The sequence below is a fragment of the Embleya sp. NBC_00888 genome, assembly GCF_045207655.1.
GTDB lineage: Bacteria > Actinomycetota > Actinomycetes > Streptomycetales > Streptomycetaceae > Embleya.
Genome location: NZ_CP108784.1, coordinates 1,207,364 through 1,438,049 on the forward strand (window position 1 = coordinate 1,207,364; position 230,686 = coordinate 1,438,049).

At 72.3% G+C, this 230,686-nt stretch carries 191 protein-coding genes, 1 pseudogene and 1 riboswitch (1 of these 193 only partly in view); of the genes and pseudogenes, 56 read left to right on the forward strand and 136 right to left on the reverse strand.

The window, feature by feature from the left end; translation table 11 throughout:
• Positions 1-443: the 5' end (the start) of a LysR family transcriptional regulator gene (locus OG948_RS04685; protein ID WP_406294058.1), read on the reverse strand. 478 nt of this gene lie to the left of the window's left edge; only the first 443 of its 921 coding nucleotides appear in the window; its start codon is at positions 441-443; its stop codon lies beyond the left edge, outside the window.
• 88 nt (positions 444-531) lie between these two features.
• On the opposite strand from OG948_RS04685, the gene OG948_RS04690 reads away from it, so the two are divergent.
• The 3 genes from OG948_RS04690 to OG948_RS04700 are packed head-to-tail and all read left to right on the forward strand — an operon-like array spanning position 532 to position 4,006.
• Positions 532-1,245, forward strand: coding sequence for a succinate dehydrogenase cytochrome b subunit (locus OG948_RS04690; protein WP_406294059.1), 714 nt, complete (start codon positions 532-534; stop codon positions 1,243-1,245).
• 5 nt (positions 1,246-1,250) lie between these two features.
• On the forward strand, positions 1,251-3,263 hold the full coding sequence (locus tag OG948_RS04695) for a fumarate reductase/succinate dehydrogenase flavoprotein subunit (RefSeq protein WP_406294061.1): 2,013 nt from the start codon (positions 1,251-1,253) through the stop codon (positions 3,261-3,263).
• Complete coding sequence (locus OG948_RS04700) at positions 3,260-4,006, forward strand: succinate dehydrogenase/fumarate reductase iron-sulfur subunit (protein ID WP_395868427.1); 747 nt, start codon at positions 3,260-3,262, stop codon at positions 4,004-4,006. The genes OG948_RS04695 and OG948_RS04700 overlap by 4 nt, the downstream gene beginning before the upstream one ends.
• A gap of 442 nt (positions 4,007-4,448) precedes the next feature.
• Here the strand turns inward: OG948_RS04700 and OG948_RS04705 are convergent, their stop codons facing one another.
• Both OG948_RS04705 and OG948_RS04710 read right to left on the reverse strand, forming a co-directional pair.
• Entirely contained in the window at positions 4,449-5,225 is a 777-nt protein-coding gene (locus tag OG948_RS04705; RefSeq protein ID WP_406294063.1) for a FadR/GntR family transcriptional regulator, read from the reverse strand.
• Positions 5,222-6,157 (reverse strand): aldo/keto reductase, encoded by a 936-nt coding sequence (locus tag OG948_RS04710; RefSeq protein WP_406294065.1) that lies wholly within the window; start codon positions 6,155-6,157, stop codon positions 5,222-5,224. Before OG948_RS04710 ends, OG948_RS04705 begins: the two co-directional genes overlap by 4 nt.
• A 114-nt stretch (positions 6,158-6,271) precedes the next feature.
• Between OG948_RS04710 and OG948_RS04715 the strand changes: the two genes are divergently transcribed.
• Entirely contained in the window at positions 6,272-7,471 is a 1,200-nt protein-coding gene (locus tag OG948_RS04715) for a DegT/DnrJ/EryC1/StrS family aminotransferase (RefSeq protein ID WP_395874228.1), read from the forward strand.
• A gap of 168 nt (positions 7,472-7,639) precedes the next feature.
• Here OG948_RS04715 and OG948_RS04720 read toward each other — a convergent pair whose 3' ends face one another.
• Positions 7,640-8,218 (reverse strand): YceI family protein, encoded by a 579-nt coding sequence (locus OG948_RS04720; protein ID WP_406294067.1) that lies wholly within the window; start codon positions 8,216-8,218, stop codon positions 7,640-7,642.
• A gap of 177 nt (positions 8,219-8,395) precedes the next feature.
• Here OG948_RS04720 and OG948_RS04725 point away from each other — a divergent pair, with 177 nt between their 5' ends.
• Positions 8,396-8,830 carry a MarR family winged helix-turn-helix transcriptional regulator gene (locus tag OG948_RS04725; RefSeq protein ID WP_395874232.1) on the forward strand — a complete coding sequence of 145 codons (435 nt, stop codon included), beginning with the start codon at positions 8,396-8,398 and terminating at the stop codon, positions 8,828-8,830.
• A gap of 223 nt (positions 8,831-9,053) precedes the next feature.
• Here OG948_RS04725 and OG948_RS04730 read toward each other — a convergent pair whose 3' ends face one another.
• A complete protein-coding gene (locus tag OG948_RS04730) occupies positions 9,054-9,800 on the reverse strand; it encodes an NDP-sugar synthase (RefSeq protein WP_395874234.1) in 747 nt (248 codons plus the stop codon).
• Between the two features lie 126 nt (positions 9,801-9,926).
• On the opposite strand from OG948_RS04730, the gene OG948_RS04735 reads away from it, so the two are divergent.
• The 3 genes from OG948_RS04735 to OG948_RS04745 all read left to right on the forward strand — a co-directional run bounded on the left by OG948_RS04735 (position 9,927) and on the right by OG948_RS04745 (position 11,812).
• Positions 9,927-10,649 (forward strand): hypothetical protein, encoded by a 723-nt coding sequence (locus tag OG948_RS04735; RefSeq protein ID WP_406294069.1) that lies wholly within the window; start codon positions 9,927-9,929, stop codon positions 10,647-10,649.
• The gene (locus tag OG948_RS04740; protein WP_406294071.1) at positions 10,646-11,236 is read left to right on the forward strand and encodes a hypothetical protein; all 591 of its coding nucleotides are present in this window, start codon (positions 10,646-10,648) and stop codon (positions 11,234-11,236) included. Before OG948_RS04735 ends, OG948_RS04740 begins: the two co-directional genes overlap by 4 nt.
• A 111-nt stretch (positions 11,237-11,347) precedes the next feature.
• Positions 11,348-11,812 carry a hypothetical protein gene (locus OG948_RS04745; protein ID WP_406294073.1) on the forward strand — a complete coding sequence of 155 codons (465 nt, stop codon included), beginning with the start codon at positions 11,348-11,350 and terminating at the stop codon, positions 11,810-11,812.
• 28 nt (positions 11,813-11,840) lie between these two features.
• On the opposite strand, the gene OG948_RS04750 is transcribed toward OG948_RS04745, so the two are convergent.
• Entirely contained in the window at positions 11,841-14,102 is a 2,262-nt protein-coding gene (locus OG948_RS04750) for a hypothetical protein (RefSeq protein WP_406294075.1), read from the reverse strand.
• Positions 14,103-14,236: 134 nt separating this feature from the next.
• Positions 14,237-14,701 carry a DUF4442 domain-containing protein gene (locus OG948_RS04755; RefSeq protein ID WP_406294076.1) on the reverse strand — a complete coding sequence of 155 codons (465 nt, stop codon included), beginning with the start codon at positions 14,699-14,701 and terminating at the stop codon, positions 14,237-14,239.
• An 88-nt stretch (positions 14,702-14,789) separates the two neighbouring features.
• Here OG948_RS04755 and OG948_RS04760 point away from each other — a divergent pair, with 88 nt between their 5' ends.
• Positions 14,790-15,596, forward strand: a complete 807-nt coding sequence (locus OG948_RS04760) for an enoyl-CoA hydratase/isomerase family protein (protein ID WP_406294078.1) — start codon at positions 14,790-14,792, stop codon at positions 15,594-15,596.
• An 11-nt stretch (positions 15,597-15,607) separates the two neighbouring features.
• Here OG948_RS04760 and OG948_RS04765 read toward each other — a convergent pair whose 3' ends face one another.
• Positions 15,608-15,961 (reverse strand): hypothetical protein, encoded by a 354-nt coding sequence (locus OG948_RS04765; RefSeq protein ID WP_406294079.1) that lies wholly within the window; start codon positions 15,959-15,961, stop codon positions 15,608-15,610.
• A 200-nt stretch (positions 15,962-16,161) separates the two neighbouring features.
• On the opposite strand from OG948_RS04765, the gene OG948_RS04770 reads away from it, so the two are divergent.
• Positions 16,162-17,535, forward strand: a complete 1,374-nt coding sequence (locus OG948_RS04770; RefSeq protein WP_406294081.1) for a CoA transferase — start codon at positions 16,162-16,164, stop codon at positions 17,533-17,535.
• 223 nt (positions 17,536-17,758) lie between these two features.
• Positions 17,759-18,265, forward strand: coding sequence for a hypothetical protein (locus OG948_RS04775; RefSeq protein ID WP_406294083.1), 507 nt, complete (start codon positions 17,759-17,761; stop codon positions 18,263-18,265).
• Positions 18,266-18,368: 103 nt separating this feature from the next.
• On the opposite strand, the gene OG948_RS04780 is transcribed toward OG948_RS04775, so the two are convergent.
• Positions 18,369-19,184, reverse strand: a complete 816-nt coding sequence (locus OG948_RS04780; protein ID WP_406294085.1) for an SAM-dependent methyltransferase — start codon at positions 19,182-19,184, stop codon at positions 18,369-18,371.
• Between the two features lie 189 nt (positions 19,185-19,373).
• On the opposite strand from OG948_RS04780, the gene OG948_RS04785 reads away from it, so the two are divergent.
• Positions 19,374-19,787, forward strand: a complete 414-nt coding sequence (locus tag OG948_RS04785) for an STAS domain-containing protein (protein ID WP_406294087.1) — start codon at positions 19,374-19,376, stop codon at positions 19,785-19,787.
• On the opposite strand, the gene OG948_RS04790 is transcribed toward OG948_RS04785, so the two are convergent.
• Together OG948_RS04790 and OG948_RS04795 are read right to left on the reverse strand one after the other, a co-directional pair.
• Positions 19,698-20,687, reverse strand: a complete 990-nt coding sequence (locus tag OG948_RS04790; protein WP_406294089.1) for a sigma-70 family RNA polymerase sigma factor — start codon at positions 20,685-20,687, stop codon at positions 19,698-19,700. The genes OG948_RS04785 and OG948_RS04790 overlap by 90 nt on opposite strands.
• Positions 20,688-20,769: 82 nt before the next feature.
• The gene (locus OG948_RS04795; protein WP_406294091.1) at positions 20,770-21,093 is read right to left on the reverse strand and encodes a ubiquitin carboxyl-terminal hydrolase 14; all 324 of its coding nucleotides are present in this window, start codon (positions 21,091-21,093) and stop codon (positions 20,770-20,772) included.
• Positions 21,094-21,357: 264 nt separating this feature from the next.
• On the opposite strand from OG948_RS04795, the gene OG948_RS04800 reads away from it, so the two are divergent.
• The 3 genes from OG948_RS04800 (at position 21,358) to OG948_RS04810 (ending at position 24,886) form a co-directional block, all read left to right on the forward strand.
• Entirely contained in the window at positions 21,358-22,842 is a 1,485-nt protein-coding gene (locus OG948_RS04800) for a flavin-containing monooxygenase (RefSeq protein ID WP_406294092.1), read from the forward strand.
• A gap of 153 nt (positions 22,843-22,995) precedes the next feature.
• On the forward strand, positions 22,996-23,919 hold the full coding sequence (locus OG948_RS04805; protein ID WP_406294094.1) for an SDR family NAD(P)-dependent oxidoreductase: 924 nt from the start codon (positions 22,996-22,998) through the stop codon (positions 23,917-23,919).
• 31 nt (positions 23,920-23,950) lie between these two features.
• Complete coding sequence (locus OG948_RS04810) at positions 23,951-24,886, forward strand: alpha/beta fold hydrolase (RefSeq protein WP_406294096.1); 936 nt, start codon at positions 23,951-23,953, stop codon at positions 24,884-24,886.
• Between the two features lie 90 nt (positions 24,887-24,976).
• Here the strand turns inward: OG948_RS04810 and OG948_RS04815 are convergent, their stop codons facing one another.
• The 6 genes from OG948_RS04815 to OG948_RS04840 all read right to left on the reverse strand — a co-directional run bounded on the left by OG948_RS04815 (position 24,977) and on the right by OG948_RS04840 (position 33,703).
• Positions 24,977-27,205, reverse strand: a complete 2,229-nt coding sequence (locus OG948_RS04815; protein WP_406294097.1) for a HelD family protein — start codon at positions 27,203-27,205, stop codon at positions 24,977-24,979.
• 245 nt (positions 27,206-27,450) lie between these two features.
• Entirely contained in the window at positions 27,451-29,025 is a 1,575-nt protein-coding gene (locus OG948_RS04820) for a putative Ig domain-containing protein (RefSeq protein ID WP_406294099.1), read from the reverse strand.
• 786 nt (positions 29,026-29,811) lie between these two features.
• The gene (locus OG948_RS04825) at positions 29,812-30,828 is read right to left on the reverse strand and encodes a TIGR03617 family F420-dependent LLM class oxidoreductase (RefSeq protein ID WP_406294101.1); all 1,017 of its coding nucleotides are present in this window, start codon (positions 30,826-30,828) and stop codon (positions 29,812-29,814) included.
• Positions 30,825-31,730: an SDR family NAD(P)-dependent oxidoreductase gene (locus tag OG948_RS04830; protein WP_406294103.1), complete on the reverse strand. Its 906-nt coding sequence runs from the start codon at positions 31,728-31,730 to the stop codon at positions 30,825-30,827. Before OG948_RS04830 ends, OG948_RS04825 begins: the two co-directional genes overlap by 4 nt.
• Before the next feature lie 96 nt (positions 31,731-31,826).
• On the reverse strand, positions 31,827-32,459 hold the full coding sequence (locus OG948_RS04835; protein ID WP_406294104.1) for a response regulator: 633 nt from the start codon (positions 32,457-32,459) through the stop codon (positions 31,827-31,829).
• On the reverse strand, positions 32,456-33,703 hold the full coding sequence (locus tag OG948_RS04840) for a sensor histidine kinase (RefSeq protein WP_406294106.1): 1,248 nt from the start codon (positions 33,701-33,703) through the stop codon (positions 32,456-32,458). Before OG948_RS04840 ends, OG948_RS04835 begins: the two co-directional genes overlap by 4 nt.
• 272 nt (positions 33,704-33,975) lie before the next feature.
• On the opposite strand from OG948_RS04840, the gene OG948_RS04845 reads away from it, so the two are divergent.
• Positions 33,976-34,533, forward strand: coding sequence for a heme-binding protein (locus OG948_RS04845; RefSeq protein WP_395874280.1), 558 nt, complete (start codon positions 33,976-33,978; stop codon positions 34,531-34,533).
• 290 nt (positions 34,534-34,823) lie between these two features.
• On the opposite strand, the gene OG948_RS04850 is transcribed toward OG948_RS04845, so the two are convergent.
• The 3 genes and pseudogenes from OG948_RS04850 to OG948_RS04860 all read right to left on the reverse strand — a co-directional run.
• Complete coding sequence (locus tag OG948_RS04850; protein ID WP_395874282.1) at positions 34,824-35,027, reverse strand: hypothetical protein; 204 nt, start codon at positions 35,025-35,027, stop codon at positions 34,824-34,826.
• A gap of 265 nt (positions 35,028-35,292) precedes the next feature.
• The gene (locus OG948_RS04855) at positions 35,293-35,487 is read right to left on the reverse strand and encodes a family 1 glycosylhydrolase (protein WP_406300185.1); all 195 of its coding nucleotides are present in this window, start codon (positions 35,485-35,487) and stop codon (positions 35,293-35,295) included.
• A gap of 223 nt (positions 35,488-35,710) precedes the next feature.
• Positions 35,711-35,809: pseudogene (locus tag OG948_RS04860) on the reverse strand (family 1 glycosylhydrolase); the annotation flags it as partial.
• A gap of 50 nt (positions 35,810-35,859) precedes the next feature.
• Between OG948_RS04860 and OG948_RS04865 the strand changes: the two are divergent.
• Positions 35,860-39,675 (forward strand): ABC transporter ATP-binding protein, encoded by a 3,816-nt coding sequence (locus OG948_RS04865; protein WP_406294109.1) that lies wholly within the window; start codon positions 35,860-35,862, stop codon positions 39,673-39,675.
• Between the two features lie 234 nt (positions 39,676-39,909).
• On the opposite strand, the gene OG948_RS04870 is transcribed toward OG948_RS04865, so the two are convergent.
• From OG948_RS04870 to OG948_RS04880, 3 genes are all read right to left on the reverse strand, one after another.
• Positions 39,910-42,450 carry an FtsX-like permease family protein gene (locus OG948_RS04870; RefSeq protein ID WP_406294111.1) on the reverse strand — a complete coding sequence of 847 codons (2,541 nt, stop codon included), beginning with the start codon at positions 42,448-42,450 and terminating at the stop codon, positions 39,910-39,912.
• A 6-nt stretch (positions 42,451-42,456) separates the two neighbouring features.
• A complete protein-coding gene (locus tag OG948_RS04875) occupies positions 42,457-43,236 on the reverse strand; it encodes an ABC transporter ATP-binding protein (RefSeq protein ID WP_406294113.1) in 780 nt (259 codons plus the stop codon).
• A 171-nt stretch (positions 43,237-43,407) separates the two neighbouring features.
• Positions 43,408-44,079 (reverse strand): DUF2269 family protein, encoded by a 672-nt coding sequence (locus OG948_RS04880; RefSeq protein WP_406294115.1) that lies wholly within the window; start codon positions 44,077-44,079, stop codon positions 43,408-43,410.
• 317 nt (positions 44,080-44,396) lie between these two features.
• Here OG948_RS04880 and OG948_RS04885 point away from each other — a divergent pair, with 317 nt between their 5' ends.
• Both OG948_RS04885 and OG948_RS04890 read left to right on the forward strand, forming a co-directional pair.
• A complete protein-coding gene (locus OG948_RS04885; RefSeq protein WP_406294117.1) occupies positions 44,397-45,782 on the forward strand; it encodes a sensor histidine kinase in 1,386 nt (461 codons plus the stop codon).
• Positions 45,779-46,453: a response regulator gene (locus tag OG948_RS04890; protein ID WP_395872295.1), complete on the forward strand. Its 675-nt coding sequence runs from the start codon at positions 45,779-45,781 to the stop codon at positions 46,451-46,453. Before OG948_RS04885 ends, OG948_RS04890 begins: the two co-directional genes overlap by 4 nt.
• 108 nt (positions 46,454-46,561) lie before the next feature.
• Here the strand turns inward: OG948_RS04890 and OG948_RS04895 are convergent, their stop codons facing one another.
• The 3 genes from OG948_RS04895 to OG948_RS04905 form a co-directional block, all read right to left on the reverse strand.
• The gene (locus OG948_RS04895; protein ID WP_406294119.1) at positions 46,562-49,096 is read right to left on the reverse strand and encodes an ABC transporter permease; all 2,535 of its coding nucleotides are present in this window, start codon (positions 49,094-49,096) and stop codon (positions 46,562-46,564) included.
• On the reverse strand, positions 49,096-49,929 hold the full coding sequence (locus OG948_RS04900) for an ABC transporter ATP-binding protein (RefSeq protein WP_395872291.1): 834 nt from the start codon (positions 49,927-49,929) through the stop codon (positions 49,096-49,098). The genes OG948_RS04895 and OG948_RS04900 overlap by 1 nt, the downstream gene beginning before the upstream one ends.
• A 125-nt stretch (positions 49,930-50,054) precedes the next feature.
• Positions 50,055-51,521, reverse strand: coding sequence for an MFS transporter (locus tag OG948_RS04905; protein ID WP_406294121.1), 1,467 nt, complete (start codon positions 51,519-51,521; stop codon positions 50,055-50,057).
• A 257-nt stretch (positions 51,522-51,778) separates the two neighbouring features.
• Between OG948_RS04905 and OG948_RS04910 the strand changes: the two genes are divergently transcribed.
• Both OG948_RS04910 and OG948_RS04915 read left to right on the forward strand, forming a co-directional pair.
• Positions 51,779-52,270: a hypothetical protein gene (locus OG948_RS04910; protein ID WP_406294122.1), complete on the forward strand. Its 492-nt coding sequence runs from the start codon at positions 51,779-51,781 to the stop codon at positions 52,268-52,270.
• Between the two features lie 288 nt (positions 52,271-52,558).
• Positions 52,559-53,641, forward strand: coding sequence for an aminotransferase class V-fold PLP-dependent enzyme (locus tag OG948_RS04915; RefSeq protein ID WP_406294123.1), 1,083 nt, complete (start codon positions 52,559-52,561; stop codon positions 53,639-53,641).
• 140 nt (positions 53,642-53,781) lie between these two features.
• Here the strand turns inward: OG948_RS04915 and OG948_RS04920 are convergent, their stop codons facing one another.
• Positions 53,782-54,723 (reverse strand): TIGR03620 family F420-dependent LLM class oxidoreductase, encoded by a 942-nt coding sequence (locus tag OG948_RS04920; protein ID WP_406294125.1) that lies wholly within the window; start codon positions 54,721-54,723, stop codon positions 53,782-53,784.
• A gap of 174 nt (positions 54,724-54,897) precedes the next feature.
• Between OG948_RS04920 and OG948_RS04925 the strand changes: the two genes are divergently transcribed.
• The gene (locus OG948_RS04925) at positions 54,898-55,773 is read left to right on the forward strand and encodes an AIM24 family protein (RefSeq protein WP_406294127.1); all 876 of its coding nucleotides are present in this window, start codon (positions 54,898-54,900) and stop codon (positions 55,771-55,773) included.
• Positions 55,774-55,821: 48 nt separating this feature from the next.
• Here the strand turns inward: OG948_RS04925 and OG948_RS04930 are convergent, their stop codons facing one another.
• From OG948_RS04930 to OG948_RS04940, 3 genes are all read right to left on the reverse strand, one after another.
• Positions 55,822-56,682: a thioesterase family protein gene (locus tag OG948_RS04930; RefSeq protein ID WP_406294129.1), complete on the reverse strand. Its 861-nt coding sequence runs from the start codon at positions 56,680-56,682 to the stop codon at positions 55,822-55,824.
• A gap of 120 nt (positions 56,683-56,802) precedes the next feature.
• Positions 56,803-57,237: a proteasome activator gene (locus OG948_RS04935; protein ID WP_406294130.1), complete on the reverse strand. Its 435-nt coding sequence runs from the start codon at positions 57,235-57,237 to the stop codon at positions 56,803-56,805.
• A gap of 45 nt (positions 57,238-57,282) precedes the next feature.
• Positions 57,283-57,600 carry a hypothetical protein gene (locus OG948_RS04940; protein WP_406294131.1) on the reverse strand — a complete coding sequence of 106 codons (318 nt, stop codon included), beginning with the start codon at positions 57,598-57,600 and terminating at the stop codon, positions 57,283-57,285.
• A 416-nt stretch (positions 57,601-58,016) separates the two neighbouring features.
• Here OG948_RS04940 and OG948_RS04945 point away from each other — a divergent pair, with 416 nt between their 5' ends.
• Positions 58,017-58,622, forward strand: a complete 606-nt coding sequence (locus OG948_RS04945; protein WP_395872274.1) for a PadR family transcriptional regulator — start codon at positions 58,017-58,019, stop codon at positions 58,620-58,622.
• 147 nt (positions 58,623-58,769) lie between these two features.
• Here OG948_RS04945 and OG948_RS04950 read toward each other — a convergent pair whose 3' ends face one another.
• From OG948_RS04950 to OG948_RS04960, 3 genes are all read right to left on the reverse strand, one after another.
• The gene (locus tag OG948_RS04950) at positions 58,770-60,125 is read right to left on the reverse strand and encodes an SDR family NAD(P)-dependent oxidoreductase (RefSeq protein WP_406294133.1); all 1,356 of its coding nucleotides are present in this window, start codon (positions 60,123-60,125) and stop codon (positions 58,770-58,772) included.
• A 296-nt stretch (positions 60,126-60,421) separates the two neighbouring features.
• The gene (locus OG948_RS04955) at positions 60,422-61,396 is read right to left on the reverse strand and encodes a ketopantoate reductase family protein (protein ID WP_406294135.1); all 975 of its coding nucleotides are present in this window, start codon (positions 61,394-61,396) and stop codon (positions 60,422-60,424) included.
• Positions 61,397-61,676: 280 nt separating this feature from the next.
• Complete coding sequence (locus OG948_RS04960) at positions 61,677-62,201, reverse strand: GNAT family N-acetyltransferase (RefSeq protein WP_406294137.1); 525 nt, start codon at positions 62,199-62,201, stop codon at positions 61,677-61,679.
• A 300-nt stretch (positions 62,202-62,501) separates the two neighbouring features.
• On the opposite strand from OG948_RS04960, the gene OG948_RS04965 reads away from it, so the two are divergent.
• Positions 62,502-63,716, forward strand: a complete 1,215-nt coding sequence (locus OG948_RS04965) for a pyridoxal phosphate-dependent aminotransferase (protein WP_406300186.1) — start codon at positions 62,502-62,504, stop codon at positions 63,714-63,716.
• A 65-nt stretch (positions 63,717-63,781) separates the two neighbouring features.
• Here OG948_RS04965 and OG948_RS04970 read toward each other — a convergent pair whose 3' ends face one another.
• Both OG948_RS04970 and OG948_RS04975 read right to left on the reverse strand, forming a co-directional pair.
• Positions 63,782-64,699 carry an LLM class F420-dependent oxidoreductase gene (locus tag OG948_RS04970; protein ID WP_406294138.1) on the reverse strand — a complete coding sequence of 306 codons (918 nt, stop codon included), beginning with the start codon at positions 64,697-64,699 and terminating at the stop codon, positions 63,782-63,784.
• 53 nt (positions 64,700-64,752) lie between these two features.
• Positions 64,753-65,706 (reverse strand): glutamate ABC transporter substrate-binding protein, encoded by a 954-nt coding sequence (locus tag OG948_RS04975; protein ID WP_406294140.1) that lies wholly within the window; start codon positions 65,704-65,706, stop codon positions 64,753-64,755.
• 192 nt (positions 65,707-65,898) lie between these two features.
• Between OG948_RS04975 and gdhA the strand changes: the two genes are divergently transcribed.
• The gene (gdhA, locus tag OG948_RS04980) at positions 65,899-67,260 is read left to right on the forward strand and encodes an NADP-specific glutamate dehydrogenase (protein WP_406294142.1); all 1,362 of its coding nucleotides are present in this window, start codon (positions 65,899-65,901) and stop codon (positions 67,258-67,260) included.
• A gap of 73 nt (positions 67,261-67,333) precedes the next feature.
• Here the strand turns inward: gdhA and OG948_RS04985 are convergent, their stop codons facing one another.
• Complete coding sequence (locus OG948_RS04985) at positions 67,334-67,801, reverse strand: GNAT family N-acetyltransferase (RefSeq protein ID WP_406294144.1); 468 nt, start codon at positions 67,799-67,801, stop codon at positions 67,334-67,336.
• Between the two features lie 384 nt (positions 67,802-68,185).
• Between OG948_RS04985 and OG948_RS04990 the strand changes: the two genes are divergently transcribed.
• Both OG948_RS04990 and OG948_RS04995 read left to right on the forward strand, forming a co-directional pair.
• Positions 68,186-68,569, forward strand: coding sequence for an RNHCP domain-containing protein (locus tag OG948_RS04990; RefSeq protein WP_406294146.1), 384 nt, complete (start codon positions 68,186-68,188; stop codon positions 68,567-68,569).
• Complete coding sequence (locus OG948_RS04995) at positions 68,563-68,979, forward strand: RNHCP domain-containing protein (protein WP_406294147.1); 417 nt, start codon at positions 68,563-68,565, stop codon at positions 68,977-68,979. The genes OG948_RS04990 and OG948_RS04995 overlap by 7 nt, the downstream gene beginning before the upstream one ends.
• Positions 68,980-69,069: 90 nt before the next feature.
• Here the strand turns inward: OG948_RS04995 and OG948_RS05000 are convergent, their stop codons facing one another.
• Both OG948_RS05000 and OG948_RS05005 read right to left on the reverse strand, forming a co-directional pair.
• On the reverse strand, positions 69,070-69,840 hold the full coding sequence (locus OG948_RS05000) for a siderophore-interacting protein (protein ID WP_406294149.1): 771 nt from the start codon (positions 69,838-69,840) through the stop codon (positions 69,070-69,072).
• A complete protein-coding gene (locus OG948_RS05005; RefSeq protein WP_406294150.1) occupies positions 69,837-71,345 on the reverse strand; it encodes an MFS transporter in 1,509 nt (502 codons plus the stop codon). The genes OG948_RS05000 and OG948_RS05005 overlap by 4 nt, the downstream gene beginning before the upstream one ends.
• A 119-nt stretch (positions 71,346-71,464) precedes the next feature.
• Between OG948_RS05005 and OG948_RS05010 the strand changes: the two genes are divergently transcribed.
• Entirely contained in the window at positions 71,465-72,376 is a 912-nt protein-coding gene (locus OG948_RS05010; protein ID WP_406294151.1) for a LysR family transcriptional regulator, read from the forward strand.
• Positions 72,377-72,416: 40 nt separating this feature from the next.
• Here the strand turns inward: OG948_RS05010 and OG948_RS05015 are convergent, their stop codons facing one another.
• From OG948_RS05015 to OG948_RS05075, 13 genes are all read right to left on the reverse strand, one after another.
• A complete protein-coding gene (locus tag OG948_RS05015) occupies positions 72,417-72,869 on the reverse strand; it encodes a VOC family protein (RefSeq protein WP_406294152.1) in 453 nt (150 codons plus the stop codon).
• 187 nt (positions 72,870-73,056) lie between these two features.
• Entirely contained in the window at positions 73,057-73,854 is a 798-nt protein-coding gene (locus OG948_RS05020) for a PhzF family phenazine biosynthesis protein (RefSeq protein ID WP_406294154.1), read from the reverse strand.
• Between the two features lie 5 nt (positions 73,855-73,859).
• Positions 73,860-77,612, reverse strand: coding sequence for a VWA domain-containing protein (locus OG948_RS05025; RefSeq protein ID WP_406294155.1), 3,753 nt, complete (start codon positions 77,610-77,612; stop codon positions 73,860-73,862).
• A 60-nt stretch (positions 77,613-77,672) separates the two neighbouring features.
• Positions 77,673-79,550 (reverse strand): VWA domain-containing protein, encoded by a 1,878-nt coding sequence (locus tag OG948_RS05030; protein WP_406294156.1) that lies wholly within the window; start codon positions 79,548-79,550, stop codon positions 77,673-77,675.
• 3 nt (positions 79,551-79,553) lie between these two features.
• Positions 79,554-80,555, reverse strand: coding sequence for a hypothetical protein (locus tag OG948_RS05035; RefSeq protein ID WP_406294158.1), 1,002 nt, complete (start codon positions 80,553-80,555; stop codon positions 79,554-79,556).
• On the reverse strand, positions 80,552-82,489 hold the full coding sequence (locus OG948_RS05040; RefSeq protein ID WP_406294160.1) for a hypothetical protein: 1,938 nt from the start codon (positions 82,487-82,489) through the stop codon (positions 80,552-80,554). Before OG948_RS05040 ends, OG948_RS05035 begins: the two co-directional genes overlap by 4 nt.
• 276 nt (positions 82,490-82,765) lie before the next feature.
• On the reverse strand, positions 82,766-85,477 hold the full coding sequence (locus tag OG948_RS05045; protein WP_406294161.1) for an SAV_2336 N-terminal domain-related protein: 2,712 nt from the start codon (positions 85,475-85,477) through the stop codon (positions 82,766-82,768).
• A 3-nt stretch (positions 85,478-85,480) separates the two neighbouring features.
• Positions 85,481-86,575: an AAA family ATPase gene (locus OG948_RS05050; RefSeq protein WP_406294162.1), complete on the reverse strand. Its 1,095-nt coding sequence runs from the start codon at positions 86,573-86,575 to the stop codon at positions 85,481-85,483.
• On the reverse strand, positions 86,568-88,583 hold the full coding sequence (locus OG948_RS05055) for a caspase family protein (RefSeq protein WP_406294163.1): 2,016 nt from the start codon (positions 88,581-88,583) through the stop codon (positions 86,568-86,570). Before OG948_RS05055 ends, OG948_RS05050 begins: the two co-directional genes overlap by 8 nt.
• Positions 88,580-89,806 carry a hypothetical protein gene (locus tag OG948_RS05060; RefSeq protein ID WP_406294164.1) on the reverse strand — a complete coding sequence of 409 codons (1,227 nt, stop codon included), beginning with the start codon at positions 89,804-89,806 and terminating at the stop codon, positions 88,580-88,582. Before OG948_RS05060 ends, OG948_RS05055 begins: the two co-directional genes overlap by 4 nt.
• A gap of 100 nt (positions 89,807-89,906) precedes the next feature.
• Positions 89,907-90,485 (reverse strand): hypothetical protein, encoded by a 579-nt coding sequence (locus OG948_RS05065; RefSeq protein WP_406294165.1) that lies wholly within the window; start codon positions 90,483-90,485, stop codon positions 89,907-89,909.
• Between the two features lie 196 nt (positions 90,486-90,681).
• Entirely contained in the window at positions 90,682-91,479 is a 798-nt protein-coding gene (locus OG948_RS05070) for a CPBP family intramembrane glutamic endopeptidase (RefSeq protein WP_406294167.1), read from the reverse strand.
• Positions 91,480-91,507: 28 nt separating this feature from the next.
• Entirely contained in the window at positions 91,508-92,986 is a 1,479-nt protein-coding gene (locus OG948_RS05075) for a glutamate--cysteine ligase (protein WP_406294169.1), read from the reverse strand.
• A 321-nt stretch (positions 92,987-93,307) separates the two neighbouring features.
• On the opposite strand from OG948_RS05075, the gene OG948_RS05080 reads away from it, so the two are divergent.
• From OG948_RS05080 to OG948_RS05105, 6 genes are all read left to right on the forward strand, one after another.
• Positions 93,308-94,126: a polysaccharide deacetylase family protein gene (locus OG948_RS05080; RefSeq protein WP_406294170.1), complete on the forward strand. Its 819-nt coding sequence runs from the start codon at positions 93,308-93,310 to the stop codon at positions 94,124-94,126.
• 341 nt (positions 94,127-94,467) lie between these two features.
• Positions 94,468-95,700 (forward strand): hemolysin family protein, encoded by a 1,233-nt coding sequence (locus tag OG948_RS05085; protein ID WP_406294172.1) that lies wholly within the window; start codon positions 94,468-94,470, stop codon positions 95,698-95,700.
• Positions 95,700-96,686 carry a hemolysin family protein gene (locus tag OG948_RS05090; RefSeq protein ID WP_406294174.1) on the forward strand — a complete coding sequence of 329 codons (987 nt, stop codon included), beginning with the start codon at positions 95,700-95,702 and terminating at the stop codon, positions 96,684-96,686. Before OG948_RS05085 ends, OG948_RS05090 begins: the two co-directional genes overlap by 1 nt.
• Positions 96,687-96,960: 274 nt before the next feature.
• Positions 96,961-97,530 carry a hypothetical protein gene (locus tag OG948_RS05095; RefSeq protein ID WP_395872220.1) on the forward strand — a complete coding sequence of 190 codons (570 nt, stop codon included), beginning with the start codon at positions 96,961-96,963 and terminating at the stop codon, positions 97,528-97,530.
• 156 nt (positions 97,531-97,686) lie between these two features.
• Positions 97,687-97,887: a DUF5999 family protein gene (locus tag OG948_RS05100; RefSeq protein ID WP_026217855.1), complete on the forward strand. Its 201-nt coding sequence runs from the start codon at positions 97,687-97,689 to the stop codon at positions 97,885-97,887.
• A gap of 152 nt (positions 97,888-98,039) precedes the next feature.
• Complete coding sequence (locus OG948_RS05105; RefSeq protein ID WP_406294176.1) at positions 98,040-98,630, forward strand: TetR/AcrR family transcriptional regulator; 591 nt, start codon at positions 98,040-98,042, stop codon at positions 98,628-98,630.
• A 40-nt stretch (positions 98,631-98,670) separates the two neighbouring features.
• On the opposite strand, the gene gcvP is transcribed toward OG948_RS05105, so the two are convergent.
• The 17 genes from gcvP to OG948_RS05190 all read right to left on the reverse strand — a co-directional run bounded on the left by gcvP (position 98,671) and on the right by OG948_RS05190 (position 119,985).
• Positions 98,671-101,589, reverse strand: a complete 2,919-nt coding sequence (gene gcvP, locus OG948_RS05110; protein ID WP_406294178.1) for an aminomethyl-transferring glycine dehydrogenase — start codon at positions 101,587-101,589, stop codon at positions 98,671-98,673.
• A 199-nt stretch (positions 101,590-101,788) separates the two neighbouring features.
• A riboswitch (glycine riboswitch) is annotated at positions 101,789-101,885 on the reverse strand.
• A 48-nt stretch (positions 101,886-101,933) separates the two neighbouring features.
• The gene (locus tag OG948_RS05115) at positions 101,934-102,626 is read right to left on the reverse strand and encodes a DUF4230 domain-containing protein (protein ID WP_406294179.1); all 693 of its coding nucleotides are present in this window, start codon (positions 102,624-102,626) and stop codon (positions 101,934-101,936) included.
• Positions 102,627-102,681: 55 nt separating this feature from the next.
• Entirely contained in the window at positions 102,682-104,031 is a 1,350-nt protein-coding gene (locus OG948_RS05120; RefSeq protein ID WP_406294181.1) for a DNA polymerase IV, read from the reverse strand.
• 40 nt (positions 104,032-104,071) lie between these two features.
• Positions 104,072-104,758 carry a vancomycin high temperature exclusion protein gene (locus OG948_RS05125; RefSeq protein ID WP_406294182.1) on the reverse strand — a complete coding sequence of 229 codons (687 nt, stop codon included), beginning with the start codon at positions 104,756-104,758 and terminating at the stop codon, positions 104,072-104,074.
• A gap of 47 nt (positions 104,759-104,805) precedes the next feature.
• Complete coding sequence (locus OG948_RS05130) at positions 104,806-105,420, reverse strand: MerR family transcriptional regulator (RefSeq protein WP_395872208.1); 615 nt, start codon at positions 105,418-105,420, stop codon at positions 104,806-104,808.
• 404 nt (positions 105,421-105,824) lie between these two features.
• Positions 105,825-106,298: a bifunctional nuclease family protein gene (locus tag OG948_RS05135; protein WP_020548711.1), complete on the reverse strand. Its 474-nt coding sequence runs from the start codon at positions 106,296-106,298 to the stop codon at positions 105,825-105,827.
• Between the two features lie 145 nt (positions 106,299-106,443).
• Positions 106,444-107,199: a MerR family transcriptional regulator gene (locus tag OG948_RS05140; RefSeq protein ID WP_406294183.1), complete on the reverse strand. Its 756-nt coding sequence runs from the start codon at positions 107,197-107,199 to the stop codon at positions 106,444-106,446.
• Positions 107,196-107,714: an FHA domain-containing protein gene (locus OG948_RS05145; protein ID WP_406294185.1), complete on the reverse strand. Its 519-nt coding sequence runs from the start codon at positions 107,712-107,714 to the stop codon at positions 107,196-107,198. The genes OG948_RS05140 and OG948_RS05145 overlap by 4 nt, the downstream gene beginning before the upstream one ends.
• Positions 107,715-108,087: 373 nt before the next feature.
• Positions 108,088-108,474, reverse strand: a complete 387-nt coding sequence (gcvH, locus tag OG948_RS05150) for a glycine cleavage system protein GcvH (protein ID WP_026217856.1) — start codon at positions 108,472-108,474, stop codon at positions 108,088-108,090.
• A gap of 73 nt (positions 108,475-108,547) precedes the next feature.
• The gene (locus OG948_RS05155) at positions 108,548-109,456 is read right to left on the reverse strand and encodes a DUF881 domain-containing protein (protein WP_406300187.1); all 909 of its coding nucleotides are present in this window, start codon (positions 109,454-109,456) and stop codon (positions 108,548-108,550) included.
• Between the two features lie 426 nt (positions 109,457-109,882).
• On the reverse strand, positions 109,883-110,215 hold the full coding sequence (locus OG948_RS05160) for a small basic family protein (RefSeq protein ID WP_020548716.1): 333 nt from the start codon (positions 110,213-110,215) through the stop codon (positions 109,883-109,885).
• Positions 110,212-111,207, reverse strand: a complete 996-nt coding sequence (locus OG948_RS05165) for a DUF881 domain-containing protein (RefSeq protein WP_406294187.1) — start codon at positions 111,205-111,207, stop codon at positions 110,212-110,214. Before OG948_RS05165 ends, OG948_RS05160 begins: the two co-directional genes overlap by 4 nt.
• A gap of 201 nt (positions 111,208-111,408) precedes the next feature.
• Positions 111,409-113,904 (reverse strand): sugar phosphate nucleotidyltransferase, encoded by a 2,496-nt coding sequence (locus OG948_RS05170; RefSeq protein ID WP_395872200.1) that lies wholly within the window; start codon positions 113,902-113,904, stop codon positions 111,409-111,411.
• A 112-nt stretch (positions 113,905-114,016) separates the two neighbouring features.
• Positions 114,017-114,673, reverse strand: a complete 657-nt coding sequence (locus OG948_RS05175; protein ID WP_406294189.1) for a CDP-alcohol phosphatidyltransferase family protein — start codon at positions 114,671-114,673, stop codon at positions 114,017-114,019.
• Between the two features lie 62 nt (positions 114,674-114,735).
• Positions 114,736-116,172: a glycosyltransferase 87 family protein gene (locus tag OG948_RS05180; protein ID WP_406294191.1), complete on the reverse strand. Its 1,437-nt coding sequence runs from the start codon at positions 116,170-116,172 to the stop codon at positions 114,736-114,738.
• A gap of 293 nt (positions 116,173-116,465) precedes the next feature.
• The gene (locus OG948_RS05185; RefSeq protein WP_406294193.1) at positions 116,466-117,827 is read right to left on the reverse strand and encodes a glycosyltransferase 87 family protein; all 1,362 of its coding nucleotides are present in this window, start codon (positions 117,825-117,827) and stop codon (positions 116,466-116,468) included.
• A gap of 136 nt (positions 117,828-117,963) precedes the next feature.
• Positions 117,964-119,985, reverse strand: a complete 2,022-nt coding sequence (locus OG948_RS05190) for an acetoacetate--CoA ligase (protein WP_406294195.1) — start codon at positions 119,983-119,985, stop codon at positions 117,964-117,966.
• A 166-nt stretch (positions 119,986-120,151) separates the two neighbouring features.
• Between OG948_RS05190 and OG948_RS05195 the strand changes: the two genes are divergently transcribed.
• The 4 genes from OG948_RS05195 (at position 120,152) to OG948_RS05210 (ending at position 123,816) form a co-directional block, all read left to right on the forward strand.
• Positions 120,152-121,075 carry a diiron oxygenase gene (locus tag OG948_RS05195; RefSeq protein ID WP_406294197.1) on the forward strand — a complete coding sequence of 308 codons (924 nt, stop codon included), beginning with the start codon at positions 120,152-120,154 and terminating at the stop codon, positions 121,073-121,075.
• Between the two features lie 136 nt (positions 121,076-121,211).
• Positions 121,212-121,658 (forward strand): Zn-ribbon domain-containing OB-fold protein, encoded by a 447-nt coding sequence (locus OG948_RS05200; RefSeq protein ID WP_391582043.1) that lies wholly within the window; start codon positions 121,212-121,214, stop codon positions 121,656-121,658.
• A complete protein-coding gene (locus OG948_RS05205; protein ID WP_406294199.1) occupies positions 121,655-122,848 on the forward strand; it encodes a lipid-transfer protein in 1,194 nt (397 codons plus the stop codon). The genes OG948_RS05200 and OG948_RS05205 overlap by 4 nt, the downstream gene beginning before the upstream one ends.
• Positions 122,849-122,949: 101 nt before the next feature.
• Positions 122,950-123,816 (forward strand): amidohydrolase family protein, encoded by an 867-nt coding sequence (locus OG948_RS05210; RefSeq protein WP_406294200.1) that lies wholly within the window; start codon positions 122,950-122,952, stop codon positions 123,814-123,816.
• Here OG948_RS05210 and OG948_RS05215 read toward each other — a convergent pair whose 3' ends face one another.
• Positions 123,817-124,785 carry an LLM class F420-dependent oxidoreductase gene (locus OG948_RS05215; RefSeq protein WP_406294202.1) on the reverse strand — a complete coding sequence of 323 codons (969 nt, stop codon included), beginning with the start codon at positions 124,783-124,785 and terminating at the stop codon, positions 123,817-123,819.
• A gap of 76 nt (positions 124,786-124,861) precedes the next feature.
• On the opposite strand from OG948_RS05215, the gene OG948_RS05220 reads away from it, so the two are divergent.
• A complete protein-coding gene (locus OG948_RS05220) occupies positions 124,862-125,665 on the forward strand; it encodes a sugar phosphate isomerase/epimerase family protein (RefSeq protein WP_406294203.1) in 804 nt (267 codons plus the stop codon).
• 163 nt (positions 125,666-125,828) lie between these two features.
• Here the strand turns inward: OG948_RS05220 and OG948_RS05225 are convergent, their stop codons facing one another.
• Positions 125,829-126,956 (reverse strand): serpin family protein, encoded by a 1,128-nt coding sequence (locus tag OG948_RS05225; protein WP_406294204.1) that lies wholly within the window; start codon positions 126,954-126,956, stop codon positions 125,829-125,831.
• A 98-nt stretch (positions 126,957-127,054) separates the two neighbouring features.
• Between OG948_RS05225 and OG948_RS05230 the strand changes: the two genes are divergently transcribed.
• On the forward strand, positions 127,055-127,660 hold the full coding sequence (locus OG948_RS05230; protein WP_406294206.1) for a nuclear transport factor 2 family protein: 606 nt from the start codon (positions 127,055-127,057) through the stop codon (positions 127,658-127,660).
• Here OG948_RS05230 and OG948_RS05235 read toward each other — a convergent pair.
• The 7 genes from OG948_RS05235 to OG948_RS05265 form a co-directional block, all read right to left on the reverse strand.
• The gene (locus OG948_RS05235; RefSeq protein WP_406294207.1) at positions 127,657-132,207 is read right to left on the reverse strand and encodes a hypothetical protein; all 4,551 of its coding nucleotides are present in this window, start codon (positions 132,205-132,207) and stop codon (positions 127,657-127,659) included. The genes OG948_RS05230 and OG948_RS05235 overlap by 4 nt on opposite strands.
• Before the next feature lie 221 nt (positions 132,208-132,428).
• Positions 132,429-133,280 (reverse strand): hypothetical protein, encoded by an 852-nt coding sequence (locus OG948_RS05240; protein WP_406294209.1) that lies wholly within the window; start codon positions 133,278-133,280, stop codon positions 132,429-132,431.
• The gene (locus OG948_RS05245; protein ID WP_406294211.1) at positions 133,277-134,824 is read right to left on the reverse strand and encodes a hypothetical protein; all 1,548 of its coding nucleotides are present in this window, start codon (positions 134,822-134,824) and stop codon (positions 133,277-133,279) included. Before OG948_RS05245 ends, OG948_RS05240 begins: the two co-directional genes overlap by 4 nt.
• Before the next feature lie 92 nt (positions 134,825-134,916).
• Complete coding sequence (locus OG948_RS05250) at positions 134,917-136,329, reverse strand: HEAT repeat domain-containing protein (protein WP_406294213.1); 1,413 nt, start codon at positions 136,327-136,329, stop codon at positions 134,917-134,919.
• A 302-nt stretch (positions 136,330-136,631) separates the two neighbouring features.
• Complete coding sequence (locus OG948_RS05255) at positions 136,632-137,033, reverse strand: hypothetical protein (protein ID WP_406294215.1); 402 nt, start codon at positions 137,031-137,033, stop codon at positions 136,632-136,634.
• Between the two features lie 120 nt (positions 137,034-137,153).
• On the reverse strand, positions 137,154-137,384 hold the full coding sequence (locus OG948_RS05260; protein ID WP_395872170.1) for a hypothetical protein: 231 nt from the start codon (positions 137,382-137,384) through the stop codon (positions 137,154-137,156).
• Positions 137,385-137,623: 239 nt separating this feature from the next.
• Positions 137,624-139,516 (reverse strand): penicillin-binding transpeptidase domain-containing protein, encoded by a 1,893-nt coding sequence (locus OG948_RS05265; protein ID WP_406294217.1) that lies wholly within the window; start codon positions 139,514-139,516, stop codon positions 137,624-137,626.
• A 262-nt stretch (positions 139,517-139,778) separates the two neighbouring features.
• Between OG948_RS05265 and OG948_RS05270 the strand changes: the two genes are divergently transcribed.
• Positions 139,779-140,147 (forward strand): WhiB family transcriptional regulator, encoded by a 369-nt coding sequence (locus OG948_RS05270; RefSeq protein ID WP_402229876.1) that lies wholly within the window; start codon positions 139,779-139,781, stop codon positions 140,145-140,147.
• A 45-nt stretch (positions 140,148-140,192) separates the two neighbouring features.
• On the opposite strand, the gene OG948_RS05275 is transcribed toward OG948_RS05270, so the two are convergent.
• Together OG948_RS05275 and OG948_RS05280 are read right to left on the reverse strand one after the other, a co-directional pair.
• On the reverse strand, positions 140,193-140,768 hold the full coding sequence (locus OG948_RS05275) for a phosphoribosyltransferase family protein (protein ID WP_395872164.1): 576 nt from the start codon (positions 140,766-140,768) through the stop codon (positions 140,193-140,195).
• A 129-nt stretch (positions 140,769-140,897) separates the two neighbouring features.
• Complete coding sequence (locus OG948_RS05280) at positions 140,898-141,125, reverse strand: hypothetical protein (RefSeq protein ID WP_395872162.1); 228 nt, start codon at positions 141,123-141,125, stop codon at positions 140,898-140,900.
• A gap of 197 nt (positions 141,126-141,322) precedes the next feature.
• On the opposite strand from OG948_RS05280, the gene OG948_RS05285 reads away from it, so the two are divergent.
• Entirely contained in the window at positions 141,323-143,380 is a 2,058-nt protein-coding gene (locus tag OG948_RS05285) for a protein kinase domain-containing protein (RefSeq protein WP_406294219.1), read from the forward strand.
• 306 nt (positions 143,381-143,686) lie between these two features.
• Here OG948_RS05285 and OG948_RS05290 read toward each other — a convergent pair whose 3' ends face one another.
• Positions 143,687-144,805 carry a DUF2637 domain-containing protein gene (locus tag OG948_RS05290; RefSeq protein ID WP_406294221.1) on the reverse strand — a complete coding sequence of 373 codons (1,119 nt, stop codon included), beginning with the start codon at positions 144,803-144,805 and terminating at the stop codon, positions 143,687-143,689.
• A 411-nt stretch (positions 144,806-145,216) separates the two neighbouring features.
• On the opposite strand from OG948_RS05290, the gene OG948_RS05295 reads away from it, so the two are divergent.
• On the forward strand, positions 145,217-146,110 hold the full coding sequence (locus OG948_RS05295) for a hypothetical protein (protein ID WP_406294222.1): 894 nt from the start codon (positions 145,217-145,219) through the stop codon (positions 146,108-146,110).
• A 34-nt stretch (positions 146,111-146,144) separates the two neighbouring features.
• Here the strand turns inward: OG948_RS05295 and OG948_RS05300 are convergent, their stop codons facing one another.
• From OG948_RS05300 to argC, 23 genes are all read right to left on the reverse strand, one after another.
• Positions 146,145-146,948 carry a TrmH family RNA methyltransferase gene (locus tag OG948_RS05300; RefSeq protein ID WP_406294224.1) on the reverse strand — a complete coding sequence of 268 codons (804 nt, stop codon included), beginning with the start codon at positions 146,946-146,948 and terminating at the stop codon, positions 146,145-146,147.
• A gap of 660 nt (positions 146,949-147,608) precedes the next feature.
• Complete coding sequence (gene cobA, locus OG948_RS05305) at positions 147,609-148,832, reverse strand: uroporphyrinogen-III C-methyltransferase (protein ID WP_406294226.1); 1,224 nt, start codon at positions 148,830-148,832, stop codon at positions 147,609-147,611.
• A gap of 145 nt (positions 148,833-148,977) precedes the next feature.
• Positions 148,978-154,395 carry a nicotinate-nucleotide--dimethylbenzimidazole phosphoribosyltransferase gene (gene cobT / locus OG948_RS05310; protein ID WP_406294227.1) on the reverse strand — a complete coding sequence of 1,806 codons (5,418 nt, stop codon included), beginning with the start codon at positions 154,393-154,395 and terminating at the stop codon, positions 148,978-148,980.
• Positions 154,392-155,495 (reverse strand): Rv2231c family pyridoxal phosphate-dependent protein CobC, encoded by a 1,104-nt coding sequence (cobC, locus tag OG948_RS05315; RefSeq protein WP_406294229.1) that lies wholly within the window; start codon positions 155,493-155,495, stop codon positions 154,392-154,394. Before cobC ends, cobT begins: the two co-directional genes overlap by 4 nt.
• Before the next feature lie 186 nt (positions 155,496-155,681).
• Positions 155,682-156,272 (reverse strand): cobalamin biosynthesis protein, encoded by a 591-nt coding sequence (locus OG948_RS05320; RefSeq protein WP_406294231.1) that lies wholly within the window; start codon positions 156,270-156,272, stop codon positions 155,682-155,684.
• A gap of 191 nt (positions 156,273-156,463) precedes the next feature.
• The gene (gene cbiE, locus OG948_RS05325) at positions 156,464-157,678 is read right to left on the reverse strand and encodes a precorrin-6y C5,15-methyltransferase (decarboxylating) subunit CbiE (protein WP_406294233.1); all 1,215 of its coding nucleotides are present in this window, start codon (positions 157,676-157,678) and stop codon (positions 156,464-156,466) included.
• 119 nt (positions 157,679-157,797) lie between these two features.
• The gene (locus tag OG948_RS05330; protein ID WP_406294235.1) at positions 157,798-159,258 is read right to left on the reverse strand and encodes a cobyrinate a,c-diamide synthase; all 1,461 of its coding nucleotides are present in this window, start codon (positions 159,256-159,258) and stop codon (positions 157,798-157,800) included.
• Complete coding sequence (cobO, locus tag OG948_RS05335) at positions 159,255-159,869, reverse strand: cob(I)yrinic acid a,c-diamide adenosyltransferase (protein ID WP_395872142.1); 615 nt, start codon at positions 159,867-159,869, stop codon at positions 159,255-159,257. Before cobO ends, OG948_RS05330 begins: the two co-directional genes overlap by 4 nt.
• A 110-nt stretch (positions 159,870-159,979) precedes the next feature.
• Entirely contained in the window at positions 159,980-162,025 is a 2,046-nt protein-coding gene (locus tag OG948_RS05340; RefSeq protein ID WP_406294236.1) for a putative cobaltochelatase, read from the reverse strand.
• Between the two features lie 405 nt (positions 162,026-162,430).
• Complete coding sequence (locus OG948_RS05345; protein ID WP_395872138.1) at positions 162,431-163,252, reverse strand: MetQ/NlpA family ABC transporter substrate-binding protein; 822 nt, start codon at positions 163,250-163,252, stop codon at positions 162,431-162,433.
• A gap of 80 nt (positions 163,253-163,332) precedes the next feature.
• Positions 163,333-163,989: a methionine ABC transporter permease gene (locus tag OG948_RS05350; protein WP_360306263.1), complete on the reverse strand. Its 657-nt coding sequence runs from the start codon at positions 163,987-163,989 to the stop codon at positions 163,333-163,335.
• 2 nt (positions 163,990-163,991) lie between these two features.
• Entirely contained in the window at positions 163,992-165,053 is a 1,062-nt protein-coding gene (locus OG948_RS05355) for a methionine ABC transporter ATP-binding protein (protein WP_406294238.1), read from the reverse strand.
• A gap of 373 nt (positions 165,054-165,426) precedes the next feature.
• Complete coding sequence (locus OG948_RS05360; protein ID WP_406294240.1) at positions 165,427-165,903, reverse strand: GNAT family N-acetyltransferase; 477 nt, start codon at positions 165,901-165,903, stop codon at positions 165,427-165,429.
• A gap of 249 nt (positions 165,904-166,152) precedes the next feature.
• Positions 166,153-166,983 carry an SDR family NAD(P)-dependent oxidoreductase gene (locus OG948_RS05365; protein WP_406294241.1) on the reverse strand — a complete coding sequence of 277 codons (831 nt, stop codon included), beginning with the start codon at positions 166,981-166,983 and terminating at the stop codon, positions 166,153-166,155.
• Positions 166,980-168,782 (reverse strand): wax ester/triacylglycerol synthase family O-acyltransferase, encoded by a 1,803-nt coding sequence (locus OG948_RS05370; protein WP_406294243.1) that lies wholly within the window; start codon positions 168,780-168,782, stop codon positions 166,980-166,982. The genes OG948_RS05365 and OG948_RS05370 overlap by 4 nt, the downstream gene beginning before the upstream one ends.
• Positions 168,779-170,017 carry an alpha/beta hydrolase family protein gene (locus tag OG948_RS05375; RefSeq protein WP_406294244.1) on the reverse strand — a complete coding sequence of 413 codons (1,239 nt, stop codon included), beginning with the start codon at positions 170,015-170,017 and terminating at the stop codon, positions 168,779-168,781. Before OG948_RS05375 ends, OG948_RS05370 begins: the two co-directional genes overlap by 4 nt.
• 240 nt (positions 170,018-170,257) lie before the next feature.
• Positions 170,258-171,676, reverse strand: coding sequence for an argininosuccinate lyase (gene argH, locus OG948_RS05380; RefSeq protein WP_406294246.1), 1,419 nt, complete (start codon positions 171,674-171,676; stop codon positions 170,258-170,260).
• Positions 171,673-172,872 carry an argininosuccinate synthase gene (locus OG948_RS05385; protein WP_406294248.1) on the reverse strand — a complete coding sequence of 400 codons (1,200 nt, stop codon included), beginning with the start codon at positions 172,870-172,872 and terminating at the stop codon, positions 171,673-171,675. Before OG948_RS05385 ends, argH begins: the two co-directional genes overlap by 4 nt.
• Before the next feature lie 116 nt (positions 172,873-172,988).
• Positions 172,989-173,537 (reverse strand): arginine repressor, encoded by a 549-nt coding sequence (locus OG948_RS05390; RefSeq protein ID WP_406294250.1) that lies wholly within the window; start codon positions 173,535-173,537, stop codon positions 172,989-172,991.
• Positions 173,538-173,582: 45 nt separating this feature from the next.
• On the reverse strand, positions 173,583-174,791 hold the full coding sequence (locus OG948_RS05395; protein ID WP_406294252.1) for an acetylornithine transaminase: 1,209 nt from the start codon (positions 174,789-174,791) through the stop codon (positions 173,583-173,585).
• Positions 174,788-175,747 carry an acetylglutamate kinase gene (gene argB, locus OG948_RS05400; RefSeq protein WP_406294254.1) on the reverse strand — a complete coding sequence of 320 codons (960 nt, stop codon included), beginning with the start codon at positions 175,745-175,747 and terminating at the stop codon, positions 174,788-174,790. Before argB ends, OG948_RS05395 begins: the two co-directional genes overlap by 4 nt.
• A gap of 32 nt (positions 175,748-175,779) precedes the next feature.
• Complete coding sequence (gene argJ, locus OG948_RS05405) at positions 175,780-176,934, reverse strand: bifunctional glutamate N-acetyltransferase/amino-acid acetyltransferase ArgJ (RefSeq protein ID WP_406294256.1); 1,155 nt, start codon at positions 176,932-176,934, stop codon at positions 175,780-175,782.
• The gene (gene argC, locus OG948_RS05410) at positions 176,931-177,959 is read right to left on the reverse strand and encodes an N-acetyl-gamma-glutamyl-phosphate reductase (RefSeq protein ID WP_406294257.1); all 1,029 of its coding nucleotides are present in this window, start codon (positions 177,957-177,959) and stop codon (positions 176,931-176,933) included. The genes argJ and argC overlap by 4 nt, the downstream gene beginning before the upstream one ends.
• A 256-nt stretch (positions 177,960-178,215) precedes the next feature.
• Between argC and OG948_RS05415 the strand changes: the two genes are divergently transcribed.
• Positions 178,216-180,102, forward strand: a complete 1,887-nt coding sequence (locus OG948_RS05415; protein ID WP_406294259.1) for a hypothetical protein — start codon at positions 178,216-178,218, stop codon at positions 180,100-180,102.
• A gap of 79 nt (positions 180,103-180,181) precedes the next feature.
• Positions 180,182-182,047: a hypothetical protein gene (locus OG948_RS05420; RefSeq protein WP_406294261.1), complete on the forward strand. Its 1,866-nt coding sequence runs from the start codon at positions 180,182-180,184 to the stop codon at positions 182,045-182,047.
• Positions 182,048-182,201: 154 nt separating this feature from the next.
• On the opposite strand, the gene OG948_RS05425 is transcribed toward OG948_RS05420, so the two are convergent.
• The gene (locus OG948_RS05425) at positions 182,202-182,876 is read right to left on the reverse strand and encodes an SDR family oxidoreductase (protein ID WP_406294263.1); all 675 of its coding nucleotides are present in this window, start codon (positions 182,874-182,876) and stop codon (positions 182,202-182,204) included.
• Between the two features lie 199 nt (positions 182,877-183,075).
• Here OG948_RS05425 and OG948_RS05430 point away from each other — a divergent pair, with 199 nt between their 5' ends.
• The gene (locus OG948_RS05430) at positions 183,076-184,977 is read left to right on the forward strand and encodes a hypothetical protein (RefSeq protein ID WP_406294264.1); all 1,902 of its coding nucleotides are present in this window, start codon (positions 183,076-183,078) and stop codon (positions 184,975-184,977) included.
• Between the two features lie 76 nt (positions 184,978-185,053).
• Here the strand turns inward: OG948_RS05430 and pheT are convergent, their stop codons facing one another.
• The 7 genes from pheT to infC form a co-directional block, all read right to left on the reverse strand.
• The gene (gene pheT, locus OG948_RS05435; RefSeq protein WP_406294266.1) at positions 185,054-187,561 is read right to left on the reverse strand and encodes a phenylalanine--tRNA ligase subunit beta; all 2,508 of its coding nucleotides are present in this window, start codon (positions 187,559-187,561) and stop codon (positions 185,054-185,056) included.
• Positions 187,561-188,682 carry a phenylalanine--tRNA ligase subunit alpha gene (gene pheS, locus OG948_RS05440; protein ID WP_406294267.1) on the reverse strand — a complete coding sequence of 374 codons (1,122 nt, stop codon included), beginning with the start codon at positions 188,680-188,682 and terminating at the stop codon, positions 187,561-187,563. Before pheS ends, pheT begins: the two co-directional genes overlap by 1 nt.
• Before the next feature lie 147 nt (positions 188,683-188,829).
• Complete coding sequence (locus tag OG948_RS05445) at positions 188,830-189,879, reverse strand: ATP-binding protein (RefSeq protein ID WP_406294268.1); 1,050 nt, start codon at positions 189,877-189,879, stop codon at positions 188,830-188,832.
• Positions 189,880-190,015: 136 nt separating this feature from the next.
• A complete protein-coding gene (locus OG948_RS05450; RefSeq protein ID WP_406294269.1) occupies positions 190,016-190,864 on the reverse strand; it encodes a TrmH family RNA methyltransferase in 849 nt (282 codons plus the stop codon).
• A gap of 73 nt (positions 190,865-190,937) precedes the next feature.
• Positions 190,938-191,330, reverse strand: a complete 393-nt coding sequence (rplT, locus tag OG948_RS05455; RefSeq protein WP_020552013.1) for a 50S ribosomal protein L20 — start codon at positions 191,328-191,330, stop codon at positions 190,938-190,940.
• A gap of 117 nt (positions 191,331-191,447) precedes the next feature.
• Complete coding sequence (gene rpmI / locus OG948_RS05460; RefSeq protein WP_020552014.1) at positions 191,448-191,642, reverse strand: 50S ribosomal protein L35; 195 nt, start codon at positions 191,640-191,642, stop codon at positions 191,448-191,450.
• A gap of 96 nt (positions 191,643-191,738) precedes the next feature.
• Positions 191,739-192,404: a translation initiation factor IF-3 gene (gene infC, locus OG948_RS05465; protein WP_406294270.1), complete on the reverse strand. Its 666-nt coding sequence runs from the start codon at positions 192,402-192,404 to the stop codon at positions 191,739-191,741.
• A gap of 418 nt (positions 192,405-192,822) precedes the next feature.
• Here infC and OG948_RS05470 point away from each other — a divergent pair, with 418 nt between their 5' ends.
• On the forward strand, positions 192,823-193,215 hold the full coding sequence (locus OG948_RS05470) for a DUF1844 domain-containing protein (protein WP_406294272.1): 393 nt from the start codon (positions 192,823-192,825) through the stop codon (positions 193,213-193,215).
• A 602-nt stretch (positions 193,216-193,817) separates the two neighbouring features.
• Here the strand turns inward: OG948_RS05470 and OG948_RS05475 are convergent.
• Complete coding sequence (locus tag OG948_RS05475) at positions 193,818-194,555, reverse strand: SseB family protein (protein WP_395872094.1); 738 nt, start codon at positions 194,553-194,555, stop codon at positions 193,818-193,820.
• A 569-nt stretch (positions 194,556-195,124) separates the two neighbouring features.
• Positions 195,125-196,642 (reverse strand): carboxyl transferase domain-containing protein, encoded by a 1,518-nt coding sequence (locus tag OG948_RS05480; RefSeq protein ID WP_406294274.1) that lies wholly within the window; start codon positions 196,640-196,642, stop codon positions 195,125-195,127.
• A 100-nt stretch (positions 196,643-196,742) separates the two neighbouring features.
• Between OG948_RS05480 and OG948_RS05485 the strand changes: the two genes are divergently transcribed.
• From OG948_RS05485 to OG948_RS05505, 5 genes are all read left to right on the forward strand, one after another.
• Positions 196,743-197,993, forward strand: coding sequence for an amino acid deaminase/aldolase (locus OG948_RS05485; RefSeq protein ID WP_406294275.1), 1,251 nt, complete (start codon positions 196,743-196,745; stop codon positions 197,991-197,993).
• Between the two features lie 218 nt (positions 197,994-198,211).
• Positions 198,212-198,586 (forward strand): STAS domain-containing protein, encoded by a 375-nt coding sequence (locus tag OG948_RS05490; protein ID WP_020552020.1) that lies wholly within the window; start codon positions 198,212-198,214, stop codon positions 198,584-198,586.
• Between the two features lie 40 nt (positions 198,587-198,626).
• Positions 198,627-199,568: a 5'-3' exonuclease H3TH domain-containing protein gene (locus OG948_RS05495; RefSeq protein ID WP_406294276.1), complete on the forward strand. Its 942-nt coding sequence runs from the start codon at positions 198,627-198,629 to the stop codon at positions 199,566-199,568.
• Positions 199,569-199,719: 151 nt separating this feature from the next.
• Positions 199,720-200,448, forward strand: a complete 729-nt coding sequence (locus tag OG948_RS05500; protein WP_406294277.1) for a hypothetical protein — start codon at positions 199,720-199,722, stop codon at positions 200,446-200,448.
• A 242-nt stretch (positions 200,449-200,690) separates the two neighbouring features.
• Positions 200,691-202,448, forward strand: a complete 1,758-nt coding sequence (locus OG948_RS05505; RefSeq protein ID WP_406294278.1) for a sigma-70 family RNA polymerase sigma factor — start codon at positions 200,691-200,693, stop codon at positions 202,446-202,448.
• A gap of 19 nt (positions 202,449-202,467) precedes the next feature.
• Here OG948_RS05505 and OG948_RS05510 read toward each other — a convergent pair whose 3' ends face one another.
• The 9 genes from OG948_RS05510 to OG948_RS05550 all read right to left on the reverse strand — a co-directional run bounded on the left by OG948_RS05510 (position 202,468) and on the right by OG948_RS05550 (position 211,916).
• Complete coding sequence (locus tag OG948_RS05510; protein WP_406294279.1) at positions 202,468-203,919, reverse strand: amidase; 1,452 nt, start codon at positions 203,917-203,919, stop codon at positions 202,468-202,470.
• A 154-nt stretch (positions 203,920-204,073) separates the two neighbouring features.
• The gene (locus tag OG948_RS05515) at positions 204,074-206,845 is read right to left on the reverse strand and encodes a DEAD/DEAH box helicase (RefSeq protein ID WP_406294281.1); all 2,772 of its coding nucleotides are present in this window, start codon (positions 206,843-206,845) and stop codon (positions 204,074-204,076) included.
• Between the two features lie 215 nt (positions 206,846-207,060).
• Positions 207,061-207,948, reverse strand: coding sequence for a YegS/Rv2252/BmrU family lipid kinase (locus OG948_RS05520; RefSeq protein WP_406294282.1), 888 nt, complete (start codon positions 207,946-207,948; stop codon positions 207,061-207,063).
• A 26-nt stretch (positions 207,949-207,974) separates the two neighbouring features.
• Positions 207,975-208,925 carry a twin-arginine translocase subunit TatC gene (gene tatC / locus OG948_RS05525; protein ID WP_406294283.1) on the reverse strand — a complete coding sequence of 317 codons (951 nt, stop codon included), beginning with the start codon at positions 208,923-208,925 and terminating at the stop codon, positions 207,975-207,977.
• A 36-nt stretch (positions 208,926-208,961) separates the two neighbouring features.
• The gene (tatA, locus tag OG948_RS05530; RefSeq protein ID WP_406294285.1) at positions 208,962-209,243 is read right to left on the reverse strand and encodes a Sec-independent protein translocase subunit TatA; all 282 of its coding nucleotides are present in this window, start codon (positions 209,241-209,243) and stop codon (positions 208,962-208,964) included.
• Positions 209,244-209,372: 129 nt separating this feature from the next.
• The gene (locus OG948_RS05535; protein WP_406294287.1) at positions 209,373-209,600 is read right to left on the reverse strand and encodes a hypothetical protein; all 228 of its coding nucleotides are present in this window, start codon (positions 209,598-209,600) and stop codon (positions 209,373-209,375) included.
• 45 nt (positions 209,601-209,645) lie between these two features.
• The gene (locus OG948_RS05540) at positions 209,646-209,849 is read right to left on the reverse strand and encodes a hypothetical protein (protein WP_078978606.1); all 204 of its coding nucleotides are present in this window, start codon (positions 209,847-209,849) and stop codon (positions 209,646-209,648) included.
• A gap of 112 nt (positions 209,850-209,961) precedes the next feature.
• A complete protein-coding gene (locus tag OG948_RS05545) occupies positions 209,962-210,936 on the reverse strand; it encodes a helix-turn-helix transcriptional regulator (RefSeq protein ID WP_395873025.1) in 975 nt (324 codons plus the stop codon).
• Positions 210,933-211,916, reverse strand: coding sequence for a helix-turn-helix transcriptional regulator (locus tag OG948_RS05550; protein WP_395873024.1), 984 nt, complete (start codon positions 211,914-211,916; stop codon positions 210,933-210,935). Before OG948_RS05550 ends, OG948_RS05545 begins: the two co-directional genes overlap by 4 nt.
• 128 nt (positions 211,917-212,044) lie before the next feature.
• Between OG948_RS05550 and OG948_RS05555 the strand changes: the two genes are divergently transcribed.
• The gene (locus tag OG948_RS05555; RefSeq protein WP_406294288.1) at positions 212,045-213,139 is read left to right on the forward strand and encodes a DUF3866 family protein; all 1,095 of its coding nucleotides are present in this window, start codon (positions 212,045-212,047) and stop codon (positions 213,137-213,139) included.
• A gap of 67 nt (positions 213,140-213,206) precedes the next feature.
• Here the strand turns inward: OG948_RS05555 and OG948_RS05560 are convergent, their stop codons facing one another.
• From OG948_RS05560 to OG948_RS05580, 5 genes are all read right to left on the reverse strand, one after another.
• Complete coding sequence (locus OG948_RS05560; RefSeq protein ID WP_406294289.1) at positions 213,207-213,584, reverse strand: FKBP-type peptidyl-prolyl cis-trans isomerase; 378 nt, start codon at positions 213,582-213,584, stop codon at positions 213,207-213,209.
• An 80-nt stretch (positions 213,585-213,664) separates the two neighbouring features.
• Positions 213,665-214,573, reverse strand: a complete 909-nt coding sequence (locus OG948_RS05565) for an FKBP-type peptidyl-prolyl cis-trans isomerase (RefSeq protein WP_406294291.1) — start codon at positions 214,571-214,573, stop codon at positions 213,665-213,667.
• A gap of 83 nt (positions 214,574-214,656) precedes the next feature.
• Positions 214,657-215,493, reverse strand: coding sequence for an ABC transporter ATP-binding protein (locus tag OG948_RS05570; RefSeq protein WP_406294293.1), 837 nt, complete (start codon positions 215,491-215,493; stop codon positions 214,657-214,659).
• 132 nt (positions 215,494-215,625) lie between these two features.
• On the reverse strand, positions 215,626-216,987 hold the full coding sequence (gene pafA / locus OG948_RS05575; RefSeq protein WP_355532574.1) for a Pup--protein ligase: 1,362 nt from the start codon (positions 216,985-216,987) through the stop codon (positions 215,626-215,628).
• A 9-nt stretch (positions 216,988-216,996) separates the two neighbouring features.
• On the reverse strand, positions 216,997-218,226 hold the full coding sequence (locus OG948_RS05580; RefSeq protein ID WP_406294294.1) for an MFS transporter: 1,230 nt from the start codon (positions 218,224-218,226) through the stop codon (positions 216,997-216,999).
• Positions 218,227-218,384: 158 nt separating this feature from the next.
• On the opposite strand from OG948_RS05580, the gene OG948_RS05585 reads away from it, so the two are divergent.
• Positions 218,385-219,407: a LacI family DNA-binding transcriptional regulator gene (locus OG948_RS05585; protein ID WP_406294296.1), complete on the forward strand. Its 1,023-nt coding sequence runs from the start codon at positions 218,385-218,387 to the stop codon at positions 219,405-219,407.
• A gap of 73 nt (positions 219,408-219,480) precedes the next feature.
• Here the strand turns inward: OG948_RS05585 and prcA are convergent, their stop codons facing one another.
• From prcA to arc, 6 genes are all read right to left on the reverse strand, one after another.
• Positions 219,481-220,257, reverse strand: coding sequence for a proteasome subunit alpha (gene prcA, locus OG948_RS05590; protein WP_406294298.1), 777 nt, complete (start codon positions 220,255-220,257; stop codon positions 219,481-219,483).
• A gap of 64 nt (positions 220,258-220,321) precedes the next feature.
• Entirely contained in the window at positions 220,322-221,167 is an 846-nt protein-coding gene (prcB, locus tag OG948_RS05595; RefSeq protein WP_395873016.1) for a proteasome subunit beta, read from the reverse strand.
• Positions 221,119-221,538, reverse strand: a complete 420-nt coding sequence (locus OG948_RS05600) for an endonuclease VII domain-containing protein (RefSeq protein ID WP_406294299.1) — start codon at positions 221,536-221,538, stop codon at positions 221,119-221,121. Before OG948_RS05600 ends, prcB begins: the two co-directional genes overlap by 49 nt.
• Positions 221,539-221,730: 192 nt before the next feature.
• A complete protein-coding gene (locus OG948_RS05605; protein WP_395873014.1) occupies positions 221,731-221,940 on the reverse strand; it encodes a ubiquitin-like protein Pup in 210 nt (69 codons plus the stop codon).
• A gap of 175 nt (positions 221,941-222,115) precedes the next feature.
• Positions 222,116-223,621 (reverse strand): depupylase/deamidase Dop, encoded by a 1,506-nt coding sequence (gene dop / locus OG948_RS05610; RefSeq protein ID WP_406294301.1) that lies wholly within the window; start codon positions 223,619-223,621, stop codon positions 222,116-222,118.
• A 220-nt stretch (positions 223,622-223,841) separates the two neighbouring features.
• Positions 223,842-225,608: a proteasome ATPase gene (gene arc / locus OG948_RS05615; protein ID WP_395873012.1), complete on the reverse strand. Its 1,767-nt coding sequence runs from the start codon at positions 225,606-225,608 to the stop codon at positions 223,842-223,844.
• Between the two features lie 224 nt (positions 225,609-225,832).
• On the opposite strand from arc, the gene OG948_RS05620 reads away from it, so the two are divergent.
• Positions 225,833-226,120, forward strand: coding sequence for a ferredoxin (locus OG948_RS05620; RefSeq protein WP_395873038.1), 288 nt, complete (start codon positions 225,833-225,835; stop codon positions 226,118-226,120).
• A 33-nt stretch (positions 226,121-226,153) separates the two neighbouring features.
• On the opposite strand, the gene OG948_RS05625 is transcribed toward OG948_RS05620, so the two are convergent.
• Together OG948_RS05625 and OG948_RS05630 are read right to left on the reverse strand one after the other, a co-directional pair.
• Positions 226,154-226,855 (reverse strand): hypothetical protein, encoded by a 702-nt coding sequence (locus OG948_RS05625; protein WP_406294303.1) that lies wholly within the window; start codon positions 226,853-226,855, stop codon positions 226,154-226,156.
• Positions 226,856-226,992: 137 nt separating this feature from the next.
• On the reverse strand, positions 226,993-227,901 hold the full coding sequence (locus OG948_RS05630) for a tRNA (adenine-N1)-methyltransferase (protein WP_395873010.1): 909 nt from the start codon (positions 227,899-227,901) through the stop codon (positions 226,993-226,995).
• A 95-nt stretch (positions 227,902-227,996) separates the two neighbouring features.
• On the opposite strand from OG948_RS05630, the gene OG948_RS05635 reads away from it, so the two are divergent.
• Positions 227,997-229,172: a M50 family metallopeptidase gene (locus tag OG948_RS05635; RefSeq protein WP_406294305.1), complete on the forward strand. Its 1,176-nt coding sequence runs from the start codon at positions 227,997-227,999 to the stop codon at positions 229,170-229,172.
• Positions 229,173-229,499: 327 nt separating this feature from the next.
• Here the strand turns inward: OG948_RS05635 and OG948_RS05640 are convergent, their stop codons facing one another.
• A complete protein-coding gene (locus OG948_RS05640) occupies positions 229,500-230,585 on the reverse strand; it encodes an IS110 family transposase (RefSeq protein WP_331770823.1) in 1,086 nt (361 codons plus the stop codon).
• Positions 230,586-230,686: the final 101 nt, after the last annotated feature.

Here is a 230,686-nt window from a genome sequence, read left to right on the forward strand (position 1 = left end):
ACCACGATCAGCGCCAGGTCCAGGTCGCCGCGCAGCAGAGCGCGGACCAGGTCCCGCGAGCCGTTCTCGTCGACCAGCAGCCGGATGCCCGCGTAGCGGGCCTGGAAGCTGCGCAACACCTCGGCCAGCAGGCTGGCGGACAACGACGGGGTCGCGCCGATCCGGACCCGGCCCGAGCGCAGCCCGACCAGCTCGGCCACCTCCAGGTGCGCGACGTCCACGTCCGCCAGGATCCGCCGCGCGATCGGCAGCAGCCGCTCCCCCGCCGGGGTCAGCGCGATGTTGCCGCGTACACGGGTGAACAGTTCGGCGCCCAACTCGTGCTCCAGGGCCCGGATCTGCTTGGACAACGACGGCTGGGCGACGTGCGTACGCGCCGCCGCGCGGGTGAAGTGCCGGGTCTCGGCGACCGCGACGAAGTAGACGAGCTGCCGGAACTGCATGCCTTCAGCCTTGCATAGCCGACGGCTATCGAAACGAGGCATTTCCGATCTTGGACGGCATGACCTTGGTCCGCCTACCGTCGAACCCATGGCGACCCTGACCCGCGCGCCCGGTTCCGCCGGGCAGCGCAGGCAGGGAGCGTCGCACCGCTCGACCGTCATGATGAAAGTCGCGATGGCGCTCAGCGGTGCCGTGCTCCTTGCCTATCTGACCGTCCACATGTTGGGCAATCTGAAGATCTTCTTCGGCGAGTCGAGCTTCGACCACTACGCACACTGGCTGCGCACCATCGGCGAGCCGCTGGTCCCGCACGAGGGCACCCTGTGGATCATCCGGGTGGGCCTGACCGCGGCCGTGCTCGTGCACATGGCGATGGCGATCCTGCTCACCCGACGCGCGCGCCGGGCGCGGCCGGTCAAGTACGTGCACCGCCCGCCGGTCCAGGGCTCGTACGCCGCGCGCACGATGCGCTGGGGCGGTGTGATCATCGCCCTGTTCGTGGTCTACCACCTGCTCGACCTCACCGTCGGGGTGGCCAATCCGGTCGGCGCCTCGGGCAAGCCGTACACCAACGTCACCGCCGACTTCGAGCACTGGTACATCACCGCGATCTACACGGTCGCGGTCGTGGCGGTCGGCTTCCACCTGCGTCACGGCGTGTGGAGCATGACCCGCTCGCTCGGCCGGCAACGCCCGGGCACCGAGCGGCTGATGGGTCGGATCGCGACCGGATACGCCGTGTTCATGACGGTCGGATTCCTCTCCGTGCCGTTCGCCGTGACCGTCGGAATCGTGGGGTGAACGTGATGGACCGACACACCGAGGCAACCCGAGACACCGGACACCTCGCATCCGGCGAGGACACCGGGCAACCCGGGCACACCGAGTACGCGCACTACACCGTCGGCGCCGAGATCGCCGATCACGCGGCCCCGGACGGCGAACTGGCCGAGCGCTGGGAACAGCGCCGACTGGCCGCCGGGTTGATCAACCCGGCCAACCGGCGCCGACTCCCGGTCATCGTCGTCGGCACCGGCCTCGCGGGCGCCTCCGCCGCCGCCACGCTGGCCGAACTGGGCCACCCCGTCACCTCGTTCTGCTACCAGGACTCGCCGCGCCGCGCGCACAGCATCGCCGCGCAGGGCGGCATCAACGCCGCCAAGAACTACCGCGGCGACGGGGACAGCGTGGCCCGACTGTTCAAGGACACCATCAAGGGCGGCGACTTCCGCGCCCGCGAGTCCAACGTGCACCGACTGGCCGAGGTGAGCACCCGGATCATCGACCAGTGCGTCGCGCAGGGCGTGCCGTTCGCCCGCGACTACGGGGGCCTGCTCGACACCCGCTCGTTCGGTGGCGCGCAGGTCTCCCGGACGTTCTACGCGCGGGGCCAGACCGGCCAGCAGCTCCTGCTCGGCGCCTACCAGGCGATGTCGCGCCAGGTCGCGGCCGGCAACGTCACCGTGCACGCGCGCACCGAGATGCTCGACCTGGTCGTGGTGGACGGCCGGGCCCGCGGCGTGGTGGTACGCGACCTGGTCACCGGCGAGGTCACCACGCACCTGGCCGAGGCGGTCGTACTGGCCACCGGCGGCTACGGCAACGCCTACTTCCTGTCCACGAACGCGATGGGCTGCAACGCGAGCGCGGTCTGGCGCGCGCACCGGCGCGGCGCGCTGTTCGCCAACCCGTGCTTCACCCAGATCCACCCGACCTGCGTCCCGGTCTCCGGCGAGCACCAGTCCAAGCTCACCCTGATGAGCGAGTCGCTGCGCAACGACGGCCGGGTGTGGGTGCCCACCACCGGCGGGGACACCCGCGCGCCCGGCGACATCCCGGCGGCGGAGCGGGACTACTTCCTGGAGCGGATGTACCCGGCCTTCGGCAACCTGGTCCCGCGCGACATCGCCTCGCGCGCGGCCAAGCGGGTCTGCGACGAGGGACGCGGCGTGGGACCCGGCGGGCTCGGCGTCTACCTCGACTTCGCGGACGCGATCGAGCGGCTGGGCGCGCCGGCCGTCGAGGAGAAGTACGGCAACCTCTTCGCGATGTACGAGCGGATCACCGGCGAGGACCCGTACGCCGTGCCGATGCGGATCTACCCGGCGGTGCACTACACGATGGGCGGGCTGTGGGTCGACTACGACCTCCAGTCCACCGTCCCGGGCCTGTTCGTGATCGGCGAGGCGAACTTCTCCGACCACGGCGCGAACCGGCTGGGCGCCTCGGCACTCATGCAGGGTCTGGCCGACGGCTACTTCGTGCTGCCGACCACGCTCACCCACTATCTGGCGGCCGGGCCGTTCGGGCCGGTGGACGCGGACGATCCGGAGGTGGTGGCCACCGAACAGGGCGTCCAGGATCGGGTCAAGCGCCTGCTCGCGATCGACGGCGACCTGTCCGCCGACCACTTCCACCGCGAGCTGGGTCTGCTGATGTGGGAGAAGTGCGGCATGGAGCGCGACGCGGCCGGGCTGCGCGAGGCGCTGGCGCGGATCCCGCGGTTGCGCGAGCAGTTCTGGTCGCGGCTGCGCGTACCGGGCACCGGCGCGGGGCTGAACCAGTCGCTGGAGAAGGCCGGTCGGGTCGCCGATTTCCTCGAACTCGCCGAGCTGATGTGCCTGGACGCGCTGCACCGCGAGGAGTCCTGCGGCGGCCACTTCCGCGCCGAACACCAGAGCACGGGCGGCGAGGCCGCCCGGGACGACGAGGCGTTCGCCTACGTCGCCGCGTGGGAGTACACGGACGGCCCGCCCGTACTGCACCGCGAACGGCTCACCTTCGACAACGTCACCCTGGCCACGAGGAATTACGCATGAAGCTCACCCTGCGCATCTGGCGGCAGAAGGGCCCGGCGGATCGGGGCGGCATGGTCGCCTACGACGTGCCGGACGCGTCGGCCGACATGTCGTTCCTGGAACTGCTGGACGTGCTCAACGAGCGGCTCACCGAGCGCGGCGACGAGCCCGTCGCCTTCGACCACGACTGCCGCGAGGGCATCTGCGGCGCGTGCAGCCTGGTCATCGACGGGGTGCCGCACGGGCCGCAGAAGGCCACCACGACCTGCCAGCTCCACCTGCGGCACTTCCGCGACGGGCAGACCATCGACGTCGAGCCGTGGCGCGCCGCGGCCTTCCCGGTGGTCAAGGACCTGGTGGTGGATCGCTCCGGCCTGGACCGGATCATCGAGGCCGGCGGGTACGTCACCGCGCCCACCGGCTCGGCCCCCGAGGCGCACGCGACGCCGATCCCCAAGGCCGACGCGGACGCCGCGTTCGAGGCCGCGACCTGCATCGGCTGCGGCGCGTGCGTGGCGGCGTGTCCGAACGGGTCGGCGATGTTGTTCACCGCCGCTAAGGCCACCCACCTGGGTTTGCTGCCGCAGGGTGCGGTGGAGCAGGACACGCGCGTCGAGGCGATGATCCACGCTCACGACGACGCGGACTTCGGTGGTTGCACCAACACCGGCGAGTGCACCGCGGTGTGCCCGAAGGGCATTCCGCTGGGGGTCATCGGGCGGTTCAACGGGGACGTGCTCTCTGCCGCGTGGCGGGGGCGCTGAGGGGTGCTGTGCTCGTCGCCGCATGGCGCTGCACCTGGCCGCGTTGCGGCCGGTTGGCCTCAAACGCCGGCCGGGCTGGGACTTGAGGCCGGCCGCCCGGACGGGCTGCGGGTCCTTGGCCTCAAACGCCGGCCGGGCTGGGATTTGAGACCCGTCACCGGGACGGGCTGCGGGTCCTTGGCCCCAGACGCCGGCCGGGCTGAATGGGGCTTGGTCGCCCGGGCGGCTGTGGTCGGGCTCCACGGTCCAGCCCGCGGCCGGTTGGCCTCGAACGCCGGCCGGGCTGGGATTTGAGGCAGGCCGCCGGGACGGGCTGCGGGTCCTTGGCCCCAGGCGCCGGCCGGGCTGAATGGGGCTTGGTCGCGCGGGCGGGCTGCGGTTGGGCGGGGGTGGACGCCGGCCGGCCGGGGTGGGGGTGGCCGGGCGGCGTTCGAGGTTGGGGTCAGGGGGAGGTGATGGGGGCGCCTCCCCTGCCGCGCAAGGGGTAGTCCTGGGCGGCTTCGAGGTGGCGTACCGATTCGCGGTAGACCTCGGATTCGTCGCCGGCCTCGATCAGGGCGATCAGGCGCTCGTGGTCACGCAGGCCGGCGCGGCGGACGCGTTCGCCCGTGTCGGCCAAAGCCTCCTGGGCCCATTCGCGTTCCTGTTGCGCCCACAACACCTCGACCGCGCCGAGCAGGATCTTCATCGTCTCGTTGCCGCACAGCAGCACCAGGGCCTCGTGGAAGTCGCGACCGGCGCGGATGTAGGCCGGTCCGTCCTCGACCGCGCGCTCCATCCGCGCGTGCACCTCGCGCAACCACGGCAGCACCTCGGTGGCCCGGTCCGGGCGCGCCGCGCACAACGCCGCGCAGACCGGTTCCAGCCGGCGCAGCGCCTGCGCGAGGTCGTCCAGGCGGACCTGGCGCGCGTGCATGACCATGCCGAACATGTGCGCCGCGTCCGCCGGTTGCGGGACGTGCACCACCGCGCCGCCGGTGTTGCCGCGCTTGACCGTGATCAGGCCCTCGGTCTCCAGGATCCGGAACGCCTGGCGCAGCGTGGTGCGGCCGACGCCGAACTCGGCGATCAGGTCGTCCTGTTTGGGCAGCATGTCGCCGTCCCGCAGCGGACCGTCCAGGATCCGGCGGCGCAGCCGGCGGGCGAGTTCGTCCGCGATGCCGGCGTTGCGCAGGGATCGCTCGGTGCCGGATCGGACCGGCTGCGCCGCCGGGTTCACGCCGGTACCGCCGCGGCGAGTTCGGCGATCTCGGCGACCTGGATCGCGGTGAGGTCCACGATCGCGGCCGCGTTGGCCGCGACCTGCTCGGGACGGGTCGCGCCGACCAGTACCGACGCCACCTCGGGTTGCGCGGCCAACCAGGACAGCGCGAGGGCGAGCAGGGTCAGGCCCTGGCTCTCGGCATAGGCGGTGAGCCGCTCGACGATCGCGAAGTTGTCGTCGGTGGCCACGGCCTGCGCGAAGCGCGGGATGGCCGCGAACCGGCTGTCCTGCGGGAACTCCTCGCCGCGCCGGTACTTGCCGCTGAGCAGGCCGGACGCGAGCGGGAAGTACGGGATGACGCCGACACCGAAGTGTCGGGCCGCGGGCACCATGTCCCGCTCGACGGTGCGCTCCAGCAGGCTCCACTCGATCTGCGCGGCCACGAAGCGCGTGGAGCCGGCGAGGTGTGCGGCGTCGGCGAGTTGCCACGCGGCGAGGTTGGAGGTGCCCGCGTAGCGCACCTTGCCCGCCCGGACCAGGTCGTCGAGCGCGCTGAGCGTCTCCTCGATCGGGGTCTCCGGGTCGGCGTAGTGCTGGTAGTACAGGTCGATGTGGTCGGTGCCCAGGCGCCGAAGGCTGTTCTCGCAGCTCCGCACGATGTGCCGGCGCGAGGACCCGCGGCCGTACGGGCCCTCGGCCACCTTCGCGCCGAACTTGGTGGCCACGACCACGTCCTCGCGGCGGCTCCCGAGTGCCTTGCCGAGCAGCACCTCGGATTTCCCGCCGCCGTACATGTCGGCGGTGTCGAACAGGGTCACCCCGGCGTCGAGCGCGGCGCCGACCACCTTGTCGGCACCGTCCTGGTCGATCCGCATCCCGAAGTTGTTGCAGCCGAGGCCGATCGCGGAGACCTTCAGACCCGACTTGCCCACGGTGGTGTAGCGCACGCTCAGCTCCCGTCGTCTTGTTCACCCATCATAGCCATGATAGCCATGACACATCGTCAGCTGACGCCTCGTCAGCCGTGCTGCGATCCGACACCACCACGAGGGTAGGCACTCATGCGCAAGATCCCGTACGCCGGCAGCGTGCACGACCAGAGCGAGATCGACGCGATGCTGGCGGTGCTGAACGGGCCGCCCTCGGCGATGGGCATCGGACGCAACGTCGCGGAACTGGAGACGCGCGTCGCCGAACTGTTCGGCAAGCGCAACGGCCTGATGTGCAACTCGGGTTCCTCCGCGCTGTATCTCGCGATCGAACTGCTGCGGCTGTCCCCCGGAGACGAGATCATCACCTCCACGCTGACCTTCTCCACGGACATCGCACCGATGGTCAAGGCCGGTCTGGTGCCCGTGCTCGCCGATGTCGAGCCGGACACCTACCAGATCGACCCGACCCGGATCGAGGCCCTGATCGGCCCGCGCACCAGGGCGATCCTGACCCCCAACCTCGCGGGCAACGCGCCGGACTGGGACGTGATCCGGGCAATCGCGGACCGGCACGGCCTCAAGGTGATCGAGGACTCCTGCGACGCGCTCGGGGCGACCCTGCGCGGGACGCCGACGGGCACCCGCGCGGACATCTCGGTGACCAGCTTCGCGATGTCGCACATCATCACCTGCGCGGGCAACGGCGGCATGGTGCTCACCGACGACGAGGACCTGCGCGACCGCGGTCTGATGTTGCGGCGCTGGGGCCGACGCAGCGAGCTGCAGCTCTTCGGCTCCAAGCGGGGCAACCGCGACTTCTTCGAGGAGATCGACGGCGTGTTGTACGACAACCTGTTCATCTTCGACGAGATCGGCTGGAACTTCGAGCCCTCGGAGCTGGGCGCCGCCTTCGGGCTGGCCCAACTCGCCAAGCTGCCCCGGTTCCTGGCCACCCGCCGGGAGCACTTCGCCGCGCATCACGCGTACTTCGACGCGCGCGCGGAGTTCACCGCACCGCGCCAGACCGAGGGCCTGGAGACGGGGTGGCTCAACTTCCCCATCCTGCTGAACGAGGGGCTGCCGTTCACGCGCGGCGAGATGCAGGCGTGGCTGGAGGAGCGCGGGGTGTCCACGCGGACCGTGTGGTCGGGCAACATCCTGCGCCAGCCCGGCTTCAAGGACATCGCGCACCGCGCCGACCCGGGCGGCTACCCCAATGCCGACCGGGTGATGGAGCACGCGCTGATCGTACCGATGAACCACCGCATGGACGCCGAGGACGTGGCCTACATCCACGAGCAGGTGGACGCCTTTCTGGCGACGCGCTGAGCACGACGGGCCGACCGCCTCCGCGCTCGCGCCCGTCGCACCGGAGGGGCCGCACACCGAAGAGCCCGCGCATCGGAAACGGGCAGCGCACCGAGAAAAGGGCATGCCGAAGGGGCCGGGCGCGTCACGCCCGGCCCTTCGCTCTCGCCCACGAACCGTCGGCGCCGATCAGCCGTCCTGGCGGATGGCCTCGCCCTCGATCTCGATCCTGACCTTCTTCGAGACCAGCACGCCGCCGCTCTCCAGCGCCTGGTTCCAGGTCATCCCGTAGTCCTCGCGGTTGATCTCGGTGGTCGCGGTGAACGCGAGCACCTCCTGCCCCCACGGGCTGGTCGCGAGGCCCTCCAGCTCGACCGCGAGCTCGACCTCGCGGGCGATGCCCTTGATGCTCAGTTCGCCGGCCAGGGTGAACCCGTTGCCGCCGTGGCCGCTCAGGCGCAGCGTACGGAAGGTCATCTGCGGATACTTCTCCACCTCCATGAAGTCCGCACTGGCCAGGTGGGCGTCGCGGTCCGGCTGACCGGTGGTCATGCTCGCGGTGGAGATCGTCGCCTCGACGGTGGAGTCCATCGGCTCCTCGGCGACGGTGATCGCACCGGTGAAGTCGGTGAACTGGCCACGCACCTTGCTCACCATCAAGTGCCGCGCCGTGAACCCGACGCGAGTGTGGGCCACATCGAGCGCGTAGGTGCCGGCCGTCGGGATCGTGAGCCCTTCCCAGTCGCGGCGGGGGGTGGTGGCGGTCATGTCGCACTCCTCGGGAGAGATGTCGTTGCCTTGCGGATATCGACCTCAGCAATATCTTGCTCGTAGATATTCCGCATGTCAACTACTTGCTATGATAGGGACATGCACACTCCCCCGAGAGCCGCATCCCCCGCCCCATCGACTACCACTCCCTTCGACGATCCACGCATCACCGCCATGGGACTGCTCGTGGAGGTCTACACCGGCCTGATGGACCGGCTCAGCCCGCAGTTGGCCGAGCACGGCCTGTCCACGGTGGACTTCAACGTGCTGGTCCGGTTGTCCCGCTCGGCCGAGCAACGCCTGCGGATGAGCGATCTCGCGGCGCAGACGTCGCTGTCCACCTCCGGGGTGACCCGCGTGGTGGACCGCCTGGAGAAGGAAGGGCTGGTCGCCCGAGAGAACTGCCCCACCGACCGCCGCGCGCTGTTCGCGGTGCTCACCCGCGACGGCGCGGACCGGATAGGCGGTGTCCTGCCCGGCCACGTCGACCTGCTCCAGACCTGGCTGATCGACCCGCTGACCGACGGTCAGCTCGCCGGGCTGCTGGACGGTCTGCGGGTGGTGCGCGACACCGCCAACCCCGGTGCCCGCGCGGGCATCTCGTCCTGACCGCGGCCACCGACAGCGAGTAGCCCGTCCGCTCGAACCCGTGGCCGCGGGGGTCACGGGAAGCGCGCGCAAGACCCCGAACGACTCGCCCATCGACGAAGGAAGCCGGCACCACCCGGGAGAACGATCCGCCCCCAGCCGCCGAGCGGCTGGGGGCGGATTCGTTGCGACCCGTTCGGCGACCGGGGACGGTGTGCCGCCGCGCGCCGAGGCGAAACCTCGCTCAGCCGTCCGCGCGCAGCTCCCGGGCCGCCTCGGACAGGTCCTTGGCGGTGTCGATCGCCCGCCAGTAGGCACCCTGCGGGATCGGGAAGCCGGCCAGCCGCTGGGCCCGGGCGAGCCCGGGGAAGGTGGTGCGCTCGTGGTCGCCGACGTCCGGCAGCAGCGCGGTGAACTCGGGCGCGAACACGTACACGCCGGCGTTGATCAGGTACGGCGAGGGCGGCGCCTCGATGAAGTCCAGGACATGGCCGTACTTGTCGGTCTCCACCACCCCCCAGGGAATCCGGGGTCGGGCCAGCGCGAGCGTGGCCAGCGCGGTGCGCTCGTGGTGGAAGGCGGCCATCTCGGTGAGCGAGAACCGGGTCCAGATGTCGCCGTTGGTGGCGTACCAGGGCTCGTCCGGACGCGGCAGCGCGGCGGCGGCGAACTTCAACCCGCCGCCCCGGCCCAGCGGTTCGGTCTCCACCACGGTCTCCACGCGCACCGGGAGATCGGCACTCTTGAGCCAGTCCTGGAGCACCTCGGCGAGGTGCCCGCAGGAGACCACGACGTCGCGCACGCCCTCCGCGGCCAGCCAGCGCAGTTGGTGTCCGATGATCGGGGTGCCGGTGCCGGGGATCTCCACCATCGGCTTGGGTCGATCGTCGGTATAGGGGCGCAGCCGTGAACCCTGCCCGCCGGCGAGGATCACGGCCTGCGTGACCGCGCGAGCCCCCGAGTGGGTGGTCGAATGTGGTGCGGAAGTCATGGGCGCATTATCGCGCCCTCGAATCCCCCTCGACTTCCAAGGGAGGTACCACTCGTTCGGGAACGCGCTGGGCCCTAGGTTCATCTCATGGACGACTGCACTTCGAACACCGGGGGGAACAGCAAAGTGCGCACCACGAATGTCCGCACGGGCGTGGCGGCGGTGCTCGTCGCGTTGGCCGTCGGCACCACGGTCGCCGGTTGCGGCAACAACGACAGGTCGCCGCTGGACACCGTTCGCGCCCTGGAGAGCGGCAACGACAAGCCGACGAGCGAGCCCACCGGCCGACCGACGAGCTCGGCCGCCACCACCCCGCCGCCGCGCCGCACCACCGCGCCGCCCACCGGCGGGACGTCGGCGTCGGCCACCGCCTCGCCGAGCACCTCCTCGACCGGTACCTCGGCGCCCGCGACCGGATCGACCGCGGCCTACATCAACGATCCCTGTCGCTTCTTCACCGCGGCCGAGGTGGCCACGCTGCTCGGCCTGCCGGTGGTCAAGGCGGAGGTGGACGAGAAGCTCAAGAGTTCGAGCAGCTCGTTCTGCGACTACCGGGACGCCCGGGGCCTGTCGATGATGACGGTGATGATGTCCAAGAGCGATCCCAAGTACAGCACCGCCGAGCAGGCCGCCAAGGGAACCATCGACTCGGGGGACAACCCCACCGCGCTGCCCGGGGTCGGCGACGCGGCCTTCACCTACCACGACTCGACCTCCAACGGGGTGGTCTGGACGAAGCTCGTCGGAGACACCTACCTGGACGCGGACATCTACATCGACCGCAGCGACAAGGACGTCTCGCCCGACACCCTCGCCAATATCGCCCGGACGATGATCGGCCGGCTGTGACCGGGCGCGTCGGGCCCGCCACCACCCTGGTGGGGGTGGTGGGTCTGGCGTGCCTGCTCGGCGGCTGCAACGATCCGGACACGCCGCCGCGGCACGTGGCGGTGTCCACCGCGGCGGCCGGCGACAGAGCGGGCGCGCCGCCTCGGCCCACCCCCTCCCCGCCCGCCGCCGACGCACCACCCGCCGACGGCTGCGAGCTGCTCTCGACCACCCGGGTCCAGGAGGTGCTCGCGATCGGCCCCGTGCACACCCGGTCGGCGGACGCCGGGCGCTCGTGCGAGTACCTCGACGCCGGCGACCGGCGGGTACTGACCGTCGTCGTCGGGCAGTTGCCCCAGGCGATGGTCGGCGGCCCGCTGGACACCGCGCGTTCGACCGCCACCGGCCCGGGCCCGCGCGAGACGCTGCCCGGCATCTCCGACGCCGCGGTGATCTACCGCGATCCCGCGCGCGGCGACGGCCTCGCCTTCGCCCGGGCGCGCGGCGACCTGGTCACCTCCGTGGACATCGTCATCCCGGCCGTCGATCGCGAGCGGCTGATCGCGCTGGCCCGCACCGCGGCCGCGGCCTTGGACGCACCGGGCTGAGCACGGCGGTCGGGGGTATACGCCGGCCACCTGGTGCCCGCGACGTCGTCCCCGACGCGTAGGGTCCGGGGTCAGGGCGGCGCCTGCCGCGGCCAGGAGGAGGGCTCACCCATGACGGATCGGGACCCGCACGCCGTCGTGCTGCTCACGAACCGCATCAGCTCGCGCATCAGCACGAGCGGCGGACCGGCCCTACCCCTGCGGGACGCGCTGCGCGTGTACACCGAACACGTCGACACCGGCGTCGCGGCCCGGTACGCGACCGTGGTGAGCGACGTCGCCGACGCCGACGTGGCCCTGCTGCGCCTGCCCGAGGAGCACGGCGACGCCGAACTCGACCGGATCGTGGACATCGCCGCGTCGGTGCCCACGGTCGCGGTGATCGACCTGTACCGGCCCGCCGCGGTGGCCGATCTGGTCGGCTATTGCGCCGCGTTGCTGGGCACCAGGGGCGCCGACGACGAGGGTGTGCTGGACGTCGTGTTCGGCCGCTACGCGCCCGCCGGCCGGCTTGCCGGCGACCTGCCCGCGGGCGCGGAGCCGCTCTTCGAAACCGGCCACGGACTGTCCTATTGACCCTCGCTGTCGATAAATTGACGGCCCGTCAGTGTGTTTTCCGGGTGATGTTCAACACGTCCACGGCACCCTTCGCGTCGCCGATGGTGGCGAAGTCGACCGCGACGAAGTTGACTTGCGCACCGCGTTCGCGTTCGCAGCGGCGGGCCCGATCCAGCAGGAACGGCCGCGAGTTGACCACTCCGGCGTCGATCCGACTGCCGCCGGCGGAGGTGATGAAGTTGTTCAGCAGGAACAGCCGCTTGCCCACGTCGCCGCGATAGGGCGCGCAGGTCATCTCGGTCGGACTCGTGTACGCGTACGGCGTCTCCATCCCGTACTTGTAGAAGTTGCGGTACCACGGGACGGGCCCGTCGGCGCGCTCGGCGAAGACCACCAGACGGCGGTTGTGCTCGATCATCGTGCCGAGCGTGGGCCACGGCTCGTCCGGGTCGGCGGCCGGCGTGTACAGCAGGCGCTCCAGGCCGGCCTCGCGGAACGCCCACTCGGTCTGCTGCGCGGTGATCGCGTCCTGCACGATCAGGGTGACCACCTCGTGCGGGTTGCGATCCATCCACTGGCCCACCGCGCGCAGCGTCTCCACCATCGGCAACGCGCCGCCCCGGCACACCGAGTGGCACAACCACAGCCCCGGCCGGGCCGGCGCGACGTCGTTGACCACGCCGGCGACGATCTTGCGCGACTCGGGATCCAGGTCCGACTCGGCGAGCCGGCCGGCCACCTCCTCGGGGGCCTCCCACGTGTACGAGTCCACCAGCAGGCCGCGCACGCCCGCGTCCAGTTGGGTGACGATGTCCGCGTCCTGGAGCGGGCTGAGGAAGCGGGTCGCGGTCGAGGACATCGAGTTGTGTGTGGCCAGGTAGGCGACCTGGTCGTAGCGCCGGTTGCACAACTCGGTCATCCCGTTGCAGCGCTTGGCGTCGGCGCCGGAACCGGAGGTGGGCACCGGCACGAAGATGGTCAGCGCGATCGCCCCGGCGGCGACCACCGCGGCGCCGGAGGTGAGCACCTGACGGGTGGTGTGCCGCACCGGCGCGGCCCGCCGGTGCTTGTGCTTGTCCCACAGCACGATCGCGCCGAAGGTGACCCCGCCGAACACCAGCGGCACCGCGGACGCGGCCAGCCACACCCCGACCACATCGCGCGCCGCGGCCTCCTGGAGGTCGCCGGCGAGCCGGACCACCGAGGGCGCCCAGCCGTCCCGGTTCTCCGAGACCACGTGCGGCAGCAGTCCCCACGCGACCAGGCAGCCCACGCCCGCGAGCAGCCCGCCGCCCGCCAGGGCCAGCGCGGGCAGTCGCAGCCGGGCCGCCCCGCGCGCGGACCCGGTGCGCCACAGCACCACCAGGCCCAGCAGCGCGGTCACACTCGCCACCGCGAGCAGCCGGCCCAGGCCGAACACCGTCATCGCGCGCAGTTGTTCGAGCTGGCCCAGTTTCAGCTTGGTGCTCTCGTTGGCCTGGCTCGCCCGCAGGTCCAGGGTCAGGTCCCAGGTGCCGCCGTGGGAGAGCCCGGTCAGTCCGAGCTGGGCCTGGCGAACCTTCTCGCCGAAGATCACCGGGACGATCGCCACCAGTACCCCGCCGAGGTCGTCGGCGCGCAGCGAGGCGACCACCTGGCCGCGGATCGGCTCGCGGGACTCCGCCGGCAGCCGGGCCAGGATCAGGTCGGCCACCTCCGGGGCCGCGGCCGGGTCCAGGCTCAGCGCCGGCAGCGACTCGGGCGGGCGACCCTGGGCGAGCGCGTCCAGGGCCTTGGACACGCCGTCCACCAGCGCCGGCGCGTTGTCCTCGGTCACCCGGGGCACGTTGCCGGTGAGGTCGCCGACGAAGACGTCGGCGACCTTGCCGAGGTTGTTGATCACCGGTTTGAGGTCGACGGTCAGCCGCAGTTCGCGCTCGTCGCCGCGCAGGTAGCCGACGGTGTGCCCGATCTGCTCGCGCACCATCCCGCGCAGTGTGGACGGCGGCAGTACCAGGCGCAGGTTGGCGGTGACCTGGTTGGGCGGTATCGGCAGCCGGCCCAGCAGGTCGTTGGTGACTCCCGCCATGCGGGGGTCGACCAGGACCTCGTCGTAGAGCCGGTCGTAGGCGTGCTCGCGCTCCAGCACACCGTCGTACCAGTCGGCGGAGAGCACGGTGGCCCGCGCGACCGCGAGCCCGGTGACCACGGTGATCGACAACGCCACCAACGCGGTCAACAGGGCCCGCGCCACGCGCCGCCACCGCCGCCACGCGTCGCGGAGCTTGAGCCGGCGGGAGACCTTGCCCACCACGATCTGCCCGGTCATCCCAGCAGGATAGGAAATCATCACCAACCCGAAGCAAAAACATGATCGGGACCTTCCCGACCGGCACGGGCCCTTGCCTGCCCTGGAGCCGGGACCGGAAACGTGTGCCGGTCACCCGCGCCAGTGTGCGCCGATCACGCGCGGTTGGGGCGCAGTGTCCAGGTGACGGTCATCTCCGCGGTTGTGGTGCCCGCTTCGTCACGGATGGTGATCTCGACCACGAACTCCGGGCGCTTGCCGGCGTCGAGTTCGGCGACCACCTCGGCGGCCGGACGGGTCAATCGGGCCTCGGCCAGCACCGGGCCGAGCGCGACCTTGCGGTAGCGGATCGCGGCATCCACCGCGAGCGGCGTCGCGCGGGCGAGCCGGTCCCCGAACGCGGCGATCACGATCGCCCCGGACGCGGACTCGGCCAGCGTGAACATCGCGCCCGCGTGCGGGCCGCCGATGTGGTTGTGGTGCGCGGGCTCGTCCGGCAGCCGCAGCACGGCGCGGTCGGCGGCCAGTTCCACGAACTCCAGGCCCAGCGTGCGCACGAAGGGCACCGAGGCGCGCAGGTCCTCGGCGACGGCGTCGAAGTCGGTCGTCGATTCAGTCATGGCCGCGATGCTACCGGCAGGTAACTTCTCCCGGGGCGGCGCCTCGCCGGCATTTCCTTCACCCGGCGAATCTGTTTGACTGAGTCACATGAAATACGTGCACATCGAGCGCCCCGAGCCCCACGTCGCGATCGTCCGCCTGGCCCGGCCGGACCGACTCAACGCGCTCTCCGCGACCATGGTGGCCGATCTCAAGGCCGCCTTCGCCACGCTGCACCGCGAACGCGGCCCGCGGGCGATCGTGCTGACCGGCGAGGGACGCGGCTTCTGCTCCGGCGCCGACCTCTCCGGCGACCCCGACCACGCGCCGGACGCCGAGGGCCGCGGCCCGGTCGGACACGTCTACCGCTCGCAGGAGCACCTGTCCGAACTGATCCTGGCCGTCCACGAATGCGAGAAGCCGGTGATCGCCGCCGTACACGGCGCGGCCGTCGGCGGCGGCCTGGCCCTCGCACTGGCCTGCGACCTGCGCGTCGCGGACGAGAGCGCGCGCTTCGGCTCGGTGTTCATCAAGGTCGGCCTCTCCTCCGCCGACGTGGGCACCAGCTACCTGCTCCCGCGCCTGGTCGGCCCCACCCGGGCGGCCGAACTGATGCTCACCGGACGCCACTTCGACGCCGCCGAGGCGTACTCCTGGGGCCTGCTCAACGCCCGCGTACCCGCCGGCGAACACCTGCCCGCCGCCCTGGAGCTGGCCCGCTCGATCGCCACCAACAGCGAATACGGTGTATGGATGACCAAGAAGGGCCTGTGGTCCGGGATCGGCGCGACCTCGCTGCGCCAGCAGATCGAACTGGAGAACCGCACCCAGGTGCTGGGCACCTTCACCGGCAACATGGCCGAGGCCGCCGTCGCCTTCCGCGAACGCCGAACCCCCACCTGGCGGGACATGTGAAAGCCCCGCGCTCACCCGCCGATCGGCTCCGGCCCGGGCCACCGGAACAACCGCCCCGCCTCGGCCGCGTGCTCGCCCGGATTCGCCGCCAACCGGACCTCCTCGATCGGATTCCCGTGCGCGTCGCGACCCTGGACCCGAGTCAGGTAGCCCGCCGCCGCCAACTCGTCGAGATAGCCCGCGATCGACTCCGGACTCTCCCCCGGCCGCGACCCCAGCGCCCGCGGCTCCGGCCGGGCACCGTCCGGCAACAACAGCAGATAGACCGCGAGGCCGCGCGCCCGCACACTCAGCCGGGCGTCCTTCAGAAGCGCGTCGTCGGACCCGAGCCCCGACCCGCCGTCCTCGCCCCAGATGCGCCTCATGGCCTCAGTCTCGATCACGACCGCGCCCGGCAGGGCAAACCGCACAACCCCTACACAAACGAGTGACCAATCGTTTGCCCGGGCGCCCACGGTGCGGACCCGGGCACGCTGGGAGACCGCCGACCCGATAGTTTCCGCTCGGGGCCATCTCGAACAGGTGATCCCGACGGCTGCGGAGTTCCGAGAACTGTGAGGCTTCGATGCGTACCACCCCCGCGCAGCTCCTCGACCAAGCCTGGCGCGCCCTCGGCGGCGACCCCGCCGACCGCGCGCACATCGCCTTCACCGGCCCCGACCACACGCTGTCCTCCGCGCTCCCGGTGACCGCGATCGCCCAGGCCACGATCGGCGCCGTCGCGCTCGCCGCCCGCGAACTCGGCGCCGCCCGCGGCGGATCCGTCCCGGCACCGGTGGCGCTGGACAGCCGGGCCGCGGCCATGGCGATGAGCAGCGACCGGCACCTGCGCCTGGCCGGCGAACCGCTGGTGTCGATGCATCCGCTCTCCCGCTTCCACCGCAGCGCCGACGGCTGGGTGCGCCTGCACGGCAACTACCCGCACCACCGCGCCGCGGCGTTCGCCGCACTGGGCGTCGAGACGGTGGACGACGCGATCGAGGCCCTGGCCCGGCTCACCGGCACCGAGATCGAGGAACTACTCGCCGCGCACGGCGCGTTGGGCTTCGCCGTCCGCGAGGGCGACGCCTGGGCCGCACACCCCCAGGGCGCCGGTGTCGCCGCCTCGCCGCCGCTCGACCTCACCCGCACCGCCGCCGGCGACCCGTGGTGCCCCACACCCGATGCCGCACCCGCCGCCGGTGTGCGGATCCTGGACCTGACCCGGGTACTCGCCGGCCCCACCGGCACCCGCACCCTCGCCCACCTGGGCGCCGACGTCCTGCGCGTGGACTCCCCGCACTTGCCGGAGAATCCCGGCGAGTACTGGGACAACGCGTTCGGCAAACGCTCCACCCTGCTGGACCTGCGCGACCGGGCCGACCGGGCCCGCTTCGACGAACTGCTCGCCGACGCCGACGTGTTGATCACCGGATACCGCAGCGACGCGATGGCCGCCCTGGGCCTGGACCACGACACGCTCGGCGCCCGCCGGCCCGGGCTGATCACCGTCGCGTTCAACGCGTGGGGCCCCGGGCCGTGGGCGAACCGGCGCGGCTTCGACAGCCTGGTCCAAGGCGCGTGCGGGATCGCCCGGATCGAGGCGGGCGGGCGGGTGGAACCGGGCGCGCTGCCGACCCAGGCACTGGACCGGGCCACCGGGTACCTGCTCGCCGCGGCCGTCCTGCGCGCCCTGACGCTGCGTATGGCCGACCACCGGGGCAGCAGGATCGACCTCGCGTTGGCCCGCACCGCGACCTGGCTGACCGCCGCCTACGCGCCCGGCGAGCCGGAGGTCGCCGAGCCCTTCGACCCGACCCCATACCTGACCGCCACCGACACGGCCCTGGGCCTACTCACTCACGTGGCACCGCCGTTCGAGCTGCCCGGGCTGCCCGCCGCGTGGACCCGTCCACCGACCCCCTGGGGCTCCGACGAACCGGTGTGGCGGACCGCCTGATCCCACCCGGCGCACCCGGCGGCCCACCGCACGGCGAACTCCCCCACCCGACACCGGCGAACCATCCGACCCATCGTCAACTCCCGTACCCATACAGTGACTTGATCGGCAAAGGCGCAGGTCGCACGGGTCCCGGTGTCAGTGCCGGATGGGATGCTTGACGCATGGGTTGAGCGCCACCGCGGTCGGTCGGCCGCGGCTCGACGCAGAGGAGGATCCCTCGATGTCCACTGTCAACACCATGATCCGGCTGACCCCCGTGAAACCCGCGACCGTGCGCCGGGCCCTGACCCGGATCGACACCAAGACCGTGCGCACCCACCCGGACGGCGTGCGGGACGGCGCGCCCGGCATCTCGCTGCGCACGCTGGCCACCCTCCAGCGCAGGCGACTGGTCCGACTCGGCGCCGAAGTGCCGCTGCGCGGGCGGAACATGGGCATCACCCGAGCCGGCCGGCAGGCGCTGATCGCGCGCGGCGCGCACCGCAAGGGCGCTTGGGCGCGGTTGTTGCGCGAGGAACTGACCTGGACCACCGCGGGCGGCGACGTGCTCGAGATCGCCGGCATGCATCCCTACCACTGCGCCAACGCCGCCGCCTGGCTCCAGCGCAACGCGTCGGCGATCCGGGCCGACGCCGAGCCGCGCCGGCGCGGCGACGCGGTCGCGTGGATCGACGACACGCCGCTGATGCGCGCGTTGGTCGCCGCCGTCGAAAGCGCGCTTCCGTAGCACGCACCCTTCCGGAACCCGTCGAGCCCGGCCCGGCCACCGCATCGGTGGTCGGGCGCCGGGCTCGCGTCGTGCTCGCGAACTCGGCCGCGTGCGATGTCGCTCAGACCTTCCGGCCGACCGCGGTGTAGATCCAGGACTGCGCCAGCCGCTCCGGCGACAGATCGGCGTCCTCCCCCGGGTGCCACAACGGCGCCTGGACCAGGCCGGGTTCGACCAGTTCCACCCCGGTCAGGAAGGACGCGATCTCGGCATACGGGCGCGGCAGCATGAACTCGGCGTCGTCGTTGATCTCCAGCACCCGCTCCGCCGCGATCGGCGGCAGGAAGTCCGACGTGGTGTGCGACGCGATCAGCACACTGCCCGAAGGCACCGCCGCCAGCAGCCGGTTCACGATGCCCGCCGGGTCCTCGGCGTCCGAGACGTAGTGCAGAATCGCCACCAGCAGCAGCGCCACCGGGCGATCGAAGTCGATCACCTCGCCCACCTCGGGGGCGGCCAGGATCTTCTCCGGCTCGCGCACGTCGCCCATGGTGAAGGTGGTCCGACCCCGATCGGTGGCGGGCATCAGCGCGCGGGCGTGCGCGAGCACGATCGGGTCGTTGTCCACGTAGGCGACCCGGGCCGACGCGATGACCTCCTGCGCGACCTCGTGGGTGTTGCCGGGCGCCGGGATCCCGGTCCCGATGTCGAGGAACTGGTCGATGCCCTGCTCCGCCGCCCAACGCACCGCGCGAGCGAGGAAGGCCCGGTTGTCCAGCGCGGTGATCGAGGTCTGCGGGGCGACCGCGATGAACCGCTCCGCCAACGCCCGATCGACCGGATAGTTGGTCTTGCCGCCGATGTGGTAGTCGTACACACGGGCGGGATGGGGACGACTGACGTCGATCCCGATGGGCGCCCAGTCCTGCTCGGACAACGTGTCATCCCCTCGAAGTTCGGTACCGCGTCAGCCTACGACACGCCAAACAGCCCGTTCCACAAGGGACTTGCCACGGTTTGCACCCCCACCGGGAAACCTCGACGACCCCCCGGGCGCACGAGGGTGATGAGTTTTGCCCGCCGGATCGGTCATAACCGGGTACAGCGTCGTCACAGGAGGTCGTCGATGGTCGATCCGTCCGAAACAGTCACCCCGCCACCGGCCGTACTGGCCGTGTACGCGCCGCTCACCCGCACGGACGTCCCGGGCCTGTGCGCACGCCTGCTCGCGCTCCTGCACGCGGACCGGGCCGACCCCTTCCCCTGCGACGTGAGCGCGCTCATCCACCCCGACCTGGCCGCGATCGAGGCGCTGGCCCGGCTCCAGCTCACCGCGCGCGGCGTCGGCCGGCGGATCCGCCTGCACGGCACGAGCGGCGAGCTGCGCGACCTGCTGACCCTGACCGGCCTGGACGAGATCGTCCCGACCGGTCCGGGCAGCGGGCGCCTCCTAGGCGTCGAGTGTCGGCGGGAGGCCGAACAGCGGGAACAGGTGCGGGACGTCGAGGAACGCGTTGAGGCCGATGATCTGCCCCTGTGACATCTCGATCACCTGCAGCGCCCACGGCTCGAAGCTGCCGCCGGGACCACTGGGACGGTACTGGCCGAAGCCCGGCGTGCCGTTCGCCACGATCGGCACCAGCCGCGAACCGCGGCAACCACTGCCGGTGCCCAGGAACCACTCCCGAATGTCCGCGTGCCCGCGCAGCCACAGCTCGAACGGCGGCATCGACAAGGTCGCGTCCTCGCGCAGCAGTGCGGTGAGCGAGTCCAGGTCGTAGCGCTCGAACGCGTCCACGTAGCGAGCGAGCAGCGACTGCTGCTCCTCGTCCATCGGCCGCACCGGGTCGGTCGCGGTGACCTCGTTCTCCGCGAGCGCGGCCCGGGCGCGCTGGAGCGCGCTGTTGACCGACGCGACCGAACTGCCCAGCAGTTCGGCCACCTCGCTCGCCTTCCAGGCCAGCACCTCGCGCAGGATCAGCACCGCGCGCTGGCGCGGCGGCAGGTGCTGGAGCGCGGCCACGAAGGCCAGCCGTACGCTCTCGCGCGCGACCGCCAACTCGGCCGGGTCGGCCACGCTCGGCACGACCCGGCCGTCCGGGATCGGCTCGATCCAGGTGGCCTCGGGCCGCGCCGGCGTCAGCGCCGAGGAGGCGGGCACCGGCGAGGACAGGTCCATCGGCCGGGCCCGGCGCTCGCGCCCGTTGAGGCTGTCCAGACACACGTTGGTGGCGATCCGGTACAGCCAGGAGCGGATCGACGAGCGGCCCTCGAACCGGTCGAAGCTCTTCCAGGCCCGCACCATGGTGTCCTGGACCGCGTCCTCCGCCTCGAAGACGGAGCCCAGCATCCGGTAGCAGTAGCCGGTGAGCTCCACCCGAAACGGCTCGAAGTGCACCTCCACGACGTCGGCGCCGTCCGTTTCCACGAGATCACTCATCGGGTACTCCCACCGCTTCCGGCTGTCTCGACACGTACCGGAGTCTAGGCAGCCGCACCGACACGGGCACGTGCTCGGCGCCTCAGTCCACCGGAACCGCGACGAGCTCGTCCGCGTAGCACCACGCCCACTCCTCGCCGGGCTCGAACGAGCGCACCAGCGGATGGTCGGCGGCGTGCCAGTGCGCGGTCGCGTGCCGGTTCGGCGAACTGTCGCAACAGCCGATGTGACCGCAGGTCAGGCACTCCCGCAGGTGCACCCACTGGGTACCGTTCCGCAGGCAGTCCTCGCATCCCTTCGTCGACCCCGGCACCACCGTCTCCGGCAGCGTGTCCAGGTGCGCACAGGGCGCGTCCGTGGGTCGCCCGTCGCCGTCCTGGACCACCTGGTAGCGAATCCCGGCCATCGTCGTACTCCTCGTCGCAGCACCGCGGGCGTCACGTGTTCCGCGAGCCCGATCGATCTCCCCTTCCCTACCACGCGAGCCCGCACGCGCGCGCCGACGAAGCCGCGGCGGCGGCGGGGTTCAGCGCGGCGCGGCGCAGCGCCCGGGCGGCGGGAGCGGCGACGGCGAGGACGGCGCGCGGAAGAGGTGTGCCGGTCTTCCACCTCGAGGCTACTTGTCAGTAGCCTCGAGATACAGCGTCCCCATCCGGCACCGGAGGCCGCAGTGCACACCACACACGTTCGAGTGGCCGTGATCGGGGCGGGCTTCTCCGGCCTGGCCGCCGGCCATCGCCTTCGCCGACACGCCGGCATCGAGGACTTCGTCATCCTCGAGCGCGCGCACGACGTCGGCGGCACCTGGCGGGACAACACGTATCCCGGCGCGGCCTGCGACGTGCCGTCCAATCTGTACTGCTTCTCGTTCGCCCCGAACCCGACCTGGTCGCACGCGTTCTCGCCGGGCGACGAGATCCAGGCGTATCTGCGCCGCTGTGCGCGCGAGTTCGGGCTGGTGCCGCATCTGCGGTTCGGCCACGAGGTGACCGCCGCGCGGTGGGACCACGACCGGGCGTGCTGGCGGCTGACCACCTCCGGCGGCGCGTACAGCGCCGACGTGGTGATCGCCGGAGCCGGTCCGCTCACCGAGCCGGCGATGCCCGCGCTGCCGGGTCTGGCGGACTTCGGCGGACGCGTGTTCCACTCCGCCCGCTGGGACCACGAGCACGATCTGAGCGGCGAACACGTCGCGGTGGTGGGCACCGGCGCCTCCGCGATCCAGTTCGTCCCGCGGATCCAGCCGCTCGTGCACCGGCTGGACCTCTACCAGCGCACCCCGCCGTGGATCATGCCGCGCAACGACCGGCCGCTGCCGAACTGGCAGCGGTACCTGTACCGGCGGTTGCCGGTCGCGCAACGGGTGGTTCGCCAGGGCCTGTACTGGCAGCGCGAGGCCACGCTCGGCGCCTTCCTGGGACCACTCGACCGGGTCACCGCGCTGGCCACGAGACAGGCGCTGGCCCACCTGCGCCGGCAGGTCCCGGATCCGGAGCTGCGCGCCCGGCTGACCCCGGACTACCGGCTCGGGTGCAAGCGGGTCTTGTTGTCGAACGACTACTATCCGGCGCTGACCCGACCCAACGTCGAGCTGGTGACCGCCCCGATCACCGAGGTGCGCCCCGGCGGGCTGCTCACCGCCGACGGGACCGAGCACAAGGCCGACACGATCGTCCTGGGCACCGGGTTCGAGGCCACCCGGCCGCCGATCGCGCGGGTGGTGACCGGGCGCGACGGGCGCACGCTCGCCGAGGTGTGGCGCGACGGGATGGCGGCCCATCAGGGCGCGATGGTGGCCGGCTTCCCCAATCTGTTCCTGGTGATCGGGCCGGGCACCGGGCTGGGGCACTCGTCGATGATCGTGGTGATCGAGGCGCAGGTGCGCTACGCCGTGGACGCGATCCGGCGCATGCACGACCAGGGCATCGCCGACGTCGAGGTGCTCCCCCGGGCACAGGAGGCCTACAACGCGTGGCTCGACGAGCGCATGCGCCGCACGGTGTGGGCCACCGGTGGCTGCACGAGCTGGTACATGGACGAGCGCAGCGGCCGGGTGAGCGCATTGTGGCCGGGGTCGCTGACCCGGTTCCGGCGGATCAATCGACGGTTCTCGCCGGTGGGGCACCGGGCCCGACGGTGGGATCGGATCACGTAGGCCAGTTATCGGATTGTATGACTTATTCGGGCTCCGGAATCTGATGAGATGCAGGGCGGCCCCGGCAGGCGGGGTCGGCCGGGCCGGTGGTTCCGGTTGGTTCGGGCGATGCGAACGTTCCGGTGGTTCGAGCGGTACGGACAGGGAGTGCGTGTGATCCGGGAATTCACAGGTCGGGTGTGTGTGGTCACCGGCGCGGGATCGGGCATCGGACGGGCTCTCGCGCACGAGCTGGCGGCGCACGGCGCGCGACTCGCGCTGGCCGACGTCGACGCGGCGGGACTGGCCGAGACCCGGGAGCGGGCGGCGCGAATGGGCGCGCGGGAGATCCACACCGAGGTCCTCGACGTCGCCGACCGCGCGGCCGTCTCGGCCTGGGCGGACGCGACCGCCGAGCGATTCGGCGGGGTGGACCTGGTGGTCAACAACGCCGGCGTGTCGCTGACCGCGGACGTCGAGGAGATGTCCTGGGACGACTTCGAATGGCTGATGGGCGTCAACTTCTGGGGCGTGGCGTACGGCACCAAGGCCTTCCTGCCGCACCTGCGTCGCTCGCGCGAGGGGCATCTGGTGAACATCTCCTCGGTGTTCGGGCTCTTCGGGGTCCCCTCGCAGAGCGCGTACTGCGCGGCCAAGTACGCGGTGCGCGGGTTCACCGAGTCGGTCCGCCAGGAGATGCGGCTCTCCGGCTCGGGGGTCGCGGTGACCACCGTGCATCCCGGCGGGATAAAGACGAACATCGTGCGCAACTCGCGGACCTCGGGCGCGCACGACCGGGACAAGGTCACGGCACTGCACGACTCGGCGTCGCGCACCTCGGCCCAGCGTGCCGCGCGGATCATCCTGCGCGGTGTGCGGCGGGGTCGGGCCCGGGTATACGTCGGCGCGGATGCCACCGCGATCGACGTCGGCTCCCGCCTGCTGGGATCCGTGTTCGAACCGCTGGTGCGCGTGGTGTCCAAGCGCACGGGTCCCACCACCCTGGCGCCCGCCCCGCGCACGGTACGGGCGAAGGCCCCCGGCCCGGTCCCGACTTTGTCGCCGGACGGGTATTCGAACCCCGTTACCGGTGGGTAGAAAAGACGGAGAGCGCTAGCGGGAGGCGAGCATGACGGCGGACACCAGGGGCACCACGGAACTCGTGGGACACGACCTCACGGTACGCACCGGCGACGGCGCGGAACTGCGGGTGAACGTTGCCGGGCCGCCGGACGCGGCGGTCACGGTCGTCTTCGCGCACGGTTGGACCCTGCACGGCGACGTCTGGCGGACCCAGGTCGGGGCGCTGGTGTCGGCCGGGGTGCGGGCGATCACCTACGACCATCGCGGTCACGGACGATCCACCGCGGGGCGCGCGGCGCCGTGGACGATCGACCTGCTCGGCGACGACCTCGCCGATGTGCTCGACACGGTCGCGCCGAGCGGCCCGGTGGTGTTGTGCGGGCACTCGATGGGTGGCATGACGATCATGGCGCTGGCCGCGGCCCGGCCCGAGTTGTTCGGGTCGCGGGTGGCCGGCGTGGTCCTGGTCGGCACGTCGGCGGGCGACCTGGTGCCCACCGGACGCGGCGTGCCCGCCGCGGTGCGGTTCAGGTCGGCCGCGCAGATCCGGTTCTTCGCGTTCGGCCGGCGACACCCGCGGCTGGCGACCCGGGGGCGCACCCTGCTGCCGGGCCCGGGCCGGCCGAGTCACCTGCGGATCGTGCGGCGCGGCCTGTTCGGCCCGACGGTGGACCCGACGGTGGTGCGCGACTGCGCGCGGATGGTGTTCGCCACGCCGATGGCCACCGTGTGCGGGTTCTTCCCGGCGCTGGTCGCGCACGACAAGGCCGGCGCGCTGACCGCGCTCGCGCGGGTACCGGTGCACATCGTGGTGGGCGCCCACGACCGGCTCACCCCGCTCGCGCACAGCCGGACGCTCGCGGCCGAACTCCCCGAGGCCACCCTGCGGGTGGAGCACGACTGCGGGCACATGGTCTTCACCGAGCGCCCGGACAGCGTGACCGAACCGCTGCGCGACCTGTGTGCCGGCATCGCCCGCTGACCCTCCCCCGCGGGCCGCGGCCGGCCGACGTCCTCGGACCGGCGCGGGGGTCCGGCTCGGGCCGGACCCCCGCCGGGTGCCCCGGGACGCTCAGCTCGGTTCGATCCCGAGCAACTCCGCGGTCCAGTCCGGGTCGGCCGTGACCACGGCCAGCAACCGAGTGGCCCGGGTCAGCGCGACGTAGAGCGTGCGCATGCCGTTGGGCGACTGCTCGACGATCCCGCGCGGGTCGACGATCACCGCGACGTCGAACTCCAGGCCCTTGGCGTCCAGCGCGTCCATCGGCTGCACGCGCGGGTCCAGGCCCTCCAGCTCGGCCGCCAGTTCCTCGGTGGCCCCCACCGGGGTGACCACGCCGATGGTGCCCTCGACCGTCTCCAGCAGCTCGCGCACCAGCTTGCGCACCACCGGCCCGGTCCGCTCGCCCGCCGTGGCGTGCACCCTGGGCGGCTCGCCGCCGCTGCGCACCGCCCGGGCCGGCCGGGCCCCGGGCACCGCCCGCACCAGCACGCGCGCGGCCACGTCGGCCACCTCCACCGGGTTTCGGTAGTTGGTGGTCAGCTCGAACTCGTACCGACGCCGCTCGCGCAGCGCCTCGGCCATCGCCGTCGCCGACGCGCCCGGGTCCTCCCAGGCGCTCTGCGCGGGGTCCTCGACGATGGTCCAGGTGGCGTGCATGCCGCGTCGGCCGAGCATCCGCCACTGCATCGGGGTCAGGTCCTGCGCCTCGTCGATGACGATGTGCGCGTACTCGACCGGCTCGTCCTCGTCCTCGTCGCGCGGCCTGCGCGCGCCGCGCCCGCCGGCCATCCGGTCGGCGTAGGTGGTCACCTCGGTGATCTCGTCCGGGACGTCGCGGCCCACCGTCTCGCCGCTGAAGATGTCCCGGCCGTCCACCACGTACGGGTTGTCCTCGTCCGGGTTGCCGTAGGCGACCGTGCGCTTGCGCGGCAGCGGGCCGAGCAGGCCGGTCAGCTCGTCCATCAGCGCCACGTCGTGGAAGGAGACCTCGCCGGTGCGCGCGGTGCGCGCCCACGAGTTCGCCAGCACGGACACCTGCGTGGGCGTCAGGTCGCGCTCGTAGCGGCGCAGCCGCTCCGGGTCGGCCAGTCCGGCGAGCACGTCCACCGGCCGTTGCAGCGGCCACCACGCGCGCAGGAACGCGGCGAACTCGTCGCGCGCGGCCACGTCCTCGTGGAACGCGTCCTTCTCGCCGCGGCCGGCGCCGCGCGAGAGCAGTCGGCCCCACAACTCGGTGAGCAGTTGGCGGGCCACCTGGAGCCGGGCGGTGTTGGGACCGTTGCGGGTCTTGGCCAGCACCTCGCGGCGGATCCGGCGCAGCGCCTTGTGGTCGAGCACGATCCGGGTGCCGCGGTGCGAGATCGCGAACTCGGTCGGCGCGCCGGCGGGCACGTCGGCGACGGCGCGGCGGAGCAGGTGGGTCATCGCCGCGGCGCCCTTGAGCTTCGCCGCCGCCGCGTCGTCGTGGTAGGCCGCCTCGACGCCGTCGACCATGTCGCCGAGCGAGCGCAGCACCGCGCCGCCCTCGCCGAGCGAGGGCAGCACCCGCTCGATGTAGGCGGTGAAGCGCGGGTTGGGGCCGACCACGAGCACGCCGCGCGAACCGAAGCGGCGGCGGTATTGGAACATCAGGTACGCGACGCGGTGCAGCGCGACGGCGGTCTTGCCGGTGCCCGGGCCGCCGCGCACGATCACCGAACCGTCGATCGGTGCCCGGATGGCCTCGTCCTGCTCGCGCTGGATGGTGGCCACGATGTCGTGCATCGAGCCGTCCCGGGTGCGCGAGAGCGCGGCCAGGAACGCGCCGTCGCCGACGATCACCATGTCGTCCGCGGCGTCCGGGTCGAGCAGGTCGTCCTCGATGTCGACCACCGAGCGGCCTCGGCAGTGCAGCACCCGGCGGCGGACCACACCGCGCGGGTCGTCGGGGGTGGCGCGGTAGAACGCCTCCGCGGCGGGCGCCCGCCAGTCGACGACGAGCACCTCGCTGTCCTCGTCCCGGATGCCGATCCGGCCGATGTGCCGGATCTCGCCGTCGAGCTGGTCGAGGCGGCCGAAGACGAGTCCGTCGTCGGCGGCGTCGAGTGAGCGGGCCCACAGTTCGGCGCGGTAGACCATGACGTCCCGCTCGACCAGCGCCGCGCGCGTGCCGACCTGCGCCTGCCGGTAGCCCTGTTGGAGCAGCGCCTGGGCTTCGTCGCGCATGTGTTCCAGGCGCGTGTAGGAGCGATCGACATGGCCCTGTTCCGCGGCGAGCTCGCGTTCCTTGGCCTGGGGGTCGCCTGCCGGCGCGGGCATAGTGATGCTCCTTGTGATGTGACACAGGTCTGCGCCCACGGTGGACGAGGCGCCGACGATCGTATGGCGTCGCCGGTGCCGTCCCCGCGGGCCGATCCGCCCACGGGGGTTGCGGCTGGGGTCGGGGGTGCTCCCCCGAGGGACACAGTATTCGGGACCCGCGCCGGTCTTCGCGACGCCCGGGCCCGGTGGGTCCGCTCCCGGCGGGCCCGGCGCCCGCTCCCGAGCGCCGCCGGCGCGACCGCTCAGGCGCGCCGGGCACGCAGCCGGCGCAGCGCGACGACCACCCCGATCAGGCCCGCCAGGCCGAGTATCGCCCATAGCCACACGGTCCCGTCCGACCCGCCGTCGCCGCCGGTCCGGCCCGGTGCCAGAGCGGCCTGCGCGGGGCCGCCGGGGGGTGCGGCCGGGGCCGCCACGGTGATCCCGTACCGGGCCTTGGCCTCGTGCCGGGTCGGCGCGTTGTCCGAGACGGTGATCCCGAATCCGGTCTCGCCGGGGGCCGTGGGAGTGCCGGTGATCACACCGCTGTCCGGGTCCAGGGCCAGTCCCGGCGGCAGCGGGTCGTCGGCGACCCAGTGGTAGGGGGCGGTGCCGCCCTGGACGGCGAGTTTGGCGGTGTAGGGCTGCCCGACAACGGCGGGCGGCAGCGCGGCGGCGGGCAGCACCAGTGCGGCCGAGGGCACCGCGTCGACGGGTGCGGACGGGTCGGATTCGCCGACCGCGTTGGTCGCGACGACCGTGTACGAGTAGGTGGTGCCGTTCTCCAGGCCCTGGTCGGTGTGGGTGAGGACGTCCGCGCCCAGGGTGGCCAGGGGCGGGGTCGAACCGGGGTCGCCGTTGGTGGAGCGGCGGATCAGGTAGCCGGTGATCGGGCTGTCGCCGGTGTCCGCGGGCGGCATCCAGGACAACACCGCCTGGCCCTGGCCCGCGGTCGCGGCCAGGCCGCCGGGCGCGCCGGGCTTGCCGCTGCCCAGTCCGGACAGGGTGACGGTGCGGCTGCCGCCGGGGAGGTTGCCGGTCAGGGTGAGTTTGCCGGTTCCGGCTCCGCGCTTGGTCGGGGTGAACACGACCGCGAAGGAGCACGCGGAGCCGCCGGGCACATTGGTGTCCGGGCCGGTCGCGCACGTGGTGCCGGCCGGGTCGATCGCGAACGGTCCCTCGACGGTCGCGGACGCGATCATGAACGGCACGTCACCGGTGGTGGTGATCGGCAGGTTGCGGGTTGCCTTGCGGCCGACCGGCGCCGTGCCGAAGTCGACGGTGGGCGGCAGCTCGCCCACCTGGGCGGCGGGCACGGTGAAGGACAGCAGCGCGTGGCCGTCGCCGACGCCGCCGGACGCGGAGGTCTGGGCGCCGGGGAAGACGATCGGGTCGGCGTACGGGCCGATGCCGCCGGCGGCCGGGGCGAACAACCACGGCAGCGGGGCCGTCGCGGAGAACAGCGTGGTGCCGGTGTCGGCGATCCGCACGACCAGGGTCGCGCCGGCCTGGGCCGGGCTGTTCGCGGCGACCGCGGTCGAGCCGGCCACCGATCCGCCCTGGGTGGCGCCGGCGGCCTTTCCGTACATCGTCGCGGTCATCGCGCTCGCGCCGACCGGGATGGTCACCCGGTGGTCGCCGGTGCCGGTGATCGCCGTCTGCACCTGGGTCGTGCCGCCCGGCGCGGTCGGCGCGGCGGGCCGGGTCCGGGCCGCGCCGGGGCGACCGGCGCCGGCGACCGCCGCCGGCGCGAGCGCGGCGAGCGCGCACACCGTCGCGAGCAGCCCCGCACCGAGTGCACCAGGGCGCGGGATACGACGGCGGATGGCGCTGTGCATGGAGATGGACCCCCGGGTGGGCTGCGGCTCTCGATACCGGACGGCACCGGACGGCCCACCGCTATCCCCGGTTCACGGGGTCGGCGGATTCCGCGCGCACGGCTTTTCCGGCAGCTCCTCAGCGCGGATGCTAGCGCTCACCGGGAGCGACCGGGAGTACTCCCCGCGAGAAGATCACCCGTTGGAATTCGCTGGTCCCGGCCGCCCGTACGGGTGCGACCCGGCAAAGCTGACCATCCGTCAGATTTTGTGGTCGCCGGCGTCGCCCGGATCGGCGCCGGCTCCTCGGTCGCCGGCTCGTCGACGCGCCCGCCCGGCCACACCTCGGGCCGCCCCCGGGGCCGCGACCAGTCCGCGCCGTCGCGCGTGTCGGCGCCGAATCGGGGGCCGAGCACGGCGATCACCACGAGGAACAGGACCAGGGACCAGGCGACATACGCGTGCACGGCACACTCCCGATGGTGCGATGGAATCGGCCTGCGCATCGACCAGGCCAGCTCCCATTCTGAGTACGACTGGCCTGCCGACAAAGGGCCAATTTCGGGGAGGTGGACTGTGTTCGGCGATCGGTGCGGATCGGAAATGGCGATCCTCCGGCGCGAAGGGGTGTCGAGGCGGCATCGTGGCCTCAGGCTCCCGCCGGGCCCGGGACGGTACCGGCGGGGCGGCCGGCGGCGTGCACCTCCCCCCAGTGCGCCGCCGAGGAAGACGGGCCCGCGGGCATTCCCCCCGCCCGCGGGCCCGTCGCCCCACTCCCGCCGGCATCGGGGCGGTCGGGCACCCGCGTCAGCGCAGCGCGAGCACCACGTCGCGGATCCGCGCGTCGTCGGCCGGATCGACCGGCAGCGGCACCGTGACCGCGTCCGCCAGCCCGCCCCAGCGCTCCGTGATCAGCGCGGGCAGTTCCTCGTACACCGCCATCGGCACCAGCGTGTCGAGCACCTCGTCGGTGACGTGCCGGGCCAACTGCGACCAGTCGTCGCGGCGGACCATCACCCGCAACCGGTCCTGGAGTTCGCCCCACCCGTACAGGTCCAGCGTGGCGCGATACGCGGGCGTCGAGTACAGGAACGCGAACAGCCGCCGCTGCCGCTCGCGTTCCGCGTCCAGCGCGGCCCGGTCGGGGCCGGCGATCAACTGTGTGCCGGCCACGAGTTCGACCGTGCGCGGGAGCGCCGCGCGCGCGATGCCCTCGGCCAACGCCGGTCGGGCGACCGTGGCCAGCCATCGCGGGCCGGAGTTGGTCGGGTGGGTGACCAGGCCGTCCGCGAGTTCGCCGGCGAGCGCGCACATCGCCCGACCGACGCCGCCCAGCAGGATCCGAGGCGCAACGGTGTCCGGGTCCGGGCCGGGGTTGAAGTACGGCTGCATCCGGGTGAGTCGGTGGTGCGGCCCCTCGTACGCGGGCGGCTCGCCGGTCCGGAACGCCTCGAACGCGGCCCGGACCGCGCCCACGTAGTCGCGCATCCGGGCCACCGGCGGCGACCACGGCATCCCATACCGGTCCTCGATGTTCTGCCGCACCTGGCTGCCCAGGCCGAGCTGGAACCGGCCGCCGGAGAACCTCGCCAGGTCCCACGCGCCGTAGGCGGTGAGCAGCGGGGAGCGCACGAAGGCCAGCGCCACCGACGTGCGCACCACCAGGCGTTCGGTGTGTTCGAGGGCGAGCAGCGCCGCGGCGAACGCGTCGTGCACCGTCTCGGCCACGTGCAGCCCGTCGAACCCGGCCGCCTCGGCCCGGCGCGCGTGCGCCGCCACCTCGCGCAGCGGCAGCCGCGGGTCCATCCCGGTGTAGACCCTCATCGGGTGGTTTCCTCGCCGACCAGTTCCTCGGACAGGCTCCACAGTCGCGCGGCGTCCGCCTCGTCCAGTGCCCACGGCGCGTGCTCGGCGGTGATCGCGCAGTCCGCGAGGTACACGCCGCCGACGTCCGCGAGTTCGGGCGCGGTCGCGGCCCAGACCTGGGTCGCGGCGCCGTTGGCGACCTGCTTGATCGGCGGCATGTTCGAGGCGGTGACCTTGCGCTGCAGATCACGCCCGGCGTCGCGGGTCATGTACCGCCCCAGGTTGGTCGCCACCATGCCCGGGTGCACGGCGTAGGCCCGCACGCCGCGTCCGCGCAGCCGGCGGTCCAACTCCACGGTGAACAGGATGTTCGCGGTCTTGGACGCGCCGTACGCCTGCCAGGGGTGGTACTCCTCGGGCGCCTTCTCGTAGTTGGGGTCCGCCCAGCGGATCCCCGACGCGAGGTGCCCGGCGGAGCTGAGGTTGACCACCCGCGAGCCGGGGCCGAGGGCGGGCTCCAGCAGGGTGGTCCACAGGAAGTGGCCCAGGTGGTTGGTGCCGAACTGCAGCTCGAAGCCGTCCGAGGTACGCCCGAACGGGGTCGCCATCACTCCCGCGTTGTTGACGAGCACGTCCAACGACGGGAAACGCTCGCGCAGTTCGGCGGCACCCGCGCGGATCGAGGCGAGCGAGGTCAGGTCCAGGACGGCGTACTCGACCCGGCCCGGCAACTCCGCGACCACCGCGCGGCCCTTGTCCGCGTCGCGGGCGGTCACCACCACGTGCGCGCCGGCCGCGGCGAGCGCCCGCGCGCTCTCCCGACCCAGGCCGGAGGTGCCGCCGGTGATCACGATCGTACGGCCGGTCGGGTCGACGTCGGCCAGAACCTCGTCGGTGGTGCTGTCGGGTCCGAATGCCATGGCACACTCCGCCGGATAGATGCTTGACTGTGTTCAGCACTATGGGGCGCGGGTGTCGGGATGGCAAGGCCGCGGCGGGGCCGGCGTGACGGATCGTCAGGTCAGCCGGATCAGCCGCCGCTCGGTGGCCACGCTCACCGCGGCGGTACGGGTGTCCACGCCGAGCTTGGCGTAGATGTGGCCCAGGTGGGTCTTCACCGTGGCCTGCGAGATGAACAGTTCCCTGGCGATCTCCGCGTTGCCGACGCCGCGCGCGAGCAGGTGCAGGATCTCCACCTCGCGGGCGGTGAGCGTGGTGTCCGGCCTGCGCATCCGACTGAACAGCCGCGCGGCCACCTCCGGGGCCAGCACGGTGCGGCCCGCGGCGGCGTCGTGCACCGCGCGGAACAGATCCTCGGGGCTGCCCGCCTTGAGCAGATAGCCGGCCGCGCCCGCCTCGATCGCGCGCGAGACGTCGGCGTCGGTGTCGTACATGGTCAGCACCAGCACGTGCGGCGGCTCGGGCAACGCGAGCAGTCGCTCGGTGGCCTCGACACCGTCGATCCCGCCGACCAGTTGCAGGTCCATCAGCACCACGTCCGGGCGCAGCGCGGCGGCCAGCTCGACCGCCTCCTCGCCGCTCGCCGCCTCGCCCGCCACCTCGATGCCGTCCTCGCCGGCGAACAGCGCGAGCAGACCCGCCCGGACGACGGCGTGGTCGTCGCAGACGATCAGGCGGATCGGGTTCACGGTGCGGCTCCTGGGCTCGGGCGGGAGGGGGGCTCGATGCCGACGGCCGGGGTCGGGCCCGGTGCCGGTTCGAAGGGCGTGTCCCGGTCGGCCGTCGGAGGCGGCTCGGTGTCCGCCGCGCCGGAGGAGTCCCGTACGGTCGCGGCCAGCGCGGTGCCCTCGCCCGGGGCGCTCTCGACGGTGAGCTCGCCGCCCACCTCGGCCAGCCGGCGGCGCAGCGAGGGCAGGCCGTAACCGCGCAGGTCGCCCGCCCGGGTCAGGCCCGGGTCGAAGCCGACGCCGTCGTCGCGGATGTCCAGCGCGACCCGGTCCGGCAGGTAGGTGAGGGTCACGTGCACGGCCCGGGCCCGGGCGTGTTCGCGCACGTTGGCCAGCGCGCCCTGCGCGGTCCGGGTGAGCGCGGCCTGCACCGGCTCGGCCAGCGGGCGCACCCGGCCGTCCACGGCGAGCGCGACGCTCGGCCCCTCCTCGCTCCGAAACCGCTCGACCACCCGGGCCAGACCGCCGGGCAGGCCCGGGTCGCCGGCGAGTTCGGCCGGTGCCAGGTCGCGGACGAACCGGCGGATCTCCTCGACACCGAGCGCCGCCACCCGCTCGGCCCGACGCACGTGCGCCCGCGCCGCGTCGGGATCGTTGTCCCAGCCGCGGTCTGCGGCCTGGAGCAACATCCGCAGGCTCGAGGTGCCCTGCGCGATGGTGTCGTGGATCTCCCGGGACAACCGCTCCCGCTCGGCCAGCACCCCCGCCCGGCGCTCGCTGACCGCCAGTTCGGCGACCGTCTCGCGCAGCCGTCGTTCGTCGCTGCGCATCCGGGTGAACACGGCGGTGGCGATCGCGGCCACCGCGGGCGGCCCGAGGAACAGGCTGGGGTCGATGGTGTCGGCGAGCCGGTACTGCGCGATCACCACGGCGGTGGTGAGCAGCACCACCGCGCCGATCGCCGCTCTGGTCGACAACACCCGCAGGCCGGTATAGAGCAGCGGTACCGCACACCACGCGAAGCTCGGCGCGACGGTGACCAGGGCCAGCCAGGTGGCGAGGACCGCGGTCAGCCAGGCGGGCCGCGCGGGCGAACGGTCCTCGGGCAGGGTCAGACCGGCCAGGTAGAGCACGGCGAGCAGCACCGCGAGGGCGAGCACCCACGGGGCGCGGCCGTCGGTGCCGTGCCGGACCGTGTACCGCCCCAGCGACGCGGCCAGCAGCAGCAGGAAGCCCGCGTGGATCACCAGCCCGGCGTGCCGCACGGGCCATGGCTCTGTTCGCTGTCGGGGCACGACGTACCTGTTCCCTGTCCCGCTCGGCTCGATCACGCGCGGCGCGCGCACATCGACGATCCCCTCCACCGTGGACCCGCTCGCGCGGGTCCGGATCAGCCGATCGGTTGATCCTCGCACCGCCCGACCGGCGCGCCGGGACCGGCGGCTTTGCCGATGGCGGACGGGCGGATCGACGGGAGTGTGGAGGCATCGGGGCAACCGCCCGGGAACGACGCAGGAATGTGAAAGAGGTAGGGACGATGAGCAACTTCTCGACGCGTGGTCGGGTTCTGACCGGGGTCTTCTCGCTCGCGGCGGTCGGCGCGGTCACCGCCGGTGTCGCGGCGGCCCAGGTGCCCGGCACGACCGAGGCCAAGCACGACGAGCGCCCCGCGCCCGCCGTGGTGTCGGTCAAGACGCTCGGCGTGGACGCCGCGAGCAAGGCGGCCCAGGCCGCGCTCGACGCCGCCGAGAAGGAGGGCCAGAAGGTCACCGTGGTCGTGGTCGCCCGGGACGGCTCCACGCGTGTGGTGCTCAAGGGCGACGGCGCGGGCCCGCAGTCGGAGGAGTCGGCGCGGCGCAAGGCGTACACCGCCGTGTCCTGGAACGCCCCGACCTCGACGCTGGCCCAGCGGGTCACCGCGCCGGGCGCGTCGCTCCGGGACATCCCGGGCACGCTGTTCCTGGCCGGCGCGGTGCCGGTCGCCGTGGACGGCGCCCCGATCGTGGGCATCGGGGTGGCCGGTGCTCCCGGCGGCGACTTGGACGAGAAGTACGCCGCCGAGGGTCTCAAGGCGATCGCCGGTCAACTGAAGTAGCCGACGCGGCCGAGCGGTCGGGCGGCCGAGCGGTCGGGCGGCCCGGAGGTCGGGTCGCCGAGCGGTCGAGCCGCCGGGGGGTCGAGCGGCCCGCCGTTCGAATCGCCGAGCGATCGAGCGGCCGACCGCCGGGAACATCGCGGACCCTGGTCGATCCCGGGGCCGAGGGGACGAGGCACCGCTCCGTCGCCCCTCGGCTCCGGGATCGGCCGGTTCGCGAAGCCGGCGGCGGTCGGCGCGCGGTCGGCGTGGTCGACACGCGGTCGGCGTGGTCGGCACGATCGGCGCGGTCAGCCGAAGGCCACCGCGCCCTGGACGTTGAACACCGCGCTCTGGAAGGGCAGCAGCAACTGCGCGGGCAGGAAGCTGTCCGGCGTCAGCGGCTCACGGGGCGTCTGCGCGGCGCGCGCCGCGGGAATGTACAGCGAGGCCATCGAGCCGAAGATGACCGCCGTGACGATCACGGCCGCCTTGCGAAATCCGTGCTTGACCATGGAATTGCCCTTCACCGGGGACGTCGGGGAAACGAGTCGGCGTCCCGCCGCGCACCGGAATTCCGGACACGGCTCCGCCGCACCGCCCGGGGATTTCATGGCGGCGCGGCAACTCTAAGGTTTTGTCGGCAAAGGAAAAGACGCCGTTCGCCCTCCCGGGTGACGTCATCGGTTGGCCCAGGGCCCAGGACACGCAATTTCACTCGGAAGGGTGAGGATTGTGCGCCTGCGCGCTCCCGTGCGTGTCCATGTCCGATGCCGGGCGTTATCCGGGCCGCCCGAAACCGATTCGCTCGCGCAACCAGTGAGGGGACACTCGCGGTGTCCGGGTCCCGGTCGGGAAGTCGACATGGATCAAGCCGAAGCGTTGGTGATAGCCCTCGGCCCATTCGAAGTTGTCCGGCAGGGACCGGACGAAATAGCCGCGGACGTCGATTCCGGCTTTGCCCGCCGCGCTCACCCGCGGCGATATGCCCGTCCGGGAACGCGACGCGTTCCGGGTCGTCGAGACCCTCGGCGGTCGAGCACCCGTTCTCGGTGATCCGAATCGGCGGCAGCGCGTCGCCGTGGCGCGCGCCGAGCCCGGGCGGCAGCGTGGTCAATCCCTCGGGCACCACCGGCCGGTCGAACGCGGTACGGACGTGTCCGGCGTAGTCCGCGAATCGGGCGGCGGTGTCGCGCGCGAGCCATCCGCCGCCGTCCTCCGGGGCCTGCGGCAGGTCCCGGTGGAACAGCGTCGGTGTCGGCGTGATGCCGCGTTCGATCAGCGCGTCGAACGTCATCGGGTCATCCGAACATCGTTTCCTCGGTTAACAATTTACAATGGTTGGCTATGACAACCGGACCCGCGCCAGGCCGCCCCGAACACGGCTGGCTGCGCCGACTGATGGCCGCCTCGTGGCGGTATCGGAGCAGTGTGCTGATCGCGTTCGGCGCCTCCCTGGTCGGCATGGCGGTCACCGCGCTGGTCCCGTTGGTGCAGCGCAAGGTGGTCGACGACGCGGTCGCCGGCGAGTTGGGCGGGCTGGTGCCGCTGTCGGTGCTGCTCCTGGGCGCGGCCGCGGTGACCTTCGGTTGTGCGTTCGCGCGCCGCTATGTCGGCGGCAAGTTGTCCCTGGACGTGCAGTACGACCTGCGCACGCGCATCTTCGGCGCACTGTCCCGGCTGGACGGCGCACGACAGGACCAATTGCAGACCGGGCAGATCGTCAGCCGGGGCATCTCCGACGTGACGATGGTCCAGGGCTTCCTGTCGATGATCCCGATGATGACCGGCAGCGTGTTGTTGTTCGTCATCTCGCTCGGCGTGATGTTCTGGTTGTCGCCGTTGCTGACGCTGGTGTCGCTCGCGGTGGGGCCGGGATTGTTCGCGGTGGCCTACCTCTCCCGGAAGCGACTGTTCCCGGCCACCTGGCAGGCCCAGCAGGACGCCGCCGCGCTGGCCGGCGTCGTGGACAGCGCGGTCACCGGGGTCCGCGTGGTCAAGGGCTTCGGGCAGGAGGAGCAGGAGCTGGATCGGCTGGAAACCGCCGGACGCAGGCTGTTCGCCTCCCGGTTGCGCTCGGTCCGGTTGAACAGCCGGTACACGCCGACGCTTGCGGCGATCCCCGCCCTCGGCCAGGTCGGCGTACTCGCGCTCGGCGGCTGGTTGGCCGTCCGGGGCGAGATCACCCTGGGCACCTTCCTCGCCTTCTCGACCTACCTGGGCCAGTTGGTCGGGCCGGTGCGGATGCTCTCGAGTCTGTTGACCTTCGGGCAACAGGCACGGGCCAGCGTCGAGCGCATCTTCGAGGTGATCGACTCCCAGCCGATCGTGACCGAGAAGCCGGACGCCGAGGTGCTGCCGGTGGTGGCCGCCTCGGTGGAGTTGGCCGACGTGCGGTTCGGCTATGTCGCCTCGCGGCCGGTCCTGGACGGACTGTCGCTGCGGGTGGAGCCGGGCGAGACGCTGGCCCTGGTGGGCACGTCCGGATCGGGCAAGTCCACCGTGTCGATGTTGTTGCCCCGGTTCTACGACGTGCAGTCCGGCGCGATCCTGGTGGACGGGCACGACGTCCGGGACCTGACCTTCGACTCGCTGCGATCCGCGATCGGGCTGGTGATGGAGGACAGCTTCCTGTTCTCGGACACCGTGCGAGCCAACATCGCGTACGGCCGGCCGGACGCGACCGAGGAGCAGGTGCTCGCGGCGGCGCGGGCGGCCGAGGCCGACGCGTTCATCCGCGAACTGCCGGCCGGCTACGACACGGTGGTCGGCGAACAGGGGCTGACCCTGTCCGGTGGGCAGCGGCAACGGGTATCGCTCGCACGGGCGTTGCTCACCGACCCGAGGATCCTGCTGCTGGACGACGCGACCTCGGCGGTGGACCCCAAGGTCGAGGCGGAGATCCACGCCACGCTGCACCGGGTGATGGCCGGGCGCACCACGATCCTGATCGCGCACCGCCGCTCGACGCTGCAACTGGCCGACCGGATCGCCGTCCTGGACAGGGGCCGACTGGTGGACGTGGGCAGCCACGACGAACTGAGCGCGCGTTGCCCGCTGTACCGGCTGCTGCTGTCCGGGCCGGGCGAGGACGCCGAGGGTGTGGACGCGCACGAGTCGCTCTCGCTCGCCGCGTCGGTCGCGCCGCCCGACGCGAGCGGGGTCACGCCCGCGCTGTGGGACCGCTCGGCGACGACCGACACGGCGCCCGTGGACCCGGCCGGCGTGGTCGCCGCGACCGCGACGCGCGGCGGTCCGGGCGGGTGGGCGGCGATGCTCCAGGCCACGCCGGAGTTGCTCGCCCAGGTGGACAAGCTCCCGCCCGCCACCGATCGGCCCGGTGTGGACGACGCGCAGGCGCGCCGCTCGGACTCGGCGTTCGATCTGCGCTCGCTGCTGCGGCCGTTCCGCTGGGTGCTGTTGCTCGGTCTGGTCCTGGTGATCCTGGACACCGGCGCCCAACTCGCGCTGCCGGCCCTGATCCGGGACGGGATCGACCGGGGCATCGACGACGGGGCCACCGGCGCGATCATGACGGTGTCGCTGATCGCGGTGGTGATCGTGATCGCCGACTGGTTCGTCAACGTCGCCCAGGCGCTGATCGCGGGCCGCACCGGCGAGCGGTTGTTGTACACGCTGCGGGTGAAGACCTTCGCGCACCTGCAACGACTGGGACTGGACTACTACGAACGCGAGTTGTCCGGGCGGATCATGACCCGGATGACCACCGACGTGGACGCGCTGTCCACCTTCCTGCAGACCGGACTGGTCAGCGCGGTGGTCAGCGTGCTGACCTTCTTCGGGATCATGGTCGCGCTGCTCGTGCTGGACTGGGAGCTCGGGCTGATCGTGATGAGCGTGCTGCCGATCCTGATCGCGGCCACGGTGGTGTTCCGGTCCAAGTCGTCCAAGGCGTACACGGAGGCGCGCGAGAAGGTCAGCGTGGTCAACGCCGATCTCCAGGAGAACGTCGCGGGGTTGCGGGTGTCGCAGGCGTTTCGCCGCGAGGGCCGCAACCGGGAGCGGTTCGCCGAACGCAGCGACGACTATCGCGCGTCGCGGCTGCGGGCCCAGCGCTACATCGCGCTGTACTTCCCGTTCGGGCAGTTCCTGTCCAACCTCGCGGCGGGCATCGCGCTGATCGTCGGCGCGCATCGGGTGGGCGGCGGAACGTTGTCGGCGGGCGCGTTGATCGCGTACCTGCTCTACATCGACATGTTCTTCTCGCCGATCCAGCAACTCTCGCAGGTGTTCGACGGCTACCAGCAGGCGGCGGTGGGATTGCGCCGGATTCGCGATCTGCTGCGCACGCCCACCACGACGCCGCCTCCGGCCGTACCGGTTCCGGTGCCCACGAGTGGGCTCAAGGGGGCGATCAGCTTCCGGGATGTGCGGTTCGCGTACAACACGCCCGCGTTCGGGGACACCGACGAGCCGGGCGAGGGCGCGGCGGTGGTGATGGGTTCGCCCGAGGTGTTGTCGGGCGTCACGCTGGACATCGAGCCGGGCGAGACGGTCGCGCTGGTCGGAGAGACCGGCGCGGGCAAGTCCACCCTGGTCAAGCTGGTGGCCCGGTTCTACGACGTGACCTCGGGCGCGGTCCTGGTGGACGGGGTGGACGTGCGCGACTACGACCTCGCGGACTACCGACACCGCCTGGGCATCGTCCCGCAGGAGGCCTACCTGGCGCCCGGCAGCGTGCGGGACGCGATCGCGTACGGCCGCCCGCAGGCCACCGACGCCGAAGTCGAGGCGGCCGCCCGCGCGGTCGGCGCGCACGCCGCCATCGCCGAGCTCAACGGGGGCTACCTCCACGACGTCGGCGAGCGCGGGCGCAACCTGTCGGCGGGCCAGCGCCAGTTGATCGCGCTCGCCCGGGCCTACCTGGTCGACCCGGACGTCCTCCTGCTCGACGAGGCCACCGCCGCACTCGACCTGGCCACCGAGGCCGCCGTCACCCGCGCCACCGAGGCCCTCACCGGCCGCCGCACCACACTGGTGGTGGCCCACCGTCTCACCACCGCCGCCCGCGCCGACCGCATCGCCGTCATCGACCGAGGCCAGGTGGTGGAACTCGGCACCCACACCGAACTCCTCACCCACCAAGGCCCCTACGCCTCCCTATGGGCAGCCTTCACCGGCACAACCCAACACGCAGCCTGACCCACCCCCACCGCCGCCGGCCCACCCAGGCCACCCCAAGCCAACCCAGCCCGGCCGGCGCATGAGGCAACCCAAGCCAAGCCCCCACACACGGCAACCTCAAAGTGCCGACCGGGCAACATCTCGCCCGACCGGCACTTGAGCCAATCCAGCCCGGCCGGCGCTTGAGGCCGACCCAGCCAACCCAACCCCAGGCGCCGACCAAGCAACCGCGCTTGAGGCCAACCGCGAAACCTACTCGGTCGCGATCGAGCGCAAGACCGGCAACCGCGCAGCCCGCGCAGCGGGCCTCGCCCCGGCGGCCAACCCACCGATCGCGCCAACCCCCACCAGCACAGCCAATTGCACCGTGGGCACGGAGAAGGGAAGCGCCGCCCCCGTGTTCGCCCCGCCGATCGCCCGAATCGCCACCCAGCCCAGGAACAGACCCACCACGAGCCCGGCCACCGCCCCGATCACCGCGACCAGCGTGGACTCCCAACGCAGCGCCGACCGCACCTGCGCCCGCGCGGCCCCGATCGCCCGCAACAACCCCAGCTCACGGGTGCGTTCGTAGGCGGCCAGGGACAGCGTGTTCGCGATCCCGCCGAGCGCGATCACCAACGCGAGCGCGAGCAGCACGTAGACCACCGCGACCAGCGTCTGCAACATCGCGGCGCGCGCGGCCACGAACCCCTCACGGTCGCGCACCGGCGGCGCGCCGTAGTCCTTCGCCAACCGCCGCACCTCGGCCTTGACCGCGTCGGTCGAGGCACCGGGCGCCAGCCGCAACACCGTCGCCGCGTCCAGCGCCGCGTCCGCGTGCGGCTCCCAGGCGAGCCGATCGATCAGGTAGTCGCCGACCACGGCCGTGCGGTCGTACAACCCGGTGACCGTGAACGTCTGTCGCGCACCGTCCGGGAAGGTGACCTCCGCGGTCGAACCGAGCCGCCAACCGCGGTCCTTCGCGGCGTCCTGGGACACCGCCATGCCGTTCGCGCCGAGCCCGGTCACCCGACCGTCACGCACGTCGAGATCGAACAGCCGGTCCAGCCGGGCCGAGTCCACGGCCAACAACTGCCGGCCGTGCCCGTCCACGAGCGCGCCCGCGTCGCGAATCCCGGTCGCCGCCTCGACCCCGGGCAACTCGGTCGCCCTGCTCGTGAGTTCGGGACTGTGCCCGCCGCCGGCCCAACCGCCCGGCGAGGATCCGCCGATCACCAGTTGGCCGGCGATCACCTTCCGGGTCTGCTCGCCGGCGCCCTCCTTGAGCGAGGCCGCGAACACGGCGAACAGCGTGACGATGGCGATCCCGAGCAACATCGCGGTGGCCGCGCCGGCCGTCCGGCGCGGACTGCGCAGCAGGTTGCCCCGGGCCAACGCACCGGGTGCGCCGCGCAGTCGCGGCAGCGGTGCGGTGAGCGGTCCGCCGGCCGCCCGAATGCCCGCCGGGGCGACCAGCAGGACACCCGCGAGCAGCGCCGGGGCCGCGATCGCCAGACCCACCAGGCCGCCGCCGACGATGCCCACGCCGAGGCCGGCCGCCAGCAGCACCAAGCCCGCGATCAACCGGCGCCGAGGCAGTTCGACGCGCTCCGCGCCCGCTCCGCGCAGCGCGGTCACCGGCGCCACCCGCGAGCCGCGCACCGCCGGCACCAGGGCCGCGAACGCCGTCACCACGATGCCCACCGGCAACACCGTCAACGCGGTGGTCGCCTTGAACGTCAGCCCGCGGGCCGGCAGTTCGAAGCCGAGTCCGGCGAAGAGTTCCTTGAGGCCGGCGGCGAGTCCGAGCCCGGCCGCGAGGCCGAGTGCGGACGCCACCACACCGATCACGACGGCCTCGATCAGCGCCTGTCGCAGCACCTGGCCGCGGCTCGCGCCCAGGGCCCGCATCAGCGCCACCTCCCGGGTGCGCTGCGCGGCGACCACGGAGAACGTGTGGTTGATCGAGAAGGCCGCGACGACCAGCGCGATCGCGGCGAAGACGGTCAGGAAGGTGCGGAAGACGCTCAGGAAGCCGTCCTCCACGGCGGACACCGCCTCGCCGGTGGCCACATTGCCGGACACCGCCTGGACGTCGGCGGGCAGCGCCCGCTGGATCCGCGCGGCCAATTCCTTCTGGTCGGTGCCGGCCGCCGCGCGCACCGCGATCGTGCCGACCTTGCCGGGATCGCGCAGCACGTGCTGCCGCGCGCCCTCGAGGTCGAACGCCGTGTAGGAGCCGCCGCCGAAGGCGTCCAGGTCACCGAAGGTGGCCACGCCCACGATGGTGACCGGGACCGGTCCCGGGGTCAGCACGGTGATCCGGTCGCCGGGCGCGAGGTGCCCCTGTTTGGCGGTGGCCCGGTCGATCACCACCTCGTCGGGCGCCGCCGGCGCCCGGCCGGCGGCCAGACGATAGGGCGTCAGGGCCGGGTCGGGCACCCAGTTGCCCGCCATCCGCGGACCGTTGCCGGTGAGCGCCTTGCCGTCCTTGCCGACCACCTGGCCGTAGCCCTGGATCACCGGCTCGGCGCCCGCGACGCCGGGCACCGCCCGGACCCGGTCCACCAGAGCCGCGTCGATGCCGCCGCGCTGGGTGCCCGGGTCGTCGGTCACCGAGGTCGCGTTGCGCACCACCACGTCGGTACCGGCGCCGCTGTCCCGGATCAGCCCGCCGATGGAGGAGTTCATCGTGTCGGCGAGCACCAGCGCGCCGGAGAGGAAGGCCGTGCCGAGCAGCACCGCCAGGGCGAGTCCCACGAGCCGGCGTTTGCGGGCCCACAGGTTGGCGAGCGAGAGACGAATCAGCATCGCGGGTCACTCCCCTCGGGCGCCGGCACCGGCGGCGACGCGGTCGAACGCCTTCATCCGGTCGAGCACCCGATCCGGAGTGGGCTTCTGCATGTGGTCCGCGATCCGGCCGTCGGCCAGGAAGACCACGCTGTCCGCGTAGCCGGCGGCGACCGGATCGTGGGTGACCATCAGCACGGTCTGGTCGAGTTCGTCCACCGCGTCGCGCAGCAGCGTGAGCACCTCGGCGCCGGAGCGCGAGTCGAGGTTGCCGGTCGGCTCGTCGGCCATCACGATCTCCGGTCGGCCGACCAGCGCCCGGGCCACCGCGACCCGCTGCTGCTGCCCACCGGAGAGCTCGCCGGGCCGGTGGTGCAGTCGCCGATCCAACTCGACCGCCGCGACCACCCGGTCCAGCCAGGCCTGGTCCGCCTTGCGGCCGGCCAGCGACGCGGGCAGCACGATGTTCTCCAGCGCGGTCATCGTGGGCAACAGGTTGAACGCCTGGAAGACGAACCCGATCCGGTCCCGGCGCAGCCGGGTGAGCTGCCGGTCGGTCAGCGAACCCAGTTCGGTGTCGCCGAGGAAGACCGCGCCGTCGGTGACCTCGTCGAGTCCGGCCAGGCAGTGCAGCAGGGTGGACTTGCCGGAGCCCGAGGGGCCCATCACGGCGGTGAACCGGCCGCGTGGGAAGCCGATGCCGACGTCGTCCAAAGCGCGCACGGTGGTGTCCCCGTCGCCGTGCACCCGCGAGACGCGTTCGGCGCGCGCCGCATAGGAGTTGGTGGGGTCGATGCTCGTGGTCATGACGATCCTTGTCGGAGAGAGGACGGACGTGCGGGACGGGACGAGTGCCATGGACCGGGCTCGCGGATCGGTACTGCGAACCGGGATCGCGGACCGGTCGGACCGGCGCTCCGGACCGGCGCTCCGGGCCGGTTGCTCCGAGCCGAAGCCGGGCGGCCCTACGGACCGGTGCTACGCGACCGGATTGCGAACCGGTGCCGAGGACCGGCGCCCGGGCGTGGATCGGCCCACGCCGACGGATTCGCGAGCGTCGGCCGCCTCGCCGGTCGGGTCGGGCGCGGTCGAGCGATCGCCCGGGGCGTTCTCGGCGCGGCGGCGCGCCCGGGGCCGGCCTCGGCCGCGGTCGCCCGAGGGCTTGAACACGGACAGCGCCGTCGAGACGATCAGCGCGACCAGTTGGAAGATCACCACGACCAGGTGCCAGGTCTGCAACGGCGGCAGCGCGTCCGCGTTCCCATCGGACGCGGAGGCGGCGATCAGCCGGTGTGCGAACTGGCTCACCACGGCGGCGCCGGTCACGATCACCGCGATCAGCAGCACGATCTTGACCTTGATCCACAGGTGTTGCCACAGCCCCCACGGCGTGTACAGGCACAGCAGCACGCCGGTGATCAGGGACAACACGGCGAACGGGATGCCGCCCGCCAGCGCGAAGATGCGCATGAGTTGATACGCGCCGTGGCGCAGGGCCGGGTCGTCGGTCGACCGGGCCACGATGCCGATCAGCAGCATGACCCACTCGACACCCAGGAGACCGACCGCGAACACGACGTGCCCGGAGTTGACCGCCCTGCGGACGGACCTCGGGAAGCGCCGGTTCCCGGTCGTCGGGGACGCGTTCACAGTGACCTCCTGGAAGTGGTGCGGGACGCGGACGCGGGGTCGGGCGAAGGGCCCGGGCCGCGGCGGCGAGGTGCGGAAACCGGGTTCGTTCCGGGGCCTCGTCGACAAGGTCAACTCTCGCGATTCGCGCCCCGGCCGGCGTCCGGCCCGGGGATGCACCGGGCCTGCTGCCGGGGCAGGTCGAAGGGCCCGTCGACCGGCGTCTTGCTGCTCCCGGTGGAGCAGCCGACAGCGCTTCGTCTGCTCCACCGGGAGCAGCCGACAAGCCCACGCGCAGCCGACGCGCGACGCCGCCCGCTCCCCCTACCGTTGATCACATGACGAGCCCCTCGAATCCCCCGACCCGGCGCCCGGGCTCGCGGCCCGGATCACCGTGGTCGCGGGTTTCCCGCCCCGGCGCGCGCTGGCTCGAGCACCTCCTCGGCCCGGTCCCCCGCGTGGTGCGCGACGTCGCGCTCGCGCTGCTTGTGTGTGTGATGCAACTGGCCGCGACGACCTTCGCGGCCCACCGCCAGCCGGACGCGCCACGGGATCTGGACGTGTGGGGCCTGCTGCTGATCGCGCTCGGCCCGCTGGCCCTGGTCGTGCGCCGCCGTCACCCGGCGGGCGTGCTCCTGGTGGCGGTCGGCTCGGCACTGCTCTATACGTCGCTCGACTATCCGCGCGGCCCGATCTTCCTGGCGATGATCATCGCGCTGTGGAGCGCGTTCGCCGCCGGTCTACGCCTCCTGTCGTATGTGGTCCTCGTGCTGGGCTACACCGGCTTCGTCTGGATCTCGCCGCTGTTGACCTCGGAGGCCACGCCCGATCTCGCGCCCGCGTTGGGCATCGCCGCGTGGCTGCTGGTGCTCGCGGGCATCGGCGAGATGGTCCGGCTGCGCCGGGCCTTCAACGCCGCCGAGGCGCAGCGGGCCCGCGTGCAGTCGCTCGGCCTGGCCGAGGCCGAGCGGCGCCGGGCGGGCGACGAACGGCTGCGGATCGCCCGCGAGTTGCACGACGTGCTCGCACATCACATCTCGCTGATGAACGTGCAGGCGTCGGTGGGCCTGGAGTTGATGGACTCGTCGCCCGAGCAGGCCCGCGAGGCGCTGACCGCGGTCAAGTACGCGAGCCGCGAGGCACTGGGCGAACTGCGCTCGGTGCTGGACATCCTCAAGGGCGACTCGGTGGACCGCTCTGGTCCGGACGGCGCCCCACGCGCGCCCACCGCGGGCCTGGACCGGCTGGACGAGCTGGTCGCGCGTACGTCCGCCGGTGGGCTGACCGTCCGGGTCGAGCGCTCGGGCACCGCGCGCCCGTTGACCTCGGCGGTGGACCTGGCGGCGTATCGGATCGTGCAGGAGGCGCTGACCAACACCCTGCGGCACGCCGCGGCGAGCGAGGCCGTGGTGGGTGTGACCTACGGGGAGACCGGGTTGGAGCTGTCGGTCCGGGACAACGGCCGCGGCGTGCGGCCCGAGTCGAGGTCGGATCCCGCCGACGCGCTGGTCTCCGGCGGCAACGGGCTGCACGGCATGCGCCAGCGGGCCGCCGCACTCGGTGGCCGCTGTGTCGCGGGGCCGGTTCCCGGGCGCGGCTTCCACGTTCAGGCGCACCTCCCCTACGGTGATCGCGCCGACGGGCATGATGGCGGCGGACATCCGCCGACCGGATCGGCGGCGACCGCCGGCGGTCCGGCGCAGCCCATCGAGGGGGACGCATGATCAGGTTGGTGCTGGCCGACGACCAGGCGCTGGTGCGTGCGGGCTTTCGAGCCCTGCTGGCCGCGCAGCCGGACATGGAGGTCGTGGGCGAGGCGGGCGAGGGCGGCGAGGCGGTCCGACTCACCGGCGAACTGCGCCCCGACGTCGTGCTGATGGACATCCGGATGCCGGGCATGGACGGTCTGGAGGCGGCCCGGGTGATCGCGGCGGACCCGGCGCTGACCGACGTCCGGGTGATCATCCTGACCACGTTCGACCTGGACGAGTACGTCTTCGAGGCGCTGCGCAACGGTGCGAGCGGCTTCCTGGTCAAGGACACCGAACCGGCCGAACTCCTGCGCGGAGTACGGGTGGTCGCGGCGGGCGACGCGTTGTTGTCGCCGAACGTGACCCGCCGGTTGATCGAGGAGTACGCGGCCGGCGCCTCCCGCCCGACCGCCGCGCCGGCCGCCGAACTGGCCCTGCTCACCGAGCGCGAGCGGGAGATCGTCGGGCTGGTCGGTCGCGGCCTGTCCAACGACGAGATCGCCGAGCACCTGGTGCTCAGTCCGCTCACCGCGAAGACCCACGTCAGCCGCGCGATGACCAAGCTGTCCGTGCGCGACCGGGCCCAACTGGTGGTCTTCGCCTACGAGACCGGCCTGGTCACCCCGGGCCGCACCTCCCCATGACCGGCCGGCGCGAGTCGCCGACGCCGACGCGGGCATCGACGCCACACCGACGCGAGCGCCGGGCGGGCCGATTCCGGCCCATCCGGCGCTCGCGGTGCACGGACCGCGCTATTCCTTGGCGCCGACCGCGTCGATCGGAGCCAACCGCAGCAGCCGGCGGGCCACCGGGGCCACCGTCAGCGGGGCCAGCAGGAGGGCGGCCGCACTGATCGCCAGGCACAGCGGCAGCGGGACGTACGGGGTCGAGGTGTCGAACGAGCCCTTGTTGAACGGCACCAGGGTGGCCATCGCCACCGACATGCCCAGCCCCAGTCCGATCGCACCGACCATGATCGCCTCGCGCCGCAGCACCGCCCGAACCTGGCCGTGGGTGCTGCCGATCATCCGCATCAGGCCCAACTCCCGATTCCGGGCCGCCGTGGTGACCGCCATCGTGTTGATCGCGGCTATCGTCGCGAAGCCCGCGAGGATGACCAACATGATGTAGTTCAGCCACTTGTTGGTTTCGCGGTCCTTGTCCACCTGGGTCGCGTACGCGGCGCGGTCCTGTACCGACGCTCCCGGGTGACGCTGCGTCAGACCGGTCAGCGCCGCGTCCGCGGCCCGCGTGTCCGCGCCGGGGACGAATCGCACCAGCAGCCGGGTGTCCAGCGCCGTCTCCACGTGTGTCTCGACCGCGGCCCGCGGCAGCGTCACACCGGCGGTGCCCAGGCCGCGATCGTAGATCGCCACCACGACCGGGTCGATCGCGGTACCGTCCCCGAGCCACATCGAGACCGGCTTGCCGACCTTGCCGTGCAGCGCCGACGCCACCTCGCGGTCCAACGCGACCGCTCCGCCCGCCGGTTGCGGCGCACCGGGTCGCAGCGCGTCGGTGCTGCCCTCGCGCACCCCCAGATCCAGCGTGCTCGCCAGATCCTGCGCGGTGCCCCCGATGCCCTGCGCGCTCTGCTTCTGCAGGCCGCCGTCCCGGACCACCACGACCGCGGTGTTCAGCACCGACGTCACCGAAGCGACACCGGGCGTGCCGGCCACCTTGGCGGTGGTCTGCGGAATGAAGCCCGGCCCGGCCAGCACCCGATCGGCGGTGACCGCGTCCCGGGACTGCACGCTCGCGTGGTGATCCTCGGCCGCGAACATGAAGCTCAGCGTGGCCGCGAAGGCGACCGCCAGCGCGATCGGGGTGATCGCCGACGCGAGTCGCCGCGAATTGGCCCGGGCGTTGTCGAAGGCGAGTTGTCCGGTGGTGCCGAACAAGCTCCCGACCCACCCGAACACCGAGACGCACACGTGCGCCAGGATCGGGCCGAGCAGTCCGATCGCGAGCATGAACAGCATGATCACGCCGCCGGCCGCGGCGATCGCGTCGTCACCGGTCGCGTTCAGCGCGATCCGGGTCACCGCGATTCCGCCGCCGAGCGCACCGAGACCGAGCACCAGCCGGATCCAGCCGACGAAGACCCGCTCGACAGCGGCGTCGCCCAGGGCCTCGGTCGGCTTGATCTTCGCGCTGCGCCGCGCCGCGAGCAGCCCCGCGCCCAGCGCGGTCAGCGTCCCCGCCCCGACCGCCACGACCATCGGGATCCAGCCCACCGACAGCGTGACGCCGTGCGCGACCAGGCCCCGGTCGTCCATGGCGGCGAACCACCAGCGGGCCAGCAGCGTGCCGGGCAGCACCCCGACGACGCCCGCCACCAGGGACACCAGACCGGTCTCGGTGGCGATCATCCGGCGGATCTGCCACGGCGTGGCACCCACCGCGCGCAGCAGCGCGATGTCACGCCGGCGCTGCCCCACCGACAGCGCGGTGGCGCCGGCGACCACGAAGATCGCCACCATGAGCACGATGCCGCCCAGCGTGCCGCCGATCGCGGTGAACATCTCCTTGGTGTTCCCGAAGTCGGTGTACTCGGCCGCCCCGCGGTCGTCCCCGGTGGACACCTTGGCACCGGTGCCCGTCAGCGCGGCCCGCACGTCCCGGGCGACCTTGCCGGTGTCCGCGCCGGCCGCCGGAAGCACGCCGATCGCGGTGACCGTGCCGGGATGCCCGGCCAACCGCTGCGCGTCCGCGTCGGGCACGTACAGGTGCGCGCCCCGACCCGGCAGCACGCCGCTCACCCGCAGCGCCACCTCACCGCCGGGCGTGGTCAACCGCACCGTGTCGCCGACCTTGGCCGAACCGGCGGCGGCGGTGGTCAACACGACCTCACCGGCGCGCGGCGCGGTGCCCTCGCGGGTACCGGCCAGCGGCGCCGAGGACCACCCGTGCCCGTCCACCACGGCCCGTTCGGTCTGCGCCGGGAAGGTCACATCGGGGATCACCGAGCCCACCCCCGGCACGGCCGCGATCCGCCCGGCGAGCCCGGCGTCGAGCCGGGTCCGCTCGGGCAGCGGGGCCGACTCGGTGTACGTGCCCTCCCCCTTGCCCAACCGCTTGCTCACGTCGTTGGGCCCGCTGACCAGGACCGGCGTGTCGGCGTAGCGCTCGGGGGTGGCGTGCGCGCGGATCCCGCTCTCCATGAACACGCCGCACATCGTGACCAGCATCGCGGCGAACAGCAGCGCGACGAACGAGCCCGCGAAGGACGCGGGCCGAAAGCGCACCGAGGTGCGCGCGAGACCGTTGGGTCGAAGCAACGACATCAGGCGGCCCATCCCTGCCGTGCGTTCACCTGGGACAGGTCGACCATCCGGGCGGCGATCGCCTCGGGGGTGGGCCGGTACAGCTCGCCCGCGAGGTTGCCCTCGGCCAGGAAGACCACCCGGTCCGCGTAGGAGGCGGCGACCGGGTCGTGGGTGACCATCACGATGGTGGCGCCGGTCTCGTCCACGGCCCGGCGCAGCAGCGAGAGCACCTCGGCGGCGGTGGTGGTGTCCAGCGCGCCGGTGGGCTCGTCCGCGAAGAGCACGTCGGGTCGGGTGACCAGGGCCCGGGCGATCGCCACGCGCTGCTGTTGGCCGCCGGACAGTTGCGCCGGCCGACGGCCGGAGTGCCGGTCGAGGCCGACCATCGCGAGCACCTCGGCGGCCCGGCGCCGGTCGGCGCGCACGCCCGCCAACCGCAGCGGCAGCAGCACGTTCTTCTCGACCGTGAGCGAGGGCAGCAGGTTGAACGCCTGGAAGACGAAGCCGAGTCGGGTCCGGCGCAGCCGGGTGAGCTCGTTCTCCTTCATCGCGGTCAGGTCGTCGGTGCCCAGGAGCACCCGGCCGCCGTCCGGCCGGTCCAGACCGGCGGCGCAGTGCAGGAAGGTGCTCTTGCCGGACCCGGACGGGCCCATCACGGCGGTGAAGGTACCCCGGGGGATCGCCAGGTCGATGCCGCGCAGCGCGTGCACGGCCGACTCACCCTTGCCGTACGCCTTGGTCACCGCGTCCAGCCGGACCGCGCAGTCGACCGACGCGGGCGCCGCGTACCGCGGCGAGTTCGCGGCATCCCGCTTCGCCTGTCGTGTACCGCGACCGCCTCGCCCGAACATGGTGCCTCCTGTGACCCGTAACGCCTGTCGAAACCAACAGGTTCGACGCTACGGATCGGCGCCCCTTCGGCACGAGGGTGCGACCACGCGGATCGGGGGTGGGGACAACCCCACCCCCGCGATGCTCAGGCGACGGGACGGGCGCCCGCCTTGGCCCGGCTGGGTACCACGAAGGTGACCCCGAGTGCGACGAGCGCGGCCGCGGCGGCGCAGATGAAGGTCAGCACGAAACCGCGTTCGGCGGGCAGTCCGCCGGGGCCGGGATTGGCGGTGAGCAGCGTCGTGGAGATCGCGCTCGCACAGGACATGCCGACGGTGCGGGCGATCGTGTTGATGCCCGTAGCGATGCCGGTCTGCTCGACCGGGACCGCGCCGACGATGAGGTTGGCCATCGCCGACATGGCGAGCCCGATGCCGATGCCGAAGACGAACATCGCGAGCAGGATGTGCCAGCCGCTGGTGTGCAGGACGGCCAGGAACGCGAAGCCGGCGGCCATCAGCACGCAGCCGGCGACCATCGCCATCTTCGAGCCGAAGCGCTTGTCGATCACGCCCGCCATCGGGCCGATCAACAACATCGCGAAGGCCTGCGGGAGCACGTACAGACCGGACACGGTCACCGTCGTGCCGAAGCCGTAGCCGGTGCTCTCCGGCATCTGGAGGAAGCGCGGGACGAGCAGCATGCCCGCCATCATCGAGAAACCGACGAGCAGGCCGCCGAGGTTGGTCGCCCACACCCCGCGCAGCCGCATCACCCGCATGTCCACGAGCGGTTCGTCCGCGCGCGACTCGGCGAGCACCCACAGGCCGAGGAAGACGATGCCGCCCGCGAACAGGCCGATGGTGTTCACCGAACCCCAGCCCCAGGACTCGCCCTTGCTCAGCGCGAGCAGTACGCCGACCAGGCCGAGCGACATCAGCGCGCCGCCGAGCCAGTGGATTCGTGCCTTGACCCGGACCGGCGATTCGGGGATCAGGAACCACGACGCGATCGCGGTGACCAGGCAGGTCACCATCGGGATCCAGAACAGCCAGTGGTAGGACAGGTGGTCCATGATCGGGCCGGTGACCACGATGCCTATGCCGCCGCCGATGCCCATGATCGCCGACATCAGGCCGATCGCCCCGGCCCGGCGCTCCGGCGGGAACTCGTCGCGCACGATGCCGAAGGAGAGCGGGAAGACCGCGCCGCCGAAGCCCTGGATCACCCGGCCGATGATCATCAGGCCGACCGAGTCGGCCAGCGCGCAGACCAGCGAACCGACCGCGAGCATGCCGATGGTGAACACGAACAGGCGCTTCTTGCCGTACATGTCGCCCAGCCGCCCGAGGATGGGCGTGGTCACCGAGGCGCACAGCAGGTAGCCGGTCATCAACCACGAGGTCGCGTCGGCGCTCGCGCCGATCTCGGTCTGGATCTGCGGGAGGGCCGGCGCCAGCATCGACTGGAGCAGCGAGTAGGTCAGCGCACCCATGATCAGGACGAGCAGGACGAACCCGGTCCGGCTCACGCCTGCGGGCGCGGTCGTGATCGGGGTTCCGGGTGCGGCGGGCGGGACAGTGGCGGACGGCGCCTGCTGCGCGCTCTTCAAGGCTGGTTCCTTACATGTACGGGCCACCGACAGAGGCACACGGTGGGTCCGCGACAGGGTTTTTGGTTGGGTGTACCAACCGACTTTATGCGGCCCCGGAACACGCGATCACCGCCCGGCGGAGCACCGGGGGTAAATTCCCTGTAAGTATTTGGTGCGCAAGAGCCGGAAATCCTCCAAATATCGGGCAAATCCCAAGGTGCGATTCTGTGCCAAGATCGATCTGACGCATCGTCACTTCCTGGGAGGGCAACCCCGTGGCGGATCGAGAACCCGAACTGCGCATCACCCACATCTCCGAGACCCCGTGGCACGAGGTCAAGGCCCAGTCGCACGGCGGCCGGCGCACGTCGGTCTGGGAGAAGTTCCTGGAATGGTCCCCCGAGCGGTTGGTCATCTACGCCCGCTACGACGCGGGTGTCGTGGTCGAACGGCACGGCCACATGTCCGAGCACTACGTCTTCGTCGTGGCCGGCGAGGTCCTGATCGGCGACCGCCCGTGCCCCACCGGCACCCACATCACCCTCGAACAGGGCGCCGCGTTCGGCCCCCTGATCGCCGGCCCCGAGGGAGCGACCCTGTACGAGATCATGTGCGGCGACCCCCGGGCCGTCCCCGCCGACCGCGCGGGCTTCGAACGGCTGTGTGCCGAGCGCGACATCACCCCGCTCCCCAACCCGCCGGTCCCCTGGCCGGATTGGTTGTCCCCGCGCACCGACAGCGACGTCGAGGACGGCACGAGCCGGTAGGCGGAGACGACGAGGCCGAGGCCGGCACGACACGCCGGCCCGGCCCGGCGGGCACGCCACGAGGCCCGGCCGGTACGCCACGAGGCACTGCGGGCACGGCACGAGACCGGCGGGCACGGACCGGGGGACGGCGCGGCGAGCGCCCCGGCCGAACCCGTCCCGCCGGGCCGAGCCGCGACGCGCGCGAGCCACAACGACGCCGAACCGCGACCCGGCCGCGCCGAAAGCAGGCCACCGGCAACGAGGTGGCCCTATTCCCGGGATCCACCGGTTGCCTAGCCTCGGCCCATGGACTCGAAACCGGACCACCCCACGGCGAACCCCCATCCCGACGCGGACCCCGGTCGCGCGCTCTCGAACTGGAGCACCGACCCCGGTTGGCTGAACACCGCGAGCAGTGGCCTGCCGCCGGACGTCGCCTACGAGGCGCTGACCCGGGCCCAGGAGACCTGGCGGCGCGGACGCACCGACATGGACGGGTTCCACGCGGCCGGCGAGCGGGCCCGGGCCACCTTCGGACGGATCGTCGGCGCGCCGGCCGAGACGATCATGGCGGGCAACACCACCTCCGGCCTGCTCGCCCCGTTCGCCGCCGGGCTCCCGGTCGGCGGGCGGCTCGTGGTGCCCGAGGTCGAGTTCACCTCGAACCTGTTCCCGTGGCTGGTCCAGGAGGCCCGGGGCGTCGAGGTGGTCACGGTGCCGCCGGCCAAGCTCGTCGACGCGATCGACGAGCGCACCACGGCCGTCGCGTTCAGCCTGGTCCAGTCCGCCGACGGCTCGATCGCCGCCGAGGCGGACATCGTCGCGGCGGCCCGCGCGTACGGCGCGAGCGTGTACGTGGACGGCACACAGGCCTGCGGTTGGTTGCCGCTGGACGCGACGCGCTACGACCTGTTCGTGGTCAGCGCCTACAAGTGGCTGATGGCACCGCGCGGCACGGCCTACGGCTACGTCGCACCGGAGTTGGCCGCGCGTACCCTCCCGCACGCCGCGAACTGGTACGCCGGAGCCGCCGACGGCGACCCCTACTACGGCCCGCCGTTGCGCCTGACCGACACCGCGCGCCGATTCGACACCTCGCCGGCCTGGTTCTGCCAGGTGGGCGCCGACCCCGCGCTCGACCTGGTCGAGCGGATCGGCGTCGAGCACATCCACGCCCACGACGTGGCCCTGGCCAACCGCTTCCTGGCCGGCCTGGGCCTGCCCCTCGGCGACAGCGCGATCGTCGCGATCGACATCCCCGACGCCAAGGAGCGCCTGGAGGCCGCCGACATCCGGTTCTCGGCCCGCGCCGGCCGCACCCGACTGGCCTTCCACGTGTACAACACCGACGCCGACGTCGACGCCGCCGTCACCGCGCTCACCTCCTGAGCCGGCCGAGACCGACCCGATGCCGCCCCGGCGGCGTCCACCCGCCCGTCACCGAGCCGCCGACCGACGAACGGGCGGACGCGGCACCGGGCACCGGGACACCGCCCGGTGCCCGACCGAACCGACCGGACTCCGCGCCCTTACAGCAGCACCGCCGCCAGCGACCGCCAATCCGCCGCCGGGGCCGCGTCGAACGTCTCGCCCAGGACCTGCACGCAGACGTGGTCGGCGCCGGCGGCGAAGTGCGCGTCGACCGCCGCGCGGATCGCCGACTCGTCGCCCGACGCCACGAGCCGATCCACCATGCGCTCGCTGCCGCCGTCGGCGAGGTCCTCCTCGGTCAGGCCCAGTCGCAGCCAGTTGCGGCGGTAGTTGGGCAGCGTCGCGTACGTCCGCAGATGCTCGCGGCCCCGGCGCAGCGCGGTCTCCCGGTCCGTGGTCGGCACGACCGCCTGCTCCACCGCGAGCAGCCGATCCGGACCCAGCGCCGCGCGCGCCTCGGCGGTGTGTTCGGGCGTGACCAGATACGTGTGTGCTCCCTCGGACCGCTCGCGCGCGAGGTCCAGCATCTTCGGGCCGAGCGCCGCGAGCACGCGGGCCGGGCGCGGGCCGTCGCCGCCGGGCGCGAGGTACAGGGCGGAGTCCATCGCGTCCAGGTACTCGCGCATGTGCGCGAGCGGCTTCTCGTACCTGTGCCCACCCGGCCGCAGCCCCTCGACCAGCCCGCTGTGGCTGATCCCGAGACCGGTCAGGAACCGCTCGGGGTACGCCTCGTGCACGGTGCGCGCCGCCGCGTTGGCCGCCATCGCGTCCCGGGCCCACACGTTGGCGATGCCGGTCGCGGCGGCGATGCGCGGCGCGGCGCCCAGGACGAGCATCGCCTGGGTGAACGCCTCACGGCCCACCGTCTCGCCCCACCACAGCGCGCCGTAGCCGAGTTCGTCGAGTTCGGCCACGGTCTCCCGCAGCCGCGACACGGGCATGAAGTCGAGCGCGGCGGTCCACAGCCCGATCCGGCCCAGGTCGGGAACGGACCGCGCCGCGGTCGGTTCGGGTGTCGCCGGCGGTGTCGGTGTGGTCATGGCACGCTCTCCCGAGATCTCTGTAACGCCGTAACAGGAGCTGTCTCCCGCACCATACCGGTCGACATGGGTCACCCTTGGTTCCGAGGGAACCATCGACACGGAATCATGGTCTGGTCACACGAACCACTTGCCAACCGCGCCCACGCCGTTGCCGGATCCGTCGGAGACCTCGTGCAGAGTCCACTGTTCAACCACACGGTGAGCCAGTCCGCCGAGCGTTACAGCCTGCAGAACGCGCACATGTTGCGGGTGCTGCTGAGCCCCGAGGTGGGCACCGAGGTACTGGCCCGCAAGGGCGCGATGGTGGCCTATCAGGGCAACGTGCAGTTCGAGGGGGCGTTCCAGACCGCCGCCGAGATCCGCACCGGCGCGCTGACCGGCGACATGTTGGACCTGATGCGCTGCCACGGACACGGCACGGTCTATCTCGCCAATCAGGCGCAGAGCATCCACATCCTGAACCTGCACAACGAGGCGCTGATCGTCGAGGACGAGAACGTCCTGGCCCTGGACGGCACGCTGAACTGGAGCGTCGTACAGATCGACGCCGGCTACAACGTGGGCGGCATGGGCGCCTATTCGATGCAGATCGGCGGCACCGGAAAGATCGTCATCACCACGTCCGGCGCGCCGCTGGTACTGCGCGCCTCCAACGACCGCGAGGTGTTCGCGGACGCCGACGCGGTGATCGCCTGGACCGCCGGCCTCCAGACCAGCCTGCAGGCGCAGACCACGTCGCAGCGCATCTGGCGCCGCCGCCGACAGACCGGCGAGGGCTGGACGATGGCCTTCATCGGCGAGGGCTACGTGGTGGTCCAGCCCAGCGAGATCCTGCCCGCGAACCTGACCGCGACCGAGAACAACCGCCACTTCGGCATGGGTCGGGACGGCTTCCAGAACAACACCTGGGCCGCCCCCGGCGGCCCACACGGCACCCCGCCGCCCCCACAGCCGGGCCCGTACGGCCCGCCCGGCCCCCAGGGCCCGTACGGTCCTCCTCCGCCCGGCCCCTACGGTCCCCCCGGACCGTACGGACCGCCACGCTGACCCCCGCGACCGGCCGCGCGCCGACCACGGATCCGCGAGCCGGCCGGACTACCGCTGCCGTGTGCGCGGTACGCGTGCCAACTGCCGGGACTGGGCGACCAGTCGGCCCGTCGAGTCCCAGACCTCGCCGTCCTCCTCGAGGTAGCCGCCCGCCAGATTGCGGGTGGCCAGCGCCACCCGCAGCCACCCCGGCGCCGGCCTGGCCCGGACATGCACGGTCAACTCCACCGTGGGCACCCACCCGCGCACGCCGAGGTCGAACGCGGTCGGCACGAGCGAGTCCACCGCGAGCAACAGCGCCAACGGATCGGGGTCGCGGCCGTCCGCGAGCCGCCACCAGGCGCGGATCTCCCCGCGCCCGGACGGCCGCCCGGTCGACCAGCCGGCGGTCGCCGGGTCGAGCAGTTGCTCGCTGCGGTCCATGAACGTGCTGCGCCGAAAGGGCGCCGCGCCGGCGGCGCTCGCCGCGCACTCCTCGGGCGAGGGCAGCGCCGGCGGCCGGGCACTCGTCCGCACCTCCGGGTCCAGCGCGGCCAGGTCGCCGTAGGAGGCGGCCACGTGCACCCGAACCTCGCCGTCCTGCACGATCCGCGCGGTGCCGGTGCTCAGCGTGCGCCCGGTACGCAGGACCTCCGTGCGTACCTCGGCGGGCCCCGGGTGTGACGTGGTCAGGTAGTGCGCGGTGATCGTGAACGGATCGGGGTGCGGCAGTGTCGCACCGAGCGCGCGGCCGGCGAGGGCGAGCAGGTATCCGCCGTTGAGGCCCATCCCGAACGCCCAGTCCGGCGAGAGCGTGGTGTCGTACACGCCCGGCGCGTCCGGACGCGCGACGCACGTGGTGTCCCGGTCGAGTTCGTAGTCGGGCGCGGCGCCGGGCGGCCCGGTCTCGGCGGATGCCTGCTCGGTCATGGCGGCGACTCCAGGGGCGACTGACGGGAAAGCGACTGACGGGCAAACAGCTTGGCACAGTCACATATCCCGGCCGCCGCCCCACCTCACCGAGGCCGGGCCGAAGTCACCAACCCACCCTCACAGGTACGAGCCGTCCTCCTCCGCGCCCCCGCCCAGGAAAGCGTGCGGCGGACCCACCTCGGCGTTCTGCCGCAACATCAGGGTCAACCGGATGCCGCCCCACAGCCCTTCCAGCCAGCCGATCAACTGCGCCTGCACTATCCGCAGTTCCGCGCCGCTGGGCGCACCCACTCCGGCGAACGGCCCGGTGAGGCGCTCCAGCTCCTCGTACAAATCGGGCGCGAGCGAGCGGCGCAGCTCGGGCAGTGAGCGCTCGTAGACGGCGCGCACCCGGCTTCGGCCGGGCTCGTCGAGCGGTGCGTCGCGCAGCTCCTCCAACAGGTGGCGGATCATCTCGGCGACGCGCATCACGCGATCGGGGGCCGGGACCAATTCGCCGAGCGGGCGTTGATCGTCCCCTTCGTGGGTGGTGGTGACAGTCGGATCAACCATGGGCCGCGCCTACCCCGCGCCGGAGGCCGAAAACGCCGGCCGGGTTCAACCGCGCATCCGCGACACGGGCGGAACGGGTGGCTCGGCGCCCCCCGCGTCGCACCCTCGCGACGACTGCGGGTGTTCGTCGGGAACCGGGTGCGCACGCGCCGTATCGGTGTCGGCCGGCTGCTCCGGCACCGGGCGATCGCCCACCGGTACCGGCCCGACCGCCGCCTCCACCGGCGGCGCCGGCGCGCCGGCCGCCCGCGCGTCGGCGTTCCGCTCCACACGCGCCCGCGCCTTGGCGGCTCGCAGCACCACGATCACGCACGCGAGGAACACCAGGTATGCGGCCACCCCCACCACCAGCCAGGTCCACACAGCCCTCTCCCCACGCCAGTCGATCACCAAGAGCTATCAACCGAAATCTACCCGTAAGCGAGGCTCGCCCAACGCATCTGGTGCGTCCGCCTCGTGCGGGTTCCGTGGAGAACCTGCGAAGGCCCGCCGCCGCATCGGCCGATTCGCCGGCGAACCGACCCGCCGAGCGCCCGACGAAACCCCACGCCCCGGAAGGACGTCCGGGGCCGGCACCGAGTTCCCCGCCTCGACCCGCCCGAATCCGCCCTCGGCTGGCCTGTCGCTCGAGCCGCATCCTGCCCCGCCGGGACGACCGCACACCGGATGCTTGCGAAAGACTCACTCCCGATATATCGTTGAAGCATCGCGAACGATCGCGATACACACAGAAGATCGAACGGCGGCTCGACGAGTCGCCTCATCACAAGGAGAAACCCATGCACCGCAGTAAAGGACGCCTCCAGTGGGGCGCAGAAGGACAGAACCGCCCGGCCTTCGGACCGTGGGGCCCGCCCGGCCCCGGCCCGTGGGGACGCGGGCACGGCCACGGTGGACGTGGCGGACCGGAGGGGCGCGGCCGAGGCCGTGGGCGCGGTCGCGCCCGGCGCGGCGACGTACGGGCCTCGATCCTGGCCCTGCTCACCGAACGGCCCATGCACGGCTACGAGATGATCCAGGAGATCGGCGAGCGCACCGGCGGGGTGTGGAAGCCCAGCCCCGGTTCGGTCTACCCCACCCTCCAACTGCTGGAGGACGAGGGCGTGATCGAGGGCGTCGAGGGCAGCGGCCGCAAGCTGTTCACCCTCACCGACGCCGGGCGCGAGGAAGCCGCCGCGCTTCCCGAGGGCACCAAGCCCTGGGACGAGGCCAGCCAGGGCGTCGACTTCGAGGCGGTCCACGACCTGCGCTCGGCGATGCACGGCATCGGCGACGCACTGCGCCAGCTCATGATGAACGGCACCGAGGCGCAGCGGGCCAAGGCCCTGGAGGTCGTCACGGACACCCGCAAGCGGCTCTACCTGATCCTGGCCGAAGCCGACTGATGTGGGTCGCCCGGATCGCCGATCACCGCTTGCGGCTCGGAGCGCCCGTTCCGCCCCGCAAGCAGGTCCCCCGCAGGACGTCCCGGTAGTCGAACCCGACTGCCGGGGCGCCCTCCGGTCACCCCCGTCACCGATCGCGCCCGCGGATCACCAGGGCGCGACCCGATAGTCCTTGAGGAAGCACCCGAACACCGGCTCCCCCCGCTCCCCGCGCACGATGGGGTCGTACACCCGGGCCGCGCCGTCGACGATGTCCAACGGCGTGCGGAACCCGGTCGCGGCCACCCGCGCCTTGTCGGGATGCGGCTTCTCGTCGGTGATCCAGCCGGTGTCGACGCTGGTCAGGTACACCCCGTGACCGGCCAGATCCTCGGCGCTGGTCCGGGTGAGCATGTTCAACGCGGCCTTGGCCATATTGGTGTGCGGATGCCCGGGCGCCTTGTACGCGCGCCCGAACCGACCCTCCACCGCCGACACGTTGACGATGTAGCGCCGCCGGCACGCGGCCCGGCGCAGCAGCGGCAACAATCGGCTCACCAGCACGAACGGCGCGGTCACGTTGACGAGTTGCACTTCGAGCAGTTCCACCGGATCCACCTCGTCGACCCGCTTGGACCAGGAGTTGACCGGCGCCCGGTCCGGGAGCAGCCCCGCCGCGTCCGGCTCGAGCCGGGCCGGCGCCGATCCGGGCGCCGTCGAGGTCGCGTCCCACTGGTCGGCGGGCGACCGGTCGAGCGCGAACTCGAACGCGCCCGCCCCGAGCGCGGCCCGCTCGGCGGCGAGCAGCGGCCCGTACGCCGACGCGGGTCGACGGATGGTCTGCGCCGCGTTGTTGACCAGGATGTCCAGCGGGCGTCCCTCGGCGACCAGCCGATCGCACCACGCGACCAGCCCGCCGAGGTCGCGCAGGTCGATCGCGTGCACGTGCAGCCGATGCGCCCACACGTCGTGGTCGGGCGCGGCGGCGAACCGCTCGTGCGTGTCGTGCGGGAAGCGCGACGTCACGATCACCTCCGCGCCGTCGCGCAGGAGTTTGAGCACCAGCTCGTAACCGATCTTCACCCGTCCGCCGGTGACCAGGGCCAGCCGCCCGGTGAGGTCGGCGCGGGCGTGGCGCCGCTGCCGGTTCTCCACCGCGCACGGTGGGCACAGCCGGTGATAGAAGCCGTCCACCCGCCGGTACGGCCGCTTGCAGATGTAGCAGCGCAGGCCCATCTCCACCACGCCGACACACGTGGGCAGCCCGGTGTCGTCCAGCGGGAGGTCCTCGACCCGGTCGGCGGCGCCCAGCGCGGTGCGCTCGGTCACCTCGGTGCGCTCCGCGCGCCGCAGCGCGCGCCGCTCGGCCCGGCGGCGATGTCGTCCCGAGCGAACGAACGACACGAGCACCTGCTCGATCCGGCGCCGCTCGGGTGCGTCCGGCGGGAGGTCGGACATCGCGCCGAGCACGGCGAGACAGTCCTCGAGGGACGGTGGGACGGGCAGTGTGTCCGAGTCGGTCATGGGGTCCCCCCGAGGGACTTGCGGCGGATCCGGCGACCGGCCCTATGGCTCCGCGGGATCCGCGAAGCGGGCGTCGCCGGGGCGCGTCGGCGACTCTCCCATGGGCTCGCTCCCTCCGCGGGCGGATCCTGGGCCGATGTCGCCGAAGCGGCGGATCGACGCGTCGGCGGTTCACCGACGGACCGTCACATTAGCGAGGCGGCACCGGACCGGTCACCGGCTTTTCGCTCTCTCCAGGGCGCGTCCCAGCGGCCTGGCCGGGCCGCGCCACGTGCGGACGGCGCCCCGGGCGGACCTCAACCTCGTCCGTCCACCACCGCGCGCAGCAGGTCGAGTTCGGATACCGAGCCGGGCTCGCCGCCGATGGCGACCAATCGATTCGCCGCGCGTTGCAGTTCGGCGTTGACCGGGGTCGGCACGCCGTGCAGGCGGCCGATCCGGACGATCTCGCCGTTGAGGTAGTCGGTCTCGATGCCGCCGGTGTGCCGGTACAGGCTCTGCCAGGACGAGCCGCCGGGCCGCCGCTCCCCACCCACCGGGCGTACCTGCACAAGGGGGCTGACCGGCGCGAACTCGGCGTGGATCCCGGCCGAGAAGAGCACCGTGCGCGCCTCGTCCATCGCGAGTCGGTCCAGATTTCCGCCGCGCGCGTTCGGGCCGCACAGCGCCTCGACCGCGTTGCCCAGGTTGGTCACCAGCTTGCCGTACTTGTACGCGGTGATGTCCGGGTACACCTCGGAGCCGTAGCCGGCGCCCGACAGGACACGTGACACCTGGGCCGCGAACGCGTCCCGGCCGTGCGGGTACCGGCCGATGTCCAGGACTCCGGTCACCGGCGACGAGTACGCGCGCACGACGCCGGGTTCGAGGTAGGCGGACGGGCACGCGACCAGGACGCCGTACACGTTCGCGAACAGGCGCAGCGCGGCGTCCTCGTTGGCCACGCCGTTCTGCGCGCACAGGATCGGCACCCGTGAGTCGGCGTAGCGGGCCAACTCGCGCAGCGCGCCGACGGTGTCGTGGGACTTGACGCACAGCACCACCGCGTCCACCTCGGCCCAGTCCACCAGGGAATCCAGCGTCGCGATGTCGGTCACCGCGGCGAGGCGCACCACGTCCTCGCCGTCGGGGGTCAGGACCCGCAGTCCGTGGGCGCTGATCGCGTCGACGTGCGCGCGCCGACCGACCAGGTGTACGTCGTGCCCCGACTGCGCGAGGCGAGCGCCGAGGATGCCGCCGATTGCCCCGGCCCCCAGAACTACAAATCGCATGGCCGATCCCTCCCCGACGCGAGAGCCCATCCAAACACGTCAGGGCACCGCCGTGGGGCACGCGAGGCCACCGGTTTTCCGGTCTGCCGGACACCACGGCGCGACCGCCGCGAGCGCACCGGGTGGGCGCCGGCTCCGCCCGGGCCCGGGCGCGGCACGGGTCCGCCGCGCCCGTCGGGCCCGGTGGGGCTTGCTCCGACGCACACGCGGCCGAGCGGACGTACCGCCGCGGAACCGCGCTATCGCACGCGTCCCGGGCCCGCCCCGCGCGCGATCGCGGTCAGGTCGACGCCCAGGCCGGTACGTACCCGCCGCCCCGATGCCCCGGCCCCGTTCCCCCGGACGGCACCGGTGCCGCGCGTCGGGCGGCGGGCACGTGCCGGATCGAGGTGTGCGGTTCGCCGTCCACGACGGTGCGCCCGCCGCGCGGCTCGAAGCCCCGACGGGTGAACCAGTCGGCGCTGCGCGCGTACACGTCGGAGATCACCGGGCGCGGACCCGCCAGCACCAGCGCGTGCCGGACCAGCACGGTGGCGTGCCCCTGTCGACGATGCGACAACAACGTACAGACGCGGCCCATCCGCAGCAGGCCGTCCCCCTCCTCGGTCAGCCGCAGCGTGGACACCGCCACACCGTCCTGTTCCGCCCACAGGTGCGCGGTTCCCGGCTCGATGTCGCGGCCGTCGGGATCGAGCCAGGGCTGCCGGCGTGCGACCACGAAGACCCGGCTGCGCAGCGACAGCAGCCGGTACAGACTCGCGGCGTCGATTTCGCCCGCTGTTCCGTAGAAGTACGACACGTCCATATGCCGCAGAGTGGCACCGCGAGGGCGCCGTCGGGCGACCCCAATCTGCCACGCGGGCAACGCTCGGATGAACTCTTGTGGGCCGGCGGGCGGCGTCACGAGCAGGTGCAGGCCCGGTCTCGGGCGGGTACCGGCCGATCCACGTGTCAAATATCCCACTGCGTGCCGGACGTCGGGCGTGGAAGACTCGCAACCTCGCCCGCCTCCGCCGTGCACACGAGGATCTCGCGGGCGACTGCCCTGCGAGGAGGAGATATCCAGGTGAGCGTCGAAGAGTTGTCGCAACCGCAACATCGTCCGTTGCCCGAGGTACGTCAGTCGGGCAAGCTCGCGGACGTCTGTTACGACATCCGGGGTCCGGTTCTCGACGAGGCGAAACGCCTGGAGGACGAGGGACACCGGATCCTCAAGCTGAACATCGGCAACCCCGCGCCGTTCGGCTTCGAGGCCCCCGACGAGATCCTGCACGACATGATCCGCAACCTGCCGTCCGCGCAGGGTTACTCGGACTCCAAGGGTGTGTTGTCCGCCCGCCGGGCGGTGGTCCAGCACTATCAGACGCGCGGTATCGAGGGTGTCGACGTCGACGACGTCTACCTGGGCAACGGCGTCTCCGAGCTGATCGTGATGGCCCTACAGGCGCTGTTGAACAACGGCGACGAGGTGCTCGTGCCGATGCCGGACTACCCGCTGTGGACGGCGGCGGTCAGCCTGTCCGGCGGCACCCCGGTGCACTACCTGTGCGACGAGGGGGCCGACTGGTATCCCGACCTCGACGACATCGCGGCCAAGATCACCGACCGCACCCGCGCGATCGTGGTGATCAATCCGAACAACCCGACCGGTTCGGTCTACCCGCAGCGGATCCTCGAAGGCATCGTCGAGCTCGCCCGCCGGCACGGACTCCTCCTCCTCGCCGACGAGATCTACGACAAGATCCTCTACGACGACGCCGTGCACGTCCCGCTCGCCTCACTCGCGCCGGACCTGCTGTGCCTGACCTTCAACGGCCTGTCCAAGGCCTACCGGGTGGCCGGATTCCGCTCCGGATGGTTGCTGCTGTCCGGCCCCAAGCGGCACGCGACCAGCTACATCGAGGGCCTGAACATCCTGGCCAACATGCGCCTGTGCGCGAACGTGCCCTCGCAGCACGCGATCGCCACCGCGCTCGGCGGCTATCAGAGCATCAACGACCTGATCCTGCCCGGCGGCCGGCTGCACGCCCAGCGCGACGCCGCGTACGAGGCGCTGATCTCGATCCCGGGGGTGACCTGCGTCAAGCCCAAGGGCGCGCTGTACGCATTCCCCCGGATCGACCCGGACGTGTGCAAGATCGTCGACGACGAGAAGTTCGTCTTCGACCTGCTCCAGAGCCAGCGAATCCTGGTCGTGCAGGGCACCGGATTCAACTGGCACCAGCCGGACCACTTCCGCGTCGTGACGCTGCCCCAGGTCGACGACCTGACCGACGCGATCACCCGGATCGGTGAATTCATCGGGTCCTACGGGCAGTGACCCGCACGGTGACCCGACGCTGACCGCGGGGCCCGGCGCCGATCGGCGTCGGGCCCTCGGTGTCTTCAGGCCAGGAGCGGGCGCACGGCGAGCTTCTTGACGTGCGGCACGACCAGCTCGCCGAACGCGGCGGTCTGCTCCAGGTACTGTTCCCGCGACGTGGCCGGCAGGGTCAGCGTCACCCCGGTCACCCCGGCCTCGGCCTGCTCGGTCAGGTCCGCGACGATCGCCTCGTGGTCGATGCCGTCGCCGTCGAACATGCTCATCCCGCGCGGCATGAAGGTGATGTCGATCGGGTCGGTACGGCCCACCGAGGCCGCGTACTCGCGGGCGTAGTCCAGCCGCGCCGCCAGGTCGGCCAGCGTCTCCAGGCCCGGGGTCTTGAGGTACTTGGACGCGCCCGCCGGCGCCGGCATCGGCAGCCAGCCGTCGCACAGGTCCACCACCCGGCGGATCGCCCGCTTGCTGTTGCCGCCCACCCAGATCGGGATCCGCGGCTGCGCCGGGCGCGGACGCATGGTGTTGCCCGCCACGCTCTCCCCGGTCCACGCCGCGCGCATCGCCCGCAGCGCGTCGTCCAACACGTCGTTGCGGTTCGCGTAGTCGGCGCCCAGCGCGGCGAACTCGGGCTCCAGGTAGCCCGCGCCCACGCCCAGGATCACCCGACCGCCGGAGAGCGCGTCCAGCGAGGAGATCATCTTCGCGGACAGATACGGGTTGCGGTACGCCGGGACGAACAGGTTGGTGTGCAGCCGCAGCCGGGTGGTGGCCGCCGCCGCGAAGGACAGTGTGACCATCGGATCCAGCGTGTGGTGGCCGCCGTGGGCGAGCCACTGGTCGCCGGGGAACGGGTGGTCGGTGGTGAAGACCGCGTCGAACCCGGCGGACTCGGCCACGCGGGACATCTCCATCACGGCCTCGGCGCTGATCAGGTCGGCGCCGGCCTCGACCAGGTGCGTGGGCAGTCCGAGCGAAAGGAACATGGCGGCAACGTAGCAGCGACCTGACGCATCGTCAGTAACCGCTGCCACAACCGTCATCCGCCGTAGGTCGTGGCCGGCGGCTTGGCCGGCCCGAGCGCCTTGCCCAGCCATTCGTCGTACAACTGCTGCCAACGGCCGCTGCTCTTGAGCTGCTCCAGCACGCCGTTGAGGAAGCGCACGAAGTCGGTCTGCCCCTTGGGCACCGCGATGCCCTTGACCTCCTCCACGGCGGTCGGGCCGACCACCTCCAACCACGGGTCCTGCTCGCGCAGGCTCTCCAGGAGCGAGGCGTTGGTGTACGCCGCCGCCACCCGGCCCTCCTGGAGCGCGACCAGGCAGTCGGTCCGGTCCGCCACCGCGTACACCCTGGCCTTGGACTCGGCCACCCGGCGTTCGGGCGTGGTGTTCGCGGACACGCACACGTACTTTCCGGCCAGATCGGCCAGACTGGCCACCTTCGTGCCGCGGGGCACCAGGAAGCGCAGCGCGTCGTCGAGGTAGACGCCGGAGAACTCCACCTGTTGGCGGCGCTCGCAGGTGATCGTCATCGCGTCCACGACCATGTCCGCCTGGCCGTCGACCAACACGTCGATCCGGCGACCGGGCGGGATGGTCCGGAACTGGATCCGGTCCGGGTCGCCGAAGATCGCCTTCGCCACCTCCCGGGCCAGCTCTATGTCGAAGCCCTCCAACTCCCCGGTGCCCGCACTGCGCGCGGAGAACATCCGGGTGTTCTGGTCGACGCCGACCACCAGCCTGCCCCGCTCCTGGATCGCCCGCATCGTCGAACCGGCCGGCATCGTGCCGCCCGGCCGGGGCGGGGTGATCGGGGTCAGACTCCGACTCGGGTCGCACGGCGGCGCCGGCACCGGGGGCGCGATCACCGGATCGGGTACACCGACCTCCACCGGGGCGTACCGGGACGGGGGCTCGGAGCGCGCGTCGGCGCCGTCCGCCCCACCGCTCCCGCACGCGGTCACCAGAAATACCAGTGCCAGGGCCGCCACTCGACGTGACGCTGCATCAACTCTGTTGGGCCACACGCAAGGCAGCATCGCAGGTGGGGTGCCGCGGGAAATGAGGGCGTTCCCTCTTCTCCTCCCGAACGTCCGCCGTGGATCGAGGAGGCCCCGAAGCCGGATAGCGTAACCGCACGCGATCGCCCGCGACGCGCCCCGTCGACGGAAGGACAACCATCCATGAGTCTCCAGGCATTCGCCGAGCTGACCGGCCCGGCAGCGGCCACCTTCGACGAGGTGCGGCGCCGCAATCCCGGAGAGCCCGAATTCCACCAGGCGGTGCACGAGGTGCTGGAAAGCCTCGCCTCGGCCCTGACCAGGCGGCCCGAACTCGCCGACGCGGCACTCCTGGAACGGCTGGTGGAGCCCGAACGCCAGGTGCTGTTCCGGGTGCCGTGGACCGACGACGCCGGTCGGGTCCATGTCAACCGGGGCTTTCGGGTGGAGTTCAACGGCGCGCTCGGCCCGTACAAGGGCGGGTTGCGCTTCCACCCGTCGGTGAACCTGAGCGTGGTCAAGTTCCTCGGCTTCGAACAGATCTTCAAGAACGCCCTGACCGGGCTCGGCATCGGCGGCGGCAAGGGCGGTTCGGACTTCGACCCCAAGGGCCGCTCGGACGCCGAGGTGATGCGCTTCTGCCAGTCGTTCATGACCGAGCTGTACCGCCACCTGGGTGAACATACCGACGTGCCCGCCGGTGACATCGGGGTCGGTGGACGCGAGATCGGCTACCTGTTCGGTCAGTACCGGCGGATCACCAACCGCTACGAGTCCGGCGTGCTCACCGGCAAGGGGCTGGGCTGGGGCGGATCGCAGGTGCGCACCGAGGCGACCGGGTACGGCTGCGTGTACTTCCTGGCCGAGATGCTGGCGGCGCGCGGCGACGACCTGGTGGGCCGGCGTGCGGTGGTCTCCGGTTCGGGCAACGTGTCGATCTTCGCCATCGAGAAGGCCCGCGAGCTCGGCGCCCGCGTCGTGGCGGCCTCCGACTCGACCGGCTACATCGTCGACGACAAGGGCCTGGACCTGGACCTGCTCAAGGAGATCAAGCTGGACCGGCGCGGCCGGATCGCGGAGTACGCCGATCGGGTTGCGCACGCGCGCTACGTGCCGGACGGCTCGGTCTGGGAGGTCCCGTGCGATGTCGCGCTGCCGTGCGCGACGCAGAACGAGCTGTCCGGCCCGGCCGCCGCGCACTTGGTCAAACACGGCCTGACGGCGGTCGCGGAGGGCGCCAACATGCCGTGCACGCCGGACGCGGTGCACGTCTTCCGCGCCGCGGGCGTGTCGTTCGCGCCGGGCAAGGCGGCCAACGCGGGTGGGGTGGCCACCTCGGCCCTGGAGATGGCGCAGAACGCGGCCCGCACGTCCTGGAGCTTCGCCGACACCGACGCCCGACTCGGCGCGATCATGCGCGACATCCACGACACGTGCCTGAGCACCGCCGCCGAGCACGGTCACGAGGGCGACTACGTGCTGGGCGCCAATGTGGCCGGCTTCCTGCGCGTCGCCGACGCGATGAACGCCTTCGGCGTGGTGTGATCCACGGCTGAACCCGACACGTCGCCGCCGTCCGACCGGTCTCCCCGGTCGGACGGCGGCGCTCGGTCGGCACTCAGTCGACCGTGCGCCGGAAGACCTGCCGCGAACCGCCCTCGGGCCCCGGCTCGGCGGACTCGGCCGGCACGAAGCCGAGCGACTCGTAGAACGCGCGCGAGCCGCCCTCGATCGCGCCCGGGTGGTCGAGCCCGAAGGTGATCAACTCGACGGTGCCCGGCCCGCGTACGTACCGGCGCGCCGCCTCCGCCATCAGCGCCCGGCCCACGCCCCGCCCTCGGGCGGCCCCGGCCACCACCAGCCAGTGCACGTGGTGCACCGGCGGTTCGGCGCCGAACAGCAGGCCGCCCAGCAGGCCGGGTCCGGGGTCGGCGGGCACCACGAGCGCCAGGCCGGTTCGGATGTGCTCGTCCAGCGCCGCGTGGAATCCGGGCTCGTCCACCATCGGTCCGAACCAGTGCTCGACCTCGGCGGCCAGTGCGAGAAATCCGGCCCGGTCCGCCGCGTGCGCGGGTCTGACGATCATCGGCCCAGTCTGACAGGGCCGATTCGGCCGGCGAGAGGGGTCTCGGACGCGGGCCCCCGACGCGGCCCCGGACGCCGCCCCGCCCGGCGAAAATCGTTGGCTCGCTCGCCGCGCCCGCTGTTACGTTCGCCGGGTCCGGTCCGCGCAACCGCGGACCTCCACCCCTTCGGAAATCAGGTGTTGATGCCCGTCCTCGCGCCGAGCGCGCCTCGTATGACCGCGGTCGGATCCGGCCTCCGGGACCTCCCCGACGCTCGCTGATCCCCCCGGTGGGCCCACCGGTCCGCACGCGCACCTCGCGGCGGACCGCGTCGACGACCCCTCCGAGACCGCTCGGCGCTTCCTTGCTGCCTTCGCTTCCGCCTTCGGCAAGGAGACTTCCGAGTGTCCAACGGCAACAACAACTCCGGTAAGCAGCACACCGTCCCACCACGCACCGACACCTTCACCTGTGTCCGCTGCGGCCTCACCGTGACCACCGTCGACCCGGCCGGCGGCCGGCGCAACCACTGCCCGAGCTGCCTGCACTCCCGGCACGTCCTCGACCGCGTCGAGGGCGGCCCGTCCGAGTGCGCGGCGCGGATGTCGCCGATCTCGATCGCGGTGCTGCGCGGCGGCGACTGGATGATCGTGCACCGGTGCATCCGGTGCGACGAACTGACGTCGAATCCGATCGCCCCGGACGACAACCAGCTCATCCTGGTCCGAATGGCCGTCCGCCCACTGGCGCAACCGCCGTTCCCGCTCGAAGTGTTCGGGGAGTGGTGACGGTGGCCCGCCGCAGACCGGCCGACCGGCGCCCGCAGCGGTACAAGGACGTCACCCACGGGCGGACCGGACGCGGCGACGCGTTCCGCTGCGTGGGTTGTCGACTCGACGTGCCGTTGCTCGCGCCCGGTACGGCGCATCGCAACCACTGTCCGCACTGCCTCACCAGCCTGCACCTCGATCGCCGCGTCCCCGGTGATCGGGCGGCCGACTGTCGAGGTCGGATGAGCGTGCTGAGCATGTCCGTTCGGCCGGACGGGGAGTGGCAGTTGATCCATCAGTGCCAGTCCTGTGGGGCGCTGGGCGCGAACCGGATCGCCGGCGACGACAACCCGCTCGCGCTGATCCGGCTGGCGCTGCGCCCGCTCAGCGACCCGACCCGCCCGATCCGCGCGCTGCTCACGCTGTAGGGCGACACCCGAACGCGGGGGCGGGCGGGTGCCGGCCGGGCCGATGACGGCCCGGTCGGCGCCCGGGGGCGAGCGCGGGCGTCCCGGACGTCAGTCCATGCCGGTTCGGCCCGGGGACCAGAAGGGCTTGGTGATCACCGATCTGCGGTCCCAGCCGTGGTCGGCGACCAGGCGGTCCCGGACCAGCTTGACCGTCTTGGCCTCGCCCGCCACGTAGGCCACACCCGGCGTGGCGGGCAGCGCCAGGCGGCCCACCGCGGCGGCCAGGGTCGCCGAGGAGGCCGCAGACGCGGTGCCGCGTTCGAGCCAGGTGAGCCGTTCGGCGTGCGGCATCGGCAGCCGGTCGGCCGCGGTCGCGGTCTCGATCACCCCGTACACGTTCACCGCCGGGCCCACCGCGGCGATCATCGCGCCCAGCGCCACCGACGCGGTCTCCTCGCCGACGAACACGTGGTACGGCGCGTCCGGACGCAGCACGAAGCCGCCCTCGGGCCGGCCGAACCGGACCCGGTCGCCGGGCCGCGCCGCCCGACCCCACGCGGCTCCGGGCCCCGCGTCGCCGTCGTGGTCCAGCACGCACAGGTCCAGCGTCCCGGCCTGCGGGTCGTTGCTCCAGACCGAGTAGGTGCGCAACAGGTTGCCCGCCCCCTGGCGCCAACCCGCCATCGAGAGCACGTCGTTCACATGCACCCGGACCTGCTGTCCGGGCCGGCAGGACAGTCCGCGCAGCGCGTCGTCGTGCATCCGGATCCGTCGCATCCGAGCCGCGATCGACTCCGTCTCGACGATCGTGGCGGACAGGAACACCCGGTCGAGCAACCGGCCCATCGGGCCTCGCCGCCGACTCGTCTCGCGGTTCACGCGGTCCTCCCGGAAGTGCCCGAGTCGGCCGAGGCGCTCGCGCGGTCGCGATAGCCCATCGCGACCACGGCGGTGGCCACCAGCAGCAGGCCGCCGACGACCAGGAAGCCTACCGACATCGCGTCGGTGAACGAGTCCACGACCCGGGCGTGTTCCGCGCCCCGGGTCCGGGAGAGTTCCACGGCCGGCTGACCGGAGAACCGGCCGGCCAGGATGGTGCCGAACACCGCGACCCCCAGCGCCGCCCCGACCTCCCGCGCGGCGGTGTTCAGGCCGGAGCCCAACCCCGCCTGGTGCCTGGGCAGTTCGGCGACCACACCGAAGGAGAGCGCGGGCGCGCACAGTCCCATGCCCGCCGAGAGGATCAGCAGGAACCCGGCGTACACCGCGTAGGGGGTGCGTGCGTCCACCGTCGCCATGCACAGCAGCCCGATCCCGATCAGGCTCAGCCCGAACACCACCAACGGCCGCGTACCGACCCGCTGTTGCACCTTGACCGCGACCTTCGGCGCGAGGGCCATGCCGACCGTGAGCGGAATGATCGCGAAGCCGGTGCGCAGCGCCGAGAAGCCCTTCACGTATTGCAGGTACTGGGCGTTGATGAAGAACAGCGCGAACAGTCCGAAGAAGCTCGCGCCGATCCCGAGCACGCCGGCCCGCAGCTTGGCGGACTTGAACACGCGCGGGTCCAGCAGCGGGTGTTCGGCACGGAGCGCGTGCACCACGAAGCCGGCCAGGAGCAGGCCGCCGAGCGCGAAGCCGCCGATCACATGGGAGGAGCCCCAACCGAACTCCGGGCCCTCGATGATCCCGTACAGCACCGCGACCAGGCCGGTGATCAGCAGCGCGGAACCGATCGGATCGAGCGCGGCCGGGTGGGTGGCGGTACGCGGGGTCACCCACTGGACGATCGCGGCGAGCACCGCGGCGAGCGGGACCATGATCCAGAACAGGCCCTGCCAGGGCAGGTATTCCTGGACCAGACCGCCGCCGACGTTGCCGAGCAGGCCGCCCAGGCCGACCGCGAGCGTCCAGGACGCCATCGCCTGGGGCCGGCGTTCGGCCGGGAAGACGTGCATCAGGATCGACATGGTCGCGGGCATGATCAGCGCGGCGCCCGCGCCGGAGATGCCGCGGCCGGCGATCAGCGTGGCCGAGTTCGTGGCCAGCGCGCTGACGCCGGCACCGGCGGCGAACACGCCGAGCCCGGCGAGCAGTGCGCCCTTGCGGCCGTAGCGGTCGCCGAGCGCGCCGGCGGGAATGAGCAGGCCGGCGAAGACGATCACGTACGCGTCGACGATCCACAGGATGCTGTCGGCGGACGGATGCAACCCGGACGCGGCCAGTTGCGGAATGGCCAGGTTGATCGCGGCGACCATGCTCTGCGCGACCAGCACGCAGGCGCACATCGCGAGGAGCACGGCGCGCGACGCGCCGGCGGGTTCGGATTCGGATTCGGCACCGCCGGCGCGCGGCGCCGACGTGCCCAGGACGGGCGTGGACATGGGTCCCCCAGGAGCTGACCGACGAAGGAGGAAGGAATGTTGCGGGGACTGCGTGTCCGGACCCGTCCACCGTAGGCTGGGACAACGATTGACTCCAGTGCATGTTTTGCATGGAAAGGATGCGTGTGACGCAATCCGGGATGGACCTCAACCTGCTGACCGCGTTGGACGCGCTCCTGGAGGAGTGCAGTGTCTCCGGTGCGGCGCAGCGCATGCACCTGTCCGAGCCGGCGATGAGCCGGACGCTGGGCCGGATCCGCAAGGCGCTGGGCGATCCGGTGCTGGTCCGGGCCGGCCGCTCGATGGTGCCCACGCCGCACGCGCTGGCCATCCGGGCCGAGGTGCGCACCATCGTGGAACGCGCCAGGACCCTGTTCACCGCCGCCGGCGACGTGAACCTGGGCACGCTGTCGCGCACCTTCACCGTGTGGTCGCACGACGCGTTCGCCGCCGCGTGGGGCGCGCAGTTGTTCGCGCGCGCGGCGCGTGAGGCGCCGGGCGTACGACTGAAGTTCCTCGCGGAGAGCCACGTCGACACCCCGGCGCTGCGCGAGGGGGTCGCCGATCTGGAGGTGGGCGTGATCGACACCACCTCGCCGGAGGTACTCACCGAGCACCTCTTCGAGGACCGGATGGTCGCCTGCGTGCGGGCCGGTCACCCGCTGCTGCGCGGTCGGTGCACGCCCGAGCGGTTCGCCGCCGCCGAGCACCTGATCGTCTCGCGTCGGGGCAAGATGCACGGCCCGGTCGACGCGGCACTCGCCGAACTCGGGCTGGAGCGGCGGGTGGTGGGCGCCGCGCCGACCTTCCCGTCCTCGCTGTTCATCCTCGGGTCGAGCGATCTGGTCGGCCTGGTCGCGGGCCAAATCACGTCGATGGTCGAGGGCATGGGGTTGCGCACCTTCGAGGTGCCGCTGGAACTTCCGGCGCTGCCGATGGGGTTGGCCTGGCATCCACGCAACGACGCCGACCTGGGGCACGCGTGGCTGCGGCAGTGCGTGCGCGACGTGCTGATGGAGACGCTCGGGTGAGTCCGAGGTCGCACCGGTCGCGCCGATCCGCGCCCGGAGCTCAGCCGTCGAGGCGCATCAGCTCGATGCGGGTCCCGTCCGGGTCGGCCAGGAAGACCAGTTCGGTCGAGCCGGTCTCGCTCGGCAGGCTCGCGCGCGTGTCGGCGAGGAGCGTGCCGCCGTACTCGACCAGCCGCGCCGCGGCGGCGTCCACATCCTCGACGATGAAGGACAGGTGGGTCAGCCCGAGCTGGTTGCGCCGCCGCGACGGCTCGCCGAGCGGGTCCGGCGACGCGTAGTGCAGCAGTTCGACGACCATGCCCGCCTTGGCGATCATCTGCGAGACCAGACGCACGTCACCCTCGACCTCGAGGGTGTGTGCCACCTCGTTGCCCACGTCGTAGCGCACCACGGGGGTGAAGCCGAGGCCGTCGCGATAGAACCGCAGCGCGCGGTCCAGGTCGGTGACGCACAGGCCCAGGTGGGACGCGTTGTAGCTGATGGCGTCGGACATGGCGCGACTCCCGGGATTACTGACGATGCGTCAGATCGGCTGGTGTGCGCACGCTAGCAACGGCGGGCGCAATGATCCACTGCCGTGTCCCGACCGAAGTCGACCCAGGCCCCCGTTTCGATCGACCCTGTCGATCGGCCGTGTCGATCGGCCGTGTCGATCGGCCGTGTCGGGCCTCCCGCCCCGCTCAGTCCGCGACCAGGTCGCCCTCGAGCACCGTGATCGCGCTGCCCGACAGTCGCACCCGGTCGCCGACCAGTTCCACGCCGACCGTGCCGCCGCGCGCGGACAACTGCGCGCCGGTCATCCGGCGAAGGTCCAGCCGCGGGGCCCAGTACGGGCCGAGCGCGCAGTGCGCGGACCCGGTGACCGGGTCCTCGTCGACGCCGACCGAGGGCGCGAACGCGCGCGAGACGAAATCGGCCCGACCCGTGCCCAGCGCGGTGACGATCACCGCCCGATACGGCAGCGCGGCGATCATCCCCAGATCCGGGTCCACCGCGCGTACCACCGCCTCGGACGCCACCTCGACCAGCAGGTCGTCACCGCCCGCGGCCACCCGGATCGGCTCCACGCCCAGGGCCAGGCCCAGATCGGACGGGATCGGCACCTCGCGCGGCGGTAACGCGGGGAAGTCCAGGACCACGCCGGCGCTGTCCAGAGACGCGCTGAGCACCCCGCTGCGGGTCGCGAAGCGGATCCGCGACGTGTCCGCGAGGCCCTGCCCGAAGAGCACGTGCGCGGTCGCCAGCGTCGCGTGCCCGCACAGGTCCACCTCGGTCTGCGGGGTGAACCAGCGCAGCCCGAAGTCCGCGTCGGCGCCCGGGTGGGCCACCGCGAACGCGGTCTCGGAGTGCCGCAGTTCGGCGGCGACGGACTGCATCCAGGCGACGTCCTCGGCATGCGCGGGGTCGGGCAGGCACACTCCCGCCGGATTGCCCCGGAACGGCTGGTCGGTGAACGCGTCCACGACGAAAATCCGCATACCCGTCACCGTACCCAACGACGTCGAACACGCGGGCGGATCCACGACCATCCGAACCACACGACCCCGACGAACGCGAGCGTGCCCAGGCCCACCAGCAGCCACGGCCACCAGCTCAGGTCCACCCGTTCGTCGCCCCGATAGAGCAGATCGTCGCCGGACACCTCCGGCCCGAGCGTGATCCGGGTGTTCGGCAGGTGCTCCTTGAACGACTCGGCCAGCGGGGTGCGCACCTCGCCGGCCACCCGCGCCTTCGCCTCGTAGTGGCCGGCGTCCGCCCACATGCCGTCGGTGCGATGCGTGCGCGCGGCCAGGTTGACCGAGAAGTAGACCGGTTGGCCGGGCGCGAGCAGCGGCGCGCCGTCCTTGAGGCCGACCACGCCGACGCCGTCCACCCGCAGCCGGGTGACCTGGAGCGGTACCCGGCTCGTGGTCGCCACCAGGCGCAGGCACAGTTCGCGGCCCGAGGACAGGTCGAGTCGGGTGTTCGGCGGCACCGGCTGGAAGGTCCGGCAGTCCAGCGCGTCCGGCTGCTCGGCGGGAGGCATCAGCCAGGTCGCCCGCACACCCTTGTCCTTGTCCGCCTCCACGATCCGGGCGGCGCCGCGCAACTGCAGGCCGGTCCGGGCCTGGGTCAGGCCGGTGCCCGGGTCGGCCGGGTTGTCCCGGAGCACCTTCGTGTCCGGCAACACCCGCTGCAGCACCGGCCCCGCGCTGCTGTCGCTGGCCAGCGGGATCGCGAAGCCCGCGATACCGCGGCCCTCCTCGCCGAGCCGGTCGAAGTCCTTGCGCAGGTCCTGGCCGACCGGGTCGCGGGCCGCGTCGGTGAGCAGCAGGACCCCGTTCACCGAGTTCGGCGCGGAGGTGCGCAGCACGGTGAGCGCCCGGTCGAGCGCCGCGTTCACATCGCTGGGCACCTCCGCCCGGATCGGCGGCAAGCTGCCCGCCGGGCCGTTCTCGGGCGGGTCCGCGGCACGTACGGCGGGCAGCCGCTCGGCCATCGCGGCCGGGTCGGTGACCGGTTCCAGGCCGTTGCCGTACTCGGTCGCGGTCGTGTCGAAGCTGATCAGCGAGACCCGGTCGCGCGGGTTGAGCCGGCTCAGGAATGTGGTCACCGCCGAGCGGACCGAGGCGTAGCGCCCGGTGCGGTGCATCGACGCCGAGGTGTCCACCAGGATCACGTAGTTCACGCTCTCCCGATCCGCGCCCAGGCTCGCGATCAGCCGCTCGGCGCCGTAGGGATCGGGTGGCTCGGCGGTGACGACCGTCACCGGTCGCGGGGCCGCCGCGGCGTCGCCCGCAGGCACCGCGGTCAGCAGCGCGAGCAGCGCGAGGATCACCGGGAGGGCCAGCGCGCGCAGCCCGTCACCGTGTTTGAGCGCGGTCCGCAACTGTTTGAGATGGCGACGGAACGCGTCGAATTCGTCCTGTTCACGTTCGACGATCAGCAGTGCGGCCTCCGGCCCCCAGATGTGCCCCGCGATCAACACCCGGATCGCCCGCAGTTCCTCGCGGGCCTGCGCCGGGGTCGGTCCACGGGCGGTCAGTTCCCGCTCCAGGTACGGCAGTAGCAGGTCGCGCTCACGATCGGGCGCGCCGTGCCACCAGCGGCCGACCTCGCGCACGTACAGGTCGCGGCGGGAGCGGGCCGGGCCGTCCACGATCTCGCCCGCCCACACCCGGGCCGCCGCGTCGGCGTTCACCCCACGCAGCGCCTCGCGAAACCAGCCGCTCGCGGCGCGCGCGGCCAACTCCGGGCGGGCCCGGGCCACCGCCGCCCACCACGCGTTGTCCAGACCGGGCAGTTCGGCGAGTCGGGCGTCGGCGAGCACCGCGTCGGCGACCGCGGCGGTAACCGCCGGATCGCCGGCCCGGACCAGTTCGCCGAGCAGTTCGGCGGTGACCGGCACGGCCCGCAACAGCGCGGCGATCCACCCGGCGAAGCGTCCCTCGGCGACCGGCTCGTGCCGCAGCGCCAGCAGGTCCGCCGCCACATACGGCCCGTCCGTCGGCGCGCCGCCCAGCGCCAGCCGCAGCACGTCGGCCCGCACCCGGGCGGCGACCGGCGCCTGCGGCCCGAGCGCTCTGCTCAGGAGTGCGGCCAGGCCCTGCGCGGCGGGATCCGCGCGGCGGTCGGTGAGCGGGACCAGGGTCGGCCACAGGTCGTGCAGGACGGCGGCGATCGTGGCCTGGTCGGTGTGCCCGGCCACGCGCAGCGTGAACACCGCCTCGGCGGGCGGGATCTCGGCGGGTCGCAGCCGCTCGCCCGCCAACAGCGCGTACGGCGCCAGCCATTCCGGCGCGCGGTCGTCCCACGGCCGGATCACCTCCAGCCACGCGCGCAGGTCCGCTCCCGAGGTGTCCAGGAGCCGGCGCAGCACCACCGGGTGGTTCCACAGCGCGTCGTAGAGCGCAGGCACGTCGGTGGTCGGCGCCGGGCCGAGCAACCGGCACAGGTCGGCGACCAGCGCCTCGGGCGATATCGCGTCGCCGTCCGCCCGGCCCGAGCCGTTGGCGGTCGGATCCGCGCCGCGCGGCGCCCGCGCGGCGGTGCCGGCGGGCGGGGTGGCATCGGCCAGCAGCGGCGGGACCGGGCCGAGCAGGACGTGTACGAGCCGATCGCCGCGCCCGGCCGCCACCGCGGTGTTCCAGCCGACCGCCAGGCCCGCCGGTCGGGCGCGCAGCGCCGCGGCCATGTCCCGGGTCACCTCGTCGCCGTCCTCCGCCCGCCAGCGCTCGGCGATCGGACCGGACAGCGTGGTCTCCCCGCTCAGCAACCGGTCGAGCGCCGACGGCGGGCGGGTCTCGGTCGCCGGCGCACGCGCCGCGGGGCCGGCCGCGGCGGCGCCCACCAACACGGCGGCCGAGCGCCGCGCGTCGGCGCCGGAGCCCGCCCCCGTCCCGGCCCCCGCCCCCGCCGGCGATCCGGCACCGGCCCGTGCGCCCGCCTCGGCGAGCAACCCGAGCACGTGCTCTCCGGCGGCGGGCGTCCCGGGGTCGCGCAGCGTCGCGAGCGCGACGACCAGCGGGTCGAGCCCGATCCGGCGGCGCAGCGTGGTCAGTTCGCCCAGGTAGGTCCGGGCCGCGGGCAGGTCGGGCACCGCCGGCACACCGTCCAGGGCGACCCGCACCGTGCCGGGCGCGGGCACTCGGCCGAACGCGAGCCGGGGCCGCAGCCGCCCGGTGGAGCCCATCGAGGTCGCGAACCGCAGTCCGGCGCGGCAGCCGTAGGGCAGCAGCGCGGCCACCCGGTCCAGGAGTTCCAGCCGGGCCCGGGTGTCCAGGCGGTCCGCGCCGGTGATCACCACCGGGCCGGCCAGGACCGCCGCCGCGACCCCGGCGAGCCATTCGAAGTCGCCTGCCCGTACGGCGACCTCGGCGGGCGGGCCGGGCAGCCGCACCCGCAGGGGTCGCTCCCGGTCGGTGGGCAGGTCGATGCCGCGAAAGGCCAGCCACAGCGCGGTGTAGCCGGCGCCGGCGGCGGCGATCTCGGCGTACGGCGCGGTGAAATAGCGGACGCCGTCCGGATCGCGCAGGGTCATCGCGACGAACGGGTCCTCGCGCCCGGTGCTGGTCAGTCCGACCCATCCGGGCGGCGCGTACTCGTCCAGCGTGGGTCGCACCAGCCGCTCGAAGTGCGCCCGCCGCTCCGGCCCCGCGCTGCACGCCGGCACCGCACCGTCGTGGTACCAGGCCCAATGCGCCCGCAACGTGCCCGCGGTCTCGCGGGGGCGGTCGTGTCGGTCGGTCGCGTCCACGTGAACCTTTCTGTGCGCGGGATGCCGGTCGCGGTCGGGGCCGGTCGTCCCGCCGGGGGTTCAGCGGGGCGGCCGGGGGTTGGGCGGCTGGGTGACCGTTGCCTCCACCGGTTTCGGTTGTTCCCCGGGATCGGTCGATATCATCCCCCCGGACCCCTCGATCTGCGGATCGGGCCCGGGCGACGCGGGAACGATGGACGGTCGGGGCAACACCGGAGCCGCCGGCGCGGCCGGTGTCGCCGGGGCCGGTCGGGGCAGCGCCCGAACGCAGATGCCGTACAGCATCGTGCTCTCACCGATGCGCAACCGTCGCCGGGCCGTGTCGACGGCGCCGCCGTGTTCGTGCCGTGCGGTCACGGTCACGCCCCGACCGGCTCGGGGCCGACGCCCCCTGGCGAGGAATGTCGTGGTGGCGCCGGCCGACGACGGGTGCTCGTGCACCCACCGGTGCCGCAACCCCCGAACCCGGAACGGGGCACCGTCGGGAAACGTGTGCCGGCGGTCCTCCAGGCTCAGTTCGATGTAGACGTCCTTGGGGAACAGCCGCCAGATCGCGGTCGTCGCCGCCGCCGTGAGCACCAGCGTCAGCGCGAGCGACTCCCACACCCACCAGGTGACCGTTCCGCGCACCCGGCCGGTGTAGTCGAGCTCGCCACCGAGCAGACGGGGGGCCGTGTACGGGCCGTCGACATGCAGCAGGGCGGCGAACTCGGCGGCCCGGGTGGCCGCGACCGTCCCGCTCAGCGTCGTGGCGGCCGAGTAGTCGCGCGATGTGCCGAACAGGTCCGATCGGCTTCGGTCCCGGGCTCGCAACTCCACCGGGAACCGGCGCGGCACGCCCGGTTCCACCACGATCGGGGTGCGCGGCAGCCCTCGGTCCAATTCGGGGTCGCCGGTGCGCAGATCGGTGACGGTCGTCGAGATGTGGCGCGAACTCGACGTCAGGGTCAGGCACAGCACGGTGCGCGTGGACAGGTCGACCGGCCCGGTCGGGGCCGTCGAGTCGGCGCAGTCCGCGTCGGACGGCCGTACGCCGGGCCTGGACGCGGGTCCGGGGCCGAACGTGGCCCGGACCGTCGCGGCGTTGTCCGCCCGCACCAGCTCGGCGCCCTTGCGCTTGCGTGCCTCGTGTTCCAGGGCGCGCAGCCGCTCGGCCTGTTGGCTGACGGTACCGCTGAGGGTCTGCGCCTGCGGCAGCACCTCGGCGATCAGGTCGACGCCTCGCGCGTTGTCACCGAGCGGCAGCGCGTAGGCGTCGATCGGGCCGCGCCGCTCGACCGCCTTCGCGTACTCCTGCTTCAGCGTCGCCCAGCCGGGTGCCTTGGCGTTCGCGAACTCCGGATTGTCCGGCGCGTACAACTCCGCGTCGGTGAGCACCACGATCACGGTGGGCGGCCGGTACCCGAACGCGGCGCGGTCGTCCCTGGCGATGATCTCGGACACCGACACCATCGCGGCGCCGAAGTCGCTCTCGGTGTCGTTCGGTGTGGGCAGCGAGTCCAGGAACGCCGCGATCGCCCGGTCGCCCTGCGGCGCCTTGGTCAACGGCAGGTGGGTCGTGGTCCTCGCGCCGAACCTGATCACCGAGATCCGGTCGCCGGCGGGAACCGCCGGCAGGAAGTCCTTCAGCGCGGCCTTGGCCGCGTCGTAGTTGCCGTCGTCGAGCATCGAGGTCGACACGTCGAGGACGATGTAGAAGTCGGCCGGCTGGGCGTCCACGCCCATCTCGTCGAGCAGTCGCGAGGTGACCGCCTCCGGGTCGGCGGGCCGGGGGTCGTCGGCTCGCCGGGCGCCGGTCGCGGTGGGCGCGCAGATCAGAAGGACCAGCAGGAGCAGCAGGAGCGGGAGAAGCGGGAGAAGTGCCGGCGACGCCGCGAATCCGCCGGGCGGTACGAGCCGGGTCGCCCGGTGGTCGGGGCTCCGTCGGGGTCGGGACATCGGTCATCCCTCCTTGGCCATGCGCGTGGCCCGCATCCCCAGGATCGGCTCGACGATCCCCTGCGGTCGTGGCCGGCCTTCGAGGCGCGTGCGGTCCGAGGTGACGTTGCGGCAGCTCTCCGGGTCGATCGGTACGCCGTCGGGGCTGAAGAAGCCCACGGAGCTGGTCGCGTAGTAGCGGACGCGGTCGAAGTGGCGTTCCAGCAGCGCCGGCAGCTTGTCCGCGGCCGACGCGCCGAACGGCCCCGCCGGGTCGCACAGCCAGTGGAAGAACGCCTTGGGGTCGCGAACCCGGATCCGACCGTGGCGGTCGAGTTCCGTCCACGCTCCCCATCTGGCCGCCCGGAACAACCGCATGTCGTCGATCTTCGTGACGCACACGGCGAGTTCGAGCGGCAGCAGGTCCACGGACCGCATCCGGGGCTGCTGCACGGCGGAGGCCTCGCGAAGCAGCTTCTTCAGGTCGTCGAGACCGTGGCCGGCCTCGCCGATCGGGTCGAACAGGAGGATCAGGCCCGTGCACTCGTTCAGTGTGGGCTGCACCGCGTCGGCTCGGGTCGCGGCCAGGTTCGGCAGGTCGTGCACGGTGGCCACGAATCGGGTGCGGTCTGCGAACCGGCGCAGCAGCGGGGTACGCGGGCGGCGACGGAACAGGAATCGACAACGTTCCGGGTGGCCGGAGACGCCCGGATCACTCGAGGTGATCGACTCGGGCAGGAGCGTGCCGGCCCGAAGCGAGGCCCGGGACTTGTCCAAGAAGGCCAGGGTGGCCCCGTCCGCGCCGAAGACGTTCCAGCCGGGGACGTGGTGTCCCGCGTCGGCGCCCTCCTCGACGCGGCGGCGGGTCTCCGCGGCGGCGTCCTCGACCATCGCGAGGAACGTGCTGCGTCCCGAGCGCCGCGCACCCCACAGCGCGATCCGCTTCTCCCGCACGACGCCGTCGGCGGGACCCCGATCCGCGTCCTCGAACAACGGATCGGCCGCGCGCACGATCGGTTCGGTCATCGGCGCTCCTCCTTCGTACCGACCTCGGTCCCGACCCCGCCGGGCCGGGCGATCAGGTCGAGCAGCAGCGGCGGCCCGCCCGTGTCGGTGGCCGCGTCGTGGCCGAACCGCAGCAGGTCCGCGGGGGCGCAGCCGCCCAGCGTGAAGCATCCGCTCGCGCCCAGCAGGCGCCACGCCTTCAGGGTCCGCGCGGCGGCCGGGGACGCCGGCGAGCGCGCGTGCCCGGCGTCGTCGGTCACCAGCACGTGCCGTACCGGCCGGGTTGCCCGAATCGCCGTCAGGTCCTCGTCCCAGCGGTGCCGGTTGTTCGAGCGGGCGGGGTCGGCACCCGCGATGTAGGGGTGCGGGCCGCGTCGACCGACGGTCACCACGAGGGTGGGCCGGTGCGGCGACCAGTCCAGCGCCTTCCCCCGCAGGAGCGCGAACACGCGCTCCAGGGGCGCGGCATGGGGGTCCACGATCGCGGATCCGGTCCAGTGTGCGATCGAGGACCGAGCCGCGTCCGGGTCGGTGAAGTCGACCCACCGGAGCGGATCGTGCCCGGAGCGCCAGGGTTGCGGGTGGTCGTCGTAGCCGACCACGCACGCGCGTCCCCACGGCATGTCGTCTCCCGCGCGGCCCGCCGCCGTCAGCAGCGCGCGGACCAGGTCGAGTCGGGCCCGGGTCGAGCTCGGTTCGCCGCCGAGTTCGACCGCGACCAGCAGGTCGCAGAGCGTGCGCTCGCGATGCCAGTGCGGCCGCGGTGGCGCCGGGCCGCGCGACACCGCGGCCACCCGGCGGATCTCGGCGGGCCCCTCGGCCACCGCCCAGGCGGCGCCGGAGACGGGAGTGAACCGCAATCGCCCGGAGGTGGTCATGCCCACGGTGAACCGGACCTCGCCCGGCGGGGCGACCACCTTGACGCGCTCCAGTTCGGACCACTGCCGCGGATTCGCCGAGTCCGCGACGACCACCGCCACCTCGTGCCCGTCCACCGCGCCACCGCGCACCCCCAGGGTGACCTCGGCCAGCGGCGCGCCCGCCGCGCCGGGTATCGCGCCGCGTTCGAGCAGCACGTCCCGACGTTCTCGGCCCGGCACCTCCGGGCCCGGATCCACACCGACCAGGTGCATGGCGTGCCGGACCGGCACGTCCAGGGCCAACCGCTCCACCAGTCGGGGCAGTTCGACCTCCTCGGCAGCGAACGGACCACCCCGCAGCACCGCTGCGGGCGGCAGGATCTCGTGCACGAGCTCCGCCGCGAGCGCGCACCACGTCCAGTCCGGTCGGCGCTCGACCAAGACGAACGCCCACGCCTGCCGTGCGCGGCCGGTGGCCGACGCGCGCAACTCGGCCAGCGAACCGGCCCAGGTCTCGCGCAGTTCGCGCCGCGCTCGCGGACCCAGCGGCTCGGGCGTCTGCGCGGTGCCCACCGCGGGGCTGCGGCCCACTCCCCCGGCCAGGGTCAGGTCGCGGGCGGCGGCGTCCTCGGGCAGCCACGGCACCGCGCCGCGCCATTCCAGGCGGGCCCAGTTGCGTGCCGGTACCCGGACGAAGCCGAATTCGTCGATGGTCACCCACTGGGTGGACAGGTGGCGTGTGCCGATCTCCAGGAACAACAACAGGTCCAGCTCGCCGGCGGTCAGCGCGGTGAGCAGGGTCAGCGCCGCGGCCCGCCCGGACGTCGCGAGCGGTTCGGCGGCCGGGAACGCGGTATCGGAGCGCACCGGGCCGTGGCGGACCAGCTTGGCGAGGTCGTCGGGAACGCCGTCGTACCCGCGCGCGTGCGCCACCCGGATCGCGGCCGCGTGGTCGAACGCCCGCGCCGCGTCCTGATAGGCGGTGGGTCCCGGCGCCGGCGGCGGCCAGTCACAACTCGCGCACGGCCCGGCGTAGGGCATCACGCCCCAGCACACGGGGCACACCACCTCGCGGGCTCCGCCCTGGTCGTTCACCGCACCCGGGCCCGTCGGACCGCCCGCCCCGAGTTGCTCATCCGTGACTGAACTCCTGGCACGAATCCCCCCGTTCGTCCCATTCGGCAGGCCCGACCCGGGAGTCGCCGGCCGGTGGCACGCGCTCGTGGGCGGCGGTGGCTCCCGCCGGGCAGGCCTGCTCGCAGTGACGAGGACTTACCCGCGGTGGCCGATCGTAGTCCCGCTCGTGGCCGAGTCGAGGTGTTTCCATCGGGTTGTGATCGGGCCCTCACTCGCGGGTGATCCCACGGGCGGTCAGTCGACCACCAGCGGCCCTTCCAGCACGGTCACCGTGCCGTCGAGGCCCGCGAGGACCAGTTGCCCGTGCGCGCCGCCGGCCACGAACACGCCCGAATCGGAACGAATTTCGGCCAACCGCCGGCCGGTGTCCGCGTCGTAGGTGCGAATGCCACCACCGGCACCCGCGACATGCACGAGCGCGCCGACCGCCGTCACCCGCAACTCCGGCTGTGGCACGTCCACACTGCGCCAGAGCACCTCCCCACTCGCGCCGTCGAGCGCGTACACGAACCCGTCCGACGTCGCGGCCAGCACCCGCCCGGCCGCCGGCTCGGGCGCGGTCACCACGCCGCCGGCGAGAGCGGTCGACCAGGCGATGTCCCCGGTGTCCCAGCGCAGCGCGGTGATGCCCCGGGTGGCGAGCGGCACGTACACCAGCGCGTGGTCCGCCATCGGCGCGCCGTGCGCGGCAGCGGACAACTCGACCTCCCACGAGGGCGTCTCCGGGTCCCGATCGAGGTGCCACGCGCGCGCTCGCCCGGTGCGGTCGAGCACCGCGCCCCATCCGTCCCGGGCGCAGACGCCGACCGGCGCGCCCGGGCCGTCCGCGGGCCGCGCCCGCACCCGCCCGTCCGCGCCGCCGACCAGCGCGACGCCGCCGTCCAGGGTGGTCGCGAGCACGTCCCGTGCGCCGATCGGCGCCAGCGCGACCACGGCCCCGATCCCGACCTCGACCGGTGGCGACATCGCCTGTCCGCCGGCCAGGTCGTACCGACACACCGTGCCGGACTCGGCGCCCGTCCACACCGTCCCGGGGGTGAGCACCGGCGCGCACCGCGTGGAGCCGCCCGCCACGGTGGGCCATCGGGCCAGGCCGGTCAGCGGATCCAGCCCGACCAGGTTGCCCGCCGTGTCCTGCACCAGGATCAGGTCCTCCAGCACGATCGGCCGGGCCCGGATCCAGTCGCCCATCCGCAGGGTCCACCGGTGCACGAGGTCGCGTCGGCGCAACATCGGGCCGTTGGCCCGGGCCTCCAACCGGCTCGCGCGGTGCTGGTAGTCGGGGCCGAGTCGATACAGCAGCGTCGCGCCGACGCGCGCCAACGACCGGCTGCGCGGCCCGATCAGCCCGACGGTGGCGGGCTCGCGCGCGGTGAGCAGGTCCTGGAAGTCGAACTCCGCGTGCCCGAGCCGATCGTGCACGAACTCCGCGACCCGGAAGTACACCTCCAGGGCGGAGCGCCGACTCATCGCGGTCAGCAGCGTCTCCCGCACGCTCTCGTCCAAGTCGTACTCGGCGTACTCGGCGTGCTCGCCGCGCTCGTGCTCGCCGCGCTCGGGCGACTCGACCAACAGGCCGCTGAGGAACACCTCGGCCGCGAACGCGGGATCCTCCGCCTCGAGCACCGTGGACTGCACGACCCGCATGGTGGCCAGGCTGATCGGCGCGGCGGCGAGTTTGCCCAGCAGTTCCACGGCGGCCGGGGAGGCTCCGGCGCGGAATTCGGCGAGCCGTGCCCGGGGGGTGCGTTCGTCCTCGGCGGGCACGACGACCGGCTCGGCGTCCCGGGCCGACGGCCGGGGATCGAGCACCCACGCCGGATTGGCGAACTCGCGCCCGCGGTCGTCGGTGATCATCCGGGTCCAGCGGGAGAACTCGCTCCAGCGACCGGCCGCCGCGTCCGCCGCGTCGCCCGGTCGCAGGCCGTCGGGATGCAGGCCGATCACGGGGATGGCGATCCGTTCGGACGGACGCAGCCAGCGCGTGGTGTGCCGGAGTCGAAAGCTCGACCGGCGTCCCGGGCCCACGCCGTGACCGCGGAAGACCACCGGCGTGAACGGGATTCGCGAGCGGTCCCACCACCGCCTGGGCAGCAGATTCAGGAAGACCACGGGGCATTGCGCGGCCCAGGACGCCAGCATCGCCGAGGTGCGCGGATCGGACCAGGACGGGCCGACGCCGTCGCTGATCACCATCACGATCCGCCGGCCGGCGGGACCCACGGGCGCGGCGTTCGGGCTCACCGTGCCGAACGGGGTGCGCAACACGGCGCCGCCCGCCGACTCGGTGTCCAGCGTCCAGGTGCGCACCGAACGAAAGGTGCCGTGCCCGCCGACCAGCCGGGTGAACTCGGCCAGCAATCGGCGCCACGGGCCGATCGAGGCCGAACCGTCCACGACGAGCGCGAGTTCGAACCAGCGCTCTCGGGCCGGGTTCAGGACCGGCACGATCAGGTCGGTGAACGCCGCGTGCCTCGCCGTGGCGTCCTCGTCCAGCACGACCGAGTCCGGCGCCGGCCCGAAGTGCCGCAACCGGCGCAGCAGTCGGGCCAGTTCCAATCGATCGGGCAACACGGACGCGGCCGGCGGCGGGGGCCTGCCGAGCCACGCGGGCACCGGCAGGCCGGTCGTCCGGGCGCCGCCGGACCCGGTCTGCTCGACCGACTCCACCTCTGCGGGCAGCACCGTGTACACCTGCGCGGCCCCCGGGTCCAGTGCGCCCTCGACGCCCGGCCGCGACTCGTCCCCCGTCTCCTCCCGTCTTCGCCCCGATGGCGGCCGCGATACGTCCGCACTCCCCGGGCCGGGGTTCGATCCCGACTCGACCGAGGCGGTCCGGGTCGGCGCCTGCGTGCGTCGGTCGCCCGCCGCGGTGATCGCCGCGTTCAGCCAGGCCCAGTCCAGGACCGCGTCGACGGTGACCCCGATGGGGTCCGCTTCCGCCATCGCTCACCCGCCGTTCAGGTCGTGGAAGAGGATCTCGGCCAGCACGTCGTTCTCGGGCGGCCGATCCGCGCCTCCCGGCAACTGCCGGATCCGGGCCCGCAACTGGAGCGCGTTCAGGAGTTGGTCGGGCGACAACAGCGGCCCGTCCACCCGCTCCGCCGCGGCCAGGTATTCGTCCAGCAACGGTTCGTCGAGTTCCACGTACTCCTCGAGCCGGCTTCGCACGATCCGCTTGAGCACTTCCTTGGTCGGCGGTCCCAGCTCCAGCGGCACGCAGCGTCGCCGGAAGGCCGGCGGGAAGGCCCGTTCGCCGTTGCTGGTGAGGATGACGATCGGGAACGCCGCACAGCGCACGGTGCCGTCCCGAACCTCGACCCGATCCCCGAAATCGCCGTCGTACGGGGTCACCTGTGCCGACTCCACGCGGGCCCGGCGCAGTTCGGGGATCTCGAAGGTGCCGGTCTCGAACACGTGCAGCAGGTCGTTGGGCAGGTCGACGTCGCTCTTATCGATCTCGTCGATCAGCAGCACCCGCGGATGCGGTCGGCGCAGCAGCGCGTCGCCCAGCGGGCCCAGCCTGATGTAGGCGCCGATGTCGTCGATGTCCTGTCGGGTGATCCCCTGGGCGCCCTTCAGCCGCAGGTTCATGTCGTGCAACCGGCCCAGCACCTCGTACTCGTAGAGCCCCTCGCGCAGCGTGGACCGGCTGGTGATCCCCCAGCGCAGCACCGGTCCCAACCGCAGTCGGGCCGCGATGCTCGTGGCCAGCGTGGTCTTGCCGGTGCCCGGCTTGCCGGTGACCAGGAGCGGGCGGCGCAGGTAGATCGCGGCGTTGACGAGGTCGTACACCCGCTTGTCACCGTAGAACTCGCCCGCGTAGGGCTCGTCGGATCGATCGTGGGGAAGCTTGGCGAAGGTCGCCGCGTCGACGTCGTCGGTGCCGAAGTTGCGCCACGGTGGTGGCGGCGGGACCGCGACCGGACCGCGGCCCTCGCCCGCCCCGACCGCGGTGTCGCCGTGATAGATCCACCACGGCGCGGGCACGTCGACGTGTCGGTCGGCCCGATCCCTGCTCGGTGTCGCCCTCGACTCAACCATGGCGCGTCCCCTGTGCCCTCGGAGTGCTTCGCAGCAATCCCGCCCCCTGCCACGGGCACCAGCCCGGATCGTCGAAGAGCAGCACGACCCGCTCGGACGACGCGGCCTTGCGACCCAGGGTGCCCCGCAACCGCGCCACCGTGGAAGGCAGTTGAGCCAGCTTTCGATCCTCGCGATCGAGCATGCGATACAGGTCCTCACCCACGAGAGAGCCCGAACACACCTCGTTCGGGCCGTTCACTCCGGCGCACGCGTCGGTACACGTGGTCCGGTCCGTCCACACCATCGCCCAGTCGCCGCGGCCGACGGCCCGCTCGACCGTGCCGGGTTCGCCCGGCCGGTGCCGCCAGCCGTAGTCCTGGAGGAAGCCGACCACCTCCTCCCGGTCGCATGCGCCACCGCCCCGGCCGCACCGATGCCGGTCCAGGTGCCGCAGCGCCGGGTTGGTCCGCAGGTGTACCGAGCCGGCCCAGGTGTCGTAGTGCATCGGTCTGGCGATGCCGTGCCGCACGAGCGGCCGAAGCACCACCTCGTGGTGCTCACCGAGCACGATGTGGTCCTCGGTCGAGCCGACCCGGGTCAACTCGAAGGGTTCGTTGAGCAGTTCGGTCGGTACCACCACCTGTATCCCGGCCTTGGCCAGGGACGTCCAGTGCGCCCGCACGGCCAGATAGAACGCGGCCAGGGAAGTGCCGAGGCGATCGGCCGGGAGGCCCGCGCCCGGGATCTGTTCCGGGGGCGGCGCGAACCGCTCGGAGCCGACGTAGAACTGCGGTTCGGTGTCGTAGCGGACCAGCGCGCGATCCTCGGGCGAATGGTCGTCCTCACGGACGAACAACACCAGGGTCAGCGGCTGGCGCACCCGCACCCGGGACGGTTGGAAGTCCGCGATGTGCCCGGCCTCGCGCAGCCGGTGGGCCCACTCCGCGACCTGCACCTGTCGGCAACACGCGTGCAGCCACTCCAGCAGGTGCCGGACCGGATGCCGACCCGGGGCGGCCGGCAGGGACATCAGTGCCCGTCCCCAGGCGACGAGGTCGTCGCCGGCGACCACCCACTCGGGGACGTGCTGCTCGCACAGGTAGGTCCGCAGCACGGCCTGCTCGCCGGGGGCGATCTCCAACTCGGACAACAGCGCGATCAACCGGCGTCCGTCGATGCCGAACGGGTCCTCCGGATCACGTTCGCCGGTCCGCCACCGGGTCTCGCCGGGGCCGCGGTAGCGCGGCGACTGCCACAGCGGCCGGCCGCCCGGGACGGCACGGGCCAGTTCGGCGTCGATCGCGTCGAACACCTCCTTGAATCCGCGCTCGGTCAGCGCGTTCGACCCCCAGACCGCCAGGTGTTCGAGCAGGGCCCGGGTGAAGACCGCCCGATTGCCCGGGCGGCGCGCGAACTGACCGTCGTCCGCGGCGAAGGCCGCGGACACCCGGGCCTTGGCCGACTTGGCGATCGTTCCCTCCGCGGTCAGGTTCAGCACGATGCCCCGAGGGTCGTGGCGTCGGTCCGCGCAGGTCTCGAAGACGACGAACTGGTCGACGCGACGCGGGATCGAGCCGAAGTGGGTCAGCATGTCCTCGACCGAGAGCACCCGCTGCCGGGGTGGGCCGTCCACCGAATGCCACGCGGGCAGTTCCAGTCGCCGTCCGCGCTCGGTCAGGTAGCCGTGACCGGACCAGTGCAGCAGGAAACGGTCCCCGTCCCGCCAGGCGTCCGCGGCCGCGGCGATCGCCGACTCGATCTGCTCGGGCCGCAACTCCCCGGGCTCGGCGCCCGGTCCGAGCAGGATCGAGCACTCGCTCACCGACGCGCGCAATCGGTCGGCGGTCGCCCGCGAGGTCGCGCTCACCGACGCGAGCACGGTGATGTCGCCGCGCTGTGCCCCGCAGTACCGGGACAACCACTCCACCAGTTCCAGGGTCTGCGCCAGCGCGCCCGGCAGATGCTCCGGGCTTCCCTCGTGTTCGGGGTAGTGCTCGACGCAGACCAACAGGGCGTGCGCCGTCACCGCGTGGCCTCCACCACGCGCGCGATCTCGTCGTACAGCGCGTCGCAGGTCCAGTAGACGCCGTGCGCCTGCGGGAAGGGCCGACGCACCCGAACCTCGACGTCGCGCACGGCGCCCGGGAAGACCGGTTCGGCGCGGAAGGACAACCAGTCGCGCGCGTTCCACACGTTGCTCCACGGGATGGACAGGTGCGTGGGCCGCACCCCGTGCGCGGGATGCGTGGCGAGCGCGCCGACCGCGGCGAGATAGCCGACCTGGGAGCCGACCGTGATCAACGCGCGCACCTGCGGCAGCGCGTGGCGCGGCCGATCCGGCTCGCTCTGCGAGCGGGCCTCGGCCAGCGTCTCGTAGCAGGCGATGCCGCCCAGGGAATGGGCCAGCAGCAGCACCGGCCCCGGGATCCGGGAGATCCGCTCGGCCAGGTAGGCGCGCAGGATCGCGCCGTGCGCCTGGTAGTACAGGATGTCGCCGATCTGCGGCACACTGCCGCCGAGCGTGCCGCCGCGCAGCGCGTTCTGCAACGGCCAACTCGCGTACATCAGGCCGCCCTTGAGCGCTCCGGTGAGCCGCCCGCCACCGGCCGCGGCCCCGCCGCACGCGTCCCGCACGGCCGCCACCAGAACGTCGCGCCATTCCTGCGCCCACTGCGCCGCACCGGCGGGACGGGCGGCGAGCGCGTGCGCGAAGGACGCCACCACGGCCCGCCCGATCACGTCGTAGTCGGCGCTCGCGGCCAACGTGTCGACCGCGCCCGCGAACTCGGCCGAGTCGGCGACGGCGCGCGCCGCCTCGGCGAACACCGGCGCCCAGTCGATCGGCGCCTTCGGCAGCACCGCCGCGACGTCGATGCCCACCACGTCGTGCCGCACGGCCCAGTCCAGGTCCTCGGCCGCCTCGCTCCGCCGGCCGGCACCCACGCCTTCCCGGCCCGCGGTCACCTCGCGCAATTCGTGCCGGGGGTGCTGTTCGAGCACCGCCCACAACCGCAGTTCGGCCTCCTCCGGGTCGACCTCGGCGGCCTCGGCGCGTTCGCCCGGATCGGCGATGCCGATCAGCGCGCGTAGTGTCGGCGACACCTCGACCCCGAACGCCGCTCCCCAGTCCACGGCTTCCACCCGCACACCCGGCAGTCGCTCGGCGACGTTCGCGGTGACCTCGCGCACCGTCGACGAGTCGGCGATCTCGCGCACACCGGTTCCGTGCACGAACAGGATCGTGGTCATGGGCTCCCCCGGATACGAAGTCGATCCGCCCTTGCCCGCCGTACGCTAGTGATCCAACCGACCCGATGGGGTCACTTCCGGAGCTGCCCGGGTCGATGGGTCAGCTCGTGCACGCGGGGATCTGCCTGCTCACGTCGCCGCCGGTCTCCAGGAATATCGCGGGAACGAACCCGGTCTTGCCCTCGACGTCGATCTGCGCCCAGGTGCGGCTGGAGGAGCCCGCGTAGTAGGCGATCGAGCCCTCCGCGTGGCAGTTCGCCCGCACCTCGGTGCCGGTCTTGATCTGCACGACCTTGTCCGACTGGTACGACGTGCCCTTGTACATCACCAGCCGGCCGCCGGTGTGCACGGTCGCCGCGATCGACCCGGGCTTGGGCCCGGAGTTCGGGGTCTGGCCGGAAGTCGGCTTTCCGCTGCCGGACTTGGCCGGACTCGGCGAGGCCGACGAGCTCTTGCCCGAAGCGGTGCCCGCCGTCTTGGGCTTCTTGTCGTCCGAGCCGCCGCCGTCCACCGTGAGCAGCGCCACGAAGAAGACGATCACCAACAGAATCAGCCCGCCGACCACCATCAGGATCCGCACCGGATGCCGACTCAGCGCGTTCAATCCGAACCGCCCGCGCGGCGGCCCGCCGATGGGCGTCGGCGTGGAGAAGAACTCCACCCGCCTCCGGTTGTCCATACGACCCCCTGCGTCCCCGTGTCGCCCGATATGCGCCTATGCGTGGCGAACCCACTCGGAAGTGGTCTGCCCACAATGACCATCAGACACCAACGAGGTACTCGAGACGTACCAACGAGTCCACAAATCGACCACCGTGCCCGACGTTCGCCGCGTTCACGCACGGCGCCGGGCCCGGGAACGTCCCGATCGACGGCTACGGCGTCGGGACCCAATCCACCCTGCCCGCGAGCAGTACGTAGCCGACGAACGCGACGATGTCGATCAGCGCGTGCGCCACCAACAGCGGCATCACCCGCCCCCAGCGCTTGTACAGCAGGCAGAACACCACGCCCATCACGACGTTGCCGAAGAAGCCGCCGATGCCCTGGTAGAGGTGGTACGAGCCGCGCACCACCGAGCTGATCGCCACCGCCTTGACCCACGGCACCCGCAACTGGTCCAGCCGGTACAGCAGATAGCCGAGGACGATCACCTCCTCCAGGGCCGCGTTCTGGATCGCGGACAACACCAGGACCGGGATGCGCCACCACACGTCCGGCAGCGTGGTGGGCACCACGGTCAGATTCGCGCCCGCGGCGTGCGCGCCCAGATACAGCGCCAGGCCGGACCCGCCGATCGCCGCCGCGACCGCCGCCCCCCGGCCCAGGTCCCACCACGGCCGGGCCCGGTCGACCCCGAGCACCCGCAGCGAACCGCCCTCGCGCATCAGCAGGTGCGCCACCAGGAACACCGGCACCAGCGCGGTGGCGATCCCGAACAGTTGCCAGGCCAGATCCAGCCAGGGCCGGTCCGCCGCCCGCGAGCCGTTCAGCACCGCCGCCTTGTGCCCCAGGCCGCCCGGCGCGGTCAGCGACCCGAGGAAGGAGATCAGCGAGGAGACCCCGGAGGCGCCCAGGGACAGGGCCAGCACCAGCACCACTTCGGAGCGCAGCACGCGGCGCCGGGGCTCGGTGGGTGTCCGGACGGGCTCGGGCTCGGTGATCACCCGCACACGGTATCGAGTGCGGATAAGGTCGCCGTCAGCCCACGGGCCAGGTGTGCACGGCGTCCCCGCCGCGCATGTGCTCGGCGTAGCGCAGCGTCATCGCGCGCAGCGCCTCCAACCGGTCCATGCCCTTGGCGTCCCGGTAGTGGTGGTACTGCGCGCTCTGCCAGGTCGCCCCGTTGGTGCGCAGCAGGCAGCGCTGCTCGATGATGCCCAGGTACTCGTCCCGCTCGCGCGGATCGATCCCCCACCGGTCCAGGCCCTCGTAGGCCCGCGGCAGCAGGTCCTCCAGCACCAGTTCGGTGACCGGAACAGTGCCGTGGCCCGGCCAGTTCAGCCGCGCGTCGATGCCGTACCGGGCGCCGGCGTGGAAGTTCTCGGTGGCCACCTCGAACGGCATCCGCTCCCACACCGGGTGTTCGTCGTCCACCAGCGATCGCACCACGCCGTAGTAGAAGGCCGCGTTCGCCATGATGTCCACCACGGTCGGCCCGGCCGGCAGCACCCGGTTCTCCACCCGCAGGTGCGGCTTGCCCCGGGCCACGTCGTACACCGGCCGGTTCCACCGGTAGATGGTGCCGTTGTGCAGCTTGAGTTCGCGCAGGTGCGGGACGTCGCCCCGGTCCAGTGCCTCGATCGGGTCCTCGTCGTCGCAGATCGGCAGCAGCGACGGGAAGTACTTGACGTTCTCCTCGAACAGGTCGACCACCGAGTCGATCCACCGTTCGCCGAACCAGGTCAGCGGTCGCACGCCCTGCGCGATCAGCTCCTCGGGGCGGGTGTCGCACGCCTGTTCGAACAGGATCGGGCGGGTCTCGCGCCACAACTCCCGCCCGAACAGGAACGGTGAATTGGCCCCGATCCCGCATTGCACCCCGGTGATCGACTGTGCCGCGTTCCACAGTGGGCCGAAATTCCTCGGAGTGACCTGGAGGTGGAACTGCACGGACGTACACGCGGCCTCGGAGACTATCGTGGTCGAGGTCGTGTCCAGCCGCTCGACCCCCTCGATATGCAACCGTATGTCCTCACCCCTGGCGTTGAGGATCTGGTCGTTGAGAAGGGTATAGCGGGCATTGTCGGATATCGTCTCGAACGCCATGTGCGCGTCGGTCAGGGTCGGCAGAATGCCGATCATCACGATCCGCGCCTCCAGTTCGGCGGCCTTGCGGTCCGCGTAGTCCAGGCTCGTCCGCAGTTCCTCGACCAATTCGGAGAACACCGGCCCGGTCAACCGGTGCGGCGGAATGTTGACCTCGATGTTGAACAGGCCCAGCTCGGTCTGGAAATCGGGGCTGGCGATCCGTCGCAGGACTTCGGCATTGCTCATCCGGGGTCGACCGGCGGCATCGGCCAGGTTGAGCTCGATCTCGACACCCATGAGCTTGCGGGCGCTCTCGAACCGCTCCTCGTCCAGCATGCGCTGCAGCGTTTCCAGACAGCGACGCAATTTGTGCCGGTAACGCTGCCGATCGGATCGGCTGAACTCGGTGACCTCCACCTTTTCGCCCATGAATGCCCTCCCCCATGAACCCGGCTCCCGCGGAGCCGGTCGAGTGGTCGCAATCCGGTACCTGTCGGATCGGGACGACCTGATCGTTCCCGCCGACGTTCTCCCAAACCGATGCATCGGGCCGACATTGGGAACATTACCGATCGACCGTGACGAATCACAGAGGGGAACCAAGGGGCTGGGAACCACGTCACTGATCACATCGAGGAAGCATCCGCCGGTCGATCTTCAAGGCTTCTCGGAGATCACCTAGGGTGTCCTCTTGCCGTGGCGGGCGTGGCGAGATCTATGGGGGTTGTCGTGCGAGGGTCGGTTCGGGCGATGCCCATACAGGGACTGCGTTTCCAGGCCGTGATCACGGTGATCTCGATACTCGTCTGCGGGGCGCTGATCTGGAATGTCGGCAATGCCGGCCGATGGTCGCAGGCCGCCGCCTCGCCCCGGGCCGCCGACGCGCCCAAGGAGATACAGGCCCCGCTGCCGCCGCCGGGAAACCCCAACGCGCAGCAGCCGGCCACCCCGCCGGCCGCGCCGCCGCTCCCGGTGGATCCCACGCTGGTGTCCAAGGTCAAGGGCGAGGGCAAGGTGGTCGCACTGACCCTGGACGACGGACCGTGGCCGGAGTGGACCGACAAGGCCCTGTCGCTGCTCGCCCGTTACGAGGTCAAGGCCACCTTCTGCATGGTGGGCCAGCAGGCCAAGGATCACCCGGACCTGGTCCGCAAGGTGGTCGCCGCCGGCCACACGTTGTGCAATCACACCATGACGCACGACATCAACCTGAAGAAGAAGACGCCGGAGGAGATCCACGCCCAGATGCAGGAGGCGCTGGAGTGGATCCACAAGGCGTCCCCGGGCACGCCCGTGCGCTGGTACCGCGCGCCGGGCGGCAACTGGTCCGACGAGGTTCGCCAGACCGCGGCGTCGCTGGGCATGGGCTCGCTGCACTGGACAGTGGACACCAACGACTGGCAGAAGCCGGGCGTGGACAAGATGCTCCAGACGGTGCACAGCCAACTCGGCCCGCGCGGAGTGATCCTCTGCCACGACGGCGGCGGCGAACGCACCCAGACCATCGCCATGCTCGACCGCCTCATCCCCGAACTGAAGTCCGCCGGCTACACCTTCGTCACCCCCTGACCCCGGCCCACTTCGCCCCCTCCAGGCCGACCCGACAGCCCGCCCGGGCCATCCCGGCCCACGCAGGCCGTCCCGGCCCGTTCGGGCCGACTCCAGCCCGTACAGGCCGTCCCGGCCCGTCCGGCGTTTGAGGACATCGCCCGACCCACCCCACGCCCAACGGCAACCTCCACACCCACCCGGCTCAACGCCGGCCCGTCCGGCGTTTGAGGACACCACCCAACGGCAACCCCCACACGCCACACCCAAGTGAATAGCCCCCGCGCCCACCGGGCATGTGTGCCAGGCCCACACCCAACCGCCCCCGGGGAGGCCGCCCGATCGACGCCACCCTGGCCATCGTGCTGCTCGTGCTGCTGATCGCCGGCAACGGCATGTTCGTCGCCGCCGAGTTCTCCCTGGTCACCGTCGAGCGCGGCGACGTGGCGGCCCGGGCCGAGGCCGGCGACCGAGGCGCACGCCGGGTGCTGCACGCGGTGCGCACGCTGTCCTTCCAGTTGTCCGGCGCCCAGTTGGGCATCACCCTGACCTCGCTGATCGCCGGCTACCTCGCCGAGGCGGCGTTTCGACTGCCCAGGTTCACCGCCCTGGTACTGGCCTCCGGCCTACAGATGGTGCTCGGCGAACTCGTACCCAAGAACGCCGCCATCGCCCGCCCGCTGGGCGTCGCACGCGTCGCCGGCCCGTTCCAGGTCGGCTTCTCCCGGCTGTGCCGCCCGCTGATCGTCTTCCTCAACGGCTCCGCCAACTACTTCGTTCGCAAGCTCGGCATCGAGCCGCAGGAGGAGTTGGGCTCGGCCCGTTCGCCCGACGAACTGGCCCAACTGGTGCGGCATTCCGCCCGCGCCGGAGCGCTGCCGGCCGGCACCGCCCGGGTGCTGCACCGCGCGCTGCGCTTCGCCGAGAAGCAGGCCGCCGAGGCGATGACCCCGCGCACCGAGCTGGTCACCCTGCCCTCGACCGCGTCGGTGAGCGAACTGATGAACACCGCCCGCGAGTGCGGCCACAGTCGCATCCCGGTCCGCGGCCAGGACCTGGACGAGATCGTCGGCGTGGCGGTGCTCCGCGACGCGCTGCGCGTACCGGCCGCCGACCGCGCGCACACCCCGCTCACCCGGATCGCCCGCGCCCCGGTGCTGATCCCGACCTCGCTGGACCTCAAACGCGCGGTCGAACGACTGCGCGAGGGCCGGACCCAGTTGGCGATCGTGGTCGACGAGTACGGCGGCACGGCGGGCGTACTCACCGCCGAGGACCTCGCCGAGGAGCTGGTCGGCGACCTCGCCGACGAGCACGACCCGGCGGACGAGCCGGACGCGCCGCCGCAACGGGTGCCCAGTTCCCGCGTGTTGCGGCTGTCCGGCCTGCTGCGCGCGGACGAGGTCGAGGAGGCCAGCGGCTGGCGGCTGCCGGAGGGCGACTACAGCACGCTGGCCGGACTGGTACTGGCCCGTCTGGGGCGACTGCCCAGGATCGGCGACCACGTGGACGTGGACGGCCGGCGGCTCACCGTGACCGCCATGGACCGGCACCGCATCGACGAGGTCGAACTGCGAATGGAGGCCGACTCCTGATGGGCGACCTGCTGCTCTCGCTGGTCCTGCTCGCGGCCAACGCCTTCTTCGTCGGCGCCGAGTTCTCGGTGATCTCGGCCCGGCGTACCCGGATCGCCCCGCAGGCCGAGGCCGGCTCGCGCCGGGCCGCGATGGTGCTCACCGCGATGAGCCGACTGTCCACCATGCTCGCCGCCGCCCAGTTGGGCATCACCGTCGCCTCGCTGGGTCTGGGCGCGGTCGCCGAACCCGCGCTCGCACACGCGGTCGCCGCACCGATCGAGGCGATCGGGCTGCCCGAAGGCGCGGTGCACCCGATCGCGTTCGTGCTCGCCCTGGCGGTGGTGGTGTTCTGCCACATGGTGCTCGGCGAGATGGTGCCCAAGAACATCGCGCTGGCCGGCCCGGAGGAGTGCGCGTTGTGGCTGACCCCGCCGCTGCTGCTGTTCGCCCGGCTGACCGCGCCGATCCTGTGGCTGCTCAACCACGTCGCCAACCTGTTCCTGCGCGCCTTCCGGGTCCGGCCGGTCGACGAGGTGCGCAGCGTGTACACCGTCGAGGAACTCCCGGCGCTGCTCGCCGAGTCGCGCGAGCACGACCTGCTGGACGTGGGCGAGCACGATCGGCTCGCCGGCGCGCTGGCGCTGCACTCCAGTGCCGCCGCGTCGGTCATGCGGCCGTGGACCGACGTGGTGGCCCTGCCCCGACCGGTGCCGGCGGCGGCCCTGGAGGAGGTCGCGGTACGCACCGGCCTGTCCCGCTTCCCGGTCCTGGACGCGGCCGACCTGCCGGTGGGCTACGTACACGTGCTCGACGTGCTCGCGCCCGAACCGGACGGCTCGGTACCGGTCTACCCGCTCGTCACCGTCGGCCCGGACACCGCGCTGACCGCCCTGTTGGCCCGGATGCGCGGCTCGCGCACCCACCTGGCACTGGTCGGCGAACCGGACGCGGTCCCACTCGGGCTGGTCACCCTCGACGACGTGATGTCCTCGTTGTTCCCCTGACCGAGACCGCTCACCTGATCGGTACAGCCCCTCGATCGAAGACCGCTCACCTGATCGAGACTGTCCAAAAGGTCTTCAAACGGGTGTCAGTTCGCATTACACCGTTACTTTTCGGAGCCGTTTCGGTACAATGCGCTGACCGGCCCTGCCGGGTCCCTCTGTACGCCGCCGGGTCGTCCCCCGGTCGGATACCCGGTTCCCCACAGCACAGCGCCGCTTTCCCCTCCCCGGATTATCCGGGTTTTTGGACTCTGCATCGAAATGAGGCGGTCTCATGGTCCTGCGTGTGCCCGAGGCTCCCGAGTCGGCCCGACGAGCGGCCCGAGCCGTGCTCGAATCCCGCGCTTCGCTTCCCGCCGACTGCCGCGCCGATCACGCCGCGCTCACGGCCGGATTCCCGCACCGCGTCTTCGAGATCGACCTGCTCGACCTGGTCGCCGACCGTGGCGTGCGCAGCGCCCGCCCCGTGGGCTGGCGCTGGCTCATGTGGTCCGGCGACGTGGTCGTCGGCGGCATCGAGGTCCGCCCCGGTCCGTCCGGCCACGGCGTGGGCCGATTCGTCGAGGGCCCGTTCACCGTCGCCACCGCACCGGCCGCCGCGGCGGCCCGCGCGCTCCCGCAGACCCTGCTCCGCCGGGACGAGGCACGGCTGCTGAACGTGCCGGGGATGTACATGGTGGCGCTGTGGCTGGCGGACGAGGCGGGCGGTGTCGACCTGCTCATCCCGCTCGCGCCGGCGCCGTGCGGCGTGCAGGCGCTGCGCGGATACACCGCCGCCGAACTGGCCGAGGTGTTGGCCGCGCGCACCCGCCGGCCGGCCGCCGTGGGGGCTCCGGACAGCTGATCACACCCCGGAGTTCACACGTGTGGTCACATCTTGGACGCAGTCGGGTGAGAACGGCGAGAAGTCCTGCGCGAGGCGCTTTCGAGGCGGAGACTGTGAGCTGCCGGGCAAGGCTGCCCGGCGCGCTCCGCGCAGAGACACCGAGAAGGTACGAGGATGTGCCAGCACCGACCGCATTGCCCGCCGGCGGACAGTCCCGATCGTGAGGCCGCCGCCGTTGTGGCCGCCCATTTCGAACAGGGATGGAGCCTGCTCTGCAACGGCGTCGTCCTGTTCGAGGACACGGGCGAACTGCTGCCGGACGGACGCACCATCGCCCCGCACCGACCCCCTGTGGGGTTGGTTTCGGCGGCCTGATCCGTTCGCACGGCCCTGACGAGCCGGAGGTCACCTCGGAACGACCTCCGGCTCTCGCCTGCCCCGGGTCGGTCGGGCCGCCGTCCCGGTACAGTCCGAGCGGCAGCACGCAGCGAAACGATGTTGGCGCGACGACTCGGAGTTCCATCCCCATGGGCACTGGCGGCACCCCTCGGCCCGGTCGCCCGCGTGATCCGCGTACCGACGAACTGATCCTGTCCGCGACCCGCGAGCTGATCGCCGAGCAGGGGTACAACCGGGTCAGCATCGACGCGGTCGCGCGCCGGGCCGGGGTCACCCGGCCGACCGTGTACCGCCGCTGGCCGTCCAAGGCGCACCTGGTGCACGAGGCGGTCTACCCGGCCCGGGAGATGAGCTTCCGGCCGTTGCCGCACGAGGACTTCGCGACCGGTGTGCTGCGCTTCGCCGAGGCCGCGCTGGAGTCCTTCCGCAGACCGGAGACGGCGGGCGCGGTACCGGGGCTGCTCGCCGAGTACCGCGACCAGCCCGAGCTCAAGGAACTGCTCGTGGCCAGGATGGACCCGGTCCGGGCGATCTTCCGGGTCTTCGTGGCGGACGCGATCGCGCGCGGCCAGGCCCGCCCGGACGTGGACGCCGACCTGCTCTTCGAGTCGCTCAGCGGCGCGCTGATGTTCGGCGTGCTGGGCAGCGACCTGGCCGCCAAGCCCGGTTTCGCCGCGTCGGTGGCCCACCTGCTGACGCACGGCGCAGCCCGCCCCTGATCGAAGCGCGTTCGATCGGGAGCGGGCCGCGCGGCCGAGGTCAGTTGTTGCCGTACGCCTCGATCGGCGGGCACGAGCAGACCAGGTTGCGGTCGCCTTGGGCGCCGTCGATCCGGCGCACCGGCGGCCAGTACTTCTCGGCCGGCACCACACCGGCGGGGAAGACCGCCTCCTCGCGGGTGTAGGCGTGCGCCCACTCGCCCGCGAGCAGTGCGGCGGTGTGCGGCGCGTTGCCGAGCGGGTTGTCGTCGGCGGGCAGCGCACCGGACGCGACCCGGTCGATCTCGCCCTTGATCGCGATCATCGCGTCGCAGAACCGGTCGATCTCCCGCAGGTTCTCGCTCTCGGTCGGCTCGATCATCAGCGTGCCGGGCACCGGGAAGGACATCGTCGGCGCGTGGAAGCCGTAGTCGATCAGCCGCTTCGCCACGTCGTCGACGCTGACGCCGGTGGCCTTGGTGATCCCGCGCACGTCGATGATGCACTCGTGCGCGACCAGGCCGTTCGGGCCGGTGTAGAGCACCGGGAAGTGCGGTGCGAGCCGCTTGGCGATGTAGTTGGCGCCCAGCACCGCGACCTGGGTGGCCTCCTTGAGGCCCTCCGGGCCCATCAGGCGCAGGTAGGTCCACGGGATCGGCAGGATCGCCGCCGAGCCCCACGGGGCGGCCGAGATCGGCCCCACGCCGGTCTCCGGGCCCGCGGTGGGCTGGAGCGGGTGGTTGGGCAGGTACGGTGCCAGGTGCGCGCGGACCGCGACCGGGCCCACGCCCGGACCGCCGCCGCCGTGCGGGATGCAGAAGGTCTTGTGCAGGTTCAGGTGCGACACGTCCGCGCCGATCGCGCCGCCCGGCTGGGCCAGCCCGACCAGCGCGTTCAGGTTCGCGCCGTCCACGTACACCTGGCCGCCGGCCTCGTGCACCGCCGCGCACACCTGCTCGATGCCCTCCTCGAACACGCCGTGCGTGGACGGGTAGGTCACCATCAGCACGGCGAGCGTGTCCCGGTGCCGCTCGATCTTGTCGTGCAGGTCGGCCAGGTCCACGTCGCCGTTCTCACCGGTCTTGACCACCACGACGCGCATGCCCGCCATCACCGCGCTGGCCGCGTTGGTGCCGTGCGCGGAGGAGGGGATCAGACACACGTCGCGGGCGGTGTCGCCGTTGGCGTGGTGGTAGGCGCGGACCGCGAGCAGGCCCGCGAGTTCGCCCTGCGAACCGGCGTTGGGCTGGAGCGAGACCTTGGCGTAGCCGGTGATCCGGGCCAGCGAGTCGGCCAGCCCGTCGATCAGCTCCAGGTAGCCCGCGGCCTGGTCGACCGGTGCGAACGGGTGCAGGTTCGCGAACTCGGGCCAGGTGATCGGCTCCATCTCGACCGTGGCGTTGAGCTTCATCGTGCACGAGCCGAGCGGGATCATCCCCCGGTCCAGCGCGTAGTCCTTGTCCGCGAGCCGCTTGAGGTAGCGCAGCATGTCGGTCTCGGAGCGGTGCGTGTGAAAGACCGGGTGGGTCAGGAACTCGGTGTCGCGCAGCAGCGCGGTGGGCAGCGCGTCGGCGGTGTCCGCGTCCAGCGCGACCACGTCGCCGGTGACCCCGAACGCGCCCCAGACCCCCTCGACATGCGCCCGCAGCGTGGTCTCGTCACAGGTGATCGCGACGTGGTCGGCGTCCACCGGGCGCAGGTTGATCCCGGCGGCGCGGGCCGCGGCGAGCACATCCGCCGCCCGGCCCGGCACCCGCGCGGTGATCGTGTCGAAGAAGTCGCCGTGCACGACCTCGACGCCGCCCGCGCGCAGCCCGGCCGCGAGCACGGCCGCGTACCGGTGCGTGCGGCGCGCGATCGAGGTGAGCCCGTCCGGCCCGTGGTAGACCGCGTACATGCCGGCCATCACGGCCAGCAGGACCTGCGCGGTGCAGATGTTGCTGGTCGCCTTCTCCCGGCGGATGTGCTGCTCGCGGGTCTGCAGCGCGAGTCGGTAGGCGGGCGCGCCGTCGGCGTCCACGGACACCCCGACCAACCGGCCCGGCATGCTGCGGGTGAGCTTCTCGCGGACCGCCAGGTAGCCCGCGTGCGGGCCGCCGAAGGCCATCGGCACACCGAACCGCTGGCTGGTGCCGACCGCGATGTCGGCGCCCATCGCGCCGGGCGCGCGCAGCACGGTGAGCGCGAGCAGGTCGGCGGCGACCGCCACCAGCGCGCCCTGCGCGTGCGCGGCCTCGATCACCGGGGTCAGGTCGCGGACCCGGCCGTCGGCCCCGGGGTACTGCAGCAGCACGCCGAAGCAGCCGCCCTCGGGCAGCCCCTGTGCGGTGTCGGCGACCACGACCTCGATGCCCAGCGCCTCGGCGCGGGTACGCACCACCGCGATCGTCTGCGGCAGCGTGGCCGCGTCCACCACGAACACGTCGCTCTTGGCCCGCCCGGCCCGGCGGGCCAGGGTCATCGCCTCGGCGGCGGCGGTGGCCTCGTCCAGCAGCGAGGCGCCCGCCACGTCCAGGCCGGTCAGGTCGGTGACCACGGTCTGGAAGTTGAGCAGCGCCTCCAACCGGCCCTGCGAGATCTCCGGCTGGTAGGGCGTGTAGGCGGTGTACCAGGCCGGGTTCTCCAGCACGTTGCGGGTGATCACCGGCGGGGTGAAGGTGCCGTGGTAGCCGAGCCCGATCATCGGGGTCAGCACGCTGTTGCGCGAGGCCAGCTCGCGCAGCTCGGCGAGCACCTCGGCCTCGCTGCGCGCGGCGGGCAGCTCGAAGCCCTCCAGCGCGCGGATCGCGGCGGGCACCGCCGCGTCGGTCAGCTCGTCCAGGGACCCGTAGCCGATCGCGGCGAGCATCTTCGCCTGCTCGTCGGTGTCCGGACCGATGTGCCGGCCGGTGAACGGCGACGCGGCCTCCAGGCCGGTCAACGAGCCGGGGCCGGAGGGGAGTACGGCGTGAGCACGCGGGGCAGGGGTGCGCGGGGTCATCGCGAAAGGCCTCCTGGATCGCTCCTGGACGGACACGCGGTCGCGCGTCCACCGGCCTCCCCCTCTGTCATCTGTACCTGAGAGCTTCACCGCGCCCGGAGTACCGGTCGGACCGGTTCCCGCGGGCGCGGTTTGCACCGTCGGCGAGGATCCGACCCGGCTCGGCGAGCCATCCGCGGATCCTGCTTTCCAGAGTGCCCACGACCACGCGGTACGGGTGCCTGAGAGATTCCGGGGAGGAGTTGCTCCTTCGGCGCCTCGTGTGCACGACACGAGGACTCTCCCGCGCGAACGTAATGGGCGGCTTCAACGGTATCAGCGTGACACCCACCAGGGGCTTCGCACTAGGCGTACGTCACAGTGGTCGTGGTGTAGCCCAGGGAGCGCATCATCCCCTGGAGCATGCCGGTGGTGTTGCGTTCCGCGCGCTCCACCAGTCCGGCGGTCTTGGCCGCGTCGTCGATCTTCTTGGTCGCCAGCACGTAGAGCTGCTGTTGATCGCCGGGATTACTGGAGAAGAAGTCGCCGAAGCGGTCGAACAGGCCCTTGTCCTGGGCGATCACGTGGCTGTTCTTCTGGTCGAGCGCGGCGGGCGCGAGCCGCGCGTGCGGGAGTTTGATGGTCACGCTCTTATTGTCCGGCGAGGTCTGGATCGCGTCCTGACCGATCCCGCCGAACTCCACGAAACCACCCACCTGGCCGACGCCGACGAACAGCGTACGTTGGCCTCGGACCGCGTCCGGCAGGAACTTCGCGTCCTTCTCCAGGTCCACCACGACCTGGAAGGTGCCGCTGACCGCCTCGTAGCGGCTGAGATCCTGCACGGCCTTGAGCATCACCGGTCCGCTGTGGTCCTTGGTGGTCTCGCCGAACGGATTGAATTTGCCGGGCAGCAGGTTGATCAGGCCGACCAGCACCAGGGCCAGCACGATGAAGCCGACCAGGAGTGTGACCAGGAAGGCGGGCAGGCCGAGCCTGCGGCGAACCGATCGGAAGGCACCCTGCCCTCGCGCCGGCCGCTCTTTGACATCAGTCATTGTGGGGACACCCCCGAGGAGTCGTCTGCCCGGCGCCTGCCCCGGATCGCTCCGGCTATCCCCCGTCGGCCGCGGGCAGCGGAATCGGTTCCCCCGGTTGCAGCGCGGGATCGGTGATCGCGAACGTGCGCACCCGGCCCGGCTTTCCACCCGGCACCTCGAACCGCACGGTGACCCGCCCGACGCCGCTGCCCTGCACCCAGCCGGGCCCGAACTCCTCGTGCACCACGTCCTGGCCGGGCGACCAGGAGACCCGCTCCGGGGCGGCCGGCAGCGACACCTCCCGGTCGGCCGCCGCGTCCTGCTCGTCCGGCTCGGCGGGCTCCGGCTCGGCCGCGCCGAACAGGTCCTGCTGGGCGAAGTCGGCCAGCCCGCCGACACCCACCCCCAGCAGCCGCACGCCGCCCGTGACGTCCACCTGCGCGGCCAACCGGCGGATCGTCTCGCGCACCACCCCCGGGTCGTCGGTGGGCCCGCGCAGCGTCTCCGAGCGGGTCAGCGTGCTGAAGTCGTAGCGGCGCAGCTTGAGCACGATCGTGCGCCCGGAGCGCCCGGCGGCGCGCAGCCGCTCCACGCACCGGATCGAGAGCCGGTCCAGCTCCCGGGTGATGCGCTCGCGGTCGACCAGGTCGGTGGGGAAGGTGTCCTCCACGGACACCGATTTCGCGTCCCGGTCGGCGACCACCGGGCGCGCGTCCAGCCCGGCGGCCAGTACGTGCAGGCCGTGTCCGTGCGCCTGGCCGAGCAGCCGGACCAGTTCGCTCTCGTCGACCGCGGCCAGGTCGGCCACGGTGTCCAGGCCCGCCCGGCGCAGCACGTCGCCGGTGGCCGGGCCGACCCCGGGCAGCGCGCGCACCGGCAGCGGGTCGAGCATCGCCCGCTCGGTCCCGGGCACGACCACGCACAACCCGTCGGGCTTGTCCGCCTCGGAGGCGATCTTGGCCAACAGCTTGGAGGTGGCCGCGCCGACCGAGCAGGTGAGCCCGGTGGCCGCGTGTATGTCCGCGCGCAGGCGTACGGCGATCTCGGTGACCCGCTCGGTGTCCAGCGTGCCGCCGTGCGGGCCCGCCTCCAGGTCGACGAACGCCTCGTCCAGGCTGAGCGGCTCCACCAGCGGCGACAGCCGGTGCAGCAGTTCCATCACGGTGTCGCTGACCTGGCGATACAGCGCGAAGCGCGGGCTGAGGAAGGCGGCGTTGGGGCAGCGCCGGCGGGCCTCGCCGATCGACATCGCCGAGCGCACGCCGAACACCCGGGCCTCGTAGGAGGCGGTGGCCACCACGCCGCGCGCGCCGATGCCGCCGACGATCACCGCCTTGCCGGCCAGGCTGGGCTTCGCGACCTGCTCCACCGACGCGTAGAACGCGTCCATGTCGAGGTGGAGGATGCCCGGGGCCTGTCTCACACCGGGCAATGATGACGCACGGGTCCGACAGAACGTGCGTTCAGCCGCTCAGGGCGCGTCGGATCTCGTCGCTTTTCGCGCCTTTCACCCGCGGATCCGGCTTCAGCACGATCTGCCCGGCCGCCTTGATCGCGGCGAGCGTCTCGCGACCGGTTCCGTACACGGTGGGCCCGATGTGGCCCCACGCGAAGGACTCGTCCGGGACGCCGTACGCGGATATCCCGGCGGCCCGGCACAGGCCGAGCGCACGGCGCAGATGGAAGCTCTGCGTGACCACGATGACCCGGTCGATCCCGTAGACGCGCTTGGCGCGGATGCAGGACTCCCAGGTGGAGAATCCCGATTCGTCGGTCACGATCCGGTGCTGCGGGATTCCCCGGTCCGCGAGGTAGCGCCGCATCACCCTGGTCTCGTCGTAGCGGTTGCCCCCGCCGTCGCCGCTGACCAGGATCACCCGGGTCTTGCCGGCCCGGTACAACGCGAGCGCGACATCGAGCCGGCGGGCCAGCAGATCGGACGGCCGGTCCCCGTGCACGCCCGCGCCGAGCACCATCGTGACGTCCTCGTGCGGCACGTCGGCCACCGTGCGGACCCGGTTCCCGGCGTACAGATGCAGCCCCGTGATCGGGGCCAGCCCGGCGACGGCGAGCAGGACGGCGGCCTGATAACCGCGCCGTTGGGCCCGCCGCGAGCGCGGCAGGGTCGGCCGACGAAGGATCACGTCCATGGGGACGTCCTGCCCGGCGAACCGGTTCCCACCCGCCCCCGGGCGCCTCAGACCGCTTTGTCCCTGCGTCTACGTGCCAATTCGTCGCCGGGATGGACCTGCGTGATCGGTTCCCCGGTGCCGGTGTGCTCGCCCTGGAGCTGCGCGAGCGAGCCCTCCACCTCACGCCACACCGCCCCCACGGCGATCCCGAAGACCCCCTGACCCCCCTGGACCAGGTCGATCACCTCGTCGTACGACGTGCACTCGTACACGCTGGCACCGTCGCTCATCAGGGTCATCCCGGCCAGGTCGCCGATCCCGCGTCCGCGCAGGTGGGCCACCGCGATCCGGATGTTCTGGAGCGAGACGCCGGTGTCCAGGAGCCGCTTGACGATCTTCAGCACCAGGATGTCGCGGAAGCCGTACAGCCGCTGCGTGCCCGAGCCGTGGGCCGGGCGGACCGTGGGCTCGACCAGGCCGGTGCGGGCCCAGTAGTCGAGTTGGCGATAGGTGATGCCGGCCGCCGCGCACGCCGTCGGGCCCCGGTAACCGACGTCCTCCGACGGGGTGCCGGGCGGCGTGACGTCCTGCCGCCGGGGGCCCGCACCGGGGTCGGTCGCCGGCAGAGGACGTGCCGTGCGGGCGCGTTCCGCCGCCGTGATGTCGCCGGTGCTGCTCACGCCGACCTCCCTTTCGTCTCCCCGCGCCCGAGTACGGCGCGGAGAGTCTCTTTCAATCCCGGGCCGCAGGCGGCGAGGTGCAACGCGCAGGGGTCATCCCGGAACTGTCGATTTCGACGGTAGGCAGTCACCAACAGCGCGTCAACGACCGGGCCGTTCGGCACGCCGAGTGACGCTGCTCGCACGAGTGGTTTGAACCGGTTGCCCAGGGGTAGGTCTGGCCGCTTTGCCTCTGATCGAAGCGGATCGAGCCGGATCGGGCGTGATCGACGGCGCGCCGGCCGACCCCGGTCGGAGCCGACCGGCTCCGGACACGAAAAAACCGCCGCCCGCTACCGCCTCGCCGGGAGCGGCGGGCGGGACGGTCGGCGGTTTCGGACGTGCACCCGGCCGCGGCGGGCCGACTATTGGCTCGTGGTGCCGAAGTCCTCGGGCGAGATGTCGTTCAGGAACTCCCTGAACTTCTCGATCTCGTCCTCCTGCTCGTTGGGGATCACGATGCCCGCCTCGTCCAGGACCGCGTCGCTGCCGACGATCGACGTCCCGGTGCGCAGCGCGAGCGCGATCGCGTCCGACGGGCGCGCGCTGACCTCCACGCCGCCGGAGAAGACCAGCTCGGCGTAGAACACGCCCTCGCGCAGGTCGGTGATCCGGATCTGGGTCAATTCCTGCCCCAACGCCTCCAGCACGTCCCGGAAGAGATCGTGCGTCAGAGGACGCGCGGGTACCACGCCCTGTTGGGCGAACGCGATGGCCGTCGCCTCTACCGGGCCGATCCAGATGGGGAGATAACGATCGCCCCCCGTCTCCCGTAGGAGCACGATCGGCTGGTTAGAGGGCATCTCCACCCGGACGCCCACAACCTCTAGCTCGTTCACATCGCCACACTAGCGCGCTCGGCTGTCGGTCACCGATCCCCGGGGGCCGAATAGGTCGGGGATTCGTCGTTTTTTCTTCGTGGCCCGGTATTCACGTCCCGGTCCGCCTCGCGGCCCGATCGGCGCCCGCCGCGGGCGGCGCGGGTCAGCGGCCCAGGCGGGGCGCGAGCGCGGTGGTGACCAGGACGGTGTGCAGGCGCGAGGTGAGCGCGAGCAGGTCGCGTACGGTCTCCTCGGCGCCCGCCTTCGCGCGAGCGCCCCGGCGGTGCAGGAGCGGCGCGACGATCTGTTCCACCAGCGCGGCCTCACGGTCCGCGGCGGCCTTGGTCTGCCGCAGGTGGCGCGGCTCCACGCCGTAGCGGCCCAGCGCGGCCACCAGCCGGGCCACCACCAGCGCGTCGCCGTCGTAGACCACCGCCTGCTCGCCGTCGCCGCCGGCGCCGGGTCGCGGACGGCGCGGCTGGATCAGGCCGAATTCCTCCAGCCGGGCCAAGTCCGTGTCCTGGATGCCGGCCGCGGCGATCAGGCCCGGCCGGTCGAGCAGCACCGTGGTGCCCTCCCGACCGGCCGAGTCCGGATCGCCTTCGGCGTCCTGCGATCGTGGGGATTCGGCCGGGGTCGGGCCGGCCGGTTCGAGCCCGCGATCCATCGCGTCCAGTTGATCCTTGATCACCCGGAGCGGCAGGTAACGGTCGCGCTGCACACGCAGCACGTAGCGCAGTCGTTCGATGTCGGCGGGGCCGAACTTGCGATAGCCCGACGGGCTCCGCTGCGGCTCGATGAGCCCTTCCGCCTCGAGGAACCGGATCTTGGAGATGCTGATGTCCGGGAACTCGGGACGCAGCAGGGTCAACACCCCGCCGATGCTCAAGGAGACCGATCCGGCCGCCGCCGCACTCACCCGATCTGCCCTTGGCGGCTGGGGAAGAAGACCAGTCGGTACTTGCCGATCTGTACCTCGTCGCCCGGCGCCAACGGAACCTCGTCGATCCGCTCGCGGCCCACGTAGGTGCCGTTCAGGCTGCCCACGTCGGCGACCGCGAAGCCGCCGGGGGTGCGGCGGAACTCGGCGTGCTTGCGCGAGACCGTGACGTCGTCGAGGAAGATGTCGCTCTGCGGATGCCGACCGGCCGTGGTGCGGTCCGAGTCGAGCAGGAAGCGACTGCCGGAGTTGGGGCCCCGGCGCACCACGAGCAGCGCGGTTCCCGGCGGCAGCGCGTCCACCGCGGCCTGCGCCTCGGGGGTGAGGATCTCGCGGGGCGCGGGTTCCGCGTCCAGCGCCTCGATGCCGCTGATCGAGATGGTCGAGGTCTGCTCGGACGCGCGTTCGGCGCCCGCGCCCAGCCGAGCGCCGCAGTTGGAGCAGAACCGGCCACCGGGCGGATTGTGATGCCCGCAGGCGCTGCACACCACCACGTCGGCCTCCTGACCCGTGCCGGTCGCACCTCGACCTTCGGTCGAGAGTTGCCCGAAACTTATGCGCGCCGTGTGTTCCTGGTCAACAGCGACATGCCCGGCGGTCGCGTCGGACTCGCCCAGGTGCGGAGCGGGTGCGGGGGGTGAGCCGGCGGACGCCCCGTACGGGGTGCCCGGAGGCATCGTCGGCGGGGCGGCCGGCGGGTTGCCGGACCTCCCCGCATCGGCAGCCGGCGCGTCGCCGGAGCGACGGGAACGACCGAACAATTTCGCGAACAACTTCACGGGCGAACCTCCCCGAGAGAACCTGGCCCGCCCGTGGGGCAGGAGGAGTGGGTCGTGGTGATGGACTGCCTACCGCTTCGCCGGGCCGTCAGGAGCCCAGGCTGTTCTGATAGGCGGCCGCGTCCAAGAGCGCGGCCGGTGCGGCGGGATCGTCGAGGCGTACCTCGAACATCCAACCGTCGCCGTAGGGATCGGAGTTGACCAACTCCGGTGCACCGTCGAGCACGTCGTTGACGGTGGTCACGACGCCGTCGAGCGGCGCGAAGAGGTCGCTGACACTCTTGGTCGATTCCAGTTCGCCGCAGGGCTGTCCGGCCACGACGCGAGTGCCGACCGGCGGCAGCGTGACGTAGACGATGTCACCGAGCGCGTCCTGCGCGAATTCGGTGATGCCGATCCGCACCGTCCCGGAGATCTCTTCCATGACGCGCACCCATTCGTGCTCCGTCGTGTACGCGAGATCTGCGGGATACATGCGGACAGCCTGCCCTTCTTGCCTGATGAGTGTGCACCGACGGCGACCGGCGGACTGATTCTGTCAGGTGTGCTCACCCGTTACCGGCGCCCGGTGCCGAGCGAGCGTAACCAGGCTTGTTCGCAGGCCGCAAGGCGTCGATCAGCACCTCCTGCGAGGGGGTGACGATGGCCCCCGCCTGCTTCTTCTCCAGGGTCTTGACGACACCCCCGGGGATGTTCAACGCGGGCTGGAGATCCTGCGGATTGCCGATCACCTTGAACACGTACGGCGGCAGCACCTTGGTACCGTCGATCACGATGTCGCCGGGCGGCGTGCCGTTGAACCAGGTGCCGGCCACCACACGCACGTCGTTGATCTGGATCACCTCTGCGCCCGCCGCGCGCAGCTCCTGGAGCGTGTCCAGCAGCACGTCACCGCTGACCGTGCGCTGCGGATCGGTGATGGTCAGGGTGATGCCGGGTCCGCTGGCCTTGACGGTGCCCGCGAGGACGCCCAGGGCGTCCGCCTTGGCCGCGTTCTGCTCACGCGCCTCCTGGACCCGGTCGTTGCTGTTCTGGAGCTGTGTGCGGCTGTTCTCCAGACGATGCTTCTCGTCCTCCAACCGCCGGGTGCGCTCGCCGAGTTCGTCCAGTACGCGGACCAGGTCCTCCTGTCGCGCACCACGCAGCGGATCGGACGCGGTGTTCGAGCGAACCTGGATGGCCAGCCCCGCTCCCAGCGCGAACAGCAGTACCGCGCCCACGAGTTGGGCCCGGCTCACGCGCGGCGGCCAGAACGCCTCGAGCAGCCTGCGGCGGCCCGGCTGATCGTCGACCGGCTCGTGCGGGTGCGGCTCGGAAACCGCGTTCGAATCCGTTTCCGGTCCGGGCGTGTCGCGCGCCACCGCGTGCGCTCCCGCGTGCGGTTGCGCGAGGGGGTCGCGCGGCCCGGACGCCTCGCGCTCCCGGGCCTGTTCGGGCGAGGGCGCCGCGGGCACCAGGGGCGGCACGGACGCTCGCGCGGCCCGGGGCTCCGCGGACGCCCGGGGCGTCTGCGGCGCCTGCGCCGCCCGATACGCCTGGGGCACCTGGGGCGTTTCCCGTGTCTCCCGGGCCGATTCGCGGATCGGCGCGGTGATCGGCGGGATCTCCGAGGTCACCTCGGCGGCCTGCTCGCGGATCCGCTCCCGGATGTGCCGGCCCTCGTGATAGAGGTCGACCGGGCGCCGGGTCTCGACCGTGGGCTTGCGGGCGGCCGGCGCCTCCGGCTCCGGCTCGGCCTCGGGTTCCGGCTCGGGCCCGGGAGCGGCCTCGGGCGCGGGCTCCGCGGCCGTGCGCGGGATGCCCAGGTCGCGGGGATCCTCGTCGTGGCGGGCGTGCCGCCCGCGCGTCTCGTCCGTTTCGTCGGCCATGTGTGTGACTCCCCGTCAGGCCCGGAAGACGTGCCGGCGGATGGCCGCCGCGTTGGAGAAGATCCGGATGCCGAGCACGACCACCACGCCGGTGGACAACTGCGCTCCGACACCCAGCTTGTCGCCGAGGAAGACGATCAGCGCGGCGACGACCACGTTCGACAGGAACGAGACCACGAAGACCTTGTCGTCGAAGATGCCGTCGAGCAGTGCGCGCAGACCGCCGAAGACCGCGTCCAGCGCGGCCACCACCGCGATGGGCAGGTACGGCTCCAGCTCGTGCGGGATCACGGGTCGGGCGAGATACCCGACCACGACCCCGAGGACCAGGCCGAGGACCGCGATCACTGTTTACCCTTTCGTTCGGTCTGCTTCTGCGACGGTGTCGACGAGCCGGTCGGCGGCGCCGAACCGCTCGGCGGCGCCGTGCTCCGGCCCGTGGACGTCGCGGGCGGTGTGCCCGGGGTCTGCTTCGCCGGCGGGCTCGCGGGTGTACTCGGCGGTGTGCTCGCGGGCGGCGGACCGCCGGGTACGTCCGCGTAGCGCAACGAGGTGCCCAGCGCGGCGGGCAACTTGAGCTTCTTCTGTGCGCTCAGGTTGACCCGGATCCCGTAGTTCTCCTGAAGCTGGCGCAGATATCGCCCGTCCGCGCCGACCATGAACTCGACCTGCATCGGCTTGGCGTCACCGATCGCCAGGATCGTATACGGCGGCGCGAGCGGCCGGTTGTCGACCAGGATCGAGGCGCCGGCGGCGCGGATCGCGGACAGCGCGGTCAGCCGCTGGTTGTTGATCGAGATGGCCTCGGCCCCGGCCTTCCACAGGCCGTTGACCAGCCGCTGGAGGTCGCGGTCCAGGATCCGGCCGTTCGCCGCCGCCTCGGCCTGGCGCGGGTCGGTCGAGCCGTCGGTGTTGTCCGAGCCCTTGGCGTCGTCCGCGATCACCTTCAAGCCCGGCCCCTCGACCGGGTCGGATCCGGTGAGCAGCGCGAGCAGTTCGACCCGGTCCTTGGCGCCCTTGGGCAGCGAGACCTCCTGGATCGCGTCCACCTCGGCGCGCAACCGCTCGACGGTTGCGGTGAGCGCGTCCACCTCGGCCTCGTCGGTGTGGATGCGATCCACCAGTTGATGCCGCTCGCGCTCGGCCTGCGGGGCGGCCGCGTGCACCTTCATCGCGGCCACCATCAGGATCATCGCGATCAGCGCGACCCCGACCACGGCCAGCACCCGGGCCAGCGGTCCCTTGTTCATCCCGGTGTCGCCGCGCACCGCGCGCCGGGCGGTGGCCTCCGCGTAGCCCGCGTCCAGGCTGTTCGTCATCATGTCCACGAGCAGGGACATCGAGGCATCCGGCCGCCTGTACCGGCTCGTGCCTGGTGTCTCCCGCGATGACATGCGCCCCATCGTTCCATGCCTGGCGGAGTGCTCGATGCAGGGTCCGATACCGGGTCCGGCCGCGGATCGCGACAGGCGATCCACGGCCGGGGAAGACCCTACAAGACGGCTGCCCGCACCGCCGGAGTCGGCGGCCCGGAAGGGGCGTCAGTCGCCCGCGTGCTCCACGACCCGGCTCCACTCGTCCAGGAGTTCGTCCGCGGCGGTGTCGTCCGGGCCCTCGGCCCACACGTGGGTGACCGCCTCGGCCGGGTCCGGCAGCACCAGCGCCCAGCGCCCGTCGGCCTCCACCACGCGCACGCCGTCGGTGGTGTCGATCTCGCGGTCGCCCGCCGCCTCCACGACCCGACGCATCACCATGCCCTTGGCCGCCCACGGCGTGGGCACGTCCCGCCGGCGCACGTGCGCGCGCGGGATCCGCGCGTCGATCTGGCTCAGCGTCAACTGGGTGCGCGCGACCAGCCCGATCAGCCGGACGAACGCGGCCGTACCGTCGAAGACGGTGCTGAACTCGGGGACCACGAAGCCGCCGCGTCCGTCGCCGCCGAAGATCGTGTCGTCGGACATGGCCACGCGGGCCAGGTCGTCCGGCGACGTGGTGGTCCACTGCACCTGGACCCCGTGGTAGGCCGCGACCTGCTCGGCGATCCGGGTCGTGGTCACCGGCAGCGCGATCTTGCCGCCGCCACGCTCGGCCGCGACGCAGTCCAGCAGCACCAGCAGCGCGCGGTGGTCGTCGATGAGCCGGCCGCGCTCGTCCACCAGCGACATGCGCTCGCCGACCGGGTCGAACCGTACGCCGAACGCGGCCTTGGAGGAGGCCACGATCTCGCCCAGCCGCACCAACCCCTCGTGCCGCTCGTCCGCGGTCTCGGTGGGGCGGGCGTCGTCCAGGCCGGAGTTGACGGTGAGCGCGTCGATGCCCAGCCGGCCCAGGATGCTGGGCAGCAGCAGGGCGGCGTTGCCGTGTGCGGCGTCCACCACCACCTTGAGCCCGGACTCGGGCACGCCGGTGATGTCCAGCGCCTTCAACAGGGAACCCGAGTAGCTGTCGAACGGCCGTGCGGGGAAGGTCAGTTCGCCGATCTCGCCGGGGAACGCGCGGCGGTACTCCTGACGGGAGAAGACCCGGTCGAGCTTGCGCTGCGCGGCCTGCGACAGGTCCGCGCCGCGCTCGTCGAAGAACATGATGTCCACCGAGTCCGGCACCCCGGGCGTGGTGCGGATCATGATCCCGCCCGCCGAGCCGCGCGCGGTCTCCTGGCGGGCCACCGGCATCGGCACGTTCTCCAGGTCGCGCACGTTGATCGCGGACGTCTGGAGCGCGGAGATGACCGCTCGCTTGAGGGCACGGGCACCACGCGAGTGATCGCGCGCGGTGGTGACGGTGGCCCCCTTCTTGAGCGTGGTGGCGTACGCGCCAGCCAACCGCACGGCCAGCTCGGGGGTGATCTCGACGTTGAGGATGCCGGAGACCCCGCGCGGGCCGAACAGGTACTTCTGGCCGCGCGACTCCCAGATCACCGACGTGTTGACGACCGCGCCGGCCTCGATCGTCTTGAACGGGTAGATCCGCACGTCCCCCGCGACCAGGGACTCCTCCTCGATCAGGCACTCGTCGCCGATCACCGCGCCCTCTTCGATCCGGGCCGCGCGCATGACGTCGGTGTTCTTGCCGATCACGCAGCCGCGCAGGTTGGTCTGCGGGCCGATGTACACGTTGTCGTGCACGACCGCCTTGTGCAGGAACGCACCGCGCTTGACCACCACGTTGGAGCCGAGCACGGTGTGCTCGCGGATCTCCACGCCGCCCTCGACCTTGGCGTAGTCGCCGATGTACAGCGGACCCTTGAGGATCGCCTCGCGGTCCACCTCGGCGCCCTCGGCGACCCAGACGCCCGGCGAGAGCTCGAAGCCGTCGATGTCCACGTCGACCTTGCCGGTGAGCACGTCGGCCTGGGCCTTGAGGTAGCTCTCGTGCGTGCCCACGTCCTCCCAGTAGCCCTCGGCGACATAGCCGTAGATCGGCTTGCCCTCCTTGAGCAGCTTGGGGAACACGTCCCCCGACCAGTCCACGGACACGCCGGCGGCGACGTAGTCGAAGACCTCGGGTTCCATCACGTAGATCCCGGTGTTCACGGTGTCCGAGAAGACCTGACCCCAGGTCGGCTTCTCCAGGAACCGGTCCACCCGGCCCTCGTCGTCGATGATCGTGATGCCGAACTCGAGCGGGTCGGGCACTCGGGTCAGGCACACGGTGACCATCGCGCCCTTGGCGCGGTGGTACTCGACGAGCGCCGTGAGGTCGAAGTCGGTGAGCGCGTCGCCGGAGATGACCAGGAACGTGTCGTCCTTGAGCGCCTCCTCGGCGTTCTTGACGCTGCCGGCGGTACCGAGCGGGGTCTCCTCGTTCGCGTAGGTGAGGCTCATCCCGAGCTCTTCGCCGTCGCCGAAGTAGTTGCGAACCAGCGACGCGAGGAACTGGACGGTGACTACGGTCTCGGAAAGTCCGTGCCGCTTCAGGAGCCGCAGCACGTGCTCCATGATCGGCCGGTTCACCACCGGCAGAAGCGGCTTGGGCATGCTGGAGGTCATCGGGCGCAGGCGGGTGCCCTCGCCTCCGGCCATGACGACGGCCTTCATCGGTCTCGTCCTCCTATCGCGTCACACCACCCGCACCCACGGCTGAATTGCCGGGGCCGGGTGGCGTGCCTTCAGTACGTGGTGATCGCCGCGGTGTCGGGCGATCCCTGCGCTACCCGGCGGTCGCCGAGCGACCCGCCTTGTCCGCGGCCACGAGGCGTTTGGCCTGGGCTGCGTAGAGGACTCCTGCCCACCAGTACAGAGCGGTACCCCACCAGGCGAACGCCCATCCGAAGATCGCGGCGAGAGTTGCGACACGTCCGGTGCCGTCGCTGAGCAGCAGCAGTGGGAAGGCGTACATGAGGTTGAAGGTGGCGGCCTTGCCCACGAAGCTGACCGAGAGCGCGCCGTAGCGGTGCCTGCGCAGGATCAGCAGCACCACGCCCATGAACAACTCGCGGCCCAGGATGATCGCGGTCAGCCAGATCGGCAGGATCTCGCGCCAGGTCAGGCCGACCAGGGTGGCCAGCACGTAGAGCCGGTCCGCGGCCGGGTCCAGGATCGCGCCGACCTTGCTGACCTGATTCCACCTGCGGGCCAGTTTGCCGTCCAGGTAGTCGCTGATCCCGCTGAGCATGAGCAGCGCGAGCGCCCACACGTCGTGTTTGGGACCGCCGAACTCGGGCGCCAGGATGAGCCACAGGAAGACCGGTACGCCGAGCAGCCGGGCGAAGCTGAGCGCGTTGGGGATGGTCAGGACCCGGTCGCTGGGAGCGTCCACGCCGCCGTCTCGGGGATGCGGCGGCGCCGCGTCCACGTGGGCCTCCACGGGACCTCTGCTTTCTGCCGGTGGGCCTTCTCGTTCCGGGTCCGACTCGTTCGGAGTCCAGCCTAGTGACGCGCTGATCCGCTGCTCACCGGGTCCGGATCGGGGGTGGCGGGCTCGGCGACCGGCTCCGCGACCGTGGGCAGCGGGGTGCGGTCGCGCAGGATGCGCCACACCAGGATCAGGGTCAGCGCGATGCCCGCGAAGAGGTAGCCGTTGCCGAGCACGAACTCGATCGGCGTCCAGTGCCGTTCCCGGTTCGCGTCCCGGGGAGCGAGCCAGATCAGGCCCCACGGCTGGAGGGTCTGCGTGTCGTCCCAGTCGCCGCGCACGTTCAGCCGCAGCGGCCACGCGGCGAAGAACACGAAGAACGTGCCGGTCAGCCACCACCACAGCGGTCGGGCCCGGGTCAGCACGGCGTGCGCGAGCAGGACGAAGGCGGGCACCACCCAGACCCAGTGGTGCGACCACGAGATCGGCGACACGAACAGCGACAGGCCGCCGGTGATCACCACGCCGACCAGTTCGTGCCCGCGCAGCGAGGCCCGCGCGGCGGCCACCAGGCCGAGCGCGCCGACCAGCGCGCAGCACAGGAACCACAGCGCCGAGGCCGCCCCGCCGTCGCCGAGCAGCCGGGTGAACATGCCCTGCACGGATTGGTTGTTGAGCGTGCCCACGCTGAGCTTGTCGTTGACCTTGCCGCTGATCGACACGATGTGCGACCAGTAGTAGACGGACCCGGACGGCGCGGAGACCAGGCCCACCAGGACGGTGCCCACGAACGCGCCGCCGGCCACCGCGGCGGCCCGGAACCTGCGGGTGATCAGCAGGTAGACGATGAAGATGCCGGGGGTGAGCTTGAGGCCGGCCGCGATGCCGACGCCGATGCCCTTGTACCTGCGGCTGTCCGGCAGCCCGAGATCGAGCACGATCAGCGCCAGCAGGAGCAGGTTGATCTGCCCCCACACGAGCGTCCATTGCACCGGCTCCAGCCACAACACCACGGCGAAGGTGGCCGCGCTGACGCCGAGCCGGCCCAGGCCGCGGCGGTAGCCGAGCATGCCCCACGCGGACCAGACCACGGCGAACAGCGAGAGCAGGCTCACCACCGCCATGAACCACTTGAGGCCGGCGAAGCCCAGCGGCAGCAGACCGTAGAACACCAGGCCCGAGATCGGCGGGTAGATGAACGGCAGTTTGTCGGTCCAATTGCCGTAGTTGCGGGTGTAGATCTCGTCGCCGTCGCGGAAGCGGTGCGCGGCGTCGTGGTAGACGCTCAGGTCGAGCATGTGCCACATGTCGCGGCGGCCGAGGTAGGTCCACAACACCCACAGGCCGAGCGAGAGCACCAGCAGGGCGCCGCCGACGAGGGCTGCGCGGCGCGGTCGACGCGGTTCCCGGCCGCGCTCGTGCCCGAACGGGACGCGGGGCGCGAGCGTCAAGAGCTCGCGGCAGGAGGTCACGAGCACCTGGGGGAAGGACATGTCGGTCGGGGACTCCACAACTGCACGGTTCAATGGGCGCCTGGCCGGGTGGCGCCGGGTCAGGATATCCACACGGCCGGTTCGGTCCGGCCCGGCGTCCGGTGCCGGGAACCGGTGAACGTTCCCGGACGCGCTCCGGGCCGGGCCCAGGCCCTGTCCGGCGGGTCCTGGTGGATCGGGCCGCGTCGTCCGGTGCCGTGCGTCGGCGTGCCGGAGAAACGGCCGCACAGTGGTTGCATGCGGCTGTTTCTCCGGCACTCCGAGGCGCGGCACCAGGCGGCGCGGACCCACCAGGACCCGCCGGACAGGGCCTAGGCCCCGGCCGGCGTGGGGGTGGAACTCCCCGGGGACGGTCGGCCCACCGGTTCGGGCGGATCGAGCGTAACGGCTTCCGCCGACCGGCTCGCCCACCTTCCTCGAGACGCCGCGAGGCCGACCGCGATCGTGATCAGCGCGGCGAGCCCGGCGAGAGTGTACGCGTCGGCGAGCACGAGATCCCACCCGGCGAGCCGGAGTTCGCGGCCGTCGCGGTAGGGGACCTGCCAGATCAGCCCGGTGGGCACCGGTACCGGGAGCTCGACCCGACGGCCCGGCACGGCGGCGGTCAGCGCGACCAGTGCGAGCGCGGCCGGCGCGGCCGGGGCCGAGATGCGACCGAGTCGGCGGCGGGCGGTGTCGACCAGGAGCACGCCGCCGGGCACGATCCACACCCAGTGATGGGTCCAGGAGATCGGCGACACCAGCAGCCCGGTCAGCGCGGTCACGCACAACCCGGCCAGGTCCCGGCGCGGGTCGCCCGGTCGGCCCCGGCCGATGATCGCGGCCAGCGCGAGGCCGCCGACGCCGACCGCGCCCGCGAGGGCCGGCCATACCGGGCCGGGCGGGGGCATCTGGTGGGTGAAGCGGATCAGCAGCCCGTGCAACGACTGGTTGCCCGGCATCTGGACCGGACCGACCCGGGTGTCGTCGAAGAACAGACCGCCCCAGTAGCGCAACGATTCGCGCGGCAGGACGGCGAAGGCGAGGAACAGGCTCGTCCCGAGCGCGAGCACCGCGTTGCGGCCCTCGCGGACGCGACCGGTCAGGAACAGGTACGGGATCACGATCGCGGGGGTGAGCTTGAGCCCGGCCGCCAGGCCCACCCCGCAACCACGCAGCCGGGCGCCCGGCGCGCGGGCGAGATCCGCCAGGACCAGGGCCAGCAGCAACAGGTTGATCTGGCCGAAGCGCAGCGTCTCCTGAACGGGTTCGGTCCACAGCAGAATCGCGGCCGTGATCGCCGCGGCGGCGAGGCGGCGGGTGCCGCGCACGCCGACCATGCCCCAGGCGAGGTGCGCGCCGACGGTCAGCAGCGTGAGGTTGCCCGCGATCGAGACCCAGCGCAGCACCCCCCAGGGCAGCCACGCGAGCGGGGTGAACAGCAGCGCGGCGCACGGGGTGTAGGTGAACGGCAGGTGGGCCATCCCGACCGACATCGAGTAGAGCCGGCCCCGGCCGTCCAGGATCGCCCGCCCGCCTGCCTGGTAGACCCGCAGATCGCCGAGCCACCACATGGTCGCCGGTCGGGTCAGCGCGAGCGCGAGGTAGCCGGCCATCGAGGTCACGACCAGGACCGCTGCCACTGCCGGGAGACGTCCGAGGAGGCGCTGGGTGCGACGTGACGTCTCGGGCATGCATGCGATCGTGCCATCGCAAACGCCCGTTTGCTCCGCACTGCTCCGTGCGCGTCACATTCTTGTCTTCTTCGCAGGATTGCGGGCGTCGCCCCGATCGGTCCGACAACGCCCGCTCACCCCTGCTTGTCCCCTACTACTTCTCCCCCTGCTTCGTCTCCTGCCGGTCCTCCTGCGCGCGGGCCCGCGACCGGCCCACCTCGGCGTAGAAGCGGAGCACGTCGAGGTCGTCCACCGAGCCGGGGTTGACCGCGTCCTCCAGTCGGCGGCCCTGGAGCAGCTTCTTCACCGGGATCTCGATCCGCTTGCCGGTGAGCGTGTGCGGCACGCCCGGCGCCGCGATGATCTCGTCCGGCACGTGGCGCGGCGAGACCTCCTCGCGGATCACCGTGCGGATCCGCGCCCTGAGCGCGTCGTCGAGGGTGTGTCCGGGCGCGGTGACCACGAACAGCGGCATCCAGTAGCCGCCGTCGGGCAGTTCCAGCCCCACCACGAGCGACTCGCGCACCTCGGGAAGGCGTTCGACCGCCTCGTAGATGTCGCTGGAGCCCATCCGCACGCCCTGGCGGTTCAGCGTCGAGTCGGAGCGGCCGTGCACCACGATGGTGCCGCGCTCGGTGAGCGTGATCCAGTCGCCGTGCCGCCACACGCCCGGGTAGGTGTCGAAGTAGCTGGCCCGGTAGCGCCGGTCGTCGGGGTCGTTCCAGAAGTACACCGGCATCGAGGGCATCGGCCGGGTGATCACCAGTTCGCCGACCTCGTCCACCACCGGCCGGCCGTCCTCGTCCCACGCCTCGACCGCGCAGCCCAGCGCGCGGCACTGGATCTCGCCGAGGTACACCGGCAGGTCCGGGCTGCCGCCGACGAAGGCGCTGCACACGTCGGTGCCGCCGCTGACCGAGGCCAGCCACGTGTCCGCGCCCACCGCGTCGTAGATCCAGCGGAAGCCGTCCGGCGGCAGCGGCGAGCCGGTGGTGCCGACCGCCCGGACCCGGCTCAGGTCGTGGCTCACGCGCGGGGTCAGCTCGTTCTTGCGGCAGGCCATCACGTACGCGGCGGAGGTGCCGAACCAGGTCGCCTTCGCCCGCTCGACCACGGTCCACTGCGCGTCGGCGCCGGGGTAGCCGGGGCTGCCGTCGTAGAGCACGATCGTGCTGCCCGCGAGCAGGCCGCCGACCAGCATGTTCCACATCATCCAGCCGGTGGAGGTGTACCAGAAGAACCGGTCGGTCGGGCCCAGGTCGAGCTGGAACGCGGCCTGCTTGAGGTGTTCGAGCACGATGCCGCCGTGGCCCTGGACGATCGCCTTGGGCAGGCCGGTGGTGCCGGACGAGTACAGGATCCACAGCGGGTGGTCGAAGCCGACCGACTCGAAGTCGAGGTCGGCGCCGGAGACCTCGCGCCCGATCGCCTCGGCCCACGGCAGCACGTCGGCGGGCGTCGGTTCGTCGAGGAGCGGCACATGCAACACGTGTCGTACCGTCGGCAGGCCCGCGCGCAGATCGGCGACCACGTCGGCGCGGCGGATCTCCTTGCCGCCGTAGCGGTAGCCGTCCACCGCGATCAGCACGACCGGCTCGATCTGCTGGAACCGGTCCAGCACGCTGCGCGCGCCGAAGTCGGGCGCGCAGGCCGACCAGACCGCGCCGATGGCGGCGCACGCGAGCAGCCCGATCACCGCGTGCGGGGTGTTCGGCACGTAGGCCGCGACCCGGTCCCCGGGCCGTACGCCCAGCTCGCGCAGGGTGGCGGCGCAGGAGGCGACCTGGCGGCGCAGTTCGACCCAGGAGATCTCGCGCGGGGTCAGTTCCTCGTCCAGGTAGACGATCGCGGCGCGCTCCGGGTCGCCGTCCTCGGCGTGTCGCAGCACCTGCTGCGCATAGTTGAGGCGCGCGTCGGGGAACCAGCGGGCGCCGGGCATGGTCCGGTCGGCCAGTACCACGTCCCGATCGCCCAGGTCCAGCTCGAACCAGTCGCACAACGAGGCCCAGAAGGCCTCGGGCTCGGTGGTCGACCAGGCCCACAGTTGCGCGTAGTCCTCGGCGCGAACGCCGCGTTCGGCGCCGAGCCATTCGCGATAGCGGGTGACCGCCGCGGTGGCGACCCGCTCGGCCGACGGCTGCCACAACAGCTCGGCCTGCTCGCTCGATTCCGTCATCTCTTTACTGCCCCCTCCGCGCGGTGTGCCCCCCGACCCTGCCATCTCCCGCCCCGGCGCGCATCCCCCGGGCGGGTCGTAAAGGATCTTCGTGCCCACTCTGGACGCGCCGCGCCGAACGCGGGATGTTACCGACGGGAAACAAGTCCGGCAGAGGAGGCCTCGCATGCCCACCACGCACGGCACCGTCACCGTCACCGACCGCGAGCGCGAGCGCGTCGCGGAGCGGCTGCTCGCCGCGTCGCATTCGCACGCGTTCGACCCGATCACCGACGTCGACTGGGACGCGCCGCTGCTCGACGGCGCGTACTTCCTGCCCGCGCACCGGGTCAGCCTGTACGGCACACCGATCTGGGAACGCATGAGCGAACGGCAGCGGATCGACCTGTCCCGGCACGAGGTCGCCTCGATGGCCAGTGTCGGCATCTGGTTCGAGGTCGTGCTGATGCAGTTGCTCATCCGGCACGTCTACGATCGCCCGCTGACCTCGCGGCACGTGCAGTACGCGTTCATGGAGATCGCCGAGGAATGCAGGCACTCGACCATGTTCGGCAGGTTGATCGACAAACTGGAGTGCCCCGAGTACGGACCCGGCGCGTACGCGCACATGGCGGCGCGGGCGATGAAGACGCTCGGCTCGGGCGTGCGGGCCTTCGCGATGGCACTGATCGCCGAGGAGGTCCTGGACACGATGCAGCGCGAGATGATGGCCGACGAGTCGCTCCAGCCGATCACCCGGCAGACCGCGCGCATCCACGTGGTCGAGGAGGCGCGGCACGTGCGCTACGCGCGCGACGAGGTGGCCCGGGGCGCGCCGCACATGTCCCGCGCCGAGCGGGCGATCACCCGCCTCGCGCTGGCTCGGGCCGCGCACATCATCGCCACCCGTCTGGTCCATCCGGGTGTCTACGCGGCGGTGGGCCTGGATCCGGCCGAGGCGTACCGGGTGGCGCGCGCCAATCCGCATCGCCTGGACACCCTGGGCCACTGGTCGCGGCGGCTGATCGCGTTCTACGACGAGCACGGCCTGCTCGGCGGACCGGGGCAACGGCTGTGGCGGGCCTCGGGCCTGATGGGACGTCAGATATAGCGTCGGGCCGGGTGGGCGCGCGTGGGCGGGTGTGACCGTAAATACCCCGGTCGGGTTGGCGCCCGGAACTGACGATCCGTCAGACTGTGGTCCGCACACACATCGCACGACACGGTCAGACGAGTTGGAGGGCCCCGTGACGAAGGACCACAAGCCTGTGGTCCCCGGTTGGTTCACCACGTCCGGGGAGGACTTCTCCCTCCTCGGCACCCGGTGTACCGCCTGTGGGACCGTGTTCTTCCCGCGCCAGGAGACGTTCTGCAGCAACCCGGCGTGCGCCGGCACCGAGTTCGCCGAGGTACCGCTGTCCCGGCGCGGCACGGTGTGGTCCTACACGAACGCCGGCTACCGCCCGCCGGCCCCGTTCGTGTCCGACCCGGACACCGAGTGGCAGCCGTTCACCATCATCGCGGTGCGCCTGGAGGCCGAGGGCCTGATCGTGCTCGGCCAGGGCGCGCCCGGCGTCGGCGTGGACGACCTGAAGGTCGGGGTCGAGGTCGAGATCGTGCCCGGCGTGCTGTACGAGAACGACGAGCACGTCTACACCACGTGGAACGTGCGACCCGTGGAGGTCAAGGCATGAGCACCGACCGCGAGATCGTCGTCCTGGGCGCGGGCATGCACCCGTGGGGCAAATGGGGCCGCAACTTCGTCGAGTACGGCGTCAAGGCCGCCCAGGACGCGCTGAGGGACGCCGGCCTGGCCTGGCAGGACATCCAGTTCGTGGCCGGCGCGGACACCATCCGCAACGGCTACCCGGGCTTCGTCGCGGGCGCCACCTTCGCCCAGGCACTCGGCTGGACCGGTGCGCGGATCTCCAGCTCGTACGCGGCCTGCGCGTCCGGCTCGCACGCGATCGCGAGCGCCCGTGCGCAGATCCTCGCGGGTCTGTGCGACGTCGCGCTCGTGGTCGGCGCGGACGCGGCCCCCAAGGGCTTCTTCGCGCCGGTGGGCGGCGACCGCCCGGACGACCCGGACTGGGTGCGCTTCCACGTGCTCGGCGCGACCAACCCGGCCTACTTCGGGATGTACGCGCGGCGCCGGATCGACCTGTACGGCGCCTCCGTCGAGGACTTCGCCCGGGTCAAGGTCAAGAACGCGCGCAACGGTCTGGCCAACCCGAACGCGCGCTACCGCAAGGCGTTCACGATGGAGGACGTCGCGGCCTCGCCGATCGTGTGCGACCCGCTGCGCCTGATGGACATCTGCGCCACCTCCGACGGCGCGGCGGCGGTCGTGTTGTGCAGCAAGGAGTTCGCCGCGCGGCACACCACCTCCCCGGTGCGGATCTCGGCGGTCTCCACGGTCACCCCGACCTTCCCGAGTGCGCTGATCGAGCTGCCCGACATCGCCACCGACTCCTCGGTGGCGGTGACCCCGAACGAGTTGTCCTTCCGCGCGTCGCTGGCACAGGCCGCCTACCGGGAGGCGGGCATCGGCCCGGAGGACCTGAGCCTGGCCGAGGTCTACGACCTGTCCACCGCGCTGGAGCTGGACTGGATCGAGGACCTGGGCATCTGCGCGCGCGGCGGGGCGGAGAAGCTGCTGCGCGACGGCGCGACCGAGATCACCGGCCGGATCCCGGTGAACGCCTCCGGCGGCCTGGGCTCGTTCGGCGAGGCGGTACCGGCGCAGGCGATCGCCCAGGTCTGCGAGCTCACCTGGCAACTGCGCGGCGACGCGGGCGAGCGCCAGGTGCCCGGCGCGACGGTGGGCATCACCGCCAACCAGGGCCTGTTCGGACACGGCTCGTCGATCATCGTCACCCGGTAGCACCGGCTCGGATTCACCGAAACGGTCCCGGGGTCGGCGCGGTCCTCGGCACCTGCCGACCCGTCGACTCCGGGATCGTTTCCGTCTCAGCGGAGGGTTGTATGGGATTTCCGGACGGCATCGGCGTGGTCGACCTGCTGATGGGCCTGCCGAACCGTGATCGGCGCTGGTGGGCAACCGCGATGGCGGGCACGTTGCGGGATCAGGACAGCCGGACCGGGATGACCCATCCGGCCGGATACATGTTCAAGGACCTGCCGGAGATGGAGCGCACCGACTCCTCGGCCGAGGACCTGCTGCGCGAGATGGACCGGTTCGGCGTGGAGAAGGCGCTGATCCCGGTCTCGTTCGAGGACGAGGACACGTCGGCGGCGGTGCGCCGGCACCCGGACCGGCTGCTCGGCAGCTTCCAGGTGGACCCCACCGACGTGATGGCGGGCGTGCGCGGTCTGCGCCGGGCGCGCGAGGAGGTGGGTGTACTGGCCGCGACCTTCTTCCCGTGCGGCTGCACGCCCCCGGTGCCGATCGACGACCGGCTGGCCTACCCGCTCTACGCGACCTGCGTCGAGCTCGGTCTGCCGGTGTTCGTCAACGCGGGCGTCCCCGGCCCCCGGGTGCCGGCCGCCGCGCAGGAGGTGATGCGCTTCGACCGGGTCTGCTACGACTTCCCCGAGCTCACCGTGGTGATGCGGCACGGCGGCGAGCCGTGGTGCGACCTGGCGGTCAAGCTGATGCTCAAGTGGCCCGGCCTGCACTGGTCCTCGTCGGCCTTCGCGCCCAAGCACTATCCGCGCGCGATCGTCGACTACGCGAACACGCGCGGGTCCGACAAGATCATGTACGCGGGCTACTTCCCGTACGGCCTGACGTTGGACCGGATCTTCGCCGAACTGCCCGGGGTGGGCCTCAAGGACGAGGTGTGGCCGAAGTTCCTGCGCGCCAACGCGCTGCGGGTCCTGGGTCTGTGATCAGTCGGCGGCCAGCGCGAGCGCGGCCTCGATCGGGTCGGCGTCCGGGCGCGGATCGACCACCGCCAGGACCGGGACGGTCACGCCCGCGTCGACGTAGCGGGCGATCTTCGCCCGGCACTCGGCCGGGCCGCCGTGCACGATCAGCTCGTCCAGGACCGCGTCCGGGACCAGCTCCAGGGCCCGCTTGCGGTCCCCCTCGGCCCACGCCGCCCACATCGGCGCCAGTTCCTCGGCGCGGCCCAGCCAACGATGGAACTCGGCGTAGACCGGCACGGTGAGGTAGGAGGTGATCATCCGCCGGCCGATCGCCCGCGCGGTGTCCCGGTCCTCGATCGGGATCACGAAGACGCGCGCCACGATCTCCTTGTCCGGCCCGCCCTCGTGCACGTACGGCACCACCCGCTCGACGTCCTCGGCGGAGAGCCAGTTCAGGATCGCGCCGTCCGCCTCCCGTCCGGCCAGCCGCAACATGCCCGGGCGCAGCGCCGCGACCAGGATCGGCGGCGGGCTCTGCGGCGCTCGGGACAGCCGGAAGCCGCGCACCGCGAAGGTCTCGTACTCCTCGCTCACCTTCTCCCCCGCGAACGCCGCGCGCAGGAACCGCACGGTGTCCCGCACCCGCTGGTACGGCCGGTCGAAGCTCGCGCCGTTCCACGCCTCGACGATCGGCGCGGACCCGGCGCCGATGCCCAACCGAAAGCGCCCCGGGGCCACCTCGGCCAGCGCCGCCGCGGTCATCGCCAGCGTCGCCGGGCCACGCGTGTAGGGCGAGACGATCGCGGTGCCCAGGCGCACGTCCGGATCGGCCAGGGCGGCCACGGTGAGCGGGGTGAAGCCGTCCAGACCATCCACCTCGGCCGACCAGACGTCCGTGTAGCCGGCCGCGCGCAGTTCGCGGATCAGGCGCGGGTGGTCGGCGAGCGGCGCGTTCAGCGGAACGGTGATGCCATATCGGGACTGGCCCATGCGTGCTCCTCCGCGGTCCTGATGGTTCCTCAGGACTACCACAACCGGCCGGATACCTGATGTACCGTCAGACAGCATGTCGACCCTGTGCCTCAACACGTTCGCGTTCTCCCCGTTCGCGGGCGCCCGGGAAGCGCCGCCCCTGCCCGAGTTGTCGGCCGCGGTGCACGACGCCGGATTCACCGCGATCGGGCTCGACGTGTTCTCCGTCCTCGGCTACGGCCGGCCGCTCGCCGAGCTCGCCGCCGAGGTGGCCGCGGCCGGGCTGTGCTGTCCGGAGATGCTGGGCTTCGTGGTGGACGCGGACGAGGCCGCCGCGCTGAAGGGGGCTCGGCAGGTGGCCGAGGCGTGCGCGGCGTTCGGCGCCGACTTCGCGCTCGGGATGGTCATGCTGCCGCCCGACGCGCGCTGCGCGGACCTGTTCGCCCGCTGTGCCGAGATCATCGCGCAGGCCGGGGCGCGTGCGGCGGTCGAGTTCCTGCCGTTCACCCCGATCGCCACGATCGCCGACGCGCGCACCCTGGTGGCGCACGCGGGGACCGCGAACTCCGGCGTCCTGGTCGACGCGTGGCACTTCTTCCAAGGCCCGGACACCTGGGCCACGCTCGCCGAACTCCCGGTCGACGAGATCGCCTACGTGCAGATCGACGACCACCCGGAACTGCTGCCGGCGGGCGCGGATCTGTATACGGAGTGCATGTCGCGACGGGTGTTGCCGGGCGACGGGGTGTTCGAACTGGGCGCTTTCCGGGACGCGTTGGCGGCCAAGGGATACGACGGGTTGGTCAGTGTCGAGGTGATCAATCCGGAACTGGTCGCGCTCGGCGCGGTGGAGTACGCGCGCGCCGCGCGGGCGGCGGTGGAGCGAACCTGGGCCTGAGCGACTCTCGGGCCGGCTGTTCGGTTCGTCGGGGGCGCGCGACGCGGCCACGGTCGCCGACCCGTGCGCGGCCGGCCACAACACCGGGCACGCCGCAGCAAGCTCGCGCCGCCCGCGACCCGGCAGCGCCGCGCGGATCCCGCCCAGTCACCGCCCCGGGGCCTCACAACCCCTGATCGGGCGCGTCTCGCGGCGCGGTGGCCTGGAAGGCGGCGAACAGTGGCACATAGCCGGAGGCGTCCATCACCACACACGCGAACGGCCGGTCGAAGACCACCCGCCGCCGGGCCGGCTCCGGCTCGTAGCTCATCCAGTCCAGCTTGACCGTGGTCACCGATGTCGCCTCGACACCCTCCTCGGCGATCCGCAACAACGACTCCTGGACCACCCGATCGACACACACCGGCTCGTCGGTCATCCCGCCGAAGTCCGCCACGTCGGTCAGCGCGGCCTCCACGCCCAGGTCGATCAGATGCGGCACCACGTCCAGCCGGGTCCGCAGTTCGAAGCGCGGCAGCCGCACCTCCACGTCCTCGCCCTCGTACGCCTTCCCGGTGTCGCGCGGCGCCCACGCGGCGGTGATCACCGACGCCGGCGGCGCGTGCTCCGGGCCGAGCGCGAAGCGCACCAGGGCGGGCTGCTCGCCCGCGCACGCCAACTCCACGACGGTGACCTCGCCGTCCCGGCCGGAAATCGCCCACACGTCCGCGGCCGGCACCTCGCGCCGCATCGTCGGCACCTGGGTGCGCGTCCCATCGGCGGCGTGGAAGTATCCGTCGTGGGTCCTGGCCGCGTCGAACTCCTCGCGCCAGCGGGCCCGCAGCGCGAGCGCGCTGATCAGCACCACCCGGGTCCTCGCGTCGAGTTCGACCGGTATCCGCTCGATCAGCCCGTCGGTGGCGCGCGCGACCCACGCGTCCAGGTCGGCCTGCGCCGCCAACGCGCCGAACCCGATGTCCGGCAGCGCGGCGCGGAACCCCTCGCGCAGCGGCGACGCGCTCCACACCCCGGTCGCCACCGCGAGCGCCTCGGTGCCGGCCAGGTCGCGCGCGACGGCGGTGACCACGGGGGCCGCCTCGCGCCACGCGAGGCCCACGAGATCGGCGAGTTCCTCGGCGGTGTCGCCCTCCGCGCCGGTGGCCACCGCCGCGAGCGCGAGCCACAGACCGGTCGGCGAGCACACCACGTCGCCGCCGGCCGACCGCACATCGGGATCGCTCAGCATCGAGTCGAGCCAGCGCGAGGCCAGTTCCCGTACGGTGCCCGCGTGTTCACGCAGAGCCGGTTCCATCTGATCACCCTTGTCGTCGCGTGTCGCCGCTGCCCGGAGTTGTTTCGGTCTCCCCCGGTCGAGGAAATCCACACCTCCCGACCGTAGTGTCGTGGGTCATGAACGACTTCGGCGGGGACCTGGAACTACGCAGACTGATCGACCGTCAGGCCATCCACGACGTGGTCATGCGGTACTGCCGAGGGATCGATCGCATGGACCTCGACGCCGTCCGCGCGTGCTACCACCCCGACGCCACCGACGAGCACGGCAGCTTCGCCGGGACGGTGGACGAATACCTCGCGTGGATCGGTCGGCTGCTCCCCCGATACACCTCGACCATGCATCTCACCGGCAACCACCTGGTGGAATTCCGCGACGACACGCCCGATCTCGCCCGTTCGGAGACGTACGGAACCGCCTTCCACCGCAGCGCCGACCCCGCGCCCAGGGGCAACCTGATCACCGGATTCCGCTACATCGACGACTTCGCCCGACGCGACGGCGTGTGGCGCATCGCCCGCCGCGTGGCCACCACCGAGTGGGTCCGGGTCGACGACGCGGCGGGACAGTGGCCGGTGCCCGAGGGCATCCGGACGGGCCGACGCGACCGCACGGACGCGGTGTACGCGCCCTTCCCCGCCGCCCCGCCCGAGAGCGGTGGAAAGAACCCGGGCGAGACGGATCCGGGAGATCCGGGCGAGACGGATCCGGGCGAGTCCTAGTCGGTCGACTCCGCCGCGACCTCGACCGGCCGGCGGAACACCCGCGTCGCGTGGATCTCGCCGACGATCTGCGGCGCGTCCGGCTCCTGCGGCACCGGCAACCCGGGCCGCAGATGCTCCTCGACCGAGATGTACTTGAGCCCCGCGCGCAGGTCCGCGTCGTTGCGCAAGCGCACCACCAGCGGGAACTCGGCCAGCGCCGTGGTGTCGAACAGCCCGGTCGTGTACACCAGTTGCACACCCAGCGCGTCCGCGACCGCGCGTTGCAGTTCGAGCAGATACGACGCGTTGGCCCGCCCGATCGGGTTGTCCAGGAACAAGGTACCCGCGTGCCGGTGCCGGGCCCGACCACGATCGTTGCTGCGCAGCGCGGCCATCGTGCAGTACAGCGCGATGGCCGCGGTGAGCAGCTGCCCGCCGGAGAACACGTCCCCCATCTGGCCCACCGGCACCCGCTCGGCACGCAGCACCGAGTCCGGCTTGAGGATCTCCACCTGTACCCCGCGCGGACGCAGCGCCGCGTGCACCCCGCGCAGCAGCAGCGTCATCCCGTCCCGCCGCACGCCGCCGACCGTGCCGTCCCGACCGCGCTTGATCGTGCGGGTCGCCTCGTCGACCACCTCGCCCAGCGCCTCCACCAGGCCCGCCGCGTCCGGCTCGTCGAACCTGATCCGCAGGAACTCCTGGCCGGACCACTCGCCGAGTTCCTCCGGCAGCCGGGACAACCGCTGGGCCGCGCGCAGCGTGGTCAGCGCGGCCTCGACCATGCCGCGCATCCGATCCACGATGCTGTCCCGGTTGCGCTCGATCTGGCGCAGTTCGTCGGTGAGCACCCGCAGGCGCGGCGCGAACGCGGCCGACCACGCGGGCGCGTGCTCGGCCAGCGCGGCCGGCGGCAGCTCCCGGATCTGCTGCCGGGCGGGCATCCGGACCTGCTCGAACCGGGTCGCGCCGGCGTGCCGCACCAGCGTCTCGATGCGGTCGCGGACCTGGCTCTCGGCGGCGGACAACTCGGCAGCGGCCGCGCGCAGCGCCCGCCGGCACGTGGTCGCCGCGTCCCGGGCGTCCGCGACCGGGCTCGCGAACGGCGTCGCGGGCGGCTGCTCGGGATCCACCGCCACCGCCGGCAGCGTGTCCGTGAGCGAGGCCGCCACCTCGCCGAAGGCACCCGCCGCGTGGTCCGCGTCGGTGTGCTCGCGGGCCGACCGGCCGTGCGTCTCGCGCGCCGAGGTCAGCGCCTCGGTACGCCCGGCGTGCTCGGCGCCGGCGGCGCGCAGCAGTTCGAGCGCGTGCGCGCCGTCCCGGGGACGCTGCTCCTCGGGCAGGTCCAGGTGATGCTCGCGGCCCTCGGCCGGAGCATGCCGCTCGACCTCGCCGCGCAACCGGCCGAGCAGTTCGCTGGCCGCGTCGGCCCGGCCCTCCAGGGTGCGTACATGGTCCTCCGCGCGGCCGGCCGCGGCCAAGCGGGACGGGCCGTCGGAGCCGTCGAATCCGTCGAGCAGTTCGGCCGCCTGCCGGCGCACCTTCGCGCTCAGCCGGTCCAGCGTGCTCTGCGCGGCGGACTCCTCGCTCTCCGCCCGGGCCTGCTCGGCGCGCAGATCGGCGCCCACCCCGACCTTCTCGTACAGCGCGCGGGCGGTGCGGTACGCCTCGCGCAGCGCGGGCAGCGACGCGCGCGCGGCGGCCTCGTCGGCCGGCGCGTCGGCGACCTGCTCCTCCAGCGCGCCGGTGATCTCGGCGCGTTCCTCGCGCAGCGCGCGAGCGGTCCGCCGGGCGTCGTCGGCCGAGCGCTGCGCCTGCCTGCGGTCCTCGTCGGCGGTCCGGGCCAGCGTACGATCCGCCTCGACGCCCGCCTCGTGTTCGGCGGTCTCCTGCTCCAACTCGCGGATCCGGCGCGCCCATCCGGCCCGCTCGCGCAGCCGGAAGGCGAGACCCGCCAACGCGTCGGCCCGGCGGCGCGCGGTCTGCGCGGCGTCCATCCGCCGATCCCGCCGGTCCACCGCCTGCACGCGGGCCTGCTCGGCGCTCACCGCGGCGATCTCCGCGGCCTCCCCGGCCGCCTGCGCGGCGGCCAGTTCGTGCCGCGCCTCGCCGACCGCCTCCGACAGCGCGGCCGGCCGGCCCGCCGGACACGCGGCGCGCCAGGTCGCCAGCCGCCCGGCCAACGCGCGGTCCCCCTCCAGCCGCGCGGCCCGGACCCGGATCGCCTCCTGCCGCTCGCCGGCCCGACGGCGCAGCGCGTCCCGCTCGGTGTCCGCGGCCCGTTCGTCGTGCATCGCCGGGTTCGGCGGCACCAGGAAGGTGTCCGGGCGGTCCACGCCGGGCTCCAGCAGCGCCTCGGGGGTACCCACCGCGACCGCCGAGCGCGGCAACAGCGCGGCCTCGGCGAGCACGTCCCGAGCCCGGTCCATCGCGTTGTGCATGGTCACGATCACGCCGTCGACCAACTCGGGGCGGGCCGCGAGCACCGCGGAGTGCCGCTCGGCGGGTACCGACTGGGCCAGGTAGCGCCAGCCCGGCAGCGCCGGAATGCCGTGCTCGCCCAGGAGTTCGACCGCGGCCAGCACGTCCGGCCCGGCGGGCAGCAGACCGCCGTCGCCGAGCGCGCCCAGGATCCGCGAGTCGTCGGCGGCGCCGGTGCGCAACTGGAACAGCGTGCGCTCGCCGTCGGACACCGCCTCCGCGAGCAGTTCGCGCAACACGTCGGCGGCCCGATCGAAGGACTGCGCGGCCTGCTCGCCGACCGCGACCTCGGCGTCCGGGCCCAGCAGTTCGGCCACCCGCGGATCGGCCGCCAACGCCGCCGCGCCCGCGTTCACGGCGGTCAGGTCGGCCTCGGCCACGCCGAGGCGGTCCGCGGCCCGCGCCGCGGCCAACTCGGCCCGGCCGCGCGCCGACTCGGCCTCGCGCACGCCCGCCGCGAGTTGTTCGGCACTGACCCGGGCCTCCGCCCACGCGGCCGACGCGGCCTTCTCCTCGTCCGAGGCGCGCGCGGCGGACTCGGCCGGATCGCCGTCGTCGTCGATCCAGCCCGCCTGCACCGCCAGATCGAGTTCGGCGCCCACCTCGGCGAGTCGACCGCGCAGGTGCGCCGCCTCGCTGCGGGTGCGCTGCGCCTCGGTCGCCGCGGTGGTGGCCGCCCGCTGGGCCCGCTCGCCCCGGTCCTGGAGTTCGGCGGCTCGGCGTTCCTCGGTGTCCGCCCGGCCCTCGGCCCCGGCGGCGGCCACGTGCAGCGCGCGCACCAGCGCGCCGGCCGCCTCCTGCCGGGCGGCCAGCGCGGGCGCGGCGTCCCGCTCGGCCGCCCGGATCGCCACGTCCACCCGCTCGGAGCGGTCCACCGCCGCCCGGTGCCGCAGCACCGCCTCGGTGGCCAGCCACGCCGAGTGCAGCCCGCGCGCGTCGGCCAGTTCGCGCTTGAGCCGCGCGGCGTCCTTCTCCGCGGCGGTCAACCGCATGCCCGCGTGCCGGTGGGTGATCTCGGCGGTGACCAGGGCGGCGTGTGCCCGAGCCCGCTCGGCGACGTCCACCGCGGCAGCGGATTCGGCCACTCGGCGGGCCAGTTCGGCGGCCCGCTCGCGCTCGCGCTCGGCCCGGGCGCCCAGTTCGCGGCCGAGCCCACGCGCGGCGTCCTCGGCGCCGCGATGCGCCGCCCGCACCCTGGTGCGCCGGCCGGCCGCCTCGCTCACCGCGTCGAGCAGTTCCACCGCGCCCTCGACGAAGTCCCGTTCGGCGGTCAACTCGGCCCGCTGGGCGAGCTTGACCGCGAACCCGTCGACCAGGTCGGCCAGCCCGTCGGTGTCGGCCGGATCGGACACCGCGCGCAGCAGCAGGTCGACGAAGTCCGCGTCGTTCTTGACCGCGAACAGGCCCGCCGCCTCACCCTCGTCCGCGTTCATCTCACGCTGGTAGCGGAAGAGTTCGGGGTCCAGACCGAGCGCGTTCAGGTGCTCGATCCAGCGGTCGTGGATCTCCTCCCACACCACGTCCACGTCCGGGTAGACCTTGTGCAGTTCGGTCATCGCGTCCCGGAAGCCGCGCATGGTCCGCCGCCGCCCGCCGACCTGCACCGGCAGCCCCTCCAGGGTGAGCCCGGGACCGGGCCGGAAGGAGTACCAGCTCTCGGCGAACTTGCGCGGGTCGGAGGAGACCTGACGCCCGCGCCATTCGCTGACCTTGCCGACCACGACCGTCTCGCCGGTGAGCACGTGCTGCCACTCCAGCGCGACGTGCCCGCAGTCGTCGGCGAGCAGGAACTTGCGCAGCACACCCGAACTGGCGCCGCCCAGCGTGTTGCGGTGTCCGGGCAACATCACCGAGAAGATCAGCTTGAGCAGGACCGACTTGCCGCCGCCGTTCTCCAGGAACAACACGCCCGCCGGCGCCGGCCGGCGTGGCGGCCCGACCGGCTCGCCCTCGAACAACTGCGCCTGCCTGGGCGCCGGGTCGGGCACGGGCGCGCCGACTCCGCGCAGGTCCAGCACGGTGTCGGCGTAACGCGCACCGGCGGGCCCGATGGAGAACAGGCGGACCCGGGACAGCTCGTACATCGGCGGTCAAATCTCTCTGGTCGAAGCGCAGGACAAGACGATCACACAGCGGTCGAACAACACAGCCAAGAACACTCGGCGGGCGAAGCCCCCGGGAACACCCGGCACCCGCCGCCCACTCGGGGCCGGCCCCGGGCCGGCCGGATCCGGGACGAGCCGGCTCCGGGACGACTCGGACCCCGTGACGGGGCGAATCCCCACCCCGCGGCCCCCTTTACCCGTCAGACCCCGTGAAAGGGCAACCCGGCGCCGGGCGCCAACTCACCGCCGTCGCTCGCGGCGGCCAGCAGGCTCGGGCTGCCGTCGGTCACCGCCACCACGCCCAGTTCGAGCAGTTCGGACATCGCCGCCGAACCGGCCGTGTCGCGCACCTGGAGCTGATAGCGCGCGGTGGTGCGGTAGGTGCCGCCCGCGTCGTCGGAGACCCGGTGCAGGAAGCCCGAGTCGACCAGGAACGCGACCGCCTTGGCCACGATGCCGATGGTGGACGCGGCCAGCCGGCGGGCGTCCTTGGTCGCGCCGGTGGCGCTGCGCCGGGCGTAGACCCGCCAGGCGACCTCCAGGCCGGGGCCGTCCACCTCGGGGTCGCTGATCTCGCCGCGCTGCTCGGCGCGTTCCTCCAGGCGCAGGCAGGCCTGGCGGACGAACGCGTCCACGCCGTGCACGCTGAGCCGGCCCACGTAGGCGTCGTCGGCGAGGTCCTCGGGACGCGGGAAGGCCATCGCGGCGACCGCGAGGTGGGCGAGGCCGTGCAGGAACCGGTCGGTCGACTCGGTGCCGGCCCGGCGCGCGTAGTCACCCATCCGGACCGCGAACACCGAGTCCTCGCCGGCGGTCACCGCCATCCCGGCGCGCGGCGACACCTCCAGGACCACCAGACCCAGGCCGGCCGCGACCGCCGCGGCCAACGCCGCGAAGCGCGGATCCTCGCGGTGTCTGCGGATCAGGTCGGCGTACTCGGCGTCGCGCGCGGGCAGCAGCTTGGGCTGGAGGCCGTAGGCGACCAGCCGCGCGGCGTCGCCGACGTCGGCCGAGGTGATCGGCGCGGCCTCGCCGGCCGTGTCGTGGTTCATGCGGGAGTGGGGCCTTCCGGCTCGGGTCGCGCGCCGGTCAGAACCGCCGTGCCGATGATCAGGTCGGCGCCGCCGACCTCGGGGTCGTCGAGTTCGGTGCCGTCGTCGACGGCCACCAGGAGGGTCCGGTCGCCCTGTCGCAGCGCGGTGCCCACCGGCGGCGAGGCCGCGTGGAAGGCCAGCAGCGCGACCAGGTAGCCGAGGTCGGGATCCGCCTCGCGGGCCTCGGCGAGCAGCCCGGAGAGCCGGCGCGGGGTCTCCGGCGGGATGTCCAGGAGCAGCGCCGCCGCGTCGTGCTGGCTCTCGCTGTAGCGGCTGTCGTCGGGGGTGAGCGACACGTCCGGCTCGGGCAGTTCGGCGCCCAGGTGGTCGCGCGGGGCGGGCGGGGTGAGCAGCATCGCGGTCAGGTCGTGCAGGCGCACCGCCACCGGGGTGCGCAGCCCCGTGCCCGCCGCGAAGAACCGGTCGGTCACCCGGCGCGCGTCGCCGACCGGCAACTCCAGGAGCGGGCGCAGCAGTTGCCCGTACAGGTCGAGCCCGGTGCGGGTGCTCGGCGCGGCGAACGCCTGCCGGTCCTGCTCGGCGCGGAACAGCGGCCCGGCCTCCATCAGCCGGGTCTGCAACTGGGTGTGCCGGCGGATGCAGTCCTGCACGATGTCGACCAGTTCGGCCGCGCCGCGCTTGCGCTCGCTCTCCTCGGCCTCGTCCCGGGCCCGCCGGATGTTGATCAGGATCGCGTTCTCGTGCCGGTAGCGGTCGGCGACGTGCTCGAACGCCTCGTCGATGAGGTCCGGCACGGCTCGCAACCAGTCCACCGCGCGCACGTTGCGCCGGGTCGCGTCCAGCGCGCGGCGCAGCGATTCGGCGTACTGCACCGTGCGGTAGCGGGCCTGTTCGGCGGCGAACCGCGCCTCGGCCAGCCGCCCGCGCCGGATCAGGTGTTCGAGCTTGACGTCGGCGGCGATCTGCGCGCTGGTGACGTCCGTGTCCAGCGCGCCGACGAGCACGTTGATCGCCTCGTCGGTGGCGCGCAGGAAGATGTGCCCGTCCGGGCCGGGGACCTCTTCGAGCAGTTTGAAGTCGTAGTCGCGCCGGATGTACTCACCCTCGCGGGTCCACATCCCGTAGACCGCGCGAAAGCCCCGATCGACGCTGCCGACGTTGATCAGGTTCTCCAGCACCCAGCGGGCGACACGTTCGTACTCGGCGGGATCGCGCCCGGGCGCCTGCGCGGCCACCCGGGGGCGCAGCCGGGCGACGATCTCGTCGTGGTCGGCGCCGGTGTCGAAGTCCATCGTGACCGTGACCAGGTCGATCGCGGTGAGGCCGAGTTCGGCCATCGCGTAGACGGTGTACTCGCCCGCCAGGTTGGCCTTGCGCGCCTCCAGGTCGTGCAGGGGCGCGGTGCAGGCGAGGGCCTTGAGGCGGCGGGCGAGCCCCTCCTCGGTCACCCCGGAGCGCGGGTGTGCCGCGCCCGGGGGCAGCGCCGTACCGAGGGTCGGCGCCGGCTCCCCGGGCAGGACGGCTCGGGCGGAAACGGTCATGGGAGTAGAGCCTAGGACGTTCGGCCGACAGCTTCGGACACGCCCTGGGGCCCCGGGGGGCCGAACGGGGGCGCGGGTCGGCGGGCGAGCGGCTACATCTCGCTCAGCCTGGCCAGCGCGGCGGTGCGCACCTCGTCGTGCTCGGCCGGGTCGCCCGCGAGTCGACGCAGGCGCGTCACGGCCTCGGGGCGGCGCGCGTCCACGTGGCGCGCGGCGATCAGGCGGGTGTCGGCCTGGCAGTCCCACAGGGCTTCGACGGCGGTCCCGGCGGCGAACGAGGGCTCTATCCGGGCCAGGGTGCGCACCGCGCACGCGCGCAGTCCGGCGGAGGCGGCCTCCCGGTAGACGCCGCGGACCAGGTCGAGCGCGTCGACCAGGGCCAGGCGCCCTATCCCGGAGACCAGGTCGCACAGTCGGAAGTGGTCGGCCTGGTCGGTGATCGGGGCGCCGACGCGCATCGGCTCGGCCACCCGGGTGCGCAGCGCGGCCAGCAGAATCGGTCCGTCGACGGGTTCCCCGGCGCCGGCCAGTATCCGTACCGCGACCTCGCCGAGCAGGTCCTCGCGGCCGGCCCAGGTGCGGGCCCGCTCGACCGCGGCCGGGCTGCGCAGCCCGCCGATCGCGTGTGCGGCGGCGAGCCGCACGCCGGTCGGCGCGTCCGGCGCCAGCGCGCCCTCGGCCAGGTCCAGGAGCGCGCCGTCGCCCTGTTCGCCCAGGTATCTCAGCGCGGCGGCCCGGGCGCCGTCCGGGCCGGCCCAGGCGGCGGCCAGGATCGCGCCCCGGTGCTCGGGTCCGGCCACGGCGCCGAGCCGTCGTCCGCACGCGAGTGATTGTCGGGGGCCGTCGGCGGCCTCGGAGAGCACCTGGTCGACGGTCTGCGCGGGTGCGGTCGGACCGGCGGGGGTCTTGACCGAGCGGGTCAACTCCCAGTTCCACCAGTCCAGGTCGACCTGCTCGACGACCGTGCGCACGCGCTCGTCCTCGGCCGCCCAGACCCGCCACGGGCGCATCCCGGTGGAGCGCTTGACGCAGTCGTAGAGCTCGTCGTCCTCGCCGCGGTCAAGGACCACCTCCAGCAGACCGGTCAGGGCCGCGTCGTGGCCGTTCGCGGCGAGCCGGTCCAACGCCTCGGGCCAGTCGCGGCCCTCCTTGACGTAGTCCCGCAGCAGCGTGATCGCGTCGGCGCGGCCCAGCCGGGCGAGGGTGCCGAGGACGGCGAGCGGGAGCGCGGTACGGTCCGCGTCCTCGTCGGTCCAGTCGTCGTCACACAACAGGTGTCGGGCGAGGCCGTCGAGGCCGGCGTCGAGGTCCGCGTACAGGCGCGCGTAGTACAGCGACCGCGACTCGGTGGCCGGAACGGTGCGGGGATCGCGGACCACACAGCCGTCGAGCGCGTCGAGCACAGCGACGCGGTCGGCGACGAGGGCCCGCCGGGCGCCCTGACCGTGGCCGCTGCGAAGCAGGCCAAGGAGGGCGTCATGCGAGGTGATGACCGGATCGAACATGCCGCAAGCATCGGTGGCCGGCAACCCTGGAGCAACAGGATTTAGGACACATGTACCCGTTGCCCGTTGTTTCGGGGAAACCTCGTCGCTGTTTCGTCACCCGAAGCTACGAACTGTACCGACCCGGTTCGTGTGTGCGACGCGTGGGTGTGATGGGCGCGCGCCGCGCGGGGGCGATCCGCGGGTCGCCGCGCCGGGGCGACCCACGAGGGCGATCCACGAGGGCGATCCGCTCGCCCGGCCCGCACCCGGCGGGCCGACCCCGCGTCGACCCGTCCGCGGCCGGGCCCGGCCGGCGCGCCTCAGTGCTGTTTGGGCACCTGGACGCGCGGCCGGTCGCGCCGGACGGTCCCGTAGTCCTCGCCGTCGAGCGGGCCGATGACGCTCGCCGGGACGAACGACTCCATCGCCCAGGCCCGGGTCCGCACGTCGGCCGCGAAGCCGTACGCCCCCCAGACGGGCCAGCGCACGCGGGCGCGCCAGGTGCCGTCCCGGTACTGATGCCAACTCACCAGGGTGACCTCGAGGTGCTGCCCGTCCGGAAGGACCATGCGCACGCGCGGACCCACGGCGTGCAGATCCGCCTCCTTGCGTCGCTCGCCGATCGGGCCCGGCGGCGGCTCCCGAAGACCGGGCTCCACGAGCGGAGGGGGCGACTCGCCGGCGGCGGTCGGATTCGGTACGACTGCGGTCTTGCTGCTCACGCGGCCATTGTGCGGCGCGGCGGCGGCGCGCCGGCCGGAAAGCGCCCCCGCACGCACGCGTCCCACCCGTACGGCGCACGCGCGCGCCACGCGAGTGGGACGGTGGGGTGGTGCGGTCGGTCAGGACACCACCCGGAGTTCGGCCGGGCCGACCACGCTCAGGCCGAGCACCGCGGCCAGGTCCTCGACCAGGTTGGCGGCCTGGTCCGGGGTCAGTCGTTCGACCGTCCACTCGTCGGTGGGGCGGCCCTGTTCGTCGGTGTGCGGGCCGAATCGCAGTTCGATCGGCCGATCGGCGTCGGCGGACGGCAGCACCGGAACCCGGGCCACCAGGGTGACATTGTTCGACATGACGTCGACTCCCTTCGGAGAGCGAAAACGATCGCCGTTGTCATTGCCGGTCACCACTCACGCTCGCACCGCGTTCGGACGGTGTCCAGGTGTCTCCGGTGGCACAAGGAGCGCACGAGGCGCACCCCGACGCGTCGAAAGGCCCCGGCACGCGTCGCGCGCCGGGGCCTGAAGTCGAGCGGTCCTTCGTGTGGGGGAATCGCCAACGGCCCGTCGCCGTACCCGATTCCCCCGCTGGGTCAGCCGAAGAAGGCCTTCACCACCGGTCCCGCGGCCGAGCCGCCGGACTTGCCCTTCTCGACCAGGACCGCGATCGCGACGTCGTCCTTGAACGCGATCATCCAGCCGTGCGTGAGGGTCTCGCCCTTCTCGTCGAACTCGGCGGTACCGGTCTTGGCGCCCACCGTGCCCGGGATGCCCTGGAGCATCTTGCCCGAGCCGTTGGCCACCACGCCCTGCATGAGCGCCTTGAGCTGACCGGCGATGGCCGGGTCCAGGTCGTGCGAGGGCACCCGTCCGGGCACGTCGTCCGGCGCGAGCACGGGCTGGTTGAACTTGCCGGAGGCGATCGTCGCGGCGACCGAGGCCATCACCAGCGGACTGGCCAGCACCCGACCCTGGCCGATCATCGACGCGGCCTTGTCGTTCTCGCTGTTGGCCGCGGGCACCGAACCGTCGAAGGTCGCCGTGCCGACGTCCCACTTGGCGCCGATCCCGAACTGCTCGCCGGCCAGCTTGTTCAGCGTGTCGTTGTCGATCTTGGACCGGTTGCCGATGAAGGCCGTGTTGCAGGACTGCGCGAAGTCGTCCTGGAAGAGCGCGTTGGGCATCGGCTGGAGACCGTCGTAGTTCTTGAAGGTCTGGCCGTTGACCACGAGCGTGTTCTCACACGGCACCTTGTCGGTCGGCTTCAGGCCCGCCCGCAACAGCGCGCCGGAGGAGACCGTCTTGAAGGTCGAGCCCGGTGGGTACCGACCGGTGAACGCGCGGTTGTCGCCGTTCGCGGGGGTGTTCGCGGCACCCATGATCCCGCCGGTCTTGGCGTCGATCACCACGATCGAGGCGTTGTTGCCGCCGGTGACCGCCTTGAGCGCCTCCTCGGCCCGCTTCTGGGTGCCCGGGTCCAGGGTGGTCTTCACCGGTTCGGACGGCTTGCCCTTGACGTCGACCAGGCTCGCCTTCTCGGCACCCGCGGCATCCACGATGGTGATCTTCAGGGCGGCGGTGCCGGCCAGCTTCTTCTCGTAGCGGTACTGGAGGCCGGACGCGCCCACCGAGTCCGCCGAGGACGCGCTCGGGTCCGCGTTCTTGAGCAGGTCCGCGTTGTCGCCCGAGCCGACCGTACCGACGATCTGCTTCGCCACGTCGCTGGTCTGCTGCGTGCCCTCCTTGACCTGGATCCCGGCCTGACCGGCCAGCTTGACCTGGCCGCCGCCGTCCCATTTCTCCTTGCGCAGGGTCACCAGCGGGAGCGACTGGTTCGGATCCGCGGCCGCGACCCGGGACTTGAGCTTGGGAATGTCCAGGTCGAACATCGGGTCGGCGAGCGCGGCGTACAGCGAGTCCGGGTTGGTGATCTTGGCCGGCCACAGGGACAACGCCACCACCGGCGTCGAGGTGGCCAGCGCCTTGCCCGAGCGGTCCAGGATCTCGCCGCGCTTGGGCAGCGTCCGGTCGCGCTTGATCTTCCCGGTGTCGGCGAGCTGGGGGTGCACGATGGTCTGCGTCCAGTGCACGGTGGTCTTGCCGCTCGCGGTGACCACGGGGACCGTCGAGTCGATCTTGACCGGGTCGGCCACGCCCTTGAGGGTCAGCGTCGCGTTGTAGGTGAGCGTTGCGGGCGCGTTGTCCTTGCCCTTGGTGTACGTACCGGGCTTGTACTCGGCCTTGACGATGCCCAACTGCTTGCCGGTGGTGTCCAGCCCCTGCTGCGCCGTGGTGGGGTTGTCCGTGAAGGACGCCGCCTTCGCCAGATCGCCGGCCTGCCACGCGCTCAGGAAGTTCCTGGCCGTGGTCTCGGACGTGTCCTTCTTCTCGCCACCGCCGCCACTGCACGAGGTCAACGCGGCCACCACGACGACGGACAACGCCAAGGGCACGGTCGACGGGAACCGCCGCTTCTTGCTGCCCACCAGATTCCTCCCGAACGTCCATGAACCCCCGGCGGCCCGCCGGAGGTCTTCGGTCACGCTACCCGGACCGCCGGACGACTTCGGCCATCGGGCACCTGTACGACCGACTTGTGACCTGGTTGTTGAGGTGCTCCGAACGGGGGACGTGAGGGATCGCCCTCAACCCTTGCCGAACGGGAGCCGAATTCGCGACCGAAGGAAACCGGTCCCCCATCCGATGCGTCGGTAGGAGCATGAGGGTCCGCCGGGACGGGGGCCCGAGTTGACCGTTGGCACCGTCGAGCAGGAGGAGAACGGGGCGATGGGGACCACACGGATCGCCATACCGACACCACCGCGTTACGGGTGGCAGGAGGACGCGGCTTGCAGGGGCCTGGACGCCGGGCTCTTCTTCGGTGACGACCAGGAGCGGCCCGGCGAGCGCCGGGCACGCGAGCGGGTCGCCAAGAAGGTCTGCCTGTCCTGCCCCGTGCGGCGGCGCTGCCACGAGCACGCGATGTCGGTCCCGGAGCGCCGAGGTGTGTGGGCGGGTCTCGGTGAGACCGAACGCGCCGCACTGCTGCGCGAGCAGGAGCAGGAACACGCGCACGAGCACGAGCACGAGCGGGAGAAAACCACGACGGCGGCCTGATCGGGCCCGCGTCGGGGGTCGTCGGGCGCGCGGCCGGATCCGGGGTCAGGCAGGCAGGTCGTCCTCGGTGAGCAGCCCGCGCACGTCGAGTCGATCCCGCACGTGCGGCGCGCACGCGTCCACCACGACCGCCGCGCCGACCCACTCGGCGCCGGCCTCGGTGACCATCCGCCGCACGGCGCTGGCCTGCGCGCCGGTCTCGAGCCACTCGTCGACCAGGAGCACCCGATCGCCCGGTCGGAACAACCGGCTCGGGACCACCAACGTGAGGCCACCGTCCTGGTATTCGGGCGGGGTGGCGGCGCGCAGCATGGGATCGTCGCCGGGTCGTCGGCCGTCGCCGACGATCCGCCGATCCTTGCGGATCTCGACGAAGCCGACGCCCAGGTGCAGGGCCGTGATCGGACCCAGGACCAAGCCGCGCGTCTCGATGCCGACGATCAGCGTCGGCCGCGCCTCCGCGTGCAGCGCGCCGAGCCCGGGGCCGAGCATCGCCAGCACCTCGGGATCGTGCCACCAGCCGGAGGCGTCGGCGAACGTGCCCCAGGGGGTCTCGCGCCAGGTGAACGCGTCCGCGAGTCGGCGCGCGATGGGTCCCACGCTGCCCTGACGGCTCGTCACCTCGGCGCACCCCGTTCCGTTCCGGCACCGGTCGTGGATCTTCGACCGGACAGGCTACCGGTGCGGGAACGATCGAATCGGCGAACCCGCCCGGGCGGCCCGCGGCAGGGCGGCCGCCCGGGGGCGCGGTCAGTCCGCGCCGGGGCGGTCCAGCGGTTGTTCGACCAACGCGAGCACCCGACTGGCCATGAACCGCGCGGTCCGCACCACGGTGCCGGTGCGGGTCAGTTCGCTCACCTCGACGACTCCCCGGCGGACCGCGACGTCCACCCGGCGCCCCGCGCGCGTCGCGGTCATCTCGTAGGTCTTGGTGCTGTCGCCCGCGTCGACCACTATCTCGACCCGATCGCCCTTCATACGTGCCCCCTTCGACCGATTGGCTCCATCTTCTCCCACAGGTCCGACATCGACCGTCTCCCCGATGGGAGTGGTCCCGCCCCGACTCCGGGGCGCCTTACCGCGCCGGGCACCGGGGTTCCTCTAACGTGTGTCGCACAGGGGATTCGGGCACACGACACCCGGACGACGGCACCACGCGAGGGGATCGGTCACACATGACGATGGTGCGGCTGCGACGGCAGGATCCGCGCATCGTCGGGTCCTATCGGTTGCTGCGTCGTCTCGGGGCCGGCGGCATGGGCGTGGTCTATCTCGGCGTGGACCGGCACGGCACCCGGGTCGCGCTCAAGCTGATCCGCCAAGAGCTGGCCGGGAACCCGGAGTTCCGCTCCCGCTTCGCGCGTGAGGTGGCCGCCGCGGCGATGGTGCGCGGCAACCGGACGGCCGCGCTGGTGGACGCCGACGCGGGCGCCGACCGCCCCTGGCTGGCCACCGTGTACGTCCCCGGGCCCTCGCTCCAGCGCCGGGTCGGCGAGCGCGGCCCGCTGGGTTGCCTGGACCTGGCCCGGGTCGGATCGGCGGTGGCCGACGGCCTGGTCTCCGTGCACGCGGTCGGCGTCGTACACCGCGACGTGAAGCCGTCCAACATCCTGTTGTCACCGGACGGCCCGCAGATCATCGACTTCGGAATCGCCTACGCGGACGGCGCCGGCACCCTGACGGTGACCGGAACGGCGGTCGGCTCACCGGGATTTCTGGCCCCGGAGCAGGTGCGCGGACAGACCGTGACCCCGGCCACCGACATATTCGCGCTCGGCGTCACGCTCGCCTACGCGGGCCGCGGCGCCCCGCCGTTCGGGTCGGGGCCGGTGGACGCACTGCTGTATCGGGTCGTCCACGAGGAACCGGACCTGGAGGGCGTGCCGGAGCAGGTGGTGCCGTTGATCTCGGCCTGCCTGTCCAAGGATCCGCGGATGCGGCCCTCCGCCGAACAGGTCCGCGAGCGGCTGGCCGCGATCGCCCGTCAGCGCGAGGCCGAACGCGGTACGCCGGCCCGCGGCCTGGAGGCGACGGCGTCGACCGCGGCGGCCTCGGTCGCGACCAAGGGTCCGGGCGGCGCGGCACGGGCCGACGGCGGCCCGACGGCCCCGGCCGCGCCGCGCGAGCGGGAGCGGGACCGCGATCGGGCCAGGCGCGAGGCGGCCCGTCGGGAGAGCGCGCGCCGGGACGAGGACACGCGTGCCGACCGATCCTCGGCGGGGCGTGCCGACTCGGCTCGGGCGGATTCCGGGCGGACGCCGGTCGAGGGGCGCTCGGCGACCCGGCCGGAGTCGGGCCGGCACGATTCGACTCGACCCGATGGCGGGCGACCCGACGCGCGGGGGCACGAAGCGCGCGGGCACGAGGGGCGTGGGCAGGACGGACGTTCGGCCGACGGCGGGCGGACGGACCCGGTTCGGCACGAGGCGGGGCGAGGCGATGCCGGGCGGCACGACCTCACCCGCGGCGAACGGACCGAGCGCGGTGATCCGGCGCGCGGCGCGGTGCCGGACCGCCAGGAGCGTACCGACCGCGCCGATCGCACCGATCGTGCCGACGCCAAGCGCGCGGGTCGGGTCGACCACGGGCCGCGTTCGCGTGCCGGGACCGGCACTCCGCGTCGGCGCCGGCCGGAGAACCGACGGCGGTTGCTGATCCAGCAGTTGATCGTGTTCATCGTGGTGACCGCCATCGCCGCGTTCGCCATCGCCGCGTTCCAGAACGACGGCGACGGCGGCGACGACGGCGTGAAGACCACGACCGCCGCCGAGCCCGCCCAGGCCCCGCCGGCCCCCGGCCCGTTCCGGATCGGCCCGGCGCACGGCACGATCCCGATCGCCGACTGGTCCGACCGCACCTACTCGGACCCGTCCGCGGGCGGCGCCGGCGTCACGCTCGCCGACGGCACGGCGGTGGTCGGCAGCGACCGGATCACCCTCGGCGACGTGGTCCCGGCAAGCCTGGACGGCGCACCGGCGGTGATCGTGGTGCTCACCCGCTCCCCCGGCGCCGGCGGCGCGGCGACCCACCTGGTCGAGTTCTTCCGGTTCGCCAACGGCACGCCGGTCGCGGTGGCGGCGCTGGCGGCGGCCGCCGATCCGCAGGCGGTGGCCACCCGATGGACGGTCGCCGACGGCGCGATCGTGCGCATCCGCTCCTACGTGGACGTCCCGGACGTGACCACCCGCTACGTCGTCGGCCCCGACGGCGTATTGGTGCCGGCCGGGGCATGAGAGGCCGCCCGACCGAACCGGCGAGCCCCGTCCCTCGTCCGTCCCCGTGCCGCCCGGCACCCTGATCGCCGAGCCGACCGGCGAGGGACGTGAGACGCCCGGCGCGGGGGCGCGAGACAACCGGCGCGGGGCGCGACGACCGGCGCGAGACGGCCGTACCGATTCGTCCGGACCACCCGGACGACGACCACCGGGCACCCACCACCGACCGACACAACACGACGAGGGGCACCCGGCCGAAGCCGGGTGCCCCTCGTCGTGGATCGGATCACATCTCGTCGGGTGAGCGGATCGTGCTGCCCGGCCTCAGCCGAACTGGCGCTCCAGGTCCTTCAGTTTGCGCTCCAGCGAGTCGAGCCGCGGCAGCGTCATCGTGTCGTCCTCGGCAGTGAGGTCGATGACGTCGCGCCGCTCGCCACCGGTGCCGGCAGTCGCCGCCGGGAGCTCGCTCGCTCGCGCGGAGGGGGCAAGAGCCGGACGGCCGGAAGGGTTGTTCGAGTCGGCTGAGCCGCCGTGGCCGGAAACGTCGTTTCCGGCTATAGCAGGCTCCGAGAGTGCTTCGGAGCCGCCACCTCCCGGCAGAGCAGCCATTTCCTGACGCGCGGCACCGCGACGGCCGAAGTGGCCGCCACCCTCGCCGCGACTGAGCGCCTTGAGCTGCGCGCGCTCGCGCTTGCCGTCGATCCGACGACGCTCGCGATCGTCCTGCTTGGCACGCTTGTCCTCGCGGACCTCCTCGACGGCCTCGTCGAGGGTGCGCACGCCTTCGAGCAGCATGAGCGACCACGCGTTGAACGTCTCGTGCGGGGCACGCAGCCACCGCACGATCCGGATCTGCGGCAACGGACGCGGGACCAGGCCCTGTTCGCGCAACGCGGCCCGACGGGTCTGCTTGAGCGCACGGTCGAACAGGACGGCCGCGGAGAGCGACATGCCGGCGAAGAACTGCGGGGCACCGGCGTGCATGTCGCCGCGCGGCGCGTGCACCCAGTTGAACCAGGCCGAGGCACCCGCGAACGTCCAGACGAGTATCCGCGAACCGAGCGCGGCGTCACCGTGGCTGGCCTCGCGCACCGCGAGCACGGAGCAGAACATCGCCGCCCCGTCGAGCCCGAACGGCACCAGGTACTCCCAGCCGTTGGCCAACCCGAGGTTCTCCCGGCCGAAGCCGACCAGGCCGTGGAACGACAGCGCGGCCGCGACACCGGCGCAGACGAACAGCAGGGTGTACGAGGCGACCCCGTACATCAGCTCCTTGCGCCGCCGACGGTCCTGCTCACGCTCCCAGTTGTCGGATCCTTCCCCGGTATCCGTCGCGTCGACCTTGCGGCGTCGCACGACCAGATACGCCACAAGCGCCATAAGGGCGACCAGTTCCGCCAAGCCGACGAGGGCCCAGGCCAGGGGTACACCCATGATCTCCAACGAGCTTTGCCTCGCTTCCCGTTCCTGATCCGATTGCGCGGCGCCCCATACTGGCGGAATTTCGCCTGGTGCGGGTCGAATCCACCGAATATCCCGCGTGTGGGTGACAGGACATTCCCCTGCACAACCACTTTTTCGGCCGCCCGTGCGACCCCAACGGGCCACTGCGCCAATTAGGGCGACGCTCGACCGTACTGCACTTCCGCGCACACGCTAGTCCAAGATCACATTCGATCGAAATTGGCATGACACGATCGGCATGTCCTGGGAGAAATTAGGGAAGGGCCTTGCGCCCAATTCCGAGCGATCGGAAGAAAAATCTCAATAGACACAAGAAAGAGGAAGCAGATCACTACCAACCAAACACACAATGACGGGCGTTCAGGTGCAAAAACGGACGCGGATGATCGGATGAAACTGCATCGGACCGTCGCTTACCTGGACGGACGACCGTACACGCTGATCACGTTGCGACCGTCCACCACGGCCCGATTCGCCGTCAACCACTTTCACGACTCCTGGCACGTGTTGTCCGACCAGGCCGGGGCCCGGCTGTTCGCCCGGCTGCTGTGGGGCCTGGCCTACGGGCGGCACGAGAACACTCTCGTGGTGATCGATCGACGGTTCCTGACCCCGACCCCGTTCGAGGCCGAACCGTCGTTGCCCATCGTGCTGTTCGCGACCGAGCGCACACCCTTCGGTGGCCGGGCCGCACGCGACCTGCGCGGACTGTTGCCCGCGCCGGCCGCCCCGGACGGCACCGTGCGCTGGCAAACCCACGGCCTGACCGCGGCACTCGCCGACCGGGAGGCGTGGCAGCAGGAGCATCCGGAGCCGCCCTGGGACTGGGAGCGGGAGCGCCGCCTCAAGCGCAAACGGCACCATACGGTGCGCGACGGACTGTTGGTCCTGCCCGGGAACACCGACGCGCTGCTGCGCGAGGCCGTGCTGATCGCCGGCCTCGAGGTGTCCGCGAAGGCGCCGATGGCCTACGAGTACCTGCACCACTACGAGTTCCAGATCTTCCACGACTTCCGGCGCCGGGTCAGCGCGGCCCGCACCGCGCGCCGCGAGATCCGGTCGCTGCCGGTGCCGCCGGACCGGCACGCCGGCCCAGGCTACCACGAGGGCGACCCGGTCCGCCGACACATCTGGGTCCGGGGCACCGAGATCCGCAAGGAGCGGATGCGCGGGCGCCGCGTGGTCCACCGGCCGGCGCTCTACCAGACCCGCTCGATCAACGAGATCCAGCGCTCGGGCCCGACCCCGTACGAACGCAAGGAGGCCGACCCGGCAGACGACTGAACCGGCTCTCCCGGGCCCGGCCGGGTGGGCCGGCTCAGCCGAACGTCACCGCGTAGAAGGCGACCGCCGCCGCGGCGCCCACGTTGAGCGAGTCGACCCCGTGCGACATCGGGATCCGCACCAGCCGATCGGCCGCGGCGAGCGCCTTCGCGGTCAGCCCCGGCCCCTCGGCACCGAGCATCAGCGCACATCGGTCCAGATCCGCCGCGGGCAGTTCGTTGAGCGCGACCGACCCCTCGGCGGGAGTCAGCGCGAGCAGCGTCAGACCGGCTCCGCGCAACACGTCCAGCCCGCCGGGCCACGGCTCGAGTCGGGCGTAGGGCACGGAGAACACCGCCCCCATCGAGACCTTCACCGAACGCCGGTACAGCGGGTCCGCGCAGTCCGGCGACAACAACACGGCGTCCATGCCCAGCGCCGCCGCGCCACGGAAGATCGCGCCCACGTTGGTGTGGTCGTTGACGCCCTCCAGAACCGCGACCCGCCGCGCCCCGGCCACCACATCGGCCGCCGCCGGCAACGGCTTGCGGCCCATCGAGGCGAGCGCGCCGCGATGTACCTGATAGCCCGTCACCTGCTCGACGACATCCGGACTGCCCACGTACACCGGCACATCGGCGGCCTCGATCACGTCCGCCATCGTCTCGATCCAACGCTCCGACAGCAGCATCGACCGCATCGGGTAACCCGCCGCGAGCGCCCGACGAATCACCTTCTCGCCCTCCGCCATGAACAGCCCCTCGGCCGGTTCACGACGACGACGCAGCTCCACATCGGTCAGATCGGTGTAATCCACAAGCCGCGGGTCGGCACAGTCGTCAAGCAAGATCACGGACACCCCCTCAGTCTCCCAGCCCACCCGACACCCCCCGACAGCCCACCCACCAACCCACGGCCCGGCACGCGACGCACGGTCCGGCAACCAACCCGCCTCGCCGGCACGCGACCGGCCGTGCCGGCACCGAGCTCGCCCATCCGGCCACCGACAACCCGTCCGGCATTTGAGAACAAACGGACCACAGGCCCCTTCCCCCAGCCCGCCCCACACACCCACTCAGCCCACCCGGCGCCCGAGGACACCCACCGCAGCCGCCCGCGACCCACAACCACCCCGCCCGACCCCACCAAACTCAGCCCGCCCGGCGCTTGAGGACACCCACCGCACGCGCCCGCCGACCGCAACCACTGCACCCCGAGCGCACCAATCCAGCCCACCCGGCGCCCGAGGACGCTCACCGCACGCGCCCGCCAACCGCAACCGCCCCTCCCGGCCCCGCCAACCTCAGCCCGTCCGGCGTTTGAGGACAAACGAACCACAGGCCCGGCGCGCCCCCAGCCCGCCGCACACACCCACTCAGCCCGTCCGGCGCCCGAGGACACCCACCGCACGCGCCCGCGACCCGCAACCACCCCGCCCGACCCCACCAAACTCAGCCCGTCCGGCGTTTGAGGACAAACGGACCGCAAGCCCCCACCCCCGTGGCCGTCACGCAACCGTTCAGCCCGTGAGCGCGACCACGTCACCGATCACCACGATGGCCGGAGGCCGAATGCCCTCCGCCACCACATCGGCCGCGGCCGAAGCCAGCGTCGTGCGCAACACCCGCTGGGTGGCCATCGTGCCCTCCTGGATCACCGCCACCGGCGTGTCCGTCGCCCGCCCGTGCGCGACCAGCGCCGCGGTGATCGGCCCGAGCCGTTCCACCGCCATCAGCAGTACGAGCGTCCCGCGCAGCCGCGCGAGCGCCGCCCAGTCCACCAGCGAGCGCGGGTCCTCCGGCGCGACGTGCCCCGAGACCACGGCGAACTCGTGCGCGACGCCCCGGTGCGTGACCGGAATGCCGGCTATCGCCGGCACCGAGATCGCGCTGGTGATGCCGGGCACCACCTGGCACGGCACGCCCGCCTCGGCGCACGCGAGCGCTTCCTCGAAGCCCCGGCCGAAGACGTAGTTGTCGCCGCCCTTGAGCCGGACCACGAACCGACCCGCCTTGGCGTGCTCGATCATCGCGTCGTTGATCGCCTCCTGGGCCATCGCCCGCCCGTACGGGATCTTCGCCGCGTCGATCACCTCCACGTGCGGCGGCAACTCGCCCAGCAGCGCGCGCGGGCCCAGCCGGTCGGCGATCACCACGTCGGCCTCGGCGAGCAGTCGCCGGCCGCGCACGGTGATCAGGTCCGGATCGCCGGGGCCGCCGCCGACCAGGGCCACGCCCGGAAGCACACCGACCGGACGCTCCCCCCGTGCGGCCAGCGAGCCGTCGTGCAGGCCCTCGACGATGCGATCCCGCACCCCCGCCGCACGCCGGGGGTCGCCGCCCGCGAGCACCGCCACGGTGAGCCCGTCGTGCCGGCCGCTGGCCGGTGTCCACGCGCTGGCGTGCGACGCGTCGTCGCAGCGCACGCAGAACACCCGCAGCGCCTCGGCGTCGGCGGCCACCGCCTCGTTGACCTCGGCCAGGTCGGTCGCGGCCAGCGCGTACCACGCGCCGTCCAGGTCACCGGGCGCGTAGGCGCGCCGCGCCCACCGCAGCTCGCCGCCGGTCGCCATGCCCTCGACGGCCGGCGTCGCCTCGGGGGCGACCACGAGGACGTCCGCACCGGCGTCGAGCAGGGCGGGCAGGCGGCGCTGGGCGACCGTGCCGGCGCCGACCACGACGACCCGGCGCCCTTCCAGGCGCAGGCCGGCGGGATAGGCGGGAGGACCAGGAAGTCGGGACATCGTTCTCACTTTTCGGGTGGGGCTGGGTGCTCTGGGTACGGGTTCTCGGGTCTCGGGTTCTCGGCGTTTTCCCGCGCGGAAAGGGCACCTCTGCCACTCCATCGTGGCCGAGGTGCCCTTCGGCTGCTGCGGGCGGGGGTCGAAATCAGTCGGTTTTGCCGCTGACTCCCGCCGAGTCGAACGTGGCCACATCGTGCAGTACGCGCACCGCGCTCTGCACCAGGGGCAGCGCGAGCACCGCGCCGGTGCCCTCGCCGAGCCGCATCTCCAGCTCGACGAGCGGACGCAGCGACAACTTCGCCAGGGCCGCCGCGTGGCCGGGTTCGGCCGAACGGTGGCCCGCGACACAGGCCTGGATCGCCTCCGGCGCGATCGCCTGCGCGACCAGCGCCGCCGCGCCGGCGATCACGCCGTCGAGCACCACCGGGACGCGCAGCGCCGCCGCGCCGATGATGTAGCCGGCGATCGCCGCGTGCTCGAGACCGCCGACCGCGGCCAATACTCCGATCGGGTCACCCGGGTCGGGTTCGTGCCGCGCAAGGGCCGCCTTGACCACTTCGATCTTGCGCCGGTGCGTCGCATCGTCGATCCCGGTGCCCCGTCCGGTCACCTCGGCCACGTCCATGCCCGTGAACACCGAGATCAGCGCGGCGGACGCGGTCGTGTTGGCGATGCCCATGTCGCCGGTGAGCAGGCCTCGGTTACCGGCGGTGACCAGGTCGCGGGCGGTCTCGATGCCGACCTCGATCGCCGCGACCGCCTCCTCGCGGGTCATCGCGAGGCCCTGGGTCATGTCGCCGGTGCCCGGCCGGATCCGGCGCGGGAGCAGTCCGGACGCCTGCGGCAGCTCGGTCGCGACGCCGACGTCCACGACGCACACCTCGACGCCGATCTGCTTGGCGAACGCGTTGACCACCGCGCCGCCGGCGAGGAAGTTGCCCACCATCTGCGCGGTGACCTCCTGCGGCCACGGCGACACGCCCTGCGCGTGCACGCCGTGGTCGGCGGCGAACACCGCGACGGCGGCGGGCTCGGGGATCGGCGGCGGGAAGGTCCGGGCCAGGCCGGACAACTGCGCGCCGATCGTCTCCAGGATGCCCAGCGAGCCCGGCGGCTTGGTCATCACGCGCTGGTGCTCCCACGCCGCGCCCAGCGCCTTGGCGTCGAGCGGTCGGACCGAGTGGAGCGTCTCGTCGAGCAGGCTGACCGGTTCCTCGCCGGGCAGGCCGCGCCGGCCGTACGTCTCCTCGTGCACCACCCACGACAGCGGCCTGGCCTTGGCCCAGCCCGACGTGGCCAGCTCCGGCTCGTCCGGGAAGGCGTCCACGTAGCCGACGCACAGGTAGGCGACCACGTCGATGTGGTCGGGCAGGCCGAGCGCCGTGGCCAGCTCGCGCTCGTCGAAGAAGCTCACCCAGCCCACGCCCAGGCCCTCGGCCCGCGCGGCGAGCCACAGGTTCTCCACCGCGAGCGCGCTGGAGTACGGGCCCATCTGCGGCTGGGTGTGCCGACCGAGCGTGTGCCGACCGCCGCGCGTGGAGTCCACGGTGACCACGATGTTGACCGGGGTCTCCAGGATGGCCTCGACCTTGATCTCCAGGAACTGCTTGGCCCGGGCCTTGGGCAGTGAGGTCGCGTACGCCTCGCGCTGCCGCTGGGCCAGCTCCTGAACGGTGACCCGGGTCTCCTCGGAGCGGATCACCACGAAGTCCCAGGGCTGCGAGTAGCCGACGCTGGGCGCCGCGTGCGCGGCCTCCAGCACCCGCACCAGCACGTCGTCCGGCACCGGATCCGGTCGGAAACCGGCCCGGACGTCCCGGCGCTCGCGCATCACCCGATGCACCGCCTCGCGCGCCGCGTCGTCGTAGCCGGGCGCGGCCGGGCCACGCTCGACCTCGGGCTCCGGCTCCTGCTCTTGCTCCTGTTCCGGCGTGGCGGCGGCCTCGGGCTCGGTCGACTCCTCGGTCGACCCCTCGGTCGACGTCTCGACCGGCGCGCCCGCGTCGGGCGTCGCCGACTCGGCCGCGACCGCCTCCGGCGTCGGCTCCTCGGCCGGCGCCGGCGCCGGCGCAGAACCGTCCGCCGCCGCTGCCGGATCGGCCGCGACCGGAGGTTCGGTGGCGGGCAGCAGCACGGTGACGGCGGTCGCCGAGACGGGCTCGCGCACCACGTCACCGTCGGTCGCCGCACCACCGGTCGCCGGCGTGTCACCCGCAGACGCCTCGCCGGCGGGCTCGGTCGGCGTGTGCCCCGTCGGAACCGTCGCCTCCGCCGCGACCACCTCTGCCGGGCCGGCCTGAGCCGGTCCGCCCTGTACCGGTTCGCCCTCTGCCGGGCCGGCCTGAGCCGCTCCGCCCTGAGCCGGTGCGATCGGCAGGGCACCGACCGGATCGGCCGGGGGCGGCGGAATCCTGGGGATCTCGCCGGTTCCGGCGACGGCCGCGGGCTGCGGCTGCCGGTCCGGCTCGGCGGTGGGCATCGGCTCGGGGGCTTGCATGGCGGTGCCTTCGTCGGACGTACGTGGAACTGCCGGGTCGGCGGCGGTCGATCCGGCCGGGTCGGCCGGGGCCGGACCGGCGGCCGGCGCGGCCTCGGTCGGCGTCGTTCCCGCGACGGGCTCGGGGGCCGTCGCGGGCACCTGCTGCTCGCCGGCGGCCTGCGGAGCGGGGATCTCCTCCGCGACCTGCTCCGCCGCGCCGGACGGCGTGGTCGGTCCGGCGGGTGTGGGCCCGGCCGGGTCACCGACGACGGGCGCCTCGTTCGGGAGTGCGGCCGGGGTCGAGTCGGCCGACGCGTCGTCCGCGGGGGTGACCGCAGTCGCCTCCGCGGATGCCTCGCCAGTGGCGACCGCGACCGGCGCGGCCTCGGCGACCGCTTCGACGGCGCCACCGGCCGCCGGTTGCTCCGCCGGCGCGGCGACCGGAACGGCCTCGACGACGGACGGTGCCTCGCCCGACTGCTCGGCGCCCCGACCCTGCGCGGACGACTCGGCCGAAGCCGCCTCGGCCCCGGTGGGTACGACGGACGCGGCCGGCTCGGTCCAGGCGGCGACAGTCGGCGCATTCGGCGCGACCGGCACGGCCTGTGCGACCGAAGCGGCCGGCTCGACGGGCGCGGTCGGCCCGGTCGACACCGCCGGTGCGGTCGGCGCCGGCTGTACGGACGGCCCGGACGGCCCGGACGGCGCCGTCGGCGTGACCGAATCGGCCTGTGCGACCGGTGCCGACGCCTCCCCGGAGGCGGTGGACGCGACCGGCTCGGCCGGCGCCGGCTCGGCATCCGGCTCCCCGACCACTGCCGCCGCCGCGCTCCGGCCGGACGCCTCGGGCGCATTGGCCTCCGGCGCGACCACGTCGACGCCACCGGCCTCGACCTGCGACCCGGCCGGCTGTACGCCCGCCGCGCCGCTCTCGACCGGGGTGGTCGGCTCGGTAGGCGCCGCGATCGAACCCTGGGACGGCGCCTCCGCCGCAACCGGCTTCGCCGGCACGGCCGTCGCGACCGGCGCGGCATCCGCCGGCACCTCGGTCGCCGACGAACCAGCGTTCGACGCCGCCGCACCCGGCGACTCGACCGCATCGGCGACGGGCGCGGCCGGCTCGGCCGTCGGCGATGCCGCCGGAGTCTCCTCCGCGACCTGCGCGGTGACCGGCTCGGGCGGTGGGACCGGACCGATCGGCCCTTCGACAACGGGAGTCGCCCCGTGCTCACCGGACTCGGCCGAGGCCGACCCGGTCTCGGGCTTGCGTCGCCGACCCCCGCTGCCTTCCGGCACGACGGGCGCGACGACCGCGACCGGCGGCACCGGCTCGGCCGCCACCGGCGGTTCGGCGTTCTCCTGTGCGGCGTTCTCCTGCCGTGCGGCGACGACGGACGGCCCGGCCTCGGCCACGGCCTGCTCCGGCGCCGACCCGACCAGCGGTGCGGACTCGGGCGCACTCGCGGGCCCGACCGCCTGCGCCGGCGCGTCGGCCACACCCGGCGGCACCGAACCGGCCGCCTCCGCGCTGCCGATCGGCCCGGCGGCGGGCGTGGGAGCGGCGGGCGGCGGAGCGGTCTGTCCGGACAACGCGGTGACGACCGCGTCCGGCGCGGCCTGGACGAATCTGGGATGCGCGGGCTGCGGCGGCACACCCGGCAACGGTTGCGGTATGGCCGGCGCGGTCACCCCCTGCGCGGGCGTGGCCGGCGGCGCGGGCCGCTCGGCGACCGGCGCGACCGGCGGCGGTTCGACGGGCGCCGGCGCGGGCGGCTGCGGCGCGGTGGCCTGCGGCGGTACCACCGGCAGCGCCTGCGCCGGCGTCGCCTGCGCGGGGATGCCGGTGTTCACCGCGTCGCCCACGGGATGCGCGCCGCTGTGCGGGCCGGTCTGCTGCGGCACCGGGCCACGCCCCACCCGACGCTGCCGACGCGGCGGCAGCGTGGTGCGCTGCGGCACGGCGGCGGCTACCGGGAACGGCGGGGTGTCCGCCGGATTGCCGCCGACCGGCTGCGCCGGCTGCTGCGGTGCCACCGGCTCCTGAACCTGCCCGGATTCCTGCGTCTGCCGGACCTGTTGGACCGGCTGGGCCGACTGCGCCTGCTGAACCGGCTGCGGCTGGTCCGCGCTCTGCGCCGCACGCACGCGCTGCCGCAACCGCCCACCACCGGTCCCGGGCTGCTCGGCGAACGCGCCGGGCACCGGACCACCGGCCGGGTTCGGCACCAGGCTCGGCGTCGCACTCGGGGTCGCGTTCTGCGTCACGTTCGAGGCCGCCTCGGCCCCGGCCTCGACCGGCGCGCGCTCCGGCGCCGGCGGTGCCTCCGAGCCGTACCCGGCGACCGGCTGCGCGGTGGCCGGCACGAATTGCGGCGCCACGAACTGCGGTGCGGCGGGCGGCGGTACAACGGGCGCCGCCTGCGCCGGCAGCGGCGCGGGCACACCGGGTACGTGCACCTCCGGTACGGCCGCACTCTGGACCGGCCCGCCCTGCACCGGATCACCCTGCACCGGACCGCCCTGCGCGGGCACGCCCTGGATCGGTGCTCCCTGCACGGGACCACCCTGCACCGGACCACCCTGGGCCGGCGCCGGATAGGGCTCGGCCACGCCCTGCGGCGCGCCGTACTCCCCGGGGCCGAATCCCTGGACCGGCTGCGGGACTTCCTGATGTGGCGTCATGGGACCGGGCGGATATGGGATCTGACCGGCCGTCATCGGCGCGACCTGGGTCACCGGCAATTCCGGCTCGTCGATGATCATCGCGGCGAACATGCCGGACTGCGGGCCGGGCACGGCGTCGTACGCCTGCTCGACCGGCGGCACCGGAACCTGTCCCGAGGCGTCGTCGCCGGCCGCGGCCATCCGGTCGGCCAGGGACATCCCCGGCGCGCCCGTCACCGCGGCGTTCGGATCGGCCCAGCCGGCCTGCGGCCCCGGCATCAACAGCGAGTCCTCGTCGTCCAGATCGTCGTACGGATACGGACCGGCCGGTTCCCCCACCGGGCCGGTGCCGGCGGCGTGCCTGGCGGGGCCAGGGCCTACGCCCTCCCCGGCAGGTCGGCGCTCGTCGGCTTCGCTCATCTAACTACTCCTTCCAGGGCAGCCGCGAAGGCCAGCGTCGTGGCACGATCCCGCACCGCGATCCGAAGCCAGTCCGGACCCAGGCCCGGAAAGGTATCGGCCCGCCGAACCGCGTAGCCTCGCTCCCTCAGCTGCTCGCGGATCTCTGGGCCCCCCTCGATCCGCGCGAGCACGAACGAGGACCGGGGAACGACCGGTAGCCGCATCCCCGAAAGCGTGCGCAGCCTCTCCACGAGGTACGAACGGTCAGCCGCGAGCGTAACGGCCAACGCCTCCGCCTGCGCGAGCGCCTCCGGCGTGCAGCACGCCTCGGCGGCGATCAACGCCGGTGTCGACACCGACCACAACGGCTGAGCGTCCGTGAGGATGCGCACCAGATCCGGGGAAGCCAGGACGTAACCGATCCGAAGTCCGGCCAACGCCCAGGTTTTCGTGAGACTTCGCACAACCACGAGCCCGGGCAGGTCGCGTCGGTGCGCCACACTTTCGAGTTCGCCGGGAATGGTGTCGGCGAACGCCTCGTCGACCACCAGGATCCGGCCGGGACGGGCCAGCGCGGCGATGGTCGCCGCCGGGTGCAGCACCGAGGTGGGGTTGGTGGGGTTGCCCAGGACCACCAGATCGGCCTCGTCGGGGATCCGGGCCGGGTCCAGCACGAAGCCGCTCTCCGCGTCGAGCAGCACCCGGTGCACGGTGTGTCCGGCGGCCCGCAGCGCGGCCTCGGGCTCGGTGAACTGCGGGTGCACGATCACCGCGTGACGCGGGGTCAGCGCCCGGGCGAGCAGTACGAACGCCTCGGCGGCGCCCGCCGTGGGCAACACCTCGGCGATCGGCCGCCGGTGTCGCGCGGCGATCGCGGCCCGGGCCCGGCCGGTGTCGGGATAGGCGGCCAGGTCGGACAGGCTCGCGGTGAGCCGGTGCACCAGCCACGGCGGCGGGGCCGCGAGGCGGACGTTGACCGCGAGGTCCACCAGGCCCGGCCCGATCTCGGCGTCGCCGTGATGGCGCAGATCCACGTCCGGTTCGACGCGCGCGCCCGGTGTGCCGTCCCGTTCGTCGGGAGTGGGACCGTCGAGTTCCGTCATCGCGTCATTGCCCATGTCCGTGGTTCCCGTACCCCTGCCCGGTGCCCCTGCCCCGCCCGTGTCGTTCGTGTCCATGATGGTGGTGATGGTGCCCGGTCCGACGGCCGGGGTCCCGGCGTTGACCGTGAGCCGGCACTTCCCGACCGTTTCGCCGCGCGAACTCGACCGCCCTACCGCCGAGTCCGCCCATTTCCGCATCGATCATGACGTTTTTTGCCCCACCCGCGTGTCGACCGACCCACCCGCCGGCCCCGAACCCGCGTCGGCACGCCCGGCGGCCACCGCGTCGACCGCGCGACCGTGTCGGGCGACCGCCACCGTACAGCGCGGCCGCTCCCCCACGCCGCGCGTCTTGGCCACCAGCAACTCGCCCACCGGCGCGCCCGATACCGGCCCCAGACACGCGGCGGCCTCGGCCACGCCCGGCGTCCCGACCGCCGCCCGGACCCGCTCGCTCGGATGCGGCACCGGCACCTCGGCCAGTTCCCCCGCCGCACGGGCGAACAGCGGCAGCCGCAGCAGTTCCGCCCCGGCGACCAGCCCCGGCTCGTCCGCCCGGGCCGCCACCGTCACCAGCGCCAGCACCGCCGAACGCTCCAGACCGGCCCGCGCGAGCACGGCGCACACGCTCGCGCGCACCTCCTCCGCGCCCACCCCGCGCGCCACCCCGACCCCGACCACCAGATCCCGCCCGACCGACCCCGCGCCACCCTCCATGGCCGAAACCCGACCCACCGAAGCACGCTCCACCGAAGCGCCCTCCACCCGGGCGTCTTCAGCGGGAACACCCACCGCCGAAGCACCTTCCACCGAAGCACCTTCCACCGAAGAACCCTTCGCAGGAGCACCCCTCACAGGAGCCCCCTCCGCCAAAGCACCTTCCGTCGGAGTACCCACCGCCGGACCGCTCTCCGCCGAAGCACCCACCGCCGCGACACCCGCCCCCGAACCGGCCGTCCGCGCGCCCCACACCCCGTCCCCCGTCAAGAACGATCCCCCCACACCACGAAGACCGGATGCGCCGCCTCCAGCCGCTGCGCGCCGCCGTTCACCGGCGACAACCGCGAGGCCTGGAGCAGGCATCCCTCCACCGTGTAGCCCGCCCGCTCCAGCACCGCGCGCGCCTCGGCCACCCGATCCACCTCGGACATCGCCGCGACGATCCGCTCCGGCCGCCGCGCCGCGCACGCGGCCACCGTCGAGGGTCCGCCGCCGCCCACGAACACCACGTCCGGCAGCGGCAACCGGGACAACACCTCGGGCGCCTTACCATGCACCACCTGTATCTCGACCCCGAATCGGCTCGCGTTCTCGGCGATCAGATCGCACCCGAACGCCTCCCGCTCGACCGCGACCACCGCCGCGCCGTGCCGCGCGCACTCGACGGCCACCGAACCACTGCCCGCCCCGATGTCCCACACCAGATCACCGAGCCTGGGGCCGATTCGGGCCACCGCCAACGCGCGCACCTCGGCACGGGTGATCGCGCCGGTGCGATGCGCGTACGCGTCCTCCGCCATCGCCCACCCGCGCACCGGGCCGGGAAAGCCCGGGCGTTCACCGGCCAGCCAGCCCGCCGCCGCACCCGCGCGCGGAGCCGGCCCGATCACGATCACCACGTCCACGTCGGACCACTCGTGCTCCATCGCGTGCTCGGCGGAGACCATCGAGATCTCCTCCCGCTCGGTGCCCAGGCGCTCGCACACCACGAACGTGCGCGGCACATCCGGGAGCAGCGCGGCGAGTTCGGCCGGACCCGCGCCGGGACCGGTGAGCACCGCGACCTTCCCGAACGCCCGGCACACGTTCGCCGCGCGCCGCACGTCCCGGCCCAGGGCGCTGACCACCCGCGCGTCGTCCCAGGGCATCGCGGCCCGGGCGAAGGCCCGCGCGACCGAGGAGACGGCGGGCACGATCTCCAACTCCAGGCCGTACTCGGGCCGGCGCAACAACCGCACGATGCCGAAGAACCCCGGGTCACCGACGGCCAGCACGACCGCTATGCCGCGATGCGCGCCGATCCGCTGCGCGGCCACGTGCACGTTGCCCAGCACCACCCGTTCCGCGCCCTCGGGCACCGTGACGGCGGCCAACAGCCGTTCCGGACCGGCCACCAGGGTCGCCGTCCGGATCGCCTCCACCGCCGGTGCCGACAGCGGTCCGCCGTCGTACCCGATCACGGTCACCCGATCAGCCATGGCCATCCCCTCGCCGTGCCGAACCCCGGGGGTCCCGCGCGTGATCATGCGATGACATCCCCGACGGGGTGCCCGTACACCCGACACGACGTCCACCCCGCCGTCGCGGGTTGCGCCGATCACCGCCCGAGCGTGGTCTCTTCCCTCCGGTCGGTGACCGGCGACCCGCCCGCGCCGCCCGGGACTCGCCCCCGCGCACCCACCGCACCCGCGCCCGTCGGCTCGACCGCGAGCGCGCAGGAGTGCGCGAACCGCCGGGCCAGATCGGGCGCGCCGGCCCAGTGCGTGTGCAGGTACGACGCGTGCACCGACCCGGCGATGTGCCCCTCCAGACCGGAGTCGCCCAGGCTCCACGCCGCTCGGCGCCCGGCCCGAGGGGTGAGCGTCGTGCGGTGGAACTCGTGTCCCCGGACCACTCGACCGGTCTCGGCGAGCACCGAGTCGTGCGCGGCCGTCGCCTCCCGATAGCCCAGGGTCAGCCGTTCGGTCAGCCGCGCGTCCGCGTCCAGCACGCCGCACATCGGCGCGCCGTCCAGGGTCCGGGCCAGGTACAGCAGCCCCGCGCACTCGGCCGCGATCGGGCCGCCGCGCGCGGCCAGCGCCACCACGTCCGCGCGCAGGCTCGTGTTGGCGGCCAGCTCCGCCGCGTACACCTCGGGAAATCCGCCGCCCACCACCAGTCCCGCCGTGCCCGTCGGCAACCGTTCGTCCCGCAGCGGGTCGACGGTGACCACGTCCGCCCCGGCCGCGTCGAGCAGTTCGGCGGTCTCGGCGTACGCGAAGGTGAACGCCGAGCCGCCCGCGACGGCGATCGTGGGCCGCCCGGGGATCGCGCCGCCCACCTCGCGTACCGGGTCCCACGGCGCGTCGGGCAGCGCTCCCGCGCTCGCCGCGATCCGCCGCACCTCGGCCAGGTCCACGCTGCGCGCGATCAGTTCGCCGAGCGCGTCCACCGTGCGCACGGCGTCCGTGTGCCGCTCGGCGACCGGGACCAGGCCCAGATGCCGGGCGGGCTTGGCGATCGCGTCGTGCCGGCGCAGCACACCCAGGACCGGCATACCGATCTCGTCCAGCGCCTCGCGCAGCATGCTCTCGTGCCGATCCGAGCCGACCCGGTTCAGGATCACCCCGGCCACGCCCACGTCCGGGTCGAACGCGTCGAATCCGCGCACGAGCGCGGCCACCGAGCGGCTCTGCGCCCGCGCGTCCACGACCAGGATCACCGGCGCCGCGAGCAGGCGCGCGACGTGCGCGGTGGAGGCGTACCCACCGCGTCCGGCCGCGCCGTCGAACATGCCCATCACGCCCTCGACGACCGCCAGATCGGCGCCGCGCGCGCCGTGCGCGAACAGTGGCGCGATCCGTTCCTCGCCGACCAGGAACGGGTCGAGGTTGCGCCCGGGCCGGCCGGCCGCGAGCGCGTGATAGCCGGGGTCGATGTAGTCCGGCCCCACCTTGTGCGGTGAGACCGTGTCGCCGCGCCGGGTGAACGCCGCGATCAGCCCGGTGGCGACGGTGGTCTTGCCGTGCCCGGAGGCGGGTGCGGCGATCACCACGCGCGGCAGCGCCGGACCACTCACCACTCGATGCCTCGCTGGCCCTTTTGTCCCGCGTCCATCGGGTGCTTGATCTTGGTCATCTCGGTGACCAGGTCGGCCGCCTCGATCAGCCGCGGGTCGGCGTCGCGGCCGGTGATCACCACGTGCTGACTGCCGGGCCGGTCGCGCAGCACCGCGACCACCTCGTCCACGTCCACCCAGCCCCACTTCATCGGGTAGGTGAACTCGTCGAGCACGTACACCCGATAGGTCTCGGCGGCCAGGTCGCGCTTGATCTGCTCCCAGCCCTGCCGGGCCGCCTCGGCGTGGTCCTCCTGGGTGCCCTCGCGCTGGATCCAGGACCAGCCCTCGCCCATCTTGTGCCAGGTGACCGGACCACCCTCGCCGGTCTCGGTGTGCACCCGCCCGAGGGTGCGCAGCACGGTCTCCTCGCCGACCTTCCACTTCGCCGACTTCACGAACTGGAACACCCCGATCGGCCAGCCCTGGTTCCAGCCGCGCAGGGCCAGTCCGAACGCGGCGGTGGACTTGCCCTTGCCGGGCCCGGTGTGCACGACGACCAACGCCCGGTTCCGACGCTGACGCGTGGTCAGCCCGTCGGCGGGAACATGCGTGGGAACGCCTTGCGGCATGGTGATCTCCCTGTGTCCATGAAAACGTCGAGGCAGGTCTCCTACAGTCGCCCGGCCGCCCGCCGGGGCGAACCCCGACCGGCCGGCGCGGGCCCGGTCACCCGACCGGATCAAGCCACCGAACGCACGTCCCGGACCAGCCCCGCCAGGCCGTCGGCGGCCAGTTCGTCCAGTGTCACCACCGGCCCGCCCAGGTCGCCGGCCAGCCGTGCCGCCAGTCCCAGCCGCACCGGACCGCTCTCGCAGTCCACCACCAACGAGGCGGCCCCCGTCGCCGCCAACAACCGCGCCGCGCGCCGGCTCTCGCCCAGCGCGTCCCGGCCGCCCGTCGCCCGACCGTCGGTGACCACGACCACCAGCGGCCGGCGCAGCGGATCGCGCAGCCGCTCCACCCGCAACGTCTCGTGCGCGCGCAGCAGTCCGGCGCCCACCGGGGTGCGTCCGCCGGTCGGCAGCGCGGCCAGTCGGGCCGCGCCGATCTCGACCGAGGAGGTCGGCGGCAGCACCAGCGAGGCGTCCGCGCCCCGGAAGGTGACCAGGCCGACCTTGTCCCGTCGCTGGTAGGCGTCCAGGAGCAGGGACAACACCGCGCCCTTGACCGCGCGCATGCGCTTGCGCGCCGCCATCGACCCGGACGCGTCGACCACGAACAGCACCAGGTTGCCCTCGCGGCCCTCGCGGACCGCCTCGCGCAGATCCGCGCGCCGCAACAGCAGCCCCGCGCCGGTACGCCCACGCGCCTTCTGGTGCAGCGCCGCCGCGCGCACCGTGGCCGCGACGTGCAGCCGGGTCACCCGGCCGGCCGCGACCTGCGAGCCGGTGGTGCGCCCGCTCGCGGTCCGCGCGCGCGAGCGCCGCCCGGCCGCGCCCTGCCCCACACCGGGCACCGCGAACAGCCGGGTGCGATACGGCTCGGCCGCCGCCACGGCGGCCTGTTCCGGCCCGCCGCCCGAGGCGGTGGGCGCGCCCTCGACGGGCGCGTCCTCGGTACCGGGCGCCGAGGTGGGCGCCGCCTCGGTCCGCTCGGGCGCCCGGGCCGCGTTGCCCGACCCGTCCGAGCCGTCCACGTCCGGCGGCGGCGACCCACCGCCGTCCGGCCCGTCCCCCTCCGGCTCCGGTTCGGGCTCCGGTTCGGGTTCCGGTTCGTCCGGGTCGCGCAGCGCCTCGTCGAGGTGCTCCTCGTCCAGCCCCGGCGCGTCGAACGGGTTGCGCCGCCGTCGGTGCGGCAGCGCGAGCAGCGCGGCCTGTCGCACGTCCTCGGCGGTGACCTCGGTGCGGCCGTGCCACGCGGCCAGCGCGATCGAGGTGCGCGCCGTGACCAGGTCCGCGCGCATCCCGTCCACCTCGAACGACGCGCACACGCGCGCTATCCGCTCCAACTCGGCGTCCGGCAGCAGCACGTCGGCCAGCAGCGTCCGGGCGCGCAGGATGCGCTCGGCCAGGTCGGCGTCCTCGTGCGCCCAGCGGGCCGCGAACGCGCCGGGGTCGGCCTCGTACGCCAACCGCCGGCGCACCACCTCGGCCCGCTCGCGCGGTTCCCGGCTGGCGGCGACCTCGACGGTGAGCCCGAAGCGGTCGAGCAACTGCGGGCGCAGCTCGCCCTCTTCCGGGTTCATCGTGCCCACGAGCAGGAACCGCGCGGCGTGCCGCACGGACACCCCTTCGCGCTCGACGTGCGAGGTGCCCATCGCGGCCGCGTCCAGGAGCAGGTCCACCAAGTGGTCGTGCAGCAGGTTGACCTCGTCGACGTAGAGCACGCCCCGGTGCGCGGCGGCCAGCAGGCCGGGCTCGTACGCCTTGACGCCCTCGGTCAGGGCACGTTCGATGTCCAACGAGCCGGCCAGTCGGTCCTCGCTGGCGCCGACCGGCAGTTCGACCAGCCGCGCGGCGCGCGCGGTCCCGGCGATCGCCGGGTCGTGCGGACCGTCCGGGCACTGCCCGTCCGGGGAGGCCGGATCACACGAGAAACGACACCCGGGCACCACCGCGACCTCGGGCAACTGACCGGCGAGGGCGCGGACCATGGTCGACTTGGCGGTGCCCTTCTCGCCGCGTACGAGCACTCCGCCGACGGCGGGCGAGACCGCGTTGAGGACGAGCGCCAGCCGCAGGTCGGCCAGGCCGACGATCGCGGAGAAGGGGTAGGCGGCGCTCATCCGCGCCGCCCCGAACCGCTCGATATGCCGCAGGTTGTCACAAAGCACGCAGGCATGCGCCGTCGGCCTCCCTCGGGTGTCCACGCCCTGGTCGGTGGCGGGACCCGTGACCCGGGCCCCGGACAGCGGCAAGTCTCTGGCTCACGCCCGCCGGACGGCGCGCGTTCACAGTGGCGGGACCGCTCCGGGTTGCCGCACCGCGCCGCCTCCGTCGGATGTTCCGGTGTCGAGGAGTGCCCGAACCCTCGTGGAGAACGCGAACACACCTCGACACCGGGCCCGAAGGTGCTCCGCGCGATACGCCGGATTCCTTCCCTGCTGTCGTCGACAGCCTCTCATACGCCCTCGGACGCGCCACGGCCCCCGCCTTGCGACGGGGGCCGTGGTGTTCGCGCGGTACGCGGCTCAGAACGCGGGGAGCACGTTGCCCTTGTACTCGTCGGTGATGTACTTCTTCACCTCGGGCGAGTTCAGCAGCTTGGCCAGCTTCTGCACGCGCGGGTCGTTCTCCTTGCCCTTCTTGACCACCAGGACGTTCGCGTACGGGTTGTTCTCCGCCTTCTCCACCGCGATGCCGTCCTTGCCCGGGGTCAGCTTGGCGTCCAGCGCGTAGTTGCCGTTGATCACCGCGCCGTCCACGTCGTCCAGCGCGCGGGGCAGCTGGGCCGCCTCGATGGCCTTGAACTTGAGCTTCTTCGGGTTGTCCACGACGTCCTTCTCGGTCGCCGTGGTGCCCGCGCCGTCCTTGAGCTTGATCACGCCGTTGTCGGCGAGCAGCTTGAGCGCGCGACCGCCGTTGGTGGCGTCGTTGGGGAACGCGACGGTCGCGCCCTCCTTGAGCTCGGCGAGCGACTTGACCTTCTTGGAGTAGAGCGCCAGCGGTTCCAGGTGCACCGGCACGACCGGAACCAGGCTGGTCTTCTTCTCCTTGTTGAACTCCTCCAGGTAGGGCTTGTGCTGGAAGAAGTTGGCGTCGACGTTGCCCTCGTCCAGGGCCGGATTCTGCTGGGTGTAGTCGGCGAACTCCTTGACGTCCAGCTTCAGGCCCTCCTTCCCGGCGAGGTTGTCCTTGATGTACTTCAGGATCTGCGCGTGCGGGACGGAGGAGGCGGCGACCTTGAGCGGGTCGGACGCGGACGAGCCCTTCTTGTCGTCACTGCCGCAGGCGGCGAGACCGAGTCCGAGGGCGGCGACGGCGGTGAGCGCGACGAACTTGTTGATACGCACGAAGAGTGCCTTTCCTGGTGGTACGGAGTACGCGGGCGTGGGTCGCCTCGCGTCCTGGAACAGGTCCGGGGACGGACGCCTTATCGGTGGGCGAGCCTGCGGGAGAGCAGATCGCCGAGGAATTGCACGAGTTGCACCAGCACGACGAGCACCGCGATGGTCACGAGCATCAGGTTGGTCTCGAACCGCTGGTAGCCGTAGCGGATGGCCAGGTCGCCGAGCCCGCCGCCGCCGACCACGCCCGCCATCGCGGAGTAGCCGACGATCGCGACGATGGTCACGGTGATCGCGGAGATGATCGAGGGCACCGCCTCGCGCACGAGCACCTTGCGCACGATGGTGATCGTGCTCGCGCCCATCGACTGCGCGGCCTCGATCAGCCCCCGATCCACCTCGCGCACCGCGGTCTCCACCAGGCGCGCGAAGAACGGGATGGCGCCCACGGTCAGCGGCACGATCGCGGCGTCGGTGCCGATCGTGGTCCCGGTCACCCATCGGGTGAACGGGATCAGCGCGACCAGCAGGATCAGGAACGGGACCGAGCGGCCCACGTTGACCACCAGTCCGAGCAGCTTGTTCGCCGGCGCGAACGCGAGCGGTCCGCCCCGGTCGGTGAGCACGAGCAGGAGCCCGATCGGCAACCCGATCAGCACGGTGATCAGCGTCGCGACGCCGACCATGTACAGCGTCTCCTGGGTCGCGGTCTCCAGCAGTGGCCGCATCTCGGACCAGGTCATCTTCAGATCTCCTTGCCCGCGAGCGCCACGCCGTCCGCGGCGGCGACGTCGGCGTCCGACTCGGTGGGGGTGCTCGGGCCCTCGTCGACCACGTCGACCTGCAGGCCCTGCTCGCGCAGGTAGCCGATGGGCACCACGTTGTGCTCGAACGTGCCGTCCAGCGAGATCCGCATCCGGCCGATCTGCCGTCCGCCGACGCTCTCCACGGCCGCGCCCAGCACGTTGACGTCCACGTTGTAGGTGCGCGCGAGGGTGGAGATGAACGGCTGCGCCGTCTCCTCGCCGCGGAAGGTGATGTCCACCACGGTGCGGCCCTCGAGCACGCCCGGCGTGCCCAGCGGGAACATCTCCCGGGCCAGCCGCGAGTCGGACCGGCCGAGCAGTTCGCCCACCGTCCCGGACTCGATGATCCGGCCGCCCTCCATCAGGGCCGCCGAGTCGCAGATGTTCTTGACCACGTCCATCTCGTGCGTGATCAGCAGGATGGTCAGGCCGAGCCGGTCGCGCAGGTCGCGCAGCAGCGCCAGGATCGAGCGGGTGGTCTCCGGGTCGAGCGCCGAGGTGGCCTCGTCGGACAGCAGCACCCGCGGTTCGGCGGCGAGCGCGCGGGCGATGCCCACCCGCTGCTTCTGCCCACCGGACAGTTGCGCGGGGTACGCCTTGGCGTGCTCGGACAGGCCGACCAGGTCCAGCAGTTCGGCCACCCGCCGGGCCCGGTCCCGGCGCGGGATGCCGGCGATCTCCAGCGGGACCGCGACGTTCCCGGCGACGGTGCGGCTGGAGAGCAGGTTGAAGTGCTGGAAGATCATCCCGATGCCGCGCCGCTCGGCGCGCAGCGCGCTCGCGGACAGCGCGGTCAGGTCGCGCCCGCCCACCTCGACGGTGCCCGACGTGGGGCGCTCCAGCAGGTTCAGGCAGCGGATCAGGGTGCTCTTGCCGGCGCCGCTGCGACCGAGCACGCCGAAGATCTCGCCTTCACGCACGTGCAGGTCGACGTTGTCGAGCGCGGTCACCTGCCGTTCTCGGCTGCGATAGACCTTGCTCAGGGCAGTGGTACGGATCACCGTAAGTCCTCGGTTGGATGCGCGTGCCGAATCGGGCCCGACGAAGGGCCGCGCGATTTCGTCACACAGGGGGCATGGCGGGGATGACACCGGGGGCGCGGAGCGCTCGGCCCGGGAGAGGGATCAGGCCCTCAGATCCTCAACAGCCACACATTCGACAGATCTGACACGAACGGCACATGCGACGACAACCCGTGGCGGTAGCCGCGGTGCCGGATGTGTGAGCCGTCGTGAACATGATGCGATTAAAGCAGACACACACCCCGCAATGGAAATGTCATCCCACCGGGGCACCTGCGACCGAAGCCGACGAAGCCCCGATGGCCATGGATTCCATGGTCACCGGGGCTTCGGGGGTGTCGCGAGGGTTTGCTCAGGCCGCGAGGACGGCCGTCTTGCGCAGGTAGACCAGGCTCAGCCGGGGGCTGATCTTCTCGACCCGGCCGGAGACGTACCCCAGCCGCTCGTACAGCCGCAGGTTGTTCTCGCTGCGGTGGCCGGTGAACAGCTCGTACTCGGCCGCGTCGGCCAGTTTCTCCTCGATCGCGCGCAGCAGCCGGGTGCCGAGCATGTGCCGCTGCAGCCGAGGGTGCACGACCAGTTTGCCGATCCGGGCCACGCCGTCCTCGATGGTGCCGCGCACCGAACCGACGATCTCATCGCCCAGTCGCGCCACCAGAACGGTGTGCGTCTCGAACTCGGCGCGCAGACTCTCCAGGCTCTGCGTCAGCGGCTCGATGCCGTAGTCGTTGTACAGGGCCGCTTCGCCCTGGTAACAGAGGTACTGAAGCTTGAGGATCTGCTCGGCGTCGGATACGTCCGCCGTGCCGATGCCCACGTTCTGCCCCATCGGATTGCTCCCCTGATCGCCCTGATCACCGTGCGGATGTGTGTGCCGCAGCGTCATGTCACAGTGCCTCCGCGAAGGGGGAGGGTTGTCCCCTTCTCGAACACTCGCCTGAACCCTGCATTCGTCACTGTTCCACACGGCTTTTCCCGGACTTCTACCCGGCCCTCACCTACGCGCAATCCGCCGTTCAGGCAACCGGTTCGGGAAAGTACGCTCGTTCGGGCGATCGGGGATCGTCCCCACGGCCCGCTACAGGCCGGTGACCCGGCGCACCACTCCCTCCTTGATCGCCCGCACCGTCGAGAACGGCTCGGTGACCCGGTGCACGAGCAGGGTCAGGTGCGCGTCGGCGCCCACCACGTACCGCGACCTGGGCGATGTGGTGGTGGCCGCCTCGACGATCGTGGCGGCCACCGTCCCCGGCTCGCTCCACAGCGGCTTCATGATCGAGAAGCCCAGGTCCATGCGCCGGAAGGCGGTCGCGAACGGGCCGCCCCGGTGCCGCTCGACCGCCTCGGCCATCGTGTCGGTGACGCCGCTGCGGAAGCCGCCGGGCGAGACCACCACGACGTCGACCCCGGCGCCGGCCACCTCCACCCGCAGCGCGTCGGAGACCGCCTCCATCGCGTGTTTCCCGGCCTGGTACCAGCCCAGCAGCGGATAGCTGATCTGCCCGGCGAGCGAGGAGACCTGCACCACCCGGCCCCAGCCGCGCTCGCGCATGTGCGGGATGGCCATGCGGGCCAACCTCATCGGGCCGAACAGCGCGGTCTCCATCTGGTGCCGGGCGTCCTCCTCCGACACGTCGAGCACCGGCGCGAACGAGGTGCCACCGGCGTTGTTGACCAGGATGTCCGGGCGCACGTCCTCGATCACGTCCTTGCCGGCGGCCGCGTCGGTGATGTCCAGGAGCACGGTGCGCACCTCGACCCCGGCCTCGGCCGCCGCCTCGGCGACCGCCTGCGCCTTCGCCGCGGAGCGCACCGTGCCGACCGTGCGTACGCCCGCCTCGGCCAGCGCCAGCACGGTGGCCAGTCCCAGTCCCGAGTTGGCGCCGGTGACCAGTGCCGTTCTGCTCACGCGCGACCCGCCTCGACGCCGGCGGTACGGGACTTCGCCGGTTCGCGGCGCGCCGCGGTCTTGCCGGCGGGCTTGGCCGCCGCGCTCATGCTCGCGCCCTTGCCGCCACCCTTGCCCGCGCCGGCACCGGACTTGCGGGCCGCCTGGCCGCGCCTGGGCCCGGGCACCTTGATCGCGGCCGCGACCGACTCCGGCACGGACTCTCCTTTCCCCGACCCGACTTCGCCCGGCACGGGCACCGCGGGAGCCGGGCGCGTCGGGCCCGCCTCGGCCGACTCGGCTGCCTCGGTCACCATCTCGATCACCTCGACCGCCTCCACCGACACCGACACCGACTCCGGCTGCGACTCCGACACCGGCTCCGGCTCCGGATCGGCGGGCACATCGTGCACCACCGCCGCCGGCGCGACCTCGTCGGCGGCCTTCAGCAGCAGGTTGAGCTGCTCGACGATGCTGTCGGCCAACGCGAACGGATCCGGCAGCGCCTCCTTGTCCGCCAGCACGCCGATGTCGATCTGGTCGTGGTAGCTCATGCCACCGATGAACAATCCGAAGCCGTCGGCGATGATGCCCATCGAATGGAATGCCTCCACCTTCTGACCGTGGGCGTACAGGGGCACGCGCGGACCGGGCACGTTCGACACGGTGGCGTTGCACAACGCGGGCAGTACGGACGCCAGTCGCGCGTCGCGGTACAGGCCGCCGAGCAGACCGAGCACGGCCGGCGGCGGCGCCTCGGCGAGGCCGGTGAGCAACTCGCTGCCCATCGCGCTTTGTACGGCCTTGGCCGCGTTGGAGTTCTCGTGGATGCACAACAGCCGCTCGGCGGGCTCCGCGACATCGGTGGCCAATCCCACGAGCATCCCGCTGATCATGTTGCCGCCCGCGCGCTCACCGCCTCGCGTGGCGTCCACGGGCACCGTGGCGACCAACTCCCGCTCGGGCAACTCCCCCAGGCCGTGTAGCTGTTCGCGCAGCGCGCCGGCCACGATCGCGAGCACCACGTCGTTGACCTTGACCCCGAACGCGTTCTTGACCAGCTTGACGTCGGACAGTGACACGGTGCAGAAGCCATACGAACGCCGCTTGCCGATCGGCTCGTTGTAGCGGGTGCGCGGCACGTTCAGCGGCAGCGCCCGTCCCAGTCGCCCGGTCAGCGCGGCCTGCACGACACCCTGCCCCAGCCGCCCGAGTTGCCGGCCCACCCGGGCCGGCGTCCCGGCCAGCGAGAGCGCGCCCTCGCGCACCGCCTCCCACCCCTGCGGCGGTTCGACCACCTCGCCCGGCGCGAACGCCGGGACGCCCTCGGACTCGGCCGAGGCGTTCGGGTCCGCGTCGAAGAAGATCTCCTGCATGGCGGCACCGGAACGGCCGTCGATGCACGCGTGGTGCACCTTCCACAGGTGCGCGACCCGCCCGTTCTCCAGGCCGTCGACGATCCACCAGTCCCACAGCGGCCGGTCCCGGGGCAGCCGGTGCCGGTAGATCTCCTCGGCCATGGCGGTGAGTTCGCGCCGGCCGCCCGGGGCCTCGAGGGTGGCCCGGTGCAGATGGTTCTCGAGCTCGAAGTCGGGGTCCTCGACCCAGTGCGGCCGGGCCAGCCCCCACGGGCCCTGAACCAGTTTGCGACCGAGCAGCGGCAACCGGGGCAGCCGTGCGGCCAGCGTGCGCTTGAAGGCGTCGCGATCGACGCGACCCCCGGTGTCGGAGGCGTCGACGATGGTCAGGCAGACCACGTGCGCCGGCCACTCCCGCGACTCCAGGGCCAGGAAAGCCGAATCCAGACCGGAGAGCTTCACCAGGTGTTCCTCCTCCCGATGCCCGACGAGGTCAGGGCATCCTCGATGAAGCGGCGCGCCTCCCGGTTCCACATGGCTCCGATGTGCGAGCCGCGGTACCAGCAGACGGATGGTTCCTCCCAGTGCTTCCAGAGCCGATACGCCTGCTGCGGCGTGGCCATGCGGTCGGCCAGGCCGGCATAGACGAAGCGGCGGTCCAACGGCACCCGGGGCGTCACCGCCAGCGGCGAGACCACGCGGTGCACCGTCTCGGCCTCGTCGCCGAGCAGGCCCGCCGCGCGCACCTCGCGTTTGATGCCCTCGGGTGCGTGGTGCGACATCACCCACGCCATGTCGACCGAGGGGACGCCGACGATGACGCAGTCCAGGTCCTCCAGACCCGCGAGCAGCGCGGCCACGTACGCGCCCAGCGAGAGCCCGTGCACCGCGATCGGGGTGTCCCCCTGCCGGCGGATCCAGTCCAGGCAGCGGCGCACGTCCCACACGGCCTGTCCCAGACCGTGCACGTTGCCGAGGTAGTCGAACGAGATGAACGGCGTGTCCTGGGCGCGCGCGCTCTTGCGCGGCCCGTGCATCGGCAACACCGGGTGGATCACGTTGACGCCCAGCTCGCGGTGCAGCCGCTGGGAGCGGAACGCGGCCAGGTCGCCCGGGCGCCCCATGCCGAAGCCGTGCAGGTTCACCAGCCATGGCCGCGGCTTGCCCGGGTGGCGCAGCACGTACGCCCACACCCGCTGATTCGCGCCGGCCGCCTGCCAGCGGGTGGCTCCCGGAACGCCGGCCCAGGGCACGTACTCGCTGTCGAAGGCCAGTTGTTCGTACCCGATCGTGCCGTAGAGCCTGCCCCGCACCACCGGATCGATCAGCTCCGGCGGCTCGGGATGGAACAGGGTCGGGTCGTCCAGATAGGTCTCGGCGCGGAACTTGTGCACCGCGTCGGCGATCTCCTCGCGGATGCGCGAGGCGTCCCCGGGATCCGGCGACAGGCGACCGGTCGCCAGCAGCGCGACCACCAGCTCGTCCAGGAAGGCCGCGGAGACCAGTCCCGGGGTGGGAAAGACGGTCGGCATGTCGGGATAGCGGCGGCGCTCGGCGCGCAACGAGCGGACGTACGAGCGCAGCCCGAACCCCACGGACCTGGGCACGCTGAGCAGCAGCCCGCCGATCGGCAGATCCGAGAGCATGGAGACGGACTTCTCACCCTCGGAACGTATTCGGCGCAGGTGATCGAGCATGTGTTCCCTCCCCTCGATCACGGCCGACCCTAGTACCAGACGCACGGAGCGAACACGGTGAATCGCTTTTGGTAACGGCGAATTCACATATGGGACTGGAACCTCGACTTCCGCTCACACACGCGCAACCGACCCGAAACCGGACCCGGCGCGGCTCCCGGACATGCCGAAGGCCCGCATCCTCCCCCCGGGGGATGCGGGCCCATCGTCTCAGCTCGATCCGTGTGGCGTGCGGTGTTGTTACCCGCCGGCCCACTTGCGTTGGCCGGCCAAGTCCACGCGAACGTCCGCGAGTTGCTCGGCGACCCGGACCGGAGCGGTACCGCCGCGGCCGTCCCGCGAGGCCACCGAACCCTGCACGGTCAGCACCGCGCGCACGTCCGGGGTCAACTCCGGCGAGATCTCCGCGAGTTGATCATCCGTCAGGTCCCACAGCTCGAGCCCGCGCGGCTCGCAGTACTTCACGCAGGCCCCGGCCACCTCGTGCGCGACCCGGAACGGCGTGCCCTCGCGGACCAGCCACTCGGCGATGTCGGTCGCCAGCGAGAACCCGGCCGGCGCCAACTCCTCGAGCCGCTCGCGGTGGAAGGTGAGCGTGGCGATCATGCCGGTGAACGCCGGGAGCAGCACCTCGAGCGTGTCGCACGAGTCGAAGACCGGCTCCTTGTCCTCCTGGAGGTCGCGGTTGTAGGCCAGCGGCAGCGCCTTCAGGGTCGCCATCAACCCGGTCAGGTTGCCGATCAACCGACCCGACTTGCCGCGCGCGAGCTCGGCGATGTCCGGGTTCTTCTTCTGCGGCATGATCGAGGACCCGGTGGAGAACGCGTCGTCCAGCGTCACGAAGGAGAACTCCTTCGTGTTCCAGATGATGATCTCCTCGGCCAGCCGGGACAGGTTCACCCCGAGCATCGCGGTGACGAAGGCGAACTCCGCCGCGAAGTCGCGCGAGGCGGTGCCGTCGATCGAGTTCGCCGCCGACGCGGAGAACCCGAGGTCGCGGGCCACCGACTCGGGGCTGAGCCCGAGCGAGGAGCCCGCCAGCGCGCCGGACCCGTACGCCGACACGTCCGCGCGCCGGTCCCAGTCGCGCAGCCGGTCCGCGTCCCGGGCGAACGCCTGCACGTGCGCGAGCAGATGATGCGCGAGCAGCACCGGCTGGGCGTGCTGGAGGTGGGTACGGCCCGGCATGACCACGTCCGGGTGCGCGACGGCCTGCTCGACCAGCGCCTCCTGGAGGTCGGCCAGCAGCCGACCCAGGATCCGCGCGTGGTCACGCAGGTACATCCGGCCCAGGGTGGCGATCTGGTCGTTGCGCGAGCGGCCCGCGCGCAGCTTGCCGCCCAGGTCGGGGCCGAGGATCTCGAGCAGGCCGCGCTCCAGCGCGGTGTGCACGTCCTCGTCCGCGATGGCGGCGACCAGGTCACCGGACTCGACGTTCTCGGCCAGCGTGTCCAGGCCGGCCAGCATGCGGGTCAGTTCGTCGTCGGTGAGCAGCCCTGCCGCGTGCAGCACCCGGGCGTGCGCCCGAGAGCCGGCGATGTCGTACGGCGCGAGCCGCCAGTCGAAGTGCACGCTGGCGGAGAGCAGTGCGAGGGCCTCGGAGGGGCCGCCGGAGAAGCGGCCGCCCCACAGGCTCACCCGATCGGGATTGTTGGTCACGAGTGATCGTTGTCCCGTCGTGCGGCGATCTTGCTGGACAGACCGAACAGCTCGATGAAGCCCTTGGCCTGCGACTGGTCGAAGGTGTCGCCGGTGTCGTAGGTGGCCAGGTCGAAGTCGTAGAGCGACTGGTCGCTGCGCCGACCGGTGACCACGGCCCGACCGCCGTGCAGGGTCATCCGGATGTCGCCGGACACGTGCCGGTTGGCCTCGGTGATGAAGCCGTCCAGGGCCCGCTTGAGCGGGGAGAACCACAGGCCGTCGTAGACCAGCTCGGCCCAGCGCTGCTCGACGGTCCGCTTGTAGCGGGCCAGTTCGCGCTCGACGGTGACGTTCTCCAACTCCTGGTGCGCGGTGATCAGCGCGATCGCGCCCGGGGCCTCGTAGACCTCGCGGCTCTTGATGCCCACGAGCCGGTCCTCGACCATGTCGATCCGGCCGATGCCCTGGGTGCCGGCCCGGCGGTTCAGCTCCTCGATCGCCCGGAGCACGGTGACCGCGCGGCCGTCGATGGCGACCGGCACGCCGCGCTCGAAGGTGATCACGACCTCGTCCGCGTCCCGCGGGGTGGCCGGGTTCTGGGTGTACTCGTACACGTCCTCGATCGGCGCGTTCCAGATGTCCTCCAGGAAGCCGGTCTCCACGGCCCGCCCGAAGACGTTCTGGTCGATCGAGTACGGCGACTTCCTGGTGGTGGCGATCGGCAGGTTCTTCGCCTCGGCGAACGCGATCGCCTTGTCCCGGGTCATCGCGTAGTCGCGGACCGGGGCGATGCACTTCAGCTCGGGCGCGAGCGAGGCGATGCCGACCTCGAAGCGGACCTGGTCGTTGCCCTTGCCGGTGCAACCGTGCGCGACCGTGGTGGCGCCGTGCTTCTTCGCGGCGGCGACCAGGTGCTTGACGATCACCGGGCGCGAGAGCGAGGAGACCAGCGGGTAGCGGTCCATGTAGAGGGCGTTGGCCCGGATCGCGGGCAGGCAGTAGCCGTCGGCGAACTCGTCGCGGGCGTCCGCGACCTCGGCCTCGACCGCGCCGCAGGCCAGCGCCCGCTTGCGGATGATGTCCAGGTCCTCGCCGTTCTGGCCGACGTCGACGGCCACCGCGATGACCTCGGCGCCGGTCTCCTCGGCGATCCACTGGATACACACGGAGGTATCGAGACCTCCGGAGTAGGCGAGTACGACGCGCTCGGTCACGAGCGTTCTCCTTCGAAGAGTGGTTCGGCAGATGTGGTGCGGTGTTGCCGGAGCCGAGCGCTCTAGCAGGGTGCGGAAGTGTGTGGTCCGGGCCCCGGGGCTTCCCGGGCCCGGGCCTAGGTCTTGTTCTCGGCGAGTGCCAGGAGGTGGGCGGCCAGGGCCGCGCCGCCCTCGGGGTCCCGCGAGACCATCAGGATGGTGTCGTCGCCGGCGATGGTGCCCAGGATCAGCCGGGACTCGGCGTGGTCCATGGCCGAGGCCAGGAACTGGGCCGCCCCGGGCGGCGTGCGCACCACCACGAGGTTGCCCGAGGCCTCCGCCGACACCAGCAGTTCGCCGGCCAGGCGCGAGAGCCGTCCCTCGACCGCGGACTCCTCGAGCGGCGCCCGGGGGGTGCGGTCGCCGCCCTCCGCCGGTACGGCGTAGATGAGCGATCCCTCCCCGTCGCGGATCTTGACCGCGCCCAACTCGTCGAGGTCCCGGGAGAGCGTGGCCTGGGTGACCGCGAGGCCGTCCTCGGCGAGCAGCCGGGCGAGTTGGTTCTGCGACCGGACCCGGTGCCGGGTCAGGATGTCGACGATCCGCCGGTGGCGGGCGATCCGGGTGCTGGGCACCGCGTACACACCCTCGACCGGGGTCGCGTCACTGCTCTGCTCGCTGCTCATGGGACGACCTCGCCTAGCCTGCGACTCGTCGTCGTCGGATGTACGTCACGGTGTTCCTCCGGCGGGTGCGGCGGCGAGGCCGGCGTCCAGGATTGCGGGCAGGGCTCCGAGCAGCGCGTCCACGTCCGCGTCGTCGACGACGAGCGGCGGGGCGAGCCTGACCCGGGTGGGCACGGCGGCGTTGACGAGGAAACCCGCGTCCTGCGCCGCCTTTTGTACGGCAGGGGCCACCGGTGCGGTGAGCACGATACCGATCAACAGGCCCGCTCCGCTGACATGATCGACCAGCGGATGGGCGATCTTTTCGATGCCCACCCGAAGCTGCTGGCCCAGCCGCGTCGAGCGCGCGCACAGGCCCTCGTTCTCGATGGTGTCCAGCACCGCGAGCGCCGCGGCGCAGCACACCGGGTTGCCGCCGAACGTGGTGCCGTGCTGGCCCGGCCGGAACAGCTCGGCGGCCTCGCCGAAGGCCACGCACGCGCCGATCGGCAGCCCGCCGCCCAGACCCTTGGCCAGCGTGACCACGTCCGGCTCGACGCCCAACGGCTGGTGCGCGAACCACGCGCCGGTGCGGGCTATGCCGGTCTGGATCTCGTCCAGGATCAGCAGCGCGCCGTGCGCGGCGGTGATCTCCCGGGCCGCGAGCAGGTAGCCCTCGCCGGGCATGACCACGCCGTTCTCGCCCTGGATCGGCTCCAGGATCACCGCGGCCGTCTGCGGGCCGACCGCGGCCCGCAGCGCCTCGACGTCGCCGTAGGGCACGAAGTCGACACCACCGGGCAGCGGCGCGAACGGCTCGCGCTTGGCGGGCTGGCCGGTCAGCGCGAGCGCGCCCATGGTGCGGCCGTGGAAGCCGCCCTCGGCCGCGATGATCTGCGGCCGGCCGGTGCGCCGGGCCAGCTTGAACGCGGCCTCGTTGGCCTCGGCGCCCGAGTTGCCGAAGTAGACCCGGCCGGGGCGGCCGAACAGGGCCAGCAGCCGCTCGGCGAGCGCGACCGGCGGCTCGGCGATGTAGAGGTTGGACACGTGGCCCAGCCGGCCCAGTTGCGCGGTGACCGCGGCGGTGATCGCCGGGTGCGCGTGGCCGAGCGAGTTGACCGCGATGCCGCCGAGGAAGTCGACGTAGGTGTTGCCGGCGCTGTCCACGACATGGGCCCCGGATCCGCCGACCAACTCGACCGCGGGCGTGCCGTAGTTGTTCATCAGCGACTGGTTCCACCGCCGCGTCAGTGCACCGCTCCCGGTGTCCGTCACGCCGCCCCCTCCGTCCGGTCCTGGTCCTGTCCGGCGAACACGCCGGGCTTTTCACGGGCCGGGACCACCATGGTCCCGATGCCCTCGTCGGTGAACACTTCCAACAGCAGCGAGTGCGCGACCCGCCCGTCCAGGACGTGTGCGGCGGGCACGCCGGCCTGCACGGCCCGCAGGCACGCCTCCATCTTGGGCAGCATGCCGGTGGACAGCGTCGGCAGCAGCGCCGCCAACTCCTCGGCGTCCAGGCTCGATATCACCTCGTCGCTGGTGGGCCAGTCGGCGTACAGCCCCTCGACGTCGGTGAGCACGACCAGCTTCTCCGCGCCCAGCGCCACCGCGAGCGCCGAGGCCGCGGTGTCCGCGTTGACGTTGTAGACGTGTCCGTCGGTGCCGCGCGCGATCGAGGAGATCACCGGGATCCGGTTGTCCTGCAGCAGGGCGTTGATCGCGCCGGGGTCGACCTCGACGATGTCGCCGACCAGGCCGATGTCGATCGGCTCGCCGTCCACGATCGCGTGCCGCTTGACGGCGGTCATCGTGTGCGCGTCCTCGCCGGTCATCCCGACCGCGAACGGGCCGTGCCCGTTGATCAGACCCACGATCTCGCGCTGCACCTGGCCGGCGAGCACCATCCGCACCACGTCCATCGCCTCGGGCGTGGTCACCCGCAGGCCGCCCGCGAACGAGGATTCGATGCCGAGCCGGTCGAGCTGCGCGCTGATCTGCGGTCCGCCGCCGTGCACGACGACCGGGCGCAGCCCGGCGAAGCGCAGGAACACCAGGTCCTGGGCGAACGCCTGCTTGAGCGCGTCGTCCACCATGGCGTTGCCACCGAACTTGATCACCACGGTCTTGCCGTAGAAGCGCTCCAACCACGGCAACGCCTCGATCAGCGTGTGTGCCTTGGCCAGTGCCGCGTTGTTGCGCCCCTGTTTGCCGGCCGATTCCGTCCGCATCCCGCTCCCCCTCGTCTGGCTGTCCGTACCGGTCATGACGAGTAGGCCGAGTTCTCGTGGACGTAGTCGGCCGTGAGGTCGTTGGTCCACACGGTCACGGCGGCGTCGCCCGCGTTCAGGTCGGCCACGATGTGCGTCTCGCGCGGGCTCATGTCGACCAGTTCGCGGTCCTCGCCCACGAAGCCGTCCCGGCACACCCACACCCCGTTGAACGCGACGTCGAGCCGGTCGGGGTCGAAGGTGGCGGCGGTGGTGCCGATCGCGGCCAGCACCCGGCCCCAGTTGGCGTCCTCACCGTGCACCGCGCACTTGAACAGGTTGTTCCGGGCGATCGAGCGGGCCACCTCGAGCGCGTCGGCCTCGGTCGCGGCGCCGGTGACGTCGATCCGGATGTCCTTGCTCGCGCCCTCGGCGTCGCCGATCAGCTGCCGGGCCAGGTCGCCGCAGACCGTGCGCACCGCCTCGGCGAACGCGGCGGGGTCGGGCTCGACCCCGCCGGCGCCGGAGGCCATCAGCAGCACGGTGTCGTTGGTGGACATGCAGCCGTCGGAGTCGATCCGGTCGAACGTGGTGTACGTGGCGCCGCGCAGCACCGCGTCCGCCGTCTCGGCGTCGACGGCCGCGTCGGTGGTGAGCACGACGAGCATCGTGGCCAGCCCCGGGGCAAGCATGCCCGCGCCCTTGGCCATCCCGCCGACCGTCCACCCGGCGGGGTCGGTGACCACGGACTGCTTGTGCACGCTGTCCGTGGTCTTGATCGCGATCGCCGCGTCCTCGCCGCCGGTCGCGCTCAGCGCCGCGGCGGCCTTGTCCACGCCCGGCAGCAGCTTGTCCATCGGCAGTTGCAGGCCGATCAGGCCGGTGGAGGCCACCACGATCTCGCCCGCGTTGAGCCCGAGCAGCTCGGCCGCGCGCTCGGCGGTGGCGTGCGTGTTGCGAAAGCCCTCGGCGCCGGTGCACGCGTTGGCACCGCCGGAGTTGAGCACGACCGCCTGCACCTGGCCGGCCTTGACCACCTGCTCCGACCACACCACCGGTGCGGCCTTGATCCGGTTCGAGGTGAACACGGCGGCGCCCGCGATCGAGGGGCCGTCGTTGACCACGAGTGCCACGTCGGGCAGGCCCGTGGTCTTGAGGCCCGCGGCCACGCCCGAGGCCCGGAAGCCCTTTGCTGCGGTGACGCTCACGGTGCTACTCCCGTCTTGCTCAGTCCCAGGTCCTCGGCCAGGCCGAGGGCGATGTTGGTGCTCTGGATGGCGCCGCCGGCGGTGCCCTTGGCGAGATTGTCGATCGCGCCGACCACGACCACCCGGCCGGCCCGCTCGTCGACGGCGACCTGCAGCACGGCGGTGTTCGCGCCGTAGACCATCGCGGTCGCGGGCCACTGCCCCTCGGCCAGCAGGTGTACGAAGGGCTCGTCGGCATAGGCCGCGGCGTACGCGGCGCGCACCGCCTCGGCGCTCACCCCGGGCTTCAGCCGGGCGGTGCAGGTGGCCAGGATGCCGCGCGACATGGGCACCAGGGTCGGCGTGAAGGACACCGTGACGTCCGCGTCGGTGACCGCGCGCAGGCCCTGGATGATCTCCGGGGTGTGCCGGTGCACGCCGCCGACGCCGTACGCGCTCGCGGAGCCCATCACCTCGCTGCCCAGCAGGTGCGTCTTGGGCGCCTTGCCCGCGCCCGAGGTGCCGGAGGCGGCCACCACGACCCAGTCGGGTTCGACCAGGCCGGCGGCCTGCGCGGGCACCGTGCACAGCAGCGAGACGGTCGGGTAGCAGCCGGGCACCGCGATCCGCCGGGTGTTCGCCAGCGCGGCCCGGCCGCCCGGCAGCTCGGGCAGTCCGTACGGCCATGTCCCGGCATGGGAGGATCCGTAGAATTGCTCCCAGTCCGTCGCCTCCCGCAGGCGGTAGTCCGCGCCGCAGTCCACCACGAGCACGTCCGCGCCCAGTTGCGCGGCCAGCGCGCCGGACTGTCCGTGCGGCAGGGCCAGGAAGACCACGTCGTGACCGGCGAGGTTGTCCGCGGTGGTCTCGGCGAGCACGCGGTCGGCCAACGGCAACAGGTGAGGCTGCAACTCGCCCAGGCGTCGGCCCGCGTTGGACCCCGCCGTGAGCGTGCCGATCTCGATCTCCGGATGCGCGAGCAGCAGGCGCAGGACTTCCCCGCCCGCGTATCCGCTCGCTCCGGCCAGTGCCGCCTTGGCCCCCATTACCGCCTCCTTGTGAGGAGCATGACTATACGTATCAATGAATCTCTATGCAAGTACGTTGGGTGACCGCACGTCCGGGGCCCGCTCCGGGCCACCATGCCGCGCCCGCCCTCCACCCCAATAGGGCGCAGGCCCGGTGCGTTAGGATCAGCCGACTTCGGATACGCGCCCCCCAGAGGGCAGTCGACCGCCGGCGGGACGGCAGCGACACGCAGCAGACGGCGGGCGCCCCCGCCCAGGAAACGAACGAGACCACGTGACCCCTCCCCCCGGCACCTCCGGGCCCGCCGGCGCCTCGCGCGCCGCGGGCACGGACCTACAGTCCCCGACCGGTGAACCGCCGCCGGAGCCCGAATCGGGCACCGCGGACACGCCCGACGGCCCTACCGGCCGGACCTCGCCCGATCGTCGGACCGGCCGCGTCCCACTGCCGGACCTGCTCGCGCTGGGGCTGCCGACACTGGTGTTCGCGATCATGGGCTGGCACCAGCGGTGGATCACCGACGACGGCCTGATCTTCACCCGCGCGGTCCGCGAGATCCTGGCCGGCAACGGCCCCGTCTACAGCGCCGGCGAACGGGTCGAGACCTCCACCAGCACGCTGTGGCAATGGCTGCTCGCGCTCCTCGGCGGGATCACCCCCTTCGACTACGCGCCCACCGCCGTCTACACCGGCCTGATCCTGGCCGTCGCCGGACTGTGGCTGTCCCTGGACGGCACCCGCCGGCTCTTCCGCGGCATGGCCGTCACCCGCCTGCTGCTGCCCGCCGGCGCACTGGTCTTCATCGCCATCCCCTCCGTGTGGGACTTCGCCACCGCCGGCATGGAGACCGGACTGATCCTGTTCTGGATCGGCCTGTCCTGGTGGCTGCTGATCGGCACCTGGCTGCGCCCGGTCGGCACCCACACCACCCGCCGCACGCTCGCGCTCTCCTTCTGGTTCGGCCTGGGCCCCCTGGTCCGCCCGGACCTGGGCCTGACCATGGTCGTCCTGCTCGCCGCCCAGTTCCTGCTCGTTCGGGCCCGCTGGCCCAAGGCGTTGGCGATGCTGGCCTGCGCCGGCTTCCTGCCCGCCGCGTACGAGATCTTCCGCCTGGGCTACTACGGCCTGATCTTCCCGATGCCCGCGCTCACCAAGGAGGCGTCGGGATCCCTGTGGGGCCGGGGTTGGGACTACCTGACCGACTACATGCGGCCGTACTACCTGTGGATCCCGATGCTCCTGATCCTGGCCGCGGTCGCGCTCGCGCTCACCCGCCGCCGCCCCGCCGACCGGCGCACCTGGATCGTGATCGCCACCCCGCTGGTCGCGGCGCTCGGCCAGACCGTCTACGTGCTCAAGGTCGGCGGCGACTTCATGCACGGCCGGATGTGGCTGCCGGTGCTGCTGCTCGTCCTGCTCCCGCTCCTGCTCGCCCCGCTGGACCGCCTGGTGACCCCGGTCGTCGTGCTGGTCGCGGTGTGGGCCGTGGTCTGCGGCACCACCCTGCGCTCGGGCGTGATCACCACGCCCGCCCCCAGCGGCCACGGCAACCAGGTCTGGAACGAACGCGACACCTACGCGGCCTGGACCCGGACCGACAACCCCACCACCGAGGAAGCGCACATCCGCACGTTGCCGACCATCGAAGAGGCCTTCCGTAACGAAAAGGCCGGCGGCGATCGTTTGTTGTTCGTGGACCCGAACTACATGAAGATCCCGCCGCTGCCGCTGCGCCGCGACCTGCCCTACGACAAGGGTCTGGTCATCGGCCGGCTCGGCGTGGGCGGCTCGATCACCCCGCTCGGCGGCATCGTGGTCGACGTGTGGGGCCTGTCCAACACGGTCGGCGCGCACATCACCGAGACCCAGCACGTCGCCGCGGGCCACAAGAAGCTGCTGCCGTTCGCCTGGAACGTCGCGCTGTACGTCGACCCCTCGGGCGACGCGCTGGTCCCGGAGACGGCCGCGCCCGCCGCGGAGATCCGGGCCGCCCGGGCCGCGCTGCGCTGTGGCGACCTCAAGGAACTGGTCGACTCGGTCACCGAACCGATGTCCGCGTCGCGCTTCTGGAAGAACCTGACCGGCGCCCCCGACCGGACCAACCTGCGGATCCCGGCCAACCCGATCCTGGCGGAGAAGAAATTCTGCTCGCCCTCCTGAGCCCGCCATCGGCCCGGCAGGCGATCATCAGTGGTTATGGTGTGGTCGGCCGGCCCGCCCCGACTGGAGTCAACGAACCATGAGCCTCGTGAGTGTGCTGTCCGGGCGCTCGCGCTCCGGGCGACCGTCCGATCCGCCCGTGGACGGCCCGCGGCCCCGCGGCGTCGCCCGCTGGAACACCGCGATGGTGCTGGCTCCCGCACTGATCGTGCTGATCATGGGGTGGCACCGCCGCTGGATCAGCGACGACGGCCTGATCTTCACCCGCACGGTCCGCCAGATCCTGGCCGGCCACGGCCCCGTGTTCAACGTGGGCGAACGCGCCGAGGCGTCCACGAGCACGCTGTGGCAGTGGATCCTGGTCCTGGCCTCGTGGATCACCCAAACGGACGTCGGCCGGCTCGCGGTCTATCTGGGCCTGCTGTGCACCACCGCCGGCTACGCGCTCGCCCTGCACGCCACCCGCCGGCTGTACACCCGCACCGAGGACACCCCCTGGCTGGTGCCGTTCGGCGTGCTCGCGCTGCTCGCGCTGCCGCCGGTGTGGGACTTCGCCACCTCGGGCCTGGAGACCGGCCTGACCACGCTGTGGACGGCCGGCTGCTGGTGGCTGCTGGTCCGGCTGCCGCACGACCGGCGCGCCCGGGTCGAGTACGCCCTGGCCTTCCTGGCCGGCCTCGGCCCGATGGTGCGCCCCGACCTGGCCATCGCCGGCCTCGGCTTCCTGATCGCGCTCGCCGTCGTCCGCCGCCCCCGGGTGCTGCGGGTCCTGGCCCTGCTCGGCACCGCGTTCACCCTGCCGCTGCTGTACGAGATCTTCCGGATGGGCTACTACGGCGTCGTACTGCCGCTGCCCGCCGTCACCAAGGAGGCCTCCGCGGCCGACTGGTCCCGGGGCTGGGACTACGTCCACGACCTGACCGAGCCGTACCACCTGTGGATCCCGGCCGTCGTGCTGGCGGCCGTCGTGCTCGGCCGACTCGCGCCGCGCCTGAGCGACCCCGCGGGCCTGCCCGGGCGCCTGCGCACGATCGACCGCGCCGCCTGGAACCGGTTCACCGTCTTCGCGGTGCCGGTCCTGTGCGGCCTGGCGATGCTGCTCTACGTGGTGCGCGTCGGCGGCGACTTCATGCACGCCCGGATGTTGCTGCCCGGACTGTTCATGCTGCTCCTGCCGATCCTGATGGTCCCCGCGAACCGACTCGCGGTACCCGCCGCCACGGTGCTCGTCGGCTGGGCCCTGATCTGCGCGATCACCTTCCGGGTGCCCTACGACGGCATCGGCCCGCGCGGCGTCGCCGACGAACGCGCCTTCTACGTCGGCGCGCTCAACGTCGCCAACCCGGTCACCGCGTACTCCTACGTGGCCAACTACCCACGCTTCCCCTCCGCCGCGAACGCCGCCCGCGCCGACCACACGCACGTGATCGTCTACCCCTGGTACGACAGCTTCTACGTCACCGCGCTCAACCCGAACCTGCCCGCCCCGGTCGCCACGGTGTGGGCCAACCTGGGCATGAACGGCGCCAACACCCCGCTCGACGGCGTCTCGGTGGACATCCTGGGCCTGGCGTATCCGCTCGCCGCCCACGTCGAACTCACCACCCGGGGCCGCCCAGGGCACGAGAAGGAAATCGACATCGCCTGGGTCTTCGCCCAGTACGCCTCCCCCGACGCCGTCCTGCCCCCGGGCATCGACCCGATCCGGGTCAAGGCCGCCCGCTACGCCCTGACCTGTGGCGACGCCAACCGGGGCAAACTCAAGGAACTCCAGGACTCGGTCCACGAACCGATGTCCTGGAGCCGCTTCAAAAAGAACTTCACCGGCGCCTTCGACCGCACCTCGTTCCGCTTCCCCAACAACCCGATCACCGCCGCCAAGGAAATCTGCGGCATAGACGTCCTCGCCAAGGACGTCCTCCCCAAAGACAAACCCGACCGCTGACCAACCCAGCCCGTCCGGCGCTTGAGGACACTCGCCACAGGCGCCCGCCAACCGCAACCACCGCACCTCGCGCGCACCAATCCAGCCCGTCCGGCGCTTGAGGACACACTCGACGACAAACGGCCATCGGGCCGGCCACGGCCCGAAGGCCGGCTCACCCCCGGGACCGGACAGTCACATCGTTGATCCGCGAATCCTGCGGCAGCAACAGCGCCGACACGACAACCCCCGCGACGGTCCCGGGATCGCTGTACCGCTCGCTCTCGAACGCCCCACCCTCCTGCTCCCGCACCCCACGCTGCATCGGCGTCGCGGTCCGCCCCGGATACACGCTGGTCACCCGCAGCAGCGGCTCCTCCTCCCGCAGCCCGTCGGCCAACGCCTTCAACGCGTGCTTGCTCGCCGCGTACGCCGCCCAGCCCGGATTGGTCCGCAACCCCGCACCGCTGTTGAGCAGCACCACATCGCCGTGCCCGCGCCGCAACGCCGGCAGCAGCACGCGCGTAACCTCCGCCACCGCGACCACGTTGACGGTCAATGTGCGTGACCACACGGCCGAGGCCGTCTCCGCCACCGTGCCCAGATCCGCGATGCCCGCGCTGTGCACCAGGCCCGCGAACGTCTCCTCGGCGATCGGCGCCAGCGCGTCCACGATCGTCTCGGGGCGCTCCAGGTCCGCGACCACGGTCCGCACCCCGGGCCCGGCCACCTCCGCGGCCCGCGCCTGCGACCGCACGATCGCGACCAGGTCGTGGCCGTCCTCGCGCAACCGGCGGGCGATCTCCGCACCGATACCACTGCCGGCACCGGTAACCACGTAAGTGCTCATCCCGCCACCCTACGAGGTGCGCGAGCACCGGGACCGACGACCACATGCGGCCCACCCCTGCCCCATTCGGCCCCACCGGCCCCGCCCGTCCCTCACCCGGCCCTCGCCCGGCCCGCCCGGCACGACCGCCCTCACCCGCCCGACCGGCCCCGCGCGGCCCCACGCCGCCCCGCCCCACCCCGACTGGAGCCCGCCGACGATGACGCTGACCACCACCCTGCCCGGACAGGGCCCACCGCCCACCGACCCCGCCGACCCGGGCCCCGACCGCACCCGGCGCCTGGCCGCCCGCTGGAACGTGGCGATGGTGCTGCTGCCCGCCGCGTTCCTCGCCGTATGGGGCGGCCAACGCAGCTGGCTGTGCGACGACGGTCTGATCTTCACCCGCACGGTCCGCCAGATCCTGGCCGGCAACGGCCCCGTGTTCAACCCCGGAGAGCGCGCCGAGGCGGCCACCAGCACCCTGTGGCAGTGGCTCCTGGTCGCCGGCACCGAACTCACCGGCCAGGATCCCGCCCCGCTGGCCGTGCGCCTGGGCCTGCTGTGCAGCGTGATCGGCTGGTTCCTGGCCGCCGACGCCGGCCGCCGACTGCACCTGCCCCGATCCGACGCCGCGTTCCTGCTCCCGTGCGGCGCGCTCGTCCTGCTCGCGCTGCCGCCGGTGTGGGACTTCGCCACCTCCGGCCTGGAGACCGGCCTGACCACGCTGTGGACCGCCGGCTGCTGGTGGCTGCTGGTGCATCTCGCCCGCGACCCGCGCAGCCACACCGCCCACGCCCTGGCCCTGCTCGCCGGCCTGGGCCCGATGGTGCGCCCCGACCTGGCCATCGCCGGCCTCGGCTTCCTGATCGCCCTCGCCCTCGTACACCGCCCCCGACCGGCACGCGCGCTCGCCCTGCTCGGCACCGCCGGCGCACTCCCGCTGGCGTACGAGATCTTCCGGATGGGCTACTACGGCGTCCTGCTCCCGCTGCCCGCGATCACCAAGGAGGCCTCCGCCGCCGACTGGTCCCGGGGCTGGGCCTACGTGCACGATCTGGCCGACCCCTACCACCTGTGGCTGCCCGTGCTGATCCTCGCCGCGTCCGTCACAGCCGCTGCCGCACTCGCGGTCGCGGTCGGAGCAGCAGCCACCGCGAGCCGCCCACGCCCGCCGACCCCCGCCCGGTCCGCCCCGGACACCCGCACCCGACTACGCGTCCTGTACGCGGTACCGATCCTGTCCGGCCTGACCATGCTGCTCTACGTGGTCCGTGTAGGCGGCGACTTCATGCACGGCCGGATGTTGCTGCCCGGACTGTTCGTGCTGCTCCTGCCGATCCTGATGGTCCCCGCGAACCGCATCGCGGTACCCGCCGTGAGCGCCCTGGCCGTCTGGTCACTGCTGACCGCGATCGCCTTCCGAGTGCCCTACACCGGCATCGGCCCCGGCGGCGTCGCCGACGAACGCGGCTTCTACACCTCGGTCCTGGGCGTCGCCAATCCGGTCACCGCCGACGTCTTCATCGACCGCTTCCCCGGCTTCCCCACCATGATCCGGGGCCCGCGCCCGGGATATCGCCACACCCTGGTCGACCGGTCCCCGACGCATTCCTTCGTGGTCCCGCTGCGGCCGGACCTGAACGCGTCGATCGTGGCGATGTGGCCCTCGCTGGGCATGAACGGCGCGGCCACCCCGATCACCGGGATCGCGCTCGACGACCTGGGCCTGGCCTACCCGCTCGCCGCGCACATCCACCTGACCACCCGCGGCCGCCCCGGCCACGAGAAGCGGATCGACCCGGCCTGGGTGCTCGCCGAGTACGCCGACCCGGCCGCACCCGCGCCGCCGGGCATCGACCCGATCCGGATCGCCGCCGCGCGCTACACGCTCACCTGCGGCACTGCCGACCGGGGCCGACTCAAGGAACTGCGCGACTCGGTGCGCGCGCCGATGTCCTGGCGACGCTTCGCCGCCAACCTCGCCGGCGCGCCGGCACGCACGGCCTTCCGCTTCCCCAACGACCCGATCGTGGCCGCCCGGCAGATCTGCGGCGTCGACGTACTGGCTCCGGGCGTCCTGCCCACCGAACCGACCCCGGCCCCGGTGCCGCTGCCCTGACACGGGTGCGGCCCGCACACCCGAAGGTGTGCGGGCCGCTTCCGAGCCACGCCGAGAGACGACGAACGCGAAGGCGTCACGCCCCGCGCAACACCGCTCCGGTACGCTCCGCCGCGAGCGCCACCGCCGCGTCGCGCGCGACCGTGGCCTCCTCGACCGTGAGCGTGCGATCCGGCGCCCGGAACCGCAGCGCGTAGGCCAGCGACTTGCCGCCCTCGGCGATCTGCGCGCCGGTGTACACATCGAACAGCCGGACCGACTCGAGCAGTTCGCCCGCGCCCTCGACCAGCGCGGCCTCGACCGCGGCGGCGGGCACCGCGGCGTCCACGACCAGCGCGACGTCCTGCGTGGCCACCGGGTACGACGAGATGTGCCCGGCCTGCGGCACGTACTCGCCGTCGAGGTCGGCGGTCAGCAGGTCCAGGTCCAACTCCATCGCGCCGACCCGCTCGGGCAGGTGCAGCGTCTTGACCACCCGCGGATGCAGCTCGCCCGCGTGCCCCACGACCCGCTCGGTCCCGTCCGGCGCGGTCACCACGAGCGCCGCGCAGCGCCCGGGATGCCACGGCTCGTGCTGATCCTGACGCACCGTCAGCTCAACCCCGACGGCGTCCGCGACCACGCGTGCCGCCTCGACCGCGTCCGCCCAGACCTGCGGCCGACCCGGGCCCCACCAACCGGAGCGCTCCCGCTCGCCGGCCAGCACCACCGCGACCCGCTGCGGCTGGTGCGGCAACGCCGCCTCCAGCCGAGCCAGTTCCTCGTCCGTGGGTCGCCGATCCACCGCGAGCACGGGCGCCACCGGAGTCGAGGCGTTCGGCCGGAAGACCACGCCCGACTCGAACAGCGCCGGATCGCCGTTGCCGCGCCCGAGGTTGCGACGCAGCGTCCCGAGCAGCCCCGGCAGCAGCGTCGTGCGCAGCGCCGGCTCCTCCTCGGAGATCGGATTGACCAGCACCACGGTGCGCCGCCGCGCGTCGTCCTCGGACAACCCGAGGTCGTCGAACGCGCTCTGCCCCAGGAACGGGTAGTTGAGCACCTCGGTGTAGCCCGCGCCCGCGAGCGCGCGCCCGAGCCGACGCCGGCGCCGCTGGTCGACGGTCAGCCCGCGACCGGCCGGCACCTGCGGCAGCGTGGAGGGCACCTGCTCGTAGCCCTCCAGCCGGATCACCTCTTCGGCCAGGTCGTTCGGGTCGGTCAGGTCGGGCCGCCAGGTCGGCGGCACCACGGTCAGCTCGTCGATCCCCTCGACCGAACAGCCCACCTCCTGCAACCGCTGCGCGACCGTCTCGCGCGGGTACGCGACACCCGCGACCTTCGCCGCGTGGTCCGCCGCGAGCACGATCCGCACCACCTCGCGCGGCGCGTCCACCTCGGTCACGCCCGCCTCGGCCTGGGCCCGCTCGCCGCCCAGCGCGGCCAGCAGGTCCACCGCGCGCTGCGCCGCGGCCCGGGCCGCCTCGGGGTCCACCCCGCGCTCGAACCGGCGCGACGCCTCCGAGCCCAGCTTGTGCCGACGCGCGGTGCGCGCGATGGCCACCGGGTCGAAGTGCGCGGCCTCGATCACGATATCGGCCGTGTCCTCGCCGATCTCGGTGCTCTCGCCGCCCATCACACCCGCGAGACCGATCGGCCCCCGGTTGTCACAGATCAGCAGGTCCTCGCGGTCCAGCCGGCGCTCGGCGTCGTCGAGCGTGGTCAGCGTCTCGCCCTCGAGCGCGCGACGCACCACGATCGGGCCCTGCAACCGGGCCCGGTCGTAGGCGTGCAGCGGCTGACCCAGTTCGAGCATCACGTAGTTGGTGACGTCCACGACCAGCGAGATCGGCCGCATGCCGCTCATCTGCACCCGCCGCTGCAACCACAGCGGGGACGGCGCCTCGGGGTCGATGCCGACCACGGTGCGCGCGACGAACCGGTCGCAGCCGGCCGGGTCCTCGACCAGGACCGGGTAGCCGTACCCGTTCGCGTCCGGCACGTCCAGCAGCGCCGGGTCGCGCAGCGGCTGCCCGTAGGCGATCGCCGCCTCGCGGGCGACGCCGCGCATCGACAGGCAGTAGCCCCGGTCCGGGGTCACCGCGATGTCGAGCACCTCGTCGACCAGGCCCAGCAGTTCGATCGCGTCCGCGCCGACCTGCGCCTCGATCGGCAGCACGATGATGCCGTCGTGGTCGTCGCCCATGCCCAGCTCGCGGGCCGAGCAGATCATCCCGCGCGAGACGTGACCGTAGGTCTTGCGCTCGGCGATCTCGAACGGACCGGGCAGCACACCGCCCGGCAGGATCACCACGACCTTGTCGTCGACCTCGAAGTTGCGCGCGCCGCAGACGATCTCCTGCGGCTCACCGGTGCCGTTGGCGTCGCCGACGTCGACCTTGCAGAACCGGATCGGCTTCTTGAAGCCCTCCAGCTCCTCGATCTCCAGCACCCGGCCGACCACGAGCGGACCCTTGAGGTCCGCGCCCAGCCGCTCGACCGTCTCGACCTCCAGGCCCAGCGCCACGAGCTTGTCGGCGACATCGCGCCCGGACTCGCCGGCGGGGAGGTCGACGTACTCCCGCAGCCACGAAAGCGGGACCCGCATCAGATCTCCATCCCGAACGGAAGGGTGAACCGGACGTCACCCTCGACCATGTCTCGCATGTCCTCGACGTTGTGCCGGAACATCAGCGCGCGCTCCAGGCCCACGCCGAACGCGAACCCGCTGTACACCTCGGGGTCGATGCCGCACGCGATCAGCACGCGCGGGTTGACCATGCCGCAGCCGCCCCACTCGATCCAGCCCTCGGACCGGCAGGTCCGGCACGGGTGCTCGGGGTCGCCCACCGAGGCGCCGCGACACACGAAGCACTTGAGGTCGAGCTCGGCGGAGGGCTCGGTGAACGGGAAGTACGACGGGCGCAGCCGGGTGACGATGCCCTCGCCGAACATCGCCTCGACGAAGTGGTCGAGGGTGCCCTTGAGGTCGCCCATGGTCAGGCCCTTGTCCACGGCCAGACCCTCGATCTGCCCGAAGACCGGGGTGTGCGTGGCGTCCAGCTCGTCGGTGCGGTAGACCCGGCCCGGACAGATCACGTAGATCGGCGGGGTACGGGTCAGCATCGTGCGGATCTGCACGGGCGAGGTGTGCGTGCGCAGCACCACCCCGGAGTCCGCCGAGCCGTCCTCGGCGCGCACGAAGAAGGTGTCCTGCATGGTCCGCGCGGGGTGGTCCGGCAGGATGTTGAGGGCGTCGAAGTTGTACCACTCCGCCTCGACCTGCGGGCCCTCGGCGACCTCGTAGCCCATCGCGACGAAGAGGTCCTCGATCCGCTCGGACAGCGTGGTCAGCGGGTGCCGGGCGCCGCGCGGGACGCGGTCCCACGGCAGCGTGACGTCGACCGCCTCCTCGACCAGCACGCGCGCGTCGCGCTCGGCCTCCAGCTCGACCTGACGCTGCTCCAGGGCCTTCTTCACCGCACCGCGCGCCTGGCCGACACGCTTGCCGGCCTCGGCCTTGGCCTGCGGGGGGAGTGCGCCGATCTCGCGGTTGGCGAGCGCCAGCGGCGAGCGGTCGCCGGTGTGCGCGACCTTCGCCTCCTGCAACTCGGCGAGGTCGCCCGCGGCGGCGACCGCCGCGAGCGCCGCGTCGCGGGCCCGCTCGACTTCCTCTGGTTTCAACGCCTCGACCTCGACCGGGTCGTACGACTTGTTCGGTGCCGACATCTGTGTCCAGTGCTCCTGTGGGGGATCCGCCGGTGGTGGAGGCGGCAATGACGTCCTACGACGTCCGCGCTCCGAGTTTACTGACGCCTGATCGGCGTGCGTGTGTCGGCCGAACCGCGACGACGTGTGGTGGAGCGTCCCGCGTTGCTACAGCAGGACGTCCGGCATCGCGGCCGGCAGGGTAAATCGAAATCGGGCCCCGCCGCACTCGGCGCGATCCACGCCGATGGTGCCCGCGTGCGCCTGCACCAAGCCCTTGACGATGTACAGCCCCAGGCCGGTGCCACCGCGGCGGTTTCCGCGCCAGAAACGGGTGAAGACACGGTCGAGGAGTTCGTCCGGGATACCCGGGCCCTCGTCGCTCACCGTGATCTCCGTCCCGTGCGCACCGGGCGCGGACCCGATGGAGACCGCGCGCATCTCGATGGTGACGGTTCCCGCGCCGTGGCGCACCGCGTTTTCCAGCAGGTTGCCGAGGATCTGGTCGAGCTTGTCGGCGTCCAGCCACATGCTCGGCAGCGGCCCGTCCACCACGAGCACGAAGCGCTCGTCGGGCAGGCCGTTGCACTCCATCGCGCGCAGGTGCCGGTGCACCGCCTCCTCCATGTCCACGACCTGGCGGTTCAGTTGCAGCCGGCCGGCGTCGATCCGGGAGATGTCCAGGAGTTCGGTGATCAGCCGGGTGACCCGGTCCGCGTCCGCGTCGACCGTCTCCAGCATCAGCCGCTTCTGCTCGTCGGTGAACCGCTCCCACTTGGCCAGCAGGGTCGCGGTGAAGCCCTTGACCGAGGTCAGCGGCGAACGCAGTTCGTGCGCGACGGTGGCGATCAGATCGGAGTGGCCACGCTCGATCCGCCTGCGCGCGTCGGTGCAGCGCAGCGACACCACGAGCTTGGCCAGCGGGCTGTGCGGCCCATCGGCGCGCACGAAGGACGCGGTGACCAGGATCTCCCGGCCGGCCAGGAGCAGATTGCGCTCCGGCTGCCGGGTCCGGGTGCCCAGACCGCCGTACGGGTCGGTGCACACCCACCAACGCCTGCCCTCGAGGTCCTCCAGCGGCAGCGCGTCCGCGATGTGTTTGCCGAGCGCGTCCTCGGGACGCGTCCCGGTGATCCGGGCGGCGGCGGTGTTGAACGTCACCACCATGCCGTTCTCGTCCGCGATCACCAGGCCGTCGGGCAGCATGTCGGCGTCCATCGGCCCCCTTCCCGTTTCGGGCCCGAGGGAGTTCCGGGCCGGACACACTATCCCAACGCGCGACGTGCCGTCCGGATGCGCCGGACGCAACGGTCTCGTTCCCCCACGACCGGTGGTCAAGCCGGATACGTCGGGGTCATCGCTCGCTTCGCGCCCCGGATCGGCAACCCCCGCGCCCGCGTTGCGCGCGAGCGGACGCGTACAGACACACGGCCGCGGCGGTCGCCAGGTTCAAACTCTCGGCCCGCCCGTGGATCGGGACTCGCACCACGGCGTCGGCCAGCGCCCGGGTCTCCTCGGGCAACCCCCACGCCTCGTTGCCGAATATCCACGCGGTGGGCCCGCTCAGCCCGCCCGCGTCCAACTCGCCGTCCAGGTCCGCGTCCCCGGCGCCGTCGGCGGCCAGGATCCGCAGCCCGGCGGCACGCAGCGCGGCCACGGTGTCCTCGATCCGGGCACCGGTGACCACGGGAAGGTGGAAGAGGCTGCCCACGGAGGCGCGCACGGCCTTGGGGTTGTACGGGTCCACCGACGCGTCGGTGAGCACCACGGCCTCGGCGCCGGCCGCGTCGGCCGCGCGCAGCACGGTGCCGGCGTTGCCGGGGTCGCGCACGTTGGCGAGGACCGCGACCAGCTCCGGCCGCGCGGCCATCGCGCTCTCCAGCGGTACGTCCACGAACCGGCACAGCGCGACCACGCCCTGCGGCGTCACGGTCTGACTGATCGCCGCGACCACCTCGTCGGTGGCGGTGAACACCGGGACCCGGGCGGCGGAAGCGCCCGCGACCAGATCGGGGTAGCGCTCGGCCACCTCGAGGGTGATGTACAACTCGCGCAGCGTCCCGGACAGGGCCACGGCCTCGCGGACCGCCTGCGGCCCCTCGGCCAGGAACAGCCGCTCACGGGCCCGGAAAGCACGTTTGGCGAGCCGCCGGGCCGCCGCCACTCGGGGTGATCGGGTGGACGTCAGCTCGGGGCTCGCCATCGCGTTACCGTTCTCTGCTCTCGGCCTGTAACGACGTAAGAAGTACTGCGACATCGACGACGTGAGTCGACGATCAGGCCGCGGCGTCTTCCTTCTTCGCGTTGACATCGGCCGGGAGGGCCTTCTGCGCTACCTCGACGAGGGCGGCGAACGCCGGGGCGTCGTTGACCGCGAGCTCGGCGAGCATCTTGCGGTCGATCTCCACACCGGCGGCCTTGAGGCCCTGCACGAAGCGGTTGTAGGTCATCCCGTTCAGGCGGGCAGCGGCGTTGATGCGCTGGATCCAGAGCTGACGGAAGTCCCCCTTCCGCTTCTTGCGGTCGTTGTAGTTGTAGACCATGGAGTGGGTGACCTGCTCCTTGGCCTTCCTGTACAGACGGGACCGCTGGCCGCGGTAGCCGGACGCCCGCTCGAGGATGACGCGGCGCTTCTTGTGGGCGTTGACTGACCGCTTGACGCGTGCCACTTGATGAACTCCTTGATGTCAGACCGCGGTGTGTCGACCGCGGCCCGGGTAAGTCTGGGACCGTCGCCGGTCGCCGACCGGTGGGTTCTCGTCAGCCGGTGCGACGACTGCTGCCTACTACTTCTTGAGCAGCTTCTTGATCTTCTTGGCGTCGGCCGGGGCCACCTCGACGACACCGGCGAGACGCCGGGTCACGGTCGAGGGCTTGTGTTCGAGAAGGTGACGGCGACCCGCACGCTGACGCAGCACCTTGCCGGAGCCGGTGATACGGAAGCGCTTGCTGGCACCGCTGTGGGTCTTGTTCTTCGGCATGTCGCCGCAGTCTCCTCGTCGTGCCGCACCCGCCCGGTGGTGACCGGGCAGGCACAGGTGTGTTTGCAAATCGGGCGCGGGGCGACCCGTTCCGGGTCAGACCTGCTCTTCGGCCTTCGGCTCCGCGTCGCTCGCGACGGGGGCCTCGGTGACCGGAGCGGCCTCGGCCGGGGCGGCTTCGGGAGCGTCCGCGGTTTCCGTCTCGTCGGGGTGATCGTCCCCGGACTCGACGGCCACACGGCGCGCGTCCTTGCGGGCCGCCTGGGCCTCACGGGCCTCGGCCATGGCCTCGGTCTTCTTCTTGTGCGGGCCGAGAACCATGATCATGTTGCGGCCGTCCTGCTTCGGGTTCGACTCGATGAACCCGAGGTCCTGGACGTCCGTCGCGAGGCGCTGCAGCAGTCGGTAACCCAACTCGGGCCGGGACTGCTCGCGACCACGGAACATGATCGTGATCTTGACCTTGTCGCCCTGCTTCAGGAACCGCTCGACGTGACCCTTCTTGGTGTCATAGTCGTGCGGGTCGATCTTCGGCCGGAGCTTCATCTCCTTGATGACCGTGTGCGCCTGGTTCTTGCGCGCTTCACGGGCCTTCATGGCCGACTCGTACTTGAACTTGCCGTAGTCCATGAGCTTGCAGACCGGCGGCCGGGCGTTGGCCGCGACCTCGACGAGGTCGAGGTCGTACTCCTGGGCAAGTTCCATGGCCTTGGCCAGCGGGACGATTCCGACCTGCTCGCCGCCAGGACCAACGAGTCGCACCTCGGGGACGCGAATCCGGTCGTTGATGCGGGGCTCGGCGCTGATGGGGCCTCCTCATACCTGAAGCGACCGCGGGCGAAGCGGCCACATGTGTCTCGGTGTAACTTCCCCCCGAGCCAGGTTCTCCGTGAAGCCATCCAGGCAACGCGAAAAAGCCTCGCACGGTTGCATGCGAGGCTCCACCACCGGCTGACGAAGCCGCCCACAGGGCGACGAACGTGGAACGGACGCACACGAAGTGCGTCGCACCGGACCGGTACCCGTCGTCCGTGAGGTCGATCGGGTGGGAGACGGAGCCTCCGCTTGCAGGCCGGGCATGCAGATGCCCGGTCGGTCGATACATCACTCTACCACTGGCTGGAACATGGCGAAGGGCCCCGTTGTTCCCCGATTCCGGGGCATACCCGAGACTGGGCACATGAGCGAGAGCGCCCCACTTACGTCACCCGGCCACACCGACGACTTCGCCGGCCACCCCGACCGGGTCGAGACCATGACCCGGGACATCGCGGACGTGCCGGCCGTCGAGGTCATCACCACCTTGTCCGTGCACCTGATGAGCGCGGCGGCGGTCAAACTGGGCCTGGCCGAGGACGGCGAGGCGCACAAGGACCTCGACGAGGCGCGCAAGCTGATCACCGCCCTCGCGGGCCTGGTCACCGCCGCGGCCCCCGAGGTCGGCTCCTACCACGCGGGCCCGCTGCGCGACGGCCTCAAGACCCTGCAACTCGCCTTCCGCGAGGCCTCCACCCACCCGGACCAGGCAGGCAAGGGCCCCGGCGAAAAACTCACCGGCCCGGTCCACACCTGACCTCCCCCACCCCGCGCCGGCCCACCCCACCCGGCGCGGGGACACCCCACCCAGCCCGATCGGCATGGGACACCCAACCCCGCCGGCACGGCGACACCCATCCAGCCCACCCGGCGCGGGGGCGCCCCACCCAGCCCGTCCGGACCAAACCACTCAGCCCGTCCGGCGCTTGAGGACAAGCAGGCCGCAGCCCGACCCACCCCCGACGGACGCGAAGCAACCGCACCCGGCCGCGACCGACCCGGCCCGGCCACCGCGGGGCACCCCTGGCCACGGGCAACCCCTCCAGCGGATCCGGGCCATCCCATCCAGCCCGTCCGGCGTTTGAGGACAAGCAGGCCGCAGGCCCACCGCACCCGACCGACGCGAAGCAACCCCGCCGGTCCGGGCCGACCCACTCAGCCCGACCGCCACGGAAACGAACGATCCAGCCGGTCCGGACCAAACCACTCAGCCCGTCCGGCGCTTGAGGACAAGCAGGCCGCAGGCCGACCCACCCCCGACGGACGCGAAGCAACCGCGCCCGGCCGCGACCGACCCGGCCCGGCGCGCACGCGGAGCAACTCCGGCCGGGCAACCCGGCCGGAGGCCCCCGCCCGGGTTCATCGTGCGAAGAGTGGTTCCACGTCGAGGGCGCTGCCGGGAGGCAACATCGCCAGATCCAGGCCGCGATCCAGACGCGCCCGCACCACGTCGTCCTCGGCCAACCGCCCCACGATGCGCCGCGCCGCCTCGGTGACCTCGGTCGGCGCCGCGGCCGCGACCAGGCTCAGCGTCAACTCGTGGCCGCCGCCCTCGGTCAGGTACACCGCCGAGACCGCGACCTCCTCGGCGACCGCCGCCCGTACCGCGCCCAGGATGTCCGGATCCCGGTGCGGCGCCACGTGCGCGCGCCCCTCGGCCACCGCCCGCAGCCGACTCCCGGTGAGCTCGTACGGGTGCGGCCCGGCCAGATCCAGGAGCAGCGTGTCCGCCTCCTCCGCGTACGCGGCGTGCGCGGCGCGCGCGGCCTCGACCGGAATCGGCCGGGCATCCGAGCGCCAGCGCGCCAACGCCGCCACCGAGGTGAACGCGGGCAGCGCCCGGCGCCCGTCCGGCCCCTGGATCGTGGGCACCGCCATGTCGCTGGACTTCTCCCGGCGCAGCTCCCCCGGCGCGACGTCCTCCTCCTCGGTCAGGATCGCCACGACCGGTACCAGGAGCCGCGCCCGGCACAGCGCCCGCGAGACCGCCTCGTCGTCCACCTCCCGAGCCGCCAGGGCCTCGGCCAGCGCCGGGTCCGCGCTGCCGTCGTCATCGGGAAAACCGGTATCGGGAATGCTCTTGCCGCTGAAATCCACCCGTCGACTGTAGACCCGCCCCCACCACCCCACACCCCACCGCGCCCCCACCCCGCCGACACGCGCCCCCCACGCCCAACCCCAGGCGCGTCAGCGCCCCCGACCCCCGCCCACCCCAGTGATCGACGCGCGAAGCGCGGAGAGCGGCGGAGCCGCAAGCGTGGGCTTCGTGGCCCGGAGCGAAGCGCAGGGACACGAAGCCCCGAGCGAGGCGCCGCTTTTTCTTGGAGGAGCTTGCGGGGGAAAGAAAAAGCGGCGCCTCGCGAGCCGGCGACAAAGTCGCCCAACAAAGGAGCATCGCGGGCCGGCGACCACTGCCCGACCCGCGACCCCCCTTCCGAGGTTCGGCTCACCCGGACCGGGCCCGACCCGCGACGGCGCGATCGAGCCGTCGCGGTCCCGGGAGTCCGGGCGAGGCGCCGGGCCGAAGCCGGCCCGTCCTGGCCCGTGCTCGGACGGGTCGGGCTGTAGCCGGTCCGGTTCCCGAACCGGGTTCAGCGTAGAAACCGGCGGGACTTGCCGTCCGGGACTCCCAGCACACTCATCCATTCGAGTGACATCCGCATCACTCAGGAGAGGCCGAGCCGCCGATAGCGGAGCATACGCGCGGCCAGCCGCTCGTCCGGGTCCAGGACCCGCAGCGTGCTCAGCTCGTGCTCGAGCACGGCCGCGACCCGACGCACGAACGCCTCGGGTTCCTCGGCCGCGTCCGGGTCCTCGGGCACCACGCGGTCCACGATGCCGTCACGCAGCAGATCGGCGGAGCGGATGCCCTGCCGCCCGGCGATCTCCGCGGCCCGCTCGGTGCCCCGGTACAGGATCGCCGCCGCGCCCTCCGGCGGCAGCGGCGACAACCACGCGTGCCGCGCGCAGATCACCCGATCCGCGGGCAACAACGCGAGCGCGCCGCCGCCGGACCCCTGACCCAGCAGAAGGCACACCGTCGGCGCGGGCAGCAGGACCAACTCGGCCAGGCAGCGGGCGATCTCGCCCGCCAACCCACCCTCCTCGGCCTCGCGCGAGAGCGCGGCGCCGGCGGTGTCCACCACGGTCACCAGCGGCAGGCCCAACTCGCCGGCCAGTCGCATGCCCCGCCGGGCCTGGCGCAGCCCGGCCGGGCCGAACGGGCCGTGTTCGCTCTGCCGAGTGCGGTCCTGGCCCAGCACCACGCACGGCGCACCGGGACCGGCACCGACCCCGAACCGGGCCAGCACCAGGCGCAGCGCCGGTTCGCTCTCCCCCTCGCCGGTCCCGCGCAGCGGGGTGACCGAGCGCGCGCCGTGCCGCAGCAGCGCGCGCAGTCCCGGGCGACGCGGGTCGCGCGAGCGCCGCACCGAGGTCCAGGCCGGCACGTCGGGCAGCGGTTCGGCACGGACCTCGGGCGGCGGCCCGGGCGGCACACTGCCCGGGCCGAGAACGTCGAAGACCTTGATCGCGACCCGGCGCAGCTCGTCCGGCGGCACGACCGCGTCGATCAGGCCGTGCTCGTACAGGTTCTCCGCGACCTGCACCCCGTCGGGGAACGGGCGTTCGTGCAGCGCCTCGTACACGCGCGGGCCCAGGAAGCCGATCAGCGCGCCGGGTTGCGCGGCGGTGACATGGCCGAGCGAACCCCAGGAGGCGAACACCCCGCCGGTGGTGGGGTGGCGCAGGTAGACGAGGTACGGCAGGCCCGCCGCGCGGTGTGCGGCCACCGCCGCGGAGATCTTGACCATCTGCAGGAACGCGACGGTGCCCTCCTGCATGCGGGTACCGCCGGAGGTGGGCGAGGCGACCAGCGGCAGGCCCTCGGCGGTGGCGCGCTCCACCGCGAGGGTGAGCCGTTCGGCGCCCGCGACGCCGATCGAGCCGGCCAGGAAGTCGAACTCGCACGCGGCCACCGCAACCCGGCGCCCATGGATCCGGCCCTCCCCCGTGACCAGTGCCTCGTCCAGGCCGGTGCGCGCGCGGGCCGCCGCCAACTCGACCGCGTACGCCGGATCCGGCGCGGCTAGCGGGGGCAGCGGGTCGTTCCAGGCGGTGAAGGAGCCCGGATCCAGGACACGGTCGATCAGATCCAGGGCCCGCACGCGCTCGGGATGACTCATGCGGTCAAGCTAACCCACCGCCGATGGCGTCCGACGGATGTGACCGTGCGGTCGGCGCCGAGTCCTACCGGTCGGTACGTCGATCTGGCAGGCTGCGGGAATGGCCCCTCTCACCGCCGCACCCCCCGTGTCCGCTTCCGCCCCGTCGCCCACCGTCGGCGCCGACCGGGCCCGCTACGACAAGGCCACCGCCCACCTGGACGCGCCGTTCGCCGTCGTGGACCTGGCCGCCTACCGGGCCAACGCGGCGGATCTGGTGCGCCGCGCGGCCGGCACCCCGGTGCGGGTGGCGAGCAAGTCGGTGCGCTGCCTGCCGCTGCTGCGCGAGGTGCTGGAACTGGACGGCTACCGCGGCGTGATGGCGTTCACCCTGCCCGAGGGTCTGTGGCTGGCGAGCGAGGGGCTCACCGACATCCTGGTGGCCTACCCCTCCACGGACCGCGCGGCGTATCGCCGGCTGGCGGCCGACGCCGAGGCCGCCGCGAGGGTGACGATCATGATCGACGACCCGGCCCAGCTCGACCTGATCGAGCGCGCGATCGCGGATGTGCGGCCCCGGAACGAGCTGCGGGTGTGCGTGGACATCGACACCTCGTGGCAACTCCTGGGCGGCCGCGTGCACATCGGCGCGCACCGCTCGCCGCTGCACACGCCGGAGCAGGTGGTCGCGGTCGCCGAGGCGGTCACCCGGCGGCCGGGTTTCCGGCTGGTGGGACTGATGGCGTACGAGGCGCACATCGCCGGCGTCGGGGACGCGCCCGAGGGCCGCGCGCTCTACGGGCGGATCCTGCGCGCGATGCAGGCGAAGGCCGGTGCCGAACTGAGCCGGCGACGCGCGGACATCGTGCGCGCGGTGCGTGCGATCGCGCCGCTGGAGTTCGTCAACGGCGGCGGCACCGGCAGCGTGGAGCGCACCTCGGCGGAGTCCGCGATCACCGAGGTCGCGGCCGGCTCCGGGCTCTTCCAGCCGCGCCTGTTCGACCACTACACCGCGTTCCGCGGACGGCCCGCCGCGCTGTTCGCACTGCCCGTGGTGCGCCGTCCCGGACACGGCTGCGTGAGCGTGCTCGGCGGCGGCTACCCGGCCTCCGGAGTGCCCGCGGCCGACCGGCTGCCCCAGCCGTACCTGCCGCAGGGCCTGTCGTACCAGCCGCAGGAGGCGGCGGGCGAGGTGCAGACCCCGCTGCGCGGGCCGGCGGCGGACGACCTGCGGATCGGCGACTCGGTGTGGTTCCGACACGCCAAGGCGGGCGAACTGTGCGAGCGCTTCGACGCGTTGCACCTGATCGACGGCGACCGGGTGGTGCGCACGGTGCCCACCTACCGCGGCGAGGGACACACCTTTTTGTGACCGCGAGACCGGGCGGCGAGGGCCGGCGGCGGGCGCGCGGGCGGGGTCGACGGCGGGGACCGACCGGCCCTTAACCGGACAAGACCCACCCGTTCGGCCCACCGCGCGAAAAACGACCCGTTGAGGGGCTGTCCGCCACCACCGCGGATGGCCCACAATGCCCATTGCCGGCGCCGTATCGGCGCGGCAGTACGTCCGGCCGCTGAAAGGTCGCAGCCATGATCGCGCGCTTGGGCACGCTCGGGCAGGAACATCCCGTCACCGGGGTGACGATCTGGCGCGGCTGTGCGGTCGTCCACCTGGCCGGCGAACTCGACCTGCACAACGCCCCGCTCCTGCACCGCACCCTGATCGAGCTGATCGACGGCGGTTGTCGGCGGGTGGTCGTGGACGCCACCGGGTTGAACTTCTGCGACTCGGTCGGACTGGGCGTGCTGATAGACGCGTTCAAGTCGATGCACGCCTTCTCCGGTGAACTGCGCCTGGCCGCGCCGGACCGCAACGTCCGCGCGACGCTGCGGATGACCGGCCTGATCGACGTGCTCGGGGTGCGGGACACCCTGCAGGAAGTACTCGACGAGTTCGCCGACTGAAGTCCGGTCGCGCTCGGCCCCGGCGTCGGTCGGGTGCGGCATGATCGGGCACGTGACTGAACGTCTGATGCTCCTCGACACCGCGTCCCTGTACTTCCGCGCCTACTTCGGCGTCCCGGAATCGGTCAAGGCTCCCGACGGCACACCGGTCAACGCCGTGCGCGGCCTGGTCGACTTCGTCACGCGCCTGGTCGAGGACCGGCGGCCCACCCGACTGGTGGCGTGCATGGACGCGGACTGGCGACCGCAGTTCCGGGTGGACGCGATCCCCACGTACAAGGCGCACCGGGTCGCCGAGGCGGCCGGACCGGACGAGGAGGAGATCCCGGACACGCTCGCCCCGCAGGTGCCGGTGATCGAACAGGTGCTGGACGCGCTGGGCATCCCGCGCGTGGGCGTGCCCGGCTTCGAGGCGGACGACGTGATCGCCACACTGGCCGAGCGGGCCGGGATCGCGGTGGACATCGTCACCGGCGACCGGGACCTGTTCCAACTCGTCGACGACGCACGGGCGATCCGGGTGTTGTACACGGTCAAGGGCGTGGCCGCGCACGAGGTGATCGACGAGGCCGCCGTGCTGGCCCGCTACGGCGTGCCCGCGTCGGCCTACGCCGACTTCGCCACGCTGCGCGGCGACGCCAGCGACGGCCTGCCGGGGGTCAAGGGCATCGGGGACAAGACCGCGGCGCAGTTGATCACCGAGTACGGCGATCTGGCCGGCGTGCGCGCGGCCGCGGCCGACCCGGCGGCCAAGCTGACCCCGGCGCGCCGGGCCCGGATCCTGGAGGCGGGCGACTATCTGGACGTGGCCCCGGGCGTGGTGCGGGTGGTGCGGGACGTGCCGCTGCCGCCGCCGGCCGGGTGGGATCGGCCGCTGCCCACCGAGCCGGCCGACCCGGTCGCGCTCGAGGAACTGCGCCGGCGCTGGGGCCTGAGCGGCCCGGTGCATCGGTTGCTCGACGTGCTCGCCCCCCGGCGCTGAAGCCCGGTATCTCCGCCCAAGGACGGCGGTCGGCCACTCGAAAGGGTCGCTCCCGAACGCGCCGGGCGCACGATCGACGATGTGACCCAGGTCACATCGGAAAGTTGCACGGAATCTGTCACGTTTGCCGTGAAGACGTGTCTCCCCAGGCATGCGTACCGAGTGTGACACCACGATTACCACCCAACCCGACCGCGACCGGCTCCGAGGCGAGTGGCAGCGCGTGACCCTGCGGGCCGGCTGGCCCGCCCGGGTCGCCTGGCACAGCGACGCCGTCGAGCAATGCCTGGACGCCTTCGTCCGCAACGGCCACGCGCACACCGCGTGCCTGGCCCTGGCCCGGGACCGGGCCGCCGCCGAAATCCCGCTGGACGTGGCGCTGGCCGAACTGGACGCGCTGTTCCTGTGCGGCCTCGCGCACAGCGCGCCCGGCGCGCTGGTGCAGGCCTACCTGAGCACCCGCGCCCGGGCCAACCCGCCCGGCACCCTGCCCCCCGGCACCGACCCGATCACCGAACTGCCCTCGGCCGCGCTGCTCCAGCAGCGACTGGCCCAGCGCGCCGCCGCCGGCGAGCACGTACGGATCGTGGTGGTGCGCCTGGAGGTCCCCGAATCGCTGCTGTGGGGCCACCTGCGGCACCTCCTGCTCACCGCCCGGCACCTGGAACGCGCCCTCGGCGACCTGGCCTACGCGGTGCCGCCCGGGCGACTGATGGCCCTACTCGACGGCGACGACCCGGAACTGCCGGACCGCCTGGACCGGTTGTGCCGCGCACCCGTGGACCCGCTGGACGGCCCCGGCGGGGTCCCCGGCGGCGCTCCGCGCATGCCCCGTTCGAGCGTGCGTCTGACCACCGCGCCGGGCACGACGGGTCGGTAGCACACCATGAACCACCCCTTCGTACGTTCGTTCGTCACCCGAATGACGCAGCGTCACCCCCACTGCGGCCCCTCGATCGGCACGGGCGCGGACAGCCTGCCCCCGCGCTCGTGCCGCACCACCCGCGCCGGAGCGCACTCCGGGTGCCTTGAAGAGCCCCATCGCTTCTGGACAGACCGTGGCCGGATGGTCACGATGCTGTCCGGACGATCGGGTACGGCACGGGATCAAGGGGGCAATCGGTGGCACGCGAGGACGACGCGGCGACCCCGGACCCCAGCGGCGACGGGAACGGCGCCGCCGAGGCCACCGGCTCCGGCGCGCGTCCCCCGTTCGTCCCCGGCCAGCGCGGCGTGCATCACCCTCGGGTGTACGACGGCGACCTCGGGCCCGAGCCGGCCGCAACCCAATCGGCCCAGCCCTGGTCGCCCGACCCCGCAGCGCCCCACCCCTTCGCGACCGAACCGCGCGGCGACCGCGTCGGCCCACCGCCGAACGCCGATGCCGGCCGAGCTCCGGTGTACGACGGCCCCCCGGACGGCGAACTCGCCGACCTGGTGCGCGCCGGCGACGGCGACGCCTACGGCCTGCTCTACCAACGGCACGTGGGCTCCATCCGCCGCTTCGCGCGCACCTGCACCCGCACCCCCGAGGCCGCCGACGACCTGTGCGCCGAGGCGTTCGCCCGCACGCTCCAGGCACTGCGCTCGGGCCAGGGGCCGAAGGAGGCGTTCCGGGCCTACCTGCTCACCACCGTGCGCCACGTCGCCGGCGACTGGACCAGGAGCGACCGCCGCGAATGGCTCACCGAGGACTTCACCGTCTTCGAGTCCGCCTGGGAGAACCAGGACCGCGTGGTGAAGGCCGACGACGCGCGGCTCGCGCTCCAGGCCTTCCAGGACCTCCCCGAGCGGTCCCGCATGGTGCTGTGGCACGTGGACATCGAGGGCGAGCAGGCCGTCCAGGTCGCCCCGCTGGTCGGCGAGAACCCGGACAACGTCCGCAAGATCCTGGAACGGGCCCGCCAGGAACTGCGCGACAACTACTTCGTGGCGTTCGCCACCGGCGGCGTCAAGGACGAGAACTGCAAGAAGTTCACCCGGCACTACGGCCGGCACATCCGCAACCGGATGGACTCCGAGAAGCGCCGCGAGAGCATCGACGCGCACCTGAAGAAGTGCAGCCGGTGCAACGAGACCTACGCGGAGATGGTCGACGTCCGCGACCGGTACGGGCCGATCGCGCTGGCACTGATCGGCATCACCGCGCCGATCTTCCTCAGCGGCACCGCCGTGGCCGCGGGCACCGCCGCCGCGGCCACGGCGGTGGCCGGCGGGATGGGCCTGGCGGTCGGCGCCACCGGCGCGGGCGGCGTCGCGAGCGGGGTCGCCGCGGGTGCCGCCGCGGCCGGCGGCGCGGCGACGGGCGCGGGCGTGGGCGCCGCCGCGGCCAAGGGCGCCGGGCAGGCCGGGCAGACCGCCGGCCGCTCGTCGTTGATCGCGGGCGGCGTGGTGGTGGCCGTCGCGGTCGCCGCGTTCGCCCTGGTGGACACCGACAAGCCCAAACCGAAACGCCCTGCCCCGCCGGTCGCCGCCTCCGCCCCCGCCCCGCTGCCCCCGCCGACCCCCACCACCGAGACCCGCCCCCCGCAGCCCTCGCCGCCCAAGCCGGAGGTCGAGGCACCCGCGCCGACCCCGCCGCCCGCGGCCGCTCCGTCGACCCGCCCCGAGCCCACCGGGTACCCGCCGACCAAGCCCGCCCCGACCCGGGTCAAGCCGACCCGGTCCGGACCGACCCTGGTCGCCGACAACAAGGAGTTCCGCGCCGACGACAACAAGGTCGGCTTCAAGTGCGACAACCGCGACGGCAAGTGGTGCGAGAACCCGACGATCACCGTGCCCAGCGCACTGGCCGCGCCACTGATGCCACCGGGCTCGACCGCCGAATGCGCCGAGATCAAGGGGAAGAACGGGTCGCACTACACCCTGTGCCGACGCTGACCGGCGGGCCCGCCGGGGCCTAACCCGCCGACCCCGTCACCCCCATCGAGCCCGCCGCACCCGCGGTGCCCGCCCACGGGGCCGCCACCTCCAACTGCCCCGCGAGCCGGAACAGCGTCGCCTCGTCGCCGTACCGGCCGGCGAACTGCACGCCCAACGGCAGGCCGTCCGAAGTGCGCCCCAGCGGCACCGACATGGCCGGCTGCCCGGTGACGTTGAACAGGCTGGTGAACGCGGCCATCCCGCGCATCCCGGTCAGCGCCGCCATCGGATCGCGATTGGGATCCAACTCGCCCAGCAGCGGCGGCACCACCGCCATCGTCGGGGTCAGCAGCACATCCAGGCGCCCGGTCAGCCGGGTCACCGCCCGCCCGATCGTGTGCATCGTGTCGATCGCGGCCAGATAGCGCGCCAGCGACAACGAGCGGCCCTTGTCCACGATCAGCCGGGTCGCCCCGTCCAGATCACCGGCCCCCAGCTCGCGACCCAGCTCGGCCAGCCGCAGATCCACCATGCGCGCGATGTGCGCGGCGCTGATCGGCGCGATCACCTCGCCCGGCCGACTCAGCGTGTCCGGCCAGGTCACCGGCTCCACGTCGTGGCCCAGCGCGACACACAGCGCCGCGGCCTCCTCCGCGGCCCGCACACACTCCGGGTCCACCGCCACACCGGTGTCCACCGGCGTCAGGATCAACCCGATCCGCAACCGCCCCGGGTCCGCGCCCACCTCGGCGGCGTACGGCCGCACCGGCGGCGGCGCGTGATACGGATCGCCCGGCTCCGGCGTACCGGTGATGTCGAGCAGCGTCGCGCTGTCGCGGACCGTACGGGTGACCGCGTGCGCCACCGACAGACCCGCCCACGACTCGCCGTGATCCGGCCCCGGGGTGACCCGGCCGCGGCTCGGCTTGAGCCCGAACACCCCACAACACGCGGCCGGGATGCGAATCGAACCGCCACCGTCGGTGGCGTGCGCGACCGGGACCATGCCCGCCGCGACCGCCGCCGCCGAACCGCCGCTGGAGCCGCCCGCGCTGCGCTCGCGATGCCAGGGATTGTGCGCGGGACCGAACAGCGCGGACTCGGTGGTGGTGCCCAGCCCGAACTCCGGGGTGTTCGTCTTGCCCGCGATCAGCACACCCGCGGCCCGCAGCCGGGTCACCAGCGTGCTGTCGCGCGCCGCGACGTTGCCCGCGAACAACCGCGACCCGTTGCTCGTGGCCATCCCGGCCACATCGCACTCGAGGTCCTTGATCAGATACGGCACACCCGCGAGCACACCGGGCAACAACCCGCCGACCTCGCCCCGGGCCTGCTCCTCGCACAACGCGACCACCGCGCCCAGGGCCGGCTCGCGCTCCTTGATCGCCGCGAAGGTGACGTCGAGCACCTCGTCCGCGGTCACCTCACCGCGGGCGATCAGGCCCGCGAGCCCGGTGGCGTCATAGGACTGATACTCGTCGATCCGCACGGCACGACCTCCTGCGCTGGTGAAACACGTCCGCCACGCACCGTACGCGACCGTGTGCCCGCGCGATTCGCCCCGTCGGCCGATCGGCAAAAACCGGCGCGCGGCGACGCGGGCCGGCCGGCGGGCCGATGCCGCGGACCGCCGCGCCGCCCGCTCAGCCCACCGACGAGTACGAGACCACGCCTCGGCGCAGCCCCTCGATCGCCTTGCGCGCCGTCCCGCCGACCTTGCTGTCGTCCGGCGCGGCGGCGGCGATCTGGCCGAGCACGTCGACCAGTTGCTTGATCCAGCGGACGAAGTCGCCGGCCGGCAGGTCGGCCTCGCCCAGCACCGCGTCCAGACTCAGCCCCGACGCCCACGAGTACGCGGTCCAGGCGAAGCCCAGGTCCGGCTCGCGCAGGAAGTCGAGGTGGTGCTGCCCCTCCAGCGCGTCCAGGTGCCCCCACAGTCGCACCATGTCGGCCAGCGCGGCATGCGCCGCACCGCCCGGCAGCTTGGGCGACATCGCGTCGTCCGGCTGCCGCGACTCGTACACCAGCGCGGACGCGCACGCGGCCAGCTCCGCCGGTGTCAACTCCTCCCACAGGCCCTCGCGCAGGCACTCGGCGGTGAGCAGGTCCAACTCGGCGTAGATCCGTGCGAGCCGGCGCCCGTCGTCGGTGACCGTGTCGCCCTTGAGGTAGTCCAGGTCGGTGAGCATCGCGCAGACCCGGTCGAAGGTGCGCGCGATGGTGTGCGTACGGCCCTTCATCCGGCTCTCGATCACCTGGGTGTCGCGCAGCAGCCGGTGGTAGCGCTCCGCCCAGCGCGCGTGCTCCTCGCGGTCGTCGCAGCCGTGACACGGGTGTTGCCGGATCGCCTGCCGCAACCTGGCGAGCTCGGGATCATCCGCCGCCGGCGAGCGCTGCTTGCGGGCCCGCGGCTGGTCCACGTGGCCGGCCTTGGTGCGCAGCGAGGACGCCAGGTCGCGGCGCGACTGCGGATTGCGCGCGTTGAACGAGCGCGGGATGCGCAGCCGGTCGAGCGCGGTGACCGGCACGGGGAAGTCGATCCCGGCCAGTCGGCGGGCCTGGCGATCCGAGGTGAGCACGAACGGGCGCGGACCCTCCGGCCCCTGGTCGGTGCCCGGGTCCAGGACCACCGCGAGGCCCGCGTACTTGCCGGTGGGCACCACGATGATGTCGCCGGGCCTGAGCTTCTCCAGCGACGCGGCGGCCGCGGCCCGGCGCTGCGAGACGCCCTCGCGGGCCAGTTCCGTCTCGCGGTCCTTGAGCGCGCGGCGCAGCCGCCCGTACTCGGCGAAGTCGCCCAGGTGGCAGGTCATCGCCTCGTGGTAGCCGGCCAGCCCCTCCTCGTTGCGCTGCACCTGACGGGTCAGCCCGACCACCGAGCGGTCCGCCTGGAACTGCGCGAACGAGGTCTCCAGGAGCTCGCGCGAGCGGTGCCGACCGACCTGGCCGACCAGGTTGACCGCCATGTTGTAGGAGGGCTTGAAGGAGGAGCGCAGCGGATAGGTGCGGGTGCCCGCGAGCCCGGCCAGGTGGCCCGCGTCGAAGCCCTGGTGCCACAGCACCACGGCGTGGCCCTCGACGTCGATGCCGCGACGCCCGGCGCGCCCGGTGAGTTGGGTGTACTCGCCGGCGGTCAGGTCGGCGTGCGTCTCGCCGTTCCACTTGACCAGCTTCTCCAGCACCACCGAGCGGGCCGGCATGTTGATCCCCAGCGCCAGTGTCTCGGTCGCGAACACCGCCTTGACCAGGCCCTTGACGAACAGTTCCTCGACGACCTCCTTGAAGGTCGGCAACATGCCCGCGTGGTGCGCGGCGATGCCGCGCTGGAGCGCCTCCAGCCACGAGTGGTATCCCAGCACGTGCCGGTCCTCGTCGGGGATCCCGGTCGTGCGCGCCTCCACGATCGCGCGCACCTCGGCCCGCTCCGCCTCGCCGTTGAGCCGCAGCCCCGCGTGCAGGCACTGCTGCACGGCCGCCTCGCAGCCCTTGCGGCTGAAGATGAAGGTGATCGCGGGCAGCAGGCCCTCGGCGTCGAGCCGGTCGATCACCTCCGCGCGGCTGGGCGTCCAGATCCGGCTGCGCATCGGCCGGGTCTCCTGGCCGCGATTGCGCCGGTAGCGGTCCTGCGGTCGGCCCGCCCGCTCGCTCTCCATCCGGCCCAGCCGGATCAGCTCGGGGTTGACCTCGGTGTGGTTCTCGTCGGTGAACAGGTCGTAGGTGCGGTTGCCCGCGATCACGTGCTGCCACAGCGGCACCGGGCGGTGCTCGGAGACCACGACGGCGGTGTCGCCGCGCACGGTGCCCAGCCAGTCGCCGAACTCCTCGGCGTTGCTGACGGTCGCCGAGAGCGAGACCAGCGTGACCGATTCGGAGAGGTGGATGATCACCTCCTCCCACACCGCGCCGCGGAAGCGGTCGGAGAGGTAGTGCACCTCGTCCATCACGACGTAGCCCAGGCCGTTCAACGCGTTCGAGGACGCGTAGAGCATGTTCCGCAGCACCTCGGTGGTCATCACGATCACCGGGGCGTCGCTGTTGACCGAGTTGTCCCCGGTGAGCAGGCCCACGTTCGCCGCGCCGTAGAGCTTTTGGAAGTCGGCGAACTTCTGGTTCGACAGCGCCTTGATCGGCGTCGTGTAGAAGCACTTGCGGCCCTGTTCGAGCGCGAGGTGCACGGCGAACTCGCCGACCACCGTCTTGCCCGATCCGGTCGGCGCCGCGACCAACACACCCTTGCCGCTTTCCAGCGCGCGACAGGCCTCGATCTGGAAGGGATCGAGGCCGAAGGGGTACTGCTCGCGGAAGGCGTGCAGGCTCGTCCGTTCGTCGGCGGCTCGGCGGCGGGAGGCCGCGTAACGCTCGGCGGGGGACATCTGGGTGTCGCGGTCCGTGCCGCGTGCGGGATCGAGAGGCATCTCGTCAAGCAGACTACCGGCCGGGACCGACGGCTGTGATCACCTTTTTTCGATCTTGAAAGGCAGCTCGATCTTGAAAGGCAGCTCGATCCTGAAGGGCGGCTCGATCCTGAAGGGCGGCCCGATCTCGAAAGGCGGCCCGCTCCCGAAAGGCGGGCGGCTCGAACGCGGCACGCGGCTCGACCCGCGCAGGCGGCCCGCCCGCGGCCCGTGGCTCAGCCGCGCGGCGCGGGCACCAGGACCCGGACCGCCGCCGGCACGCAGTCCGCGGTCAGCGGCAGCGCGCCCAGCCGTTCGCCGTCGGCCCACCCGCTGAGCCCGCGCGCGCTCAGCGACACGGTCGCGGCGCGGTGCACGGTGACCAGCGGATGGCTCACGTGCTTTCCGCCGTAGACCTTGGGGAACACCCGCAGCAGCTCGGCCCGCCCGCAGCCGGCCACCACCGTGACGTCGAACAGGCCGTCGGCGAGGTCGGCGTCCGGGCACATCCGCATGCCGCCGCCGTAGGAGCGACCGTTGCCCACCGCTATCAGCGTGGCCTCGACGTCGACGGGTTTGCCGTCCAGCTCCAACTCGTAGCCGATCGGCGCGAGCGCGCCCAGCTCGCCCACCAGGGCGGCGTTGTAGCGGGTCCGCCCGCGGGCCCAGGTCATCCGGTTCGCGCGTTCGTTGACCCGAGAGTCGAACCCGGTGCACAGGATCGTGCCGAACCAGCGCTCCCCCGCCCGGCCCAGGTCCACCGGCCGCGTATGCAGATCGGCCACCACCCGCGCCGCGGCGGCCACGTCGCCCAGCGGCAGGTCCAACGCCCGGGCGAAGTCGTTGCCCGAACCGATCGGCACCACGCCCAGCGGCGTGCTCGTGCCCGCCACCGCCTGCAACGCGGCCGCGACCGTGCCGTCGCCGCCGACCGCGACCACGGCCGCCACGCCGCCGCGGACCACCGCACGCAGCCGGGCTATCCCCTCCGCGGCACCGGGAGCGGACACCTGATGCGGTGTCAGCCCCCGGTCCCGGAGCAGATCGGCCGCGAGCGACGCGGCCTTGAGGCCCCGACCACGACCCGCGGTGGGGTTGACGAATACCGCTATCTCCCGAGACACAAGGCGCGAGATTAGCCCACCCGACCTCAGGTGATGTCGTCCACCCTGGCCGAGGGACCCGCCTGCGACTCGTCCGCGACGGTGCTCGGCCGCTCGACCGGGCGCACCGAGGTGTCCAGGACCGACGCCTCGTCGTCGTCGAGGTCGGCGCCGAACACTTCCGCGTGCCGTTTGCCGCGCCGGCGGTCGTTGAGCCAGGCCACGATCAGCGCGATCCCGTACAGCACGGTGATCGGGATGGACAGCAGGATCATCGTCAGCGGGTCGGTGGTGGGGGTGGCCACCGCGCCGAAGACGAAGATGCCCATCACCACCCAGCGCCACCAGCTCGCGAGCTGCTTCGCGGTGACGACCCCGCCGAAGTTCAGCATGATCAGCACGAGCGGCAGCTCGCACGCGATGCCGAACACCACGACCATGCGGATGACGAAGTTGAGGTAGTCGTCGAGCTGGATCTGGTTGCTGGCATCGGTGAGGGTGAAGTCCAGGAGCACCTGGAGGGCGTGCGGCAGGATCCAGTACGAGAAGTAGGCGCCGCCCAGGAACAACGGCACACCCACGCCGACGAAGGCCAGCGAGTACTTCTTCTCGTTCTTGTGCAACCCCGGCGCCAGGAAGGCCCACATCTGGTAGAGCCAGATCGGTGAGGCCGCGATGATGCCGGTGGCCAGCGAGATCTTCAGGGCCATCGAGAACGGCGAGAGCACGCCCTGTTGCACCAGGACACCCTGGCCACACTTGGTGACGCCGGTGCCCTTGACGTTCTTGAGGTCGCAGACGGGATCGACCAGGAAGGCGCCGATGTCCTCGTAGAAGAACGCGGCGACGATGGTCACGACGATGATGGCCAGGAGCGCCTTGACGAGGCGATTGCGCAGTTCGCGCAAGTGCTCCATGAGGGGCATGCGCCCCTCGGCGTCCTTGATCTTCTTCTCGTTCGGGCCGGACTTTCGTCCGCGCCCTGCCTTGTCAAGCACCTTGAGGGCCGACTCCTAAAAGGCGCGTGGCGGATATCAGCGACGGTTGTGGTCGGGCTCGCCGACCGGCCGTGCCTCGCTCACGTCGCCCGGAGCCGCCTGGATGGTGCGTGGCGGCGTCTCGGTGGTCTTGGCGGTCTTGTCGGACGCGGGGGCCTCGCCCGCCCCGTCCTCCTTCATCGCCTTGGTCTCGCTCTTGAGGATGCGCAGCGAACGGCCCAGCGCACGCGCCGTGTCCGGCAGACGCTTGGCGCCGAACAACAGCACGACGACAACCAGGATCAGGATGATCTCGGGCCAACCGAGCTTGCCAAACATAGTCAGTACCTCATTGCCGGGGCCGGGGGGTTACGGGTTCGATCGTACGCCGGTGCGTCTTACACCTGTGCAACGCAATGGTGGCGAACAACTGCACCGGACGTAACCCCCAGGGGTCACGTGGGCAGATCACTGTCGGTGAGAGGCCGCGGCGCGCGGATGCGGTACGGCGCCGTGCCGTGCGGTCGGGCCGCCGGCCGCGTCCAGCTCGGCGGCGGCCTCGGACAGTCGCGCGGAGGCGTCCGCGACGGTTGCCCCGAGGTGACGCACGTCACCGAACAATCGCCAGGCGAACCAGCCGATGACGCCGAGTCCGGCGAGGACGAGCACGATGAAGACGAGGACCCACGGCAACATGCGGCGACCCTAACAGCCCCCGCTCCCGCCGCCGCGCTCCGCCGTTCAGCGCGCGACCTGCATCGACGACACCCCGCCGTCGGTGAGCAGTTCGACGATCCGCTCACCGGCCGGCCGGCGCACCGAGTCGGCGCAGGTGGGGCAGCGGAACAGGTAGAAGGACTTGTTCGGTCGGAGCACCAGCCGTAGCTGATCCGCCGTCAACTCGACGCGTCCGCAGACCGGGCAGCGCGCCGTGAACGTCGACACCGTGGGCCTCCTCGCAATCTCGGGAAGGTTGTCGTCGGTGGTACCGGAAGTGCCGCTGGGCCGCGACCGGGCGATGTGCCGTTTTTGGACAATCGCCTCCGGTCGCGGCGAATCAGCCGGCCTGGTCCGCGTAGGCCGCGAGGGCGGCCGAGGCGGTCCGTCGTACATCGTCCACGAGCTCCGGCGGGGAGATCACCCTGCCGTGCCCGCCCAGGCGCAGCGCGAGCCGCCGGATCCCGGCCGGGTCGGGCGTGCGCAGGGTCAACCGCAGGCCGCCGTCGGCCAGTTCCTCGACCTTGTCGTAGCGGTAGTACTCGGTGACCCAGCGTCCGCCGGGACCGAGTTCGAGCACCACCTCGATGCCGTCCGCGGCGGTGGGCGCGAAACCGTCCGCCAGGTCCAGCGGCTCCACCGGCTGCGGCTCGGACGCCTCGTCCAGCAGCACCGCCTCGGCGACCCGGTCCAGCCGGAACAACCGGCGGCCCTCGGCCTGCCGACACCACGCCACCAGGTAGGTGTGCCCGTCGACCAGCACCAGCCGGATCGGATCCACCTCGCGCTCGGTGATCTCGTCCCGGCGCGGCACGTAATAGCGCAGCCGCAGCCGGCGCCGCTCGCTCACCGCGCGGTCCATCGTGGCGAACGCGGACTCCTGGGCGGCGTCGTCGCCCTCGAACTCCACGGTCACCCCCTCGGCGGCGCGCGCGGCCTCACCGGCCGCGTCCTCCAGCTTGGCGGTCACCCGGCCCAGCGCGACCTTGTCCCGCTCGCGCAGCCCGGACAGGCCCGCCAGCGCGCGCAGCGCCACCAGCAGGGCCAGCGCCTCGTGCGGCGCGAGCCGCACCGGCCGCACCGGCGCGTCGGCGTTGTCCAGGAAGACCCGACCCTCGAAGTCGACGTGCGGCTCGAGCAGATCGTCGGCCATGAAGCTGGTGCCGCACATGTGCAGCGTGCCCAGGTCCGCCTCGACCTGCGCGACCGGCAGGCCGAACGCGCGCGCGACGTCGTCCAGATGCGTGCCGGGGCGCTCGCGCAGGTAGGCCACCAGCGACAACAGCCGCCGGGTGTCGTCGATCGCGTTGCTCATCCGACCTTCACCTGTCCCGTCGCCTCACCGGCGGCCTCGCGCAGTTGCGCGACCACGGCCTCGCGCAGATGGAGCGGCTCCAGCACGACCACGTCGGGGCCGAACTCGGCGAGCCAGTGGTGCAGTCCGTGTCCGTGACTCAGTTCCAACTCGTCCCAGCCCTCGCCCGCCGGCACCACCGCGCTCGCCCGGGCGCGCAGCGGGAACCCGGCGCCGGTGCGGACCCGGATCCGGGCGATGCCCTCGCCGCCCTCACCGGCGAAGCGCGCGACCTGGCCGCGCACGTCCACCTTCTCCGGCACCTCGGCCCGGAACTGCTCCTTGAGCGGCTTCGGCTTGGGCTTGTCGGCGATCCGGTCCAGCCGGAACACCCGCTGTTCCTGCCGGTCCCGGGAGAAGCCCACCAGGTACCACCGGCCGCGCCAACAACTCATCCCCCACGGCTCGACCACCCGCGGCGTGGCCTCGGCGGCACCGGAGCGGCGGTAGGCGAACTGGATCGGGCGGCGGGTGCGCAGCGCGTCCAGCAGCGGCCCGAAGGCCGGCTCGCGCGCGGTCACCCGGGGCTCGACGCTGGTCAGCGGGGCCGAGTCGATCTCCACGCCGGCGGCCTTGAGCTTGTACAGCGCACCGGTCGCGGCCCCCGCCAGCGCGGACTGCTGCCAGGCGCCGGCGGCCAGCGCGAGCGCGGCGGCCTCCTCGGGGTCCAGCTCCACCGGCGGCAGCGCGTTCTTCTCGGGGCGGATCCGGTAGCCGTCGGCGGACTCGATCAGCGGGTCGTTGGCCCCCGTCTCGACGATGAAGCCGAGTTCGCGTACGTCGTCCTTGTCCCGCTCGAACATGCGGTCGAAGGCCTCGTCGGACGTGCACAGCCGATACGACTCGATCGACTGCCGCAGCTCTTCCTTCGTGACGTAGCGACGGGCGGCGAGCAGACACATCACCAGGCTCACCAACCGCTCCTGCTTCGGAATCGCCATCAGATCCCAGTCCCTCCCACAAGGCGCAGCCCCGACCGTACCGCGTTCGGCGCGTCGGATTGGTCCGGCCCGGCAATCCGACCCTCCGGTTCGCCCGGCGACACCGGCCGGCGTTAGGCTCCCGGACCGTGATCACCTGGCGACGCGGCGAAGTGACGGCGATCCGACGGGCCTGGCGCGGAGCGGTCGAACTGACCGCGGCCGTACCGGAACCGGCCCCCGCGCGCGAGCTGCGCGCGATCGCCTACCCGCACCTGACCGGCACGCCGCAGGTCGGCGACACCGTGCTGCTCAACACCACCGCGCAGGACATGGGCCTGGGCACCGGCGGCTACGCGCTGGTGGTGGCGCTGCCCGATCGGCTGCCGCCGGATCCGCCGCCGGGCCCCGGGCACGTGGTCAAGGCGCGCTACACACCCATGCAGGCGGTCGTGCTCGGCGTGGACGAGCAGGACTCGCCGCACCACGCGACGCTGCGCGACGCGGACTCGCTGGAGGGCATGCCGGTGCTGGTCGCCGACCTGCACTCGGCGCTGCCCGCGATCTGCGCCGGGATCCGCCTCGCGCGCCCGCACGCGCGTGTGGTGTACGTGATGACCGACGGCGGCACGCTGCCGCTGTGGTTCTCGATGACCGTCGACACGCTGCGCGAACACGGCTGGCTGGCGGGCACGGTGACGGTGGGTCAGGCACTCGGCGGCGACCTGGAGGCGGTCACCCTGCACACCGGTCTGCTCGCGGCCCGGCACGTGCAGGGCGCGGATCTGGCGATCGTCGCGCAGGGGCCGGGCAACCTGGGCACGGGCACGCAGTGGGGCTTCTCCGGGGTCGCGGCGGGCGAGGCGATCAACGCGATCGCCGCACTCGGCGGCCGACCCGTGGCCTCGCTGCGGATCTCCGACGCGGACGGGCGCGAGCGCCATCGCGGCGTCTCGCACCACTGCCTGACCGCGTACGGCCGGGTCGCGCTGGCCCGGGCCGACGTGATCGTGCCCACCCTGCCCGAGCCGCTGGCGAGCCGGGTCGCGGCGGACGTCGAGCCGCTGCGCGCCGGGCACGACGTGCACACGGTGCCGGTCGACGGCCTGGACGCCGCGCTGCGCGGCACACCGGCCCGGTTGTCCACGATGGGCCGGGGCCTGGACGCCGACCACGCCTACTTCCTGGCCGCCGCCGCGGCCGGCCGATTCGCGGCCGAACTCCCGGCCAAGAGCCCGCACTAGGGCCCCGGAACGAACGCGGCCCCGGCCCGCGCTGCTCGCGCGAACCGGGGCCGGGTGCGTCGTACGACTAGCCGACCTTCATCAGGTCGACCACGAAGATCAGCGTCTCGCCGGGCGCGATCGCGCCCGGCGCGCCGCGGTCGCCGTAGGCCTGGTGCGGCGGGATGACCAGCTTGCGCCGGCCGCCGACCTTCATGCCCTGCACACCCTTGTCCCAGCCCTCGATGACCTGGCCGATACCCAGCCGAAAGTCGAGCGGGGCGTTGCGGTTCCAGGACGCGTCGAACTCCTCGCCGGAGGAGAAGGCCACGCCGACGTAGTGCACGCTGACGTTCTGGCCCGCCTGGGCCACCGCGCCGTCGCCTTCCCAGATCTCGGTGATCTCCAGCTCGGCGGGCACGCCGCCCTCGGGGAAGTCGATCTCGGGCTTCGTAAGCTCTGTCACAGCGTTTCCGTATCCGTTCGAGTGCTGAATGCGGGTCCAACCTATCGGGCCGATCGCCCGATCCGGTGCGCGACGGGCCGTCAGGCCGCCGTGCCGCCCAGGGCGTCGATGATGTCCACGACGAACACCAGCGGCGAGTTCGGCGGGATCTTCTCGCCGGAACCCTCCGCGCCGTACCCCTTGTCCGGCGGCAGGACCAGCAGCACGCGGCTGCCGACCTTCTGCCCGACCAGACCCTCGTCCCAACCGGTCACGACCTGGCCGACGCCGATCTTGAACGCGGTCGCGCCGCCGTGGTCCCACGACGAGTCGAACTTGGTGCCCTTGTCGAACAGCGCGCCGGTGTACTGCGCGACCAGCGTCTGGCCCTTCTGGACCACCGGGCCGGTGCCCTCGATCAGCGGCTGGACCGTCAGCTTGGTCGGCGCGGTCGCGCCCGGCGGGATGGTGATCTCCGCGGCCTTGCCGGACTCGACCTTGGCCACCGGAAGGCCGGCCGGCGGGGTCACCGCGGCGCCCTTGGCCTCCGTCTTGGGGTCGATCGTCTTGGTCGACTTCAGGTCCAGCATCAGCACCACGGCCTGCTTTTCCTGGGTGACCTTGGCCGGCACCACCACGAGCATCCGGGTACCGGTCTTCTTGCCGATTATCCCCTGCCCGATCTCCTTCAGAAGCTCCTGGCTGCCCGCCTGGAAGACCTCGGGAGTCTTGGTGTCGTACGAGTTGCCCGCGTCCGTGCCGTCCCAGTTCTTGCCGACGGTGTCCGCGACGACGTAGTCGTCCTTCTTGATCACGTCACCGGTGCCCTCGATGAGGATCTTGGACGTCGTCTTGTCGCCGGACTTCCCCTTGGGGATCTTGATGTCCGGCTTCTGCCCGAAGGCTCCGGTCACGATCGGTGTAACGGTTTTTCCTCCGTCGTCATCGCCACACGCGACCGCGGTGAAGGCCAGTGCGGGGACCAGAAGGAGCGCAGCGAGACGGCGCACGATGTTCCTCTGCTGAGATGGACAAGGACCGGGACACTCTATGGGGTTCGGATGTGAGGACGACGTGAAGACGACAACCCTGTTCAGGCGACCTCGCGGCCGGGCCGCTTGAGCCGGGCGGCCCAGCGCCCGTCCTCGGCGCGCACCGACAGCGGGATGCCGAAGCACTCGCTCAGGTTGGCGTCCGTCATCACCTCGTGCGCCGGCCCCGCCGCGACCGTCGCACCGCGACGCAGCAGCAGTGCGTGGGTCACCGAGCTGGGCAGTTCCTCCAGGTGGTGGGTGACGATCACCAGGGTCAGCCGCGGCAGCTCCCGGGTCAGCGAGTCGATCGCCTCCAGCAGTTCCTCACGGCTGGGCAGGTCCAGCGCGTTGGCCGGCTCGTCCAGGAGCAGCAGCCGCGGGTCGGGCATCAGCGCCCGGGCGATCCGGGCCCGGCCGCGCTCGCCCTGCGAGCACACCGCGATCTCCCGATCCGCGAGCCGGTCGAGGCCCAGCAGCGCGATCAGCTCGGCGGCCCGGGCCCGCTCGGCCGGCCCGTACCTGCCGTACAGCGGCTGCACCGTGCCGGTCGCCCCGGTGAGCACGTAGTCGGTCACCTTCAGGTACTCGGGAATGCGCAGCGCCGCGTTGACCGCGCCCACCTGCGCGCGCACCTCGCGCACGTCCACCCGGCCGAGCTGTCGGCCCAGTACGGTCACCGTGCCGTTGCCGGGAAAGCGCAGCGCGCCGGCCAGGGCCAGGATCGTGCTCTTGCCCGCGCCGTTGTGTCCGAGCAGCGCCCAGCGCTCGCCCTCGCGGACCGTCCAGTCCACGCCCACGAGCATGTCCGTGCGCCCGCCGGGCCCGTGCGCCCACACATCCACCGCGTCGAGCTCGAAGACCGGTGGAGCGATGTCCCATGTAGGTGTATCGACCATCGAGCAAGCATGCCAGTCGCCCGCCCGCTCCCGACTCGGGGAGGGGGCGGGCGACGGCTTCGTCTCACATGCCGGCCGGCGCGGGTCGAGACCGCCGGCCCTCGATCACCCTCGGTGAGCATCCCGGGGCGATCACATGCTGGCGATCAACTTCTCCACCCGGTCGTCCACCGACCGGAACGGGTCCTTGCACAGCACGGTGCGCTGCGCCTGGTCGTTGAGCTTGAGGTGCACCCAGTCCACGGTGAAGTCGCGCCGCTGCTCCTGGGCCTTCTTGATGAACTCGCCGCGCAGGCGCGCGCGAGTGGTCTGCGGCGGCAGCGACTTCGCCTCGAAGATCTTCAGATCGTTGCCGATCCGGTCGATCTGCCCGCGTCTCTCCATCAGGTAGTAGAGACCGCGGCGCCGGTGGATGTCGTGGTAGGCGAGGTCGATCTGGGCGACCCTCGGCGAGGACATGGGCAGGTTGTGCTTGGCCCGATACCGCTCGATGAGCTGGTACTTGATCACCCAGTCGATCTCGCGGCCGACCAGGTCCAGGTTGCCGGAGTCGATCGCGTCGAGCGTGCGCTCCCACAGATCGAGCACCTTCTCCACGGTGCCGGTGCGAATGCCCCGGCGATCCGCGAACTCCTGCGCCTTGGTCAGGTATTCCCGCTGGATGTCCAGCGCGCTGGCCTCGCGGCCGTTGGCCAACCGCACCTTGCGCGAACCGGTCATGTCGTGACTGACCTCGCGGATCGCCCGGATCGGGTTCTCCAGGGTCAGATCGCGCATCACGATCCCGGCCTCGATCATCCGCAGCACCAGATCGGTGGAACCGACCTTGAGCAGCGTGGTGGGCTCGGCCATGTTGGAGTCGCCGACGATCACATGCAGCCGCCGATAGCGCTCGGCGTCGGCATGCGGTTCGTCGCGCGTGTTGATTATCGGACGGGAACGGGTCGTGGCCGAACTGACACCCTCCCAAATGTGCTCGGCGCGCTGGCTCACGCAGTACACCGCACCACGCGGCGTCTGCAGCACCTTGCCCGCGCCGCACAACATCTGACGGGTCACCAGGAACGGGATGAGCACATCGGCGAGCCGGGAGAATTCCCCGTGCCGCGCCACCAGATAGTTCTCGTGGCAACCGTAGGAGTTGCCGGCGGAATCGGTGTTGTTCTTGAAGAGATACACGTCGCCCGCGATGCCCTCTTCGTGCAGCCGCCGTTCGGCGTCGACGAGGAGACCTTCGAGAATGCGCTCACCGGCCTTGTCGTGCACGACAAGTTCCGGCACCGAGTCGCACTCGGGCGTCGCGTATTCGGGGTGGCTGCCCACGTCCAGATACAGCCGGGCCCCATTGCGTAGGAAGACATTGCTGCTTCGGCCCCACGAAACGACTCGGCGGAAGAGGTAGCGCGCCACCTCGTCCGGGGAGAGCCTGCGCTGCCCCCGGAACGTACAGGTGACGCCGTACTCGTTCTCCAGCCCGAAGATGCGGCGGTCCATGCGGCAACATTACGCCGACGACGTGCCGTTCCGGGACAACTCCGCGTCGGTGGTTTCCACAAAATGGATCACGTTTGAAATCAGCCGGCCCCGACCGGCCAGCAATACCAGCAATCCGAGCGCCGCGCCGACGCCCGCGACCGCGAACGCGCCCCGCGCGCCGGCCACTTCCCCGGCCCAGCCGGCCAGCCCCATGCCCAGTGCCGAACCCGCCCCGATCGCGGCCACCAGCCACGCGAACGCCTCGGTCACCGTGCCGCGCGGCGCCAACTCGTCGATCAGGCTGAACACGCACGCGATCGCGGGCGCCAGGAACACCCCGGACAACACCGCGAGCGGCATCATCAACCACGGGCCGGGCACCGCCGTCAGTGGCAGATAACACACCGTCAGCCACAACATGAACCACAACAACCGACGCGCCGGCGGGGTCCGCCAGGCCCGCACCCCGTGCACCAGACCCCCCAGCAGCGCGCCGAAGGACATCGCCGCCAGGAACACCCCGGACAGCGCACCGGAACCCTCGTGGTCGGCGTACGCCACGGCCGCGACACTGAGCACCCCCAGCGCGATGCCCGCCAGCGTGAACGCGACCAGGACCACCCGCAGACCGGCCGAACGCAGCGCGCCCGCCCAGTGCGGGGTGTGCTGCTCGCCGCGCCAGATTCGGGAGGGCCGCGCGGTGACCACGATGAGGGTGCCCGCCACTCCGATCAACCCGGTCAGCAACACCGCCAGCTCCGCCGAGGCCACCTGCACCACGACCACCACGATCAGCGGCCCCACGGTGAACAGGATCTCCTGCGCGGCGGCGTCCAGCGCGTACGCCGCCTGCACCCGCTCGGGGGTGAGCACCGAGGGCCACAGCGCGCGCAGGCCCGCCTCCAGCGGCGGCGTGGTGAAGCCCGCGACCAGCACCGCGCCGACCGCGAGCGGCAGCGGGTGGGCGCCCACGAGCGCGAACACGGCGTAGGCCAGCGCCGAGACCAGCGCCGAGCCGAGCAACACGCCGGTCTGCCCGCGCCGATCCATCCACCGGCCGAGTACCGGCTGCCCGGCCGCACTCGCCAGGCCGTAGACCGCGGACAGCGCGCCCGCGAGCCCGTAGCCGCCGCCGTCCGCGCGCACCAGCAGCAACACCGCCAACGCGCCCATGCCGTTGGGCAATCGGCCGAACAGCGTGCCGCCGAGCAGGCGCGCCGCGTACGGCACCCGCAGCAGGTCCAGATAGGTCCGCATCCGCGGGTACCGCCCTCCCGTGCCGCACCCGACACGTCCGCACACCGTCCAGTCATACGTATGACTATCGATTACCACTGTGCCTGCCGGCCCACCGGCATGGCAAGCGGGTTCTACGCTGGGCCCGCCCCGTCCCCGACACCGCGCCCGAGGTCCCCTTGCCGTCGCCCCCGCCCCCCGCCGGTCGCCCGACCAGCAAGGACGTCGCCAAACACGCCGGCGTGTCGCAGTCCACCGTGTCCCTGGTCCTCGCCGACAAATGGCACGGCCGGGTCTCCCCCGCCACCGTCGCCGCGGTCCGCGACGCCGCCGCGGCGCTCGGCTACCGACCCAACAACTCGGCCCGGTCGCTGCGCCTGGGCCGGACCCGCACCGTGATGCTCGTCGTGCCCGTGCTCACCTCGCCGTTCTTCGGCGCGGTGCACACCGGGGCGGCGCGGGTCGCGGCCGAACGGGACTTCGGCGTCGTGGTCTACCCCACCCGCGACGGCATCGACCTGAGCCCGAACCCGTTCTCCTCGGCCGCCATCGACGGCGTGCTCGCGTCCTCGATGGCCGTCGAGCCGCTGGACGTGCTGCGCTCGGCCGGGCCGGGCAGCGAGGACCTGCCCCTGGTGATGCTGGACAGCGAGCCCGGGCGCGGCGTGCCGACCGTCAACGACGACGTGGCCGAGGGCATGCGCGCGCTGGCCGGGTATCTGGTCGGGCTGGGCCACCGCCGGGTCGCCCGGCTGGGCTCCGCCGTGCGGACCTGGACGTTCCGGGCCCGGGACGAGGCCTTCCGGGCCGCGCTGGAGCCCGCGGAGGTGGTCGCCGAAGCCGTCGCGCCGCTGACCCTGGACGGCGGGCGCGAGGCCGCGCTGACGCTGCTCGCGTCGCCGGCCCGGCCCACCGTGCTCGTCTGCGACGACGACCTCCAGGCGGCGGGCGCCTACAAGGCCGCCCGCGCGCTCGGGATCCGGGTGCCCGAGGACGTGTCGGTGACCGGCTTCGGCGACCTGCGCTACGCACGCGTGGTCGAACCCGAACTGACCACGGTCCGGCTGCCCGCCGTCGAACTGGGCGCGCGCGGCATGACCGCGCTGCTCGACCTGCTGGACACCGGCGACGCGGGCCCGGACGTGGTGCTGCCCGGCGAACTCCTGGTGCGCGGCTCGACCGCGCCGCCCGCGTCCGACTGAGGCCGCACCGGTCCCGACACACGTCAGGGCCCGCGCACCGACGCGGTACGCGGGCCCTGTGACGTGCGCGGGACTACTCCTCGCCGGCCTCCGGCGTGGCCTCGGGCGCGGTCTCGGCCGCGTCCTCCGCCACCGCGGAGCCGGCCGGCTCCGCCTCGCCGAGCAGGCGGGTCAGTTGACCGCCCACCAGGCGCTTGAACTTGCGCTGCTGCGGCCGGGTCCGGTCCAGCGTGGCGACCTCCAACTGGGAGGCCGTGATCGAGCGCTTCTCGCCGACACCGTCACGCGAGAGCGCGTCGACCGCCACCTTGAGCGCGGCCTCGAGGGTGAGCCCCTCGCGGTGGCTGCGCTTGAGCTGCTCGGTGATCTGCTCGACGTTGCCGCCCATCGCGACGTAGTTGTGCTCGTCGGCCACCGAGCCATCGTAGGTGAGCCGATAGATCTGGTCGTCCTCGGGCGCGCTGCCGACCTCGGCGACGATCAGCTCCACCTCGTAGGGCTTCTCGCCACCGCTGGAGAAGATCGTGCCCAGCGTCTGCGCGTACACGTTCGCCAACCCGCGGGCGGTGACGTCGTTGCGCGCGTACGAGTAGCCGCGGATGTCGGCGTAGCGCACGCCGCCGATCCGCAGGTTCTCGAACTCGTTGTACTTGCCCACCGCGGCGAACGCGATGCGGTCGTAGATCTCGCTGATCTTGTGCAGGGCGCGAGAGTAGTTCTCCGCCACGAACAGGATGCCGTCCGCGTAGGTCAGCACGACCACACTGCGGCCGCGGGCGATGCCCTTGCGGGCATAGTCGGCCCGGTCCGCCATGGCCTGCTGCGGCGACACATAGAAGGGCGTCGTCACCGTGGAGTCCTTTTCGTCGGAGCCGGTCTCGAAGGGTCGGCTGTTCGGGTCCTCGACATCGGGGTCACGTCAGCGGCGCGGTCGGGCCGTTGGGGTCTTCCATCCGCGCGTCGACCACGGTGCGCACGATCGCGCCCACCTCCTCCGAGGAGAGCCGGCGGATGCCGTCTTCGGTCACCAGGGTCACCACCGGGTAGATCCGCCGGGTCAGGTCCGGCCCGCCGGTGGCGGAGTCGTCGTCGGCCGCGTCGTAGAGCGCCTGGATGCACACCGTCACGATGCCGTCGGCGTCCAGACCGGGGCGGTACAGCTTCTTCAGCGCGCCTCGGGCGAACAGGGAGCCCGAACCCACCGAGTGGAAGCCGTGCTCCTCCGACCGGCCGCCGGTGATGTCGTAGCTGAAGATCCGCCCGGCCCCGCCGTCCACGTCGTAGCCGGCGAACAACGGCACCACCGCGAGGCCCTGCATGGCCATGCCGAGGTTGCCGCGGATCATCTGCGACAGCCGGTTGGCCTTGCCCTCGAGGGACAGCGTGGTGCCCTCGATCTTCTCGTAGTGCTCCAGCTCGACCTGGAACAGCCGGACCATCTCGACCGCGAGCCCGGCGGTGCCGGCGATGCCCACGACCGAGTACTCGTCGGCCGGGAACACCTTCTCGATGTCCCGCTGTGCGATCAGGTTCCCCATCGTGGCGCGCCGGTCGCCGGCCATCACCACGCCACCGTCGAACGTCGCGGTCACGATCGTCGTGCCGTGCGGCGCCTCGATCGTCACGGGCTGCACCGGAGGCGTCCTACGCGCGGGCAACAGTTCGGGCCGGTAGGCGTCGAGAAATTCGGCGAACGAGGACGACCCGGGGGTCAGGAAGGCAGCCGGTAGACGCCCGGTGCCACGAGTGTTGGCTTCCACACGATCCCTTCCACATAGGTTGCGGCCCGGCGCAACGCGTCGGGTCGATCCTTGAACATGCCCAGTGCGGCATTGCAGTTGAAGCAGAGTACGGCTCGGACCCTACCGGTTTCGTGATCATGATCGACGTGTTCGGGCCTGGCGGCGACACAGATCGGACATACGCCCATTTGGTCGGTGAGCATGCGCTGCAGGTCGGCCTCGGTGAGGCCGTATTTGCGCATGAAGTATCCGGCTCGACTGTCGATTTTGCGACATGATTTACAGTTCGCCGCCAGACCGTCCCATTGTCGGGAACTCTTATGCCATTCGGAGTGCGGTTTGATCTGTTCGCATTTCGGACAACGCTTATGCCCGTCCGGCACATCCACCTTCGGTCGAACCTTGAATCCCGCGCGCTCCCGCCGGGCACGATAACTTTGCGCACTGCGCCTTCGGTTGCACTCACGGCAATAGAATGAAAGCCCGTCAGGACTCGCTGCGTTAGATCCGAAGTCCTGAGCGGGCTTCCATCCCTTACAGTCAGGGCAATTCTTGCCCGATTTCAAATCGGACATTTACCCCTATTCACCACCCTTTTGGACAAATCCCCTAACGAATTCCTCAGCGTTCTCCTCGAGCACCTCATCGATTTCGTCCAATACCGCGTCGACGTCGTCCGTCAACTTCTCCTGGCGTTCCTGCACGTCGGACTGCGCTTCGGTAGTGGTCTCGTCGACCTCTTCCGAGCGCTTTGTCGCGCGCTGTTGACCGCCGCTGTCCTTAGTGGCCATGTCACTCACCCCACCTTGTGATCATTTCCTTGAACCGGTGCTTATCCATTCCCCGGAGGGCCTACACCCCCGATCCCGAAGGAGCGGGGGTGTAGGTGCCAACGAGTGTCGGATGCCAGGTGTTCCGGAAGGGGATTTATCCGTTCGTTCGCTTTGTTCCCGCGAACGAGGGAGGTCACCCACCCGTGAGGGCGCGGACCAGATCCTCGGCTGTGCGGCAGCGGTCCAGCAGGTCCTTCACGTGGGCCTTCGTCCCGCGCAGCGGTTCCAGGGTGGGTACCCGCTGGAGCGAGTCGTGACCCGCGACGTCGAAGATCACCGAGTCCCACGAGGCGGCGGCCACCTCGTCGGCGTACTGCTCCAGACAGCGACCGCGGAAGTACGCCCGGGTGTCCTCCGGCGGCAGGTGCACCGCGCGCTGCACCTCGGCCTCGCCGGCGATCCGCTCGAAGCGGTCCTCCAGCTTGTTGTACAGGCCCTTGTCGGGCCGTACGTCCGCGTACTGGAGGTCGACCAGGTGCAGCCTCGGCGCGTCCCACTCGAGGGCGTCCCGCTGTCGGTAGCCCTCCAGGAGTTGCAGCTTGGCCACCCAGTCCAGTTCGCGCGCGAGCGACATCGGGTCGGTCTCCAGGCGGGCGAGCACCGACTCCCAGCGGTCGAGCACGTCGGTGGTGTCCGCGTCGACATCCTTGCCGAACCGGTTCTCCACGTACTTGCGGGCCAACTCGAGATATTCGAGCTGGAGCTGGATCGCGGTCAGTTTGCGGCCGCTGCGCAGCGTGATGAGCTGCTTGAGGGTGGGGTCGTGGGAGACCTCGTGCAGCGTGCGCACGGGCTGGTCCACGGTCAGGTCGTTGCCGAGGAAGCGATCCTCGATCATCGACAGGACCAGCGCGGTGGTGCCGAGCTTGAGGTAGGTGGACACCTCGGACAGGTTCGCGTCACCGATGATCACGTGCAGGCGCCGGTACTTCTCGGCGTCCGCGTGCGGCTCGTCGCGGGTGTTGATGATCGGCCGCTTCAGCGTGGTCTCCAGGCCGACCTCTACCTCGAAGTAGTCCGCTCGCTGGCTGATCTGGAAGCCGTGGGCGGAGCCGTCCTGGCCGATGCCCACCCGCCCGGCGCCGCAGATCACCTGACGGGAGACGAAGAACGGGGTCAGGTGCCGGACGATGTCCGCGAACGGCGTGGCGCGCTGCATGAGGTAGTTCTCGTGCGTGCCGTAGGACGCGCCCTTGTTGTCGGTGTTGTTCTTGTACAGCAGGATCTGCTGCCCGCCGGGCAGCTCGGCGGCGCGCCGCGCGGCCTCGGCCATGATGCGTTCACCGGCCTTGTCCCAGATCACCGCGTCGCGCGGGTTGGTGGTCTCGGGCGCGCTGTACTCCGGGTGGGCGTGGTCGACGTAGAGCCGAGCGCCGTTGGTCAGGATCACGTTGGCGAGGCCGACGTCCTCGTCGGTGAGCTGGCTCGAGTCGGCCAGCTCGCGCGCGAGGTCGAACCCGCGCGCGTCGCGCAGCGGATTCTCCTCCTCGAAGTCCCAGCGGGCCCGCCGGGCCCGCTGCATCGCTGCGGCGTACGCGTTCACGATCTGGGAAGACGTCAACATCGCGTTGGCGTTCGGATGACCGGGTACGGAGATCCCGTACTCGGTTTCAATGCCCATCACACGCCGGACGGTCATGCGACCCCCTCGTCCCTCACCCGGCCGGTACCCGAGCCACACTCTCCGTGATCCGGGTACACCCTGGTCATGCTGCCGAGCCTATTGCCGTTGGATTGCCTTGGGGATACGGCCGGAACTATTGCCCTGTGCTGAACTGTCGTCCCGGCACGGCGCCGCGGCCCGTGTTCGACCTGAACACGGGCCGCGGCATCGGTGGTCAATCGGTACTCGATCGGGATCAGAGGTACTGACCGGTGTTGGCCACGGTGTCGATGGAGCGACCTGCCTCGTCGCCCTGCTTGCCCGAGACCAGCGTGCGGATGTAGACGATCCGCTCGCCCTTCTTGCCGGAGATCCGCGCCCAGTCGTCCGGGTTGGTGGTGTTGGGCAGGTCCTCGTTCTCCTTGAACTCGTCGACGCACGCGGCGAGCAGGTGGGCCACCCGGATGCCCTTCTGGCGGTGCTCCAGGAAGTCCTTGATCGCCATCTTCTTCGCGCGACCGACGATGTTCTCGATCATCGCGCCGGAGTTGAAGTCCTTGAAGTACAGGGTCTCCTTGTCACCGTTGGCGTAGGTGACCTCCAGGAAGCGGTTCTCGTCGTTCTCCGAGTACATCCGCTCCACCGCGACCTGGATCATCCCGGTGACCGTGGCGGCCCGGTTGCCGCCGTGTTCCACCAGGTCGTCGTCGTGCAGCGGCAGCGAGACCTTGAGGTACTTGGCGAAGATGTCCTTGGCCGCCTCGGCGTCCGGACGCTCGATCTTGATCTTCACGTCGAGCCGGCCCGGCCGCAGGATGGCCGGGTCGATCATGTCCTCGCGGTTGGAGGCGCCGATCACGATGACGTTCTCCAGGCCCTCCACGCCGTCGATCTCGGACAGGAGCTGCGGGACGATGGTGTTCTCCACGTCCGAGCTGACGCCCGACCCTCGGGTGCGGAAGAGCGAGTCCATCTCGTCGAAGAAGACGATGACGGGGGTGCCCTCGCTGGCCTTCTCACGAGCCCGCTGGAAGACCAGGCGGATGTGCCGCTCGGTCTCGCCGACGTACTTGTTGAGCAGTTCGGGACCCTTGATGTTGAGGAAGTAGCTCTTGCCCTGTTCGTTGCCCTGGGCCTCGGCCACCTTCTTCGCGAGCGAGTTCGCGACCGCCTTGGCGATCAGCGTCTTGCCGCAGCCGGGGGGGCCGTAGAGCAGGATGCCCTTGGGCGGGCGCAGCTCGTGTTCCTTGAACAGGTCGGGGTGGAGGTAGGGCAGCTCCACCGCGTCGCGGATCATCTCGATCTGGTTCCGCAGACCGCCGATCTTGGTGTAGTCGATGTCCGGGACCTCTTCGAGGACCAGTTCCTCGACCTCGCTCTTGGGAACCCGCTCGTACACGTATCCCGATCGGGAATCGAGCAGGAGCGAGTCCCCCGCGCGCAGCGGGGAGTCCATCAGCGGCTCGGCGAGGCGCACCACGCGCTCCTCGTCGGTGTGCCCGATGACCAGGGCTCGTTCGCCGTCCTCGAGCAGTTCCTTGAGCATCACCACGTCGCCGACCCGCTCGAACTCCATCGCGTCGACCACGTTCATGGCCTCGTTGAGCATGACCTCCTGGCCACGCTGGAGTTCGTCGAGCTCGATGTTGGGGCTGACGTTCACCCGGAGCTTGCGCCCACCGGTGAAGATGTCCGCCGTGCCGTCCTCGTTGGCCTGTAGGAACACGCCGAACCCCGAGGGGGGTTGGGCGAGTCGGTCCACTTCCTCCTTGAGGGCCACGATCTGGTCGCGGGCCTCCCTCAAGGTCGCGACCAATCGCTCGTTCTGTGTGGTCATGCCGGCCAAGGACGTCTGAAGATCGACGACCCGCTCCTCGAGCAAACGGCTCTGGCGCGGTGAGTCGGCGAGCTTGCGACGCAGGACGGCGACTTCCTGCTCTAGAAAAGAAACCTGGCTTACGAGGTCGTCCGTACCCCGAGCCGGCCTCCCACCACGGTTCATGTCGTCGTCGTGGACTGCCACGGCCCTCACCTCCTCCTGGGAGCTGCGACGTCTCCGACCCTACCTACGGCAGGAGGGGTTGAAACCCCTTGATCAGCAAGACTGTCCGGGCGTGTCCGATCTTCACCCGTGCGATTGCCCCCACGCTTGTGAGGATCAGATACCCACCTCACCACCTCGGGAAGCAGCCGCGAGTAGGGTCTGTTGGTCGCGTGTCGATACGAATCGGTGAAGAGAGAGGCCGCATGTCCGCGGAAAACGAACCCCTCGAGGTCTGGATCGATCAGGATCTCTGCACCGGGGACGGCATCTGCGTCCAATACGCGCGAGAGGTCTTCGAGCTGGACATCGACGGCCTCGCGTACGTCAAGGGCGACGACGACGAGCTGCGCACCGAGCCGGGCGCGGTGGTCCCGGTGCCCGCGCCACTGCTGGTGGAAGTGATCGACGCCACACGCAAGTGTCCCGGCGATTGCATCCACATGCGTCGGGTTTCCGACGGCGTCGAGGTGTATGGGCCGGACGCGTCCTGAATTCCGCTTCGTACGCCACTGTCTGGCGACGCGTCAGATCCGTTGGGCACCGAGCGGGGTCAGCCGCCAACGGAGCGTGCCCTCGACGTCGGGGCAACAGCGGGGGACGTCCGGGCCGGACCAGCCCAGGGTGTGCGCGGTGATCGAGTCGCCGTCCCGGGTGACGTCGCTCACCAGCAGGCCCTCGTCGGTGTCGAGCAGGGTGGCCACCAGCCGGGGTGCGCCGGTGTCCGCGGCGGCGTAGGCCAGCAGCGCGGCGGGCGGGCTGCCGGAGCCGGCCGCGCACTCGACCCGGACCACGGTGGGGCCGGTCGGGTCGGTCAGCACGGTCTTGACCTGTGCGCCCACGCCCGGGCAGTCGATCGGGAAGTCGATCCGGGCGAGCTCCGCCTCGGTGGGGCCGCCGGCGGGTCGGCTGCGGGAGAGCGGCACGGCCTGCGCGGCCTCGGGAGCGTGACCCGCCGCCTGCCCCTGATGCGACGTGCTCGCGGTGTTCTCCCCCGGTTGGATGGTGCGTGGCGCGGCCGGTGGATCCTGCTGATTGGGCCGGTCCCTGGCGGGCGCGGTGACGCCCGGTATGCCGCCGTCCAGGGAGGCCGCGGCCCAGATCACCAGGCCGGTGCCGACGATGAGCGCGAACACGATGGCCGCGGCGGCGAAGGCGATGCCGTTGCGGACGTCGGGGACCTCGACGCGCCGGGGCGCGGAGGTTTCGGATGGTGCGTCGGTGGTCACGAGCCCGCGGGTACTGTCGCCGCGCGCGGGCCGGGTCTCAGGGTGATCGTCCGCCACGGTGGACGACCTTATGCGGCGGGCCGGGTCCCGGTACAGGGTCCCGGCCCGCCTTGTCTCAACCATTGCCTGACGATGGGTCAGGATTCGAGCGGGGTACCGGCCTCCGCGCCGGGGCCGGCGTAGTCGTCGCCGTAGGAGCCCTTGGACGGGCGGCGCCGGCGCAGCGGCGGCTCGACCCCGTCGGCGAGGCGCCGGGCGGTGACCAGGAAGCCGGTGTGGCCGATCATCCGGTGGTCGGGGCGGACCGCGAGGCCCTCGACGTGCCAGGAGCGGACCATCGACTCGAAGGGCTGCGGCTCGGTGAAGCAGTTCATCACGCGCATGGTCTCCACGGTGCGCGAGAGCTGCGTGGTGGTGGCCACGTAGCAGCACACCAGGCCGCCGGGCGCGAGCGCCTTGTAGACCGCGTCCAGGCATTCCCAGGGCGCGAGCATGTCGAGGATCACCCGGTCGACCCCGGTCTCCACGAGGTTGTCCTGGAGGTCGCCGACGGTGAGCTTCCAGGCGGGGTGGGGGGCGCCGAAGTAGCGCTCGACGTTCTTGCGGGCGATGTCCGCGAAGTCCTGTCGGCGTTCGTAGGAGGCGAGCTGCCCGGTGTCGCCGATGGCGCGGAGCAGGAAGGTGCTCAGCGCGCCGGAGCCGACGCCGGCCTCGACGACGCGGGCGCCGGCGAAGATGTCGGCCATCGCGAGGATCTGGCCGGCGTCCTTCGGGTAGATCACCGCGGCGCCGCGGGGCATGGACAGGACGAAGTCGGGGAGCAGAGGTCGCAGCGCGAGGTAGTCGGTGTTCCCGGTGGACCGTACGACGGTCCCTTCGGGAGCGCCGATCAGCGCGTCGTGTTGAAACGAGCCCTTGTGGGTGTGGAACGCCTTGCCCGCTTCGAGCGTGAAGGTGTGGTGGCGGCCCTTGGGATCGGTCAGCTGAACCTGGTCCCCGACCTGGAAGGGTCCGCGCCTGCGCGCGGCACCGGTCGGTTCGGACATGGGGGTCAGCCTAGTCGGTCGTGGACGACGCTCCGACGCGTGGGTGCGGGCCCCGTGGGGGTCAAACCGGGACTCGGTTGCATAGCATCTTGGACGTGACTGATTCGAGCAGGCCGCAGGGACGCAGGATGCGGCAGGACGACGCCCCGCGCCGGGAGCCGAGGCGTGGCCTGCTCATGGGGCGCCCCTTCGGGGTGCCGGTCTATGTCGCGCCGACGTGGTTCGTGATCGCCGCGGTGATCACCGTGTTGTTCGCGCCGACCTTCGAGAGCCTGTTCCCGGATCTGGGTCCGTGGCGGTTCGTGTTGTCCTTCGGCTTCGCGGTGCTGTTGTACGTGTCCGTGCTGGTGCACGAGTTGGCGCACGCGGTGACGGCGCTGCGGCTGGGCTTGCCGGTGCGGCGGATCACCATCCAGTTCCTGGGCGGGGTGTCCGAGATCGACAAGCCGGAGACGGCCCGGCACGAGTTCCTGGTGTCGGCGGCGGGTCCGGCGTTGTCGCTGCTGCTCGGTGGCGGCTTCTGGGTGATCGGTCTGGCGCTGGACGTGGACACGCTGGCGGGGCGGATGGTCGCGTTGTTGGCGGTCTCCAATCTGCTGGTGGCGGCGTTCAACCTGCTGCCGGGGCTGCCGCTGGACGGTGGCCGGATGTTGCGGGCGGTGGTGTGGCGGATCAGCGGGCGGCCGTTGGCCGGCACGATCGCGGCGTCCTGGGCGGGTCGGGTGCTCGCGGTGGTGGTGCTGATCGCGGCGGCGCTGTGGTCGCTGGGCGCGGACGCGGGAGCGCGCACGTACACCTTGATCTTCGGTGCGTTGGTGGCCGGATTCATGTGGGCGGGTGCGGTGCAGTCGCTACGCGCGGAGCGGCTGCGGGAGCGGTTGCCGGACTTGCGGGTGCGGTTGTTGACCCGGCGGGCGATCCCGGTGGCGGCGGACGTGCCGTTGTCGGAGGCGCTGCGGCGGGCGCACGAGGAGGGTGCGCGCGGGCTGGTCGTGGTGGATCGGGGCGGGGATCCGGTCGGGGTGGTGCGTGAGGCCGCGGTGTTGGCGACGCCGGAGCACCGCAGGCCCTGGGTGGCGGTGGGGCCGTTGGCGCGGGATCTGGCGCCGGGGATGACGGTGGGCGCGGATCTGGCCGGGGAGGATCTGCTGGTCGCGATGCGGGCGGCGCCGGCGAGTGAGTACCTGGTGGTGGAGCGGGACGGCGGGGTGTACGGGGTGTTGTCCCGGAGCGATGTCGAGCATGCGTTTTTGGCCATGATGCGGGGTTGAGGGCGGGGTTTTTCGGCCTCACTCGCCGGCCGGGCTGCTTGGCCTCAAGCGCCGGCCGGGCTGGGTGGTCGTCGCGGTTGCGGTGGGTGGTGCTCGGCTTTGTTCGGCCTCAAGCGCCGGCCGGGCTGGAGGGTTCGTGCGGCTTCGTTGTGGTGATTGCGCTGGATGGCGCTCGGCTTCTTTTGGCCTCGAACACCGGCCGGGCTGGAGGGTTCGTGCGGCTTTGGTGTGGTGGTTGCGCCAGGTGGTGCGAGGCTTCTTTTGCCTCGGACGCCGGCCGGGCCGAGTTGGCGCCGGCCGGGTCGGGGTGGGATGCTCCTATGCATGTCAAGCCGCAGGAGCGAGGTTGATTTGGGTGATTCGTTCCGCTGGTGTGCTGGTCAGTGCGCGGTAGACCTCGCGGGCGACGAATCGCTTGAGGCAGCGCATGATGTCCTTCTTCGACAGCCCTTCCTTGGTGCGGCGTTCGACGTAGGCGCGGGTGCGTTCGTCGTAGCGCATGCGGACCAGCACGATCGTGTGCAGGGCGTTGTTCGCGGCCCGGTCGCCGCCCCGGTTGAGGCGGTGGCGGTGGGTGCGGCCGGAGGAGGCCGGGATCGGGGCGACGCCGGCGAGGTGCGCGAACGCGCCCTCCGAGCGCATGCGCTCGGGGTTGTCCCCGGCCGAGGCCAGTAGCTGGCCGGCGGTCTCCGGTCCGACACCGAACAGCTTCAGCAGGGCCGGGGCCGCCTGCTCGACCAGGGGGCCGATCTCGGCGTCGAGCTCGGCGATCTCCGTGTCCATCGCCTGGTGGCGGCGGGCGAGGCGCCGCAGCGAGGCCTTGGTCGCCGCGAGCGGGCGGGAGACGTCGTCGCCGGGCCGCAGCCGGGCCAGGGTGCGTATCAGGGCGGTCCGGTCCAGGCCCGCGACCTGCTCTCGCAGCATCGCCGGGGCGGTCACCACGAGGTTGCGGATCTGGTTCATCGCCTGGGTGCGGGCCTTGATCGCGCTGCGGCGGGCGACCCGCAGCACGCGCACGGCCTCGACCACTCCGTCGCGGCTTTTGGGGATGCCGGTGGCCCGTCCGGAGAGCACTGCGGTCGCAGCGGCGTAGGCGTCGATCGGGTCGGACTTGCCCTTCGTCCGGCGGGTCTTGCGGTCCGGCCGGTCGACGTCGACGACCGTGACGCCGGCCGCTGTCAGGACCCGCGCGAGTTCGGCTCCGTAGGCGCCGGTGCCCTCCACCCCGACCGCGGTCGGGGTGCCGTGCGAGCGCATCCAGTCAAGCAGGTCCCGGTAGCCGCGGACGGTCGCGGGAAACTCCCGGTCGGCCAGATGCCGGCCGAGCGGGTCGATCACGGCCGCGTGGTGGGTCGGGCCGTGCGTGTCGACTCCGCCGGTGATCTCCGCTCCGTCGTGCGTCATGCTGGTCATGTCCGTCCTTGCCGCTTGTCCGAGCCGAGGGCGGCACGCGCCGGTCGGGCGGGTGGACAAGACAGTGACGGGGCTTCTGGACCAAGCTCCTATGAGGTCAC

Coding starts and splice junctions, on each gene's coding strand:
- OG948_RS04795 (WP_406294091.1), bottom strand. CDS start 21,093: ATGGCCGGGATTCGCTACCAGGTGGTCCAGGACGGCGACGGGCGACCC.
- OG948_RS05260 (WP_395872170.1), bottom strand. CDS start 137,384: ATGTCGAACAATGTCACCCTGGTGGCCCGGGTTCCGGTGCTGCCGTCC.
- OG948_RS05390 (WP_406294250.1), bottom strand. CDS start 173,537: ATGAGCAGCGAGCAGAGCAGTGACGCGACCCCGGTCGAGGGTGTGTAC.
- OG948_RS05245 (WP_406294211.1), bottom strand. CDS start 134,824: ATGACCGTTTCCGCCCGAGCCGTCCTGCCCGGGGAGCCGGCGCCGACC.
- OG948_RS05105 (WP_406294176.1), top strand. CDS start 98,040: ATGGGCACTGGCGGCACCCCTCGGCCCGGTCGCCCGCGTGATCCGCGT.
- OG948_RS04760 (WP_406294078.1), top strand. CDS start 14,790: ATGAAATACGTGCACATCGAGCGCCCCGAGCCCCACGTCGCGATCGTC.
- OG948_RS04830 (WP_406294103.1), bottom strand. CDS start 31,730: ATGGCATTCGGACCCGACAGCACCACCGACGAGGTTCTGGCCGACGTC.
- OG948_RS04985 (WP_406294144.1), bottom strand. CDS start 67,801: ATGATCGTCAGACCCGCGCACGCGGCGGACCGGGCCGGATTTCTCGCA.
- OG948_RS04725 (WP_395874232.1), top strand. CDS start 8,396: ATGGGACTGCTCGTGGAGGTCTACACCGGCCTGATGGACCGGCTCAGC.
- OG948_RS04950 (WP_406294133.1), bottom strand. CDS start 60,125: ATGACCGACTCGGACACACTGCCCGTCCCACCGTCCCTCGAGGACTGT.
- OG948_RS04915 (WP_406294123.1), top strand. CDS start 52,559: ATGGACTCGAAACCGGACCACCCCACGGCGAACCCCCATCCCGACGCG.
- OG948_RS05445 (WP_406294268.1), bottom strand. CDS start 189,879: ATGGACGCCGACATGCTGCCCGACGGCCTGGTGATCGCGGACGAGAAC.
- cobO (WP_395872142.1), bottom strand. CDS start 159,869: ATGCCGCAAGGCGTTCCCACGCATGTTCCCGCCGACGGGCTGACCACG.
- OG948_RS05050 (WP_406294162.1), bottom strand. CDS start 86,575: ATGGTTGAGTCGAGGGCGACACCGAGCAGGGATCGGGCCGACCGACAC.
- pheT (WP_406294266.1), bottom strand. CDS start 187,561: ATGCGGGTCCCGCTTTCGTGGCTGCGGGAGTACGTCGACCTCCCCGCC.
- OG948_RS05225 (WP_406294204.1), bottom strand. CDS start 126,956: ATGGAACCGGCTCTGCGTGAACACGCGGGCACCGTACGGGAACTGGCC.
- OG948_RS05075 (WP_406294169.1), bottom strand. CDS start 92,986: ATGGGCGAAAAGGTGGAGGTCACCGAGTTCAGCCGATCCGATCGGCAG.
- OG948_RS05215 (WP_406294202.1), bottom strand. CDS start 124,785: ATGGGCCAGTCCCGATATGGCATCACCGTTCCGCTGAACGCGCCGCTC.
- OG948_RS04745 (WP_406294073.1), top strand. CDS start 11,348: ATGACGGATCGGGACCCGCACGCCGTCGTGCTGCTCACGAACCGCATC.
- OG948_RS05550 (WP_395873024.1), bottom strand. CDS start 211,916: ATGGCGATTCCGAAGCAGGAGCGGTTGGTGAGCCTGGTGATGTGTCTG.
- OG948_RS05115 (WP_406294179.1), bottom strand. CDS start 102,626: ATGACTGATGTCAAAGAGCGGCCGGCGCGAGGGCAGGGTGCCTTCCGA.
- OG948_RS04960 (WP_406294137.1), bottom strand. CDS start 62,201: ATGGACGTGTCGTACTTCTACGGAACAGCGGGCGAAATCGACGCCGCG.
- OG948_RS04785 (WP_406294087.1), top strand. CDS start 19,374: ATGGTCGATCCGTCCGAAACAGTCACCCCGCCACCGGCCGTACTGGCC.
- rpmI (WP_020552014.1), bottom strand. CDS start 191,642: ATGCCGAAGAACAAGACCCACAGCGGTGCCAGCAAGCGCTTCCGTATC.
- OG948_RS04865 (WP_406294109.1), top strand. CDS start 35,860: ATGACAACCGGACCCGCGCCAGGCCGCCCCGAACACGGCTGGCTGCGC.
- OG948_RS04850 (WP_395874282.1), bottom strand. CDS start 35,027: ATGGTCAAGCACGGATTTCGCAAGGCGGCCGTGATCGTCACGGCGGTC.
- OG948_RS04870 (WP_406294111.1), bottom strand. CDS start 42,450: ATGCTGATTCGTCTCTCGCTCGCCAACCTGTGGGCCCGCAAACGCCGG.
- OG948_RS05500 (WP_406294277.1), top strand. CDS start 199,720: ATGCGTACCGAGTGTGACACCACGATTACCACCCAACCCGACCGCGAC.
- OG948_RS05045 (WP_406294161.1), bottom strand. CDS start 85,477: ATGGCGGAAGCGGACCCCATCGGGGTCACCGTCGACGCGGTCCTGGAC.
- OG948_RS05230 (WP_406294206.1), top strand. CDS start 127,055: ATGAACGACTTCGGCGGGGACCTGGAACTACGCAGACTGATCGACCGT.
- OG948_RS05005 (WP_406294150.1), bottom strand. CDS start 71,345: ATGTCCACGCCCGTCCTGGGCACGTCGGCGCCGCGCGCCGGCGGTGCC.
- OG948_RS05060 (WP_406294164.1), bottom strand. CDS start 89,806: ATGACCACGATCCTGTTCGTGCACGGAACCGGTGTGCGCGAGATCGCC.
- OG948_RS05185 (WP_406294193.1), bottom strand. CDS start 117,827: ATGCCCGAGACGTCACGTCGCACCCAGCGCCTCCTCGGACGTCTCCCG.
- OG948_RS05470 (WP_406294272.1), top strand. CDS start 192,823: ATGAGCGAGAGCGCCCCACTTACGTCACCCGGCCACACCGACGACTTC.
- OG948_RS04770 (WP_406294081.1), top strand. CDS start 16,162: ATGCGTACCACCCCCGCGCAGCTCCTCGACCAAGCCTGGCGCGCCCTC.
- argC (WP_406294257.1), bottom strand. CDS start 177,959: ATGGGGGCCAAGGCGGCACTGGCCGGAGCGAGCGGATACGCGGGCGGG.
- OG948_RS05240 (WP_406294209.1), bottom strand. CDS start 133,280: ATGAACCACGACACGGCCGGCGAGGCCGCGCCGATCACCTCGGCCGAC.
- gdhA (WP_406294142.1), top strand. CDS start 65,899: ATGAGTCTCCAGGCATTCGCCGAGCTGACCGGCCCGGCAGCGGCCACC.
- tatA (WP_406294285.1), bottom strand. CDS start 209,243: ATGTTTGGCAAGCTCGGTTGGCCCGAGATCATCCTGATCCTGGTTGTC.
- OG948_RS04775 (WP_406294083.1), top strand. CDS start 17,759: ATGTCCACTGTCAACACCATGATCCGGCTGACCCCCGTGAAACCCGCG.
- OG948_RS05170 (WP_395872200.1), bottom strand. CDS start 113,904: ATGAAGGCCGTCGTCATGGCCGGAGGCGAGGGCACCCGCCTGCGCCCG.
- pheS (WP_406294267.1), bottom strand. CDS start 188,682: ATGTCGGCACCGAACAAGTCGTACGACCCGGTCGAGGTCGAGGCGTTG.
- OG948_RS04700 (WP_395868427.1), top strand. CDS start 3,260: ATGAAGCTCACCCTGCGCATCTGGCGGCAGAAGGGCCCGGCGGATCGG.
- OG948_RS04715 (WP_395874228.1), top strand. CDS start 6,272: ATGCGCAAGATCCCGTACGCCGGCAGCGTGCACGACCAGAGCGAGATC.
- OG948_RS04890 (WP_395872295.1), top strand. CDS start 45,779: ATGATCAGGTTGGTGCTGGCCGACGACCAGGCGCTGGTGCGTGCGGGC.
- OG948_RS05205 (WP_406294199.1), top strand. CDS start 121,655: ATGAGCACCGACCGCGAGATCGTCGTCCTGGGCGCGGGCATGCACCCG.
- OG948_RS04695 (WP_406294061.1), top strand. CDS start 1,251: ATGGACCGACACACCGAGGCAACCCGAGACACCGGACACCTCGCATCC.
- cobA (WP_406294226.1), bottom strand. CDS start 148,832: ATGTCCCGACTTCCTGGTCCTCCCGCCTATCCCGCCGGCCTGCGCCTG.
- OG948_RS05495 (WP_406294276.1), top strand. CDS start 198,627: ATGATCGGGCACGTGACTGAACGTCTGATGCTCCTCGACACCGCGTCC.
- OG948_RS05620 (WP_395873038.1), top strand. CDS start 225,833: ATGTCCGCGGAAAACGAACCCCTCGAGGTCTGGATCGATCAGGATCTC.
- OG948_RS05580 (WP_406294294.1), bottom strand. CDS start 218,226: ATGCGGACCTATCTGGACCTGCTGCGGGTGCCGTACGCGGCGCGCCTG.
- OG948_RS05125 (WP_406294182.1), bottom strand. CDS start 104,758: ATGGACGTGATCCTTCGTCGGCCGACCCTGCCGCGCTCGCGGCGGGCC.
- OG948_RS05350 (WP_360306263.1), bottom strand. CDS start 163,989: ATGACCTGGTCCGAGATGCGGCCACTGCTGGAGACCGCGACCCAGGAG.
- gcvH (WP_026217856.1), bottom strand. CDS start 108,474: ATGTATCCCGCAGATCTCGCGTACACGACGGAGCACGAATGGGTGCGC.
- OG948_RS04930 (WP_406294129.1), bottom strand. CDS start 56,682: ATGACCGAGCAGGCATCCGCCGAGACCGGGCCGCCCGGCGCCGCGCCC.
- OG948_RS05515 (WP_406294281.1), bottom strand. CDS start 206,845: ATGCCTCTCGATCCCGCACGCGGCACGGACCGCGACACCCAGATGTCC.
- OG948_RS05425 (WP_406294263.1), bottom strand. CDS start 182,876: ATGAGCACTTACGTGGTTACCGGTGCCGGCAGTGGTATCGGTGCGGAG.
- OG948_RS04885 (WP_406294117.1), top strand. CDS start 44,397: ATGACGAGCCCCTCGAATCCCCCGACCCGGCGCCCGGGCTCGCGGCCC.
- OG948_RS05015 (WP_406294152.1), bottom strand. CDS start 72,869: ATGTCCGACGCCATCAGCTACAACGCGTCCCACCTGGGCCTGTGCGTC.
- OG948_RS05630 (WP_395873010.1), bottom strand. CDS start 227,901: ATGTCCGAACCGACCGGTGCCGCGCGCAGGCGCGGACCCTTCCAGGTC.
- OG948_RS04730 (WP_395874234.1), bottom strand. CDS start 9,800: ATGACTTCCGCACCACATTCGACCACCCACTCGGGGGCTCGCGCGGTC.
- OG948_RS05605 (WP_395873014.1), bottom strand. CDS start 221,940: ATGGCCACTAAGGACAGCGGCGGTCAACAGCGCGCGACAAAGCGCTCG.
- OG948_RS05430 (WP_406294264.1), top strand. CDS start 183,076: ATGACGCTGACCACCACCCTGCCCGGACAGGGCCCACCGCCCACCGAC.
- OG948_RS04935 (WP_406294130.1), bottom strand. CDS start 57,237: ATGGTTGATCCGACTGTCACCACCACCCACGAAGGGGACGATCAACGC.
- OG948_RS04920 (WP_406294125.1), bottom strand. CDS start 54,723: ATGACCACACCGACACCGCCGGCGACACCCGAACCGACCGCGGCGCGG.
- argB (WP_406294254.1), bottom strand. CDS start 175,747: ATGCGGACGGAATCGGCCGGCAAACAGGGGCGCAACAACGCGGCACTG.
- pafA (WP_355532574.1), bottom strand. CDS start 216,987: ATGGACCGCCGCATCTTCGGGCTGGAGAACGAGTACGGCGTCACCTGT.
- OG948_RS05490 (WP_020552020.1), top strand. CDS start 198,212: ATGATCGCGCGCTTGGGCACGCTCGGGCAGGAACATCCCGTCACCGGG.
- OG948_RS05190 (WP_406294195.1), bottom strand. CDS start 119,985: ATGACGGAATCGAGCGAGCAGGCCGAGCTGTTGTGGCAGCCGTCGGCC.
- OG948_RS05065 (WP_406294165.1), bottom strand. CDS start 90,485: ATGGACAACCGGAGGCGGGTGGAGTTCTTCTCCACGCCGACGCCCATC.
- OG948_RS04720 (WP_406294067.1), bottom strand. CDS start 8,218: ATGACCGCCACCACCCCCCGCCGCGACTGGGAAGGGCTCACGATCCCG.
- OG948_RS04820 (WP_406294099.1), bottom strand. CDS start 29,025: ATGCACAGCGCCATCCGCCGTCGTATCCCGCGCCCTGGTGCACTCGGT.
- OG948_RS04955 (WP_406294135.1), bottom strand. CDS start 61,396: ATGCGATTTGTAGTTCTGGGGGCCGGGGCAATCGGCGGCATCCTCGGC.
- dop (WP_406294301.1), bottom strand. CDS start 223,621: ATGACCGTCCGGCGTGTGATGGGCATTGAAACCGAGTACGGGATCTCC.
- cbiE (WP_406294233.1), bottom strand. CDS start 157,678: ATGGCTGATCGGGTGACCGTGATCGGGTACGACGGCGGACCGCTGTCG.
- OG948_RS04895 (WP_406294119.1), bottom strand. CDS start 49,096: ATGTCGTTGCTTCGACCCAACGGTCTCGCGCGCACCTCGGTGCGCTTT.
- OG948_RS05280 (WP_395872162.1), bottom strand. CDS start 141,125: ATGAAGGGCGATCGGGTCGAGATAGTGGTCGACGCGGGCGACAGCACC.
- OG948_RS05295 (WP_406294222.1), top strand. CDS start 145,217: ATGAAACTGCATCGGACCGTCGCTTACCTGGACGGACGACCGTACACG.
- OG948_RS04755 (WP_406294076.1), bottom strand. CDS start 14,701: ATGACTGAATCGACGACCGACTTCGACGCCGTCGCCGAGGACCTGCGC.
- OG948_RS05165 (WP_406294187.1), bottom strand. CDS start 111,207: ATGTCCCTGCTCGTGGACATGATGACGAACAGCCTGGACGCGGGCTAC.
- OG948_RS05360 (WP_406294240.1), bottom strand. CDS start 165,903: ATGGGGCAGAACGTGGGCATCGGCACGGCGGACGTATCCGACGCCGAG.
- OG948_RS04825 (WP_406294101.1), bottom strand. CDS start 30,828: ATGAGGGTCTACACCGGGATGGACCCGCGGCTGCCGCTGCGCGAGGTG.
- OG948_RS04945 (WP_395872274.1), top strand. CDS start 58,017: ATGCACCGCAGTAAAGGACGCCTCCAGTGGGGCGCAGAAGGACAGAAC.
- OG948_RS05485 (WP_406294275.1), top strand. CDS start 196,743: ATGGCCCCTCTCACCGCCGCACCCCCCGTGTCCGCTTCCGCCCCGTCG.
- OG948_RS05535 (WP_406294287.1), bottom strand. CDS start 209,600: ATGTTGCCGTGGGTCCTCGTCTTCATCGTGCTCGTCCTCGCCGGACTC.
- OG948_RS05030 (WP_406294156.1), bottom strand. CDS start 79,550: ATGTCCCGACCCCGACGGAGCCCCGACCACCGGGCGACCCGGCTCGTA.
- gcvP (WP_406294178.1), bottom strand. CDS start 101,589: ATGACCCCGCGCACCCCTGCCCCGCGTGCTCACGCCGTACTCCCCTCC.
- OG948_RS04815 (WP_406294097.1), bottom strand. CDS start 27,205: ATGCCCGCGCCGGCAGGCGACCCCCAGGCCAAGGAACGCGAGCTCGCC.
- OG948_RS05340 (WP_406294236.1), bottom strand. CDS start 162,025: ATGAGCGCCGCCTACCCCTTCTCCGCGATCGTCGGCCTGGCCGACCTG.
- OG948_RS04765 (WP_406294079.1), bottom strand. CDS start 15,961: ATGAGGCGCATCTGGGGCGAGGACGGCGGGTCGGGGCTCGGGTCCGAC.
- OG948_RS05640 (WP_331770823.1), bottom strand. CDS start 230,585: ATGACCAGCATGACGCACGACGGAGCGGAGATCACCGGCGGAGTCGAC.
- OG948_RS05570 (WP_406294293.1), bottom strand. CDS start 215,493: ATGGTCGATACACCTACATGGGACATCGCTCCACCGGTCTTCGAGCTC.
- OG948_RS04690 (WP_406294059.1), top strand. CDS start 532: ATGGCGACCCTGACCCGCGCGCCCGGTTCCGCCGGGCAGCGCAGGCAG.
- OG948_RS05080 (WP_406294170.1), top strand. CDS start 93,308: ATGCCCATACAGGGACTGCGTTTCCAGGCCGTGATCACGGTGATCTCG.
- OG948_RS05100 (WP_026217855.1), top strand. CDS start 97,687: ATGTGCCAGCACCGACCGCATTGCCCGCCGGCGGACAGTCCCGATCGT.
- cobC (WP_406294229.1), bottom strand. CDS start 155,495: ATGGGCAATGACGCGATGACGGAACTCGACGGTCCCACTCCCGACGAA.
- OG948_RS05545 (WP_395873025.1), bottom strand. CDS start 210,936: ATGAGCAACGCGATCGACGACACCCGGCGGCTGTTGTCGCTGGTGGCC.
- cobT (WP_406294227.1), bottom strand. CDS start 154,395: ATGAGCGAAGCCGACGAGCGCCGACCTGCCGGGGAGGGCGTAGGCCCT.
- OG948_RS05195 (WP_406294197.1), top strand. CDS start 120,152: ATGCCCACCACGCACGGCACCGTCACCGTCACCGACCGCGAGCGCGAG.
- OG948_RS05035 (WP_406294158.1), bottom strand. CDS start 80,555: ATGACCGAACCGATCGTGCGCGCGGCCGATCCGTTGTTCGAGGACGCG.
- OG948_RS04875 (WP_406294113.1), bottom strand. CDS start 43,236: ATGACCACGAGCATCGACCCCACCAACTCCTATGCGGCGCGCGCCGAA.
- OG948_RS05250 (WP_406294213.1), bottom strand. CDS start 136,329: ATGTTCGATCCGGTCATCACCTCGCATGACGCCCTCCTTGGCCTGCTT.
- OG948_RS05235 (WP_406294207.1), bottom strand. CDS start 132,207: ATGTACGAGCTGTCCCGGGTCCGCCTGTTCTCCATCGGGCCCGCCGGT.
- OG948_RS05450 (WP_406294269.1), bottom strand. CDS start 190,864: ATGGCGAGCCCCGAGCTGACGTCCACCCGATCACCCCGAGTGGCGGCG.
- OG948_RS05375 (WP_406294244.1), bottom strand. CDS start 170,017: ATGCTCGATCACCTGCGCCGAATACGTTCCGAGGGTGAGAAGTCCGTC.
- OG948_RS05090 (WP_406294174.1), top strand. CDS start 95,700: ATGGGCGACCTGCTGCTCTCGCTGGTCCTGCTCGCGGCCAACGCCTTC.
- OG948_RS05020 (WP_406294154.1), bottom strand. CDS start 73,854: ATGCGGATTTTCGTCGTGGACGCGTTCACCGACCAGCCGTTCCGGGGC.
- OG948_RS04810 (WP_406294096.1), top strand. CDS start 23,951: ATGACGGCGGACACCAGGGGCACCACGGAACTCGTGGGACACGACCTC.
- OG948_RS04970 (WP_406294138.1), bottom strand. CDS start 64,699: ATGTTCCTTTCGCTCGGACTGCCCACGCACCTGGTCGAGGCCGGCGCC.
- OG948_RS04790 (WP_406294089.1), bottom strand. CDS start 20,687: ATGAGTGATCTCGTGGAAACGGACGGCGCCGACGTCGTGGAGGTGCAC.
- OG948_RS05480 (WP_406294274.1), bottom strand. CDS start 196,642: ATGAGTCATCCCGAGCGCGTGCGGGCCCTGGATCTGATCGACCGTGTC.
- OG948_RS04845 (WP_395874280.1), top strand. CDS start 33,976: ATGAGCAACTTCTCGACGCGTGGTCGGGTTCTGACCGGGGTCTTCTCG.
- OG948_RS04750 (WP_406294075.1), bottom strand. CDS start 14,102: ATGACCGGGCAGATCGTGGTGGGCAAGGTCTCCCGCCGGCTCAAGCTC.
- OG948_RS05420 (WP_406294261.1), top strand. CDS start 180,182: ATGAGCCTCGTGAGTGTGCTGTCCGGGCGCTCGCGCTCCGGGCGACCG.
- OG948_RS04900 (WP_395872291.1), bottom strand. CDS start 49,929: ATGTTCGGGCGAGGCGGTCGCGGTACACGACAGGCGAAGCGGGATGCC.
- OG948_RS05285 (WP_406294219.1), top strand. CDS start 141,323: ATGACGATGGTGCGGCTGCGACGGCAGGATCCGCGCATCGTCGGGTCC.
- OG948_RS05095 (WP_395872220.1), top strand. CDS start 96,961: ATGGTCCTGCGTGTGCCCGAGGCTCCCGAGTCGGCCCGACGAGCGGCC.
- OG948_RS05010 (WP_406294151.1), top strand. CDS start 71,465: ATGCGTGTGACGCAATCCGGGATGGACCTCAACCTGCTGACCGCGTTG.
- OG948_RS05210 (WP_406294200.1), top strand. CDS start 122,950: ATGGGATTTCCGGACGGCATCGGCGTGGTCGACCTGCTGATGGGCCTG.
- OG948_RS05220 (WP_406294203.1), top strand. CDS start 124,862: ATGTCGACCCTGTGCCTCAACACGTTCGCGTTCTCCCCGTTCGCGGGC.